The sequence below is a fragment of the Paenibacillus sp. CF095 genome (genome assembly GCF_900101225.1).
In the GTDB taxonomy this organism is placed as follows: domain Bacteria; phylum Bacillota; class Bacilli; order Paenibacillales; family Paenibacillaceae; genus Paenibacillus.
In genome coordinates this window covers 115,343-346,028 of the sequence record NZ_FMZN01000003.1, presented here as the reverse complement: position 1 = coordinate 346,028, position 230,686 = coordinate 115,343, and the positions used below count along the sequence as shown (strand labels likewise).

Genomic DNA, 230,686 nt, shown 5'->3' with positions numbered 1-230,686 from the left:
AATATCTTCCGGTACCGCTAAACGGATACAATAATCACGTCTAATAAAATAATCGTCATGGTACTTACCGCTTTTCAACTGGCTTTCGGCGCTGACATCGGGAAAAAACTGCTGCGCGGAGGCATGCAGCAGTTTTTCGCTAGAATGTAAGTTAAGCATAGATTTCATTTAACCTCCTTGGTTTCAAATTCGAAGCAATATAGTCTGCTAGCTTGGAAGTGGTGGAATAATCAAATATGATCGTATCATTCAATGACAGACCCAATTGACTGTTTAAAGTTTGAATGAATTTCCCTACTAGAATGGAGTCTAACCCAAGTTCCATAAAATTCGCTTCGACATCAAATTCGTCGAGTTCATCCAAGTATAAGAGATCAAATAAAATATCTTTAATTCGTATTTCGATCTCCACTACCTTGTACACAGACTCCGCATCTTCCTCAATTACCACTGGAATAAATCCAGTCTCGGTTTCTTGCTCAGCGATAGGAGAAGTTATCGTATTCTCTGGTGGAACACTTAAGATATCATCCAACGAAATAAAGGGATGTGTTTCGGTTTCTCCCGGATGTCTTTGTTCGATTTCATTGGGCCAAAAGCGCTTCGCTCTGAACGGGTACGTAGGAAGCTCAGGCATATGCTGCGGTGCATAATCACTATAAAGTTCTCCCCAAGGAATGGGAACACCGCTTTGCCATAATTGCGCTAATGCTGACCAATTCTTTTCGGCCATTAGTCGTTCAATCTGGTCGCCATTTATCGGCTCAAGCGAGGAAACCTCCGTACGATGATCCGACTCCTCGAGCAGGAATTTCTCCATGCTAGCGATCAATTCTCCCGCACTGTGAGCAACAACAGAAAATCTTCTTTTCATTGGTTCCCGTCTCATTTGAAGTACATAGGCGAGTCTTCGTAAATCCAGACCAGGATGCTTCTCCAGGTACGCCTTCCAAATTTCCACATAACTACTGAGCGTATGGTTTGTTTTGGCGGAAAAAACGAAAAGATTCGGTGTTACGTCGGTGGATAGGTTTACGCTGTCGGTCGGGTTCTGGTATTCTTCTACGATGACATGTGAGTAGACTCCGCCGGCGCCAAAGCTGTTAATGCCGATACGTCTTGGACTTCTTTCCCCGTCCAGTTCCATCTCAGGCCATTCAGCTAATTTCGTTTCTAACGTAAACGGCAAGGCGTCAAAATCGATACTCGGATTCAGCTTCTCCGGCAAACGAGTCGGGCATATTAACTTGTTCTTTAACTGCAAGAGCGCCTTAATAAATTGAGCCATTCCTGATACCGATTCTCCATGTCCGAAGCTAGCTTTAATCGAACCTAATGTATAGAAATTGTTCTCTCCGTCGCGAGAATTCCCGAACACTTTGGTAATAGCAGACATTTCGATAGCGTCAACCATCTCAGCACCACTTGCGGCTGCTTCAATATGCCGGATGCTTCTCGGATCTATGCCGGCCGCGTCCAAAGCTTTTTGAATAACGGCGGATTGCTTCACTGGATCAGGCACATTGTAGCCGTTCGTCCTTCCACTATGTGAAACGGCACTACCTTTGATAACCGCCCAAATATGATCGTTATCTCGTTCCGCGTCGGACAATCGTTTCAGAACGACTGCTCCCACACCTTCGGACGGAATAAATCCGTTACCACCTTTACCGAATACAGTGCTGCTCGAACGATCAGAAAGTAGACCTCCCTGTGCTAGACTTGTGTAATTACTCGGATGAACATATAAGTTTACCGCCCCAACAACAGCCATTGACGTTTCTCCGTGTCGGATACTTTCACATGCCTGATGAAGCGCTGTAAGCGATGAAGAGCACATTGTATCAACTGGAACGCTTGGACCATTGAAGTCCATCACGTATGACAGACGATTGACCATAGACGCGAAGGATGTATTGTAAAAGTGATTGGAAGTCTCATTCCATAGATTGAAGCCTGTTTTAGTTACGCCACCAAATACTCCAATCTGATTACGGGTACTTTCATCCATTTTCGAAGGTACATAACCCGCGTCTTCAAATGCTTTCCAGCATTGTTCCAAGAATAGGCGTTCCTGTGGGTCCATCCGCTGTGCTTCGGCCGGTGAGATGTTAAAAAATAACGGATCAAAATCAGCATAGCCTTCCAAAAATCCGCCCCACTTGCTGAAACTTTGCTGTTTGGTTAATGCATCTTCGCGGCTTGGGTTAAAGAATCCGTCGAGCGACCAACGTTCTTCAGACAACTCCGTAATGCAATTTGTCCCACTTTTTAAGTTGTCCCAAAACTCTTGGATATTCTGGGACATCGGGAACCGTCCACTTACACCTATGACGGCTATCGACTCCGCTTCTTTACTGCAGGAACCAGCGTCATACCTATTCCTTTTCGCTCCACGTTTACTCCGGTTCGGTAACAACATTGGAAACACGTTACCTCGCTCAAAAGAAGAATTTTTCGACATCAAACGTTGAGGCTCTGGAGCATCCTCATCCGAAATGTCATCACCGATCCACTGTGCACATTCATATGGATATTCCGAAGCCAAATATGTGCTCAATGCTTCGATGTTTCGGTATTCAAAAAAAATCGTACTGGAGGCATCCTTGAAATGATCCGTCAGTTTCTTATTCAGCAGCGTTAGTTTGACAGAATCGACCCCATACGTCTCGAATGGCTCCTGCGCGTTAATTTGATCACTGCGCAGTTTAATGCTTTCTCCAAATAGGACTGTCAGTTTGTGAATCGCCTGCTTCCTCAAATGATCGAAGTTGACTTCCCTTACTTGTTCCTGCGGCTGCTGGGTTTTATCTGCTGATTCAGCCAATAGTATTTTCACTCTGATTTTGTCCGTATCCCCCTCCATAACAAGCACTTGATCCTGGTTTTGATCCAGTGCTTGATAGAGGGCGTTTATACCTGTCTCGGACTTCATCGGGACCATACCTAGGTTGTCGAACATAATTTTCTCGATCTCTTTATCAACATGCATGCCGCCTTGTTCCCATAAGGGCCAATTGATCGAAATAGTTTTCCCCTGGCGTTCTCCCTTAGCTACCAATGAGTTACGATAACTTGCATAACCATCCATAAAGGCATTGGCTGCCGCATAGTCTGCCTGCCCCGGATTCCCGAACTCTCCCGCTCCGGATGAGAAGAGAATAATAAAGTCGAGATTCATCCCACTTGTGAACGTATCGAGGTGGAGTAATCCGGTTACTTTCGGCCCTAACACTTCCGCGAACTCTTCTTCCGATTTATGAATGATCAATTGGTCCCGGATGATACCCGCGCTATGAAAGATGCCGTTTAACTTGCCATAGTCCTCCACAATTCCGTTTATCAAAGTTCGAACTTGATCTCTATCCGTAATATCGACTCGCTTGTACTGTACGTTTGCTCCTCTTTCCTTCAAGTCGTTCAACTGGGCTTCTTTCTCTTCAGACAGCACTGAACGTCCCGTCAAGATCAGCTTCACATTTTTAATCGTTCGGCACATCTCCTCGGCGAAAATCAACCCTAGTCCTCCGGCCCCACCGGTCAGCAGATAGACGCCGCCTTCCTTCCACGGCTGTTCATTCTTCTCATTTCTATTGAACAGTCCCGATTCTTCAAAACTCTTCGTATATCTCACACCGGCTTCATACTTGACCTCTCGATCCTTCGGACTGCGGCTATCTGCTTCCAGCCTCGCTGTGATTTCTTCTACCTTGCTACCAGCAGGCAATTGAATAATCTGGACCATGAGCTTCGGATTTTCGAGCTGAGCTGTCTTGAGCAACCCACCCAATCCTTGAAACAGCTCTCGATCATCGCCAGTAAAGACGACGAGCTGAATGAGAACATGACCTTTCGGCTTGCTCGACAATATGTTTTGAAGCGCTAAGAATAATTGAATAGCATATTGCTCGAATCTGACATGCAAATCGCGTGCCTCGCTTTGGAATATTCGACAGCTCGCTCCTTTGATCTGGGACTCGATTGCTTCGGAGGTTATCGTCTGGTGTGCTTCGCAAAGGAAGATATTGTGCTGCACATACTCAGGTGTTTTTGCTTGAAGAACAACTGACTTCTCCCAAGCAGGATGGAGCATCATCGATCCGATAACAGTCTTACTATTATCAACGGCTTCGAGGGCTCTAAATCCGAGATTTTTCAGTCTAATCTTGATATTTCCGGTTTCATCACATAAATCGATGTGGAAGTTACGAACGTTATTATCGGAATGACTTGTGCGTACAATCGCCCACATGCTCTCCGTGCAGCAACCCGTCAGCTCCAGCTCTTCTAGGCTGACAGGGAGCCAAAGTTGTGGCATCGCATGAGCTTTTGTCTCACCTTGACTGATCGATAAACCGATCATTGCTTGGAATGCCGAATTCAGCATAGTCGGATGCAGAATATAAGATTCTGACTCTTCTCTTAACGATGCAGGTATGACAAGCTTAGCCAAAACACTGCCATTTCCAGTGTACAGATGCTCAATCCCTTGGAGGCCGCTTTCATATTCGAGTCCGATGGCTTTTAATATGTCGTAGCATTCGCTCCCACTGAGGACGGTATCACTACATTCTGCTTGAATCCTGTGAAGATCTATACGCTCAATCTGTGAAGATTTCTTCCTTGGGACCAGTGCCGCCAGGCCTTGGCCATGTACGATTTCTTCTTGATCCGTCAACCCAACGCTATAGACTTCATATCCAATCTCATCTTTTTCTACTGGATAAATGTCGATATGCAGCTCTCTGGCGAACTGATTCGCGGTGAAGGGACTTAACCACGCTAAATTTTTCATAATGATCGTATGTTCTTCTACCCGCGGTACGGATTCTTGAATGGCTGCCCGAATCATTTCCAGGTAAGCTGCTTCGGGTAACAATTTTTCTCCCAGGATAGCGTAATTGTTCAGGAAAAATTCATTCCCGGTCCATGTGCTACTGAATTTTTGTCCTTCAAAATTTGATGTATTCCGATGTAGCATCGGGTGTAAATAGCCTGCCTTGACGTTAACCGCGGCATCTGATTCCAATTCCGGAAGCCAGTACCTCTCCCGCGCAAAAGGATACGTTGGCAAACTGATTCGCTTCATCTTACGATGAATGTGAAGCTTCTCCCAATCCACGTCTATACCCGTAACCCATAATTCCAATAACGTCGTATACTTCTTCCGCTCTACTAATAGTTGAATCACATTTTGAAATTCTTCATTCGTTTTAAACAGGGTGAGCATATTTCTCTGCTTTTTGCTGTTGCCCTTGTATAGATCGGTGATGTCATGCTTCCCAAGTACATAATTCTCCAACTTTTCGGTTAGATCGTCCATCGAGCTTACGATAAAGCCCAGCCGTTCCTCCATGCCTTCTCGGCCTACTTGCAGTGTGTACGCCATATCTGATAAGTGGTTATTATCCAAGTGTCCAGCCTTTATCGTTTCTAGTAGCTGCACTGCCTGTTCTTTGAGGTTGTCTTCTTTTTTAGCCGATAAAAGAATGACTGCATTGTCTTCCACTGTTACCTCAACGGAATTGTTCACTTGGTTCATTGCTACATATTCCTGGATGATGACGTGGCTGTTAGAACCACCTGCGCCAAAAGAAGAAATAGCGGCGATTCTGGGATATTCCTTCTGTTCCCCATCAACCTCAATAATAGGTTGTTTCCATTCCGCCAGTTTCTGCTGTACGCTGAATGGGGTTTGCCCGAAATCGATATTGGTATTCAATACCTCCGAATGGATACTCGGCACGTATTGTTTATACTTCATCTGTAGTAATACTTTCGTTACGCCTGCTATTCCTGCAGCCGCCTCCAAATGACCTATGTTGCTCTTCGCAGATCCAATGGAGCAAAAGGCCCTATCTGTTGTGTGCATTTCAAACGCTCTCGTTAATCCAGCGATTTCGATTGGATCTCCCAATGAGGTTCCCGTTCCATGGGCTTCGATATAGCTGATCGTTCTCGGATTCACGTTGGCATCCGTAAGCGCTTTATCAATAACTTGGGCTAATGCGGCCGGGTTAGGAACGGAATATCCGTTCGTCTTGCCCCCGTGATTAACGGCTGTTGATTTAATAACCCCATAGATTTGATCGCCGTCTGCAACGGCTTGTTTGAGCGGCTTTAACAGTAGGGAGCCTACTCCTTCACCCGGCACATAGCCGTCTCCCCCGTCGCCGAAACTTTCGCATTTTCCTTTACTGGACATGAAGTTATACTGGCTTAAAAATAAATACTTGTTCGGATGTAAGGAAAGATTAACACCACCGGCAACTGCAAGTCTGCATCTCCCTAACTTAATACTATCGCATGCTGCATGCAATGCAGTTAAGGAAGAAGAGCACATGGTGTCAATCGCCATGCTCGGTCCGTTAAAATTGCAAAAGTAAGAGACACGATTCGCGATGGAAGAGGCGATCCCCGATAACGCGACAGGATTGCCTCTCATTTGGTTCTGTATGCCAAGAAGCTGGTAGTCCATGAAGGTCGCCCCTACAAAAACTCCGACATTCCCGTTCTCAACTTTGCTCAGAGCCTCTCTCGTATATCCAGCATCTTCTAACGTTTCATAGACGCACTCCAAAAACAATCGCTCCTGTGGGTCCATAAACTCTGCATCCTCAGGCGAGATATTGAAGAACAATGGATCGAATTTATCCACATCATTGATAAAACCTCCCCATTTGCTATTGATCTTTCCAGTTTTAAACTTGTCCGCATCGTATAAGCGCTTATAATCCCAACGCTCCTCAGGTATCTCAATGACACAGTCCTTTCCGACCTTTAGATTTTCCCAAAATTCATAAATGTTGTTAGCCTGCGGATATCGACCGGAGAGTCCTATAATGGCGATATCCATATGACTGCCTTCATGGCCTTGTTCCATATCCCCAGTGTAATCTGATTTTGCTGGCTCTAGAACACACGATAATATTGCAGTTTTTTCTTGCTCCTTCTCCTTGTCTTTAGGTACGTCATCAAGAGAGGCGTGGATTTCGAATAATTCCATCAGTTTGTCGCTGTAAGTCTTCATGAAATAATTCGCTAATGCCTGAATAGTTTGATATTCAAAGAATATCGTCATCGAAATCGGTCCAAGTGTATTATTTACTTCTTCCGCCAGCTGCTTAATCATGACGGAGTCGATGCCGTAACTCTCCAGCGAAACGTCCGATTCAATCCTGCTGATCGGGATACTGCTGACCCTTGCGAGCAACTGTTTACAATAAAGGACAGTCTTCTCATTCATAATCGTTGATGTAAACTGTTTCAAGTCCTCTTGAATGACAATACGTTCTTTTCGTTCGATGTTTGGAGCTATCCGTGTGACTTCCTCTGTACTTTTCAATACAGGTGTTTTCAGTAAGTCTGCGCTAGCATTAACACCTGATATCCAATAGCGCTCCTTCGCAAACGGATACGTCGGCAGGCTGATTCGTTTTGGCGTCTTCCCAGTGTGAAGGCTTTCCCAATTCATATCTAAGCCCTTCACCCAGAAACCAAGCAACTTCCCAAACTTCCCTTTACTAATCCAGGAATCGATCGCTTTCTGCAAATCATCATCCGCTTTGAAGATGGCCAGTGTGTCCTTCTCTCTTAAGACACGGCCAACATACAGTTCTTCCACTTCATCCTCGCCAGTCAAATATCCATTTAATTTCTGCTCAAGCTCTTGGATTGAGGCTACAGTCGTACCCAATCGTACTTCCATCGCTTCGCGCCCGACTTGCAGAGTGTATGCAATATCCGCAAGATCGCAGTCCTCATACTTTTCCAGTCTGATCTGTCGTAATAGTTGCCTTGCCCGTTCTTTGAGATTCTCCTCTTCCTTCCCTGACAACACAATGACTGTAGGGTTATCAGTCGTAATGATTGATGCAACCTCTGATTTTTGTTCAGGGATGTATTCTTCGATCACGAGATGGGCGTTTGATCCTCCCGCACCAAAGGCAGATATTCCCGCAAGTCTAGGTACTTCCTTCTTGGCACCGTCTTGCTCGATGACTGGCCTTTTCCATTCTTCCAGCTCATGTTGTACTTTGAAGGGAGTCTTCTCAAAATTGATATTCGGATTTAATTCACTGGAATGCAAACTTGGCACGAGCTTCCCATGCTTCATCTGCAGCAGTACCTTGGTTACGCCTACGATACCAGCCGCACTCTCCAAATGCCCAATATTGCTTTTGACCGAACCGATCGCACAGAATTGCTTATCGACCGTTTGATCTTCAAATGCCTTGGTTAGTGCCGTTATTTCGATCGGGTCCCCCAGTGCCGTTCCTGTACCGTGAGCTTCAATGTAACTGAACTGTCTGGCATCTACATTCGCATCTTTTATTGCTCTTCTGATCATACTCGCCTGTGCATTCGGATTCGGTACGGTGTAACCATTTGTCTTTCCGCCATGATTAATTGCCGATCCCTTGATTACGCCGTAGATTTGGTCACGGTCCTCAATCGCTTTGGACAACGGTTTAAGTAAAATGGAACCGACACCTTCACCGGGCACATAACCGTCGCCGCCGGTGCCAAAGCTTTCGCATCTCCCTTTACTTGACATAAAATTCCCCCGGTCAAGCAACAGGTACTTATTCGGGTGGATCGAAACATTAACACCGCCAGCAATCGCTAGCTCGCATTCTCCTTGACGAATACTTTGGCAGGCCAGGTGAATCGCAATTAATGATGAGGAACACATCGTATTTAATCCGATGCTCGGACCATGAAAGTTACAAAAATAAGAGACGCGATTTGCGATAGAAGACGTTATCCCGCTAAGCGCAACCATGTGACCTTTCGCTTGTTCTTGCGCCCCATAAAGCTGGTACTCGTCATACATGACGCCAACGTAAACACCCACATTGCCCTCCATGCCGGAACCTTGAACTTTGCTTAACGCCTCTCTCGTATATCCCGCATCTTCCAACGTTTCCAGAACGCATTCTAAAAATAACCGCTCCTGAGGATCCATGAATTCGGCTTCACGTGGTGTAATATTAAAAAATAAAGGATCAAATTGGTCGACACCATCCAAAAATCCGCCCCACTGTGAAAGCGATTGGTTTTCATCTTCAAAAAGACGATAATCCCAGCGCTCTTTTGGTATCTCGGTTATGCTATCCTTCTTATTGCATAAATTCTCCCAAAACTCATCCATATTCTTCGCTTGCGGATACCGTCCCGCCATACCAATGATGGCAATATCCTGCTTCGTTGATGAAGATCCGTTAGGTCTGTCAAAAGATGCGAATCGTTGGTGCCTTGATTTTCTCTTTGACGGTTTCACCGGTAAATGACTGGCTGAAGATGCTGCCGATTCAGCCACAGGCTTCCGAATTTTTTGTGTCACACCCAACAGATCAATTAATTTGTCCCTGTGAGAATCTAGAAAGTAACCAGCGATAGACCGAATGTTCTGATATTCAAAGAACAATGTCTTCGATAGCGAGCCAAAACTTTTCTCCAGCTCATCCGTCATTTTCATGATGGCTAATGAATCAATTCCATACTTCTCAAGCGGTGCGTCTGATTCAATCCGGTTAACTGGAAGTTTTATAACGAATGAGAGCAGCTTCTTGAAATAATACTCCGCTTTTTCTTGCAGCACTTCTTGCGATACCGTCAGTCGATGACCATCCTCTACTGCTGCTTGAGGTCTTTCCTTCGAATTGGTGCTCAAACTGACTTTGTCGTCTAATTTGAATGAATTACGAAGCTTCTTGCGGTCTCCTTCCATAATCATCACCTGATCATGATCTAAAGCTAAAACTTGATATAAGGCATTGACACCGGTCTCCGTTTTTAAGGGGATCATACCTACACGCTCAACCATGCGTCGCTCGATCTCCTTGTCAACATGCATGCCGCCTTGTGCCCATAATGGCCAGTTGATCGAGACCGTTTTCCCCCAACGATCTCCCTTCTCAGCCAACCGATTGCGATAGATCGCGAAAGCGTCCATGAACGCGTTCCCTGCTGCATAATCAGCTTGTCCCGGATTTCCTGTTTCCGCCGCTCCTGACGAGAAAAGAAGCACAAAATCAAGATTCAACTGGCTTGTGTACGTATCGAGGTAATGCAAACCAGTTACTTTCGGTTTCATTACCTCGGCGAATTCTTCTTCTGTTTTTTGAAGAATATATTGATCACGAATGATGCCCGCACTATGGAAAATCCCATTTAATCTTCCGTATATTTCCATAATACCTGTGATCAATTCCTTGACTTGTTCTTTGTCTGTTATATCCACTCGCCGATAGTCGATGACGGCTCCCTGTTCCTTGAAGTCGTTCAACTGGGTAAGTTTCGCTTCGGACAGTTCCGATCTTCCCGTCAGGATCAAGGTGACATCCTTGATTTTCCTGGTTATCTCTTCGGTAACGATGAGACCTAAACCTCCGGCCCCTCCGGTTATCAGATAGACACCGCCTTCCTTCCACGGAATTCCTTGATCTATACCTCTCTCAAGCTTCTCTGTCTCTTCAAGACTCTTCGTATATCTTACGTCTTCCAAATATCTAATCTCACGATCATTAAGGTTCTGGCTGTCAGCCTCCAGTATTGAGGCAACGTGTTCCAAATCGCTCCCATCAGATAGTTGAATAATCTGATATTGTAGCTTCGGATTTTCGAGTTGCGCTGTCTTTAAGAGCCCTCCTAAGCCTCGGAACAACTCTTTATCGCCGCTTGCGAACACAACAAGTTGAACGAGAACATTACCTTTCGGCTTACTTGTAAGCATGCTTTTAACGGCAATAAACAATTGTTTCGCGTATTGTTCATACCGAGTACTTAAATCCGTAGATTCACTTCGGAAAATTCGGCATCTTGCCCCTTGAAGCTGAGATTCCAACTGTTCGGAGGTTATATGCTGTTCCGCTTCACACAAAATGACTTCGCGCTGATCAAACAGTATACTTTCTGCTAGAATCTGGCCAGATTTCTTCCATACCGGATGCAACATCAAGGAGCCTACACCTTCTTGTTCCTCAGCGGCATGTAGACTTGTATTGGAAGTACCTTCAATCGTTTTAACCAACATAAGTTATGCCCTCGCTTTCTGCTTCCAGCGCTCTGAATGCAAATTTTCTCATCCGTACCTGGATCACACCGTTCTCATCACACAGGTCGATATCCAGTTTTTGCATGTGTTGTTCAGTGTTAACGCTATCACTCGTTCTAACTATTGCCCACATACGTTCACTGCATCGGCCAATAATGTCCAACTCTTCAAGCGCAAATGGGACTTTCGTTGTTGGTTCGCTTACTCCCTCTCTCGCTTGATTATCAATAGATAAGCCAATTGTAGCCTGGATCGCGGAGTCGATCAGGCTTGGATGCAAGATATAATCATCCGCCCCGACGGTTACTGATTCCGGTATGGTCAACTTTGCTAATACTTGGCCTTCTCCAATATATAAGCACTCAATCCCTTTATGACCGCTTCCATAATCAACCCCAAAAGAGCTAAACCGCTCGTAGCATTCATCGCTGCCAATGAATCGATCACTGCAGTCGGCTTGCATCCTACGAATATCTACTACTTGTTTATGCCCGTGATTGGTTTTTGACATAAACACCGCTCGCCCTTGACAATGAATGACCGTCTCTTCATCCCCATCCGCAACTTCGCTGTATATCTCAAAACCAATTTCCCGATCTTCTTCAGGATAGATTCCGATATGCAGTTCTTGACTTGGTCCGTTCACAGCAAAAGGGGTTGACCATATTATATTTTTTATTCTAATGTCGTGATCTACTCCCCATAAAGCGGATTGCCGCAGCGCCGCTCGGGTCATCTCCATGTAAGCCGCTCCAGGTAATATCTTCTCACCCATCACCACATGGTCCTTCAAGAAAAATTCTTTACCGGTCAGCGTACTGCTGAATCGCTGCTCTTCCAAATTCGAAGTGTTACGATGGAGCAACGGGTTCAAATAACCCATCACTTGCACAAAAACCGGGTCGTTTTTCTTCGCTGGAGCTTCTCTTTCCGTCAGCCAGTAACGTTCTCGGGCGTAAGGATACGTGGGTAAGCCAATTCTTTCAGGCTTCCTCTGGTCATATAGTTTAGCCCAGTCCACTTCTAGTCCAGTCACCCACAAGCCAAGCAGTCTATCGTATTTTCCTTTGTTAATCCATGATTCAATGGCAAACTGAATATCTTCATCGAATCCCAGCAGTGATCCCAACGCTTTATCGCCAGTTACTTGCCCTCGATAGATACTGTCTGCTTCACCTAGATCTTCAACATATGCGTTCAGCTTACGTTCCAATTGTTCCAAGGAAGTTACCGTCATCGCCAACCGCTCCTCCATAGCGACCCGTCCGACTTGGAGCGTATATGCGATACTGATTAAATCCCTGTTCTTACGTTCACCTTTTTTTATCCAAGTCAACAAATTTCCGGCATGCTCCCGAAGCTTCTCGTCACTCTTGGCCGATAACAAGATGATCATCGGATTATGAAGGCTGAGCGTCTGGTCATCGCTTCTTGTCTCAGTCGGCACATATTCCTCAATGATAACGTGCGCATTTGCGCCTCCTGCGCCAAAGGAGGATAACCCAGCACGCCGTGGATATCGCGTGTTGTTAATGATAGGCCGTACCCACTCAGATAATTCCTGCTGGACGAAAAACGGCATTTTGCTGAAATTAATGCGTGGATTCAGCTCCGTAGCATGTAGGGAGGGGGCAATCTGTCCGTACTTCATTTGCAGCAGCACTTTGGTCAATCCTGCGATCCCCGCTGCACTCTCCAAATGTCCGATGTTCGATTTGATCGATCCGATTGCACAAAACTGCTTATCGGTGGTATTTTCTTCAAACGCACCAGCTAGTGCCGCCACCTCAATTGGATCGCCCAACTCCGTACCTGTGCCGTGTGCTTCAATATAGCTAATTGTTCTTGCATCCATATTGGCCCGCTGCAACGCTTCTTTGATCAATTGGCGCTGCATATTTGGATTGGGAACGGTATACCCATTCGTTCTTCCTCCCGCATTAATCATCGTTCCTTTGATTACACCGTAAATGTGATCGCCATCACGTTCAGCGGCTGACAGTGTCTTTAAGACAACAGCCCCGACTCCCTCCCCGTCAACAAATCCATCTGCTCCAGCGCCAAACGCCTTGCAATCACGACCTGGCGATAGCATGGTTTTTCCGGACAACCGTTGATAGTGGTATGGGTCTACAATTAAATTAACGCCCCCAGCAATGACACATTCACTCGTGCCGTTATAAAGACTTTCCACCGCAAGATGAATCCCAACCAACGAAGAAGAGCATGCGGTATCGACGGCCATGCTTGGTCCTTGAAAATTCATCACGTAAGAAACACGATTCGCGATGGACCAGAATGAGGCCCCAGTGATGTAGTCCGCATTCATCGCACCAACAAAAACGCCAACTTTTCTCGATGCACACAAATTGTCAGGCGTGTATCCGGCATCCTCAATACTCGCATATACCGTTTCTAAGAATAACCGCTCTTGAGGGTCCATTTGTTCAGCTTCTCTTGGCGATATGCCGAAAAAGATCGGATCGAATTTGTCAACATCGTCAATAAAACCGCCCCACTTGGTGTAAATCCCCCCATACGCCTTTTTATCCTCGGTGTAATAGGTTTTCCAATTCCATCTGTCCTTCGGAATCTCGGAAATGCTGCTCTTTCCATTCTTTAGCAACTCCCAAAGACCATCAGCACTGTTAGCACCTGGATAACGTCCAGCTAAGCCGATAATAGCAATGTCCTGTACACCGGGATAATTACTATGACTGGAAGCATCTGTTCTTTCCTCTTTGTCCAAAGTTGAAGCCTCTCTAAACACTTTTTCCGGCTTGCCTGCCGATATTGTCCGATTTTGAAATAGCTCATCTTCACCCCTAACAACTTGATTGGTTGAGGCAGCATATTTAGTCAGCAATATTTCGTGATAATGATCTATAAGATAATCAGCAAGATCATCCAATGAATTGTACTCATAGAACAGTGTGCTGGATATTGAACCGAAAACCTTCTCTAGTCGATCGGTCATCTCCATAATCATGAGAGAATTGAAATCGAATTGTTCAAAGTTCTTTTTACCAATTACTTGTTTTACAGACATTTTAGTCACTGCAGCAATCATTTCAGCAATTTCTTCTTTTACTTGCTCTTTATCGATTTCTGGCTGACTCGTTTCGATCCGAATAGGATTTGACTCCGCAGACTGGTCGGTGACGATCTGGTTTACTGGAATTCCAAGATTGATTTCTTGCCCATAAAGAACTCCGATGTTTTGGTAACCACTTGATAAAATGGAAAATAGCGCATCTATGGCTACTTCATCAGGTAAACCCTCCCATCCCTTCTCCTGTTTCATGCGATGTTTGTCAGCCTCCGATAATTGCATACCGCCTGATAACCAAAGTGGCCAATTGACCGAGATCGTCTTACCCGATGAATATCCTTTTTGACATTCGCCTTCTCGATATGCAGCAAAATAATCCATGAAGCCATTGGCATAGGCATAATCGGATTGACCTTTTTTCCCAAAGGTTGAAGTGATCGACGAGAAATACATCATAAAATCTAAATTCTCAGTGTGTTTATTCAAATAGACAGTTCCAGCTACTTTAGGTTTCAACACCTTTTCAAAGTCGCTCCATTCTTTTTGAAAAAATAGCCTATCATTAATGACCCCAGCGCAATGAAAAATACCTTTGACAGGTCCAAATTCTCGAGTGACATCGGTGATCACCTGCTTTACATCGCTCTCAACGGAAAGGTCACAAGTTTTATAAATGACACGGTCACCTTGAATTGAAGCAAGCAGTCGTTTCGTACTTGAATCATGCAGGGACCGACCAAGCAGTACGATGGTTGCTAGCGGATATCGACTAAGATGATTCGCCACAACATGCCCAATTCCGCCTAATCCACCAGTGATAAGGTAGACTCCCTTAAATTCTATGTTACTTGGTGATGCAACCTTAGCTTCCTGAATCTCTTTTTCCATTCTCACGTTATGGTCATATTTAATTTCATTCGAATAAGCATCATGGAAGAGCTCCTCGAATACCTTCCGAGCGTCCATTTTCAGCCAGTTATGAGCTAATGTTCGAAACCGGAGAGTTGGATGTTCCAAGCTGATCGTTTGCATCATAGGTCCGAGTCCTGCATAAAAAGGATACTTTTCATGATGGTTGGCATTTAGTAAAGTTAAAACATTGTAACGTCGTTTCCCGGTGACTTTCATCAATGCTTTGCATAGCAAAAACAACGGATGCACCACTTCTTCTGCCTGAGTCAATGGTGATTCGTTGTTATTTGTGATATCAGGAATAACTAATAAATTCGTAAAATCAATTGCATGCGATTCAAAGTGTTCAAGTAACAATTGGTAATCGTGCTCGTTATAAACATCGATTTGATAGATCGGATGCTCGGCTTTAAATCGGGGACCGACTTTAACTAAGATGACCTTGTCAAGCAAATTTGACTCTGTGAGTACTTGGTAATTCGATTCATCGCGATCCAATAAAATTACAGTTTCTTGCTTGAAACTTTGCCCCCTTTCGATAGATCTTTCAATCCATTGAGGTGCATAATAAAATAATTTCGGCTCTTTCTCCGGCAACGCTTTCAGTATAAAATCTTCGATCTTTACAAGCAATTGGCCGTCTCGATCATATATAGCAATCTGGCATTTGATATAGCGATTCGTTACATTATGATCGGAAATGTGGATCCGAGAATAACAAGGAGAGACAAGCTTGCGATATACTCTGACTTTGCCAATAGAGTACGGCAAATATGTAGCATTGAGTGATCTCATTTGTTCGCTACCGGCAACAGCATGCAAGGCACCATCAAGTAGGATTGGATGAATAATTCCATTTTCATAGCGAACAGGTTCCAACCCATCATCCACACGGGCCAACAAATCATCTTTGCCGTCATACACCATTTGGACAATTCGATATGTTGGGCCATACTGGACATTTGTTGCCAAATGCTGCCGATAGATCTCGTGTTTATCGAAACTTACGTGAGCTTGAGCAACAAAATGATCAAGATCAAATGATTCTGGTATATGATCCTGAGATGTGCTGTACGCTCCCGTTACGACTATGTTGTACCCGCTACTGACAACAAACGTCATGGCCGACGTATCTAAAGAAAGTGTGAGACAGGTATCCTGTTCCCTCAGCACGACGGATTGTAGCAATCTCAAGTTGTCAATTGTGATCTCCTCATAAGTGACATGGCACATTTCCAATGCTTTCATAACCATTTCCAGATAAAAAGCCCCGGGAACGACTACATCTTCATGAATGACATGATCTTTCACGAGCTCGCTTTGATTGTTCAAGTTCACCGTATAATGTATGTTGTGTCTTTCCCTTAAAATATTGTCAAAAAACGTACGCTGGACAGATGTTATCAATCGGCTCTGTTCATTGTGCGCAGGCTCGATCCAATACCGTTTCTTCTCAAAAGGATAGACAGGCAATGAAATTCTCTGATGCTGACGATTCGCGTACAATTTCCCCCAGTTAATCTTGCATCCACTAACGTAAAGATCGCTCAAGCTTTCCAAGTGCTCCTTGTATGTGCGAGAATCAGGATCCATTTCCATTAATTCGCTGACCAAGTTATCGCTGACTGTAGAATTGGGATTAACGGCTGCTTTACCTGGTACGTTCATGTAGCCCTTTTCCAAAATGGCGAGCAGTTGTTCTTTGTTCTCTACGATAAATGAGATCCTTTCGTCAAAATGAGTCCGCCCTACGCTAAGAGTAAAAGCAATATCTCCGATCGTTTGTCCATCTGACGCATTTAACCAAGCGTGAAGCTGATTGATTTTGCCTCTTAAACTCTCTCTCGACTTAGCAGATATAGGGATTAAGTAATTTGACTGCTCAGAATTGGCTCTTTTTTCTCCACTACTATACTCCTCAATGACAACATGACTATTTGTTCCGCTGAACCCAAACGAGCTCACCGCTGCTTTTCTTGGCGTAGACTTCAAACGCCATTCTTTCAATTCCGTATTTACATAAAAAGGGCTGTTCTTAAAATCAATATGCTCATTCGCCTGTTCATAATGTAGCGTTGGAGGAATCGCTTGATGTTTAAGTGACAATATGATTTTGATTAACCCTGCTACACCTGCAGCGCCTATTGTGTGTCCGATATTCGTTTTGACGGACCCAATCGGACAAACTTCATTTCCAATTCCGTTTTCACCAAATACTTCAGAAAGCGCCTTGATCTCAATGGGATCACCTAATTTTGTCCCTGTTCCGTGCGTCTCCACATAGTCAATAGAAGCAGGGTCTATTTGATTATCCTCATAAATGGTTCGAAGCAAATTGATCTGACTCAAGGCACTTGGCGCGGTAATACCATTCGTTTTACCATCCTGATTAATACCGGAAGCAGAGATCACGCCGTAAATATGGTCGTTGTCTGAAATAGCCTGATCCAGCTCCTTGAGTACTACTATTCCTGCTCCTTCGCCAGGAACAAACCCGTTCGCTCGGTTATCGAAAGCTTTACACTTTCCGTCAGGAGATAACATTCCCAGCTTGGAAGACGTCAAATAAAGATCTGGCGTGGACATGATACAGATCCCTCCAGCCAGTGCCATTTCGCATTCACCTTTTAGAATACTTGACGCAGCAAGATGGATGGCAACGAGTGAAGAAGAACAGGCAGTATCCAAGCTAATAGCAGGGCCTTTTAAGTTGAGAACATAAGCTACCCTCGCCGCCAAAATTGCAAAATCGTTTCCCATTAAGCTATACGGATTTGGTGGATGTCCACCTTCCTTAATAAGATTGATATAATCCCCTGGCCTAGCACCTATAAAAACTCCGACATTTTTTTTGCTCAGATCATGTTCTGAATATCCTGCATCTTCCAGGGCATGGTAACATTCTTCGAGGCAAATCCGCTGCTGTGGGTCCATGTTCTCGCTCTCAATCGGTGTAATTGAGAAGAAATCTGCATCGAAACGATCAATGTCTGACACAAATCCTCCCCACTTGCTCATTGTTTTATTATCTGCTCTCATATCAGGATCGTAATAGTCCGTAATCGACCATCGCTTCTCAGGAACCACTTGAATGGAATCGATGCCATTTTTGAGATTATTCCAATATTCATCAGCAGAATTAGCACCGCCGTATTTGCATGCCAACCCAATAATGGCAATTTTTTTATTTGTATTTACTGCTTCTTTTCGTTCATTTGGAGCTTCATTTGATATAACAGGAATTGGGCTGTCAGAAGCGTCAGGTTCAGTCAAAACGTTAATATTTTTCTGGGTACTCAGATATGCACCTAGTTCATCTATACTTGAGAAATCGTACAAGTCGCTAATCGCAAGTTTGGTCCCAAATTTTTTATTCGCTAAATTTAAAAAGTCTACAATGGTCAATGAATCGAAGCCCAAAGCATAGTACTTCTTCCCACTTTCAATCAATGAACGTTCTACTTGAAGAATTCTCGCTGCTAAATCAGCCAAAATGTCGTTGATTGCTGTGACGTCTACAGAAACCGAGGTTTCCCTTACAACAGTTGATTCAGAATTTGGTTCATGCTTTGGTTCAGATTTCGACTCCGGATTCATATCAGATTGTAATTCAATTATAATGTTCTTCTTAGAATGAATATAAGGTGTTAACTCGTCTATGCTTGCATGATCGTAAAGATCTGTTATAGCTAACGATATGCCAAACCTCTTATTTATAGCGTTTAAGAAATCTACAATGGTCAATGAATCAAAGCCTAACGCATAAAACTTTTTCCCACTTTCAATCAAGCTGGGTTCAATAGATAATGTTTGTGCTGCTTGGGAAACGAGCTGTTCTTTTATATCACTTTCTGAATTGAGAATCGGTTTTGGATTATTTAAGGTTAATCCAGTTAAGGTCAATAATTGTTGCCGATCAACTTTCCCATTCGGTGTTCTTGGTAATTTTTCTACTCGAATGAACGAAGAAGGTATCATGTAATCGGATACTTTGGGTTTCAGGAATTGGTGTATTTGGTCATCTGTGATGACTTCCCCATCCCTAATTGCGATAGCGGAATATAGCCGGCTGACTCCCTGACTGAGTTCTTTAACAAAAACAGCACATTCAGCAATTGCGGAGTTCTGCTCTATTACGCGTTCAATGCCCGTCAACTCAAGCTTAATTCCCCTTATTTTCACTTGATGATCACGCCGACCCAATAACTCAATCGTTCCGTCAGGTAAGTACCGAGCATAGTCGCCCATTTTATATAATCGGGGACTAGAACTATCTTTATATGGATTTTCAATAAACTTTTGCGCATTGCCTTCGTCGTCATTAAGGTATCCTGTTGCTAATGCAGCCCCTCCGATATGCAGTTCTCCCTCAATCCCAACTCCCGCCAAGTTTAAATCCGAGTCAAGTACATACACTTTTACATTCCGGATCGGTTTAAACCCAGGCAAATTGCCTGTTTTGCCTGCATTGGTTTTGGAATCGATATATAAAATCCCGTTTACCTCTGTTGCTCCGTAATCGTTTAATAATGTGGCCTGGGGCACAATATCTTTAAATTGATTCAATAAATCTACGGTCAACGGCTCACCTGCAGTAATACATAATTGCATATTTGATAGCAATCCCATATCTTCCGGCGACTCTAAAATACGCTTTAACAGCGAAGGGACGACGGTAAGATGCGAGATCTGATGACGGGCAATCGCGCGAACTAAACTATTCGGATCTTTTACAATTGAATCAGTCAATATGACGGTGGAAACTCCTTTAAGTAGTCCTCCTAGGAACTCCCACATGGAAGGCATGAAATTCATACTTGTGCGTTGACCCATACAAGAGGTCTCCTTGAAAGGGTAATTCGACCAAATCCAGTTAAAACGATTGATCAATTGCAACTGTTTGTGAATGACACCTTTCGGTTTTCCAGTTGAGCCTGATGTATACATGATCAAACAGTCGCGCTCCAAAGAGAATTTGCTTGCCGAAATACTTGGCTCGTAGGAAGCTGAATCGATCAAATAATGCTCGGTCATCACGATTGTTCTATAGTTTGATATTTTGCTCACTCTCTGATCGGTTGTAAAAATGAGTTCGACTTTAGCATCCTCAATCATGTATTGAAGATGTTCTTCTGAATAAGATGTGTCTAAAGGAAGATAAATGTTGCCTGACTTCCAAACTGCTAACATTGCAATTACGGTATAAATGGTCCGCTCTCCATAATAGCCAATAACCTGATTATTGAAGTTTAATTGCGAGATCTCTGATGCCAAATGATCGACGGAACAAAGCAAATCGATATAGGAAATATAAAAAACATTACTTTTATTATCATCATAGATAAAAGCAATGTCCTGAGGAGTTCGGTAGGCTTGTTGTTCAAAAACATCATACAGTGTCTCTTGGAACGGATATTGTTCTGTTAAACCTGCCCAGTCTTTAATCTTATTGAGTTCATCTACTGTAAGATAGGAAAGTGTGGAAAGTGCTACATCTGGGTTTCTGTCGAACCCTGATAAATAGGTCGTATAATGGTTTACGATTCGATCGATTGTATTTCCGGCGATCATGTAAGCGTTATATTTAATCGTTATGATGACATGATCTTCACTGGTTGACATATTCATTGCAAGCACATGACTGGAATCAGCGTTGCATAACGCTATATTGAGGTTGTCTAAATCGCGAGCATGGAGTTTTCCCTTCATAATTAAGGAAGCCAAACTTCCCACGACATCCGCAAGCTTAGATTGTTTTGTACAGTTTGACGTGTCAAATTTCAACTGTTTTCCTTTGCAATGAATGCTCCAGTTGGTAACATTTTCATCCGTATAACGAACAAACAAAGCAATCATGATGCCGGCATAATAAAGAAGATTTGGATTAGACTTTATATCTGCGACGAGAAAGCTTCGATATACATCCGAGACCTCTTTCTCGCTGCCATGTTCAACGAATAAAAAATCAAGTCCGTCTCCACCTTTATAGTGTCTGTCCACATCCATTAACGCTAAATCTATAAATTGACGGCTTTTAAGAAAATCGATAATCAGATCTTTATGATTGACGATATACGTTTGAATGATCTGATCTAGTTTACTATTGTCTAAAAAGAGTTCTTCCTCATTAAATCCATAATGTATATTTGAATTGCTTAACGTATCAAATAGCTTGAGAGGTTCCATCTTTGTAGCTCCTTTCATCATTTTCTACGAATTGCAAAAGTTAAGCCGTCCCCAATAGGCATTAAGCTCATAGTCACTCTATCGTCAAGATGGACCCTTTTATTGACTTCACGGATGGCACAAACGTCACGTCCTTGGTTAAGCTCGTTAATGACACTTCCACCCCAAAGCACATTATCGAGTAAGATCAATCCTCCTACTCGTACAAGCTTGATCGCCAATTCGTAATAATCGAGATAACCTTCCTTATCTGCATCGATAAAGATGATATCGTAGAAGTTAGCTTTATGATCATTTAGAAGCTGACGCATCGACACGGAGGCTGGTGCGATTATTAAGTCAATTTTCTCTTCTACCCCTGCTTTACGCCAATATTTTTTGGCCATTGTGCACCATTTCTCATCCACATCGAGACTCGTTATTTTTCCATCTTCAGGTAAAGAAAGCGCCATCCATAACGCACCGTAACCGGTAAAAGTACCTACCTCAAGAATCTGCCTCGCATTCATTAGTTCAACTATCATCGCAAGAAATTGCCCTTGCTCGGGCGGTGTTTGCATTGCAGACATGAGCATACGATTCGTCTCTTCCCGAAGATCCTGTGCAACGGCAGGTTCTCTGAGTGAATTGTCTAAAATATAATCATATAATTCATCCGATAAATTAAGCGTTCTTTTCCCCATGTGTACCTCCTATGCTCCCATTTAAGTGTATACAGTCGGCTGGAAATTTGACTGTTTTGTCTCATTTAAAAACTTTATCTCGTCCATAGCGACACGAATTGGGTTGCGATTTACTTCAAAACACTCAATAGACACGTAGCCTTGGTAGTCTCTTCGGTTTAATTCATTTAATATAGCCCGATAATCGAGATCTCCGTCTGCAAGGTTTCGAATGCCGAGTATCGCTCGATCTTTTTCCATTACATAATTGAACGGGGTAATTAAACCTAAGTTGGCCTCTGCATTTTTGGCATGTACATGGATGGTATGCTCATAAAGTTCCTCAATAACGAGCAACGGGTCCATCCCTCTTTCGTTTTCATAAAGATTATAAAAATCGAGTACCAATCCCACATTCGGCCGGTTAACATCCTTTAACAATTTTTGGATTGATTCAATTCGATCCGCGAGTGTATTTACATGTGTTTCAATCGCAATTTTGATGTTGAACTCAGCTGCTTTATCCGCAATAACTTGTATTCCTTCTACACCACTCTTCCATTCCCTTTGTGTGGCAAACTCGCTTCCAACTCTGCCTGTAAAACAACGAATAATACGACAATCTATCTCATTAGCCAAATGGATGAATGTTTCAGCTTCCAAAATACTGTCTCTCCATTTCTTTTTGGAAGACGTAAAATCAAAATAAGGCGTAATCATTGGTACTTGGAGCTTACTATGGGAGAGGAGCTTTTTTAAGGCAGGTAATGCAGCTTCATATTCGGACAAGTGCTTACTCCAAATTTCGATTCCATCATAACCAAGTAGACTAACAATATAAGCCATATCATCCAACTTTAACGTTCGATGTCTCCAGGCGATCGTACAAAAACTAAATTTCATAAAATATTCCTCCTAATTAATGAGTAACTATGAGTCTTTATCAGACCAAACTTAGCGAATAAATTTCAAAGATTTAATGGAATATTTAGTAACTTAATTGAGCTTATGGTGATCAAGCAGCTCTTCAGAGTCAGAAATGCAGCTTGGAGTCAAACAAGTGTATTGCTATTTTTTTCAAGTCCTTTTCAGGTATCTGGATTGATTATTAGACCACTATTCGATTGCATTGAATTTATTCACCTCCTATTAAATTTGCATTTATGAGTAATCCTCTGGTTTACACGGTAAATATGAATATTTGAAATTTTTTCAAAAATTTTAAAAAAAAAAAAATAGATTTAAAAATATCCCACGTGTTTATTCAGAGGAATGTCCAATATCAAAAAGCCACCATTATCTTAACCATCTGCTTACGCCTATGGTCAGTGATAATGGCGGCTTGGACAAATTCCCTACACTACCAATTCAGAAAATCTATACCTTTTGTTCACTCGTTACTGGAGATTGATTATCAAATATGGATGTGAACTTCACTTTTTTGAGATGTCCCTTCACCCATAGGAACGAGATAGGTAAAGTCACAACATTACCGATAACCATGGAGATAAAGATACCAGTTAACCCCATATCCAACCCATAGATGAAGTATACGCCGAGTCCGATAATCAGGATGACTCTTATATACATTATAATGACCGCTGGCATTGGTCGACCTGTCGCTTGAAAGAATGAGCATATTGTCCATGTAACCGCCATGAACCCGAATGTAAACGAGATAATAAGCGCTTGTTGCGTCGCCAGTTCCACCACTTCAGGAATAGAAGTGAACCTCGCAAATATCCAAGGGGCCACTAATACATAAAAAGCAGCTATAACTGTAGACATTCCAAAAACGAAGAGCATACTGACATTCAACGCCTTTTTGATGCGCTCAAGCTGGTTACGTCCATAATTCTGTGAAACGAAAACCGTAGTTGCACCTGCTACTGCAATAATCGGTATGATCAAGACTTGATCGATCCTTCCCGTCAAGGTCCAGGCGTTCATTGCATTTTCACTGAAATTGGTCGTAATGATTTTATTGTAGACAACGGTGATTGAATAAATAGAAACCGTCATCAACAACTGCGGCAAACCAATGCGAGTGATCTCCTTCACAATACGTTTATTAAACCTCGAAAGGCTGAAGTTTAAAGGGATTCTTGATTTCCCTTTCTGCAGAAACCGCACAACGTATAGGAATGCAAAGCACATTGCAATTGAAGTGGATAATCCGGCACCAGTGATCCCCATGCCCAGACCGAAAATCATAATTGGATCAAGGATCAAATTGAGAACTGTCATGAGTGTAAAAGCGATCGCCAGCACGTGTGTGAGTCCCTCTCCGAGAAGAATACCTCCATAGACCTGTACCAGAATCATAAAGATCAATCCTGGTGCTAACGAATAAAGAAATTCGAGCCCGTATGCCTTTGCCTCTGAACTGAGCCCAGTCCCCGCGAGCATGTTAATCAACTCTGGTCCGAACAAATAACAAACGATAATAAAGGGAATCCCAAGCGCCATCGCCATGATGAATCCGCTGATTCCGAGACTTTTACATTCTTCAAATTTCCTTTCCCCAATTAACCGTCCTGTCACTGTACTGAGACCGACTGCTAAACTCGAAGCAATAGCTTCAAAAATAAAAAACAGAGGAAATAACAAACCTGTTCCTGCCAAAAGAGCGGACGAAGTGGGGTCTAGCATGGCGATGTAGTACGTATCAATAACCAGATAAACGTAATTTAGCAAGTTACCAATCAGTATGGGTAAACCAATTCTCACGATCATTGGAATAATCGGACCTTCAAACATCCCTTTGAGCATTTGTTCTTGAGCCTTCACCCTGTTCCCTCCATAATCCAATTTTTCTAATCTTAACCTAATTTAAAGTATATCACCACAAATTCTTTATTAATGAAAGCGTTTCCACAAAACTTTCTTTATGTTTTTAAACTGAGACGCTTACTCTGGTTATTTCAGCACTTGAAACTTGCCAGCGTCTTAATGAAAAGCCTCATTTTAGCGCAATACTCCATTCAAACATCCGTTTACCGCGCGTCTCAAATTTAAGGCATCCTGATTAAACTTTGTGATTATGGGGTAAACATGAAAGTTAGATCTTTGCCCCTGTAATTTCGAAACTATTGCTGCTAATGTGCCAGAAGGGCTTAAATCTAAATAAATATACTCTTTCTCTTGGTTTATTTTTTCTACTGCCTCACTTAATCGCATTGGCTCACGAATTGCCTGCCACATAAGATAAGCATCTACGGCTTCAATCACACCTCCAGCTGCACTAGATAGCCAAGGCACCGCAGGCGCTTTGTATTTCATGTTTTGCAATTGACACATGTAAGCGGATTTTATGGGTTCCACTTGCGTAGTATGAAACGCATAGGAGACTGGGAGCCTCTGATGAATTATACGATTTGACTTTAGCCAGCTTTCTACATTTGATAGATTTGTTTCTCTCCCTGCAATTACAAAATGACCATCATAATTGATAGCCACCAGACTGCTGTCCATATAGAGTTGAGGAGAACGATCGTATAAATCCGAATTTGACAATACTGTGATCATTCCACCCTTCTCACAAGAAGTTTTAATCAATTTAGACTGGAATAGGATGTTTTCTAATACAGCCTCTACCTCAACCGCATCAGCGACAGCAGCAGATACATATTCACCTAAGCTCATACCTAGTAATAAATCTGGCACAACCCCTTCCTCTATCAATGTACGTGCAAGCGAATACTGGACCATGAATATAGCTGGATGCGTATAAGTAAGATTATCAAAATCCGTCGCTAACGATTTACGATCGTCATATAAGTGGGCTAAGACAGAAAATCCTGTAATATTCGATATTAAAGAGTCTAAACGATTCATCCAATACCCAAATACAGGATGCGTCTTGTATAACTCAAGGCCCATTTGATAGTATTGGGTACCTTGCCCGCCGAACATGAATACTACCCGTCTCTTATTCATTCCGATCGCCTCCTTTTCCATAAACAAATACAAATAGTATCGATCGTAAAAAAATGCTCATTCCATTGTCATCAATGAAAGGAGCTGATTGCATGCATTCTATAGATTAGATCGTTTAACGTTTGTAAATCCATAATTGTTCGCTTCGGGTGCGCAATAGAAATCATATAATAACCAGCTTGAAAGGATGTAGCCATGAATTGTGAGAAATTCGTATACTCACTTGAGACATGATCCGAATGTATATCGATCCTATTGATTTCAAAAATCTGGGGCGGTGTTGTGAACCCTGTCTTCAATATTTTGGATAATGCCTCTTTAGCTGTCCACATTAAGTATAAAGCTACATAGGAGTCCAAACTTAACGTCTTGATAAGGTTTCTTTCCTTTATCGTCACTATGGAATCAATTGCAGAAGCATCTCTCGATATTTTTTCAATATCAATTCCCATTGCGTGCTCTTCTGAGAAAGCAAGAGCAGCCCCCATATCGTTACAATGTGTAATGCTAACCTGAATATTTGAGTATAACGGCATATTAACAACCGGCTGCTGAAAAACCCCTCTTCGGATTATAATTTTTCGATAATCCCCGAAATCTGTATACAATTGGATAGCTTTCTTGGCACAGAACCTTCCCATCAAAAAACTTCTCTTTCTTTTTTCAATTTGAAGACTACTGTAGTAATCCAATTCTTCTTCGTGCAAGTAATGAATAGTTTCTTTAGAAAACGTGTTGAGTGCAAATCGTCCAATGCATATGCTTGCTTTGAAGCTACTCTTTGGTCTGCTCATTCTGATCTCTTGCAATAAAAAAGAAGGACAGTAATTTAACAAATACGATACCTACCAATCTGATTAAATTATTCACTATTTAGTTTTGTTATTCTGATCATTGTCTATTGAGATTTGGACACAGCTTCGCCCCATCGTCTATATTTAACATATACACTACTCGACCAAGCATATGTCAACAAAGCTCCACCAACGTACCGAAGCAGCGATTAGTTTTACCTTGAATTTTTAATGTGGCCCGACATTTTCATTCTCCGATAGTTTTTCCAACAAAATAATACCAACATCTAGCAACTTTTCATGTCCCATAAAATTCAAAGCAATTCTTGCCCTCCTTTTACGCTTATCAATTTTTTTTATGATCCCTTCCTTTCCTTTCAAAGGCCCGCTAGATACTCTTACCTTTGCATTTTCTATGTATAGAGCTGAACAATCAATTATCTCACTCTCCCCAATGAGTTGCAGGATCAATCTCATCTCGATCTCTTCAATTTTTGAGAAGGTGTACGTTTCGAGTGTTTCTCCCGGGTTGCAGATTACACTCCTCTGTTCATTATTATGGATAGAACTATGGCACCGATTCAGCAATCGATAGCAACTCGGTATTCGCTTGAGTTCATAGTAAATTTTCGTGTTCATTTGAGCATTTACAAGCACATAGCCAGGGAACATCGTTTTGCAAACCTCGTAAGGTTGACCTAATCTTCGCTCTATCAATTTCCGTTTTGGTACAATTGCTCGAATCTCAGCCTTGTCGAAATTTTTACTAATGAATGATCGTACGACATCTTCTTTTCCCGTTTCAACAAAGAGAACATACCAATCCATATAAATATCTACTCCCACCCTAAATTTGAATAAATTTAGAATTTAGAATGATTGCATTTTTCTCACTTCCTCCGGCATTTCTGGTTCATGAGCTATCCACCAGCACATTGTGTTAGTTCGTAACACAACAAAGGCAATGGCAAATAAACTAATGACTTTCCATGGAAAACTCTTGATCAGAGCTATTTTCATAATTAATTTCCTCCCAAAAAATTAGATAGTTGTGAAGCGACTAAACCTAACAAGCTTGCTAACATGATACTATCTGTGACTTGAAACCAAAGTAAAATACCATATATAAAAATAAAAAAAGCAGTAATAAGAGTGCTTATTTTCTGCAGTTTTACTTGCTTTAATCGTTTACGTAATAATACCTGAGATAAAATTAACAGGAACGCTGCCCCCCAGGCTATCATGTAAGAAATGAAAGAATTCTCAAGAAAATGCACCACGAGCATGCACGCTATAAAAACACCTACAGATATGAAATAGCATTGTAAGAATGTCCCGGCGTGTCTCCCTCCTGCTAAACTTCTTATTATGAACACTGTTCCAATCCAGGCCAGAGCTTCTAGTATCTGTCCACCAAAAATAGAAACGAGTATCATTGTATTGGCTATAAGCAGAGTCTCGGTCATCGCCTGTAACCCATACCGAATAATTGGTAAATCCTTCTGACTAATCACATTGTGTCGAATCATTTGTTTACTTGTAGCGTTAACCAACGACTCTATCATTTTCTTCTATCCCCCTAACAAAAAGATATAGGGATAGCCGTATTTATGGAATACATAATATGCCAACTGTATTAAATTATATGCTAATTGCATTTTTTGATGTTTTTTGTTTACTCATATACTTTTTTGGAGAATGAATTTATCTCAAGGGTCTTTGCAAATTATATTTGAGAATAGTTTGGTGCTAAAAACCAAAGCATTTTTCTCCAAGCTAGTAAAGACCGTTTGAGAACTATGCCAATTTTGCTACGACTTTGTAACTACTCTTTTGTTGATCTATAGTCTAAATTCGTTATACTTTAAATAAATGGTATGAATAGGAGGGAAATAGAAGTGTTATTCGGAGGGGTCTGTGACGACGATAAAGAGATTCACGAAGGTTTAAGTCAGTTCTTTAGTGAATTCGAAAGAAATAATGACTGCAAATTTCACTTGACTTATTTTTCTTCAGGTGAAGAGCTACTTGAACATTACTTATGTAAAAATTTCGAAAAATTTCATTTCCTCTTTCTTGATATTGAAATGGCAGGAATTAATGGACTGGAAACAGCTAAACAAATACGTTCACTCACCAACAACGATGTAACGATCATATTTTTAAGCAGTTACCCTGACTATGTAATGGAAAGCTTTGATGTATTAACTTTTCAATATTTACTTAAACCCTTAACATATGATGTTTTTGAATCGAAAATGATGCGCCTATGTGCTCACCTCAGTTCAACTGCCAAGCAAGTTATGTTTTTAAAAGACCAGCGTGGACAGAACATTGTGCCAATATCAGAAATCATTGCCATCTCAAAATTGAAGCACTCTCTGGTACAAAACAAACTTCAAGTTATCACAACTGATCAAGAATTTCTAATAACAGGTACGATTTCATCCTATTCGGTGAAATTAGGAATCCCCTTTCTACTCGTTTACCGATCAGTCATTGTCAATATGGACTATATTCGAGGGTTCACAGCTAATTCAGTAGTAACAAGCAATCAACTGGATTTCCCAATAAGTCGAACGCAAATTAAGCAAATTAAAGATACATATGCTAAATACATGGCAGGTAAATTTATTATATGACACTGACTTTACTTTCATTTTTAGGAACGACTCTCATGCAACTTGTTCTGCTAAACCGTTATTTTTTTGCATTACTTGGCTCTTCCCAACAGAGAAGACGACGTATTATTATTCATTATTTTCTGAGTGGTACGACGATTTATCTATCCTCAGTTTCTTTTTTTCCTGTTCTAATAACAGGCTTACTATCAATCAGCAGTGCATTTATCATTTCTTGGTGTTACACTTCTCGGATTGAATCGAAAGTGATTTTTTCCGTTCTATACGTCATTCTAGGTTTCATCGCAGAAACTCTCTCATACGTGTTTATTACACAAGCACAACTAACTCCAAGTGATGTTGACTTGAGCAGTCAGCAAACACGTCTACTTATTTTGTTATTTTCATCGCTTATTTTTTTCTTGTTCATTATGTTGATCAAGCTATTTAAACGGCAACGTGATTATAAGCTAAACAAATGGTACTATCTTGTACTTGGACTCATTAATATTGTCAGTCTTCTCATTCTAAATACGCTTTTCTTCCATGCGCAAGAAAACATTATGTATATTTTTTCAGTCTTTGGTATCTTACTGATCAATATCACCATTATTTTTCTATTTGATCAATTGATTGAAAGTTTTCAGATGAAGGATGAATTACAACGATTACACAAACAAACTGATTATCAAAATGCAAGCTATCAAAAAATCTCGAATTCATTTCAAACGACTAAACGCATTATCCACGATACAAATAAACATTTCGTTTATATTCGTGCCTGCATTCAAATAGGAGAACAGGAAAAAGCACTTGAGCATATCACCAAAACCTTGCAAGTGATGGGAAACTCTTATTTATCAATAGCTACAGGTAACTTGGTCATTGACGCTTTATTAAATAATGCAATTAGTATTTCCAAGGAGAGAAACATACAGATTAAGTATCAAGTAAGCATAGACACTCTAGATACGATTGACTCTTACGACTTATGCATTGTGATAGGAAATATTTTGGATAATGCAATTGAAGCTGCGCAACTTCTTATTACACCTGAAGAAAGATTTATATCGATTCGGATTTTCACTCACAATCATATGTTGACCATTCAGATCGTAAATTCCTATGAGATTAAAAATAAATTTAAGAAAAATAAAGAATTTCACGGGATTGGCCTTCTCAACGTCCGACAAATCACTGAAAAGTATGGTGGTCATATTACCACAACAGCCGGACAAACGTTTGAAACTATTGTAGTCATTCCAATCTTGTAACAAGTTACTTAGCTTAATGAGCCCCATTAAAACAGCGGTTCATTTCCAAACAATTCAATATGGTGGGAAAATTATGTTAATCGACTCGGATACATCCAGATTTTTACTATTTGGGCGAGGATCTAACAACCCTGATTGCGAATGAAGCGCATATCTATCACATGCTCCAATACTACCAACAATGTGTACCTGCGTATTCGGAGTAAACGGGTACAGACATGTGCAGTGGTTACTCCACACAGAGGAGTATGACGAGAAAACGAAGCTTGTCCTTTAGCAAATCTATGAAATGAAAAAATCAATGATCATGGTTGGTTCTCAAAAGAACTCCGAAACTCCTTGAATTTAAAGGGCTTTCGGAGTTTCTTTCACATTCTCAATCGATCCGATCAGTCGCCTGAGGCTTACTCGCCCTGTTGTAGAAGATTTAGTCATACCATTCAGTGAATTTGAAATCGTTAACAGCACTCCATCGAAAGAACCGAATGAAAAACTTGCTGTTAAGCCCAAGCACTGAACCGTATCTTATTGAAGTCGATGGAAACAGAACGATAATTGATGTCTGCTATTTAGTCTGCTGTTATTTCATTATGCTAACGGGTAGGTTAATACAGCCATAAGTTTTGATGTATGTTTAAGCATAAGTTAACAGTTAATGCACTCCTAGTGACTTCTTATAGAACAGGACTAGGTCCTACCCTTTCACCATCTACATCTTCTCCCAAAGCATGATCTAGCGTAAGTGTAACTAAAATATGATCTATTTCCTTTAAAACTTATCTTTTATCTCGTTTCTCTTCATATACATGCTCCCTGACTATCTAACATCAGACTGACTATTCTCAAATAATGGTACAATATGTTTTTCAATCAATTCAATTCGATTCTTTGCTCGAGGCATAAAACGAGAAGCTATAGCGATTACTATTTCCTTCTCGTTATTTACAAAAATCGCATTTCCACCGTCACCCAAAGCTGCATAACAACCTTTTTGCTTGTTGTCAAGAATCCACCATAAATAGCCGTAAGACAACTCTCCGCATTGACTGTTTTCTTTGGTACTATCCTCGATCCATTTTGAGGATAGTAATTGCTCGCCGTTCCAAGTGCCTCCATTTAAGTATAGCTGTCCGATTTTTGCCATATCCCGTGGTGTTATGGCCAGCCCCCAACCACCAGTATTCGTGCCTTTAGGATCCACCACCCAACCACGAACATATCTATCTTTAAGAAAAGCCATATAATCCTCTTTACAATGTACAAACGCATTATGGGGTGCTTTGATTCCAAGTGGATCAAACAGATTTTTAGTGGCAAAAGCAAGCAAAGATTGACCTGTTGCTTTTACGAGAATTTCAGAGAGAATCTGTATACCGATGGTTGAATAATTAAACCCTTCAAAATCGCCCTTTCCGCCCAACAAATCAAGAGCAGCTTTTGTCCAATCATCGCTTGTATATACCTTTGTATATGGCTCCGACTTGTACTTATAAGGTGCAGTCATTGTCAGCATATTTTTTATTGAAACGCGCTGTATCGATTTTTCTCCCCGTTTGACCGTGTAGTCGGGGAAAAATTCTAATATTTTCTGGTTTATGCTTTTAATATACCCTTTGTCTATGGCAATGCCAATCAATGCAGAAACAACGCTCTTTGTCACCGATGCAATATGAATAGCATCACCAGCAGTGTAGCCGTCGAAATAGCCTTCATAGACTTTTTCACCACCGTGCATCACGACAATACCCGCAATATTATCATAGTCTGTTTTTATAAGAGTTTCGAGATCTGTAATTTTTTTATTCATTATTATCTCCTCCTAAATATAACGTGTCTATGAAGAGCATATAATGATATAAAATTTTTTTCGATAGTACTTACCGTCAACATTTAGAATCTCCAAATATGACGCATTTTTTTCGACCTGATTTATTAAGTAGCAGCCCTTAGTGCAATTCTCCAATTGGCCATTATTTGCTTTATGGTTCGGGGCAAATAATCTTTAACTATCCTGGTTGTTACTTGAACAAGACAGCCAATCAATATAATCGGCTGATTCCTCGTTTTATATAACTAACGTTTCTCGTTATCTTAACGTAAAGAACGCTGTCTGATTAGTTATGTGCATATTTAAATTACCATAGACGCTCTAATTGGAGCTCACAGCAAAATTATGTAACTAATTGTGTTCCGTAAAGAAACAACAACAGTAACTAAGAAATCCCTTGCTCAATTATGTGTTCTTCTTATGGGTAAAGTCCTATCGTCATCGTACCACTCGCTGCCCAGCTGGTAGACAACAAGCGGCGTTTTAATTCGCTGAATCACAGTAAATAGGAAGTGGTGTTGCCATCGTCGGGCCTTCCCTCTTGTATCTTCATCCAAAGGAACAGGATCGCGTTCCCGTCAGAATCCCACGTGGTTTTGCCTGAGATAGCTACAAGGGTGCACCTCCACTCCCCATGCTCTGGGATGTATCGTTCCGGGCGACAGCAGCGAGGAATCTTCACTATCCTGTAGGGACTAACCCTTCGTCCTGTATATAAGGCTCGTGGAACAAATAAATGGAACAGTTTTATATTCAGTAATATATTAAGTGATATATTACTGAATATAAATAATAGTTAAGCAAATGAAGAAACTTAGATATTTGTTAGGATATTATGAATGCAATTAATAATAAGTTAAAAAGCGTGAACAAGGGTAATTCCTTTTTATGGGTCCTCCTTTTTTTTGTGTGTGAGGAGAGTATTGTATAACAAATGTAAAATTTTATAATTGCTACTTTTTGCTTTTTCAGCCTTTTCCCTGTATATCCCACGTTCTCCTTCTCTATCCGCTTTCGAATTAACTTCCAGTTAGAATAGAATGTTATTAAAAATTAACCTATGTTCTTGTCTATCCCTATCCCACGACTGGTTATGACAAGTCAGTAGGCATGTTCAACGTTTGGTTTTGTTCTGAATTTGGATATGGAATATATAAGTTTGCGTACTCCACTTAGAAAAAATTGAAAATATTGCAACTTTTGTTATCTCACTATCGTCTGTACTTGTATTAATAAGGAGGTGAAATTATGCGCTGGGCACCTATTGTACTAATCATTTCTTTTTTATTATCTGGCTCCTGTAATAATGTCGAATCTATAAGTAAGAATAACGTAAAGCAACCTACAGATTCTACACTTACAATGGAAGCCATAGTATTAGGTAAACACGAAAAAACTTCTGTCACACAGTTATTAATCACTGAAGATTTAGATAATCCTGAAATAGCGTCTAATTTAAACAAGATAGCTGAGCAACCGTCTCAAGACATCATTAAATCCCAAAAATATGACCTATTTTGGCTAGACCTAAAAAATGTCAGTGATCCTGATGAAATTATTCAAGATCTAAAGGTAGGCTCCAAAATTCGCTTCAAGGTCGAAAATGAACAATTGGACACTATGCCTCCAACAATTACTGCACAAGAAATTCAACTAATTGATTCTAAATAACACAGCTAGCATAAATCTTTTTAAATTTCACATGAATATATTAAAAAAGTCGTCAGCTCTTCTGTAGTAAGAGAGCACTGACGACTTTTTTTTCATTCCTAAAATCAATTATATTCACTTCACCGTATTAGAGGTGTATGGTGTCCATACCCCGCCATAAGCTATTGCGTTTGCGATATGTGTAAACCTTGTAAATGGAGTCCCACTTATCTCTCCTCCTGAATGGATACCCATCAATACTCCGTTATACCAATAAGGTGCACCACTGTCTCCACCTGCTGAGTCTATGTCAGTTTGAATGTACCCACTTCCTCCGTTCATAGATGTATTTAAACTAGTAACCTCTCCACACAAGAAACCTGATCTTGCCCCAGACATACAAATGTTATCACCAACATCAAGCGAGCTTGGACTAGATTGATACGAAGTAATTCTGCTATCTGTCCACGAATACTTGTAGACATAGTTTGAAATCTTTTTTCCTGCGTCTACTTTGATAACACCGATGTCTGCTTTATCTCCTACATACTGATAATGCTTTGTACCTATTAGTTCACCGCCCTGATATACGTTTGATCCCCAAGAGTCAAAACAATGACCAGCTGTAATAATAAAGCGGTCATTTCCTTTTGTAGCTAAGGTACCTAATGTACAAAACGGGCCTGTTCCTGTTTTGGAGTCAGCACTATTATTGACAATCAGCAAGCCTCCTGCCATCGTATTCAATGTAGAAGTCCGAGCTTCTAGTTTGTCATTGGCTTCTCCAACAACTACTTTGAAAATACTGGGTTTATACGCTTTCAAGGAATTAATAGAAGTTTCTTTTTTTAAAATATTTTCTTCTATTAGATCAACTTTTTTCTGATCTTCTACCTTAACTATGACAGAATTCTCTTTTACGGCAACGGTTACTTCTTCTAACGCGATACCTGCTTCCCTGCTTTCCTTTATAAGTCCTTCATATGCGCTCACCAATTCAGCTTCCGAAAAGTTCGCTTCCCGAAATTCTAAATATTCAGCTGGAACTAAGTCTTCAATAGCTTTTTTAATTCTGTTGGTCTCTTCGTTTATTACCGAGAAGCTTATGACAAACTTCAAACCGTTAGACTTTTCTTGATAAAAAGTTCCAATGTCACTATAAGATTCAGTAATTTCATTGTTGGGTCCGCTGGTTATGGTAACTCCATTCTCCTTCATCATTTTTGAAATTTCATCACCATATTTGACCATCAATTCATCTCTTTCCTGAATATAAGCTTCCTCTTCTTCAGTAAGAGCTATACTATATTTAGGGATTGTATTCGTTGCATTAGGGGAATTAAGAGCTGCCCGGATAGTTTCCTCAGAATAGTCAAGATTATTAGATTGCCGGTATCTCTTATGTTTATTCACAACTGCATCACTATACTCCAATTGTTCCAAAAACTCTGGATCCATGGTTTCCAAGGCACCATTACTTAAAAAAGGACTCTCCTCGAATTCAGTATTTTCTGCCGCTGCTGCTCCAGAAAGCAATGAAAATGATAAAATAATGGCACTTGAAATGGTGAGTATTTTCCGTCGTTTTATGATCACCTGTTAGTTCCTCCTCTAATTAATGTTTATAAGTAAAATCGTTATCAGAAATAACGACCGACAATATTCACCTCCAGAATAATGAATTTATTGATAAAATAATACAAATATATTATAAAGCAAGAAATTAATTTGGGCAAATTATCCAAAATAGAGAATTGGATATCATGAAACTTTTGAATTGTATTAAGTAGTTTTCTAGAACCTAAAAAAATGTATCTCCTTAAATGAAAGTAAATCGTCTAGCTAATTTAGAGAAGTACTACAGGAAGTTATGTGTTTTCGTGTTATGCATCTGGATAACACTCGAGCAGAGGTAAATAAAACTTCAAAGATTGATCCTTGAAGTTCTCAAAATTTAAAATCTTGTACAATTGACATACAAAATCACTTTCAAAAGCTGATTGGAAACATATTGAATTAGTGAGCAGAACATGTAATAAAGACGCTAAAAGGAGGCACCTATAAAAGTACCTCCTGGTTTAGCAATTAGAAACCAATTGATTCATTTAAAACTTTATACACGATCACAGCTGCTTGTGCGCGTGTTGCTAGATCTTTGCTCGCAAGCTTGTTATTTCCAATCCCATCAATAATTTTTTGATCAATAGCAGTGGCAAGATCAACTTTAGCCCAAGAACTAACCACTTTAGAGTCATTATATTTTCCTAAAATACTGTTTGCCTGAGTGCTTGTCATGTCAGGCAGTGTTTTCAATTGATTAAGTGCACGTACCGCTATGGCTGCCATCTGTTCACGAGTTATATTTTGGTTAGGTCCGAAGGAGTCAGAGGTAATACCCGTGATTAGAGCTGCCTTCCATCCCTCATCCACTACAGCATAATACCAGTCATTGGTATTTACATCAGAAAAGGGCTCCTCTCCCACATTAACTGTATCCAAGTGTTCAGAAATGGCTTTAATAAGCATTGAAGTAAATTCAGCACGTGTTACATAGCGATCAGGTCTAAATGAATCATCGGGGTAACCAGAGATAACTTGCTTTTTTGACATAAAATCAAGGAGCTTAAAAGACCAATGATTCTTTATATCTGTAAAGCTTTTTTTGAAGTTCATGACAATAAAGTCGCCATCACTTACTCCTTTAGATCTTTTCACTTTTTCCTCTGTTGTACTAGGGATTAACGTAAATCCTGAATTCTCATCGAAACGATAAACGTTGGCTAGTTTAACATCAGCGTCACTGTAGATTGGAATTTCTATGTCCAGAGGATTGTATACACCTAAAGGACCACCGGTATATTCAAAACGGATAAAACCACTAGCAGGTATATATTCATCCTCATAGCTCACTCCAATATTGGCACGTGAGATGGTTATACTACCTCCGTTATTCCAATCTCTCAAAAGAGTTAAATCCACTGTAGCATATCCATTTATAGACATGAGCTTGACCTTTACTTTTCGATCTTGAAGCAGTTTAGTTAAAGTACTATCAATATTCAAATTTAATGAATCATTCAAACCTGTTTTTTTAGAATAGTCCACTACGATCTCCGAAACTTTAGAATTTGAACGGAGTATCTTCTGGATAGCTTGAGTATCCAAGTTGACCGAGTGTAAACGACCCGACCCTTGTCTGGAGAGCGTTGTGGTTGCACCAGCACCATCAGTAACAACAACATCTCCCTTACTATCTACCGTAAGACTAGTGTTCCCTGCATATGAGGTACCAGAAGCAGCATTATTATTGACATCACCCGTAGTAGAATTCGATGTGCCTAGGCGGATAATATGAAGATTATAAGTTTTAGTAGTTATGCCGTTAGCAGCAGTAATGACAATGGGGAATACATTAATACTTTCTTGTCTTAGGTTTAAGTTTGTTGAGGATCCAACCGTAACGTATTTACCATCCATATTGATCGAGCTAAAGTTATCGGATGGGTTGATGACGACATTTAAATTAGTAGCATTGGAGCTCACATAATCTACAAAAACTGAACCGTTCTCTGCAAAATACTTACCATTAATGAGTATACTTCTGATATTAGCGTTGTTATTGGCTTCAGACTTGGTTAAAACGAATGTATAAGATTTAGATGCACCATTTAGGGAAGTCATTTCAACAAAGATTGTATTGATTCCCGTTTTCATCTCCACAACCAGACTTCCTGAAGAGCTAACTAAGTTACCATTAATCTTAGTTATAGCACTATTGAATGCTGTTGTTTTTACACTCACATACGATTGAGTAGCCTCTACACGTCCAGTGTAGTAGGACTTTTCTGTACTAAATGGATGATCAAGTGTTGCCCCCTCAACCACAATCGATTTCAAGCCGGCATCGTCCAGATTTATCGTTTTTTTAACAGAAAACACATAGGTTTTAACGTTACTCGGCACATCAATGGATTGCACCTCAATAGTAATTAAAGTTATTTCATGATCAAGGGAAATCGGTAATGAAGGTGTACCATTGGTAACTACAGTTCCATTAACACGAATTGTAGTATTTGAGTCCATGGCATAAGGTGTAACCGCGATACTTTTTTCGGAAGTATTGACGGATGTCGTATATGTATAGACATCAGGATTAAATTCTCTATTCATATCTACCCTTGGTGAAAAATCAACACTAAAAAGCCGACTTTCACCTATTTCTTCAGCAAATACCTGCATAGGTAAACAGAACACTAACATTGCCAGCACCATAAAAAATGAGAATACTTTCTTTCCCCTTTTCAAACTAATTCACCCTTCCTCTTTATGTATCATTGAATGAAACAAACGAACGCAAAAAGGGGCCATTGGATTGTTATCCAATGACCCCGGGTTCTTCCACGTAGGTGTCCATATTATTCAATTAAGTTAATTATATAGAATAACTGGAACTAATTCAATGATTTTTATTGTAGTATCCTTTACATAATCAGCAGGTGGTTATTTATCCATCTTCTGAACTTCTCACATGTGTTCAGTTCAACAAATGTTGCTCACTCAAATGAAGAGCAGCAATAATATCTAAAGGTTTTTCAATATCTCCGATTTTAAATCTAGTATCTCCACTTGGTAGTATCCTCTCTTGCATTGATTTAAAGGATAATCCAACGACCATAAATTCTCCTGGGTACATACCGATAAAACGACTTGGAATACGTGTTTCCATTAACATAAATTACTCCTCCATTAATCATTTTGAAAAAAAAGAAGCACCTACAAATTAGGATAATCCTAATCAGCGGTGCTTCCGGCTGTCGTATCTATTCATTTAATAAAAATTATTATAACAGAAAACACTAAAATATAGAACATATTACTAAGAACGTGACTGTTGTACTTGAGTGCCTTGAATCTATCACTGATATTAACCGTCTAAAAAGTTAGGATCGTTTTTTTTCTTTTGATGAACTGGAACATGTTCCTTACAGACTGTATTGTTCCAGCGCACTATCTTTAGATAGTCTAAATCATCTTGTGAGAGCACAACGCCACATTTAAGGCAGTATTTCACTTCAATATTGCCCGTGTCTGTTAGAGTACTTCCTTCAGACTGATCTTCCAAGCTTCTAAGTCCAACTCCTGGGTTTTCCGCCCATTTACGATAGGGTGCTAAATCTTGATGTCCTACTGCAAAATAATCTGCCGCATCTCGAAAAGCGTCACTTACCGCTGAACGAATAGATTCCCTATAGAATTGAATTTTTTTATTACTTTTATCCCGTTCTAGAACTGCAAATCCTTGTCCTTCAGAACTTGAATTCAGAATGTTCAAGACACCGCGCATTTCAATTTCATCCGTTTCCTCATGGTAGATGGGTTTATCCGTAGTAATTCTCCAAGACCAATATGGTCCGGCAGCTGACCTTACCCTATATTGAATGGGATGAACAGGAATATACGCGCTGCGTGCATTTGCATTCTTGAATTCGACCGTTTTAGGAGGAAATGGTGCTGCTAATTTAAACATAATTTCAGCGTGAATTTTCTCTATTTCTTCTCTAGATAAGTTATTCAACATTGATATCAATCCCAATATATAGATAGTAGAATCATTTATCCAAATCATATCATAATTGATGCATCAAAAAAATCATTACTATCCTTACGGGATTGGTTCTAATCACGTATGTCTACTAATTAGTAAGCAAAAAACGAGGAAATACCCTCGTTCTTTGAACAATACGTATGAAAAGTATGGATTCTACATTAATCGGTATCATGAACTCAAAAGTTCCAGCGAGAGTTTCACTAGGATTAAGATTTAACTATCACTCTGAGAAGCTGGGCATAGTTAGAGATTCATAAATCTTCTTGAGATATCCCGCCAGATACAATTTTTTAGATTAATTTCATCTATAAGCTTGGAAGTAATTTAGGAATAAGTAATACTACTCCCAATGTGAGTGGCGAAAACATTACGAGTCCAACACCCATTCTCTTTCTTCCTGGATTTTTTGCAGCCATCAAACGAACAAAAATACCGATATAAAACATCGTTCCCGTTACAGGAATGGCAATCCATTTAAGTCCATTAAAAATGATCGAGCCGAATGGCATGGTTGAATCGACAAGTTGCTTTACTGATTGTCCAGTAGAGGTTTGGTTGGGTGCGTCCCCTACGAACGTATGAACAATCGCCGGTACGTATGCAATGAGGAAAGTTCCAAAACCAAACGCAATTACAAAAAGCAGGCCTCTTCGTTTTCGAATTGGGTTTTTCCCGGCAGTCAGTAAAAGTATAAATCCAAGTCCAAATAAACAAGCAAAAACAGGAATCCCTACAATCTGAGCTAGTCGAATAACTTGGAAGACAGATTGCATTATATTCTCATGCATAATGAAATTATCCACCTTTCAAACGCTGTTATTAATGGGTATTTTGAATAATCATCTCTATATCATCTACTTTCCAGCCATCTCCACGTCCTTCATCCAAAAGAACTGTCTTCATGACAATTGTTTGCACACTTCCTATCCCATTAAATTCTGTAGTAAGTGAAAACTTATTCAAGACTTCAGTTTGATTTTTATCAGAAGAAGGATCATGTTGTAAATAAGCTTTCATGTCACTTACCGTTGAATGAATTTCACTATCAGGAGGCAGCTCTATTCCTGAAGGAAATGTAGATCTATATCCCTTCTCAGTTGTATAAGGTCTTATAGCTTTGTAACGTTGATTTGTCGTTTCAAAGTTAAAGAATCCTTCAACAAATAGCCTATTCTGTTGCATGATTATCTGTTCTTTCATTTTTTCTTGGTTGAGGCTACTAGTATAAGCAAACGAGCCAATACCTACTCCGCCTAATAGGACAATTGCTAACCATAATGCATAAAATCTTCTTTTTTTCATAGTTTTGAAAATACTCCTTTCGGTTTTTATTTTTCAACAAGGCGACGATATCCAAGAAAAGGTATCTTTCTCCAACGGTGCATTGTATCAATACTTACGCCATACGTACTCCCTGAATTAATAAACTTGCCGTCTCCAAGATACATTCCTATGTGTGAAGGACCCGCCTTATAGGTAGACCAAAACACAAAATCCCCTGGTCTGGCATCTTCGGCTCTTATTTCAACTGTTTTATCATATTGATTTCTTGCAGAGCCCGACAGATTAACTCCGATTTGCCTAAAAGCAAATTCTATAAGACCTGAACAATCAATACCTGCTCCAAATGGATCTCTTCCACCCATTAAGTATGGATGCCCAAGATATTTTGTCATAACGTCTAGTACCTCTTGGACATCAAATATCTGACCATCATTCGGAACTTTTATGACCGTACTTGTTGCATTGTAGTATCTCATCACGTTATCTACATAATTGGGATCACCATATCCCTTTGAGCCACTTTTCTCTCGCATCATTAAACTGAACGCTAATGCATTTTCCTTAGAATATCCACCAGCGTTTAGTGCATATTTAACGTAACCTAAACCATAGTTATACGCTTGGAGTGCTATTTCCACATCTCCCCCAGCAGCTTTATATACTGTTGAGAAGTGATCTACCCCTACTTTGATTGATAATTCAGGATCGGTAATATAATTACGCGGTTTCCCAATTGATTCGGAAGATTGCATAACATCTAGCAATTTGCCTCCAGACTCCTGCATGATCATGGCTAGCAGCAACTGAGTATGTTCCTCTAACCCTACCATTGCTAGATACTTCCTTACTATAGATTCATACCTCAAGACCACAGCAGGAACTGAAGCTGTGCCTGGCAACCAATTACCACTATAGTTCGCTGATGCCTTACCTCCATATAAAGCAGGATTCCAATCAGGATCAGCAACGGATATAAACTCATAGAATAATTTCATATCATCTTTATCTACCCCGAGGTTAATTAGTATTTGCTGGAACTTTACCCCATCAACCACAAAGTCCGGGACATAGCGATCATCGACAGTAGTATGATCATATTGCTGATAGGTTGTCGTAGTACAATCACCACTAGTACTTGTACCCACAAGATCCCATTGATCTGTTATTGTCGTTGTACCCCCAGGATAGTACAGCTTCAGGGGCTTAATATTCATATGGCCGTAATCTAATGTAATATCTGATAGTACATCATGTGTCTTTCTGTTGCTTTCTGACCGGGTCTCCTCAGTTGTCGTATGAGTAGATGAGTTACCCTCTTCATCTGTAGTCGTAACCGTACACGCTACAATAGATTTTGTTCTTTCCTTATCATCGGAGACAGTAGTATAAGAAAATGAGGGTTGGAAGCTCTTAATCAGTTCTTCGGGTTTATAATCAGAAAGTTCAACTTTCTTTTCATTTACCATAATTTCATAGCGAACAAGGGATGCAGGTATGCCCCAACTCGGTTTTACGGTCTTCACAACTTGATTGAGCCAGTTTTTATCTGCTTCAATCCCCCAAAGTTCAGCAACTGTTTTATCAGCTGCGGATTTGAACTCTTTTTCATATTTTACATCCGCCGCATGTTGCTCTTCACTACGAGCATTCCCACCTAAAAACCAGTCCGCAAATGGAATGGCAGAGAGGGCAGCTAAAGTAAGAAGAATAGCTAAGATTATTACCAATCCCCAAGGGCCTATCAATGAGACAATAAGCTTACCAATCGATAATACAAGCTGTTTCAAAAATTTCATGAGTAGTTTTTTTAGGTATTTCCCCGCTTTTCCTACTGCTTTAGAGGCTACTTTTGTACCGCCTTTTTTCAATGCTCCCCCTGCTTGTCCAGCAGCTTGACCGCCTATCTCATTCGCACTCAATTTCTCACCCCACAATCGCAAGAGGATATCTCCTACGAGACATCCTCAATACCCACCAAATTTGATTAAGATATATCACTTGTTCTATTTCCCTTGTTATATGCACCTGATTGAGCCCATGCAACTCGACTAGCACCTTGCATTAGATTCCTACCGGTTGCTCGCGTAGCTTGCGGTACCTTTCCAACCATATCAGCCACTTTGTCATCTCCACCTGCTTTGCCTGGTTGTTTATGATTGAAGTAATCTTCAGGATTAAGTCTTCGCATGTCAAACGTGTTGTCGGAGTATAGCTTTTGGCCACCACTGTCAGCAATATAAGCCTCACTGCTTCTTCCAAGATCCGCTGTTGATCCACTCATCCCAACTAATGCTCTCTCAGTTCGTGGCCTCACATTGACCGGACTAACAGTACTCGGGTGTTCAATAGATCGCATATATGAACCGTTCTCTTGACGATTCCATTGGCCGTCTTGTTTCGGATTACGCATCTGATAATCTACCATTCGTTGTTGACCCGTTTTGAGAGAAGCATCACCTGCACCATAGCCCCCAATTTTCTCCCATTTTCCAGTTGACTGGTCCTTGGCTTCATACCAGGAGCGGTCATTCGTTTGATTCCATCGAGCTTGACTCCCACTGAAACGTGGATCTTCAGAGAGACTATTTAATGTCATCCCACGTGGACTCATCGTTCCATCCGCTCGCATTCCACTTCCAGAATCAAATGCTCTTTGACGGCTTACACCTGACAACATTTGTCCCATAGATTTACCAGCTGTTCCAAACTTATTGCCAAGCATACCACCGATTGCTCCTCCGAGTGGGCCGGCTACCGACATTCCAATCGCAGCACCTACACCACCTGCAAGCATCCCAGTAGACTCGCCAAGATTACCCATCAACTGACGTCGCTCTGCGAGATCATTCCATTTCTCTTTCACATTTGACATTTTCCATCCAGAAGAAGTTCCGTCTGGATTTTGTCCTTGACCCGCGTTCCGAATTGTACTGTATGCGCCATGTAAACCTTTAGCTGAGTTTCGAGTACCTTGCAAAACACCGGTTGCTAGCTTAGATCCCACAGCAGCTCCAGCTGCCACACCAGCGCCCCCAAATGGTAAACCTACAGTACCCCCTAAAATCCCGCCAGTTATTGAGCCAGCTTTTTTGATTTTGTTAAACGCCGATCCACCCGCTGCAGCCTTACTTAAAGTAGATGCACCGACATCGTTCCCCATAGAGACTTCAGATCCGCCCGGCGATTCTGTTCCCCCACCAGTTGAACCTGTGGTGTTTGTGGAACGCCCTTTTCCGGACATATTCATAACACCTTTAGATAACATCATGGCTCCGCCGATAGCACCCAAGCCCATAGCATTCGCAGCTCTACCTACAGAAGAACTCGAATCTCCAAGGTTAAGCCACTTACTTACCATGCCGGTTATAGGAACAAACATAATGATCATGCCAAGTTTAAATATCATTGGGCCCATCCCAGAACCTAAATTACCTGCCATTTGGACGAAAACGAATAGAATAATCGCATGAATGGCCGGAAGAAAGATATTTCCGCACAATTCTTTAATATAGGTACCAAAAAATGAACGCGTTTTTGCAAATAACAAACTGTAGGCTGCAAAAGGCGACATCACACAAAGAAGAACAATGATTATTTTTCGGGCAATGTAAATAAAGTTAAGGTATGCAGAAAGGCCCCACTCTGCTAAGAATACAAAGAGGTCTCCCATCTTAAATGAATAAGCACCATCATTTGTAGCGGTTGCGATAATAGAAACTCCATCTAGAGGTTTTCCTAACCCTTTGAGCGTAGAACCTACGCCTTGTACAATTCCCCAATTCAGTGCCATCAACGTATGGAATAACATCCAGAAAAGACCCATAAAAAACGCGGATGCTACATACATGTGGATATCTTTCCAGAAATCTTCTTTCGACTGAGGACTGTGTGCTTTCATTCCAAACTTTAAACTGGACATCATGATCGCTAGCATCAAAATGGTTGCATAGACTCCTGAAAACGTAGCAATTAGTGGATTGATGACATGATCCATTTCAGATTGATAAAAGATGCCATCAACAAGCTCGTCTTTTTCATTTTCACCGAATCCCCATGTCTTGTAGGGATTACCAAACACCAAGTTTTGGATGCTATTAATACCAGGTATCTTAAATAGATTGTTGGCTTGTCCGATAATAAAACCGTTCATTAGGTTCGCATCATCTTCTGCTTTGTCTAACATTTCTTGCGTTTTCTCTCCGACCAGAGCTCCACTGTTATCTCCGCCACTACCGAGTTCTTCAGGGCTGAAAGAAACATCTGAACTTGTCCCATCGGTTGTACTTAAAGGTGTTGCTCCACTACTTTTGCTTGTCGATGCAGCCACGGTTTCTGACGTAGTATTCGTTGATCCGCAACCCGCAAGCAACATTACTAAACACAATAATGCCAGTAGCAGATTCGAACGGTTCATCACGCCACACCACCTGCCGGTATATGAGTTTTATCTTCAAGCCAACCTATCATTTCTTCACGAGTTGTCTTTTTCTTCATCGGAACTTCGACGTTTTGGTTCGTATTCAGGTATACCCATTCTTCAGGAGTCGGTTCAGATTGGAATGAAACGATCTGTTTACCGGCTTTCATGAGCACTTGACCTGTTGAAGATGTCCTGATGAGATTACCAACATCTTCTGAAAGCCTGAAAGTATTGAGTATCGGGGAAATATCTTGATCACTTTGTCTCAAGAAGCAAACCGTATCAAACTGAGCCACGACATCTCTAGCGGCTTCTGTTCTCTCAAACATTTCATATCGTTGAGACACCAAAGTAAGAGATACATTCCATTTCCGTCCTCTGGCAGACAGAATTTTAAGCCATTCCATCATGGATGCATACTTGATCATCATCCATGCTTCGTCACAAATAACCCGCTTTTTCACTTTCGGATTAGAAACGATGAATCTGCTCCACACCCAGGTCATAAGAACATGTTGAGCTAGCGGTCTTTCTATACCATTACTCGAAAGTTTGCTAATATCAAAAGTAACCACAGGTGCGTCATCCAGAGAGACATTATTTTCAGATATAATTCTGGTTTGGCCATCAAACATACCAAATGCTTTGTTTCTCGTGAATAGTTTTACAACGTTACATAGCTCACGGAGCTCCTCACCATAATCATTCTTAGCCTCATGTAGAAGTGCATCATATACATTAGTGATCGTCGGCATTTCAATCAACTTTTTGCGGTAGGTAATAGAGCCAAAGTCATCAATATGTTCAATTTGTTCGTAAATAGAGTCTGGATCCTCCGTTATCCCTCGAGAGAGATATAATTCTTCCAGAATATCATTCAAGACCCCGATTTCGACAGCGGTTAGTCCCCTATTATCTGGTGTTAATGATTCCTTCATGACTTTAAAGAATTCAAGAGCTTCTTTGACTTTCTCATTCAAGTTAATTTTCTCATCAATAAACTCATCTTCTGTGCCTTTATTCTTAATCTCTTTTTCAGGGAAAATATCGAGTGGATTGATGCGACTAACATCATCTTCTTTGGATGGATAGATCGGAACGACCACTCCACCAAGAGCGTACGTTAATTCGCGATACTCCGGCTCAACATCGATGATCACGTTTTTCATAATACCGTCCATGTAGCCCCGTGCAATAATCTGTTTTACCAGCACGGATTTACCTGACCCGGACACTCCAAAAATGCCAAGGGAATAGTTATTTAATGATGCATCAAAGTTGTTATAGTAAACATAATCACGACCATAGCGACCAATAGGGAATCCACCTTGATGATTCAATTTAGATGATGCGTGAGGAAAAATGGCCGTAAGCGCAAGCTGATCCAAATTGCGATCAGATTTAGAAAGATAGTTTCTTCCAAGTGGCATACATGAAAGAAAAGCCTCTTTCTGTCGATCAAAAGCACTTATGATTTCAATAGATTCACCGGATACAGCATTGTCCACTTCCACACACTTCGCGTTAAGCTCATCCAAAGAATTTGCGTAGACACTTGCTTGAATGGATACATAATAAAGCCCATTTTGATTGCTCTTTATCTGACGTTGAAGGAATTTTGTATCATCGCGCTTCTGAACGGAATCATCAATTTTGGCTTGATCATTTCGGTTTGCAGCAGAATAAATAACTGTATCTAGTTCGTCAATTTTATCTTGAAGCTTCTTGATCGCAACGTTGCGATCAATTGGTTCGATATGTACGGAACAATCCAAATCGTCCCCACTAAAGAGTGCTTCGAGCCACCCTATCCGAACCGTACGTGGGTAACCACTCGGTTTAACAAAAAAGGACCTTCCATATTTCAGATTCCCAAGTCCCGTTTTCAAAGTGAAATAATCACTCTCAAAATGAGCTCCATCATTCAACATATTGTCAACGATAGAGGGGAATGAAAGTGGTATATCATCTTTACTGCCTTTGCGCACATCATCAATTTGCAACTTCGATGAGTCCTCTTGCTTCTTTTTCAGACGCTTGAACATAGTCTCGCACTTCCTCCACTTCATATACTAGATCTTCAAATCCAGGCATGGTAGTAACGTCGACAGTAATATACGAAGATAGTTTTTCTCTTCCATGTGTAACCAAATCATCGATCGGATTCAATACCATTCGATCCCGGTTTAGTGCTCTTTTCATTACTTCCATAGCAGAGAGGGAATCTAACAATTCCGCGTGTATTTCGCATTGTCTTAACATTCCTACTACGGTTGCCGCACGTTGATATAATTCATTTCGAATCATTTCTTCGCGTTGTTCGGGTTTGAGCGCTCCCATCTTACTAGGCAATGGGACGTAGGTGATCACATAATACACTTTTCGAGATATTCGAAATTCTTTTTCGGATTTGTTCTTGATATGATTAATTACTTTTGTATTGTAATCCATGGTTTGTGCATTACATTTTTCTAAGTTAGATTTCCAACGGTTCTCTTCTTTCCGTAGATCCTGCCTAACGGCTTGTCCTAAGATCTGAATTGGGAATCGGACTACTCTGAATAAACTGCTGTATCCCAGAATTGTGGATTGACGAGCTTGAGCACTCAAGAGATCGTAATTGACAGAATCTGTAGAGACGATCAGGCAATATTCGTTATTTCGCTTAACAAAAATACCTTGTTTAATATCCTCAATCCCAATCAGATCCTTCATGTCTTGCCGATCTTTTTTAAGCTGCTTCTCCTCGTGTTTGTTGAGGTTCTTTTTTTGATGCTCTACGGATCCAGCACTCACTTCCTCCAGATGCTGTTTTCTTTGCCATCCAATAATAGGTTCATTCTTGTCCATCCTCTTTTTTGCAATCATTAGGAATACCAGCATGAGTGCCAGGAATCCCATCATGCAAAAAATAAAAATCTGCATTTAAGGTCCTTCTTTCGTTTAGTTATGTGTGAACGTTTTTTGAGAGCGTAGAAACTTAATCCTAGAAACGACAAACTCACTCGCATATTGCTCATGTTTATCGAACTTAAAAAATGCAAAGAAAGCTGCAATGGCACCTAGGATAACAAATAAAATCAACTTTCCTATCCACTCTGCACCGCCATCCAAAAAGGGAAGCCCCCCGAAGATGAAAAACACTCCGCAAAACACGAGTGTAGGAAATATAATTAAAAATTGTCGAATCGACAAGACAGCCAAAATTGATTTTTCCTCTTGAGTGATATCAATCGGTACGACTATTTCATTGTTCATAATCAACCCCCTAGTGAATGAGAAACGGTCACCGTTACCTATATGATTTCAGACATATAGCGTCCTCATATCCGGTATTGTGACCATTGCTCAGTGCTTAACTTCTACTTCGCTGAATTTGATAAGCCCGCAATTACATCCGCGAAGGTTGCGGCACCGAAGAAGACAAATGCCCCCGCAGCACAACCCAACAAAGCTTTCCAATAAGTTGCTGCCTTTTGAGGATTAAGCGAACCAAAGATAATCATTACTGCGTAGTACATGACAGCCAGTACAAAACATGTGCCCCCTACGCCTCCAAAAATTTGTACAATCAACTTGAGAGGTTTATTAACCTTATCGACATTAGCTTTTTTAGCTACGTCTCCATTGGGATCATACATTTTTCCGTCCTTTAAATCCGAGTCTATTACAGTGCCATTGGCACTCGCGCTATCATGAACTACAAGACCGAATACTGGAAATAGAGCGAACACAAGTGCTAAGGTTAATACAATTTTTTTTAACAAGATAATTCTCCTTTCGCTTATAAGCGGTGTTAACATATTTGTTTTAAAACATGTGTTACTGAGTTAAACTCAATTTGTAATCACAATCTAACGTACATTCCCCCTTTTTTGGCAACAAAAAAAAGCACCGCCAAACCTTTGAAATTAATCCAAGGTAGGCGGTGCTTCCGCTTGTCAGTATTAAGTTAGTTAAAGAATAATCTACTATGATTATCCTCATTAAGAGCTTTAATGTCAAGAGATGTTTTAATATCTTGCATGGTGTATCCCTCGTTCTACAATAAGTTCACCATCAGCATACTCCCCATTCTCTTCAACAGAATAATTAACTAGAATAGTCGCGTGATCAATTGGATCATTTTCTTTAAGTACAGAATCGAGAATCATCACCAATGTCTTTAGACCTTTTCGGCTCATTCCAATAGGAGTAGAACTTTCCGCTTCCCCCTTACACACATCCATAGTCTTAGGACTTAGGACCTTCTTCTCTAAAACATGATTAATGGCTAGGCGTCCGCTTCGTACGGAGAACTTCAATGAACCTTCTTTCTTTTTTGACATTACTAACGGGTAACACTCCACTAATATAGCAGCCTTGATTTCTTCAACTAGTATACTATTGTCAAGTGGCTTATTCATTACCTCGCTAATACCACCGGTTCTTGCAAATTGCTTTGACATCTTCAACGCCTCCACTAAATGTATATGTTATAGGTCAAAAGATATAAAATATAAAAAAATAGTGCAAATATGAATCTATTGTAAAAATTATGTATGTAAATATTTCGATTTCACTTTTTCATATGGGTAAATATGTGAAACTTCATATGAATGAAATCATTTTACACTCCTGTTAGAAGATTGTCGATATGAATTTGCGAAATATTAGGAATTTTGACTTATAACAGTGTGTATCTCCGCTTTCTCAAACAACCAATAGTCATATGTACCTATCGGATATATGAGAAAGCGGAGAGCGTCTAAACTCCCACTGTTGTTAGTCTTTTGTGAGCATTCGTTTCCAGATCAATGAATTTGTTTGTAAAAAACAAGTTCGATTTAACAAAGTAGCCCTCTACAAGGTAAGCACCTTCCATTCCTGGCATTCCCTCAATCTGGATCTGTTGATCTGCATATTGTAGTATTGTGACGCCGTTTCTTTGGGATAGCCTACCCATCATCACATCATAGTCCCCAGTTGCACCTAATGCAGGGGTCGTCGAAATCTTATCTACGAGCTTCGATCCATACTTACCTCTCAAAGCCCAATATTCACGCAGTCCAATAGGATAATTTGAGCGATTCACAACCGATTCTGTATTAACAGACGTAGTACTTAACTGTTCATTTCTAGTATTAATCGAAAGAACTTTCTCTCTGTACTCCTTAGAAGTATGCGTTGATTCCTCACTGATACCACTACATGATGTAGATTCGCCTTCCCGTTTTAAATCACTTTTCTCATCAATTGCTTTAAACAGTTCATCCAAAGATTTGTTGAGAGCTTCAGGTAGCTCTGACACTTGAAAGACTTTAAATTTCAATCAAATGATTCCCCTCATATTTTGATTAGGTTTTGTAATGTATAGCATAAAAAAAACACCTATAGTGGGTTATCCGAAGAATTAACTCCACCAAAGGTGTTTTGAAATAAGGAAAATAAATAATAAAAACCCTAAAAGTACATAAAAGTATCCAAAATGATACTCAAGCACCTAAAGAGTGTATTTAGACATAAATATTCCAATAAATAATTCAAATTAGAATGACCTGTTTGCCTCATGGCTCAGGTAATAGAATAATTAAACAATTGATATAGTTCTATAATACCAAATATAATTCGACTCGACAACACCATAAACAAAAGAATAGAAAAAAACAGAGCGGGTGAGCCCCAGTTTCTGAACAAATGAAAATCTACTGAGCCAAGAGTTTAAGCCAGAAAAGCTTAATTTGAAGTGAATGACGATTGCTACGCACTACCATATCTAGTGAGCGATTCTTGTATCATTCAAGTCGTATTTAACAACCAGATTACCGCCTACTACTTCTGAGAATGAAACGAAAATGAGGCATATACATCGTAGACTTTGCTAAAAGTATATTGAGCAGATAGACGTGACTATTGGTCATTCCCAGCGTCCAGAGATTCTAGTACGCATTTCACCTCTCACGATATACGTCGGGATAATTGCCTGGACCACAAATCTATAGAAAGTTCATCTCGTATCTCAAAACGGAAGGAAGCTCCACATCTGCAACCGGAGATAACCGACGTGCAAATTAAATAAACTGACGCCGGTTGTGCACCGACGCCAGTCTGGTATTTTTATAATCGTTCTCCATATGGAGTATTTTCCACGTCATACCGTGGCCCTTACCAACACATGTATTAATCCTAATCCTAGTAATTCAGTCATCTCTAGCATTCGCTGTTGTGGGATTGGTATAGGACACTAGAGTTCAATAAGGATTGAATTTTCTTTCCCTATTTCCGTTTCTGTTCCAGTATCCGGCAATCCAAACATCTCATGATCAGCATACTTTTCAGAAATAGGTTTTTTCGCTACAAAAGAGTTAAACTTTGTTCCTGGAGCTTTAGCAGCATAAGCCTCTGCCTTCCCCTGGAAGGTCATGATAATCTTCTTCACTTGGCTCAAATCCACACCCTCATTAAGTACAAGACCGCCTCGATCCTCTCCAGGTACCTCTATTGACCATACTGACAATAAACCTGGCATAATTCTGCTAGTCCCATCACCCACAGCACCACCAGACTCATTCCGAATAAGTTCCTTCGGTTCTAGATCACCAGTTGCCCCTCGATCCGGAGTTACATCATATTCAAAGAATCCGTGACTCTTGTTGTGTACAAAGTCAAAACGTTGACCATACGAATCAAGAAATGTTGAATGACCAGAGTGAGTATACTCAATGTGAATGCTTCCTGCGGCATTCCGTGCACCAGGTATCTGAATGTGACAGTCACTGACCATCATGTGAGCTTTACCTGCAATTCTCTCCCGAATGAGTTGGTTATCCAGTGTCAAGGGGAAGAATGCCGTTCCATGTGCACGCAGCGTTTCAAATTGCTCTGGAAAAGATGCTTCGTTAAAGATAACCGTTACGTTTTTGAATGGTTGCACCGGATTTTCTGAAGCATTTAATGCGTTCGTCAACTTAACGGTCATATCGGCATGAATACGACTAAGCTCGGCAACGTGGCTATCTTGAACAAACGGAAACAGTTCTTGGCTCAGGACCATATAGCGATACGCTTGGTATTCTTGATACAGGAAATCTGTTAATGCCAGCTTTAAGCCATTGTACAGATCGAAAATATACGTATGGAATAGTGGCAAGCCCGCATCCACATCATCTCCCATTACCTGCTTGATTCGGTCTTGATCTGCACGTCGTTGTGCCATTTCGGCGAATAATTTTGCTTCTTCCAAATGTTTAGCTGTCACTGCTTGTTTTTTGCGCTGGTATTCTTCAACGACGTTGAGATATTGATTAAAGGCCTTACGATATTCTTCCACTTTATCTTCCGGCATTTGATCATAAACCGGTTTTAACATCTCTTCGAATTTCTCACGTGACATGGCAAGCATGGATGAAGAATATCCAAAGGAATCACGTGCTTCTTGCATTTGCCCCATCAGATTGTAAATCTCTATTCCGTCTTTTATAATTGCTAGCCCCGAAGAAGCAGCGGTAGTGACATTTTTAATGGATTTAGAAAGTTCCTCTTCTTTTTTCTTTTTTTCTTTTTCTACCGTTTTGGCGTTTTTGAACGTATCGTCTATCACAATGGTCTTTCCTGTATCCCAGTAGTTGCTCATTGCTGATGCTATGGCACCGCCTGTTTTGAGCGCTGTTAGGGCAGGGGTTACATTGGTAACCAGCGCTACGCCATTCACTATCAAATCAAATGTAGCCTTCAGGGTGGACAAAGCAAGTTTCTTCCGTAGCACTTCTACAAATTCTTCAGCCACTTTCTGGAGCGACTTCTCTTTTGAAAGTATATCTTCATATAGCTTGTCTGCTTCTATTTCCAAGCGCGCCCGCTCTTTAATTGAATCTTGCCTTTGACCCTCTATATCATTAATTCGATTTACTGCAACGGAAATAGCATCGTTTAATACTTTTAAGCGCCCTTTTTGGTCGTTCTCAGCCAAGATGTAATCACGATATAACGTTTCAGCTTGTTGAGCTGCGTTTATCAGATTGACACCCAAATCTTGATATTTATTTAGAGGCATCAGAGGCACCCAGTTCCATGGATGGCTAAAATAGTCTAGACCCTGTCCCAACTGTGTAATAAGGATCATCGCTTTATTTCGTAGTGCTAGCCACTGAATGGAAGCGTCCAGCATATCGCTTTGGAATTCGGAATAGGTACTTTGAGCTCGTACCTCATTAAACCAGGACTCATTCGGTATTGTCTGTTGCAGCCAGTTTAGTAAATCGGCAGCCTCTTCGAGTTTCTCCTCACTCCCAGACAGATAAGCCAATCCTGCCTTATGTAAGGTTAATGTTTGACGTTCAAGTGAGGCACTTAAGCCAGTTTCTAAATCTACAGGAGATAGTCTCTTATATATTTCCGTATCGGCGATTTTCGCTCCATAAAATTGACTATACCCAATCTGTGCAATTATGGCTTGAGCAGGTTTACCATCAATCGCATGTTCTGCGCTGATCCCTACTGTGCCATTTACGCCGTCCTTTCCATTAGCGGATCTCTTCGTACTGCTGCGCTTTGTAACGCTTGATTTCTTCCCTACCGAGACTGTCTCCAGTTGAAGGCCACCTATGCCTCCCTGACATCCAGCTCCAGCTTTTCCGGGCAAGGTTGGTGCTCCAGCGATACCCACTTGCGTTTCCATCGTTATTCTATGCTCTTCGCTTGAAACCACATAGCCAATAAAAATATGTCCAGCGTCTCCACCATTCCCGGACCTTCCCGCGTTACCACCGTCTCCCCCATTACCTCCATCGCCACCCGATGTGGAATGATCATTAAACCAGAATATATGGGTTTCGCCATCTCTTCCATCATCTCCTGGCCGGCCATCCATCCCGTCTCCTCCGTCTTGCCCGCGACCTCCATTACTGCCATTTGCTGAGAGATTCAATTCTCCTTTTAGATTGAAGCGCTCTGCTGTCAGTACAAGATGCCCGCCTTCCATCCCATTGGCTCCACTGGAACCGTCATGACCCTTTCCGCCATCGTCTCCACTTTTGATCGCTTTGATGCCGGAATCGGCCTTTGGTTCTTGTACGAAGTCCTGATCCGGAGGAACGGGTAATCCAGACGTACTAATAGATATGTTTCCATGGGAAGAAATAACTCTCGCATTTATTATTAGATTACGCCCAGGCAAACGTATCGATCCATCCAGATGGACGGTATCTGCCTGAACCCAGTAGTGAGCTGTAGCATCCGAAAAGTAATCTTGCTTTAAGATTAAATCGGAAGCTGTTAGATAAATAAATTCTTCTTTTTTTCCCCGCTGAACATTGGAATACAATGACTGAGTTTTGACTTCTGCAACTCCCATTCCTGGTTCCTCCTCTTAGGTCTTGATAATTATGAATTCATCTTTATGTAATCCAAAAGTTCTATATAATAACTTATGAAAAGTGATAATTATCACTTTATACCTAATTATAAGTTAATTTTATCCATAAATATATATTTTTTTTTGATGATTTTCGACTTTTATTTTCATAATATGCTTTTTATATAATGTTGTTTTCTTACATCACTGAATGCTTTAATCATGACTTATTCCTTAACATGTATTATGCATATCTCTTTAATAGTTATGGTGCGATGATCACTTTACACAGCATGTTGAAATTAAAACAACACAACTACATGAAAAATTTATGTACAACGTTATTATCTCACTGCCAATTAAATGTCCATGTTGTCTTTATCTTTTTTCTATCCCACAATAAAGAGCCGTCCACAAATAGTTAGTTCAATGTCGAAATAGAAAGAATATATTGCTGAAATAAACCTCCTCCAAAAAATAAAAAACCACGTCTTGTTGAAGTGACCCCGTAAAGTTAGACAGATTATCTCTTTAAGCAACTTGTTGGGCATGAATCCGGTACCGTACCGGACTCATGCCTTTTAGTTTTGCCTTAATGCGTTTGTTGTTGTAATAATCGATGTATTTGGATAGTTCTTGTTTAAAATATGAGATATTTTCAAATTGCTTTAAATACAAAAACTCGGATTTCATGATGCCAAAGAAGTTCTCCATGACGGCGTTATCGTAGCAGTTCCCTTTACGGGACATACTTTGCGTGATGCCACGTATTTCAAGGGCATGACGATATGGTCTCATCTGGTAGTGCCAGCCTTGATCCGAATGAATAAGGAGTTTTCTTCTTTTGTTAAACTGCAAAATGCTTGATCTAACATCGTGGAAACAAGCGAGTAGACCGGTCTTGAACCAATCGTATATGTAATAATTTCTCCGTTATACAGATCAAGTATGGGAGATAAATATAGTTTTCTCCGATGTCAAAGCTTTCCGTATTTCCACTTGCACGGTTCAAGACACGACTCAAATTCACACACATATATGCTATTGAGAATTCCATGACATGAATGATTCCATCGAAGCGATGGATGCCGATGTTATTTCGATCGAGACGTCCCGCAGTCACGGTGAACTCATTCACAGCTTTGAGTTGAACACGTATAAACTGGGCATTGGACTTGGCGTATATGATATCCATAGCCCACGTGTTCCAAGTGTGGATGAAATGACAAGCATGATCGAACGTGCCTTGCGTGTATTGGATCCTAAACTGTTCTGGATTAATCCGGATTGCGGTCTCAAAACTCGTGGACTCGAAGAAACCATTGCTTCCTTGCGCAACATGGTTGATGCAACCAAGATTCCCCGTGAGAAGCATGTTGCAGCAACGGTTTAGGTTGAATAGATAAAGAATTCAAGAATTCGTTTATAAAAGGCGGACATTCCTATGTTATGGAATGTCCGCCTTTTAAATGAACCAATAAAAACTGAAACTGCCTTTTTGCTCATTTTTGCATATCCGTTCCTTTGAACGAGATCATCGACAATGAATCCATCCAATCCTCGCTCAACCGCAAGTTCAACCGCTCTCAGTTCACACCAATGGCGAGCTCGATGAGCCGGTCAAGAATATTGGCATAAGTCATGCCGCTAGCTTGGAGCATGTTAGGATAGCGGGAATTCGATGTGAAACCAGGTATCGTGTTGACTTCATTGAACACAATTCTTCCGTCAGTGTCCAGGAACATATCTACTCGCGCAAACCCTCTGCATCCAAGCGTTTTATAAATAGTCAGAGCGCTCTCTTTAACCTTCATTGCAGTATCCTCATCAATACGGGCTGGCAAGTGAATCTTCGAACTCAACAAGGAGTACTTTTCCGAATAATCAAAAAAGTGTCCCTGCAATTCAATTTCATCAATAACGCCGATTATGGGATCAGAATTGCCCAATACAGCACACCCCACTTCAAAACCGTTGATATTTTGCTCAATGACAACTTTACTATCGTGTAAGAAGGCTTGTTCAGTCCCAGTAATCAATTCCTGCCTATTGTTCACCTTCGATATCCCTAAAGATGATCCTGATCTAGCCGGCTTAACAAAGAGAGGGTAACCCAGTGCTTCTGCTGCTGATAACACTTTTTCCATCCGTTCAATTCGATGTATTGTAAGGGAACGCGGTGTATCAATCCCTGCTGCCTGCACCAGTTTATGAGCCAGTTCCTTGTCCATACATAACGCAGAGGATAACATGCCACATCCAACAAACGGTATACCCGACAGTTCCAATAATCCTTGCAAGGTTCCATCCTCACCGTATTTGCCGTGAAGCACTGGAAACACAACATCAATCGGTGTTACATGATATTCCGTATGCACTAGCTCAATGAGTCCTCTGACTTCTCTGCTCGGTGAGAAAAAGGATGGGATACAACTCGGATGCAAATGCCATCGATCATTGCGAATATCCTCAACCGTTCCACTATATCTGAGCCAAGAACCTTGCTGCGTAATTCCAATTAACACAAGATTGTATTTTTCGGTATCCAAATTTTCAATCACTGAAGCAGCCGAACTCAAAGATACGTTATACTCACCTGAACATCCGCCAAACAATACCGCAATCGACTTCTTCTGCATCTTAAAATCCTCCTAAAATGTAATATAATCTATATAATTCCTATTGTTATAACTTAATTGTTGGAGAAAGTCGTAACAATGAATCCTTCACGATTCGTTCCTGATATCCGATAAGAATCACATTTCAAGATCGGGATATGACTAGACGCCTCTTTATCCGCTGGAACATAATATATCTGGATTGTCATGTCCTTTTCTTTAACTGTGAGCTGCTCTCCAGAGTACCGATATTGCTGTACAAAATCGATGTACTCCTCTAAACATAGATTGTTTTCTTCCATGATTTTGGAATGGGGGTATCCTACATATCTAAAATGCCATGGCTCATACGCAATACGAGTGATTGATTCTTTTTCTTGCTTATATCGAAGAATAAAACCGAATTGTATGGCATGTTGTCTGAAGGACCTGTATATGCCCGTGTCAGGAAAGGAAGGTGCAATAAAATCGATATTCGATTTCAATTTACCGACATCGATAGCCAACCCTGTTTGGTGCTCACTCTGGTCAGGCAAGGCTACGTATTTGGAAGTATATTCTGGTCCCTGTTCTATCAAACAATCCTGATAGATTTGGGATTGTTCTTCTTTGGTTCGATATGCACTGACAGCGACAATTTCATCCATCCCCCCACAAGCCTTAAGTAGAGCATGAAATTGTTTGAAGCACTGCTTCTCCAGAAGCATCTCCTTATTTAACTTCTTTATTGAAAGTAAGGAATCCAAGGACTCTAGTTGATTAGCTTGTACTTGCCTTCTGATTGGGTTTTGAAAATTTATTAACACTAAGTGCCCGTGACATAGTTCTTCGTTACTTACGCTGATTTCAATATGTTGTTGTACGACTTCCCGTGATTTCACGTTGAATTTCCCCGCGTTCTTTATAGATTCGCAATACTCTGTCCGTGATGGAACTCGTTATTTCTTGAGATACACCACCGATATGATTGGCCAGTTCCTGAACCGTAATTTTCTGTTCACCTGAATAACCAATGAAGGTCACCTTGGATCCTTCCGGAAAATACATGGGAAGCTTAATCATCAATTGATCCATGGAGATTTTTCCTATAATTTCTGCTTGATGCCCCTCCACCAACACCTTCGTATTTTGCATTCTCTGCGACCATCCATCTGCATAACCGATAGGCACTGTTCCGATCCATTGATCGGAGTCTGTTTGATAAGCATTGTTGTAACCCACATATTCGCCCTTTTTTAATCTTTTCGTTTGCAATAATCTACTGTGCATACTGAATGCAGGCTTTAGCTGGATGTTCGATACTAGTTTTTCCGGATAAAAACCATAAATTGCAGCTCCTATTCGAGCCATATCCATACACAATTCCGGAAATCGAAGTGCTGCCACACTTCCCGCACAGTGATAATGATTGACTGGAATCTGGGATATACTGCTCCATTCTTTCATTTCCAGGAAGCGTTGAATCTGAAGCTGCAGATAGCTGTTGTCTGTCTCACCCGCTGTCGCGAAATGAGTATAGAACCCGTCTACTATTACATCTGGAGCCCGGAGCCATGGAACCATTTCAAGCCATTCTTCTTCCGTACGTATACCGATTCGCCCAAGTCCAGTATCCATTTTCACATGCACAGATAGCTTATGCCGGGTATGAACAGGTTTGTATTTTCTCATCTGCTGAAACCATGAAGCTTGTGTAACGGTAAGCATCAAATCATGTTCCAGAGCCAGAGGTACAAGTTCGGGACGTATCGGAGTCAAAATAAGAATCGGTTGTGCTAAGCCGGCATTTCTTAAGCGGATGGCTTCTTCAATGAAGGCACACGCTAAATAATCCGCGCCTGCCTCTACTGCTTCTTTGGCCGTCTCAATATCTCCATGGCCATATGCATTTGCTTTAACAACTGCCATTAATTTGGCCGAACGGGGTAGAAATTTGCGGATCTGTATGACATTCTCGCGAATTTGCGTTAAATCTATTTCAGCCCATGTATCTCGGTACATTCGAATAATCCCCTCAACCGAATAGATGGTATGTTTTTACTTACTATTTTTAGTAGATCCGCATATGCACTTTTCATAGTTTGGCCTCCTAAAGGTGTGAATGTGGTGCGTTGAATTGATTTAAGTGTATATTAAGGCCACTTCAGCTCCTATCGATCAAACTTACACAAAACTGACAACGATGTAAGATTACAGATTTGCACTTCTCCACATCTCATAGTTACAACAAAAAAAACCTGCACTAGGGCAGGTTTCTTTCATTATTGTAGATTTTCATTGCTCATCCAGCTATCAACATACAGTGGTTCACTGTAGTCCTCCCGGACAGTAAATTGTTTCAAATGTTTCTCTGCATCTGCACGATTCTCGAAGCCTCCCATAACGACGGTGAATTTTCCATTTTGACGATTTGCGGAATTTCTCAACGGAGACGATCTATTGCATCATCTTGAAACAACCAAAAATCGATCCCAAAGGTACCAAAAGCAAGAGGCATCTATAAGCAAATTATTATGACCAAATCCAGAATGGATGAGACAGATCCCCATTATCTCCACTTTATAAATGAAGGACAGGTGCTCGTACATTGGAACGGGGAAAAATCTTTCTGTTCCATTTCATAAGCGTACTATGTAGAGAAGCGTAACTTCTCTGAAGATATAATGAAATAAATCCCAATACTCGACCTTGAGCGCAGATCTGGGAACCACCAGGTGCGATGATGGCGCGCCTGAAGGGACTCTGTCCTATCAATGGGAAGTCGTCAGCGCTCTGGAAGGCGGCTGACTATACCTCCACCGGAGAAGTGACGCTGATCGTTCGAAATAGCACCGTTCCTTTTGAAAGTGTAGGAGCAAGTATCACCAAAATGAATCCTCTTGAAAATTTATATCAACCTCCCTTAACTTGATTGTTTGATAAAATTGTAACGAGATTAATTTTATTTTTGAAGTCCTCCGATCCATTTAACTCCACTATTAATCTCTCTAAAAAACGGATGACATCGTCTAGTGATAGTGAACTAGATTCAATTCTACGTAAAAACATTATTGTAAGCTCTCTCACTTCTTTTAAGGCAATATCATTTCTGTTTTTTGATGCATATTTACTTAGATAATATAAATCAATGTTCACCTTAGTAATCTTTATGAAGGGAGTGTTACTGTTTGCAGCTCTTAAATCTCTCATCAAATTTAAAGCTGCACCTAATGAAACATAAATCTCTGTGAGTTTTTTTAATCTTTTCTTCTCCCATTTCTCCCTGTATATTTGGCCTACAGTGTCAAAGATAATGAAAGTCAAAAATGCTTCTTTGATTTTAGGTAAAAACTCTATGTACATGTTGTATTGATTTATTGTGTATTCCTGTCCAATCATCATACTCGCCCAACGCATAGGGTTATAGAAAATATTTGAAAAGATTCCTGACGTAAAACCATCCAGATTTGAAAATACATACAATATTCCTGCTAACCAATATAACTCTAATCTAAAGCGGAACAGGATGTATACAATGATAAATATTATTACTGCTGAAAAGTACAAACTACCATTTAAAATTTCATTGCTTAAATTAGAGATCGACTTCATATATGTAATTAATTCTTCAAGAGTTAAGTTATTATCGACCAAGTAATCCATATACGCCTTATTTTCTTTAAGCTGTGAGAGAAATGAACTCTCCTCTGTTAAAAGCTCATGAAACATTGCTTGGGTGTTATCTGGTAGATCTTTTTCCATAACAATAAAAGTTTTTGTAATGGTATTCCCTATTTTTGTTTTAGCATCAATTTCAGGTGAGAAAAAGACGTCCTCACTATACTTGCTCTCAGTAGCATATCTATAATATGCACCCGGATCGACTATGTTAGTTATTCCGAAAAGTAACATGGATATAACTAAAAACAATGGAAAGTACAATAAAAACATACCTAATATAATTACAGTCTTTTTTAAATACGCATTCCCCAAACGTGACTTATTCATTGAATCCCCTCTCTTTAACTAATCAAAAATACAGATCGTATTTGCTCATTGGAATCTTAATAAGCAAAAGATCAGACCCTCTTGGTCTGATCCTTCGCTTTCATGCTTCTATTGAATCAAATTCGACTTCTTAAGTAATTTTTGAAGTAACGTAGCCACTTCAGCACGTGTGATTTGGCCCTTCGGTTGAATCGTAGTCGTTGTTCTACCATTCATAATACCCGTTGCTAAACCAGCTGCTATATGACCTCTGGCATAGCTTGAAATCGATGAATCGTCTTTATATTGTCCGATCAACGTGTTTACTTGATCAGGCAATAAATCCGGATTGATACCTGTGATCTTCATCGCTTTCGCAATAATTGTCATAGCTTGTTCACGAGTGATGGTATCCATAGGAGCAAATTCAGCATCATTATAACCCTCAATTAATTGATATTCGTGAGCTGTATAGATATAATCAGCAAACCAATCGGACTTATTTACATCGATAAATGAAGTTTCGCCAGTTAACGGTACTATACCCAGCCCTCTTACAACCATAGCAGAGAACTCTGCACGTGTAATGCTCCTATTCGGTTCGAAAATATCCTCCCTAACTCCCGTAACAATCATTCGTGATCCCATGTCATTGATTGCGTCTTTTGCCCAATGGTTCGTCACATCAGTAAATTCGACTGGGTGCCAAACCAGTGTGTACAAGCTATTGGACAAGCTATTAATCACTGCGTGGTAGCGATTATCTTTCTTCTCAACATAAGTTGGTACATGATGAGTGGAACCATCCGAACCTACAACAATTCCCGTCGTAATGTGATTTGGATCGACGGTCTCCGGAAGTGGAATATACCGTTCAACGTACGTATTGAAGCGATTTATTTCCTTTCTTAAACCATTAAATTCAGCCATTAACGTAAAATGGACAGGATCCACTAAAAGTAAAGCACCTTTTGAAATTGCCGAGTCCTTTGCAATGCTTGATTCCGAAGGAAGAGCTTTTGAGATTGTTAATTCAATCGTCATGTCTGATAGTGTATCATCCGCACCAAGTTGACCCGCTACCGTCTCAATTGAGATTTGGCTCGCAGGTAGTCTATACGTGGCAAGCGGGGTGACCAGTTCTAAGACGGCAGATTGCTCTATCATCTTTTTAACAACATCCTCTGTTAATATTCCCACAATGGAATCCGATGACTCATTCACAGGAATAGTCACTACAGCATTCTGACCTTCTTTCGCCAACCATTCTAGAAGTTTGCTAGGATCCGGCGTAAGAGTTGTTATGGTTCTATTATCAACGATTTTTGTATCCAACTTGCCGATCTTCTCTGACTTACCGTTTATTACAACAGGGACACCACTTGGCTCTAGCTGAGGTGGGTTTGCTGATGGTGTTCCTCCACCTTGTGAGCCCCCTCCACTGCCACTATTGCCTGAATTCCCACCGCCACCTGAACTATTGGAAGAATTGACAGTAAGTACAAGGTTAGTTGTTGCTATTTCCCCGTCTCCATAAACAGCTGTAATCACGGAAGTATAGGTTCCGGCTGGTAAGCCTACTACCGGTCTAACGCTCCACGTATCGATACTTTCACCCGCAGCTACATTATTGCCACTTCCTTCAACCACAAATGCATTGGGTTCACTGGAAGTCAGACTACGAATGGTGGTATCAACCGCCCCGGCATTCGTGATGATTAATTTCTTTGCTGAAGGTTGCTCATAACCAACCGTTACAGGTGAAAATAATGGAGCCACAATACTTAAAAAAGGTATCGTCTCTGAAATATCTTCGAACTCTGCGCTAATGGTAACATCCCCGCTTGGCATGATAAAAGTTTCACCCACGATCGGATAACCTACAGAATTAAAGATATACTTCAGCGTTCCTATTTTTACTCTCTTCCCGAAATCCGGTAGAATGTTCAAGCTAATTAAGTTACCGGCTGGGGAGATCGTAGGGGCAGCACTAATTGTGCCACCTACCAAATTGTTTATTGTCACAGTGTATCGTTCGATTTCAGTAACTACGTTTATTGAAGCGTTGCCCGATTTACTGCCGTTGACCGTTGAGATCGCGGTAATCGTATATGGACCAGGTGTTGTGTTTGGAGCGACACTTACCAATCCATTTTCATCCACTGTGACATTTCCGCTCGTATCACTGCTGCTCCATGTAACGGTTTGGGCTGCTCCACCACTTACATTCACAGTAGCTGTCAGCTGCTGTGTGTCACCTTGCAGCACACTTGAATAGGTAGGACTCACAGTTACACTATTGACTTCTGGTGCAGAAATCACTGTAATCGTTGCACTACCTGTCTTGCTACTATCAAAAGTAGAAGATGCTGTAATTGTATACGGACCAGGTGGGGTATTTGCTGCCACACTTACCAATCCATTTGCATCTACCGTGACATTGCCATTCGTGTCACTACTGGTCCACGTAACAGTTTGGGCCGCTCCACCGCTGACATTCACAGTGGCCGTTAGTTGCTCTGTATCTCCTTGCACCACATTAGGGTTAGACGGACTGACCGTCACACTGTTTACTCCCGATGCCGAGGTAACCGTGATCGTTGCACTACCTGATTTAGTACCGTCAAACGTTGAAGTTGCTGTAATTGTATACGGACCAGGTGGGGTATTTGCTGCTACACTCACCAGTCCGTTCGCATCTACCGTAACATTACCGTTCGTGTCACTACTGGCCCACGTAACAGTTTGGGCCGCTCCACCGCTGACATTCACAGTGGACGTTAGTTGTTCTGTATCTCCTTGCACCACACTAGGATTAGACGGACTGACCGTCACACTGTTTACTGCCGGTGCCGAGGTAACCGTGATCGTTGCACTACCTGATTTAGTACCGTCAAACGTCGACGCTGCTGTAATTGTATACGGACCAGGTGGGGTATTTGTTGCTACACTCACCAGTCCATTCACATCTACCGTAACATTACCGTTCGTGTCACTACTGGTCCACGTAACAGTTTGGGCCGCTCCACCGCTGACATTCACAGTGGCAGTTAATTGCTCTGTATCTCCTTGCACCACATTAGGGTTAGACGGACTGACCGTCACACTGTTTACTGCTGGGGCAGAGGTAACCGTGATCGTTGCACTACCTGATTTAGTACCGTCAAACGTCGACGTTGCTGTAATTGTATACGGACCAGGTGGGGTATTTGCTGCTACACTCACCAGTCCATTCGCATCTACAGTAACATTACCGTTCGTATCACTACTGGCCCACGTAACAGTTTGCGCCGCTCCACCGCTGACATTCACAGTGGCGGTTAGTTGCTCTGTATCTCCCTGCACCACATTAGGATTAGACGGACTGACCGTCACACTGTTTACTGCCGGTGCTGAAGTAACCGTGATCGTTGCATTACCTGACTTGGTACCGTCAAACGTTGACGTTGCTGTAATTGTATACGGACCAGGTGGGGTATTTGCTGACACACTCACCAGTCCGTTCGCATCTACCGTAACATTGCCGTTCGTGTCACTACTGCTCCACGTAACAGTTTGCGCCGCTCCACCGCTGACGTTCACAGTGGCCGTTAGTTGCTCTGTATCTCCTTGCACCACATTAGAGCTAGTCGGACTGACCATCACACTGTTTACTGCCGGTGCCGAGGTAACCGTAATCGTTGCACTACCTGACTTGGTACCATCAACTGTTGAAGTTGCTGTAATCGTATATGTGCCTGGTGTAGTGTTTACAGCCACATTCACCAATCCATTCGCATCTACCGTAACATTGCCGTTCGTGTCACTACTGCTCCACGTAACAGTTTGGGCCGCTCCACCGCTGACATCCACGATTGCTGTCAGTTGTTCTGTTTCCCCTTGCTTCACACTTGGGTTAGCTGGGGTCACAGTCACACTATTCACGTGTGGGGCGGGAGCAGACTTTATATGACCGTCATATGTTTGACTGTCATAACCTACTGCAACTGCTCGTCCTCCACCTATAATGACGTCGGCAAAATCAATGGATGAGGATAGATTACTCCATTCCTCTTCCCAAACAACCCCATTTATCGAGGTTGCAACTCTTTCATTTGCGCTGACGGTATAAAATTTACCTGCAGCATAAGTCACTGAAGCTAAACTAATGTTGCTGTAATTCAATACCGTCGTCTTGCTCCAAGTTACTCCATCATTTGAAACGTATGCCTGTCCAGCCTCACCAACCGCTACAAATGTATTGTTTCCATAGGCAACATCGAAAATGGCTTGGGTCGGATTAGTTGTATATACCTCACTCCATGCTAACCCATCGGAAGAACGGTAGATTTTAGCCGCTTGTCCTTCATTATAGGTCGTTGCGATAAACACCCCATTGCCGTACACTACTCGGTAAAAATCAAGGTTTGTATTCGTATACACTACCTCTGGGGTACCATTTTCTGTGAATGAATATAGTTTTTCTTTTCCTGCTAACACATAACGGTTAGTAAGGGAACTATAAGTGATATCGTTGATATGCTTGTTTTGGAAAAATGAATTCACAGGCGTCCAACCGGTTGTGGGTTCAGATGTCTTATAAACTCCGTCCGAGGCAGTAATGAACCAAGTTGAATTTAAAAACTTGACGTTAGTCGGTTCAATGGAAATCTCTAGATTGCGGTTATCCCAGGTTACGGAATCTGTCGACAGATGATAATCTAGAAAATAACCTAAAGACAAAAATGTACCATTGCCATATTCCACAATAGTTTGAAAACTTGAAGGAACATGATGTACAGGACTCCAAGTCGCAGCGTTCGCTTTAGAAGAAAAAATCCCACCACTAAAAGAACTAATGAGTAAAATACTTGCCAATGTAGTACGGAGTATACGATTCAAACTCCTTTTTCTCGAAAACAAAGACATATCCGGCCCCCTAAAATTGGATTTAATCGGCAATTATTATTGCCTATCTATTTCCCGATGAAGTTTGTCGAATGATGAAATGGAAATTACTCTCATCATAAACGAGACTTTGGTATAGGTAAATATAATTTTAGGGACTTTTTTCATAAAACAATGACTTTCAACCCATTTCAAAATTGATCTAGCGTGTTTTTTTGAAGTTTTGTTATAAATTTTCGTCACCATTCGATTTGAAACTGCAAAATTTTTAATGACAGCCCTTCTTCCATCTGTTATAAACAAATTATGACAACTATATCTAGCCATCACCTTGGAATTAAAGGAGAAAATAAAAAGTGATTGATACAGTTGCTGCAAAACTCGAAGATGAAGCGTTTTTGTTTCAGTTGTATTCATTAACCCGCCAAGACGAATTACAAAGTTGGAACTGGGAGCTAGAGGAACAAGAACTATTTCTGCGTATGCAATGGAGAGCTCAAACCATGTCTTATGCGGCCTCTTACCCAGATGCAATTCGTATGATCGTACGTGAAAATAATATCTCTGTAGGTCAAACTTACGTACTTGAACAAGGGCAAGAATGGGTGCTCATTGATATATCTCTACTTCCAGAGTATCGGAATCGGGGCATAGGTATGAGCCTAATTATGGATCTACAACAACGGGCAAGTCATGCTGGCGCAACTATTCGTTTAAGCGTACTCCCCATGAACAGGGCAATGAGGCTGTATCAGAAGCTTAACTTCGTTCCTGTACACAGCAAAGGTTTATATCAACTAATGGAATGGTATCCTGCCAAAGCAAATCAATTAACATCAGAATTTAGTGAGGTGAAAACGAATGAGTGAAGCTTATTTAGGTGAAATTCGGATGTTTGCGGGGAATTTTGCTCCTCTTGGATGGGCTTTGTGTAATGGACAAATAGTATCCATTGCTGAAAATGAGGCTCTGTTCGCTCTAATTGGAACAACGTATGGCGGAGATGGCCAAAATACGTTTGCTTTGCCTGATTTGCAAGGTAGAGTGGCTGTACATCCAAACCCTACGTTTATTCGTGGGCAAAAAGCAGGTAATGAAGCGGTTACATTAGTTTCTAATCAACTCCCTGTACATACACATTCGGTGTACACAGCGTCAAATTCCTCTACAATTACCTCAACACCAACTAATGCAACCTGGTCTAACTCACCACGAAAAATCTATTACACGTCAGATAACCCCACTACAGTGAATATGAATAGCGCATCTGTATCTGCTGTTGGTGGAAACCAGGCTCATGACAACATGATGCCTTCAACTGTCATCTCGTTCATTATCTGTCTAGAGGGCATATTCCCGTCTCAACCTTAAAGAGAATAAGAAAATAGAGGAGGTCACCTCATGTCAGAACCATTTTTGGGCGAGATCCGATTGTTCGCCAACAACTATGCCCCTCGAAACTGGGCTTATTGCGAAGGACAAATCTTGCCGATCAACAGTAATCAAGCTCTCTACTCTTTGCTTGGTAACGTTTACGGTGGAGATGGTATCACTACTTTCGCACTTCCAGACTATCGTGGACGAGTACCGATACATGTTTCAAATACAATTCCTCTGGGCACTAAACAGGGTGAAGCAGCTCACACGTTAACCATTAATGAAATGCCGATGCATACCCATCAAGTAACAGCTTCCGAAACCAATCCGTCGGTAGCAACTCCACTAAACAACGTTTGGGCAGCTGTCCCGAATTCATTCGGATCCACCACTGGGCAAGAAACTATGAATTCAGGAAGTCTCTCAGGAGCCGGAGGTTCTCAACCGCATAACAATATGCAACCATACACCGTATTGAATTACGCCATTGCGATTCAGGGAATTTTCCCTTCTCGCAACTAATAAGGAGGACATGACTTTGGCTGATGCATATATCGGTGAAATCCGAATTTTTTCTGGAAATTTTGCACCAAAAGGCTGGGCATTATGTAATGGTCAATTGATGTCAATTACCCAAAATACAGCTCTATTTTCTATACTGGGTGTACAGTATGGTGGAGATGGAAAAGCGACCTTTGCTTTGCCCAATTTGATGGGTTCCGCTGTTATTCATCAAGGTTCTGGAACAGGTCTAACTCCTCGTACTGTTGGAGAAAAAGTTGGAGATGCAACGGTCACGCTAAATCAAACCGAAATCCCTGCTCATACGCACACACCTCAAGGTATTGTTGCGACAGGGAATCAAACTTCACCTAAAGATGCGTACTGGGCCCAAGCTGCCAAGCCTATTCCCACAGCACCGCAGCCCCCATTGTACAATAACACACCAAGCACAGATATGACGCCTATCGCTTTAGGAGTAACCGGTTCATCGCAACCACATAACAATATGCAACCATTTATAACTCAGAATTTTATCATATGTTTGCAAGGCGAATTTCCTTCGCGTGGTTAAGCAAATTCAATAAATATAAGAAAGAGGCTGCCCACAAGGATAGCCTCTTTTCCAATAGGGAGATTATAATCGTATTAATTCAAAAGTTATAGCGTTCTTAGATTTTACTACAGGGTGCGTACATTATTCGTTGATGGGATAGAAATTGGTTTCGCATCGCGATGAGCGGTTTCAATAAAATATCTTATAGAGACTGCTACAGACTCGTTCAGTCTCCTTCTATAACCATCTCCCCCTCTTAATACTGGAAGCAACTTATAAACAAGCTTGATCCAACCTGCAGGGGTGTAATCCTCTTTTAGAGGCTGTCTTTCATCATGAAGCTCAAATTTCAACACACTTTGTGGGTTTGTTATAGGCTTAGGCCCTCTCTTCGATAGATCCTTTAAACTGCTTCATCTAAATAGATAGATTGGAGTTCACCATAGAGTATACATTTGTATCATATGAACGCTCGTTTTGATACATATAGTTTCTTAAAATTCCTTCATGCTCAAACCCTAAATTCAACATTATTTTGTTGGATGCGTCATTTTCAAGAAAAACTATCGCTCCAATACGAGCCAACTTCAATTCTTTAAAACCATATTTAAGAATTTCAGGAATTATTTCCGTTGCGTAACCTTGTCTCCAGTAGCCTGGGAGAATCTCAAATCCCAATTCCGCTCGTTTGTATTTTTGAGACCATAGATTGAAACCAATAGTTCCAATCAAATGCTCTTGATCCTTTAGCTGTATTCCCCACCGCATCCCTTTTCTTTCTTGATAAATAGTATGAAAGTGATTAATAAGGCTCTTAGCTTGTTCTTTTTCAGTGAAGGGATCTTGACCATAATACTTCATGGTTTCTTTGTTAGAGAAGCAATCATAAATTTGATCAATATCTTCAAACTTTATTTCTCTCAAGATTATTCTTTCAGTTAATAGTATCGGAAACAATTCTTATTCTCCTTTTTTAGTGTTATTTTAAAAATAAAATTGATCAAGTACTTCAACTTTTAGAGAAGGTAGATCACGCTTCTGCATCTATTCTTATCTGTATTGCTTTATTACCTTCCAATCGCTTTGAAATAATCATGAACGGAATGTGGACGAGGAGTTTTAAAGTCATACCAGTTAGCAAGAAAATAACTGGATATATCAAATTATTAGTCTCAAATAGCAGACCCACGACCTTATATCCTATTACCTTACCGATCCCGTTAAAGATTATCACACTTGCAATAAATCGGCCATACACTTCCTTAGGCACTTTGGACTGATAATAGGAAGCAAAATAAACAACGTAAAAACTAAAGGAAAGAAAAAGTATGAAATTGATTAAACTGAAGTAGCTAACTGTGTAAAGTGAATTCCCTTTTAGAATTTCAATAAACCAGGGATTACCTAAAAACATTAATAACAAAACTGGGACAAGCATACCTAATAATCCCAAGCCAATATTGTTAGCAATTCCAAACTTTTTTGTTAGAGGTACTATGAAGATTGCCATTAATGAACCTATTGTAGCCAATGATCAAAATTCACGTACGAAGGTTCTAATTATTAATTTTTTAAAACTCTAATGCTATGATTTTCCTTTTAAGTTTGAATGCCCTTAGGTATTAGATAAATAAATAAGATACAAAAATCCTTATAATTAAGAAAAATGATGAAATATCACAAGGTAAGAGATTTCCTAAGCGGCCTTGTTTCTCATTTAATAATTCGTTATAACAATGCACTTTTTGTCTTGCTGTGAAGACAATTGCAAAGGCTTTGTCAATATTCCCCTTGCAACTTTTGTAACTACAATGATATTGTCTCATCCTCTGGTTTAGAACAACTCTAAGGATTAGGATTAGTTCCTGCATCGTTCTTTATGAAACAATTTGTAATTTGCTCTTAGACGTTCCACCACACCCTATATTCCATTCTTTATATATAACACAGAATACTTTGTATTTAATTGCAAGTTTCATAAAAGCATCAGACATTCTAATTCGGTTGCTGTCTCCTCTAATCTAAATAGGATTGTTTACACCCGATATTTCAAGACACTTAATTAGAACCTCTTTAATTGTGTTGGATCCATGGTGGGGATCAATGATAAGCATTTTTCGTTCACTAGAAAAGAATTCAACTTTTTCAAAATCAAGATCTGATGAAATAATAACAGTGGATTCGAATCTGTTTCTTTGGAAGCCCAAACAAGACTAATTCTATTTGGGTCAAATTTAGGTAGCATTTCAAGTATTGTTTCTGAATGGAGATGAAGAGTTCCTTGTGTTTGCATTTTCTAGTTTATAATGACATAAAGGTGTTAATAACTATTTTCATTAGAGGCAAAATAGTCCACTTCTGTGAGGCATTCATCAACAATTTCAAACCAAGATATAGGATTTCTTTTATCTATTGCATCAATTTGCGCTCAATTCACCATATTTATCAATGTTTCTCTAAAAATATCAAACTCGCTATTCGTAAGATTCCAACTGTCATTTGTATGAAACATAAAATTTTGTACTTTCTTGCTGTACGAATGCACCAGGCATTTAACTCAGTCAATAAGTAAGATCCGAAATAGTTAGCTTATTTAAACATAATTTTTATCTACCTCTCTACACTAATAAACACTTGTTGCATCTATGCCATTCTCATCCATTATGGACTTGATTGCACTATCAATGGCTTCATTTTTGACTTTTTCATGTACTAAGTTTCTAATAAATTGATCTCAATTAGTTTTCGTTAAGTATTTTAAAATCACACTCTATCATATCAGTTGTTGTTTCTTAAAATTCAGAATCTAATCCATGCACTCCATACTATGTTCCAAAAAAAATGGATGTATCATTACTATGGCATAGTAGTGATACATCCATTTTTTGAGCTTTTGAATTCATTTCCATAAGGTTATACAAAGTGAATTTCTGAAATTCCCCCGAGAAACGGATCCCCAATAAGAATTCTGAATGTAATACCACGCTAACCAACATATCACAGACTTGGATTTAAACCTGCATTGACTGTGCTGTTACATACCAATTTACGACTCTAATAGCATTTCTAATTTTGTCTAGTGTAGAACTAACTTAATATAAAATTATTAAAATATTCCATTGGTCTTGAAATATCACCATCCATGTTGCTTGTAATAACTGTAAGTAGACGAGTTTCTTCATTTATAATGATATATTGACCTTTCATACCTAATGCGTAATATGTTTTGCTTGGATTATTTGAAACCCACCAATGGTATCCATAAGAAGATTCTTCGAACTGAGGATTGATTTTTGCAGTCGTCGATTCTTCAATCCATTTTTGAGGGATTATTTGTTTTTTGTTCCATTTACCCCGATTCATATACAACCTTCCGAATTTCAACATATCTTCTATCTTCATTGTCAATCCGTAGCCACCTATTGCAACTCCCTGTGCATCATTATTCCAATGGAAATCTTCAATTCCTAAAGGTCCAAACAGGTGTTTTTTTGCGAACGTAACCGTATTCATCTTCGTAGCTTTTTGCAATATAGCGCTCAATAACTGAGAATTACCACAACTATATTTCATTTCTTTCCCTGGTTCTGATTCAACTGGTTGATCTAGAACAAATTTTACCCAGTTTTTTGTTGGGATCATAGCCTCATTACCTGTCCATCTTAATCCCGACGACATCATGAGTAAATGTCTGATCGTAATTTTTTTCTTTGAATCTTCGATATCTGTAAAATATTCTGAAATGGCTACATTTTCACTCTCAATGTAGCCTTGATGAATTGCAATTCCACACAGTGCAGACATAATACTTTTTGTTACGGAATATACTTTTTGTTCCTTTTCTTTTATTTTTCGATTCCTGTAGTACTCAAAAACAATAGATTCATCTTTGTATATAACACAGCTTTGAATTTTATCCTTCGTAATTGCCTTAGATAAGTTATCTAATTGAATTATAATTACCTCCCTGATATACATTAGATTGCGTATCAATAAATTCACGAATTTTCGAACTCTTTCCGAGTTCATTTGCTATAACTTATTAATTCCAATTAAGGTATCATTTATAATTCGAGTTATCTGCTCAGTGTAATTGTTAATGAAAAAATGTCCACCCGAGAAGACCTCCATTTGATAAGAACGAGAAGTAAAACGATTCCAGGAATCGACTGCTTGTAAAGGTATCTTATCATCATCTCCATGAAAGAGATGAAAGTTACTATCAAGCAACTCGTAATTGTAACGAGGGAGAAACGTCTCTAAATTTCTAAAATCCGAACGTAAAATAGGAAGGTAATAATCGAATATATCAGTATTGAGTAAAATTTCTTCAGGGATCCCGCCCAGCTTTACTACCTCCAATTTAAATTCTTCGTTTGAGAGTAAATGGTATTTGACCCGGTTATATTCGAAGTTCGGTGCACCACACCCTGATATAAACATCGTTTCAGGTCCCTTCATCCCGAGTTCACGGATTTTCTGACCCAATTCAAAGGAAAGTCGTCCACCCATACTGTGACCGAAAAAGGCATACGGTCCGTTCATGAGATGTGGTTGAATACGACTAAATACTTCCTCAACCATATCACAAAAGTTAATGTATAACGGAATTCGAGACATCGCACCGCGTCCTGCCAATTCTACAGGATAGAGCTCTATAGAATTGGATAAGAACCTATTCCACTTTTGATAAGCAGTGGCTGATCCCCCTGCGTACGGAAAGCAAAACAATTTCATCATCTAACCCCTTTCTCAATTATGTAAAGGCATGCTTAGAGATTACTATCTCGTGCATCTGAGTTGTGCCTTCGATAATTTCCATAATTTTAGCATCTCGAAAAAAACGCTGTACGTTACTGTCTTTGCTGCATCCATTTGCCCCTTGTATTTGAATCGCATCACTTGTAATTTTTCCAAGCATAGTCGTTGCAAAATACTTTGCTTTCCAACCTGAAATCATAGCCTCGGGGTCTCTCATCTCATACCGATAGGCTAGTTGTAAACAGAGTAGTCGAGCAGCTTCTACATTAACGACCATCTCCGATAACATCTTTTGGATTAACTGATGTTCATTAAGCGGTACACCGAATTGCTTACGTCTTGAAGTATAGGCAAGGCTCTCGTCAATACAAGCCTGGCCAATTCCAACTGAACCAAACGCAATAGAAAATCGTCCATAATCCAAACAATGGGTAGCTATAAAGGATAGCCCCTGACCAATACCTCCTATCATATTTTCTTTTTCTACCTCGCAGTTTTCTAAATGAAGCTCTGCAAGCATCGATGCTTTCGTCCCTAGCATTCCATTAATCGCATGAGTCGACAACCCGTTACGCCCCTTTTCAACCAAAAAGGCTACAGGTTCCCCATCATATTGAGCAAAGATAAGAAAGAGGTCTGCAATTTGACCATAAGTGATCCATTTTTTCTTTCCGTTTAGTACAAATCGATCGTTCACCCTTACTGCGACAGTTTCAATACTCTTCACATCTGTACCCACATTGGGTTCGCTAAGCCCAAATGCTCCAATTTTAGCGCCGGTGGACAATTCAGGTAGCCACTTGCGTTTCTGCTCTTCGGTCCCCCATCTATCAATAGCCCTTGTCACCATACCATGGACGGTTAAAAGACTTCGTATGGAAGAACAACCCCGTCCTATTTGCTCGTTCATTATTCCAAGACTTAGAAAGTCAAGTTCATGACCACCATATGCCTTATTTATAACCGCACCAAGATATCCTTTATCGGCTACCTTTTGTATTAATTGTTTATGAGTGTGTTCTTCTTCGTCCATTTGATTTGCATATGGCAATATCTCATGATCCACGAAGGATTTGCACTCGTCTTGAAATTTTTGATGTTGGGTTCTTAATTTCATAAACATAGATAAATGTCACCTCAAAAGTTTGTAATAAAATATACCTACACAAAACTTGCTTTAGTAATCATAAAAACCACGCCCACTTTTACGACCACAATGCCCTGCATCCACCATTTTCCGTAACAACGGGCAAACTCGATACTTTGAATCCTGATAGCTTTCATATAAAACGTCCAGAGAATCTACAATTGTATCAAGTCCAATTAGGTCGGCCGTTTCTAGAGGTCCCATAGCATGGTTGAAACATTCCTTAAAAATGTTATCGACATCTTGCGGTTGTGCAACTTGATCTTGGATCACAAAAGCTGCTTCATTCATCAACAGGTGTGAGAGACGATTTGATACGAATCCTGGTAAATCATTAACAAGAATCATTTGCTTGCCCATGGTTGCAAGAAATTTTTTAGCAACATTGATTGTTTCATCTGAGGTATGAAATCCTCGAATAGCCTCAATAACCGGTTTCATTTGCACCGGATTCATAAAGTGCATACCAATCACCCTATCTTGACGCTTGGTACTAGACGCCAATTTAGTAATTGATATACATGAAGTATTGATGGCGAAAACACAATTCTTGGGACAAATCGGATCTATAAGTTCGTAAACCGATTTTTTAATCTCATATTTTTCAGTAACATTTTCAACCAGAAAATCAATATCGCTTAATAAATGATAGTCTGTTGTAAAAGTAATTCTCTCAATGACAGTATCTACACTTTCTATTTGCTCACCTTTATTAAAAAGTGCTGAATACCGAATATTTTTTATGATTTCTCTTTTAGAACGGTTGAGTATCTCATCTGATATATCAACTAGTATGACCTCTAATCCTACTTGGGCTAAACACTGTGAGATTCCAATCCCCATAGTTCCTGCGCCTACAACTCCAATTTTTTTCATGTTTTAACACCACCATCATTCAATTTTATTCTATTAATTTATATACTTGAAACGTACGTATCCTTTATTCAAATAGTAGGAACTATTTAAAGTTTTCCACAAATACCTTTAAGAATCCAATGTACTGTGAATATACAAAGCGCATCTTTTCTTTCTCGAGACGGTGAGAATTATAGCGGAAAAATAGTTCCCCCTCATCCTTGTGATCTTTCCATTCAACTCCAAAATCAAAGAATTCGACGAAATTAATTGTTATAGTGTCCTGGCTAGAATCTATAAACGCTGGATAGACTGTTTCAATACTTGCTTGTTGTCTTGCTAAATTGAGGTTGGATAGTTGGTACATCCCGTCACCGAGCGTTTGTCTATCGGAAATTTTATTAAACAGATCAGAGAACCCTGAAATATTCTTGAATTCTACATCAAGCTGAATTACACCTTTAACATTCATGACATGAAGCGGAATATGATCTACTTGAGAGAGTTCACTAAGTGTATACACAAATATGCCCTGCAGTAATTGTGAAATCATGACACGCTCATATTTACATATGTTTACGATTCGGCTGTAGAGTTCACCAGTAATGAAATAACGAAACTGACTCCCCTCTTCGTACAAGGAATCGTTCAGGTAATAATCTGAAGGCAAAACCATGCCTATAATATTCTCCACACCTGAATCCGAAGGATTTAGGAATTTCATTTTATTTTTTAGCATCGATATCGTGGAATAGGTGAATAACTCTGCAATCGAAGTTTTACCAGGGTATCTTTCCTCGATCTGATTGTGAACTTGAATCAACAGGATTGAATTCCCCCCAACTTCAAAGAAATTATCGTGCACACCAAAATTACTATTGCCTAGCACTGCTTCCCATATTGAGAACAAATCCTGTTCAACTTCATCCGTAATTTGAGCCTGATTCTTGCTTGAAAGTGTTGAACGATGCTCTTTCTTTAACAATGATTTCCGGTCGACTTTACCGTTTGAAGTTATTGGAATCTGATCAATTAAGTAGAACAACGATGGGATCATGTAAGATGGCAATCGTTCTGAAAGGTAAGCTTTAATCTCTTCTACTTCGAGATTATAGCCAGATTTCACAAAAGCACATAACAATACTGTTCCATTTGCATTTTCTTTTGGTAGAACAACCGCTTCCTTTATATCATGATGCTGCTGCAAACAGAATTCTATTTCTTGTAGCTCAATACGGTAACCTCGAATTTTAACCTGCTGGTCTGACCGTCCTAGGTACTCTAAATTCCAATCATTTCGCCATTTTCCCAGATCTCCCGTCTTGTACAGTACATCACCAGGTATATATGGATTTGGAAGAAAACGTTCCTTTGTTAATTCCGGCCGGTTCAAGTATCCACGAGCTACTCCTTCTCCACTTATATACATTTCACCAATTGCTCCCTGAGGTAAAAGATTCAAGTTTTGATCAAGCAAAAAGAGCCCTAGGGTTGGAATAGGTCGCCCGATGTTACTGATATTTTCTTGGATGTCTTTTTCTGTAAGTTCATTAAACGTGGCATGAACTGTAGTCTCTGTAATACCGTACATATTAATTAAACGAACTTGTGGATGCTTTGCCTTCCAACCTCGAAGTTGATAGGGTGAAAGCGCTTCGCCACCGAAAATAACCATTTTCAGTTTTAAATCAGATATCTCTTGCTTTGCTTCCTTATGCATAATATAACTGAACATTGTTGGTGTTTGGTTCAAGATGGTTACCTTCTCCGCTCGCAGTAACTGTAGGAAACGATCAGGATCACGAACCGTTTGCTCTGGAACGATGACAAGTTTTCCACCATGAAGCAGAGCACCGAAAATCTCCCACACCGAAAAGTCGAAGCAGTATGAATGGAACAGTGTCCACACATCTTGCCCACTAAATTTAAATAGACAACCATCATGGAAAAAAAGACGAACTAGATTGTGATGCTCAATCATTACCCCTTTAGGCTTTCCGGTCGTACCCGAAGTATAAATAATATAAGCTAGGTGATGCGGTTTAGTTACGTGCGGCAAATTCGAACTAGGTGCAGCCGTAATTTCCGAGTCACTTGTGGTGATTATATCTCCTTTAAAGTAAATTTCTGATCCAATAAAATCACCCTGTGTAATCATTACTTCAGCTTTGCTGTCATTCAACATAAAATGGATGCGATCTATCGGAAAACTAGGATCCATTGGTACATATGCACCGCCGGCCTTTAATGTGGCTAGTATAGCCACAATCATATCTAAAGAACGATCCAATAACAGCGCGACAAGTTTGTCTGGTCCTATCCCTTTTTTACGCAATATATATGCAAGTTGATTAGCACGCAAATTAAGTTGATGGTAAGTTAGGTTTTGATTCTCATAGCTAACAGCGATACTGTCTGGTGTCTTTGTGACCTGACGTTCAAAAATCTCAGATAACGTATCGTTTTCAGGGTAAGTTACACGACTATCAAATACAAAAGACAGCTGGGTTTGTCTCTCTGAGTCAGTTACAATCTCCAAATCAGGTAATAGACTTTCTGGATCTGCTGACACAGCACGAACCAGCTGTTTAAAATGTTTCTCAATCATTTTTAAACTTTCTATTGAATATACCTCTGCATTGTGTGTCATTACTACCTTCATTTCTTCACCCGGAATAAAGATAATGTTTAAGTCATAATTAGTTTGTTCTCGCATTGCGAAATCAACAACTCTGAAGCCTACATCCTCAATGGTTGTGTCCGTGCTTTGCAATTTTTGATGCATCGGATAATTCTCAAACGAGATAATATGATCAAAAAGATCTTGTTTTAGTTCAGCATCTGATTGAATACGGTAAAGAGGATAATATTCATATCGATTTCCTTCAGCAACTTGTCTCTGAACCTGACTTAACAATTCAGTGAAGGTTTGTCCGTCTTCCTGGCGAATGCGAATAGGGATTGTATTGATAAATAATCCGATGATCTGCTCGACTCCAACCACTTCTGCAGGTCGACCTGAGACAACTGCACCAAAGACTACATCAGTTGTATTGTTATACTTCTGTAAAAGTATACCCCATAGAGTTTGCATGATATTGTATAATGTTACTTGCGACTTTTGAGCCAGCACCTTCAGCTCATTAGTCGTCAAATGATCAAGTTTAAAGCTATACTTTTGAAAATTGTATCTACCTAAACTTCTATTTTGAGCTTGAGGAAGGAGGGCAGGTTGCCCGTAATCGGCAAGCAACCCTTTCCAATACAAACTCGCTTCTTCCTTATCCTGTTCCTCAATCCACTTAATAAAATTACTGTAAGGATAGGCTAGCGGAAGACGGAGCTCTAATCCTGATTTGAAACTATGATAGATTTGTAACAATTCGTTAAAGATGACTCCTAAACACCAACCGTCCATCAAAATATGATGATATGTCAACACGAGCTTGTAACGCTCATTTTCCATGTGAAGAATGGTGCAACGGATAAGTAAATCCTTTGTTAAATCGAAGCCTTTCTTGAGATCCTCATCTTGAAATGACTCAATACGCTCTACTGTCTCTGACTCAATCAAATGTCGAAGATCATGCACGTTTACAGCAGTCTGTCTATGTTTAAGCACAATTTGAAGTGAACGATTAGTTTTTTTGTAATTGAAAATAGTTCGCAAAATATCGTGGCGGTCTACTAAGATTTGAAAACTTTTTCGAAACCACTCAATATTAATATGTCCATGTACATCAAACTCTGATTGTAGAACATATTCTCCATCTCCAGAATGGACAAGAGCTCTAAAAAGCAATCCTTCCTGCATCGAACTCAGAGAGTATATGTTATCTATTTCTATTTTTTTTGACATGATTAAGATTCATCACTCCAGTCGTCGTTAATGGATACAGCGATTTCTGCACTCAATTCGTCAAGTTCTGCTATGGACAGTTCTTTATATAATAAGTCGTTTGGTGTAATCTCTGTCTGTTCTTTTTGAATACAATGCTCAATTACTTGTAATAGATGAGCGCGATAAGCATTTGCAAATCCCTCTATTACAGAGTCATCAAATTCTTCGCTACTGTAATCGAAAGTTAGAGCAAGCGACTGATCTCGTACACTTCCGTTGATTAAGATTGCGTAGTTGCGTTCCGAATTAGGGGACACCAAGGGGCCCGTTGACAAAGCGGAAAATTCGAATCCTTCTGGCATGTTGTGGTCGAATTGACCAAGATAATTGAACATAATTTCTGGTTTGACCTTGAAAGATAATCCTTGTTTGCGCTCCTCGGAGGTCAAATATTTTAAAGCTCCATACCCCAGTCCTTTGTTTGGAATATGACGAAGACTCTCTTTAATTTGCTTAATCTGATCCCCTAACTGATTTGAATACGACATGTCTAATACAACTGGATAAACTGATGTAAACCAACCAACTGTTCGGGAAATATCAAGATTTTGCGTGAATGGCTCACGCCCATGGCCTTCTAGATCAAATAGAACTTTTAAACTTCCCGTCCATTCCTTAATTGCATATCCTAGGGCTGTCAGCAAAACATCATTAATTTCCGTATTGTAACTATGGTGTATATCCTTCAATAATTGTGAAGTCTCCTGTTGAGAGAATTTAAGGCTTACCACTTTACTTGTACTTGTTGCAAATCGCTTTTGAGACGATTTTTTACTTGGAAGTGGGTTATATTTAAAATCACTTAACTCTTCCCAGTAAGGAGCCTCGTCTAATAACTCATCACTTTGAGCATATTCAGCAAGACGCAACGCATAAGTTTGGAAAGAGTCTGATTTGGGTTGGAAACGTATCTCTTCCCCACGTAATACCTGTTGATATCCTTCTGCAAAGTCTTCTATTAGTATTCTCCAGGAAACCCCATCTACTACCAAATGATGAATCGCAAGCATAATATGATCTCCACCATCTGTATGGACCAAAGCAGCTCGGAATAAAGGACCTTTCTCTAGATTCAACATTGATTGCGTTTCAGCATAGACTGCTTCAGCCTTTGTTGCATAGTTATCATCGTGGCGCAAATCTACTACTTCTAGCCCAAAGAAATCATGAGTTGGACGGTTTAATGCCTTCATAATACCGTTCTCCTGCCGAAAGATAACTCGTAGTACATCGTGGTGAACAACTAACTTTTCGAGTACAGAATGCACTGCTGACTTATCAAAACCATCAGTTTTTTGCAAAACAACTGCATGATTGTAATGGTGTGGATCCGTTAGATTCTGTTCCCAAAACCAATGCTGGATCGGTGTAAGGGTGATAGGACCTTCTACAGATTTGGTGTCAATCACTTTCTCCTCTACGACTTGTACTATTCTGCTCAAAGCAGCAATTGTGGGATGCTGGAACAAATTCTTCATTTCAATACGATATCCTTGTTTTATCAGTTTGGAAGAAATCTGAATAGCACTTATCGAATCACCACCAAGTCTAAAAAAATTATCATGAATTCCGATGCTTTCTAAACCAAGAACTTGTCGCCAAACTTGAGCCATTATCATTTCAATTTCACTCTCTGGTTCAACGAAGTACTCAGATAAATTATTTTTTTCCCCCATGTGGTAAAGTGCTACGTAATCTGTCTTCCCGTTCGGTGTAAGTGGCAGCTTCTCTAAGTAGATATAGCGCGCCGGCAACATATAATAAGGTAAGAACTGGCTTACGCACGTTCTTAATTCCGTTTCGTTTATAGGCTGGTTTCTTACAACAAATGCTATTATCGATTTCTCACCGGTTGATTCTTTTTGTAGAATAACTCCTGCTTCTCGAACGCCTTCATGTTTCATCAACACCGCTTCAATCTCACCAGCTTCTATGCGATATCCTCGGACTTTCATTTGATTATCAGACCGTCCGAACAATTCAATGGTTCCATCAGGCATATAACGACCTATATCTCCCGTCCGATACATCTGGCCTATACCAGTAAACTTATTCGGTAAGAACCGCTCGGACGTCAACTCAGGTCGGTTCAGATATCCTCGGGCTACACCCTCGCCACCAATATACAATTCTCCCTCTGCTCCAACCGGAGTAGGGTCTCCTTGTGAGTCCAAGAGATAAATTTGTGTATTGGCAATCGGTGTACCAATGCGTACCTGTTGTGCCTGTGCCGGAATTTCATATGTTGCCGACCAAATCGTCGTTTCTGTCGGTCCATACATATTTAAAATACGGGCTTGTGTTACGCTACGGAGTTTTTCTACAAGATCCAGAGGCAGTGGTTCTCCACCAACAAGTATGGTTCGTAACGAGCTCAGAAAAACTTGTGAATGTGGATCTTTGAGCATAGCACGTAGACGTGAAGGTGTTGTCTGTATCATTGTTACTTGGCCATATTCTCTATATCTTGGTGTTTCCAATGCCTTTTCAAATGTTTTTCGTAATGCTGATAAGTTCTTTAAACTTTCCATGACAAGATCTTGGTTAATACCAAAATCAATAAGGGAAGCAATTTCATCTACCCCTATCCGTGACAATTTCGTTAACAAATTCGCGCAAGATTCATTGGTTCCAAGTAATGCAGCGGTTTGCCAATATCGATCGAATCCATAATCCAGTATAAGTTGCATTGAGTCATCAGTCTCGAGTTCTGTTACATCCATATTTAATGCTTCTGCCAAATTTCGGATCAGGCTCAAACTAGAACGCAGATAATTTTGAAACGGCTCCTTAACTATCTGCTTGACTACTTCCAGATCATCGCCAATATAAGTGTGAATCATCAATGCGACCTTTCCGTGATTAGGAGAGAAGCCATTCTCTATCAATGTTTTGCGGTACAATTTGATGTTTTCTTCTAATTCTTCTACATCCTGCCCAAGAAGGTGAGTCAATAAGTTAGCTCCAATTCGAGCTGCTGCAATAATTGTATCTCGACTACCTGAGGTAGTTACCCAAACCGGAAGCTCTGAACTAACAGGTTCTGGATATACACGAACATCGATCTCACTGCCTAATCCATTTGACAACAATATACTTTCTCCACGCCATAGACGCTTAACCTCGTCTATTTGACGGAACATTGTATCATGTCTATCTTCATAATGACTTGGATTCAATACAAAATCATCTGGATGCCAACCTGCAGTAAATGAGATCTCTGCTCTTCCGTCAGATAAGTTATCAACGACGGCCCACTCCTCAGCAATTCGCAAAGTATTGTGCAAAGGAGATACGACACTACCAGAGCGTAATTGTAGCTTTTCAGTAACCATTGCCAAGGCTGCTGAAGTTACTGAGGGATTAGGATATAACCCACCAAATTTATGAAAATGACGCTCGGGTGTCCATATGGCAGAAAAACCGTTTTGGTCAGCATACTTTGCAGCGTCTAAAAGTAATTGGTATTTGTTAGTGTTTCCTTTTTTCTCATTATCGTAGCTAGAGAAGAAGAAGAGACTAAAATCCATAGTTGTATCTTTTCTATTAACTAAGTAACGATCGAAGTGTTCAAATTCTTGCTCTTTCTTTTGATGCAAAACAATGGAAATCCCACGAGTAAGAGTCCAGAGCAATTCCAACACAGAAATGTCGAAAGAAATTGTTGTTAAGGCTAGCAACCTATCATCACTTTTGTGTCGAATTCTCTCGTCCATACCGGTAAAGAAATTAATTACGTTACGGTGTGAGACCATAACACCTTTCGGTTTGCCTGTAGAGCCAGATGTATATATAACATAGGCAAGATCATTTTCTTGTTGAATGGGTGTCAAATCAGTTCCGTCTTTTGTGTGTAGTTCTTGCCAATCGAATTCAATAGCTTTTACCCCATGGAACATTTTTTCATCAAGTCCTGATTCGGTTAACAAAATGTCGGTCTTACTATCTTTGAGTAAATATTTTATTCGATCTGCTGGAAACTGCGGATCGATTGGTAGATATGCTCCGCCTGCTTTCAAAATAGCAAGCATACCAATGACGAGTTCTTCTGACGGATTCACCATCAACCCTACTAGAACTCCAGGTTTTACACCTTCTTCACGTAAAAATCGTGCAAGTTGATTGGCTTTATAGTTCAGCTCCTCAAAACTTAATTCATCTCTTCCTCTCAACGCTATGCTGTCTTTAGTTTTAACTACCTGTTGTTCAAAAACTTGTTGAATGAGCACCCTCTTTTCGAGAGGATGCTCAGTTTGATTAAAATTCATAACAATTTGCTCTTTTTCTTCAGTAGAAAGCATCTGCAAGGCACTAACAGGACAGCTGGGTACACTTAAAATAGAATCGATTAGATAAATGAAATGTCTTGAAAGACTCTCAATGAATAATTCATCATACACAACTCCGTTATATCTAAAAACTACGTCCATTGCATCACGCGGTTCAATAATAATCTCAAAATCATAATGAGTTTGCTCAAAAAGCGAGACATCACGTATTTGGAAGCCTAAGTCTGCACTCGCAGATTGAACGATTTCATGTACAGGGTAGTTTTGGAATAACATGATATTTTGGATAAGCTGCTGTTTGAGGCTGCTTAACTGTTGAGAATCTTGCAAAGGAAAATGTTCGTAATTCTTCTTTGCTACAGATGAGTCATGAACCCGCTTCAGAAGTTCCTCAAAAGTGGACTCCCCCTCACATTGAATACGAACAGGAACAGTATTAATGAATAGACCAACAGTATGATCAATACCTGGAAGCTCAGTTGAACGCCCAGACACAACAGATCCAAACACAACATCCTTTGTTTGGTTATACTTTTGGAGTATAATCCCCCAGATCGTCTGCATTACGACATTAAGTGTTACACCATACCTACGAGCTAAATCGTTCACTTCCAGCGTGCGGGCTTGACCTAACGAGACCCTAAATTCCTTCATCAAATAACGACCTTGCCGCGGCTGGCTTTGCAAGGGTACAACTGCGGTTTCGTTGTATCCATTAAGATAATCTCGCCAATAATCTGCTGCCTCGGTCATATCTCGTTGATCTAGCCAGCTTATATAGCGACCAAACGGATAAGACTCCCCGAGTGATATCGTTTCATTAGTTAACAAACCCTTATAGACCGAAAAAAGTTCATCGGACAGGATACCGATACACCAACCATCCATAATAATGTGATGAAAGGAAATTAGTATTGTAAATCTACATGGATGGGTTTTTAAAACAGCAATTCGAATCAATTGATCTCTGCTTAAATCAAAGCGTTTCTCTAAATCCTGTTTCTTAAATCGTTCAACTTCTGTCTCTTTTTTCTCTTCTGTTATCTCGCTTAAATCGACAAATTGAAGATTTTGGGGCCAATTTTTAAAAACTATTTGTAACGGTCTCTTCACTTTTTCAAAAACAAAAGTTGTGCGCAACACATCATGTCTCTCAATAACCCGATCAAAACTTTTTTGGAATAGTTCGGTATCGAGCGTACCCTCAATATTGATTTCAAACTGTTGAAAATACGCGGCTGAGTCCGGTTCAAGAAGTGAATGAAACAATATCCCTTCTTGCATAGGGGTTAACCGGTACATATCTTTTATGTTTTCTTTCCTCATATTCATTCCGGTCTATCCCACCTTAAATTTATCTGTAAATAAAGTAACGGTTAAAAATTCTCTTCTATAACACGGAGTGCATCATCTAGATCTTCCATATCAAGTCCTCCAGCACTAAAATCGCTTGGTGTAAATTCTGTATCGTGCTTATTGATGCATTCTTGAATTAAAAGGTCTAATTGTTGTTCATAAGCTTCAGCAAAATTTTGAATAGTGGATTTGTCATACTCATCGCTATTGTAACGGAAAGTTAATGCAAGCCGTTGACCTTTGACTATCCCATTAATCTCTAATTTATATGGGCTTACATGTTTTGGACTTATTGTCTTTCCAGAGGAAAGGTCGGACATAGTGAGCCAATCCGTTGTTTGTTCATTGGAAACCTGACCCAAGTAGTTAAAACAGATCTCTGGCTCAATGGCCGTGATATCAGTTGATGAAAGATAACGAAGCATCCCATAGCCAATTCCTCTTTCTGGAATTAAACGTAGGTTCTCTTTAACTGATTTGATACAGCTTGCGAGATCACTCGAGTACTTCCCTGTGGACAAAAGAACTGGGTAGATTGAAGTAAACCAACCAACAGTACGACTAATATCAATATTCTGAATCAAATCTTCTCGACCATGCCCTTCAAGCTGGATCCATGACTGCTCATGTCCTATCCATTCGTTGACAGCCAGCCCCAACGCTGCTAATAATAAATCATTAATTTCTGTGTTATATGCCTGATGAACAGTCGTCAGTAAGGACGTTGTGTTTTCTTCAGAAATAAAGTGCGTGAGTTCTTGCATCCCATCCCCCGTCTGAACTGTTACCATGCGATCAACCGGTAGTGGTACTACGGGATGCTGTTCCATTTCGGACCAGTATCTTATATGCTCATGCATCTTATCTGGCATAGATGCATACTCTTTGAGGTGCTTAGCCCACAGAAGGTATGCATCTGTTTTCATTGGTAAATTTATGGGTTCACTTTGACATAGTTGAATATAACCGGTCTGGAAGTCTTCTATTAGAATGCGCCATGAAATGCCATCAACGACTAAATGGTGAATGACAAAGAGCAAGTAATCCTCATTGGCTGTCTGGAACAAAACTACGTTGCATAAAGGACCTGATTGTAGGTTAAGCGATGCTTGACAATTATCTGCCTCTTCGTTAATACATTCCGCAAGCTTATCTTGTGATACATTGCGGAAGTCAAAAACTTTAAAGCCTAATTCTCCTTCACCAGTAATCTCACGATTAAATGGAATCCAATCTCCCTCTTTTTCTTCAAATATCATACGTAAAGCATCGTGATGTTGAATTAATTGAATAAAAGTGGTTTTTACTTTTTCCGGGTCTAACGATTTTCCTGATCGCATTAACAATGATTGATTGAAATGATGGAGATCACTTTCATATTGGTTGAAAAACCACCGTTGTACAGGTGTTAGCACTCCAATACCCTTAACTGGACTCTGATCAACATGGTTAGACTTCTCTAAAATTAGAGGAGACAATGTTCTAATCGTTGGCTTTTCAAAAAGATCTTTGACCTGTAATCGTAGCCCTACAGTCATTAACTTCGCACTGATTTGAATGGCTTTAATTGAATCTCCTCCTAAAAAGAAGAAATGATCATCGATACCAACCTGCTGAAGACCTAACACATCTTGCCAAGCATTAGCTAAGTGCTGTTCGATCTCATTTCGAGGGGCAGAATACGTTTCAGGTTCTACGTACTTAGCCGGTTCAGGAAGAGCACTACGATCAAGCTTTCCATTTGGCGCCAACGGCAATTTTTCTAATTGAACTAGATAAGTAGGGATCATATATGGAGCTAAGTGCTCAGCTAGATAATTTCTTATCTCACGTGATCCCAACTCTTCATCAGCCACAAAGTAAGCACACAAGTCCTTCGTTCCAATTTCCGATTCGTTTACCGTGATTACAGCTTCGCGGACGCTCCTGTGACTTAACAATTGCTGTTCAATCTCTCCCACCTCAATACGGTAGCCACGGATTTTGAGCTGCTGATCAATACGCCCCCAATACTCGATCTGTCCATTTGGAAGCCATCTCACCAAATCTCCCGTTTTATACATTCGTTCTCCAGGTATGAAAGGGTTGTCTATAAATCGTTCCTCTGTCAATTTAGGAAGATTTAAATAGCCCCTTACCAAACCCGCTCCTCCAATGTGCAATTCACCTGGAACGCCAATGGGCTGTAAGCGTGTTCCGGTTTCTTGATCCAAAATATACAATTTTGCGTTTGCAATACCAGAGCCAATAGCCACATTCCCGGTCACTTCAGCGCCATCAAGATTATAATAGCTGGATTCAACTGTCGCTTCCGTCGGTCCATAACAATTGGTTAATCGCACCCCAAATTGTTTTGTAAGCAAATTATTGAACCGATTAGCCACATTTGCGCTTAGCGCCTCTCCACCGCTGAATACTCTCTTTAAATCTGGCAAATGAACGTCATTCAACCCTTCCTGAATGTAGTTTAAGAACATATGAAGCAAAGAAGGAACAAAGAATACCATTGTTACCTTTTCCTTTTCAATCGTTCGCAGCAATTCTGCTGGATCCTTCTCCATTCCCTGCTCAAGGAGAACTACAGCAGCCCCACCTAGTATCCACCAATACAACTCCCATACTGAAGCATCGAAGTTAAGCGAATTTTTCAACAAAAGAATGTCCGTTTCCTTTAATGTGTACCGTGCTTGCAGTGAGGTCAAATAGTTCACAACAGAACGGTGCTCCACGAGCACCCCTTTTGGTCGCCCTGTCGAGCCTGAGGTGTAAATAACATAAACTAAATTAGAAGAATCGCTTTGACTAGGTAGATTTGATCCGTCCTGCATGAGCCACGTCTTCTCGCTGAGAATGATAATTTCTGTTTCTGATTTATGCGATTGTACTGAACTGGCCACACTCAGAAGAGGTTCCTGTACCAAAAGTAAGCTCAACTTAGTATCTTCCATAATGTATTGAATACGTTCTTTGGGATAAGTAGGATCCAATGGAACATATGCACCGCCCGCTTTCATGATAGCAAGAATGCCTACTAACATCTCAAATGAACGCTCTACCATTATGCCAATCAGATCATCTGGCTTCACTCCACGCTCCAGAAGCACCCTAGCCAATCGATTGGCCTGTTCGTTAAGTTCCCTGTAAGTCAATCGATCTTCCCCATAAATTACAGCAGTACGATCCGGCGTACGAGCTGCCTGTTCCTCAAACAACTGATGCACCGTCGCATCTTTTCTATATTCAGCTTCATTTCCATTAAACACTTGCATGATCTGTAATTTCTCATCATCTGAGATCAAATCCAATTCACTTAACCTTGTATCAGGATGTAAAATTGCTTGTTTAATAATATTTTTAAAGTGCTGAATCATTCTAAAAACTGTATCTTTGTTAAACAATTTAGAATCATATTCCAGTTTTAATCTAAACGTATTGCTATCCTGCTGTACTTGGAGTACAAGGTCAAACTGTGATGCACTTGAATCTTGACGAACAGGTATGATTTTTATGCCATCAATAGCTTCACCATGTGACAACTCTTCAGTGTTTTCAAAAGCAAATACTGCATCAAACAACGGATTCCGACTGGGATCTCGTTCCAAATCAAGTTTGTCTATGAGTAAATCCAGAGGATATTCCTGGTGTTTTAAAGCTGTCATCGTACTATCCTTAACACGTTGAACGAATTCCATAAAGGTTTGGTCCGTTGTTATACTAGTACGTAGTGGCAAGGTATTAACAAACATGCCAATAATATTTTCTGTTTCGATATTCTGACGACCGGATACAGGTGTACCAACGACAATATCCTGCTGGCCAGTATACTTCACAAGAAAAACCTTATAAGCCGCTAATAATACTTGGAATATTGTTGCATCAGATCTTCTCGCCAACTTATTTAACTCTTGTAGCAAATCTTTATTGAATTCAAATGAGATACTGGCACCTTCAAAGCTTTTAATAGTAGGACGGGTATAATCTGTTGGCAACTGCAGTTTAGGAGGAATATCATTATATAATTCCAACCAATACCGTTCAGAAGTTTGTATCTCCTCTCCATCCAACTGCTCTATCTGCCACTCTGAGTAATCTTTATATTGTATGTCTAACTTTGGAAGTAGGCCTTCATTTCCTAAATAAAATGCTACTAGATCACGGAAAAGGACGTTCATGGAAATACCATCCATAATAATATGGTGGGAATCAAGATTAATAGAGTATTTGGATTCAGATTCTTTTCTTATTCTTACTCGTAATAAAGGAGCTTCCCCTAGATCGAATGGTTGAACAAACTCATTGTCACTGCTGTTCACATCATCTATATCTACTTGTACACATGCACGTTCATGGACAACTTGAACACCCTCACCATTCACTAAAGCAAAGGAGGTTCGAAGAGATTCGTGGCGCATAGCTAACTTTTGGAATGCCTCCTTGAGCCGCGCGATATCCATGCTACCTTCAAGAACAAAAGAAACACTAATATTATAAGCAGTGCTCAGCGGATCGATTTGGTGTAGGGCAAATTGCCGTCTTTGTGCAGAAGACAACGGATAAACTGTCTTATTCTTAGCTCTTGGTATGATAGATCTATTTCCTTGCTTTGCCTGATCTATATGCTGTGATAACTCCTCTAAAGATTTACTGGAAAAAATATCAGGAAAAGATATCGATATAAACCATTCTTTCTGAATCATGAACATCAGTTGCATCGCTTTGAAAGATTGGCCTCCTAATTCAAAAAAGTTATCTTTTAAAGTAATTTCTTCTATCCCAAGAATATCTCTCCAAATGTGTAGCAGCTTTTGTTGCGTTGCGTTTAGTCTGCCTCTCACCGCAGTATCGAGAACCATCTCGTCTTGCTCCAACTCAAGATTAATTAGGGCCTGTTTGTCAATATCGTTTTCGGTTTTAGGTAGACGATCTATCACCCTAATACGGGTTGGAATCATAAAGTCTGGAAGCCATTTTTTCAATGATTTGCGAATTTGTTCTATCGATATGTCACCTTCTGGATGAAGCATAATATATGCTGCCGTAAGAGGCTTTTTCCCCACATGATGAATTCCGATAACTTCAACATCTTTAACTTCAGGTATTAGGAAAATCACGGCTTTGATGTATGAAGGATTAACATACCGACCGTTTAACAATATTAAGTCCTCTCTTAATCCTACTTGCTCAAGCATCCCATTCGGGAGTAGCCGACCAATCGTACCTGTTGGGACCAAGCTATGAATGTCTCCTACATTATCTTCACTAGTTATCCATGGGGCTCTAACATAAAGCTCGCCGTATACTCCTAAAGGTGCTAATTGCATAGAAGAATCCAAAGTTATAAGATCTGTGTTTTCCAATGGCCGACCAATGGGAATCATATGATGTGGTTGTGAGTACATTAGCTCGCCCACGTCGAAAACAGATGAAATTGACGAGGCTCCCTTCAGTCGAAAACCAAATCGCAACGTGGCTTGATTATCTGATTCAAGTAGATACCTGTCCACATGTGCTGCCAAAATTGGTTTATCACTAATAACAGCGCATCCTGCACGAATGTCTATTTCTTCTTCAGCAATCCATGTTTTAGATTCACGAACTATTTCAAGCCAGAGCGTATCGGATATGAAGATGATTACTTCTCTGTTACTCAGATCGGGCATTATATTATTTTCTATACGGACTTGAGCACCTTGCAACCTTCCAGCAAGACTTAAAGCATTTAAGTCAGTCTCTTGCAGTCGGTCATCCAACACAATAATGTGTTCAGGCTTCAAATCGAATGCTCGGACAAGCGAATGTGAATATTGCTCTATCGAATCGGACATAAGGCTCGGATCAGAAATCTGCTTTTTGTGCTCTTGCTGGTCCGATAGTTGTAAGGACACATCCGTGAGTTTTACTTCTGGATCTACTACAATGTTTTCCAATAACGAGAAGAACTGCTGGGTCCAGCGTTTTACAGTTTCACTACTGAACAAGTCCGCATTGTAGTCAAAATCCAGCATCAGTTTCCCGTTAACATCTACTACGTTCAGACTCAAGTCCTGCTTAGCGTGCCGTATAGGGTACTCGAGAAGTTTTGTGGTTAAGTTTGCAAACTGGGGTAGTGACACTTCCTTATCCAGATTAAATAATGCTTGAATTTCGGTTTCCATTTGTAGTCCCCGTTCACTCATTGCTTTAACTAAATCCAGTTGTCGATAGTAACGATGTCTCATCCCTTCTGAAAAACTTTTCTTCACAGAATCTATATGTTCAATAAACGTCATGTTTGGTATGACTTCCACAGGCAGTAGTAGTGTACGGGCACACTGACCTACTAAGGAGCTCACACCCATATCTGATTGTCCGGCTACTGGAATTCCAATTAAAAATCTATTTTGCCCAGCCAAGCGATGTAGCAGGAGTTGAAACGATCCAAATAGGGTGATAAAAAGCGAACTACCATTGCCTCGACTTAGGCTCTTCAGTTGCTTGGTTAATGCTTCATCTAACCATAAACGTTCTCGAGCTCCGTTATACGATTTAACAGGCGGAGGGGGATAGTCCATTGGTAAGGCAAGATAAGGTTCCAAGCATTCATACTGCCTAAGCCAATATTGAATAGCAGAACTACTTTCTGAACTTGTTTGTTTATTATGCTGCCACTCCACATATCGGTTGAACTGAACAGACGGAGGGAGCTCAAAAGACTCCCCGCGGCATTCTGCAGAATAAAGCACTTCTAGTTCCTGAAGCATTACACTTGCTGACCAACCATCAGCTACAAGGTGGTGGATCATAACTACAAATATATTACGCATGGCACCAATCTTCAGCATATATAAACGGAATAATGGTTCTAAACCAATCTCAAACGGCCTCTCAGCATTGTCTTTTAACCAATCCTCAATGCGACTGAATTGTTCCACTTCCGACTTACAACTAAAATCAACTACAGGTATGTTCACGCTAAATTTTTGGTCTGGATGCATTCCTTGTTCGTCTATTTTAACTGTTCGAAGTATCCTGTGCCTGTTAACAACTCGATCCATGGCCTTTTCCATAGCATTAAGGTTCAGGGGGCCATTTAGTTCAAGCAGGACACAATCACTGTGAGCAATCGAACTGTGCTTACTTGCTCTTGTCAACAACCATAGACTTTGCTGGTTTTCCGTCATAGGAATAACTGCTTCACCTTGCAAATCAGGATGTACAACTTCTTGTGCTGTCACCCTACCTGGACCCGGAGAAGGTGGGGGGAGAAAACCTCCAGATCTCATTTCTTCTACGCTCTCCATCACTGCATGAATAATCCAATCCACGTCTTTCTCTGTATGTGCTGTAGACAAAAAACAATTGCGTCCCTCCCACACATAGATACCTTTCTCCAATAGATGATAGAAAAGCAGTTCTGAGTCACCTTGAAGAACAAACCGGAAAAGTGATCCAAAATGAACCATTGATATTGGTATTTGCTGCTCAATGAAGTATTCATTGAGCGTCTCAACTAATCGACGAGTCAGTGCATTTAAATTTTCTTGTAGCCCTGGTCCTTGTTCACGCAAATGTGTAAGCATAGCTAAAATTGAGGCCATGGTTAAAGGATGGTGACAGAAGGTACCTCCTACAAGTGTCCGGGTATGATCACTTATCGGATATGATTCATCTCCAAACTGCCACCATCCTCCATCAATTGCATTTAAAAATTTCGCCTTTCCTGCAACAATCCCTACAGGCATGCCTGCTCCAATGACTTTTCCGTATGTGGCAATATCAGCCTGTACTCCAAACCACTCTTGTGCACCGCCCTGCCCAATTCGAAAACCTGTTATTACTTCATCAAAGATTAGAGCAGTAGCATGTTTTTCAGTGATTGATCTTAGGTCATGTAGAAATTGTCTGGGTTGCAAATCAGGACGACGACTTTGTACAGGCTCGACCAGGATGGCAGCAAGTTCGTGTCCAAAACGATCTATTATCTCGAGGGATTCTGGATCGTTATATTTCAAAACCAATACGTCGCCTACAAGGTTCTCCGTTATACCAGGCGCCATGGGTACTGAGAAACCTTCCTGTCGATCGGTATGCCTTCTCGCCAGTACCCCATCAAACGTTCCGTGAAAAGCACCTTCAAATAATGCGATCTTAGATCTGCCCGTTACAGCACGTGCTAGTCGAAGGGCGACCATTACTGCTTCGGTACCCGAATTATAAAATGCCACTCTTTCCGATCCAGTGAAGTGAGCAATTTGCTCAGCAACTTCACCTGCAAGCAAATTCATAGGACCGATTGGCATTCCATTTGATAATTCTTTACTAATGGCATCAGTGATAAAGGAAGGAGCATGTCCCAGTAAATACGCACCGAATCCCATGGAAATATCTAAGTATTCGTTATCGTCCATATCCCAAATACGTGAACCCTGCGCACTTTTCGCTATAAGTTGGAATGTCATCTCCTTCCATGAAGGTCGAAAACCTGCAACATTACGGTTATTAGCTAATACTTGCCGGTATTTCTGTGTCAATTCCTTTGTCACTTTGAACCTTTCGTTAAGTCGATCAGATAGTGCATTAACATGATTAATTTGTTGATCTGTTAAATTTGAAGGTAATGATAAGTTCAGTTTACGGTATGGTAGAAATACATTTGATTCTTGACGCGTGAGGGTTGTAGCATTCGTTTTTTCAGTAATTAATATCTCAGAAGAAGAATCTGGCTGAATCACCATATCAGATTGATTAGCGGCCTGTCTGGACGTTTCAAGTGAAACCGTTTCCGACGCCATATTACTTCCATTGCGTAATAACTCTAACTGTTGTTGCATAATATCAAGCTGTCGTGAAACCAATTTTTCCATTTCTGATCCCGAACTCGAAACAGACTTAACATTATTGTTTGATAACATAAGATCTAAATTGGATAATTCCCCTGTGGGAGATGTCACTGATCCTAGAACCTCTGGGTAGGCAATTTGATTTTCGAACGATTGAATGCTTGTGTTTTGAGGCATTGGTACATGATCTGCTAAGTAACTGGCAAGTGCCTTAGGCGTCGATAGCTCACCATAAAAGCTACTTAACGAAACGTCTACTCCATAGCGGTCTTTCATTCTTTCACTCACTTGAAAGAGTAGTATCGAATCAAGTCCTATCTCAAAAAAATTATGATCGTTATGAATATCTTCATAAGGTATACCTGAAACTTTTTCAAGGACTTGTTTTATAAAACTCAACTTTTCTTCTCTATGCTGGGTAACGTTAGTTTTGTACATAACATCCATAGCAGGTATTAGCTCCTTTCTAGTGTTTTGTCCGTTTGAGATAGAAATCCAGCATCTCGATCGTTCAAAAGGATAGGTGGGTAATGAAACTTTTCTTCGTCGTTCATCAATATAAAGTTCTTCCCAAGGAATATTCATAAATTTTGTATAAGAATAACCCAGCTTCTCTAGAAGCTGGGTACGTTCGAACTCCTCATCTTGATCAGTCAGATTACGGAGTCCTTCAACTAAATTAAGTACAGATTGATCGTCTTCATCAGTTCCCGACAAACTTCCTTCACCATAATAAATCCCTTCTGAAGGGAAATGACATGAAGGCCACATGTTAAGAACTCTTTTTAACTTATTTTGTAATTCGTGAATATTATTCGCATGTATTGCTAGCCTGCATGAGTGATGACCTCTTCCGGTTCCCGCAGTATAACAAACATCTGCCAAAGACAAATGTGGATGATCTTGCAGATGTATTACATATTGTTCTACCATTCTTCTAAGTAATACCGTGTTTTTTGCAGATAATGGTAGCAGATCCCCCCCCAGTCTTCCAGTTGCTGAAGGTTCACTTTCTCTTGCTTCCTCTAATATAACATGACAGTTTGTTCCGCTAAGTCCAAAAGAGCTAACACCAGCCCGCAAGGGATAACTTTCTGCCTTCCAAGTTGTTAATCGATCAATAAGATAAGCGGGGGAATCTTCAAAGGAAATCTGTTCATTGCCTTTTTGAAAGTGTAGTGTTGCTGGTAATTCCCGATTTTTTAGTGACAGGATTGTTTTGACTAAACCAAGTAAACCTGCTGCGTTGTCAAGATGACCGAAATTGCTTTTAACTGATCCGATACCAACAAATTGCTTTTTATTTGTACGACGTTGGAAAGCCTGCCGAATTGCAGAAATTTCAATCGGATCTCCTAATTTTGTTCCGGTACCATGAGCTTCTATATAAGAAATTGACTCCGGATCGACTTTTGCCGTATCCCAAGCTTTTAGAATAACTTCTTCTTGTGCTCTTGCGTTTGGAGCGGTCAAACCGAGTGAGTTCCCATCCTGATTAATTGCACTACCTTTAATTACAGCATGGATTTGATCACCATCACGCGTTGCCTTTCCCAATGGTTTTAAGAAAACTGCAATAACGCCTTCACCACTACCGGTTCCATCTGATAAATCATCAAATGATCGAGTTCGGCCATCCGAAGATTGAATACCTATATTTATTTGATTCGCTAATCGCATATAATTAATTCGAATGCCGCCAACTAAAGCTTGCTCGCACTCACCGTTGTGAATAGCTTGACACGCCGTATGAAGTGCAACTAAAGAAGATGAACACGTTGTATCAATAGTAATGGCAGGGCCCCTTAGATCTAACAAGTGAGACAAACGACTCGCAACAATAGGCCCTAGGTTTCCCGCAACTGCCATGGACAAAGCTGATGGATCGACATCTTGAATAAATCGCACATAGTCAAACAATGAATCAGAACTATAACCAAGATATACTCCTGTTTGGCTTCCTGATATTTTTCTGCCCCCATATCCGGCTTCTTCGAATGTTGCCCAGGCTGTTTCAAGAAACAGCCTTTGTGCTGGACTCATTAATGAAGCTTCTTTTGGTGTTAATCGGAAAAACTTGTAATCAAATTTATCGATATCTTCTAGATATCCACCATCTAAATAACGTGTCTCCGACGTTAACTGATTGATGTGTTCCAAATATCTATCAATATCCCTACGTCGAGCATCCGGGAAAGGTCCAATAGCATCTATACCATGCTTCAGACTATGCCAAAGCTGATTTAGATCGGAGGCTTTTGGCAGTTTCACTCCCATACCGATTACCGCAATATCATCAGCTTCATGCTTTTCATTCTGCTTCATTCGCGCCAGTAGTTCCACACCGGTATGCCGCTCGACTTTACCTTTTGAAATCTGCTCAAACAAAAAAGTTGTTGTATCTTTCATATTTTTACCTCTAATAAATGAAATTGTTCAACGGCTTGTTCAACCGTAACTGCCCCTTGTTCCAGTTGAGTTACTAATCTAAGAATACTATCACGAATATTTTCTTGATCTCCGGGTAAATCTTGTATTGAAATATTAGCTAGATGTGATGAGATCTTAGAAATGGTAGGATGTGCAAACAAATCCGCCATACGAATTTGTCCGGTATATCGTTCCTCAAGCATTGAGTGAACCTTAGTAATCAAAATGGAATCCCCGCCAATATCAAAGAAATTATCTTCTGAGCTTAACTCTTCCAATCCCAGTACTTCATGCCAAATGGAGGCCACAAACCTCTCCATTTCAGATATTTCGCTCCCTTTAACACTTGTTAATTTCACTTTAGTAGATGGTTCTGAAACCAGAGCTATGCGAGATGTCAAAGAATCCTTCATAGAAGCGTAAAGTTCTTCAGATAATTTAATCGGTAAATAATCTTTCAACTTAAACAAATCACTTTGATGATTGAGTTGACCAACTACAACACGATTTATTTTTTTTCCTAATATAGTATTTAGTGCATTAAAAGCAGCTTGTGGAGCAATGAATTTGAATAACTCCCTTTGTTCACCCTCAACTGTCTCATGCTCGAAATCTTGAAGCCAGTATGGCCAATTAATTGTTGTCACTCTTTTTCCTCGGCATTGGCTCCAATCTGAAATAGCATCTAAATACGCATTAGCAGTCGTATAGCTTCCGCTTCCGACCGCACCAATCAAAGTTATGACAGACGAAAATAATAACGTAAAATCCAGATTATCCTGCTTTAAAGCATGCAAAAGGTTCCATGTCCCACTAATTTTAGGTGCGAGAACAGCATCAAAGGTATTGAGACAATCTTCTTGAATAGGCACTCCAGTCATGCCCACTCCAATGCCTGCACAGTGTATAACACCATGAATGTGTTTATAGCGTTCACGAATTTCTTTTAAAACTTTATTCAAATGATTGAAATCACTTACGTCAACTTGGTAAAGATCTATTGAAGAGCCCATCATTTCAATTTCCTCAATAGCACGAATTTGTTTAGTTATATGCCTACCATTCCCTTTAAAAGCCAACTCTTTCCATTGCGAACGATTTGGGAAAGCAGTTCGATTTAGTAAAAGTATCTGAACATTGTTTTTCTTCGCAAGATAACTTGCAAATTGTAATCCAATTTGTCCCAATCCTCCTGTAATTACATAAACTCCACGCTCACGAATCGGTGATTCATTTTCGTCCGTTTTTACTAAGTCTGCTGTAACCAGTCGTTCTACGAATCTTTGATCGCTCCGATAAGCGACTTGGAATTCATCTTCAGTTGCATAAATCTCTTCAAGTATATTACGCATATCAGTATGCGCATCAATATCTATACAACGGCATCCCAACTGAGGCTGCTCCCAACGAATGACTTTACATAAACCTAAAAGAGCTGCGTGAAGTGGGTAAACTTCTCTTTGTTCTCCTGTAGCCCGAACAGCGTAGCTCGATAACACCAACAATTTTGGATTACTGTTGTGGTTCGTTCTTGAAAAAGATTTTATTAGTAATACTAAACTAGTAATTGCTTTCTTTTGTTGAAATTCTAATTCGTCTGAATCCTCAACCTGACCTTGCTGCAAAGTTAAAGCATGTATAATACGATCTATATGAACATCCTGAAGATGGTTTGACAGATACTCGAAATCATTCTCCGTAAGCCTAATAGAATAATGATCTTCATTTTTCTTGTAAAAGCAATCAGCACTAACTACCGCTTCTATGACTCTAATGCCTTCCGCACGGTATAGATCTAGCAATGCTAGTATAGAGGACGAATTGTCGTGAAAGACCAATACGGTCCCACTTTTTTCAACAACGTTCCAGGCAACGGAAAGCTTTTCCCAACGAGTAGAGTAATAAGAAGGTTGATCCCCTACATCTGGGATATCCAACCAACAACGTCGTTTCTCAAAGAAATAAGTTGGTAAAGAAACTCTTCTAACAGTTAAGTCCTCATATGCTTTATGCCAATTGATAGCTGCTCCATCCACAAAGCGCTTACATGTTGAATTCAATCTTGTTCCATCCCATGTTCTCGCCCTGTCCATCTGATCTTCAAGCTTACAAATGCCGAAATAAATCCCCTTCTCTTCGTCGGATGTTAACTCAATTGATAGCTGTGTCAATCGAGTCCTTAACTCATCTATGCTGTTACAGATAATTGCGAGTCTATATTCCCAATGATTCCGACCCGTATTTGTGGTATAACATAGATCTACAAGTTTGACATCCCTCTGCTCTTCAATGAAGTCTAAATAACTAAGTATACCTTTTTGAAGGGAAGAGAGGTTACGTGCTGATAAGGTGAACACTTGTCGGCTCACCACGTCCTCAACTCTTGAGTGTTCAGGGGCCTCCTCTAAAACAATATGACAATTTGTACCGCTTATACCAAAGGAACTGACACCACATAACCTCGCTTCCTCTGATTCCCATGATCGTAAGCTGTCATTAACATAAACGGGCGAGTCCTCAAATTGGATACTTCGATTAACATTTCTCACGTGTAATGTGGGTGGCAACTTTCGATTTTTCAAGGCTAATACTGACTTAATAAGTCCAGCGATACCGGCAGCATTATCCAAATGCCCTAAATTAGATTTTACAGATCCCACAGCACAAAATTGTTTCCTTTGAGTAACTTTTGAAAAGGCACGCCGAATCCCATCAATTTCTATTGGATCACCTAATTTAGTGCCTGTCCCGTGTGCTTCTATAAAACCGATTTTTTCAGGATCAACTCCAGCATTACTCCAAGCTTGTAACATCACTTCTTCTTGGGCTTTAGCATTAGGTGCAGTTAGTCCAATCGATTTTCCATCCTGGTTTGTAGCGCTTCCTCTGATAACCGCGTGAATGTGGTCTCCATCGCTCAAAGCTTTGTGTAAAGGCTTGAGCATTATGATTCCCGCTCCCTCACCAGTTCCTGTACCATCAGATTGATCATCAAAGGTTCTTGTTCGTCCATTCGAAGATTCAATTCCAACTTTGGTTTTACGAATAGGTAAGATGTGAATCTGAATACCACCCGCTAATGCCATATCGCATTCCCCGTTTTGAATCGACTGGCATGCCAAATGAACGGCAACAAGCGATGAAGAACAAGAAGTATCTACCATTAAACTCGGCCCTCGGAGATCCAATAAATAGGACAACCGTCCTGACATTACTGCGTTGATATTTCCGGTAAGAGCCACTGACAAATCGTTCGGATTTACAGTCGAAATCATTTTCTTGTACTCTGCCTCTGTGCTTGAACCTACAAAAACTCCTGTACGAGTACCTTTTAATTTATCAGCGCCATACCCTGCTTCCTCGATAGTCGTCCAAGCGGTCTGCAAAAAAATCCGATGATTCGGATCCATCAAGGAAGCCTCTCTCGGAGACAAGCGAAAAAACGCGCAATCAAATTTATCTATCTCTTCTAAGAAAGCTGCTTCGCTGTTTCTCAAAATATGCTCATCGAAGGATTTCCCCTCATATGAAAGGTATCTTTTTAGGTCCTGAAGTCGTGCATAAGGCAATCTTCGAACGGCATCTCCGCCTGAACTCAGTAGTTTCCAGAAAGCATCTAGATTCGGAGCGCATGGGAAATTCACGCCCATTCCAATAATGGCTACATCTCGATGGTTTACCTTGTGCATCGTCGCACCTTCATTCAATGCCGAAGTAGATAATCGACTTGATTGAAGCATTTGTTTGAGCAAAATATCCAATCCTTTCAAAACACGGATATAGGGATATAAATCTAAGTTGCAAGATGGGGAATTATTCCTTTAGACCGTGTTCATTCTATAATATTCCACAAGCTGTTGTACTGAATGAAGATATTCTTCTAAGAGCCGTTCCAGACGTTCATCCCTAATGTAGGATGCATTGAATTCTATAGTTAAACTAATATCTTTCCCATTTCCATCGACGAAAAATAGAATGACATCATATAACTCTAATGGATTTAGTGACTGCGTGTACTTTTCCTTCTTACCTATTAACATACGAACAGTTTCTTGCAAGTTCTCATTCTTAGTAACTTGCTTCTCTAAAGGATATCCTTTTCCACTAAGAGCTACTTTCGTATCTAAAAACAGTGTTGAGAAGGAATCAATGTCATCTACTCTCATTTGTATCGGCACAAACTCATTACTCATTTTGAATATCGTATCAAAATCTAATTCAGAAGAAGTTGCTTCTGAAAGTTGATATAGGAACATAGCAAGCAAGATAACATCTACTTCCATCCGCTCAAGAGTCGCAATACCCTTAAGTGAAGAGAGTAATTCACCTGCAAACGACATTTCAAACCCTTTAGATACTCGCTGTCTTCTTCCTTGTCCCGTTAGAACTGCTTCAAACATAAAACCATTTGTTGTCCTATGTGATAACGAATTTGTACGTTCAGAAAGAAGTAGAGCCATCTCTCTTATTGTTGGATTTGCAAATAAATCAGTAATTAAAGCGGAACTTGAAATCTGTTTTTGTACTTTCGCTAGAAGGCGCATCAACAAAATAGAGTTCCCACCTATATCAAAGAAATGGTCAAGTATACTTATCTCATTGCTATTAATTTTTAAAACATCGCTCCACAACTTAATTAACTGCTTCTCCATCTCGCTCTGGGGGGTAACAAGGTCCTCGTCCCTTTGAATTGTTGGTTCTGGCAACATGCTTAAGTCTACTTTTTGATTAGATGTCAAAGGTAATTCTTTCAGCGGGACTAAAAAAGTTGGAAGCATATAAGAAGGTAAATACTTTGATGCAAATACCTTTATTTCGGATAAATCTGTTTCAGTGGAATCCAGTATTATATACGCACATAAACACGGTTGACCGCCAACCTGCTTTACAGTAACTAATGCATGTCGCACTGAAGGATGCTCAATTAGTACATGTTCAATCTCTCCTGGCTCAATACGATAACCACGTATTTTAAGCTGATTATCTATTCTCCTCAGGTAATCAATCTCTCCATTAGGCAATCGCAGCACCAAATCACCTGTTCGGTAAATTCGTTCTTGAGTGTTGGTAGGATGTTTTATAAACCTTGCCGAAGTTAGCTCTGGTTGCATCCAATATCCTCGTGCAACGGCAATTCCACCGATATATAATTCACCTGGAACCCCTACTGGCTGTTCCCGTAAAAGAGAATCCATTACATATAAATTCGTATTGTCTATCGGTCTACCTATAGGAATGCGAGAGGAGTTATTCTTATACTTAAATTCGTGATATGAAACATCTACTGTAGCCTCAGTTGGCCCATATAGATTAACTAATTGTACCCATGGAAGAACTTTGGAAAATACCTGTGCCTGTTGAATTCGTAAAGGTTCTCCACTAGAAAACACAACACGAAGTGAGCGAATTTCTTCGCTCACTTCGTGTTGTTCTAAGTACTCTAGAAATAATTGAAGCATGGATGGGACAAAATGCATGACCGTGACACCGTACTGTTTAATAGCTTGAACAATCGCAGCCGGATCTTTCTCCTCTCCTTGCTTTAGAAAAGCAACGGATGCTCCTGCTATTCCCCACCAGAATAGTTCCCAAACTGACACATCAAAACTGATAGATGTTTTCTGTAGAACAACATCTTTTTCACTTAGCAAGTAACGCTTTTGCATCCACTGAAGTCGGTTAATCACTGAACGATGTTCAATCATAACACCTTTTGGATTGCCAGTTGAGCCTGATGTATAAATTATATATGTCAAATCTGTAGGTCCACTTCTTGCTTTCAGAAGAGAATCTGTCCCTTGATATAGGTTAGGATCAGTTAGATCAACCACTTCTCCTGAGTAAGTTATTTGATTACGACCATCGGTCAGAAGTATCCGTGTCTGACTGTCATTTAATAGATAGGTAATCCGCTCCTCTGGATAAGTAGGATCAATTGGAACATATGCGCCGCCTGCCTTTAAAATACCAAGTAGCCCGATCATCATCTCAAACGATCTCTCCACCATGACTGCAACAGGTTGATCAGTCGTAACTCCTTTGCTAATAAGTTTATTGGCAAGTTGATTCGCCCGATCATTGAGATCACGATACGTAATTGAACGTTCTCCATACAAGACTGCAATCTGGTCTGGCGTCCTCACTACTTGTTTTTCAAATAACTCATATACAGTTTTTGAAGATGATATCTCATGATTTACTTTCCCTTGATGGCTTATTAATTTTGATTTCTCTTTTTCTGATAGCCAGTCGATTTCATCTACTGAGTTTTCAGGATAGGTAAACTCTATGAGCGTTAAGATATAATGATCTAATACAGATTCAACAGTCGACTGATCAAATTCTATGGAATCAAACTGTAATTCTAGTTCTAACCCGTTAAACGGATATACAATAAGTGCCATTGGAAAAGTTAATTTTTTGTATGTGGAATCAAGACGCATAGTATATTGTTGGCTAACAACATTGTCTAAGGGATAGTTTTCAATAACTACAATCGTGTCAAATAACAAGTTACCCACAGGTTTTCTGCTGGCCGAAATGATATCTGCTAAAGGAGTGCTCTCGAATGCTTCGCGCCCCTTTAGACTCTCATCAATGTAAGACACAACTTCTTTTATACGATCTCCCATGACGCTCTTCACACGCAACGGTATCGTATTACTAAATAATCCAGTCATCCGATCAATTCCCGCAATATTAGCCTTGCGTCCGGATACTGTTGTTCCAAAAACAACGTCCTGCACATTACCATAACGTTGAAGTAGCACAGCCCATGCAGCATAGAATAAAGTAGATAACGTTGTTTGCAAATGTTGTGCAGTCTTCTTAAGCGAGAGAAAATCTGAGTCCGAAATCTTTCTACGAACTGAACCCTGGTCTATTTCTTCAAACTTATTTGATTGGACTCTTGAAGCTCTCTCGCGTTTCTCCCGGGGGATAATTGTCATCCATTCAAATTCCGATAATACGGATTCCCAATATGCGTTCTGCTCCTTACTCGATTGCTTCTGATACCAACTAACAAAAGTTTTATAGGAGGTCTTTGGTTCAAGAACAGATGCTTTTCCAGTCAAAACCGATTGATAGATCGTAACAAATTCCTTCAAGAGAAGACTCGTACTCCAACCATCCAGAATAATATGATGGTAAGTAAGAGTCATTTCTACTTCATTGTTGGGTAAACGACAAAGTAAGATTCGAAATGGGCTATTCTGGAGGTTTATGTGCAACCGCTCGTCTAAACGATGATGCTCAAGTGTCTGTATCAATTGGCGTTCTGACATATTTTTAAGGTCATATTGATTCAATTGAAGTTCCTTTTTCTTTAGTATGATTTGTACCGGAACCTCAATGCCTTCCCAGCGAAATACAGTACGTAAAGGTTGGTTACCCTCCACGAGAATATCCCAAGTTTTTTTTATTACCTCAAAATCTGTATTGCCATTTAAGTGAAATGAAATTTGCTCACAATAACTTCCAGAATCAGATAGATAATCATACAATAGCCCTTCTTGTGGAGGACTTAATCCGATAATATCTTCTACTCCGTCTCTATTTATCTTTTCAGATGCCTTCATCTTGTTCCTCCTTAATTGGACTACTGAAAAGTCATTCTAAACTCGATTTGTTCCTGAACATCTTTAAATTCGGCTCGCTTATATAAGCGCATGGCTCTTTCATTAGAGTCAGCCACATGAAGTTGAGCTGCACTAGCACCGATATCAGATAAGTATTGAAGCCCCTGAGTTAATAATGCACGAGCAACCCCTTTGCCCTGATATTCTTGTAAAGTAAAGATGTCATCGATATAGCCTTTTTCTTTTCCTGGATCATAATGCACCATAATCAGTCCAACCACATTGTTATTTAAATTTTTTGCAGCGTAGGTTCTCCATGATGGTAAAGCTTTTAACGCACTCAATTTATCTAAGGTTGGCGTTTCTTCAGGGAAAGCCTCTTTCTCTAGTTTGAGAAACAAATCCTGCTCCTCCAATGAATCAATATCCCACTGAATTATATTAAAATCCGACAACTCATGATTTTGGGATACATCTTCCAGACTCTTCTCCAGCAACCAGTATCCCTCAACACGGTAGAATCCCTTACTTTTCACAAAATCCAGTTGTCGGTCTAGTGTTCTGTAATGCTGAATACACCATTCAGCATTACGCAGAGGATACTGATTTAACAATTGTTGACCTCTTATACGAAGCGCATTAAATAAGGCTTCATATGTCTCTCGTGGATCCTGAATTTTCAGAGAGACGTTCATATCAAAATAAATAGTGTGTGGCAGTTCAATAGGGTCATTGTTTAAAGCCAATCGGGGCAGGACATGGCCGTAACCGGTTATTTCACCATTAGAGTACGATACAAAAATATTGTCATCTTTTAGTTCCGGATTATTCAAGTAAACCCAGTTGGCCCATACAGGATAATCTGGATATACCTCTCGGGTATGGTTCTCAATTCTTTTTAAATCTTCAAGTATAGTAGTTTGAAAAGGTTTAATGTTCATCGACATGCACATTTCCTCCTAAATTTTCAGACTTGAATTGAGTTGATGTGCTAAACACCAGATTTGCTCAATACAATATCCTCCATAAATAATTTATCAAGCCCACTTGTCAAGAAAGTGCGAACAGCATCATATGGAGAACTTACCATCGGTTCACCTCGTAGATTAAATGACGTGTTCAGTACCATTGGAATCCCGGTTTTATTCTTAAACTCTTTAATTAGCTGATGATAGAGCGGGTTGACCTCTTTCGTCACTGTCTGCGGTCTTGAGGATCCATCAACATGTACAATACCTTCAATATTAGGCCGTTTCTCCTTCTTAACGTTCATCGATTGTAACATGAATCTAGAAGGGTTCATTTGTTCAAACCAGTCATATGCATTCTCCTCTAGTACAGAAGGGCCAAATGGTCTAAAGCTCTCTCTGAACTTTACATTAAGGTTCATATGATCTTGAATGTTAGGAACGGATGGATTAGCCAACATGCTGCGATTCCCTAAAGCTCTAGGACCGAATTCAGAGCGCCCTTGGAACCAACCAACCGATAGACCTCTAGCAAGATATTCGCTTGCAAGCTCAGTCGAGTCGTTAACTAGTTGGTACTTCAACCCAAGATGGTCAAGAGTTTGGCGAATCTGATCATTATTAAATGAAGGACCAAAATAGTTATGAGAAAGCCTATTTATTGTGAAACCCAAACGAGCCGAAACTTCTGCTGCTGCACCGATTGCTGCTCCAGCATCGTTGGCCGCAGGCTGAATAAACAAATCATCGATATAACCGGAACGCTTAAGCTTACCATTGGCTACGCAGTTTAGAGCTACACCACCAGCAAGGCATATATTACGTGAGCCTGTGCGTTCTACAAGCACTTTTGCAAGATTTAAATAACACTCTTCAAGTTTTTGCTGTGCGGAAGCAGCTAGATTCCAATGAGTAATATCGAAATTAAGATGTTCAGTAGTTCTGTGAGTAACTGAATTGTACTCACGTACTCCAATATTTGGTTTTAGACCAAGACGAAGAAAATCACGTTTCCATATATTCTCAACTTGCGTAATATGCAATGATGGATCAATTTTCATCCTATAACCTTTTTCAGGATCTATAGAAATACGTGAGAAATCATAGACTGCCTCACCGAACGAGGCTAATCCCATAGTTTTACCAGCGTCATCCCAAGAAAACCCTAAGTATTCTGAAACAGTCGAATAAAACCCACCTAACGACTCATTATGATGGATAGATTCAAGCTTTTTTAAGTGTCCATCTTTCCCATGATAAAGTGTTGTACTACAGTCTTCTCCGGCACCATCCACAACTAGTACACCGGCCTCTGTAAATGGAGAGAAGTAATAGGTACTTGCTGCATGAGCCAAATGATGATCCACAACCTCAATCTTCGGCAACTTGGTATATGGAATTTTATTTTTTGGAAACAAGTTTGAAGGATTGTCAAAATAGTCAGGAAATTGTACTTTAGTTGAGGGAATAAGCGATTTATCCCAACTTAAAACGATATAATCCACTTCATCTAAGCCTATTCCTTCCTGTTGTAAACAATACTCGATTGCTAGAAAAGGCATCTGACCCCCAGGCGAGTGAGGTATACGTGACAATCTCTCCTCTTCAACCATTGCAACAATACTTCCTTCTTTCATTAAACATGCAGCTGCATCATGTCCAAGTGGACCTGTAATCCCCAATATATACATTTAAATTATCCTCCAAGCCTATTCTTTTGATATTCTAAGTTAGTTAAAACTAGCTAAGTTAATTGCTCAAGGGCAATAGATAGTAGCTCACTTGTTTTCTTTCGTACATTCATGCTAAACGCATCTATCTCTTTATAGTCAATCTCCTGTTTTCGGAAAATTCGAGAAACAAATTTTGATACGAAGTTTGCTGAAGCGTCTATTATAGTTTCAGAAGCTTCTTTGGTCTCTAGATGTTGTTCGGTTCCTTGTAAGAAATCATTGGTTAAAGAAGTTAGGAATAGTTCCTTACCCCCTAGCAAGATGTAGAGTTCTCTGATTTTCTCCTCTTCGGTGTCTGCATCTATTCTATTCCAATTTGTCATTAATTCGATTTCACTACCCACCTGTTCTTCTTCCAACAATGTCTTAAGCAAAACCTGAAGCTCTTGCCTAATTGATTCCACACTTATAGTTGAATCGAGATTTCGCTCTAAGGTAATCAATACTCTTGAAGACGTTGGAAGACCGCTATAAATCTCTTCCAAGGTAGAGTATGGAGCTCTAAATGGCCCGTAGGATATCAAAGAACTAGGCTTTGTTTGTAAATGATTATGGTTAATAATAGAGTAGTTCTTTGATTTTTCATCATATCCGGTAATAACAGTCAAATGACTAGTGTGTTCTTTTAAATAGAAGGGCGTATAAAATGAGTAGAACTCATCAAAGCCAACCATAACGGGCTTCTTTTGAATTAATAAACTGCGGATCGTTTCATGGATCTTTGAAATATGATTCACAGGTGTTTGCTTAATGTAGAAGCCGAACTTTTCAAGTAGTTGATAATCCGTTTCATAACCAAAAATATGAGACTCTTTTCTTAGAGAATAAGGATAGCCCTGTGATGCAAGATTATAGCCACGCTTCATACCCATAAATAATTTAAAATATGGAATCAAATCAGAGTATTCGTTACCGAATTGAATCGCAAATCCTCTATCATAGCAATTCAACTGTCTCCAAGATAATTCTTGCACTTTTTCATACGTAGACAAATCAATAGACTCTTGTTCTGGAACATCTACCGGAACATCCAGACTTTGATCATCAGAAAGAAGAGCTTCCTCTTTAACTGGCGATATTATCTTTGCTGATAGATCCTTCGCTTTATACGAAGGCAGCGTATTCATGTAATTAGCAAGCGTATCTATAGTGTCATGCTCCAGCAAGTCAGTAATGCTGATTTTTTCGTTCATATGCTCGGCTATAGTACTAACGATCTGAATCGCAAGAATTGAATCGCCTCCTAGACTGTAAAAATTGTCTTGGATATTAATACGTTCAACTCCGAGTACTTTGCCCCAAACCGCAGCAAGTTGATTTTCAGTTTCACTATAATTACTGGACGTTCTACCTTCGAGTGTAATAAACCTCAGTTTTTTATCTTTTGAATCGGTTTTTAGACTATGGTTCCTTTTTAACCCTTGTCGCTTCAGCCTCATAGTAATCTCGTCTGACATTAACATAGGACCTTGTCCATTATCTTGAATTAAATCATAATTTAGCTCACCAATAATGACTCGATTAGTAGGAGATTGCAGGGCTGTACCAAAACCAGCCAACGCCTCCTTGGTTGTTATTGATTTAAAGACCCCGTCATGATTGACTCCGTAATCGACCGCCATCCCAATTTCTTTCCAAGAAGGCCAATTAATCGTAAGAGTCCGGCCACTTCCTTGTTTTTCACGATAAGCTGCAAATGAATCAAGGAATGCGTTAGCTGCAGTATAATCTCCTTGCCCAGGACCAGCTAAGAAAGCTGTCACAGAAGAAAACATAACAAAGAAATCAAGTTTATCTTCCCTCGTCAAATCATCGAGCAACAATGTCCCTTTGACTTTAGGATCAAAAACTTCACGGAAGGAAGACTCTTCCTTTCGAATAAGAAAGCCATCTCCAGCAACACCTGCACTGTGAATGACGCCTCGAATCGGTCCGTAAAGGGTACGAATCTCTTGAAGTGCGAGCCGCAGATTTTCCTGCTTTTCTACATCCGCTCGGACTAATAAAACTTGCGAGCCTATATTCTCAATATCTTGTAGCAGTCGCAGCTTGTAAGACATTTTCTCATCTGCGCTGTTTTCCAGTATGGTAGGCCATTGAGATTGATCCGGAAATGGAGAACGGTGTAGCAGCACAAGTTTTATCTTTTGACGGACGGCTAGCCATCTTGCAACTTCTAATCCTATCCCGCCAGTTCCACCAGAGATTACATAAACGCCATTCTCTTTTAACTCGACTTCCTGTAGATCAGATTCCTGAGAGCACGGAGAAATCTCTTCTACATATCGTTTTCCATCTCTATAGGCTACCGCATAAGGATATTCTCCTGCACTCAATTCCAGCAACAGCTCATTAGCACCAGCTGTTTCATCGAAATCGATAGCTCGACAATTCCATCCTGGATATTCTGAGACCACTACTCTGCCAAGCCCAAACAATGCCGCATTTATAGGTTGAATCATGGTTTCTTGAGAGGTAACTTCCCAGGCGTTATCCGAAACTAAAACGATTTCATTTATTTCTGGCCGTCTGCTCTTCTCAAGAGCTCGAGTGATTCGGAATAAATCATATACCCCATGCTGTTCACGTAAGTGAATTTCGTCATAAGTTGTCACTTGAGATTGACGCAAAGTACACAGGTGCACGATTTTAGAGAATGACATGTTCCGGGTCTCCATGAATAATTGTAGATAATCTTCTTCTGACCCACTGACCGTATAATAGGAATCATTGTGTTGAATAAACTGATCTGATACTTCTACTTCGAGTACCAAACACCCTTCTGACCGCAGCCGCTCAACGAGCTCATTCTCACTCGAAGATCGTCCTCTCAGAATACAGATTTTCTCTTGATTCAAATCTGTTTTCGGATTTGGATGTTCAACTTCTTTCCAACCAATTTCATGGAATAAAGGAGCCTGTTCGTTTGGGTCTAATAGACTCTGAGATTTTCCATTGAGTCTTTTAACCGTAAACTTCTCGATCTCAGCTAGGAGATTTCCTTGCTTATCCAGTATTTTTACCTCATAGATTAAAAGCTCTCGAGAATTCGTCTCTAATTTACGTACATAAGAAATTATAGACTTCGGTAAATGTTTAAAAATGCGTAATCGACTATAAGTAAATGCAAGGTACAAATCACCTTCTCCAGCAAGAAGGTCAGATACCGCACCAGTTGCTTTGTCTAATAGTGCTGGATGAATTTGATAATCCTCTATTTCTTTTGAGAACTCATCTGGTAGTTCTAGTTCCACCAAAGCCTCTTGTTTCCCCGTGCGCAAGCTCACAATATTTTGAAAGCGTGGTCCGAAATCAATTGAGCGTTCATTTAAAGGAAGAATAGGTGCATCATTCAGTCGCACCACTTCTGAACATCTTAATGCGATCTCACCAAGATCATATAAAGTTTGCTTCATTTCAGAAGTTGTGATTAACTCGCCCATAGCATGCACGGACCAATCTTCATCACTGGTATTTGCTATAGCCCTACTACTAATCGTAAAAAGTAATCTTCGATCTTCTTCAAACAATGTAGTGCGTAACATTTTGGTTTCACCCTCATCAACAACAAAAGGGAACAGGAATTGAACTTCTTCAACTCCTCCTGCTGGTACACCCAAATAATGTTTGCTAGCCTCTAATGCCATCTCCACATAAGCTGTACCTGGAAGCACTGCTTTACGATCGATGACATGCTCTCTTAACTCCCAATGTCTTTCTATGTTGAAATCGGTTTCATAAATACTCTCATTATTTACTCGTCCCATATATCGGTCGAGCAAAGGCGTGTTTAAAATTTTTATCTTGTCCATTTTTTGTGAAAGCAAATGCTCACCATTCGCCCAATAACGAAGTTTGTCAAACGGATAAGTTGGTAATGGTAAAGAATAGAAAACCGTCTGTTTGTAGAGTACATTCCACTCTATTCTCGCGCCAGAGATATACGCTAGTGCAATCTGTTCACCTGAATCTTTGGATATACCTGAAGAGACCAACTCTTCCAGATCCCCATTTATACCTTCACTCAGACGCAGAATATCATTCTCTGTGAGTTCTCCGTCTTTTTTCTCTTTCATATGAAAAATCAACTTATGAGAACCATAATAGCTATACGGTATTTGAGTTGGGATGTCATTAAGTTCGTTGATCGATGCTAACCATAATTTATGAAGTAGCTCTTCTGCCGTTTCCACTAGAAACGCTAGACGAATGGGATAATGTCTACGTCCCGTATTAACCGTATAGCAAAGATCAGTAAGAGATACATTCGGATGATCACGTAAATAATGAGTATAATTTCTCAACAGCTTTCGGAGTGCTGTTTCAGTTCGAGCAGAGATCATGAATAGTTCGGACCCGCCTCTAGGAATAGACGACTTTTGAATCGGAGCCTCTTCAAGAACCACATGCACGTTTGTTCCACTAAAGCCGAAAGCCGACACCCCTGAGCGCCTTGGTGTGCCGTCTGTTTCCCACTCTCGTAAACGATCATTCACGTAAACAGGGGACTCTGCAAAATTGATATACGTATTAGGTGCCTCAAAAGAAAGGGTTTTTGGCAACTTCTTGTGCTTCATTGCTAATACAACTTTAATCAAAGATGCAATCCCTGAAGTAGCAACCGCATGGCCAATATTCGTTTTGACTGATCCAATACCACAAAACTGGCGTTTATTGGTATACCGACTGAACGCCTTAGTCAAACCCTTAATTTCGATAGGATCACCGAGAGGTGTACCTGTTCCGTGGGCCTCAATATAGGAAATAGACTCCGGTGGAATTCCCGATGCTTCCCAAGCAGATGTTAGCACTTCTGCTTGGGAATCTGCATTTGGAGCTGTTATACCATTAGAAGTACCATCATTGTTCATGGCACTTCCTTTAATAATTCCGTGTATGTGATCATGATCTCTTAGTGCTTTATCTAGTGGCTTCAACATAACTACACCGAAACCTTCTGACCAACAGGTACCTTTAGCATTGCTGTCAAATGCTCGAATTTCTGCTTCTCCTGACTCCATTACTAGTCCTTGTCCTGCAGGGAAGAAGAAAGCGGATATCCCACCTACTAATGCATGTTCGAATTCATTATTACGTAACCCCTGACATGCTAAATGAAGAGCTACAAGAGATGAAGAACAAGCCGTATCTAGAACTAAACTCGGACCTTTCAAATTAAGTAAATACTGGATACGACTTGATATTATTCCGGTATGCGATCCGGTCATTGATAACTCATCTTCTTCAGCGAGGAGTTTACGATATTCATTATTGTAATTTGTTTCTTGACCCACATAAACAGCTGTTTTAGTGCCACTTAGTCTTTCACTACCTATACCTGAATCCTCCATTGCTTCCCATGCTGTTTCTAGAAAAAGCCTTTGCATAGGGTCCATTGTCTCCGCTTCACGTCGTGAAATGCGAAAAAAGGGAGCATCAAATCGATCAACCTGATTCAGATAGCCTCCTTTACGATATTGAACATCTGGGGGGATAAATGGATCCGTATCTCGCCTGCGATTGAAAGAAAAGTCTCCCATCGTTCTAACGCCAAGAACCAAATTATTCCAGTACTCTTCAAGGTTTTCTGCTCCTGGTAGCTTACAAGCCATGCCTATGATCGCAATATCTTTTGAAATGATATCCGTATTCTGATTTTCTTGATGAAGATCTTTGAGAAGCACCTTTGCTTCCTCTTTAGGTAAATGATTGGTAGCAACCTGTTGCAAGATATAATTTGTTACTTTTTCCATTGATCTTCACCTACCGATTTCATTAGTTGATTCGCCTCTTCAATCGAGAGTTCCCCTTCTGATAGCCGATCCAGTAACTCATCCAAAGAATCATCCTTGGTTTCCACGCAGATCTCACCGGTTAACCGGCTTTCAATGTATTCTGACATTAAAGATATAGTCGGATATGAAAAGATATCAGTTATGTCAAGTAAAGTTGGATAAGCCTCATCTAGAGCACGAAGTAAGTGTGTTGCCAAGATAGAATTCCCACCAATATCATAAAAATTGTCATGAACACTAACCGATTCTAATCCCATTAGATCAGACCAAATGAAAGCTACCTTCTCCTCAATAGTACTAAAGCTCTGTTTACCTTTTAATTGAACTTCAGTTACCTTTGCTACCTTAATAAAATCGCTCTCTTTCGCCTCTATGTTACTCCCAACACTGACAGCAATCATATTTTGAAGTTTAGGAGAAAGATAATCAAAACGATCATTAGTCATTACCTCAACCATCTCTTCGTGTTTAAGCTCACCAACAACCACGTTTGACGCTTTTGTATGAATAATGTTATCAAACGCAAGTAGTGCCTCTACCGTGTATAACTCTCGGAAGTAAGAATCGTTCTGTACATTATAATCAATTGCCATACCCGTTTCTTTCCACATCGCCCAATTTATACTTAGCGTACGCCTTCCCTGCTTCGTTCTAGCTTGAGCGAACGCGTTCAGATAAGCATTAGCTGCGGTATAATCCCCTTGGCCTACAGCTGCCATCAAGGTCGAAATTGATGAGAATAGTAGAAGAAAATCAGGTGGATCATCTATTGTTAAACGATCGAGTATCCAAGTTCCGCGAATTTTAGGAGTCAGTACCTCATTAAATACCGTTTCTTTTTTATTGATAATGAAGCCGTTCCCAGCAACCCCAGCACAGTGAACAATTCCGTTTATTCGGCCGAATTTTTGTTTTATATCAGCAATTACACTGGACATTTGTTCTTCATTAGCAACGTCTGCGCTATAAAACATAATTTTTGATCCGTTATTTTCGATTTCAAGTAGATTGAGTATACTTTCTCTTAATTTTTTGGGAATATTCTGATCCAATTTCTTTTCCCATAAATCCCGATTAGGGAACGAAGAACGGCTAACAAAAACCAAGTTTAAATTATGTTTTGAAGACATAAATTTGGCAATTTCAATTGCCATTCCACCTGTTCCACCTGTAATCAAGTACGCACCTTCATTTTTAAAAGCAATTTGTTCCTGACCATGTTCTTGAGAATTAAGTGGTCCGAGCATTTCTGTATAAAACTGTCCCTCTCGGCTTGCCAGAATATATGGTAACTCTTCGTTAACTAATACATTTGTTATATCCTGATCACTTGTACTCACATCAATGTCTAGGTATCGACACACGAGATTTGGATATTCATGCGATATTACTTTTCCTAATCCCATAAGTGAGGCCGGTTCAGGAAACAAAGATTCCTCGCGTTTTGTCACTTCATTAACGTTGTATCCTAACAATAATAACTGAACTTTGTGTTTCCATTTTTTTCGAAGTAGTGCCTTGGTTAAATAAAATAGACTGAGTACTCCCCGATTTTGTGACTCGTCCATTTCTTCTAATGAAGATATTGTATGTCCGAACGACAGAGACGACATATGAACGACGTGAGTAACTTTCTCGATCTTTAGTTCATCTAACAATTGATCATAATCTTCCTGACTATGGCTCAATACATATGAGGTCTCACTCACTTTTTCAAATTTAACACCGAAGTTCACTTCTATCACTCGTAAACCATCACGGACTAAAGTTTGTCTATACAGATCTGCTCGCCGATATTTGTCTTTCATTAACAGAATAGTACCATTTATAGAAGTGTTCATATCAAGAGATTCTTTTGGGAATGATCTCCATGATATTGAATGGAAATATAGATCCTGCGCCGGAATGTTCAACCAGCATCTGGTCTGTTCAAACGGATACACCGGAATTCGTATACGTCTTCCTTCCGGATAAATACGATCCCAAAGTACATCTTTCCCTTTAACATAAGCACGAGCAAGCTCTGTTAGATCCATCATTTCGCTCTCGTTATGAATTGAATCAACTAGATGTGACATTTGCACTGTTTCTTCAAAATCTAATCCCTGATTCCTCTTCCCATTAAACTCAGAATATGCCACATTAGATATATCTGCCTCTTCAATACCTAGCTCCGCTAATTGTTGAATAGTATTTCTTAAATCATGATGATTCGAAAAGGTAATTGCCAAACGATAACTATGATGCCCACGTCCCAATGAGGCTGTGTAGCATAAATTCAGTAAATCGATATCATGAGTCTCTGCCAACCACTTATCATATTCTTTAATTAAACACTCAAGTGACCATTTACTTTCAGCAGAAATAGGAAGTATCATTTCATTTCCTGTAGAAGTATACTTCCCATTTCTCACATTTTCTTGTGGCCTCTCTTCAAGAACAATGTGACAATTTGTACCGCTTAAACCGAATGAACTGACCCCAGAGAATCTAATTGAATCTTCATTTTCTACCCAATCCTTCAATTCATCGACAACATAAAGTGGTGAACTTTTAAAGTTTATTTTGCGGTTCGGCCTCATAAAATGAAGGGATGGAGGAAGTTTTTGATGATACAAAGCTAGTGTAGTTTTAATCAAACCTGCAATGCCTGCACAGCTTCCTAGATGACCTAAGCTTGTTTTAACTGAACCGATTCCACAAAACTGTTTACGCTCTGTATGGTGTAGAAAGGCTCTTGTCAGTCCTTCTGCTTCGATTGGGTCACCTAAAGTCGTACCCGAACCATGAGCTTCAATATAAGAAATTTTAGAAGGATCAATACCTGAATCTTGCCAGGCACGCAAAATAACTTGTTCCTGTGCAGATGCGTTTGGCGCAGTTAGCCCAATTGAGCTTCCATCCTGATTGACCGCGCTTCCCTTTATAACGGCATAAATGGAGTCTCCATCTCGAATTGCACGGTCTAGCGATTTGAGGACAACTACACCTACGCCCTCTCCGTTTCCAGCACCATCCGAGCTATCATCAAATGATCTTGTTTTATAATCGGAGGATTCAATCCCCATTCTCTCTCGGTCAGAAACTTTCACTGGGAGTAGATGTAGTTCAATCCCTCCGGCAATGGCCATATCACACTCTCCACTTCGAATTGCTTTAGAAGCAGAGTGGATCGCCACAAGTGAAGAAGAACAGGTCGTGTCTACTATAATGTTCGGCCCACGCAAGTCAAGTAGGTAAGATAGTCGGCTGCCAATGATTGCTTTCATATTTCCCGTAACTGCAAGTGACATTGATTCAGGTTCCAATTCTGCAATGTAGCGCTTATAGTTTGTCTCGGTGTCAAAATCATTACTAAATCCGAGATAAACTCCAGTATTTGAACCGGTGAGAGCATTTCCACCATATCCTGAATCCTCAATTGCTTGCCATGCCGCTTGCAAAAACAGTCTTTGACATGGATCCATTAAAGATGCTTCCCGGTGAGATAGACCGAAAAAACGGTAATCAAAAAGATCAATCCCTTCGAGGAATGCCCCTTTTATGTATGAAATATTTTCATAACTCAGTCCTTTACCTCGTAAAAAGGGATCCGTATCTTTACGTCTAGATATTGGAAATTCGCGAATGGCATCCTTACCACTAGCTAAATTCTCCCAGAAAGCATTCGCACTATCCGCCTGAGGAAACCGGGTAGACATCCCGATAATAGCAATGCTCTTCTTCGATACACTCTCCAGCTTTATTTCAGGCTCATTTGCTCGCTTCTCCATAATTGAGAAACCTAATAAATTGTCCAAATCTACCCCCTCCTAAGTTATCATTTGTTTCAACGTATTTACTTGGAAATCAGGAAACTGATCGCGCGAATTTGTTTCTTCAAAAAGTTGTTCAAAACGTTCTTGTTGTTCCTCAATGGATGTCATCTTAGTTTCAAACACTAACCGAAGCATGTCGAGTGCTGCTTGCTTTTGTTCTAATGTCGGAGTTTGTTCGATTTGTTCGATCTCGGCCAACATTGTCTGAATGCGGCGATATGGTTCAATAACGCCACGCTGGTATTCATCTTGGTTCCAGTTACGATTGCGTGTGCAAACTGCAATAGCTAAACAACGTGAAATAAAACATGGATGAACTAATTGACCTGATGAAAGTAAATTTTTCAGTTCTCTCCAATCTTCTTCCTTATCAAAGGAGAAGCTTTGTATGTCGCTGAGGGTCCGTTTCATCATATTTCGAAGAACTGTTCCTGGGCCAACTTCAACAACAATATTAATGCCTTGGTTTTTAAGAAATTGCATAGTGTCATTCCACTTAATGGGTTCGGTCATTTGAGTAGTGAGAGCTTGAACAATCCTACTTCCACCAATATAAGGAAGAGCATTATGGTTAGCGATAACGGGAATTTCCGGGTCACTATATTCCATTTTCATTAGTTCCTGCTCTAGATTGAATGCTGCAGTATTCATTAATGAACAATGAAATGGCGCACTAACTTTTAATCTAATGATATCTGCTCCAAGCTCAACAAGTTTTCTTTCTGCTGCCTCTACACCACCAACATGACCTGCAATTACTGTTTGATCAGGTGTATTGTAATTTGATATCGTTACAAACTGTTTTTCCGTACTCACTTCATTACATATCCGTTCAACATCGAATGGATTTATTCGGGATACTGCACTCATCGTTCCGATTCCGACCGCAGCTGCTTCCTGCATAAAATGCCCGCGTTTACTTACGATTTGAACTGCAGCTGAGAAAGGAATTGCACCTGAAGCTGTTAAAGCAGTTATTTCTCCTAAACTGTGACCCGCCATAAAGTGTGGTGAAATGTTGAATTCCTGCATGTAAACTCGATATGCGGCAATACTGCATGTCAGTATTGCCGGTTGAGTGAATTCTGTTTTCTGTAATTCGGTGTCCGGTCCTTCAAAGCATAGAGAAGTTAAATCATATCCTAGGGCTATATTAGCCTCTTCAAATGTTTTTTTTGCAATGGGATAATTCTCATATAAAAATTTGCCCATACCCGAATACTGCGAACCCTGCCCAGGGAAAACCAACGCTATTTTTCTCATTTTTGAACAGCCTCCTCTAATAATTGTTCTGTCAGAAACCGGAGAAGTCTTACATAGCCAGCAATCCAATCCTCTATAAAATTCTGTCCGATTACATTGCTGTCAAATTCGCAAGTGAAGGTTGTCATGTCATCTTCCATTGTATAACCAAGCGTGAAGCGGAACACACGACTCAATCGTTCTCGGAACTTATCCATGGCTTGATTATAAATGAGTGGAGCGACTTCTCTATCAGTTTTCCAAGAAATTAATGGTGAAAATTCCCGAAGATCGTATGCCATCCCCTCTGTTCGATGACTACTAACAGATTTGAAAAGCTGTTTAAAATCTTTTACATTTTTGAAATCAATCTCAAGAGAGACTACTTCATTCTCTTGTTGAGTCATCGCTTGTATCGCAACTACAGACCGCTCTGTGATTTCCTTAAACACATAAATTCCAGCAGACAGTAGAACGTCTTCCGAATCCACCTCATACTGACGAGCCAAACCGTGAATTCCAATCGTTATATCCGAGTCCAATGTAAATCGCAAAGACCCATTGTCCATCTCATTAACTTCATCATTCACAAGACTATTTTCAGGCAAATTTAACGTCTGTATGGTAACTTGTGACTTTTTCTCTTCTTGATCCAATCTGAAGGCAAGCTTACTGATAGTTGGAAATGCAAATAGATCAGCTACGCTGATCTGGTTAGGAAAAACGGTTTCAAGTTTTGCGTGATATCGTATCAGAGAGATAGAACTGCCTCCCATTTCAAAAAATGTTTCGTCCATACCGATTACTGATTGCCCCTGGACTTCTTGCCATAGTTCGGCAAGACGAAGCTCTTTAGCATTAGATGCTATTCGGAAACCAGCGGACACTCTGCTTCTTTCTAAAGAGGGTGAAGGTAATGCTGAATGATTGATCTTCCCGTTTGGAAGCAACGGATAATGTTCCAAACGAACAAAAAAGCTTGGAATCATATAAACTGGTAGCTTTCGGATCAAATATTCTCTTAATATTGTGAATGGTATTTCCTCTTCGCCTAAATAATATGCGACAAGATAGACCTCGTCCTCCCTCTTGCGTGACAACACTACCGAAGAATTGACTCCGGGATGATCCATGAGCATATGTTCAATCTCTTTAGTTTCAACTCGATAGCCACGGATTTTGACTTGATGGTCTAAGCGACCAAGGTAAATGACATCACCATTGGCTTCCCATCTCGCAAGATCACCGGTTCTATACATTCTCTGATTAGGTAAAAGAGGATGTGAAACAAACTTGCTTTTCGTCATTTCCTCGCGACTATGATAACCTCTAGCTAAACCTGCTCCAGCGATACATAATTCTCCTGCTGTACCGAATGGTTGAATTTGACCCCCTCTATCCATGATGAAAATCTCTGTATTAGCGATAGGGCTGCCTAAAGTAACTTCTTCAGCTCTTGTAAGATCAGCAACCATCGACCAAACAGTTGTCTCCGTAGGACCGTACATATTAAAAATTTGTGCCTTCGTTTGATTACGCAACTTATGAACGAGTTCTATGCCGAAAGCCTCTCCGCCTATCATGATCTCAGTTAATTTCGATATCCCCTCAGCACCCTTTATGTTGTCAAGAATGAGGCCTATACGTGAAGGAGTCGCCTGGAGCATATGCACCCCCTCACGCAACATCAACTTTCCGAGTAATGCTGGGTCATTCTGCTCCTCAGCATCAGCCATTACTACGCACATACCTTTCAATAATGGAAGTAATGTTTCAAGTATAAAAATATCGAAAGAGACCGTGGTTACTGAAAGGATCCTCTTACTTTCCTGGAATGCTATGATATTCTCTATCCCAGCAAGTAAATTAATGACTGCTCGATGCTCGATAAGCACACCTTTTGGAAGCCCTGTAGAACCAGAAGTATAAATACAATAAGCTAGATCATTAGGAGTTACTGATCGAATGCTATTGACAGAGACTTCTTCCTGAAACAAACTTTCATCTGACAGATTAAGAGTTTCTCCAGAAAATATTGTACTCTCTTCCTGAGTCAACAGTAATGCTGCCCCGCTGTCAATTAACATATGACGTATTCTTTCCTCAGGATATAATGGATCAATTGGCAGGTAAGCTGCTCCCGATTTTAGAATTGCCAATAACCCTATAATTAACTCTTGCGAGCGCCCAAGCATGATACCAACTATTTGACCTGTTCCAACACTTCTGATGGCAAGTTGGCGAGCAAGCTTATCAACCTTTTCGTTCAATTCAGTATAGGTTACCCGGCTCGACCCAATAATTAATGCAATCTTATCTGGACTACTTTGTACCTGTGCTTCAAACAATCCACAAATCGTCTTATCTTCAGGTAATGACAATGCAAAATCTTCCGACCATTGGCGAAGGGTCAAAAGTTGTTCCCCAGCCAAGAACATTGTTTTGTTGAATAACATTTCTGGATTTTTTACCATTTCCATTAAAATTTGTTCAAAATAGTTAATCATTTGTATTACATTCGCCTTGGGGTAAATCTCCGTTACATGACCAATTACAATGTTAATGTGTTCATTCTCCGTAAAACAATCAAATTGGAGCATAGCATTTGTCCGCTCATAATTGACCACATTATTTAAACTTTGATCATTCTGACTTTGCAAAGACAATTCATTGTAAACATATAAATCAACATAGTTAAAAATATTATCAAACAGCATCTCCGAAGTGTTTTCATTGATTGCTTGTTGAATACGTGATAATGGTAGGCGTCCATATTGATGTGCTTCTGCTAATTTCTTATCCATGGTAGCCAACAACTCTTGCCAACTTAAAATTTCTTTCATATTCAGACGAATTGGAAGTGAGTTCAAAAAACAGCCGAGAATTTTATCCCCATCTTCAATAAATGGCCGATTGTTAACTACCATGCCAACAACAAAATCATTATCTGCATCAAACATGTTCATCATGCAGGCATAAGCAGTAAAAAGGATGGTCTTTATTGAGACGCTGTATTTAGTTGCTGTTTGCTCAATAAGTGATTTATTAACATCACTGCTTAGAGTGAATTTGCTTTGTAAGAATGAATTCTGTTGATTCACTTCAGGAAGAAAAGGTGACTGAAATCTACGGTAATTTTTTAATTCTTGCTGCCAATAAATTAGAACTTCCGGATCATGCTTAACTATCCACTGATCAAGAAGAAGATCTTTATAACTGTTACGAAGCAACTCAAATTTTGTATCTCCCTGCTTTAAGTTCTCATACACTTGTGAGAGCTCAGTTATAAATGATGCATTGCTCCATCCATCTAAAATAGCGTGATGATAAATCCATACTAAACAATATCTCTGTTCATCTAAACGATACACACGCATACGCCACATCGGGCTCGCACTTACGACCTCTCCCAAAAATGGATTACTTCGATCTTCCTCTAGAAATGAAATAAGAAACGTCGTTTGAGCTTCTTTTGTAAGATGTTCAAGAGAAGAAACTTCAACATCCAGTTGTACTAACCGTTGGACCAATTGAATTGGATCTGGGTAATCATATACATTAAATGTTGTGCGCATTATCGAGTGTTTTTGAACCATTCGTTCTAATGCCTCAATAAGCTTTGTTTCTGAGAATGACTTATCTTCGAACTCATATATAAACTGTTCATGATACAACTGATCCTCAGGTTGACTAATAGAGTGAAAAATCATTCCTTCTTGTATGTCACTAAGTGGATAGAAGTCTTCGATTTCCCTACCTTGTAGCGTAGCTCCAAACGGAGAGTTTATCATGTCTATACGCCAGTTTTCCAGCCATTCATGCGCTTCTTGTAAACGCTCATTATTTAATACAAATCTGTTTTTATCCAAATACCCCGCCAAAGTTCGGATTGTAGCATATTGGTAGAAATCCAGTAATTTCAAATCAGATTTAAAAATTTTGTTAATGAAATACAGAATACGAATGGACTTCATGGAATCTCCACCGATGTCTTGGTAGCGTTCATCAATCCCGATAGCCTTTAAGTCCATTACTTCCTGCCAAACTTCAGCTATTTGCCTCTCAGTGTTAGTACGCGGCGAAACGTACGTTTCACGCTCCCTATGTGACTCGGGAACAGGAAGAGCTTTATGGTCCAACTTTCCATTCGGTGTCAGTGGCATTGCCTTTAGTTTCATAAAGTGAGCTGGGACCATATACGATGGAAGTCTCTCTGTTAGATGATTTTTAATTTCCACAGTATTTAAATTATCATCGGCTACAAAGTATGCGCATAAATCTTTCATCCCTGCCTGTATTTCCCTTACAATAACGGCTGCTTCGTGAACCTTTTCTTGACGAAGCAAACAAGTTTCAATTTCACCGAGTTCGATCCGATAACCTCGTACTTTCACCTGATGATCTATCCGTCCCAAGTATTCGACTTCTCCAGATGGTAGCCATCTTGCCAGATCTCCAGTCCGATACATGAGTTCACCTTGTACGAAAGGGTTCTTTATAAAACGTTCTTCCGTCAATTCAGGTTGATTCAAGTAACCACGTGCCAAACCAACGCCCGAAATATATAATTCACCTGGAACCCCAATTGGTTGAATACTTTGCTGATTGTCCAAAACGTACAGGAATGTATTATCGATTGGCTTTCCAATAGGGATACTTTCTTCATCTTCATTACATGTACATTCATGATATGATACATCGACTGTCGCTTCTGTAGGACCATACAGATTAACTAACTCCGTCCCCCACGTATCCTTTATTAGCCGGCCAAAGCGAGCGGCTTGCTTAGACTGCAAAGCCTCACCGCTGGTAAAAACACGACGGAGTGTTTTTAGCTGTTGTTGTGGTGCCTCTGACTCAGCAACATGGTCTAAAAAGAGATGTAACATAGAAGGTACGAAATGCATCACAGTTACGCGATGATCATTCACACATTCAATGATAGATCCTGGATTTTTTTCCGCCCCGGGCTCTAAAAACACTGCAGAGGCTCCTGAAATTCCCCACCAGAACAACTCCCAAACTGAAACATCAAAACTAACCGGTGTCTTTTGTATAATTACGTCATCAGCTGATAACGGAAAACGTTTTTGCATCCACTGAATACGATTAATTACAGAGCGGTGTTCAATCATGACTCCTTTAGGATTCCCCGTTGATCCAGATGTATAGATTATATAGGCCAAATTATCTGGTCCTGCTGTTCCTGGTAGATTTACACCATCGCCCTGAAACGCTGCTTCATTCAATAAGTCTATCTGTTCCCCCATAAATAATTTCGGTGAGGACACATGCCCGCATGTCAGGAGTAAACCAGCACCACAGTCTTGTAATAAATATTGGATACGATTCGTTGGATAATTGATATCTAATGGTACGTAAGCTCCACCTGCTTTCAGGACAGCCAATATACCTATCATCATTTCAGCAGAGCGTTCGACTAGAATTGCTACCGGCTTATCAGGTCCCACACCTTTGCTTCTAAGCGTTGATGCGAGTTTATTTGCTCTAGTATTAAGTTCACGATAGGTTAGACTTCCTGAAGAAAATACTGCAGCGATTCGATCAGGGGTCCAAGCTGCTTGCTTTTCAAACAGTTGATGCAGAGTCATTCCAACATCAAAATTTGCTTCCGTCTGGTTAAAATTAAATGTAAGGTCTTCACGTTCCTTACTATTGATAAAATCCAGTTTTGAAATCTGAATGCTTGGCTGTGAGATTGAACGAACTAAAACTTGAGATAATTGTTCAACCCATTTCTGTACTGTTGCACTACAAAACTTATTCAATGCCCAGCTAATAGATATCGACATCTTATCGTTTTCGACAACAAGTCCGATCCTCACTTCCGCGTTCGTAATTTCTACGCGTTCAATATCGTGAATGCTGCTATGAAAAATTAATGTATTAAAACGTGGCTTGTCTTCCATGGGCAAACCTGCTATTTCAAATAACTGACTAATTGGAATTCGTTTGTTGTCATCTGCTTCTACTATGGATTTTCTAGTATTCAACAGTGCCTCTTTAAAACTTAGTTCAGGATCAATAGAGGTTTTTAGTAAATGATATTGATGAGAATCCATATTTTCGGTCTTAAACATAGGCATACCTATAGTTACATTGTGGTTATTTGTATACTTGCTAAGTAGTACATTTACACCCGTAACAAAAATCGTGAATATAGCGTATTCTGAGTGGTTAGCTAGTTCCTTCATCTTATCAACCAGTGTTTTATTTATCGGAAATAGCAAAGTTTGATAACCATCTTGGTTACTTACTTTATGGTCCGGAAAGAATCCACTCATCGTTGTATCACCAGCCAGTTTATTAATCCAATAAGTCTTTTCTTTCTCGAGTATTTTGAGAGAATCAGAAAGCTCATCCAAGTATAATCACTCCTCTCATGCATCAATAGCAGTAATCCTTAATCAAAAGTTATACTCTTAATATTGTTTTGCTTCATTAAAAAGCGCGCATCAAGAGTAAGAAATCTTGCGTTTTTCCGATCCGTCAGATCTAGCTCTTTTCCTCTTGGGTAGTAGCGCACCAAGTAATTTGTGATCCCTTCAAGAGGAATATTATGAGGGTTCATCGTTTTCTGAAGATTTTCCAACTCCTCTTCATTTATAATTACCTCTGGCTTTCTTTGAAGTGGCTTTTCAATATCGTATTGTGTATGATTATGCAGTTCAATCCGTACCCCATTCAAATAGGCAATCTTTATTCCTTTTCTCAAGGCAAAATTCATTGCTTCTTCGACTGTATTAATGATGGGCTCCTGTTTATCATTTAATGAAGTGTTGCAGATAATAGGAACGCCAGTACTGTTCAAAAACTCATTTAACAATGCATATAGTCTAGTCTGTTCAGTAGCTTCACTTAAACTTTGTAATCTTGCACTGTCATCCAAATGTGCTATAGCCGGAACTTTTTCAATACAATCTTTTCGAATTTGAAATGTATGGAGCATATATGGAGAAGGGTACGCCCCTTCAAACCAATTACTCATTTCAGATTCAAGCACAATGGGTGCAACAGGTCTCCACCATTGTCTCTGTTTATATTCATTTAATTTATCCTTTGAATGTGGGTTTCTTGGATCTGCAAGTATGCTCCGATTTCCCAATGCCCTTGGGCCAATTTCCGCGGCTCCATCAAACCAAACAATTGGCTCTTGAATAATATCCTTTACTGCAATATGGGGTGAAAAAAGTCCAGTTGATTTGATGAATTTTTCATAAATTGGATTAATTAATAATTTTTCTGTTTTATCTTGGTCACCATAAAATGCGTGATTAAGTTTGAATTCTAATGCTTCCATTTTTCTGTAGAATGCATACAATGCAATTCCTAACGATTGACCTGTGTCATTAACACATGGGGGAGCAACGAATCCTTTAAAGTTATACTTCTGCATCAATGCATTGTTCATAGGACAATTTAACGCTACTCCACCACTTAAAGCTAAATATGTGTTCGTAGGATCCAAATGATAATCACCGATAATGTGATCAATAGTATTCTCCATTATTTTTACTGTAGTCTTTTGGATTTCTTTCATGACCACAGAAATTTTTCTTTCTTCTAAAGTTAGATAGCTTGAGTCTTGATCTATTTCACTCCAATGATCCTCAGCATAGCCAATTAAACTTTCAATATATGTCTTCGCGATCTCCCCGTCAGTATTTTTCATCAAAGAGAGATTATTATCGAATGGAAACTCTATCTCTTCTTTGCAAGCCGATGCAAGTGCCATCAACGATCCTTCTTCTAAATCAAAAGTTTCTCTTGCTACATTCCATAGAACTCCTGGAGAAGATACTGGAAAAAGAGAAACATCTCCCTTAGTTGATATTGCACCAGCGTATTCTTGCTTATCAGAAATATCACTAACTAAATTGTCTGATCCAGCATCAATAGATAAAGCTAACATATCTTCATTATAGAAAATGTCTGAGTCTAACAATAACGAGGAGAAAAGATGACTCATAGCATGGAAAGTGATTTGTCCTAGTTCACTTTCATCAAAGTAATCATTACTGGTTTGAAGTTCAGGAGTCCCCCATACTTCTTTTATATCATTCAAAGAAAGATTATAATTAGCCAACAAATTATTAATGAAATTTCTGGCTTGTTCTACATCAAAAAAAGAAACTCGATGCTTTTTTATTCCCGTTATCCTTTCTAATTCCCAATAATGGACTAATTCAATTCGTGAATCTGTTTTACGCCACAATGACAAGTTATGATGATGTCTTTGAGCTATTTTGTAAATATTACCATACGAATTGATTTCCAAATAAGTTGATAAATAAAATCCATTTTCCATAAATTCCTCTCCTTTATAAGAGCCTTTATGCTACATTAATGATGTTAAAAGTTAAAATTGAATTGAATTTTATCTGCTAGATGGGAGTTATCCGATTTAGTTTTGTGACCAGAAATAATCTCCTCTAAAAAAATATCTGAGTCCAAAAGTATCTTGTCTAATACATTCAAAAAGTGTTCAACATACTTTTCAATTGTTTTCAGGTGAAATAAATCGGTACAATACTCGAAAACAAACTCGAGTTTGCCTTCCTCAATAGATGCTTCCAAAGTTAAATCCACTTTTGTACTGCCGTGGGTAATTGGAAAGGAAGATACACATAATTCAAAATCATCCATCTGACGGCTGTCATATTCGTTATGCATAACAAACATCGTATCAAAAAGAGGATTTCTATTGAGTTGATTCCCAAGCCCAAGAAATCCAATCAACTGGTCTAATGGATAATCTTGATTTGCATATGCCTCTAACGTATTTACCTTAACCTGCGATATAAACTCCGAAAATCTCATGTTGGCTTCCGGGGAATTTCGAAAAGCTAAAGTATTAGCAAACATGCCAATTAAAGGTTCCAATTCACGAACTGTGCGTCCTGCCATTGGCGATCCAACGATAATATCGTTCTGTCCGGTTATTCTCGCAAGAAAAATATTATAAGTAGCTAGTAGTAACATAAACATGGATACTTGCATACGCGAAGCCAATTGTTTTAATGATTCTGTTTTAGAAAAATCAACACTAAAGACTAACTTATCACCGTCAAAGCTTTGTAAAGACGGTCTTGGAAAATCAGTCGGTAACTCCAATTCCGGCAACCTATCATTAAACTTGGATAGCCAAAAATTCTCCTGATGCTTTATCTCTTCACTTTTCATCCGCTCATTCTGCCAAACAGCATAATCCTTAAACTGTATCGCAAGCTGAGGTACCTGCTGATTGTTGTAGTGCTTCTTAAATTCTTCTGCGATAATACCTATTGAAAATCCGTCACTAATGATATGGTGCAGATCCACAACAAAAATATGAACACCCGGCTTTGTCTCAATTATTGTAATATGGTGAAGAGGTACGCTACCTAAATCAAAATGCTGAATATTGTTCTTTATAATTGATTGCACTTTTTCTTCATCAGCTTTAATAAACTGAATGGATACCGCTAATGAAGATTGAACTTTTTGGATAAGCTCACCGTTTTCGACAACGAAATATGTTCGCAAAGCTTCATGCCGATCTACAATTTTCTGAAAAGAACCTTTTAGCCGTTCATACTCAAGATTCCCTTCAACTCGAAGAACCATTGTGATGTTATAGGCTTGCTGCTCAGGTCGTAATTCGTGTAAGAAGTATAGTCGTTTTTGGGCCGCTGTTACCGGATAGCTGTCCATTCCCCGCACCGGTATAAGAGGAGACAAAGACGTTGAGTTAGCCTCGTTCTCCAGACTCCTTAAGGAAAGAAAATCTGCGAGTCCGGCGATCGTGAGATTCTGTAAGAACTCAACGAGACTTATTTGTAAATTCATTTTCTCTTGGATAGCATTTACGATTTTTGTAGCAAAAATTGAATCTCCGCCCAAATCGTAAAACAAATCATAGATGCTAATTATATGAATTCCCATTGTTTCAGACCATATCTGACCGATTTGTTCTTCTAAATCGCTATAATCATCGTTTGTACGACCAGTAAGTTCAACCTTCATCGTGGATGACGGAGACAAAGAATTGGATAGACTTAGCCCTGATTTTTCGGTTAATTTGTCGAGTTTAAACAACAAATCATTGTGAAGACGAATAGGAAATCTCGGTTCCTCTAACAACGGTCGTACTTTCATAAATGTTTCATGGTTGATTTGACCAACAGCCATTTGTGCATATGGACTATTTAGTACTACTTCCAAAGCATCAATAGCTTGCTGTGTTCGAAGTGAATGGAAGATATGTTCTTCATCCACTACTCCATAATCAACCCCTATACCTGTTTCAGCCCAAACAGACCAGTTCAGAGCTAATGTCTTCCGACCGTGTTTTGTTCTTGAAAAGGCAAACGCATCAACGAAAGCGTTTGCAGAAGCGTAGTCTCCTTGTCCAAATCCACCTGTAATTGCTGTCATGGCTGAGCAAATCACAAAAAAGTCCATACGATCATTTTTCGTAACTTCATCCAAGTATACTGTCCCATGAAGTTTGGGTTTGACTACCTCTTCGAAATCAGTGTGACTTTTAGACCAAAGCATTCCATTCCCAGGCACCCCAGCACAATGGATGACACCATTAATGATTTCATATTTCATCCTTAGGGAAGCTATGAATTGTTGGAGTGCCTGTTTATCTCCTACATCAACAGCACCCAATACGATGGTAGCCCCTAATTTCTCTAATTCTTTGATAGTATTAACTTTTTGAGATATCTTACTATGATGTTTGGTTACCGACATTTCCCACTCACTTCGCTCTGGGAAAGGAGTTCGATTGATTAGAACAATGGATACTCTATTGTTTTTGGATACTAGCCATTTGGCAATTTCTAGCCCTATTCCTCCGGTACCACCAGTGATAAGGTAAATACCCTCGCTATGAATTGGAATATTATTTATATCACCAATTTCTATCGTTGGCGTTGTTAGATATTGTAAATATCGTTCACCTTCACGATAAGCGACCATATAAGGTGGGGTTTCATCTTGTATCTCAGTTAAAAACTGGTCCCCGTACAACGATTTGTCTATATCCAAGCAACGAATTTTCCACTTAGGGTGTTCTACTGTAATGGTTTTTCCTAAGCCGAACATTGCTGCATAAACGGGTCGTAACTGTTCCTCACGCTCAGTGATCTCATGAACATCTGGGCTTATCAGCACAATCTCGATCAAGGATTCAGCATGTGTCCGACTTACAGCCTTCATTAGATAGAATAGGCTATTAATACTTTGATCTACAGTATCCTCAAATGGAATTTGACTCTGTCTGTCATCCATGGAATTGCAATATAAGATATAGGCTATTCTTTTATCTTTAAGATATCCCATTAAATTATTGAAGTCCTCTTCAGCTGTACTGATCGAAAAAGAAGACGCATCAATTTGTTTGAATTCCTTTCCAAATTCAACCGTAATTAAAGAAGCACCTGATTTACGCAATGCATCCACCCAACCGTTTGTTATACTTCCATTACCCTTGAACAGAAGTATCGGTCCTTTCCAGGTTGTAATTTCAGATGTTAACTTCGGCTTATTTTCCCATTTGACGTTGTATAAGAGGTCATCCGTGTTTAAAGCTGATGAGATTTCAAGCCAACATCTATTCCGTTCAAACGGGTACAACGGCAAACTAACAGTGCGTCTTGATGATGGTTCAAATAATAGTTCCCATTCCACTTCGGCCCCTGAAATATAAAGATGTCCAATCTGTTCAAGAACTGACTGTTTCGTGTCGATTATTAAAAATTGTTCTAAAAGTTGCCTTGCCTTTGCACTAGACTCTCTAACTTCAGCTTCAGTTAAATCTCCTCTTTCGCGCTGATGTTTATTAATGGGCACTACGTTATGTTGTTGATAAAATACACCTTCAATTTCTGTTCCTAACTCCTGTTTCTCGACTTTGTGCAGTTTTTCAATTAGGTCCTCTAAAGTTTCCGCAATAATTAACAATCTATGATGAAAATGTCCTCTACCTGTGCATGCTGTATAACAAACGTTAGCAAATTCCTCTTCATTTACTCTTTTCAATGAACGGACATACTCTTGAACTAAAGCTTTTAATGTGGCTCTGCTTTTAGACGAGATAGTAAAAATACGTGGTCCGTTTGAAACGCTTGCTCTTTTAATTAGCGGTGCTTCTTCTAGTACTACATGCGCATTAGTTCCAGTTATACCAAAGGAGCTAATACCACAACGGCGTGGCCAGGATGAAGCCGCCCAGGGCTCTAATGTATCTTGAACATACACAGGCGATTGGTAGAACGGTATTTTGCGGTTTGGTCGTGTAAAGTGAATTGAAGGTGGCACCTCTTTGTAATAAAGTGAAAGGACCATCTTGATTAATCCTACAACTCCTGCAGCTGCATCTAAATGTCCAAAATTAGTCTTAATCGAACCAATACCACAAAATTGTTTCTTATTTGTATAACGCTGAAATGCTTCGGTCACACCTGCAATTTCAATAGGATCACCAAGTTCAGTTGCAGTCCCGTGAGCTTCAATGTATCGAATCGTTTCTGGATTAATACCAGATACTTTCCAAGCTCGATCGATCACGTTGGCTTGGGCCCGAGCACTTGGGGCTGTTATACCGTTTGTTCTTCCATCTTGGTTAATGGAAGAACCTTTAATAACTGCATAAACATTATCCCCATCGTCAACCGCTTGTTTTAACGGTTTAAGTAAGACGGCAGCGACTCCCTCCCCATCACTAGTACCTTCAGCTCTATCATCAAAAGTGTACGCCCGATGTTCTTTAGATTTACCCAATTTAATCTCAGTCTCAAGCGGTAAAAGATTGATATTCACACCACCTACAAGGGCCATTTCACAGTCCTTGTTTTGTAGTGCCTGAATAGCGAGGTGAACTGCCACCAAGGATGAAGAACAAGCTGTATTTACCACCATGCTTGGGCCAGATAAATCTAAAAAATATGAAATCCGACTCGCTACCATACCGGAAATGTTACCTGGTAGGGCTGATCCAATGAGATCCGGGTTCACATCACGAATGTATTGATAGTAATTTTCAAGTAAATTTGTGTTTTGTCCAACATAAGTACCTATTGCTTTTCCTTTAGCTTTATTACCTGCATACCCCGCATCTTCTAATGCCATCCATGAACATTCAAGAAAAAGTCGTTGGCCAGGATCCATCAAACAGGCCTCCATTGGCGACAAGTTAAAGAAACGATAATCAAACTTATCGATTTCTTCAAGAAATCCGACTTGGGCATACGATGATTCACTATGTTCAATATTTTTTAAAGATAGGTAGCGATCCGTATCCTTCTTCCTATATTCAGGAATAGATTTAATGTAGTCTTTTCCATTCCGAATCATATCCCAAAATGTCTCTTTCGATCGGGAATTTGGCAAATCAAGCCCAATACCGATGATAGCTATATCCCGGGGAGAGATTTCATTTACTTCCTCTACAGAAACATTCAAATCGACATCTTTAAGGGTAAGACCTTGAAATTTAAGCATATATGCCTCCGCAAAATATTCTCAGGGGAGTGGGCTAGGTTATCACATTTTCCTATTGATTTTCCTTACAAAATGGAAATTCCGAAAGTAATTTGCTTGTACCCGTGTCACTCAAAATTTGACGGAACCTTCGCAATTGCTCGTCCTCCGACGCACCTTTAGTCTTCATAATAAGACTCAAACACGATAGCACTACTTTCATTTGTTCTACAGTAGGATATAGACCTTTCTCCTCTAACTCAGCCTGTAATTTCTCGATTTTTTCATAAGGCTCTTCGACACCTATTCGATACTGTTCAGAATCAAAATTTTTATTTCTCGTCGCAACTGCTACAGCCAAGCTACGAGTAACTACTGTTGAAACATTGCCTGGCTGATTTGACTTCAGAGTTTCCACAATAGTCTGCCGGTGATCCTTTTGTCCATAAGATAAAGAGATAATCGGTGAATGAGAACGCATCAGATCTGTGAGTACAGCTTTCGGTCCCATTTCAATAGTCTTTTCAATTCCTTGCTCTTGCAAAAAAGCAATGGTTTCTGACCAACGAACCGTTTTTGTCAGTTGAAGTGTCAAGTTATTAATTACATCTTGCGTATCTTTGTAGGGAAGCGCAGTCACATTAGCGATGACAGGAACTCGAAAATTCTCAAATGAATACTTTTCAAGCTCTTCTTTTAATTGAGACACAACGATTGACATTAGTGGACTGTGAAAGGGTGGAGTCATTAATATAGGTGTGCTTTGAGCATTTAAAAGTGCCAATTGATCTTCAGCTCTTGCAATTGCATCTTCATGACCCGAGATTACGAATTGGTCGGGACCGTTCCAACATGCTATCGCTACTATTTCTTCCCGTTCCCCTTGCTCTTTGCAAACAGAAAGTACATCTTGACGGTTTACTCCACTAATGACAGACATAATTCCATTTTTAACTTGTTTTGCGAGAGAGCTCCGAAGATGCACTAATTTAAGTGCGTCAGCAAACGAAATAGCTCCGCTACACGTCAGCGCTGAGTATTCTCCCAAACTATGACCAGCCATAAAGGAGGCTTCTTCACCAACCATTTCCATGTATGCCCGATACGATGAAACACTTACGGTTAAGATGGCGGGTAGCATATTCTCTGGATCGTTCAGTGTCCGAAGACTTCCTTCAAAACATATTTTTCGCAAATCGTAACCCAATACTTCATTTGCCTCATCAAAGGTCTCCTTGACAATATTAAATTCTTGATGGAGTTCTTTCCCCATTCCTATATATTGTGAGCCTTGACCCGGAAATAAAAAAGCGATATTCTTCATCAAGTTCCTCTCCTAATCTATAACTTCCAAAGTTACGTATTCAGGTATTTCTCCAATGTTCGTTAGATCGTTCTCCAGGATGATGCTATTATCCAACGTGCCGATCTCTACAAATCCTGCAAACTTGAGAGTAATAAACATCAACCTATTTTTATTATTTGAAACAAACTCAGACTGCAAGCGAACCCCTGCCTGCTGTGCTTTTTTCATCAAAAGATTTAACATAATTGAACCAACTCCACGCGACATCACTCGGCACGACATCAGAAGCAGCTTAAGTGTCCAGCATCCTTTATCCATTTCAATTAATGTAAGACCAATTGTCCCGTAAGTGCCATATTTATCTTCTAAAGAAGTAACTAACAACTGGTGGCGTTCAGAATTAACGAATGATTCTAGTTCTTCGAAAGAGTAGGTATAGCCGGTTGTATTCAATTGATTTGTACGGACCGTAAGTTCTTCGGCCCGTTTCAGATCTTCCAATTGTGCAGGCTCAACGCGCATTTCCATTTTTAGAGAGGAGAGAAACTCTTCTTGAGGTCCGGTGAACTTTTCTTCCTCCTCTTTTCGCTTGAAATCGTTTATATACATTCCTCTACGGTCCTTTGATTCGTCTGTAACAAACCGTGGCATCATTTCGGGCATGTTCAATAGTTCATCCAACTCTTCGTTGTTAAAACACAAAACTTCCGGATGGGCATATGCGACTTCTTCACGTTCAAAAGGTTGGTCGTCAATAAAAGCAAACGTCTCCATTCCAAAGTTAAGTTTTTCCTGGATGATACTTATAGAAGAAGATTTGCTATTCCAATTAATCTGTGGACATAGAAAGTATTCACTAAGTCCAAACTCCTGGAGCTTTTCTAATGCTGTATTGTGATCGTTTTTACTTGAAATTGATTGAAGTATACCTCTTCGGTCTAATTCTTTAACAATATCTGAAGCATTTTCTTTAAGTTTTACATACGGATCCTCTAAAAGTACACCTTCCCAAAGTGTATTATCCAAATCCCACACCAGGCATTTTATTTTCTGTTTTTCTTGACGTATAATCGGTGTTGTTGAACGTGCTCTCATAAATAAGCACACCTATCCTTTCACTTCAAGTCCACTCATTTCCAACTTTTATCCCTTTATGTCTTTGACTCGATTAACTCCATAATGGCATTAATACTACGAAAATTCTTCATATCAAGTTCACTGTTTTCAAGCGGGACTTCGAGTTCACTTTCCACAAACATGACCAACTGCATCGCAAAAAGAGAATTGACAATACCCAGTTCAAAAATATTATCATCATCTTGTATCTCATGCTTACGAAAAAATCGTGCGAGATACTTTTTTAATTTTGTTTTTTTCTCATCCATTTCATTTTCTCCTTTACTAGGGCGCAGTTTCTATGAAAAAATTAGATATTTACCTGTTCACCACGTTCTAACTTTATAAGTGAGTCAGCCAAATTGAAATAACGGTCATCATGCGTAATAGCGATTACGCATTTTCCCATTGCCTTTAATTCTGGAAGAATCTCATGATAAAAATATTGCCGGTACTCTGGATCTTGATCTGCAGCCCATTCGTCCAATAAGCAGATTGGTCTGTCTTCTAAATATAAAAGTAACAAGGCCAACCTCTTTTTCTGGCCTGTAGACAGCATAGTCGTAGTAAAACAACCATCTTGAATCGCAACTTTATCCTGCAACTGAAAACGTTGTAGTAGTTGGGAGATTCTCGTTTCCTTCCCCTTGCAATCTATTCCATACAAACGATCGAACAAATAATAATCGCTAAATACTGCAGAGAATAAACTACCTAATTCCTTTGAAGTAACTTGCTTACCGTTAACGATTATCTCGCCTTTAGTGGGTGTGTATAATCCTGTTAATAATTTGGCTAATGTCGTTTTTCCACTTCCGTTTCCTCCTGTTATAAATGTTATCGAACCAGATTGAAAGGACAGATCGAAGGGGCCTACCTCAAAATGATTGTTGCCTTCACCGGGATACCCGTAATGAACATTTCTTGTGTTCAAACTTATAGTCCCTTCAAACATTTCAATTTGGGAGATAGATGTGACTTGATGTTTTGAGAGCTCATCGTTGAGACTACGAATACGTTTCCAAGCTATCCTTATTTGCAAAAACTGTGGATATGCATTTAAAATTCCGTTCACTGGACCTGTCATATACAGAAATACAAACACATAGGCCTGTACTGTTGAAGATAGTACATTTGGAAATATTATTGGAAAAAAGAAAGCGACAACCCCAATGACAATTGTAAATAGCAACTCACCTATAACGTTTACATTTGCAAATCGAACATCTCCTTCTGTTCTTTTGTCCCTATATGCCGACGAACGGCGATTCATAACAACTTCAAATTCATCATTTTTATGTTGGTTTAATCGAAGTTCCTTGAAACCTTTTAACAAATCATTAATCATATGAAAGAAGACTGTCTGAATCTCACGCGTTTCTTCCCACGACTTTTCAGCTTTTTGGCCCATAAGAAAATAGAGTAAAACTAATGCAGCAATAACAACAATGGAAATAATTAAGGCATATATATTGAGCATTCCTAAATATATAAAGCAACAAATTAAGGTTACTAGGCTGATAACACCAGAGATCACAACGTTGACAGATCCGCTGACTTGTTCTGTATCATTATTTAATACCGCATGTAAACGCCCATCTTCGATACGTTCCATGTATTCGTATGGCATTCTTAAAATTCGTTTAATTAACGTCATTCGTTTTTCATAGACCAAATTGTTTGTCAATTTGACTAATTTGATACTTATATAACGTTGACCAAGGACATACAAAAGAATACCGAAGACAAAATAATAAAGAAGACCGTTAGTTAAGTTGTCATCTCTTCCTAAAGACTGATTAATTACAAAAATAATAAATGCATTCCCAAACCCACTAATAATTCCAAGTGTCGCTAGTGGTACGTACATTTTTTGTCGATCACCTTGAAAAAGCATCAACAATAAACTATAAATAGTATAAATTGTGCCTAATACCGCTGCGGCAATCACTGCCGGTATCAACGTAAAAGGCGACCATACATAAACCGCATTCCATGGTAGTTTTTCAAACAAAATAAGTGGCATTTTGTACAGAGCAATTAAATATAGAGCCAACATTAATATCACTACACATAAACGAGCAGTTTGTTTAATGTCCATTCCCTTCCAACGGCGTCTTCCCTTAAAAATGTCCACAAAAATACTTACAATTAGGTACAAAATTAATGGAATTACAACGCTAACAAAAATCACTACTGCAGTTGCCACTTTATCTAGTTTGCTATACGTATCTGGTAGGGGTTCATTTGGAACACGCTCACGCATAATGGACATCACGCCACGTGCAATGGCTTCAGTATGTTCAGAATTCATATTCGCTTGGACAACCACTCCGATGTCCCCATCTAAACGCATTGAAATGTACGATGAGTAGTTTGGATTGCTACCACCATGCGATATTTCCCCACTTCCGGATTGGTAAATGAACCATCCCGCAGCGTAGGAGGAGCCATCCATACCTGGAGGTACAGTAGTATCTTTTTTATGCGAAAATTCAATTAATGATTGATCTATTTCAGGCGGTTTAACTACTCCCAGTTGAATTTGCATCCATCTCGCCATATCTAAAGGGGTAGAATATAAGTAACCTGCAGGAATATTCCCCCGATATCTCGGAGCATCATAGGCGTAGGGGCGTAGAAAGTTAAGTTTATATCCCGTAGCCAAACCGCTTTTAACAGCATCTTCATGATTTATAAAGGTACTATTTAACCCGAGAGGTCGTATAACCTGATTCTGCAAATAATTTTCATAAGACTCACCTGTTACCTGTTGAATAATTAAACCCAGTACGTCGTAGTTTATAGTTGCATAAATAAAAGATTCACCAGGCTCGTATTTCTTCACTTGTCGTAGTTCTTGCCCAACTAGCATACGCACTGTTTTTTCGAGTGCATCGTCCTCATTAGATTCAGGAATATCTCCAATTGTTTCAGGCGAAATTGCAGAGGTATGATACAACAGTTGCTTGATCGTCAGATCTACTTTCTTACCTTTTTCATTCATATAAAACCAGGGTAAATATTTACTAACGGGATCTTCTAATTCTAGTAGTCCCTTATTTATTAGTTGCAAAATAGCCAATCCAGTGAATGCCTTGGTATTGGATCCCATCTCAAAAAGTGTTTTGGACGTAACTGGGGTTTCATTTTCCAAGTTACTGTAACCTGAGTATTTTTCATAAACGATATCTTCACCCTGAACAACAATTACTGCTAATCCAGGGATTTTAGATGCTGTCCTTCGCTCATCTATATAATGACTAAGTAGCTCGCTCCGATCCCGAGCCTGATCACCGTATGAAACAAAGTTGGATGACAAGAGATTAATTAATATTACGACTAGGATGCTTAAAATAATTTGAGATTTAAATTTCATCTGGATTCCTACCTTATAAAAATAAGCTATCTAGCTCGCACTGATCTATTTTTATTGTATTAAAATCAGAAGGTGTGAACTCTAAGTTTTCTTTTTCACAACAATGATGAATGAGACGTTGAAGCTGTTCAACGTATTGATTGATAAATTGATCAATACTTGTGTAACTGAACTCTTTAGAGCTGTAGGTAAGCTTCATATGAAATTGTTTATTCTGTACATAAAGCATCATATCTAGCAAAGGAGTGAACTGGTTCTCAGGATCCTGTTCCTCTCCAGTATCATAATCAGCAAGTTCGCATAGACTACCCTGTATGTTCCAATCATCTATTTCTCCTAGATAGTTAAATCGAATCGTACGTTTGGATAGGGATTTAACCAAGCCTTCAAGCTTTAACATGCCAAATCCCATTCCTTGATTTGGAATGGTACGTAGTTGCTCTTTTATCGACTTTAATTGTTCGCCTATCATAGTATCGGGTAGATTTAATTTCACTGGATAAATTGAAGTGAACCATCCAATTGTGCGGGATAGATCTACATCACCTATATTGGGTTCACGTCCATGTGATTCCATCTCTATTGTTAAGTAAGATTTCTTATAAAGATGATTGCAAGTCAGCATTAGAGCTGCAATTACAAGATCCACAACTCGAGTGTTGTAAGGCAAGTTAGCACTAGTTAATAGTTGTACAGTTTCATTCGTACTTAGTGTGGCATGCTTGGTGATTGTATCAATCAATTTGCTACCTTCAGCCTCATAATCTACTTCCAGAGGAGATTCAAAGGAGTTAACTATATTTCTCCAATACTCCTTTTCATTAATAACATCATCCGCAATAAAATTTGTTATCGATGCAGCCCAATCTTGATAAGAATCAGTTCGTATCAATTGGGGCAGTGGTGCTTCATTAACAATTGCATTCAATATCCGATTTAAGTCTTCTAACAGGATACGCCATGATACTGCATCAATAACCACATGATGAGCTGTTATAATGAGTAGAGTCTTTTGTTCAATAGCATTAGGGAAGAGCAGACATCTAAATAAAGGACCAGTTTCTAAATTAATGCTTTGTTTAGTTGCAGCCCAATGTCTACCAAGTAGTTCTTCTTTCTCATCTTCCGTATAACCATTGGACGACACTATTTCAAGATAAGAGCTACTTTCGTACAACTCATTATTATAATGAAGTAGACCTGAAACTGGATCCAACTTTAGCCTCAACGTATCATGGTGGATTGTAATTTCCATTACTGCACGTTTGATTTGCTCCGGTGTTATATCAGGTTTTAAAAACAATGGCACAGACTGCAGATAATAATGAGGATTTGTTAGATTCAATGCGAAAAACCAATCTATAATAGGTGTTCGTTGAACAGCACCTTCCGCATCAGATCTATTCAGGTTAAAACGTTTCTTTCTTCTAATTAATACCATCAATTCTCCGATGACTGGAAATGCTAATATATCTTTCACCTGAATATCAAGTCCAACATCATTTAATCTTGACATTAATTGTATTGCTTTAATGGAGTCTCCACCAAGTTGAAAGAAATTATCATGTAAAGATATGTGGTCCGTTTGCAATATACTCTTCAATAAATCAAATGTAATCCCAAGTTCTTCTTCACTAAGTTCATCAGTTGTAAAAGATAATGGCACATTTTCTGGCCCTGGAAGAGAATCTTTGTCTATCTTCCCGTTGGCTGTTATCGGAAGTTCATCGAGAAACATTAAGTACTGGGGCACCATATAAGAGGGTACTTTTTTCAACAAGGCTTGTCGTACAGTCAAGGTGTCCATATCTTTACTGTTTGCCACTAAATATGCTGTTAATGCTGTCTTTCCATGATTATCAAGGTACGTGGTAACGACTGCATCACGAATCCCCCCCACCTGTGTTAGGTTATTTTCTATCTCTCCAAGTTCGATCCGATAACCGTTTAACTTTATCTGTGAATCTTTTCTACCTAAATATTGAATGCTCCCATCTGACAATCGAATTGCCAAATCATCAGTTTTGTACATAGTCCCTTGACCAATGAACTTATTCCTCAAAAAATGTTGATTTGTCAGTTCAGGACGTCTTAGATAACCAGCCGCTACTCCGTCACCAGATATATAAATTTCACCAATCATGCCTTCAGGTACTGGCTGCATCTGATCATCGAGTATATATATCTTAGTATTTGATATTGGACGGCCGATCGGTACGGAACCTTCAAGATTTACACTCGAATCGAAGCGATGTGTAATGCATCCAACTACGGTCTCAGTAGGGCCATATTCGTTAATCAAAATGACTTGCCCGTTAAAACTCGTATGAATGTCGGCTGCGACGGCTGAAGTCAGATTTTCTCCTCCAACCACTAAAATTCGTACAGCTGAATTTCCATTATCACGATCCCTAATGAGAGATAGGTGTGTAGGTGTTAATTTAAGAACCGTTGCAATGTTATCATCTAGAATACGTTCTAAGATAAAATCCTTTTCAGTATCTGGATAGATCGCTATAGCATTTCCAGCTATTAATGGCGGAAATATAGAAGTTATAGTCAGATCGAATGCTAAAGAAGAGTATAAGGCAGCGATATCCTTTTCGTCCGAGTAATATGCTTGACGTGCCCACCATGCGTAGTTCATCAATCCCTGATGTTTAACCAGAACACCTTTAGGATTACCCGTAGATCCTGAGGTGTAGATTATGTAGGCCAAATCCTCTGGCAACACATGAACAGGAAGCATTTCATTCACTGGAAGATGATCGAGCATCAGTCGGTCAACTCTTTGTACCTTTCCACGGTACTTAGTTTCTTCCGGTAGGTTGATATTGCAAAGAAGAATAGCAGCGCGACTATCTTCCAAAATATAATGTATACGTTGATCAGGATAACTTGTATCAATAGGTAAGTATGCTGCACCCACTTTTAGTACAGCTAAAAGTGAAATCAGGGTCTCAAATGAATGAGTAAATAATAACGCGACAATATCGCTTTTCCCCGTTCCTTCACTGACTAAGTATTGCGCTAATCTGTCAGCATAATCATTCAATTCTCTGTAAGTTAGCGATTGATTCCCTAAAATTGCAGCAGTATTTTGCGGTGTTTTTAATGCCTGTATAGCAATCAATTGATGGACGCACATCTCTTTGGGATAACTTTCCTCAGTGTCATTCCACTCTTTCAAATACTTTATATCCTCATATTCGGTTGTTATACGAAGTTCATTGACTGACCTTTCTTCGAAGCCAACAATCTGTTCAGATAAAAACATTAATCGTTCAAACATCTTCTCTATATTTTCATCTGTGTAGTCGCCTAATTGGTAGTCAATTTTTATCTCTAGTTTTCCTGTCTCATCCCATTCCTTAATAATTAATTGTAACAAGTAAAGTTGCTCTCCACAGTAAAGTTCTTCATTTTCAACTATATTTCCATCACATTCACCATCAAGTTTTGTATTATAATAGTTCACACAGATCTGGAACAGTTGTTCATACCCGTTTTGGCGAAGTTTCAACTCTTTAACGAGCAAATCATACGGATATCTCTGATGAAAATAACACTCTTTCAAATCTTTATTCACACGACTAATAAAATCTGCAGCTAATCCTTCTCCCTCCACGTTTATTCGAAAAGGAAGAACACTCGTAAACATACCAAAGGTCTGCTTCTCTTTCACACCAGAACGATTTAAAACCGGAGTTCCAATTATAAGCTCGTTCTGTTGGGACATTTTGTACTGATAAAGCAGAACTAACGAAAGAAAAAAAGTATTTGTAGACACCTTTTTTTGTTGAATGTAACTTTTAATTGATTGGGTAAGCGATTCTTTCACCCAGAACGTTTTTCGTTTACCAACTAATTCATTCGAGGTTTTTTGTAAGAAATTCTCAGGAAAATCTTGAAATTTTTCTAACCAAAAGCGTTTATTCTTTTCAAATCGTGCTGAGGAAAGATATTCTTGCTCTTTAACAACATAATTCGAATATCTATTCTTTGGATCTAGTTCAACTGGATCTCCTTTACGCAACTTGATATAAATTTCATTGACTTCCCGAGTCAATATTTGTATGCTCCATCCGTCAGAAATTATGTGGTGGAGTTTGATAAAATATCCATTCAACTGTTCTGAGGCTTTAATAAGCATAAATTCATATAATGGTTGTTCAAGCAAATTAAACGGCTTAGCGAGCTCTTTTTCAGCCCAATCGGACACGACTTTTTTTGCATCACTGTATTTAGAAAAGTCATGAAATTTCAACGTATCCACAGCATCATCTTTAATATATTGGCATGCGCCCTCGCCCACTTCTAGAATTTCCATTCGTATACCCTCGTGCTTTTGAATAAAATGTAGAATTGCTTTCTCTAGCAATTCTAAATCCACTTCACCGTGTATCCAAATTACCCCACCTATATTATGGAGAGGACTCTGTGGATAAATCTTATCGATATACCATATTCTTTTTTGGGGATGAGTTAAAGGATACATCGTCGTCTTTTTTCTCAACACTTTTCTCTCCTTCTACTCTCATTAATACATCTTTTTGTCCGAGACCCGTATCATCTCCGAAATAAACTGACACGGTTGAACCATAATAACCATTGAGACTGGACACATTAGGAGTCTTTGAGACCCGTCTTTACATATGGAATAGAAACAACACCATAAGAGAACGCCTTCTGTACCTCTAATATTTCTAACTATGTTTTAAATTTAATTTTTCCAACAATGAGATTTAATAGGATTAAACATAGGTCGTTTAATGTATGATAACGATTTCAATATTCTTAATTATCCATCTTAAAGTTCCCACGGCTATTCTTATATGCAAATGTTATATTACATTAATTCTGTTCTGTATATAGAATACGACATCATCAATAGTCTTTAGCTTATCTAAAGAAAATTCATTCTCTGAAACCTTAATCCCAAATTCGGTCTCTAGATTGTAAATAAGACGTATAAATACAATTGAGTTTATTCCATTGAATTTAAATACATTGTTAATGAATGCGTCTTTTGGGGCTTGAATCAATTCTCTAATGATATGCTCAACTTTTTGTCTTATCCATCTCCAAAGATATTGCCCCTGATTTAGCAAATCAATACATATGGGATCAACAGCTTCAAATCCAATATCAACCAAATTCTCTTGACCCATAATATTAATTGCAAGTTTCGCTCGCTGCTTTCGTTTATCGATTTTCTTAATACGGCCTTCCATGCCTTTTAATGGGCCAGACAAAATAGTCAATTTCCCTTGATTCAACCAAAATTCCGAATATTCCATAGTATCATTTTCAGGATTGGTTAACTCTAAGAGTACTTTCATTTCATCATCAGGGATGAACTTGAAGAATGCTTCTTCCTTTTCAACACCTACATCGAATTTAATGTCCTTCTTATTACAATAGTTGAGCAATGATATTATGTTAGGAATCTTTTGTATTTTATTATATTTTGAAAAATCCATCTTCGTCTGTAAAAAAACATAGCCAGGAAACATTATCTTCACAACATGATTAACAACACCATTTTTCCTTTCAGGTACCATTCTTTTTGGGATGAAACAATTACATTCTAATTCTCCTAAGTGAAATTGAATTTGTTGCTTCACATAATCTTCCTCACCATTTCTCACAAATAAAGCATACCATTTCATATTAATCCCCACCCATTATGTTTTTGTTTTAAATGGGAGATAAAGCCCCGATAGAATGTTTATCAATTATTATGTGTCAATACCCGTTGAATATTGCTTTGTCTTCAATAGTTATTCAAGCATGTTTAATGAAGTGCTTTAGTAAATAAAAACCATTCCTCAATTATTAGTCTATTAAGAATAGAATAATAATTAAAAAATGGCTTTTAAAAATCAAATTGACACAATTAATCTTCATCAGAATATAGCTTCGCCCATTCATGCAACTTATAATTGCACTACCGAGGAGGTAAGTTTGGACCAAACGAATCATTTAACGTGCCGAAACATCGATTAAACGATAAAGTTTGTTGTAATTTGAAGTAGAAAAAGAATTTCATATCGATAGTACATACTTAGATATACTATGAATAAGTCACGTTCTTGAGACGTTTAATCTCTGCTCAACTCTGAAATAAATCCCCCTATTTTTTCGAGTGTATTGAATTCATTGAAATTCAGTAGTTGATCGGGTAATTCCATACCAAGTTTTTGTTCAATTTCAACTATAAAGTGCACATACTCTATGGAATTAATACCCAAATCAAGCAGACTCGTTTTCCATATATCCGAATCTGAATTGTCCATTCTTGAGGAATCCAAATTTCTCGCAATGTTAATCAACTTTTCTTTTATAGAATCCATAATGTGCCTCCTATAATATTAATTATTCACAATAATACTATCTATAACTCAGAACTAGTTTCGCAAATATTTAAATTTCTCTTTGCAAAAGATCTTTTTTATTTATAACTAAAGTGTATCTTGAAATTTGAATTTGCTTTCGGAACATAATTCGAATCGTTTCGAAAAATAAATAAATTTATGTAAAAACAATTTTAATAATATTGGGATTGAAGTATCTAGTCAACCTTTATTTCAAAATATGTATGAAAACGCAATAAAATCAAGCAATTCATGTATCTAATAATATCAAATAGAATACCCCAACTCAGATGTAGTGTTGACGAAATCAGCATAGTTAATCGTTACATGAACTGGCTTATTAAAAAGACCGCTCCATCAATCCTCTATGGTTAAGTGCTAATCTGGTTGTTTACTGATTGCTTTGATTTGAATTATAGAGTATTATTTCTTTCTAAGGAATTATATTCAAATATTTTTTATATTATAATTATACAACATTACTTTCATAGGAGATTTTGAACAATGCATACTAAAGTACTTCCTATCTCCAAACCAAAGGTTCTTGGTTTCTTACATCACGCTTATCCGTTATCAATTATTGGAAATCACAATGACTACATTCCTTGGTTTCATAATAACTTTATTCAAGTAATATGTAACACTGAATATTTTGAGAACAAGAATGACCATCTAGTTGATTTTTTCTTTCCAAACGATCGATTGTTTAGTTATCCATGTTTAGAAACCTATGCCTCAAAACCTGAATTTTCAACTAGTGAGATTGATATTGTTGATTACGTTATCAATAGTATTGATAAGGATTGCTATGTTTATACTCATGTTGATGAATTCTATATTCCCGACAGAAATGTACATAATCACTTTACCCATAATATTTTTATTTACGGGTACGAAGATGGAAAATTAAACGTTTTAGGATTTGATGAGAGTCATACTTTCACTAGCACTCAGGTTACCTTTGATGACTTTAGAAAAGCGTATAGTCATGCTGATTACAAACTTACTATTCTATATAACTATAATAATTACGTTACGCCACAATTTAATATCCATAGTGTAATTCGCTCCATAAATGATTATTCACTATCAATAAATACTTTTAATGGAAATGGTTACATTCCAAACAACCCTGTATTTGGTATTGAAACATATGATTATCTCAAAAGATATATTGAAATGGTTAAATTAGATTGTCTACGAGCTGATATAAGACCCTTCCACATTCTATTAGAACACAAGTCATGTATGCTCGAGAGACTAATGTATCTGAAAGAAAATAACTATTTAAAGGATCTTGACATTTATTCAGAATATAAAGAAATAGAAGAACTGGCACAAGTACAACGAAATATTATACTGAAGTATATGTTTTCTGGTGACACCAATTTATTGTCTAATCTGGTGACTTCTATAGATTTACTAGTAAATAAAGAAAAAAATGCTTTGAATAAGATTCTAAATGACTTAAGATCATCTAATATAATGATAGATTATTCCACTAAATAAAACTCATATAAGTACACTCAAATATTTGAGACACTTGCTGGAAATAAAAAGTTAGATCTGTGTTTTAAAACAATTGCTCTCCCTCTGCATTGTCATACACCATTAGCAATAACTAGAATTACAAATCCCCCCTCAATAAGGGTTCCAAATGGCCCTTCTTTCTGCCATTCGGAACCCTTTCCATCTTACATATTTACTAGACTAGAAATTTAAATGAAGTATGTGTAGGAACATGATCTGATTACCAACGTTGTATTGAGATTCTTTTCAAGAATAGAAATGTGTGTCATCGAAAGTAATTTTCGTCTTTTTAATCAAGCGGCAAGAGGTTAGGACACTTATCAGAATTGAAGTACATCAATAATTTCATAAATGAGTTACTAATTAAGCCAATAATTTAACTGCATGAATTGATCATAAGTTTGTCCGGTTAAATGAATATCCCTAGTGTTCAAAGGATTACTCTTTGCAGGTTTTGAGCACAAACCAAGTAATTAACTTCTCGTATCATGCCTCTTGTTCAACCAACCAAACTCCCAATGAGCAGTTTAGTAGGTTTCGTGGTCAGTGAGCAACAAATTTAGTAAATCAAGAAGTTGTTCGCTTAAATCTCCTAGCAACGCACAAATGTTAGTAGAAGCATTCAGCACATTATTAAAGATTACGTAAGTGATATATTGGGAATCAATGTGCAGAAAAAAAGACTAAATAAGGAAATTTGTGTACTCTCTCATTAGGACAACTCGAAGTAATGAGAAAGAAAACGTTAAAAAATCCTCGAACCCATACAAAGTGCGACCGTATATCGTTCCTTCAGCATCTGTACCGCCTATATTTCAATCAATGCACTCCATACGGAGTGCGATTATACACCTAGACTAGGTACGCCAAGTTTAAAGAATTTCAATCCACGCTCCTTGCAGACTGTAACGTTGTAAGGCAGCTCTATTGGCTATACTGGACTTAATTTCAAGCCACACAATAGATACAGAGTATGACGACTTTGACAAGACAAGAAGTTATTAATGCATTTCCATTTCAATCCACGCACTCCATACAGAGTGCGACCAACAAACATGTACGCAATTCAACAACTAGCAAAAATTTCAATCCACGCACTCCGTACAGAGTGCGACTACATAAGAGTTCAACTTCATCTGCGCTCATCATAATTTCAATCCACGCACTCGTACAGAGTGCGACGAGGATCGTATGCCGCCAGGACAGGGTGATGGTGTATTTCAATCCACGCACTCGTACAGAGTGCGACCAGGCGACCAGGCTATGAAGCTACAGATTGCACAATTTCAATCCACGCACTCGTACAGAGTGCGACGGCAAACGCCTGGGGTGATCACATGGGAAGAGTATTTCAATCCACGCACTCGTACAGAGTGCGACCCGCGAATCCGTAAAGGGTTGGCGGCTTTCCCAGTATTTCAATCCACGCACTCGTACAGAGTGCGACTGAGTTCCAGAAAAATTACCAAGCGTATGAGTTATTTCAATCCACGCACTCGTACAGAGTGCGACAGCGAAAAGTGACGTAATAACCGCGTTTCAAGAATAACTATTAACGTATTTTCGATATTTCTACTTCTTTAAAACGGTTATCATAAATTTCCAACCCTAAATCATTGCCAAAAGGTCACAATAAAGACCTTTTCGACAAGTTTCGAGGTGCGAATCCCCCAGGGAAATCATGTGAGCTTGGCATTCGCACCTGCTAAAGTATTAACGGCTCGCCAATATCATAGGATCTTTAGCACCCACATGTTGGACTTTACTTTTGTATTTATCGCCAAAATTATAGAATCGAAGACTATCAGTATCCTTGTCAATTAATTCTTCCAGTTCAAATGAAATATCCATCAAAGAAACGCCGTTCGCCAGTGACCACCATGCCGATAAATAGACCTTTAAGTTTATCCTTCATGTTATCTTTAAGTGTATAATGGTATTTATAAGCTTTTTACTATAACGATGTTATATCGGCTAATTTCTTTCTTTAGTTTACATTATATAATTTCTATAATAAATAGAATAAGGGCCTCCTAAAAGGAGGCCCTTCAAGCACAATTACCATAAAGGTAACGGTGGTTTCGTATAAACATCATATAATCGCCACAACCAACACCGTTGGCGGGGAATATAGACAATATTTCTTGCAAAAAAATGTTATCAAAGTACTTTATTCCTGTCAAGTTGAGTGTTGAATACGATTAGTTTTTCTTCGGTTAACCCTGCCGCCACTTGACTCATTGTTGCTAATTGAGAAGTAAACATCTCAACCTGCGCCTCGTGTTATATGATCTCGAAGGCGCTTAATTTCAATTTTAAAGGTTTAAAAGTAGCATAGAAAAGAAATGATGTTACTAGAATCTCATATGTGGAGGATAGTACATAATGAAAACGAATAAAATCTTACCCTTTTTGAAAAAACCTCAAAAAGTGGTCCATAAAGATCAAGAGCAAATTTTTAAAGATAACCGTGCAAAAAGAGAAACTACCTTAAAACAATTTGATCAAAGGAGAAATAATAAGATTAATGAATAGTTGACGGAGATCAGTCACCCTCAATAACTTTCACTTATCTGAACCTCACTAGGGATATAACATGCCTAACGAGGTTCTTTCTTCTATACTTACAAGCCTTATTCAATTGCTCTAATTCATATTGCCTAAAGGTCCATATGCTCTCAAATATTTTCTTCTGAAAATCTCTATTATTTATTGGTCTATTTTTTTATAACGTGTTAAGAGGGTTCCAATAAATAAGAATGACATCGATATAGAAAATTTCAATCCACTCACTCCATGCAGAGTGAGACACGGACACCCTTCGGGGTGTTTTTTTAGTTGTATGATTTCAATCTACGCACTTATGCAAAGTGCGACCAACTGGTTCATCGGTTGGGTATATCGAGATTTCAATCCAAGCACTCATACGGAGTGCGACGTTCTGGATTCATAATATCACCCACTGGGTAATGGTATTTCAATCCACGCACTCCATACAGAGTGCGACACATTAAGTAATGCGTCAGCACCATTTTGAACACTATTTCAATCCACGCACTCCATACAGAGTGCGACTAGGGCTTGTATAGACGAGTTTTAACGTAGCTGTGATTTCAATCCACGCACTCCATACAGAGTGCGACAGCGAAAAGTGACGTAATAACTATGCTTGAAGAATAACTATTAACGTATTTCCGATATTTCCACTACTTTAAACCGGTTATCACAAACTTTCGACCATAAATCATTGCCAAAAGGTCACAATAAAGACCTTTTCGACAAATTTCGAGGTGCGAATACCCCAGGGAAATCATGTGAGCTTGGCATTCGCACCTGCTAGAGTATTAACGGATCGCCCATATCATAGGAATCTTTGGCACCTACATGTTGAACTTTACTTTTGTAATTATCACCTAAGTTATAAAATCGAAGACTATCTGTATCCTTATCAATCAATTCTTCTAGTTCGAATCTTAATCGTCTAAATTGGGCAGCATCCAGTATACATTCAAACACCGAGTTCTGCACTCGCTGACCGTGATCCACACACTTTTTCGCCACTTTAGATAGTCTTCTTCGGCCTTCACTATCTATCGTGCTCACATCATACGTAATCAAAATAAGCAATCATCACACCTACTTCCACAGAAACGGGGGATACTCATCCAGATCCCCACGTATATATCTTGCCAGTAGTAACGCTTGAGTGTATGGTACAAGCCCCCAAGGTATTTTTTCATTCAAATACGGATGCATAATCTTTTCCTGTTTACGATCTTGCCACGCTGTTAGCACTTTCTTTCGTGTTTCATCATCCATAATGACTGCGAGATTTTCTTTTACATAAAACCCCTTATCGTTAATCACTTTTTTGTTAATAAGAGAAAGTACAAATCGGTCTGCGTACACTCCCCGAAGTTCCTCCATCATATCCAGTGCAAGAGAAGCTCTACCAGGACGATCCCTGTGCAAAAAACCAACGTATGCATCAAGTCCGACAGATTCAAGCGCAGACTTCATATCATTAGCAAGCAAGGTATAAGCAAAGGATAATAGTGCATTCACTTTATCCAACGGAGGACGTCGGCTACGTCCATAAAAATAAAACGATTCTTTTTGCTGTAGAATCAGATCATCGAACACAGAGTTATATTGCACGGCAGCGGATCCTTCCAATCCGCGCAATATATCCAATTGCTCCACCTCGCGCAACAGCTTCATCGTTTCGCCTAGCGACTCCGTGACCTTCTTTATTCGTTCCGTATCGATACGTAGTGCATAATCCCGTGTGGCTCGTTCCAAAATCCACTTGTTGTTATACAACTTTCCTGTAATCATATTACGAGCAACCCGCGCACTGCGCTCCTCATTGTCAGATATGCAGTACTGTTCTTTACGAAGGACCACATTTCCTCGATCTTCACCAATGACACGTGCGAGGAATCGCCCCGTTCGTGTCATAAACGTTAAACTAACATTTCGTGACGCACAAGCCCCCATCAATGCTGGACTTACTCCAGCATAGCCAAAGGTGCATACAGCCTCCAAATTATGCAGCGGATAGCGAGCAAGAATTTCTTCCTCCTGCTTCACCACAATATTTTCGCCATCTAGTGCAAGGTATGTATCGGATAATGTCACAAATAAGGTGTTCAGCAGTTTTTTCATTCATTCAACCTGCTTTCGATGTAACTTGAAACAGAGCGTTTGTTTAAGATATCAGGTACACAAATATTGTTCAAAGAACAACTCAGGCAGTGTGGCCCGGCTTTGGCTTTGGGGGTGTGTTTCCGTTCAAAGTAAGATCTCATCTCTTCGATACTCGCCCTCACACGTTCCCGATCTGCCGCAGTAATTATGACTTCTACCCGATGCTTAATCTCGTCATAATAAAAATAAGCCTTGTGAATATCACATACGAGCATTTCTTCAAGACACATGACTTGTGCTACCAATTGGGAGTGATCGGAATCATTTCTTTTGGGCTTGCCGCGTTTATATTCAACAGGAAAAGGAAGGTATAACCCTTCCTCCCCTGCAAGCGAAACTCCAGCCGGATCACGAATGAATTCAACTACGTCACAGATACCTGTGATGCCAAGTTCTCTCGATTGTACCGGAAGTGCACGAACCACTAGCTTATCTCCTCGTTTTTCACGAAGCGCTGGCTGATCTGCCTTTCGATGCAAATGATCTCCCTCTATGGTACGCACATTGTCTTCCCACTGCTGTTCGATATGAATTAATGCCCACTGCCTTCTGCAAAAGTTAAAATGCTGAATACCCGAAAGCAGCAGGTAATCCTCTTCATTATAGTCCTTCATATTCTTGGACTGCCAAGCCTTCAAGTGGTACCACCGTATAGATATAATCATCGTAGGACTTTGCTTCTGCTACGTCTGGCTTCAATTCAATTTGCAGAGAACGATGTACTTTCGCAGATGAATATTGCCCCATCTTGGAACTATGCTCCCACCAATACAGTTGGTGCACCTCCATACTACCGTCAGGACGGGCAGAAGACGTATCATTTTCAAATAAAGTTCTCAGTGATTCACGAATTTTCTCTGCGTCTTCATATGTAAAGCCGGTCTTCTCAGCCAGTTGCGTGTTGATACTGCCATAGAATACATAAACTCCAAAATCTACGCGATGCTTCATGCCCATCGTATCCGATCCTTTTTTGTCCGGATCTTTAGCCGTTGTGACTGAGTTTACACTCTTCGTAATCTGCATGCTGGAAATATCAATCCGATCCAAGCTTACCGCAGTATGGATGGATACTGGACCCCGAATACCCACAGAGACATCGGTACCGCTAAAAGCAAATACTTGTCCAAAGCTACGTACGTCTATCCAGGATTGACAAGCAGCCTCCGCATACAGATCTTTGTTTGCCTTCTTGCCTTTGGCATGTTCTTGCACATTCTCATTGGCATCAACACGATCTTTAATAGAACGGTGACTATCATTACGTTTTTCATCGGATTGTACGAGAATGGACTCTCCCATATCCTGCAGACGGTTACGAATTTTACGTTTGATACATACATCCGAGATTTCCCCTAAACCATCATAGTTCTGACGAGGGCGGTTTCCATTCAATGGATCACCATTCGGGTTGGCATTACGAACAGACAGTACAACAGCAAAATCGATTTTGTGATCAAGTGTACTCATTTAGTTATCCCCTTGTTCGTTCAATTGGTTTTCATCGTCTTTATCAAGTGCAGCTGCGGCTTCTTTATCTTTCCTACTTGTATATAAATCGTTACGCTGACTATAAAATCCTAATAAGTATAATCCCGTGAGTGGCTTGTCTGTAAAATCTTCTAATTGAAGTTTGGCTCCAACTTCATCTAGCAACGAATTATAATATCTGGCACCCGTCCCCATTCGCGCTTGGTAAGGTTGGAGATTAGATTGAATAATGCTCCAAGTTCTGCCTGGCCGTTGCGCAAAGGCGTTCATATATCGAATGGCATTTGTTGCTCGTTTTTCCTCTTTTCCCAGAGCACTTCTCTCTAATACATCTGCAATGGCAAGCATTCTGCCAAATAAGTAGCTACGATCCGTTGTTTCGGTATTCAGACTCACCCCGTACCCCTCCTTCTTATTAACAAGTGCGCAAGTAATACTCAGCGTTTTCTCCCATTCCCAATTTTCCATGCCTACCGGGTTGGATGCACGTTGGATAGAACTGCGAACAATATCCAGCGGTATGGGACGTTGATCAATGATACATGGAAGCATCCGCTCCATGAGTCCTTTAACTACCTTGTCACTGGCTCGTGGGCCATAGGCTGCAAAAGCAATGTCTTTCGTCGCGGGCGCTCCAATAAACGAGACGGGTTTGTCGTTTTTATTTTTACGATAGCGATGTATCCAGTAACAACTCTCATGCCAAGCTGTTATCCGGTCCAGATACTCGTTCTGATCTAAACTCCGATAAAACATAATCGACATTCGTCCTGGTGTGGCCGCATCCAGTGTCATCAAAGTCACTTCATGCTTGGAGTTATACTCCCCATCGTATCGAAAGCCACCAATCGCCTTCCTGATTTGCAAGGCAAAATCCTTATGTGTTGTATCTCCACCAGCAAGAGCTTCCTGATCATCTTCATCTTCCCATAAACTAAAAGAATCTTCTTGAGGTTCTGGCATATCCAGACTTGTACTACCCCACACCAGAAAAACTTTGCCGTCTATAGTGGTTCCTTGTCGATCAATAAGCCACTTCAGCGCGTTATGGCCTTTCTGTGAAGCTTCGTAGCTGACTACTGCTGCGTCACGACTGGTACGGAAACGTCCCCGATACGTAAATCCACTGGAGTCGTTGGCGGAGATCAACTTGGACTTGTCCCCTGAGTGACGTATGCGAGAAGCATGTTTATCAGCAACTGGTAGGTAATCACCTGTCACGAAACAGATATCCTTGTCCTGCAAACTCATCTCGTAGAACTGGATAAATGATTGTTGTACCGAAGCATCCCGCCATAGTCTGGATTCGGGCTCTCCTGGAATATTTACAGCAAATCGGACAAATGCACCACTCTGATCCGAAGCAATGACATTGAAGATGTCAGGCTTTTTCCCTTCCTGGTCGCCAGGCCCTGCGATCCACTTCTCCAGCAGCTTACCTTGGCTATCCACATGAAGTATGCCTCTGCTTACTAAATCAGCGATGAGTGTGCCTTTGCTGACATAGTGAAGCACACTCTGTACTCTAGGGTGACTAAAGGGAGATTCGCACCAAGCCTTCAGTTGGATCAAATAATCTTGATACGGTGTTCCTTTGGCTTCTCCGCAGAACTGAGTGTAATCTCCTGCAACATAGGCTAACTTGTCAAAAAGCGGATACGGTACAGGCGCACTCGTTCGACTTGCGGAAGCTTCGGTGCAGGGAATAATCGTGCTGCCATCATTCTTTTCTACCACTTTGGCATTTACGATATTTCCTTTTTCATTCAGATGCACTTCAATGTGCGCAGTTTGGGTTGTGTGCGAGATTGGAATCAAGGCGTATTCCTTGCCGTTTTTCTTCATTTCAAATTGACCGACAACCTTAGCGTGATCATCATACGTTTTGCTTAAATTAGCAAGCCAGCTCATTTACTCACCTCATTATCGAACCACTCCGAGTGTAAATCATCAACAGACTGCATATTCTCTGAGTCAAATATTTTAGCTGTACCTTCTCCCGCTTTACGTATCAATGTGCATTCATCCGGACGGATAAAACGAATCACTCCATGCTGCATTTTCGCTTTCCACAGACGAACCTCTCGCTCATTGCTTCCTGTTTCATCCGGGTAACTGATTCCATGTAGCATCGTGCCAAAATCAAGCTCACCTATACGATCATAGAAGCTCTCGCCTTCACCGAACTGGCAAGGTTCGACGTATCCCTGACATTCACGAGTTCCCAGGAAAATATCTCTTCGTCCTCCGACCTGAACAGCTCGTTTAGCGATATTGTGGTGTTTGTGTTCGTTTTGGTCATGTACCAGATCTTCACGATGAGAATTAAATTCAAAATGAGCCTTCACCTGATATCGAACATCTCTTAAATAGGTGTAATAGGCTAATGTGTTGCCACCACTATATTCAATCGGACGCATGCCTTTCGATTCCGTTTGAATCGGATTCATAATACGGACTTCGTCTATAATCCAGATCAGCGTCGGCTTCCAGTAAATGGATTCCACAATCCCTTTAAGGGCTTGATATGTAGGAATCTGATAAGAGAATTTTTCTCCTCCAAGTTTCGTGAGTGGATCGGTAAATAACGCATAGTTTCCCGACACCTCAAACTCGATTTGGTTTCTCAATGGTTCGGCTCCTTTCTATTGGATATAGGAGGGAGAAACATGTGTCATGAAGCTCCCCACTTTACGTTAGCCTGACCGTTTCATATCATCATTGTTTCCCAAGTGCCCTCACCTTTGGATTCCACACCAAAGTCTTCAGAGTACGCTGTTTCCCGCAGAGCAAGGACGTGACCATGTAACAATGGATATAGATCCCCACTTTTTTCTAATGTCCTGAGCTCGTGATCATAGATGTTCACCGTATACTGCTGAGCTTTCCGTAACAGATCCCCCAATTCACCCGGCTCCATCTTACCATTCAGGTCAATAATCAGTTCCCTGCCTTCTTCTCCGTAAGGAACAAGGACAGCAGTGGCATTCGTCGATATTGCTTCAAAATATTTCTCTGCTGTAGCGATAGCATAATGATTAACAACTTCAGGTTTTGTTGCATGTTTCTTTTGATATGCATCCACGTAATAACGGTTCCGGTCCATCAGATCAAACAAGTTCTGTTCGAGTTTAGGAATAGGGTAATGCATTGTATCTTGAATATCATGAAAGTAATATTTAAAATAACGCGCGATTGCTTCAGATGATAATAAATCATTCCCCAGCGTCGCCGGGTCATCCTTGAAATCCTGAAGCACTCGCTCTGTCTTCTCAGCACCAATTTTAATCTCAGGTAGGTGGGTCAATACTTCATCCGACGATCGGATAATATAAACGTTGCGAATTTCATCTTTGCCGTGCCTGTTACATCGACCAGCTGCTTGTGCTATGGAATCCAAACCAGCCAAAGATCGAACCACACATTCGAAGCTGATGTTCACCCCTGCCTCAATAAGCTGTGTGCTCACACAGATGATTCGTTCTCCCTTGGCCAGTCGTTGGATTACGCCATCCTCTCCAGATAGGACTTCTTTACGATGTGCAGCACACATATTAGTACTTAGATGAACAATTTGAACCCCGCTGTCTTGTAGCCATTCCTCTTCATTCAAGTGTTCAAACAGTTTACGAACTGCCGTTTTTGTGTTTAAAATAACCAGTACGCTGTTTACTTCTCTCATTTGTTCCTGTACAAAAGAAGATAATTCTTCTGCGTCCCAGCCTGAGGCTGTATCTTGTGTAAGATCATGTAATTCGACTCGTTTAAAACTGCGTCCAACGTCCCCTAAATTCTGAATAATTTCAGGATGTTCTGAGAAATGAAGTTTGTGCTTCACGAAATCAAGCGCGGGTTGAGTAGCTGTACAGAGCAACAAACTGGAGCGTCCAATCACATGCAGGAAATTCAGTGCAGCGTTGAAGAGTGAGATGCATCGAACAGGAACGGATTGCACTTCATCAAATACGATGACTGCATTGGAAAGCTGATGTAATCTTCGTACGTTTCGGGTTCCTTTCGCATAGAAAGTATTCAGGAACTGGACCATCGTCGTAAAAATAATAGGCCGATCCCAGTGATCACGGGCAAGCTTAAGACTCTGTTTGCGCGCATCATAGGTTTCCCCTTCGTCGCCCTCTTTGCGTTCATCATCCATGTCATCTACAACGTTAGAGTGATGCTCCAAAATCATGTCATCGTTCTGCAAAATGCTGCGAATCTCTGCCGCGTTCTGTTCAATAATGGTCGTATACGGAACGATATATATAATCCGTTGCTTGTCATGTTCAATGGCATGTTTTAGGGCGTAACGCATACTCGCAAGTGTTTTCCCCCCTCCCGTTGGTATAGAAAGGGTGTATACGCCGGAAGGACGAAGTGCGAATTCTTCGCATTGGCTGGACATTTCCCGCCGTAATCGATTAATGGGTGTGTTTGCTTTACTTCCTTGCTCAAGGCCGGTTAAATGTTGAGATAACAACTCATGGCTTGTTTGAAAAAACGACTTATAATCTACTTTATCTGAGGATGATTCATTTTCTTCAAACTGTCTTGTATTGGTTCGATCTGCATCGATCAGGCAACTAAAGATATATTTAATGAGCAGTGAACCCGCAATGCGTGGAAGTTTATGCTTATTGATAATTTGTATGTATTGTTGAAGCTCTGAGGTGGCTAATTCGAATAACTTATCCAAACGTTCAGGAGGATTCAGCTTGAAAAACTCTTCTTTGGCTTGCTCATAGTGTTCTAATTCCTTGGAAACAACACGCTCCAGGTATGGTGAAGTTTTATCAGGCGAGATGTAGTCTCTTAGACCCTGATGATGTGAGATAATACAGTTGGCAATCCACTCTGCGGTATACTTGTCCTGAGCAGTTGCACCACTGACATGGTAACGATGATGCAGCAGCTTGCCACCGGCAGTGGAGTGATCTACAGAACCTTTACGGGGAGGGGCATCAGGATGAGCTACTGCTTCCTGAATGTAATTTCGAAAAGCATCTGTATTTTTCCCCATATCATGTAAAAGGCCGGCAATCCCAGCCAAATATCTGACACCTATTTTCTCTCCAGCCTGCTCGGCTCCTTGTTGCACTTCAACCAAATGATCTTGAACGGTCTGAATTTCTCCATCTTTCTGACGGATATGGGCAATATAGGTCATACAAGTTCACTTCTTCCTTTCAGAAAAGAGATCCCAAACCTGTTCCTGCACTCAATAATTAGGAAAAATACTTATATTAACATTTCGACTTCAGACGACAAACTCCTTTTTATTTTCAAAGGAAAATCCTTAGTTCCTATCCCGATTAAGCTTTGTTAAATTTGTTATAACATAGACTCAAATTCAGTTACAGAGTATAATATTGATTAGATAATGTTGATTGACTCGCACATTGGTCCGACATAACACGAGTTCCCCCTTTTTGTATTGTACATAATGAAATCCAACATTAGGTGTATTATATATGTGGCCGCACATTGGTTCGACCACTCTAAGGGAGCGTACATTGGTACGCTCCCTTAGTTGTAATCACCTATACTCCCACAATTTTGGAGACAAAGGAGCTATCTTTTTTTATATAGGTCTATTAATTCTTTATTATTTGCTTTACGATGTGCATATCCGTATTCGAATCGCAAAAAGACAGTTGTAAAAAATACAATCATGTCAGCTAATTGTACTAACTGGCAATGTTGTGAGTTCTCAAGGAAAGAGCTATTATATATACGATCACTGGTCGTCTACTGTCGGAGAACTTGAACTATAAAAGCTCTCTCTTCGTCGCGCCCTTTGAGAATAACAATTCCTGTTTCATTCCTTTGAATGAGTTCTTTTTCTATTAATTGAATTAAATTACTCATTCCAAGCTGGTGCATGTTAGTATGGCCTGTATCAACTGTATTTTGATTATATGTATTATTAGATGCAAGCACTTTACCCCTATGTTTATCAATAAGCTCTATCATTTCTTCAGCAAGCTTAAACCGATCAATAATCGGAATTTTAGAATACAGATCGTCCCCATCAAAGAAAGACCTCTGTGAACTTCATACTTTTGAAAGAACGGTAACGTATTAACCTGTTTAATTGTCGATCCTTTTATCTCACCTTTGAATTGCAAAGCTACTTTAAATAGGACAGCGCTTCAAAATCCCGTTCAAGCTGTATAACGAACTAAAATCCCACCATAACAATTACAGGCTGTTGTTGCATAACTCCAAATCTATTATTTCCAGACTCATCTAAATAAGATCCATTTATCACATGTTTTCCTCCTTGATTTCTTAAAAGGATAGTAAACCATATATTCTTTTGTGTCCTCTAATTTATGTACTTCACAATTCTATTCTAATGATAACCTGCACGCCCTCTTAAAGGATTCGCCTTTTGTAACAAAACTTCACAATGACAATTTAGCATTTTCAATCCACGCTCTCCAGGAATCATTCTAAGCCATTACTTGTTCCTCTCACGGTGAGTGATACAGTTTTATGTTTCTGCCCAAGGGTTACTTCCATATACATACTTTGTCTGAGAAAAATCTCGTAGCTTTTCTTTTTAGCCCCATAAAAAGATGACTTGTCGCTCCATACGGAGTGCGACCGCTGATGGTTCCGGGCTGACCCTGGACGTAACATTTCAATCCACGCACTCCATACGGAGTGCGACCTCCTAGCGCGGTGGTTTCTATGAACTTCCTCGAAATTTCAATCCACGCACTCCATACGGAGTGCGACCAAATGAAAACCAAAGCGTTGGCATTGACTTGGACATTTCAATCCAGGCACCCCATACGGAGTACGACAAACCAAGGTCTTCGCTTGCTGTGCGGTCTATGATTCATTTCAATCCATATACGGAGTGCGACCTTACATCTGGATGGTTCCGTGAGTTTGCCATCGAATTTCAATCCACGCACTCCATACAGAGTGCGACGTGCTGCTGTCCAGATCCACGGACGTATTCTTGATTTCAATCCACGCACTCCATACAGAGTACGACACCATCATTCGTCATGATGATATTCCGTTGTACAAATTTCAATCCACGCACTCATACAGAGTGCGACAAAAAGCTGGTTACGCTACGAACCCCAACTATGCATTTCAATCCACGCACTCCATACGAAGTGCGACGTACCTGAATCATTGGGTGCTAAAGTCACCTACAAATTTCAATCCACGCTCTCCATACGGAGTGCGACATCAAACGCATCAAGAGGGACCGTAATTTTAACTGATTTCAATCCACGCTCTCCATACGGAGTGCGACACGCAATTAATTAAATATTTCACATTAAAGGGCAATTTCAATCCACGCTCTCCATACGGAGTGCGACTCGTATCCCAGAGCAGACAGCAGGCATTTATCCATTTCAATCCACGCTCTCCATACGGAGTGCGACATCCCTGGGTACATCGATGCGAACGAGTACCCATGATTTCAATCCACGCTCTCCATACGGAGTGCGACAGCAAAAAGTGACGTAATAACTATGTTTCAAGAATAACTATTAACGTATTTTCGATATTTCTACTTAGTTAAAACGGTTATCACAAATTTCCAACCCTAAATCATTGCCAAAAGGTCACAAAATGGGCCAATTCGACAACTTCTGAGGTGCAAATCCCCCAGGAAAATCATGTGAGCTTGGCATTCGCACCTGCTGCAGTATGAATAGATCAACCTTATCATAAGAAACGGAGGATATTCATCCAGATCACCGCACGCACTCCATACGAGTGCGACTTTGCTGACAAAACTAAAATCACTAATAAATGTGTATTTCAATCCACGCACTCCGTATGGAGTGCGACTACACAGAGGGCTGGATAGCCTTCAACACTTGCTGATTTCAATCCACGCACTACATACGGAGTGCGACAGCGGAAATACACGTATCAAGTTATGTTTAGAATTCCTTAATACGTACTTCCAATACTTTTTCCACATATTAGCTCCACTATATCCCACAACAGCATATAAACTCAATATCCTCGTTGCCAAAAGGTCATAAAACTGAAACAGGTTCGAACCCAAAGCTCACATGATTTCCCTGGGAGATTCGCACCTCGAAATTTGTGGAAAGCTCAGATGACTTCATGACATTTCGCAATTCATTACTACCACTGGATCAAGGATTAACGATGCACTCCATCCAACAGGATTCATAGCCGATATCCTCATCACTCCCATCAAAATATCCTGTTTACATGGACAAAACGCCTTCACATTACATGGATCTGTAGACCACATCGATTTGTCCACAACCAAAAGTGGAGTTCCTACCGATATGTAATATACGGGCAGCGTTAAGCCAAGGGATAAAGGGAGACAGTTCCCCCTTAAACGTTAGTGAACTCAGCATGCCGCTCCAATCCACCGATTCTTTTTTCGACTGGAGTATCGATGCATCACATTCAGATATAATCCGGAAGACGTCAGGCTCATCTCGCTTGCCAATTCACATACCTTCATCGCTACATCCGTGTTCATTAACCTCCATAACGCTAGGTCAACAACGGAATTCTTCTCGTAATAATTCGATTGATAGTTGGAAAATCAATAAACTTTACCAGTGCCCCACCTCGACGAATACGAACAGGAGTCACCAGATGCACAGAACACCATGAGGCATGTTCTTGCAGCGCATGGACAGAAATATTTTCAAGTTCAGCTGCGTTCATATCGAATTGTCCTTGTTTCCAAGTCAATCCATTCTGATCTCCATGAAAAATGCCTGTCTGTTCGAACGCCTTACGCTCCGTTCCAATTCCTAAACAATGAGCCTGAGTCAAGGAAGTCACGATATCCTTATCGTAACGAACGGCATCTCCGATCAAGATGAGCTTAAAGCATAATGGATCACCTTTATAATAAACCGGCTCTGGCCGAGGTAGCTCAATGATATAAGGGTTGACGATATCCTGTGCAGCTCCATCCAATCGGCGATTCTCGAATACATACGTATAAGATTCCGAATGGCGAGTTAGCGCCCAACCAGTCACACCATGGAGCGTAGAGCCGAGAAATGCGGGCAAACGTGACGTTTCCATTTCAAATCGAATAAGTAACGGGAGGTATTCAAGCGAAAAAATAGGTGCTTGTCTATTCATACGATGCTCCAATTCTGATGTAGATCAAAGATTACAAAACTAACGGCAAGCCGTTTGTAATTAACCCGAAGCACTACATATGGAGGACGTCAAAATTTCACTAAAGATACTTTCCTAGATACGGATTTTAATCCACGCACTCCGTATGGATTGCGACTATACAGAGGGCTGGATAGCCTTCAACACTTGCTGATTTCAATCCACGCACTCCATACAGAGTGCGACTCAAAACCGAAGTTACAAGTATGAAGGCGGCAAAAATTTAAATCCACGCTCTCCATACGGAGTGCGACCCGGGAGGTGAGCGCCGAAGAGGCGCCGCAATTTCATTTCAATCCACGCACTCCATACGGAGTGCGACGTCGTTGCATCCCTCATTGGACTTAAAGCTATAGGATTTCAATCCACGCACTCCATACGGAGTGCGACAGTGGAAATACACGTATCAAGTTATGTTTAGAACCCCATAATACGTATTTCCGATACTTTTTCCACATATTAGCTCCACTATATCCCACAACAGCATATAAACTCAATATCCTTATTGCCAAAAGGTCATAAAACTGAAGATTTCAACAAATTTCGAGGTGCGAATCTCCCTGGGAATTCATGTGAGCTTCGGGTTCGCACCTCCTTCAGCTGACTTCATGGCATTTCGCAATTCATTACTACCACTGGATTAAGGATGAACGATACACTCCGTCCTACAAGATTCATAGCCCACATATTACTCACTCACATCAAAATCCTGTTTAATTGGACAAGACTTTTCACATTACATCGATCTGTAGACTACATCGATCTGTCCACAACCAAACGTGGAGTTTCTTCCGATATGTAAAATACGAGCAGCGTTCAGCCAAGGGATAAATGGAGACAGCTCCCCCTCAAACGTTAGTGAACCCAGCATGCCGCTCCAATCCACCGATTCTTTCTTTCGACTAGAGTATCGATGCATCTCATTCAGATATAATCCGGAAGATGTCAGGCTCATCTCGCTTGCCAATTCACATACCTTCATCGCTACATCCGTGTTTATATTTCCTCCATAACGTTCCGTCAACAACTGAATTCTTTTCGTAATGCTCCGAATGATCGTGGGAAAATCAATTGTCTGTACCAGCGCCCCACCTCGACGTATTCGAACAGGGGTCAACAGATTTATAGAGCACCATGAAGCATGTTCTTGCAGTGCATGGACAGAAATATTTTCGGGTATAGCTGCGTTCATCTCGAATTGTCCCTGTTTCCAAATGGGTCCGTACTGATCTGCATGAAAAATGTCTGTTAGTTCGAATGCCTTACGTTCGGCTCCAATTCCAAATGTCTGTGCCTGGGTCAACGACGTCGTGATATCCTTGGCGTAACGAACCGCATCTCCGATCAAGATGAGCTTGAAGCATAACGCATCACCTTTATCATAGAATGCCTTTGGCCGGGGTGGCTCAATGATATAAGGGTTGACGATATCCTGTGCAGCCCCACCCCATCGGCGATTCTCGAATATATACCTATAGGATTCCGAATGCCGAGTTAGCGCCCAACCAGTCACACCATGAAGCGTAGAGCCGAGAAATGCGGGCAAACGTGTCGTTTCCTTACATTTAAGTCGAATAAGTAACGGGAGGTATTCTAGCGAAAAAATAGGTGCTTGTCTATTCATACGATACTCCAATTCTGATGTAGATCAAAGATTACAAAACTAACGGCAAGCTATCTGTAATTAACCCGAGGCACTACATATGGTGTGCGACTGATATACGGTTTTGATTTTTATGACAAACCAGAGATTTCAATCCACGCACTCCATACGGAGTGCGATAGATAGGCGTTGGCCGCTTTGGCCGACATATCAATATTTCAATCCACACACTCCATGCGGAGTGCGACTCAAACGACTGGAACGATGATCTGAGAGCGGTCAGATTTCAATCCACGCACTCCACGCGGAGTGCGACCGGGTACCGTCGGCCATACAGCCAATGACTCGCAAATTTCAATCCACGCACTCCATGAGGAGTGCGACTTAACCTGTCGCTTCGACAGATCGTACCCATCCAATTTCAATCCACGCACTCCATGCGGAGTGCGACATATAAAGTAATAAATATTCCAGATCATAATTGATATTTCAATCCACTCACTCCATGCGGAGTTCGACCCAATATCGGCGGGGCCTTTTTGCGTTGCATAGATTTCAATCCACTCACTCCATGCGGAGTTCGACAGCGAAAAAAGACGTATTAATTTATATTTAGTACACCTTAATACGTATTTCCGATACTTTTTCCACATATTAGCTCCACTATATCCCACAACAACATATAAACTCAACCGTTATTTTGCCAAAAGGTATCAAAATTGGTGTTTTCGACAATTTTTGAGGTGCGAATCCCCCAGGAAAATCATGTGAGCTTGAGTTTCGCACCTCATACTTTGGCCATTAAAACTACTCTACCGTAGACTTCAAAACCCAATCAGTCGGATATCCACCTCCACTTTGCTTCTCGCCTAAATTTGCTCTCACTTCATTCATATTACTCCAGTTCACATGGTTTCTATCAGAAGCTTCAAACTCTCTTTCCAATTTACTTTGAACATACCTCTTGATATCAACTCGTTTCAAGATAGAATCACTCTTCATCAATTCACTATATGCCTTTACAAAGGCAGCAGGCTCAACTTCCGCTGCCTTGAACGGTTCAATCACCAGTGACTCGAAACTACTTTCTTGCTGTTCCAATAAAACTACAATCGATTCAAACTGTACCTTGCCATAACCATAGGCCTTCGCTCCACCAATAAGCTCGTAGTATGGTTTTCCTTCGTTATTATAAGTTGTAACGTCGGGCAAGAGTTTAATATCCATAGCAAGCAATAGCAGCCCTAGCTCAGCTTTGGTTAAGTTTTTGAAATGAATTTCCCCATCAAAATCAAATGATATTTGTGATGGATCATAGACTTGGCGTTGACTCAGCATACTACTCGATTCATCAATGTCCTTAGGTATCGTTGGAATTGTCTGGGGTAACACGTGATAAAATTTGACCCCTCGTAAACTTGGATCTGGTGCATTACGATTTGCTTGTCCGGTCTTAGTTTCAACTGACCCTTCATAAGTAGGAATCCCTCTACCGTTGGGCTTCAAGTACATCGCTCCAGCAGAAGCTTGTGGGGTTGATAACAAAAACTTTTTTTCTTGTCCACGAATCTCTCCACTTACACGGACGGGGCTAAAGCGCAAACGTGACTTGTAAGCTTGCAATGCCTCATCATGATCTTTCCGGCTATCTATGGATACAAATCCGAACAGAGCACTTGCATAGTCAATACCTTCTGCGTCTTTGTCGCCCAATAGCTTATTCAACTGGTGATCATACGGAATTTTAAAGTACGGCGTGCGGCCCACAGCAACTAAAACTTCCGTTGAATTATCTTCTCGCTTCTCTAACCTTGTCTGGTAGAACACCACTTGAGGCTCTGTATTTTGGTCTCTCTTTGCCTTAAATAAATTATAGTGCTCCTTATCCTTATCTTGCTCATTCGACTTCAGACGCAGTCTCTCAAACGCCTTAGTATAACTAATGATCACGCTATCTGAAACATCAAGTCTGACCGCATCTTCCTGCTCTCTTCCTATAAGATAATGTGCCCGCTTCGACCCGGCATTCGTAGAGTTAAAAAGCATACCGTCCATGCCTCCTTCTACGTCAGATGAAGCATGATCAATACGCGTAACACTTTTTCCTGAAAGAGCATACTTGACCTTTTTATCGTAGGGAGAGATTGTTTTTTTGACTGATTTCCCTTCATATATTTGATACATTTCTGCTTTTAACGCCCATCTTTTTGTGAGCTGAGCAAATAACTCCTCTAGTTGTTGTTCTGTATTGTATTGTTTAAGCTTAATACTAAGTTTAGAATGCAGTTCAGATGTTAAGTTTTGGATGCCATCTTTCTCATATTTAATTCGACGTGCGACTTTAGTGAAAACAAAATCCTTTGTAAATACTTCCTGAATAGCGAGGGAGATCGGATGATCTGAACGAATTTTAAGTCTCTTTCTTGAATCACGAATATTATCATCCAATTTATTAATTTCGCTACTAAGCTTAGTCATAACCTGTTTCATAGTCTCACGCCCAATTAAAGCAGACCAATTAAACAATCTATTTTTTTCTGGCAGCACATTATTCTTCATATTAATGATATCTAGTTCCTGAATGGACACAAAATGTTTCTCTCCAATCATCACAGCAGGGACGATATAGAAACTGCCTGTGTTGTCACGATACAAATATCCTGCCTTTACCGCTTGCTCTAACCCCTGATCATCTGTGATCCCAAGCTTCTGTTTGTATCGCTCACCCTTATTAATTTTCCGATAAAGCATTTCGCTGTCATCCACAAATTCTGGGTAGCTGGCACTCAATACTTCAACATTGGAGCGAAGCTTGCCTCGGATCTGGCTGCCGCTCAACCAATATTCTGTAGGCCCGCCATCTTTATATGTTTCTCTCAATTCGAGAACAAGTGGCGAGCGCGGCTTGATCTGATAGGAGATGCAACCGGATAGATGCCCGGTTTCGTGCATATCATGACGGGGTGGCTTTTTGGCTTCATCCCGACGATGATATGGATAGTAGTATTCCGGTTTACCATCTGTACTGGGTAAGGAGATAAAGTCGTAAGGTAGCGTAATCTCCTTCAACTTTGAATCGTTCCCCTGACCCCGACCACTCTTTTGGTTGTTCCACGGCTTCCTTCCAGAAGAGTGCTGGTTAGAGCGTTTATGGCTTGAATGCTTAACATATTGATCACTCATTGCGCATCTCCTTTCTCCAAGCTGTACAGCATAGTAAGCTCTACATAAGCCAAATCATCCTCATAGGCGATTCGTTCACATACAGTCAATTTCGTATATCTAGCTTTGCCCGACCCAGTCGTATTGTAGGGAGCCTGCTCCAACTCGTAGCTTCGCTGGATAACAGTGCTCTCTTCATCTCCAACGATGATCGGCTCATAGGCTACCAATTGCCCATCCTCCCGCGCAACGTATAACTCCTTTTTCCCATCAAAAAAATGCCCTTCCAGCACCATATCTTCGTCCAGCGCTTGAACCAGTTTCCCATATTCCCTCTCATCATTAGTTGTGCCTAACAATATCCGATCAAATAAATGCACAATGAAGGAAAATGGCTTTTCCGGCATAAGCTTAATGTCAAATGCAGCCCTCATTTCAAGCTTCCCCCTCTTTATTCAAAAATGCTACGAAAAGGTCATAGTAAACTTTAAGCTCAGCTTGACCTTTTTCATCTAAAGGACCGGTATTGCTGAATCTCAGTATATCTCCGTCAAGATAAACCTCAGTTTCCTTAGCCTCAAACTGTCCCAGGCCGATCACCGTTCTTCCTCCAAGCGGAAGTAACCCTGAACCGATGTTACGCAACAAATATATGAGCGGGAACAGCTTGCCCTCAGCGTATTTAACGTCCTCAACGTCTTTACCAACTCTGAGTTCCAAACGAATCTCCGCACTTCCGCGTACTTCATTCTGCGTTTTGAGCGCCCCGTCAATGACACCGCCAGTGATTCGGTCAATTCGATTGTATGTCGGTTTGGTGTTCTGGTTATTTATTCGTTCAATATTCATTTCACTTACTTCATCTATAACAACATTGGATACCATAACCGATCCTATCTTGTCCTGGCTTCCGAACCACTCCTGCAAAAGTGTATCCACCCGTATTTCACGTTCAGCAATAGACCTCTCCTGATCCGGGAGCATACGAAATAAAAGTCGTCTCATTTCATGACGAAGTATCCCCTTGATGCTTGAGCCCGGCAAATAATAGGTTTCATCTACACTACGTAGAAGCCCTGTCACCTGAGTTCCATGTTCCTTGCTCTGTTCCCGATCCGTATATGACTGATAAACACCATAGGGGAAGTGTCCCTTCAAGCTAAGTTCAATCGTTGGATGGCCCAAGATATACTCTACGTACTTCCGTGCATCCTCGGTACAATCTTTCTCCTCACCTTTGTGGCGATTAAAAATAAATTGCTCCAGGGCTTCCGAACTATCGAAAAGAAATTCACGGCATGTTAAATGCTCCAATGAGAACCGGCCGTGACCGTTACTTTTTTGTCCGCCAAACCGTAATTCCCCCCGATGAATCGCTGTCGCCCAAGTATAGATCAGCTTTGTAAAAGAAAGCCTCACATGCGCTGCATCCGTTATATCGGCCTCTTTAGGTGATGTGGTTTCCTCAGGATTTGTATCGCATTCGACCGTAAAGACCAGTTCTGTTCCTTGCGGTAGGTCATAACGTGTGTATTTATGGTTGTTGAGTGCGGATCCGGTCTTGGGATCAACTGCTGTTCCTTCCATAGCTAACAATCCAGCATTACCTTGATCTATTACCAAAGGGTTATCAGGCAACTTCAAGTGACCATCACTAATATAAACTCGACTTTCCTCGAATTCTTCTTTCTCATCAATAGATTTCTTCGGTCCGCCTAAGTAGTACATGATATCTGCAGATATCACTTCACTGCTGGCATTTAGCCAACTTCGCAGTGCCCCGCCAATGCTGTTGCCACTAACAAATGGCTTGTCATCTCCATCTAATAACAATGCCCCCTGCAAATTGCCTCCAAAATGAATCGGCGTTTTCGCCCGAAGTGTGAAGGTAAATCGTCGTCTAGTGCTCATTCGAATTTCGCCTCCCCTGTGGTAGACATTTGATGGATATACAATGCCTCGTAGAGCAATTCGGCAATAAAACGTTTCTGCTCCGCAATATCAGCTATTATCGAATCAGTTGCAGTCTGAACAGCCATATAATACATTCGGCCATGGCTGCTCTTAAGCTTCATAACTGCCAATCGAGACAACTTTTCATGCTCAGGGGCGACCCGATCATTCTTCAAAAACTTCATTATCTCATCAAAATGAACGCCTTCCAGTGAGAAAAATTCTTTATTTTGACGGTATGTCTGTTTGCTAACCGTATTGGTTTCTAAGCCAACAGCAACCTCCGACACACCCTGATCATGAAGCCACTGTTTCAACAGTTTGATCATAACCTGGCAATGGTGCGACTTAAGGTTGTTCACCTTCAGTACTCCAAAACCATCTGTGGCGGGTGTGTTCTTCATTTTTTTGGACAGCATTCGCAGCCAGTGCTGTCGATTGTCACCCAGCCCCTTACTGATTAATCGAATGGAATCAGCAATATGAGGTGCAACCTTAGAGTTTGATTTGGTATCAATGGATTTCCCATCAGACACTATTTGTTCGAATTGACCATCTACAGTAGGTGTCTTAGACGATTGTTCTCGACTCTCTTTCGAAACTGCTGGAATGGATTGCACTCGTAATCGGGAAGGATACGGAAGATTGACGGCAATCCAACCATAGCCCTCCTGTGTGCGCGCACCATATCGATGTTGCTCTAGAGCAGCAATTACTCTTTCCCGTGTCTGTTCATCCACCTGACCTTTCAAATAATATCGCATAACGGAGCCCGCCTTGATGGTTGTTTCCTTTGGATATCGTGCTTTCCAGGTCGCATTATATCCTTCTGTCAGACCGGTCTGCACGAAATGACCTTGTCCATCAGCGACCCGTTTTAATTGTATATTGCCGTATTCCTCCAAAACTTCCTCCGGCAAATAGGACAATGGCTCACCGTATCGGCCACGCACGATAACATCAGAGAGGCAGGTTAACGTCAGCACGTTCACTTCCTCAGGTGAATCTGCTTCACTTCTAGGCCCATTGATCCCAAGTTGCTGTCGAACCTCTGCATAATCTGATTCTGGATTGCCTATGGTATTCACTTGGCAACGCCCATAGCCAGAACCTTTAGAACCTCCAAGATACCAATTGTCTGAGCCTTCCCACATGGACTCCATCTGTGGTTTGATATCCTCTTTATAGGCAATCACTGAGCGGAAAATATGACCAGGATCTAGCGCCTGATAACTGAACAGATTGGCTCGTTCACGTAGATCCTTGTTAAGCAGTGAACTATGATGAAGACGATAATTTTTGCTTGGTCTAATGCCCTCCATGTGTCCATCCCTAATGGTTACGTAAGGCTGCGGAAGCTGATTCTTTGGCAAGTTTTGGCTGTGCGCATTCACTTCCTCCGACGTAGCAGCTGTATATAAATTAGTCAGTTCCACCGTTCCATTAACGTATCCTTGGTCAAACAGACTTCTCTGCCTTCTGTACTCATGCTTGTCCATACGTAAATGTTGGGGGGACGGCAGATACAATTGCCCATTCTGATAAAGGTAAGCATTGGAGCATTCCATATGTTGTAAAACTGACTTTGAATCCCCGAACAGATTCAGACGCTGCATACGAGCTATTGCTCCACCACGTAAGGTTGAGCCCGGAATATAGTCCTTACAAGGCTCATCCCAATGGGCTTTATTGCCGCCAGCGCCAATCTTCAAAGGCTCCAGATTCCGAATCTCAATGACCTGATACCACATCATGCCGTTGCTCCCCCTCCCAGTTGTAGTTCCTGCCGTGCATCCTTCCCGTTAATCAGGAGCGTAGCTTCGATCTCCCCACGTCCACGGTGAACACCAGCACCGATTCGATCCAGCGAACAAATAATTCGCAACAGATCCGGTAACACTTGAGTAGGGTCTTCCTCGAAGAAGATTTGTGCTTGGAAAACAAACCCTTTTTTGACCGCTTGATACGTGTTCAGCATTTTGTCTTTAACAATGCCTTCCTCCAGTTGTATCTCCGTTCGAATATACGTCTGGGCAGATATCAAATCATGTATCGAGAATTCACTGGAATCAATTATCGTACGGAAAGCATCCTTCACCTCATGTGGCAGTTCCAGATGAGTAAGTTTCATCATTCCCTGACCTCGAAGACCCTTTTCTGCCTGCCTATATTTCAAATAACCACTCATAAATTCCTCTAAGCCCCAAGCTTTTCCCAACTCCCATGTATTGACGCCAAACAAGACATCCATTGAATAGAGAAAATCATATGCCTGAACATAATTCCCTTTCCCAATGGCAATATATTGCCGTAATAACCAGAGGGCCTGACGCTTGAGTTGCCCCTTTAAGGACTTGGCATGAAAATAGACAAATCCATAATCATCGCTAAGTGCTCGGGATTGGACCAGATTCCGCTCCTTCTCCCCGCTGGCAAAGATAGCTTCGCTCAATAGCCGAAGCTCCAGCACATATTCATTACTGCTTCCCATGAACAACGGCCTCCTTCCCATAGATAAATGCCATCGTCTCCAGCACATCGTTCAATACATATCGATATTCATCGCAATTGTCTCTGGCATTACGTTCAATGATCGCCCCATATTTGGTTCTGATTCGTCCTATATCCGAATCCATATCAACGGATTGATGATCTTGTGCAAAATGCTTTTTCACGAGTTGTGACAGCTTATCTCCAGAGCCCGTCTGATCCAGCTCGAATAACAAACTGTAACTCTCCCAGCCACTGTATAATTGCTTCTTGATTTTCTCAAGAAAAGAACTACTGACATCCTGTTCATTCGAATTTTGCTTATTCATCATGCTATGTAGCTCAGTAACCAGGTCACGGAAAGCATGGTAGCTATACACCCCATGGTCTATGCCTGCATCCTGATCAACCCTTAGCGGTCTGATACGATATTTTTCATGTATTCTGGCTCTTGCCACACGCTTCTCGTAAGCAGTCTGGGCACTTACTTGACCTTGCACGATATCCCAGTCGATGAATGATGCCGCAACCGCTTTATTTTCCGCGGAACGATGCAAAGCCTCTTTTGCCTGATGACAGAGCTTCTCGGCCATCTTGATGGCATCAAAGAAAGGATAAGTAACTTTGACTATAGCTACTCCAGCACATGCGGTAAGATAAGACTGTTGGCCTGACACCGCATTCATCGCTTTTTCCAGAACGTTTTTTGCTTTCTCCTCCAACGACAATCCTTGAAGCTGCTTCAGGATGTCTGCCGCAATGTCCAGCGCATCCTCTGCTTGTGTAACCAGACAGATATCATCACCGGACATCAACACGGGTGTAACCTGCAACGTTTTATTATGGCGAACAGCATAGTGATAGAGTGCACCAGCAACAGCGTCTGAGTAGATTCGCTCAATTTCATCACTGAATTCCTTCATGTCTTCGATAGAATCCAACCTGTGAAACATCTCACCCATCCGATTTCCGTCTAAGGCAATGATGCCAATATAGCTTTTTTGATCATTTTGGGCTTTGTAGCTTGCCAATTCCGTTGTGATCTGAACCAAATTATGATTAGCATCCAATGCTTTCAAACGCTCTTCCAGACGACCAAACAAAAAATGGCGAGCCTTATGCAACGACTGATCATTCTTTTTAGCAATCGCTCCAGATTCAAACTCATTTTCATGTTTATTAAGCCAATCCATCGGCTTGCCACTCTCGCCAATTTTTTCGACTCCATAGCTCCAGCGACGAAACATGGCTCGACGCTTATCCTTCAATAGGTCAGCACGATGATTAAGCATTTGCCGGATAGCTTTCATATTCTTCTTAGTTACTCCGGGGAACTTCTCTTCTGAAAACCTCTCCTCTGGAAGCTCCTGCTCTGTCATTTTACTAATATACAGTTCAATATCAGGATAATCGCGTAGCACTTCTAGCGAATATGCTCTGCTAAATTGCTTTGCCTGCTCTTCCTCATTAAATCGGAGCATGCTGTTGCCTCCACCAGAGTAAATCACAGTATATTGCCTTGGAAAATGCATCTCTAGAAATGTTTTCAACATAACACAAGATCCAACTACTTGAGAGCCTTCATCTGTATTTTCGGGTATTTCCGTAATAGTCTTAATCACATAAGAACTGATGAGATTGTCTCGCAGACTCTTGTTTCGGTAAATATACTCTTGCTTTCTCGACACATCAATAAAGACATATGTCTCCACGATTTCTCTACCTCCCTTTTCTATCTCTGCTATACAGCTTCCACATGTTTCACATAGCCAGACCTCAGGCCCATAAAATGATTCTGAAGACTTACATCTCACGTGTTATTCTTTCTCTATGCTGGGCTATATTCCCTTTTATTTCGAGAGGATTCTACATTATTTTACAAAACACGAAAAACCCGCTCTCCGCTAATCGCGTAAAGCGAGCTTTAATAGCCCTGAATGATTTATTTTAATTGATCTAGTTTTAGTCCTATTCTGAACATGGGTCAGAATTTTGGGGTTGTTGATTAACATAAAGTTAATTCAATTGTAGATTGTTTTGTTAGCAAGGCATTACCTTCTACCTTCAAGCCCTCCAGTATACTGATCTGTGTTGCTTTTCTTCTTTTAATATATGGACTCATTCTTAGTTACTACTTGTTCCTCTCACGGTGAGTGATACGTTTCTCTGTTTCTTCCCAAGGGTGCTTTCACAATACATACTTTGTAAAAGAGATGCCGGCACTCCATACGGAGTGCGACACATAAGCGCATATTAAAAGGGGCTGTTCGACATATTTCAATCCACGCACTCCATACGGAGTGCGACCTCCAACCAGGTATCCACGTAGTTCAGGCGGATCAATTTCAATCCACGCACTCCATACGGAGTGCGACAGCGAAAAAAGCGTATCCATGTTTTATTTCCCTATCCATATTACGTATTTCCGCATTCTTTATCAAGTAACATCTATCTTTATTATGAATATCAGTATCCATTCCAGATCTTCGTTGCCAAAAGGTCACGAAAAGGACGTTTTCGACAAATTTTGAGGTGCGAATCTCCCAGGGATTTCATGTGAGCATAGGGTTCGCACCTGCTTCAGATGACTTCATGGCATTTCGCAATTCATTCTACCACTGGATCAATGATGAGATACCCATTATGACGATTACAAGATTTGTTTTTTTCTTGGGTCCATTTGATTTGAGCAAGAGGGTCGGCTTGTTTCCACTCTTCTGCCTCTCTATCCGAAATCCAAAGGGGGAATTGATTTCCATTCAGGTTCGTTCACATTTGAATATGTTTTTAGAATAGAACTTGAATCCATTGTTTCATTAAGAACTCCCAAGAGCTCTCAATAACCAGGTTTCAATATCTTCCAAAAATCGTAAGTCGGTTACACTGTTAGATTCTAATATCCCTTCTTCACTTTCTGAAGGAGCTGCACTAATAACAACATCTAGATCTAAATAAATTAATGATATCCCAATTGAACATCTCTGAATTTCATATTCCTACATAGTGTTTCTCCATAAAAAGAACAAATCTTAAAAATACATCTTCTGGATTGCTGTATTACTTCATACTGAGTTTAGTTACACAATGACATCGACATCCGAACAACTCTCTCCTTTTGGACGAACAGATTTAGATCTTATATAATTCCCTTGGAAAAATAAACTTACATAGATATTTCTTCATCAGCATCTAATCAATTTCTTAGCGTTGTGTGGCTTTTAAAAATATCATCCACTTGTTCTCTGTTAATAAAATTCCTTCAAGAAATCTTGCGAAGTAGGTTGGAATATTCACAGAGAGACCTCCATTTTAGTTAGAGTGGGAGTGAAAACGAAGAATGATATGATCCATCACCTGATAAATCATGTTCATATAGCTCTATTCTAGGTATATTAGCTGCTTGTTGACCAAGGAAGAAAACAAATCCACCCGGCGCAGCAATAAAAAAGTGAACTTTTCCTTTTCTCTGGTGAGGGTTACGTTGATCTAGCACCTTAATGACTTGCTCTGCAAGTAACCAAGCATGAGTACCATCTTTAATAGCTTTAAATCCAACTGAAGGCATACAAAAATGATAGAAAGTTTGTACTTGAAGATCCCTATCCTCTATATACCATTCAACATGAGCTTTAACATTACGGGTTACACTAATTGCAACTACTGTATCCCCTTGATTTAATTGATTATCTGAGAATTTTTCATTGAAGAAGCTCATGTAGTCAGGTTCTTCATCAAAATGTATATCTGGTATCCAAGCCATCAATCCATCTCCACGTTGTACTGGAAATGCCTTCACTCCAGATTTAGGATTGAGTATCAATCCTGAAACAAATGTTATAGAGAGATGTGTAATAAATTGAATTAAGTAGGCACTACCTGGTGAAAAAACTTCTTGTATGAATCCCTTTAATTTTGGTGCAATGTCAGCAATCCAACTTCGGTCCACTTTGATTAGTCGTTTATCAAAATGGTCACTTAGACAAAGTAGATGGCTGGTCTCTTCTGCTAGATTTTCAGTAAAAGGAAGAAAACTTCTAATTCCGACGGGGATTTCATCATTTAGAATCAAAGGCCGCCCTGAGTATAGCCTCTCTTTTTTACATAATCTAAGAAGATTATCTTTGTTAAAGTTTTTACTCCCTTTACTAGCACAATTAACAATTAAATCATTATATGGATTGACAAGAATCGTTGCATCAATTGGCTTAAGTCCAGCCAGCATTAACTTTGTGTTTAGTTGTTCTTGAATCATTAATGAGATACCTGGTTTACTATGTTGAATACGAATACTTCTAAGGATTTGTCGCAATTCGTCCTCATCACGAAGTTCGAGTTGTTCTATCATATATTTTCTAGCAAGTGCAATTTTACTTCTCCGTTTTCCGTCGAAAAATAAATCTAAATTCAACTTATTATGATGATTATCCAATAACTTTTCTAAGAGATCACCTTTTTGAATGTTCCATGGAGTTAGTAGATGGAATCGGGCTTTGGTGTATCCTTGCTTTATAGCATCCCGAACTCTGTGTAAAAATGAGTGTGTCGAAGCGTTAATAAATGAAGGGTTAATGAGGTCCAGCAATTCAATCTGTTCTGTATTCTTTACATGATACTTAACTTGGTAAAAATCCATCGTAATTTCATCATCAATACCATAATCGCCTGCAATTGGTTTATGATATTCAACTACAATATCATCGAGAGATTTAACCCGATCATCTTCATATGATACGGTTCGAATGTTGGATTCTTTATGTAGCAACTCGGAAGCAAATACCCAAAAATACAAATTTTGATAAGTCAGACCAGCATTTATAGCATCAATAGCTTTTCCCATTCTACCACAATCCTATTATAAGATTAAAGAACCTATGTTCCCTAATTATATTATTCCATACAAATTAATCATTTTCAATTATGATTACTAGGCTCATGAAATTTAACTCTGAGAAGTCACCAAAGTCAAAAAAATTATTAATCTCTCAAGGACGTGTCTCAAACTCATAAAATTGTAATATATAGGTTTACTGTATCGAATAAATACACGATACTAAATTCACGAAGAGACAATGGTCGCTATTCAAGATTTGTTTCCACCTGAACGAAAACCTCAAGGAGGCCACAATTGTGCGAGTTCACCAGCATGGATCAGGCGAAAGGGGGGAAAAGCAAGCGATCGGACGTTCCCGAGGTGAATTAAGCATGAAAATTCATGCGGTAGCTGACGCGTTAGGGAATCCATTCGCTTTGACTTGACCGGAGCCCGTCCAAGGTTTCAATAGCATCGCGTTTAACCTGATTCGATTGGCAACTGCGGGACAATCCTTAAAAGTATGAAACTGACCCGGAAGCAAGTTTTAGACGACCGAGCGTATATACGAATGCCATTCGGACCTTTTAGAAGGAACAAAAAGCCATACCGGTGATTCCCGGAAAGGAAAATCGCCGAGTGAGTGATCCTGAAATATGATTGGTATGTCTACAAAGAGCGCCATTTGGTGGAATGCTTCTTTAATAAAGTAAGAAATTTTTAGTGATTCGTTATGATAAATTAACGCGTACATTTAAGTCTTTTTTGGTCTTGGCATCCATTATGGTATGGCTTGCTTAGGTTTAGAGACGCTCACTAGCACATTAGGTTCTTTCGTCGTTTGTTCATAACAACTCTCTCCAAAAATCCACATATTGTTTGGCTCCGATGGTGTATATGTAACTCTATAACAAGCATTACTCTTTCTTTAAAAGTTTACTATATTTTCTGCATTGTTAGTGGGACTCTGTCAGGCTAGTAATCGCATCTAAGATTAAATTAGATCTCATTTAAAAGCCAGATGTAACATGTTACTTACTTGCACATGAAATCAACCTTAGGATTAAGAGTAATTAAACGATGTTAATCTAAGGAGCCATTTTAGTTTTTTAATAATGGATAACACGAAAAAGCCATACACGTGCTTGGAGTGCATGAAGATTCACATCCTCCTTGCATTCATTTGATAATCTTCCTATGTACTGAACCAGCCATTCTTGAATAAGTCGCATGATCTGCCCGCTACTAATGTAACTGTCTTGATCCAGAAAAGGATGCTCTTTCTTGCTGATTGGAATATAAGACAGTCCAATGTCCCTTCCTTCAATGCCTTTTCCACTTCATCGGTCGCAGATATAATCGGAACGACAAGAACACTGCCGGGCTTCAAATCAGGTTGTCCCTGATCATGCAGGTTCACAACCATGTGTCTACCATGCACAATAGCTCCTGGTTCCGGCGTTGAAACTGTGTGTTGGATTTCGGCACCTCGGTCCAGGATGCATATCCACGTTTAAGAGTTTTCCATTTCGTTGTACCCCTATTTATGTGAAGTAGAGCTGCATTAGCTCTGAGATGTCACATGCATGGTTTCTTTCAACATTGCTCGATCTATTTTGGCTTGCGTTTCCGAGTACGATTCATGTACTCGTTCAAATTTTATGCCCAACCTATTTTGTATTCTTTCTTTCAGACCAGCTAGGCGTCAACGTTTTTTGGAAGAAAAAGTTACTAGGTTACTCATGTTTAAAACCTCCCATATTACATAAACCACGGTATCAATTGTTAAAACTAGTTCACAGGAGTGTACAAGGGTGTATCAGCAGCTATTCGAAGGATGATGGAGCACAACCTTTCGCTGTGTTATATGGTTATCTCAATCCACGCAATCCATGCGGAGTACGACCTGTGATTCACAATGAGCCAGTGCCAGAAGAAATATTTCAATCCACGCACTCCATACGGAGTGCGACAAATGCAGAAGACACTGGATGCACGGATTATTGAGATTTCAATCCACGCACTCCATACGGAGTGCGACGCAAATAGAGCTGATGGGAAAGAAGCCAATAAGAATTTCAATCCACGCACTCCATACGGAGTGCGACCTATATATGGTAGGGTGAGGTGCAGACCATAGAATATTTCAATCCACGCACTCCATACGGAGTGCGACAACCGTATTTCGAATATCCAGACCCTGCTGATCCAATTTCAATCCACGCACTCCATACGGAGTGCGACGTTTCACAAAACTTACCTAGTCGTTCCTTTTTGATATTTCAATCCACGCACTCCATACGGAGTGCGACGAGACGAACACAAGACGTTCAATGACCTTTGTAGTATTTCAATCCACGCACTCCATACGGAGTGCGACAGCGGAAATACACGTATTAAGTTATATTTATAATCCCTTAATACGTATTTCCGATATTTTTTCCGCATATTAGCTCCACTATATCCCACAACAGCATAAAAACTCAATATTCTTGTTGCCAAAAGGTCATAAAACTGAATATTTCGACAAATTTCGAGGTGCGAATCTTCCTGGGAATTCATGTGAGCTTCGGGTTCGCACCTCCTTCAGCTGACTTCATGGCATTTCGCAATTCATTACTACCACTGGATTAAGGATGAACGATACACTCCGTCCTACAAGATTCATAGCCCACATCATATTACTCACTCACATCAAAATCCTGTTTAATTGGACAAGACTTTTCACATTATATCGACCTGTAGACTACATCGATCTGTCCACAACCAAACGTGGAGTTCCTTCCGATATGTAAAATACGAGCAGCGTTCAGCCAAGGGATAAATGGAGACAACTCCCCCTCAAACGTTAGTGAACCCAGCATGCCGCTCCAATCCACCGATTCTTTCTTTCGACTAGAGTATCGATGCATCTCATTCAGATATAATCCTGAAGATGTCAGGCTCATCTCGCTTGCCAATTCACATACCTTCATCGCTACATCCGTGTTTATATTTCCTCCATAACGTTCCGTCAACAACTGAATTCTTTTCGTAATGCTCCGAATGATCGTGGGAAAATCAATTGTCTGTACCAGCGCCCCACCTCGACGTATCCGAACAGGGGTCAACAGATGTATAGAGCACCATGAAGCATGTTCTTGCAGCGCATGGACAGAAATATTTTCGGGTATAGCTGCGTTCATTTCGAATTGTCCCTGTTTCCAAATGGGTCCGTACTGATCTGCATGAAAAATGTCTGTTAGTTCGAATGCCTTACGTTCGGCTCCAATTCCAAATGTCTGTGCCTGGGTCAACGACGTCGTGATATCCTTGGCGTAACGAACCGCATCTCCGATCAAGATGAGCTTGAAGCATAACGCATCACCTTTATCATAGAATGCCTTTGGCCGGGGTGGCTCAATGATATAAGGGTTGACGATATCCTGTGCAGCCCCACCCCATCGGCGATTCTCGAATATATACCTATAGGATTCTGAATGCCTAGTTAGCGCCCAACCAGTCACACCATGGAGCGTAGAGCCGAGAAATGCGGGCAAACGTGTCGTTTCCTTACATTCAAGTCGAATGAGTAACGGTAGGTATTCCAGCGAAAAAATAGGTGCTTGTCTATTCATACGATACTCCAATTCTGTAGATCAAAGATTACGAAACTAAAGGCATGCTATCTGTAATTAACCCGAGGCGCTACATATGGAGTGCAACAAAATTTTACTAGAGAAACTATCCATGTACAGATTTTAATTCACACACTCCATACGGAGTGCGACCTTCTTGTGAAGCAGTTTTACGAATAGTTGGTTCAAATCGGGTATTAAATCTTCCATTCTTAATATCTTTTAATCCCTATATGACTTCTGTCTTCCGGATTTGAGGAGCTTTTTAATTTGAGTAAGAAAGTTTTGGTCAACCGTAGAGTACATTCTACATCAATACATTTTAAAGTCGTGTCTTCCTCAGTGACGTTATTTTTACAGATAAAACGCTCTCCTGCAGTGGCACGGTGAGTACAGGTATCTTTTCAAAATTTCAATTCACGCACTACATTCCATACGAAGTGCGACCTGCTGCGGAGCTGGCAAACCTTATGACTTCACTATTTCAATCCATACACTCCATACGGAGTGCGACGAACACGTACATTTACAGCGGTTATGGATTACTTATTTCAATCCACGCACTACATATGGAGTGCGACGTTGGCTGTACTGGATTTATAACATAGGATGGATAATTTCAATCCACACACTCCATACAGAGTGCGACCCAATCAAATTCCCTCATTTATTCCAATACCTATTTCATTTCACGCACTCCGTACAGAGTACGACGGAAGATAAGTTTATCTCTACAGAGCAGTTTAAAATTTCAATCCACGCACTCCATAGGGTGTACGACCTCGAGCAGAATTCGAGGAACTCAAAAGACGCGAATTACAAACCACACACTCCATACAGAGTGCGACATAAAGCGCCAGTACACGCTACTAGAGCGTCAGGTATTTCAATCCACGCACTCCATAATGGGTGCGACCCGAACTTGCTACTCCTGCGTTAAGTGTTTTGATTTTGTTGCAAGCGAACAATATGCTACCGCTTCTCTAGTATGACTCATGTGTATACACTAATGACAATTAAGAATGTAAGATATACAATTATTGTTTTTCAAGAAAAATATAGAAGGAAAACGAAGTGATATTATCTAAATTAAAACCCTCAAAGTTAAACTAGCTAAATATTTGTTATGGAGAATTATCTCAGGCTATTCAGTACAACGCTTATTTTCAGATCATCGTCATCTTTGGGACACCACCTGAATTTATTTTGATTAAGTCTATATAGTCAGTGTAAATCCATTCTTATTTGGCCGTTCTCACTGTTAGTGCAAAAAGTGATGAGATGTTTAGTTAACCATCAAATCTTAATCTGAATATCCTGTTTCTTAACCGTACACAGTTCTAGCACATAAGAGCAACTAACCAGTTTGTAGTGTACCAGAGACCCACTCCACACAACGTTCCAGTAAGTATTCGTCGCCAATTTGTACTTTCTTTTCCCTTAACATATTGTCTCCAACCATCCCATATCATGGGGAAAATTAAGACGATTGATGTAGTTGCTAACACACTCATACTCCAATCGATTTTCCCATCTGGAATAATACTATGAAGCGCGTAACAAACTGTCAGTCCTAAAGCAACGCTCGAGCATCTCCAACATAGCGGGAAACAGAATTGTCCTATGTGAGGAGCCCTGTCTCGTTTTCGATTACATAACGGTACTATCCCAACGTCATCATATAAGGTCTTAAACCTTTTTCTTAACTCCATATTAATCAATTTCCAAATCTCCTGTTATCGACTATTTAACATTGAACAGCAAACAGAGATCACAATAATAATTAAAATTATCCCAATGATATAGAGCATATTAATATGCAACCCCCAAATAGCTTTTCCATTCTTTTTCGAAGTCGATATTCATATCGAACAGTCGATTTATCTTTTCAAGCTCATGAATAACAGAATCTTTATGTGGATCAATCTCCTGTAAACGTTGCTTGGTCTCTTCGATCTCGAAAGCAATCTCCTTGAGCCTTAGTTCTGTCCCCCTCTGTTGTGAAGAAGTCAGTCCCTCTAGCTCTTGCAAGTACAGTTCATTTTCACGTTGAAATACCTTTTGAATATTTGCCATGAGAAGACCATGACGAACACTAAAAAGATCAGCTTTCTCCAAAACAAGCATAACTAGATTAGAACAGAGGACTGTAGCAATTATTTGTAATGGTAATAATAATGGTTCTGGGATAGCAAACTGTCGTTCTACATATTCAAATAACATCTCTAGTACAAAAGATGTTACCGTCACGGATATTAAATTAAAGACGGCATCTGCCTTTTGACTTGGAGTGGCATTTTTATCGCCAATAATTCTTGCTGCATCGACGAGGGACAGTACAAGACTCTTAGCAAGTTTAAGCATCCGCTTTACAGTAGCTTTCACAAGATTAATCAGGATATCAAAGAAGGACTTCAAAAACTTTTTCAGCCCTTGATTCATGATATTTTTAAATATAGATCCTATTTTGGAATACACGTACCGAACCACTCGTTCTCCTGCTTTCTCGAGTTTCCTTAATACTTCTTTTAATTTGAGTTTCCTATTTTTTAAGATGACCCGAATCTCATAAATAAGGGCAGGTACTGCATAATAGACGACTTGTCCGGCAACGATTTTGCTCAAAGACTTTGTGGTATGTTTACCAGCATCATTGACGACCTTCTTATAGTCTGTCTCCTTCAATAGGACTTTACTTTCTTCATTTTGTGACTTGCGATAATTTTTAACTAGTTCGGATTTCACTTGTTTTGAGACTTTCCCATTCCCGTCAAGATATCCACTATCCTGAAGTTTTTTCTTCGGTTCGCCTTGAAGGTGTTCCCAGCGACTGGCAACCGCGTTTGCCATCTCATGTGGAGTTGCTCGATGAGTTATATCTACTTTTTCGTAGCTCACACCATTTTCATTTTTTACCTTCACGCTTACCTCTACTCTAACATCGCCTTTGGATTGGTTGGCAGTTTCAAACATCATTGTGAAATTATCCGAAGAATTATAAAATTCTTTAATCCTATCTTCTGCTTTGTCCTTCAAATAACGGTTGTAGACATATGCTGAGCTTAATGCCTGCGTGTGCTCCACATGTAACTGACTCACTCGTTTGCCTTGAGAGTTTAACCTTGAGGCTTCTATACCTTCTGTGTAATCATCCTGCATTGAACCCTCTGTATGACGACGCTCTCGGTATTGTTTCTTCCCCTTTTGAATCATTCCAGAGTCTTTATAACGCGGATGAGCATTCTCACTCTTTTCAAACAATTTTTGTTTCGAATTTTCCAAATCGTTCATTATCGTTTTCATAGTTCCAGCATTATCGGGATCATTGTAGTTGAAGACTAGTTTTTGTACGTCTTGTCCTGCAGCAAGTGGATCATATTCATCATCGTAATTGAACTCCAATATTCTTCGCATCATTTGATCAACAGTAATATGATAATCCGAAGTATCAAAGAAATTCCGAACGAGTTCACCTGCCAGGTCTCTACCAGAATTTCTAATTAACTGTGATCCGAAATCATTGTTGAGTAGTTTTTTCATTTCTAGGTTAATATTTGTGATTGCTGATTCGTAAAGTCTCTGTTCCTGTTCCAGAAGTATTGCTCTACTATGTACTACTTGTCGAATATTCATATACAGTCCTTTCCCCTCAGCCTATACGATATTGTTCAATTTTCTCACGTTGTGTCGTTACGATACGTCTGTAATTAGAAACAACTTCTCGTTCTTTTTCATGCTTTTCATTAGTCAGCAAATTTGTTAGTACAGGAGTATTATAAATTCTAGAAGATATAACGAAGAAAAATAAAGCATTCTTCACAAATTTATAGTGTTTCTGGTACCGGCTAGTAGCTAATAATCCTGGATCAGTTACTGTGGTTACAGACAGTTCTTGATTGGCAATCAGTTGATTTTTTAAAGTCTCACATTGTAAGAAGGCCTGAATCAGCTCCAGTTCTGGCATGACTTTTGACTCAATCGTGTCACTAATGGACTCAACACTTTTTTGATACATATCTATAATTTGAATATCTTCTTCTACAAATCGCAATTTCAATTTACTATTTTCCAACATCTGATTACCCTCAATTGTGAATTCCTCGATTCGTTGAGCCGTCTTTTTATTCTTATTTCTTGTTTCAACAGTTACACCCAACATAGTTTTGAAGAATGTCTTTGCGAAAACATCACCCTTGCTCCAATCAATCTTCTCAATATAATCATCGATCGCTTCAAATTTCTTATGAGGTAGTTCAATCTGATTTTGCTGTTCCTCTGCTGTAAAATCTTTGACCGAATTGATATTACCAAATTGGGAAAGAAACATACCTAAATAAGCAACATTTCGTTTGATCTTAGTTTCCCGAACCTTGTTCAGTTCTTCAATGCGAGTATTGAACCGATTGACTGTTCTATTTATTTTTTCAATTAAGAGACTGATATCGCTTCTATATGTATCGTATAATCGTTTTAATCGATCAACTTGTTCTCTCCGCTCTTTTTCTCCCGTCAGGCCTTGGACTAGGTCTGCTGAACGATCAAGTACATTACTAGCAAACTGTTTCATTTTATTAATCATTGTCTTTATCCTCCGTATTGTAATACACAAAATCGGTATGTATCTTACGATCCTTACATGCTGTAATGATACCGTCTTCAACTAAAAACTCGAATCGCTCATCCTTACAAATGACAAATCGCTTCGTCAGGCCTTCCATTCGAAATACACCTGCTTTCGACGTATACGTGTGATTAATTTTAATCCGAGACCTAGATTTACGTATGTAAAGGACATATGCTAATGCAACCGAAAGTAAAACTGCAGAAACAAATCCGTATACCATCTATATTCACTTCCTTATGATTTTGTTGGAAATATTCTAGTTCTTTATAACTACTAGAGTAAACTTTACAACATTTTTTTTCATTTGAATACTATGATTTAACATGTTTTGAAGAAGGTTACTATCACTGTTCACAACAAACAATTATGAATAGTTCATTGTTAAAAGAGAATTTTTTAAATTCATCATGCAAATTGTACTTCCTTTGTTAGCTGAGCAGCTAAACCGTTCTGAAGCATAATATTATAGAGCCCGTATCCATAAGTTTTAAATTTCCCTGTCCTTCAATGGTTCGGCTGGTTTGTTAATTTCTATTTAGATGGTTATCCGAAATGACGTAAGTCTCTTTCTTGCCGTAGTAAGTTCTTTTCCTACGAAGAACTGTCTGAAGTCCTAATATTCGTCTATGATTCGCTGTACACACTTGTGGCTCATATGGATGGCGTAGGTACGCTTCAGCCAGATTTTCACTCTGCAGTATCCATATGTACCTCTGAACCTCTCGTACATTCAACGATTTTAAGTCTCATCCCTCGCCTTTGAGTTGCTTCGGCGAAATATTCGTTTGTCGGTTTAACCACTTCTAGATACTCCAACCAGGTTGCATAGTAGACTAAGGTTGTAATTCTTATGAAGCAATTCCTTAATCACCTCAAACTTTTTGCTGCTCGGCGAACCAAGACATCGTCAATCTCCATTTCACGTGCTACACTCTTATAACCCAACCCCTTTTTGAGATAGAGGTCAACTATCTTTTTCTTAAACTTCTTATCGTACGTTTTTCTCATTTAGTCCAATACAACATTGATCAAGCCCAGAGGCGACATAATAGTATAAAGCTGAGTTGAATAACATTGCATAAATTACAATTCTCACTAATTATGACATTACACAATTCTTTTGAATTTCATAAATATAAAATTAATAATCATAAGTTCCGATATAGATATTACAAATCAGAGGGCGGTGTGTACATGTTTGAAAGCTTAAAAGAAAATTGGTTCACTTTCTCGGTTTCTACTCTTTCACCTTTAGTCATTATTTCAGGTATACTCCTATTGTTAGCTAATAAGCATGAACGAAAATTGTTAACTCCACGAAAGACTCTTTATCGGAAAATAATTAAAATTTTAATTTTATCTAGTCTTGGAGCAACCTTGGCCTCAGGCTGCATCTTACTGATAGCTTCAATATTAAATAGAGATGATATTATATTTAAAATTTCTGATCTAGTGCTCTACTTTGTGATCTATTTAGTAGTTATGCCTATTACTATCAATTGGGCAGAAAAAAAAGAAATAATATACCACTGGATTTATCTCGAGAAATACCAGTATACCCCTTTACTAATATATAAAGTTACTTTTAATAACAGATTGCTACTCTCATCTATAGCATCCCCTGATGACAAACTTGATAAAGGATTTATTATTATTGAAGACATCTCAATTCTTGACAATGAAAAAATTCACTTTATTGGACCGAAAAAAAAGAACATTTTCTCTGTATATCGTCCAAAAATAGAGGATTTAATTGCAGCCATTGAAAAAAACTCTCCAAAAACAAACAGAGACGAAGATCAGTAAAGGCCTTCGTCTCTGTTTGAAATGTAATTTCTCAGTAGTAGATAAGGCAAAACTCACTTTCTCATCCCTGAAGTTATAAAGTTCAGTTTATTGGATCTGATTTACTCACAGTAGCTTAGGAAATTGAAAACTATAGTTAAGGTGAACTAAAGTCAGAGCACAATTCTTCCCAACACTGTTGGTTACATCAAAAGTGAATAAAAGTCCTGTACAAAGGCTCTTTATAAGTTAAGAGTTCTTTTCATAACTCTTCATCTGATTACGTTACGTCTCCGTATCCATAATGAAACATCTCTTCTTTATAAGGCTCTAAAGCATAATCCATGAACTTCTGATACAAGTTTACTTACTTCATCAGATGCTTCGGAAAATTTTTGTTGGATTGCTCTAGGTACTATATAAGTTACGTTCACTAGGTAGGTTTATTTGTAAGTAGGATAGTTTATTCTGGTCAAGATAGTTGTGTCTTCGAAATAGTAATCGTCTTGATACCTATACCTACTAACCGAATAATATTGTCACTACCGCATGCATATGCATACTCCCTCACTTCTATTTCATAATGTTCCATCTTATTCGCAAATGGATAACTCCCTTTACTCTATTTTATCTATTGCACTCACACAGAGTGCGACCTCAAGCAGCCGAGTATAGTAGAATTATTGGAATTATTTCAATCCACACACTCCATACAGAGTGCGACATAAGGCCATTTTCGACGTGGACTATCTCAGAATATTTCAATCCACGCACTCATCCAGAGTGCGACAAGGTGCCCATTACATATGCGAACATGAAAGACTAGTTTCAGTTCACGCACTCCACACGGAGGGCGACTGGGGATGATTTAGATTGGTGATTGCACTAGCTAAGATTTCAATCCACGCACTCCATACGGAGTGCGACTGGCATCAAAGGAACTCCCTTGACATATACTGCGATTTCAATCCACGCACTCCATACAGAGTGCGACTGCAAGTTAGTAAGGTAGTTGAATAGCCTCTTTCTTATTTCAATCCACGCACTCCATACAGAGTGCGACGGCAAAGAAGCCAAAAAACATGTAGCTGAAGCACTATTTCAATCCACGCACTCCATACAGAGTGCGACAGCGAAAAACAACGTAATCCCCCTATTTAATGAGAAGATATATACGTCTTTTCGCTATTACAACTTCTTTATAACCATTACTCAAATCACTTTAACATGAAATCGTTACCAAAAGGTCAAAACCAGACGTTTTCGACAATTTTCGAGGTGCGAATCTCCTAGGAAAATCATGTGAGCTTGGCATTCGCACCAGTTGAAGTATTAATGGATAACCCATTCCAGTTCGAATCTGAGTCGTCCAAACTGGCAGCTTCTAGTAAACATTCAAACACCAATTTTTGTACTCGCTATCCGTAATCTACACTCTTTTTACCACTTTGATAGCCCAATGTCTCTCATGCTTACAACATACCGAAATACAATCATTACACCTACTTCCAGAGCATCGAAGTATATTATCCTTATTCACACGAATTGTCTTTCCAACAATAAAGCTTGGGTATGTGGTTCAAGACCCCAAGGAATTTTTGCATTTACATGTGAATGCATTAATCGTCTCCTGGCACTTCATTTAGGATGTGACAGCAGAAAGTGTAGTATAGACGTTTCTCAAAAGATATTTTTAACATTATTTAGTCTTTTATTAAATGATAATAAATTCATATTAATACAGATAATCTATTTAACTCAAGAAATATGTTGCCAAAGGAGCGCTACAAGCTTAATCGAAATTTTTCGATGTGCGGATCTCCTAGAGATTTTTTATGTGAGCTTTACGTTCATACCATTAAAGTAGCGCTTTTTATAGGTCTAATCTTTGTTGATTTAGAGCTTTCATTTTCATAAAATAACATTTTAAAAAATATCCAATGTATTTGATCTCATTCTATATGGTACTAATATGACCATCGTATCTAATTTTTTTGAAATCGATCAAGCCTCAAATTCATATCAACGCGTTCTGGGGTCCACAATAAGACTTCCGTGAGAAAAGTCAAAGCATCCATGCCACACAATCTATTCATGATTGACTCTATCAGTTCTTTTATATTTCCTTGTGTGTGTTCGGCGAGAATTATCCCTCCGCTATCTCCATTAATATATAAGTGTTCTACATGCGCAACTTTATGCACATGGCGCAGCCATAGCGATCCTTCGTCAAGGAAAAAGATATAACTTTCATTCATAACATAGCCTTGATAAATATCAAAATCCTGGCCGTCATCTAAAGGACCTACCACTATAGAAGCTAATTCAATAAGGTTTGACATACTCAGGAACACCTCTTTTCATTAAATCGTCATAAACTCTCTTATCTCTTTTAACTTATCAGAGATGTACAATTACATGCTTTTCCTTGCAACCTCACAATCTTCATTGATACTTAAATTAAAATCATATTTCATGCATAGTAACTCTTCATCTGAGGTATCGCCTCCATACCAAAAACATTTAATACGTTTTATAAAATAAAAAGTTCGATTTATTATACATATAGTACAACAAATCAAACTTTTGTTCAATAATTATTCGCACAAAAAGTTCGCCTTCTTGTATTTATAGTCCATATTCAATAAAATACACGTATATACATGCTTTCTTGGAGGTTAATGATGGCATTAAAACCTAGCTATAAACCAATGGAAATAACTCTGATCAAAAAGGACAAAACTAAAACTTATCTGCGTACTCAACTAGGTATTTCTCCTTCTACACTAGCGAAAATGTCTAATGGAGAGTTCGTTGCGTTAAGTGTAATCGCACGAATTTGCGAAGAGCTTCAATGCCGAATAGAAGAGGTTGTTGAATTTATAGAGGAGTAGATAAAGAGGATATCTCAAAGCTATATGATGCGAGACTATACTTTTTTAGTGAATCTGAAAAAAGGTGTTTTTTTGGGGGGGATTTACTTTATAGAGATAAACTTTCCTACATTTCACATTGATCTACGATATTTACAAACACAAACCGGTTCTACTTTCCAATAAAATAATTTTATGTTCATGTTGCAAGAGTTCCTATAACTGCTTTTTGAATAATTATTGATAAAAGAACCTCTCTTAATTCTATTTAAGATTCAATCTTCCTCTAGTATTAAATCCCCCCAATTGGGCAATAGTTTTTAATAAAATGAAACAACTTGTGCGGAAATGAAGTTCAAGCGATCACCTCCTTTCAGCAGATGACATCACTCACCAAAAATCGGACAAAAATATAAATTGTACCCATATACAGATACTCCGGCGAGTGTCTTTTTATTTTCCCCAGCCGCCCGGATTACAAATACAATGCCCCCCAAACTTTTATAAATGTTATCCTTATTCGATTCGAAAAATAGAAGTCTTTCTATCTCCTTGCAAAAATGGCCAGTGTATTTCATCTTACACATACATACAAAGTGCACTACAGCCCCTGAAGGATTTCAATCAAACTGCCCAACCTAGCGCCATCGGAGCAGTAGTTAGGTTACCTCTCCCTGCAACTTAGAAAACGCGGAAACTTGTGCGACCGCCAGGGCTATACGGTTATGCTGTTTACTGGAATTGAATTCTTAACGGATGAAAAAAGCACCCAGAAGGGTGCTTATGAATTATAACGATTTAGCAAACGTTAAAAGTTTTGAAGGTGAAATCCCATTAGTGAGATACGTATTTGATGTTACATATCCAAAAACTTCTCCTTTATAAACGAGCACTGGCGGAGTAGAAGTGTACTCGTTAAACGCGCTCTCTGATGAATAGGAACTCCCGTAATTTCCGTAACTGTTCCAAATGCTTAATCTGTTGTACTGGCTTCCGTAGGTTCCGTATTCATTGAAGATAGAGTCTCTGTCATAAGTGTTGGTTGATAAGGTTCCTAAGAAAGTTTTGAGGTCGTTTGAGTATACGTGTATATCAGATGCTAACACTCCGGAAACCTGAGTAATCTGTGGCTTTTGCGGTTTTACTGGTGCTGTGTTTTGTCCGTTTACGATAATATCATAAGGGATGTATACATCTACAAAACCCTCTGAAAAGGGAGCAACCTCATATGGATTGAATCTTACTGTGAACCCTTTGTCATTATAGAAAAACGTCCCCTTTTGGATGTCAAGAATCGTATCTGTGTACAAAATTGATCCAGGGTTAGCTTGACTTCTTTTTTCAAGAATTGATTGGAGGTACACATTCGCTCTTACTATTTTTGTTCTGCTGTCTAAGAAGTCTTTCATGTATATTCTATTACCATTGCTGGAATTGAAGTTGAAAGATTCTACCCATTGCATGTCATGTATACCTCCGGTATAGACGTAAGAATAATAAACAACAGACAAGGCACCTTGCTTGTTGTAAGCGGTTTGGACACTCGTCTTGTAATAGTAATCTTTGTTTTGCTTGATATCACTACTATTAGCTACAGAAGCAGCATTAACAGCATGAGCTTTTAATGCTTTGTTCATTTTAGATGCAGCATTCTTGTTTGGGTGGTTTACAACTTGTACATATGGTTGTCCCTTATAACTGTAAGATTTCAAGGTGACTTTACCATTGGCTGCTGAAGCTGTGCTGGACGGAAAAACGATGAATAACGAAAACAACACCACTAGTATAGATAATAAATACTTTCTCATTTCTATTCTCCTCGGTTAACTCCACATCGGCTGCGGTAATGGTAACTTCATACAGAGTGCGACCCATCGTTTACAAAACCCTTAGTGATGATGTTGATATTTCAATGCACGTACTCCATACGGAGTAAGACCATCTGCCATTACCTCACCACACTTTCTCTAAATATCTCAACCCACACACTCTATACAGAGTGCGACTAATAATCAAGGGATTCCTTGTCCCGCCCCTTAAATTGCATATTGTGGAGCTGCTGTTTGGGTAGGCGATTTCAATCCACGCACTCATAGGGAGTGTTACCAGATCCAGCTCTTTCTGTAGCTTACCGCTGCAGTCATTTCATCCATGGCAGGTAGCGGGATAGCTTAGACATCCAAATAGATGCATCCCCCAGTCGAAAGTTGGCCGGGGTGACCTACTACATTCATCGAACAGAACGTATGTACTTAATCTACTAATCTTCAATCATCTTCAGGACAATAGTATGTTTGCAATTGGGACATTTCTTTGTTGCAGTAAATGTTTTTTTTTGATTTAAATCGAGAAGGGATAACAGCTGGACTAATAAATTTGGTAGTGAAATCAGAGCAAGTAACAAAGTGATTGTACTCATTGCGGCGGTATCAATTAATGCTTTTTGATCTTGAAGCATTCCAGCCATAAAAAAACCTAGGACTATGACAAACATTACAACAAAGCCTATGTACAGTAATCCCCAATTAATCTTTGTCCATTTCCACACTGTTTTTATTTTCATTTCTTCACCTCAATATCTATTACGTCTAATGAGATTAGAAGATTCAATATTTGATGCTGAGACGGGGCATATCTTACGTGGACTGTCTTATCACCGGCAGCTGAAAAAAAGGAGCTTATGAAATGGCCATCTCACAGAAGGTAATTCAACTGATCGATCAGAAGCTTGCACCGTTGATCCGGACCGGCTGCCGCATCCATCAGATCATTATAGTATTTGCTGCAGCTAAGGAATTAGTGAAACAAGGATCGGTCCAGACGGGTTACGACATTCTGCGAGTAGAACCTAGTAATTTTGTTCCGCGTGGCAAGTCATATCTTATCGAAGATCAATATCGGGGATTCACACGGGTAAGGTAGTTCAAACAATGGAGCAATGCTCTACGCGCTTTGGAGGAATATACTGAGACTTTTCGGTAGTACCGACAGATCGGTTTCAATCGGCGAGAGGCAGCAGTCATGCAGGCATATGTTTATAGAGAGCATCACTCTACTAGTGCAACCAATCAGTAAGCAAACGGAGAATATCGTTATACATAATGTGGTTAGAGAAAGTTCAATTTTATAGCAGGAAGAAGACAATTGCTCTTGCAGACATGGAATAATTAGGGGAAAGGAGTAACTGTAGAGGGTTAATCAGATGAGAGTGCAAACAAATCGTTCGCTTTCTTTTTATCGTCCCTATGAAGCTTTATAGATAGTGACACAGTAAAACATCTCGTTAGGTTAGAAATAATTCGGGAAGCAGTTGATCGAACGATTCCATGTACTTCAGGTACCAAACTTTTGGCGAGTGTAAGTAGTTGTAAATAATTTTTTTTATTGCTGCTGAATATTATTTGGTAGCACTCCTTACAGATTTCGACCAAAACGCATTCTGGTATTGGAAACTTGCTAAACAGTTCCAATCCACGCACTCCATAAAGTGCAACTTAGAATACTTGTACCATCATTCTTTACCTGTAATGTTAATGCTTCTGCTGGTTCCACTTACCTTAGGTCCCCGCATATAACCCCCAACATTTAAAATTGATCTGGCTTGTAATACTCGCACCCAAGCTTCTTAAAATCACCGTCCCATGTTACGACTGGCATGTTAATTGTTTTTGACTTTGCGCTAAGATAACAGTCCACAATGTCAACGTTACCCTTTTCCACAAACAGCCTTAACGCATCTTTCATGTAATCTTCCTCAAAGATAATGTTATCAATTTGCGATAGATTAAGCAGGGCATTTCCTACATCAACATTAGGATGCTTGTAATGTGATTTCAGTACCCAACATGTTTCAATAATTACTGGTGATGAAACCATCATCTGAATATCTCCGCTATCTAGCATTTCAGAAAATTTTTCAAACTGCTCCTTATCGTCTTGAGTGAACAATCTTACTAATATGTTTGTATCAGCCAAAAAATCCATTGCTATTCCCCTTTTTTGTAACTGACTCCCACCATGTCTATCACTGACTTCCTAGCTTCCTGAAGATCATGTTCTTGACCCGTCTTTAAGATCCCTACAAGATCAGTTAACTTTTTCTGTTTCCTAACTTCTAATTTTGCTTCCCCATTTTGGATAATCACAATGATTTTGTCGCCTGTAGCTATACCCAGTTGTTTCCTTACCTCAACTGGAATTGTAACCTGTCCTTTTGAAGTTACCTTACCTGATTCATACACACTCATACACTACTACCTCCTACTTTATTACCTATGTTATAATGTATTACTTTAATATTCAAGTATTACTTTTCATATCAGGTAATATACATTCCAAGTAAAGTTATTTGAAATTGCATTTCTAATGCTTAGTGATTTCAGCGTCAGCATGTAAGCCCAGAGCTGTTTTACATGTTCATGTGTCCTATAACTTTCTCACTCACAAGTAGGTATTTACCGTTCCAATGTACTTCTTCAATGTGAGTTATTTCCTATTATACTGGTCATTATGGACAATATTTCAATCCACGCACTCTATACGAAGTACGACTATACGGCGTGAAGATATCAAACCGGATGCTCGCTTTTTCAATCAATGTAATCCATACGGAGTGCGACCTTACGTACTCTAATTAAATTGGAGAGGTTCATTGATTTCAATCCACGCACCCCATACAGAATGCGACTAGTCGTAGACGCGACAATTTAGCACCATCACGATTTCAACCCACGTAATCCATACGGAGTGCGACCCGTTTAGCGTCTTGAGTGGCGGCGTCATGTACTGATTTCAATCCACGCACTCCATACAGAGTGCGACAAATTCGCTCAATCGAACTCAAATTACTCCTGAAATTTCAATCCACGCACTCCATACAGAGTGCGACAGCGAAAAGTGACGTAAAAACTAGTTTTCAAGGATAGCTATTAACGTATTTTCGATATTTCTACTACTTTAAAACTCTTATGACATAAAATCATTGCCAAAAGGTCACAAAAAAGACCTTTTCGACATATTTCGTGGTGCGAATCCCCCAGGGAATTTTTAGAAGTAGAAGTTCTTTTCGAAGAATTAAACAGAAAACCATGAAATATAGACTTCTCTTACTTCGATAATATCACTTCGAAGCATCAGTAACAACGCTCTATCATTTGATTTATCAATGTGAAAGTTCCATATCTACTGAACCTCATTCAACATTTTCATGTTCTATTCTTTTACTATAACAATGTTTAAATCACCTAATTTACTTCTTAAGTTTGTATTATATAATCTCTATAATAAAAAGAATAAAGGCCTCCAAAAGGAGGCCTTTCAAGCACAATTACCATAAGGTAACGGCGTTTTTGTATAAACATCAGATAATCGCCACAACCAACACCGTTGGCGGGGAATATAGCAACACCTCTTGCAAGAAAAGTTATATCAAGGTATTCTGTTCCTGTCAAGGGAGTGTTGAATAAAATTAGTTATTCTTCGTTTAACCCTGCCGCCGCTTGACTCATTGTTACTACGATTCTTTTCTTCGACTGGAGTATCGATGCATCTCATTCAGATATAAATCCGAAAGAAGTAGGCTAATCTCATTTGCCAATTTACAGACCCTCATCGCTACATATGTGTTTATATTTCCTCCGTAACACTTCGTCAACAACTGAATTCTTTTCGTAATACCCCGAATGATTGCGGTAAAAACACAATCATCTGTATCAGCGCCCAACCTCGACGTATCTGAACAGGAATCACCAATGCACGGCGCACCATGAAGCCTGTTCTTGCAGCAGACGGACGGAAAGAATTATTTTCAGGTATAGCTCTGTTCATCTCAAAGTACCCCTGTTTCCAAATGGGTCCATACTGATCTGCATGAAAAATGTCTGTTAGTTCGAACGCCTTACGTTAGGCTCCGATACCACCTGTCTGTGCCTGGGTCAACGAAGCCGCAATATTCTTGGCGTAACGAACCGCATCGCCGATCAAGATGAGCTTGAAGCATAATGCATCACCTTTATCATAAAATGCCTTGGCCGAGGTGGTTCAATGATATAAGGGTTGACTATATCCTGTGCAGCCCACCCCATCAGCGATTCTCGAATAGATACCTATAGGATTCCGAATGCCGAGTTAGCGCCCAACCAATCACCCCATAAAGCGTAGAGCCGGGAAATGCGGGCAAACGTGTCGTTTCCTTACATTTAAGTCGAATAAGTAACGGGAGGTATTCTAGCGAAAAAATAGGTGTTTGTCTATTTATACGATACCGATATAGATCAAAGATCACAAAACTAACGGCAAGCCATTCGGAATTAACCCGAGGCGCTACATATGGAGTGCGTCAAAAATTTTACTAGAGATACTATCAATGTACAGTTTTAATCCTTGCACTCCATACAGAGTGCGATATCGTAACTCAATACTCGGCATTAACCAGGACGAATTTCGATCCACGCACTCCATACGGAGTGCGACCCTCTGTGTCGATATCAGACAGGCGCTTCAGTTGTATTTCAATCCACGCACTCCATACGGAGTGCGACGAGACTATCGACCCGATAAGCATCATCTTGTTTTCTATTTCAATCCACGCACTCCATACGGAGTGCGACAGACAGAACAGAAAAATTAAACGTTGTTTTGGAGATTTCAATCCACGCACTCCATACGGAGTGCGACGCTATGCGGCAAATGTGGAACGTCAAACTTACCTATTTCAATCCACGCACTCCATACGGAGTGCGACGAGCACTCCATCCAATCCGATGCACCTGTCAATCCATTTCAATCCACGCACTCCATACGGAGTGCGACTAACCGTCAATAGAAATGTTACTTATTTTGATGATTTCAATCCACGCACTCCATACGGAGTGCGACAGCGGAAATACACGTATTAAGTTATGTTTATAATCCCTTAATACGTATTTCCGATACTTTTTCTACATATTAGCTCCACTATATCCCACAACAGCATATAAACTCAATATCCTTGTTGCCAAAAGGTCATAAAACTGAAGATTTCGACAAATTTCGAGGTGCGAATCTCCCAGGGAAATCATGTGTGCTTAGGGTTCGCACCTGCTTCAGCTGACTTCATGGCATTTCGCAATTCATTACTACCACTGGATCAAGGATGAACTATACCCTCCGTCCTACAAGTTTCTCATTTTCGTTTCTTGAGGAGATCCAATACTTTTTTATTTTGGTCTAATATCTTTTTAATTCCCCAGTTGGGCACTGTGGTGTTAGGTTTATGATTACCTGCAGGTTTTATAAGTGTTTTTTTTCTCACAATAAGCCAGCTCCCCTATCGTTTTGTTAACAAGGGTTGGCATTATTGTAGACTTTTAAACTATCAGAAGAAGAAATAAAAAAGATGCTCTATGAAATTTCATAGAGCATCTTGGAGCACATAAACAGTAATTATCTATTTTTAAGGATATTCAGCACGTTATCGTTTGCTTTCAAAATTTTTTCTAGGCCCATATTCTTCTCAATCGTGGTCTTAGGCCGACGAACAACAACCTTATCCGGGGTTGCATCAACTTTTTTAGACTGTTTAAAAAGTGTCATAAATATCACCTCATATACTTAATATACCACACTACCCATCTATGAACCAATCAAATATCTGGACTAGATTAACAATATTATTAGCATCAATCCCATTCAATATGGCTCCAGATTCCGCTGCTTGGATAGTGATAATGAAACTATTGGTAGATCCGAAGAAAGGTACACAAATCGTATTTCCTTCCTCTACCACGTAAACTGCTGCTTCTGCTAATTCTTTACTCATTTCCTCTTTGTTCTCTTCAGGGATCAGGATACTGTTACTTCTTTCAATCTGAGAGAGAGAATTCCTTATTTTAGTCATGCGTATTTCTATGTCGCTGTCGAATTGAATCGATGTAGTAGAGATCTGTAAGCCGAAGGTATCCGTGTAATATCGAAGATACTCTTTTAACATAGACGAGTACACATCCCACTCTGGCAACTGATCCTTCTGCTCATCTGTGAGCTCGGTTAGATGATGTTGTGAGTATTGAAGAACTGCAGTAAACTGAGCTGTTTTTTGAAAACTAGAGAGAATGATCCGTTCATTATCCCGTATTGTGTTTTCGATAATTTGATCATTTTTTTTGAATTCCGTATTTCCGATCTTTTGAATACTTGGCGTTTCTAAAATAGCCAGGTCAATAAAGATAGCTATACTGGCGAATTGTACGGCTTGCACCCAATCATTTAATAGAATGTGACCGGCTAAAATCATCCCAAAATAAATAAGTGCCATAATGGCATAGGATGTTTTACGGATGTTCAACAAATTGCTTTCATACCAACCACGATTGTACCAGTGTGTTGCCGTTGCGAGTCCTGCTATGGCCATAAAGCCAATAGCCATCCATCCGAAATAAAACATGAGGTTCCTCCTAACACTGTAGACTTCTGAATGGTATACAACATATAAACTCTATTGAATTCATGAATCATATTTAAATACAACATCCCATTCTCCTGTTACTTCATTAAATCCCTCTATTAACACTTCTTCTTTAATTTGGTCGGACGCTATAGTTTGCTAAAACGTTTCATCACGAAGAATTTCATGACCAGACCAATTATAAGCTTTTATTTTACCTGGACCTAAGCCTATTAAGAGATTGACAGAGGAACAAATGAAATCAACCGAAGCAAAACGCAGACGAGAGGATTGATTGCTTAAATGCCTACTGCTGGTCAATACAACTCCAAATTTATGGATAATTTCGGCTGTTGTTTCAAGCAGACTTGATTTTTGTTTTAATCTTGGTCTGCATAGACATAGCATCGCTATTGGCAATACTGCTACTGGCGACCACTCAATTTAATATCTCATTTGAAAAGACCAAGTGTTTAAGCATCTGGTCTTTTTTTGATTTCTTTAAAAAAGTGTCGATACTTGCTACCCGGCTCTCAAATATATTCATAGTAAATACCTTACAAACCTTACATTAAAGGAGATAGTACAGTTAAAAATATACCTACTAAATCAGCTTTTAGCGAAGAATACTTTGGATTGGAAGAAAACACCTTCTTTTAGCAATTATAATTACTGGCAAGAACTGAACGACCGTATCCTTGTTCTGAATAATTCTGTGGATGAATTTTATCGTTGAGGAATAATGCTCCCCATCCTCAAATAGAACAAAGCGGAAGAAGGCATCCTTGTTGAAGACCAAAAGCCAAGCTCTCCGAGCGAAGACCTGTTCGTTAGTCTTGTTCTGGGGGAACCATCAATAAATCAGAAACACCAGTTCACTGATGCTTTGACAATTACCATAAAGCACAGGTTCTGTAATACTTGCCCCCGTCCACCAACGTTCCGAGCAGAATCAAAACGCCCAATTGTTGCAGAAGATTAGGCGACTAATCATCGGTGGTTTATTTCAATCCACGCACTCCGTACAGAGTGCGACTACCCCATGGTTTTTTTTATTAAGGAGCATGTTTAGATTTCAATCCACGCACTCCATACAGAGTGCGACTCCTTCGCCATCTTCATACTGTTTACGATTATCAAATTTCAATCCACTCACTCCATACGGAGTGCGACACCGGTTAACAAAAAAATATGCGCCGGGTAATACGATTTCAATCCACGCACTCCGTACGGAGTGCGACCCGATTTTACCCAAGCCGTTTACCGCGTCGAATACATTTCAATCCACGCACTCCGTACGGAGTGCGACCTTCTTCCTTGTTTGATTCCACCAAAGCGTTAAGGATTTCAATCCACGCACTCCGTACGGAGTGCGACCATTTCGGTAAGTCTCCAGACGTGCATTGTCTGTATTTCAATCCACGCACTCCGTACGGAGTGCGACTTGAAATAATCATCATCAACGACTGCAGCCGTTTACCATTTCAATCCACGCACTCCGTACGGAGTGCGACTCCATTTGGTCGTGCGTCCTGATAGGGTTTTAAAAATTTCAATCCACGCACTCCGTACGGAGTGCGACGCCAAAGCAATTTGAATTGGAATGTGCGTTCATAATTTCAATCCACGCACTCCGTACGGAGTGCGACCTGCGTCTCGCGGGTTTATTCCTGGTATTCAGGCGATTTCAATCCACGCACTCCGTACGGAGTGCGACATACCCCTCGATGCTGGATAAGCTTGGAGCAATATTTCAATCCACGCACTCCGTACGGAGTGCGACCCTGCTCCTTCCTTACTATAGGCCGGATGATATATTTCAATCCACGCACTCCGTAAGGAGTGCGACGTAAGGAACTACGGATCATCAAGAGTGTAGCGAATTTCAATCCACGCACTCCATACAGAGTGCGACATGCATCAACGATAGTTGGTTGCAGCTTAGGGTTTATTTCAATCCACGCACTCCATACAGAGTGCGACAGCGGAAATACACGTATCAAGTTATGTTTAAAATACCTGAATACGTATTTCCGATACTTTTTCCACATAATAGCTCCACTATATCCCACAACAGTATATAAACTCAATATTCTTGTTACCAAAAGGTCACAAAATTGAAGATTTCGACAAATTTCGAGGTGCGAATCTCCCAGGGAAATCATGTGAGCTTGGCATTCGCACCTCTACCTGGCGATTATCGAAATAGCTTATAACATAGCTTCCCTAGAGCCAAACAATAAAAAGCATACTTCCTCTCCGCATACTATTTCATACCTTGGAACCCATCACGTGAATCCTTCGCAACTGGATTCAAGTTGATTCAACTTTACACTACGCATCTTTACGATGTTGGACAAATTCCAAGTGCTTCCTTTTTATGTCCTCCGATACCTCTGTTTGTGGCAGCAGAGATTCATAAACGACTGTCGTACTTTCCTCATTTAAAACATCAGGAAGGATGTGAAATAAACCCTGTAATTGGCTTGTTAGATTCATATGTTTCGTAATAACAATGCCTTTTGATTTTACTTTGATCAAATCGATATTTGAGTCGTTATTAAATACGATAATGGAATGGAACGGTATGTCTTTATAGGGTTCACCCAAAAAAAGCTTAATAGCACGAATATGCCCCGCATTCTGCATAATTGGATTGTAAAATTCATTTCGATCCTCAATAAACGCTTGATTCCATATGCGTTCATCTTCATTCCCAACAATCACTCCCCGATAGTTTTTGGATTCAATTACATAGATTCCAGTACTATGGATGGCAACCAAGTCCACTTCAGTATATTGTCCACTGCTTGTTGGTACATAAAGAGAAGAAAGACATTTGATATGGGGGTGACTTTTTCGGACAGCATCAAGTACAATCGCTTCTCCCTGCTGCCCCTTATCGAAAAGGACTACTGGCGTATCTACAAATGAGCTACTTTGCTCACCTTCCCGTTCCTCTTCATTTCCTAAACTCCGGTCTATGCTTCTTTCCAGCTCTTCATGGGTAAGCGAGCGATTCATGGGGGTTCGGCTTGAGAAAATCCCACTAAGTAATCCTATTAAAGCTACGATTCCAAACAAAATCCCGACAACAAGTCCAAGGTGATCAAAAATCCACGTCACAATGGTTGCAGTTCTTGTTAGTAAATACACCTATCTATCACCCTCATTTAGAAACTTAGTTTGACCTATTCATAGAATGGTTCTCTACATCGAATTAAACTTACTTCCTACATAAGCCGAGTTATAGGGACCACATCTCGCATATGAAATTGTTAGCTCTACGATCAGGAAGTATTCACTTCATCGTTTTGTATGTACAAAACACATCACATACACAATAGGGATTGTTATTAGATAAATCGTGAATTCAATCATTCATTATGTTCCTAGGCCCGATTTAAACATGGATTAGTTGTTATAATCAATCATCTCCTTCTTTTCATGCTCTACTCTACTATGCAAATTACTTAACTCTAAAATTGAATTAGAAAATTTAGTTTTTGTTCATTAATATTGGTTTAAGATATTTATCCGATAATTCCGCTAGCATGCCTAAAGCATTCTCTTGTGAAATAAATCCTAGTCCTGCAGATGGGAAGGGTATTAAGAAAATGTATAAGACCCTATTATCTAATGAAATTTCTGCCTTAAAGGCTTTTTGTAATTGCCCCTTACTGTTCCTCATATCACAAGAGAATGGGAGGGATGAGAATAGATTTTTTCCAAACATTAATTCAAGAGCATCCTTCTTATAGCCAGCAGCTCCGCCAATTCCAAGGAGAATTTGTGCCCTAGATTTTGTTAGAGCATTTTTGATAATTCTAGCTCTGAGATTCGTATCTTCTTTGAAGTCACTAAAACTCGATGTGGAGTATTTTTGGGGCTTGAATCTACCTTTTGGTTTATTGAACGCTGCTAAATAAGGGTTGCCTTGATTTGGTTTATCTTCAGGAGATAGAGCTACTGCTCCATACTCATTTGGATACCATTTTCTCTCTGTTGATCTGGGAAGCGGTCTCCAGTCAATTAAAGCGGTTTGAATTCCCTCCGTTTTTGGTTTGTAGAGCTTGTCGCCAATGTATTCCTTGATTACACAAAATTCGTCGGTATTCGGAGAACCTTCAAACCAGTTGGATTGGCTGTTTCGTTCATGAGCTAGACAAAGCCTTGCAATAGCTGCATTAAAAACGCCTTTTGTAAAACCCTTAGAGTGTTTTTTTTCATAACCAGTAAACAATCCCTCAAAATCTGGATAATAAAATCCCTCTCGCCAGTTATTTGCTTCAATACAATAATTCCTTACATCCGAAGATTCATCCGTTGTAATCAATCGCGTCCTGGCTTTAACATTTTCTGTTACTGTATAACCACCCGTGCCCTCTTCATTTCCGAAAACTAAAATATCTGCATTAAGAATATCACCACAACCTATGTAGGAAAGTAATATATCGTATTCTGCCTTACTTAACCTCCAGTCCTCCACCCTGATTCCACCCTTTTGAAAGATATAATCTAATCTAAACTTGAATCCGATTAACTTGTCTCATCCAGCACGCTAGAACTTCCATTTTTAATTAGTATTCTCTGATATCCTACGTGTCGTTAGATTGCAAGTTTAATTATCTTCTAATTCTTCTTGACTTTTTTTAATTTTTCTTGTTCTCTTTTGTCCTGCATTCCATAGAGACGAACAGCTTTTCTGATATGTTTCTCAATTAAATCTAACTGAACATAGATATCTTTTAGTCCTCTCTCTTTAATCATGAATTTCCCTTTATACATGTTCATATCTAGTACTTATGACCTTGAATAACTATTTGAATCAATATCTTGATAATCAATTTGAATATCAAAAATAGGGAAGTTTTTATGTTCATCCATGAATGCTTCCCGAAACGGTTTTCAATACGGCTTCCCGATGATGTATCTTCACTATTCCTCCCCCCTTCCCAAAGAAAGCCTTGTTTTATGTATCTTTCTTTCTCTTCTCGAATGCGATCCACGAATAATACGATACCCAGAATAGTAACGGAAATATAGCTACTGCCATATAGCGTTTATCATAAGGGAGCGTAGAAATAGCAACAATGGAGATCGGTAAAATAATGGCTAGTAGCATTACATATTTGCCCCAATGTGTTTTTAATATATCCACCCGCTCCTTAGTCGATTGAAATCAAATTCCTATGTACTTCGTTTTGCCCGCCTTCGCTCAACATTCCTTCGTCCCAATCAAAACGGGTTGCAAAAGAACTGTTGCGATACTCCCCAATGACTGGGGCTAATCTGCAAGCGAATCATGATTCAATCGATTGTTGTCCTTGATAAAAATATCATTGTTATACTACACTTCACATACTCATTTTCTCCATCGTTCTCAACAGCAATCTTAACTCACGTTTATTCAATACGAACTCATCGTACACTCCTTATCACAAGCTCACACTTCATCATTAGCAGATAAAGCTGGAATATGTGCTAAAGTTCTTCCATCTGTCAGTTTTTCAATTCTATCTTTATGTACATTACGAAATATATCTGAATGGAGAAAACGCTCCGTTGAGCCAATGACACTTTTGCCATCCAAGTACATTTGGTACTCTATACTTGAATGAAAGTAGATAGATACTTCGCCGTTTTCATCTGCAAGTTTATCAATATCGTATCTAGGGTTTAGCTTTAATCCTTCTTCTCTTTCTTTTTCCAATCTCTTAAAAAGTTCTGTTATAGTTTCCATTCACCCAAACCTCCTATTAAATAGATTCGATTAAATCAACCACACCGAATCCTATACCCCCAACGGGTTCTTATATAGTCTACCATTTCTCAACATGCTATGGGTATACATGGGAATCACTTGTTTTTCCTTTCAACGTACATTGTACGTGCATACTCCGTTATATGGCACTTTATCAAAATAATTTTATACAAAGAAAATACAGAGATCGTACTATTTACTTGTAAAGGCGTCTTGAAATAGTATGCCTAATTTAAGTACTGTAACTTTTTTTGCCTGTCCTGCTGCTTATACGACTACCTTCATTTCATCTTTAAACCTACGTCACTAACCGCCCTCATCAGTCTTATCCATAGGCTATAGATAATCTCCAGGCATTCCACTCTTCAAAGTATCGCCGTCCCCATTGCTCACCATTTCATTAGAGAGACGATAAAACGTACGATTATCGTTAATTCATCAATCCCCCCTCGTATTAAGCTCTCCTGTATGTGGTATAATCAAGGGGCGAAGGGGTCCAAATCTTCGCCCTGGCTCGTTTGTTCTCCTAAACAAACGGGCTTTATTTTTTTCGTTGATGTTGTCGATCATATTCATTCAGTACGTTGTCCAACTTCTGCGATTTCTCCACTACCTCCAATGCTGTTAAACCCATCCGCTGCGCTAAATCAATAAGCTCTTTTCGCAACACTTCAATTTGAATACGTAACGCCTCCGTACCCATGTTGAGTTTTCCTCCTTTATACATCCTTTAATTAGAACAGACTTTTTTACCCTAAACCTCATTCGGCACCGTTTGCCTGTCTAGCCCTAGCGGCGATGAGCGGAATCTTTTAAGGTTGATGAGCAGTTATCTTACTAGCTGACCTGCCTTACCTTATGAAGTTTTCAAAGAAACAAATTATTCGTATACCGTAGCCGTCGCAGATTTAAGATCATATAGGTTCTCGCAGGGCAAGGCTGCCCGAAGGGACGACAAAATTAGGTGGAATGATTTTCTCAACATAATTTTGTCGCCTTGCCCGGAGAGGTTCTATATGATCCCATGCGATTAGATGGCTACGGAATACGAATGATCTCTTTGAAAAACGGAATATGGTAAGGCTGCACACAAGTATGCGAACGTGCCTTGTTTTTCTTCTTCGATTATGCAAACAAGGGTTTTGCTTCAAAAGGTCTACTCAGGCGGTTTTGGAACGATGAAGGAATGAAGCGAGCGTAATGGAGTCATGGTTCCTTATTTGCTTCGTAGTACATGGTGGGTATTGTGAAGTGGAGTGAAACGGAGCGAAGTCTTGCCCATGATGTATGAGCATTGCCGCAAGTCTTTAGCTTCCTTGCTAGTCGCGTTAAGAATTCCAATGGAACCCGGACGACTTATCTGGGGTCGCTTGGGATTTAGGGACGGTGAACTGCGGGAATCCCCCGGCTATATCTACATCTCTTAGCTTTATGTGTAAATAAGCTTGCCCTGGTATTTGTTAATTGAAATTAAATGTACTCTTAAACTACTAATCTGACCTGACCTTGAATCTGAAGAGGTGGTATGTATACAGAGCTACAACATCAATATTGGCTATACAATTACTAGAAGGCAGTGTGAAGGAATGATTGCCTCATCACTATAGCCATTTTATCTTTTATGACGTGTCTTCATGCGGTAATTATACGGATTAGTATGAATCGAGAAGTATATAACAAATATGTTTTCGTAAAGGCAATACTTGTGTATTTATCTTTCAACTTTATCCAAGCACAAAATTTCGAGTATAAGACGATATTCAATTTAATGTTCAGCGTGTACTCTTTAGAATCAACTCCAATCCATATATGGCTCCTTATCAGCACGAACGAGATCGAGACGTAACGCCACACATTAAATTGTGATGAAACAACAAAAATTTGCCGAACCTACGGAAAAACCAGCTAAATACATTCACTTAATTACTTACGTATACATTTACGTATATATATACCTAAATGTATTTAAGAGACCATCTGCAATTTGCAGGTGGTCTTTGTTTGCGATATATAACTAAACCGTAAAAAACACCCATCATACGCTCATTAGGAGCAGTATGTTGGGTGTTTTTTCTTTATTGGATACCTCTGAGACGGAGCGGAATGCTTTCACTGAAGTTCGATCCAGCTGCTGGTGTTTGAAGTCTGATTACAAGATCGGTTAGTTGAATAGTTCCTGTTTTAGGGATAATCACAGCAGTGGTGTCTGTCCGGCTATTGCGATAAACGCGTGCAACTGTATTCAGCACACCTTTTTGGAAAAAGGCCTCCCGATCGGGACTATTAAATCCATCAACGCGAAATTGAATTTTTGTGTTAGGGTTATATTTTTTTGTATCTTTGTTAAATACCGGCCCACCTTTGAAATAGAGGACGTAACTCTTTTTCTGGTCTTTAACCATCAAATTAGTGATTGAAGGGCGGTTATTATACCACTTAAGCGTATTGATAGGCGCAATCAGTCCAAGGTTCGGGTCGCTAGGATCAGCCAGGTCGATAGCGATAAGAGCGTCCAGCTTAGCTTGGTACAGTCCATCTTTCGATGTGATGGTCATAAGCTTTTCGTTCCACATTTCTTCCACCGATTCTTTTCTAGCTTGTCTCAGATCGGATTCCGTGGTTACCCACATTTCAGGCATCACGGTGAAGATATTTGTACCGTGCCATGCGATTTCTGCACTACCGACCGCATACCTGTCGACGTCAAGGGAAGCGCCGGTATTCTTGGAAAGAATACGTTCGATGACAACAATCGCCTGCGCACGCGTGGTCAGTCCTTTCGGAGCGATCTGCCCTATACCGACGCCTTTAATGAGACCGGCTTTCGTAGCGAGATACATCCATTTGTCATCTTCCTTTGTTGTTTCCCCGATCGCACGAGCTGCAACGCGGGCCATCTCTTCGCGTGTCATCACTTTCGCCCAAGCCGCTTCGTTATCGTTAAAATCGTCAGTTGCGAAAAGACCTGCTTTGCTTGCGGTATCAACGTACTCCGTGTACCATTTACCGCTGGATGGGGTGGTTTCAAGCTCCATGGCCGAGACGACCATCTTCATGAATTCAGCGCGAGTGACGCTGGCGTCTGGTTTAAAGGTACCATTCGTATATCCATCGACATAACCTTTGGAAACGCCATTAGTAATAGCACCGGCGCCCCAGTGGGTCGATTGAACGTCGGAAAATGGAGTTGTAGCGGCTTGCGCGTTAGGTATTGTGATACTCATCGTACCTAACATAAGCGCTGCTGTCAGTGTGATTCCTGCGATTTTGATAAACTGTTTTTTCATGAACTCTCTCCTTTTTATTCGGCGCTCTTGATTTAGGAGAAAACTCCTCAATATTCATTATCGTCACCATAGGCTTAGCGATTAAATACCTGCAAAAATCAAGTTGGATTTTATGTATCTAAAACTTCGATTGAACGATCCCTAAAGGTACACAAAAAAAAGATCTTGAGCATTTCCGCAACGGTCCCTATTGTCAGTCCGCTAGTTGAAAACAGTAGTTGATCTCGGTGTTGCCTTCTTAAGTTTTATTAAGTTAACGTTTCGATAAATAGGAATTAAGCATTCATACAGTTAGTCCAAGCTTACTAATAAGTAAATCACCTTGTTCTATTTTCAATGAGTTCTTTTCTTATTTAAACGCCCAACCAATTTCATTCGCGTGGTTTATTAAAAGTTCGCAATTCCTAGGTCTGTGTGGGTTAAAGTACCAACTACCTTCCCATTAAATAACACTTCAAAATATGAGGTTTTAGATGATTAAACCTTAAAATTAACAAACGTATTACTAGGAATCTCATTGATGACACAGAGAAATTGATAACCATTTACCATTATCTTTTTAGCTCTCTTGCCGAATGTCTTTCCCATACAAATGACCCTCCTGAAACACAATAGTCTTTCAAGCATGACGAGTCATACCTTAGTTCGAAATATACCACATAACTAGAACTATACTGCCTGTTGCTTAATCTTCACAATAGATCTTTTCCTTTAAAACGACCTCTCTTAGGCTGTAGGTTTCCATGGCATAGCAGTGGATTTAATCTTGACCTTCTTCAAATAATTCTCTGAGCATCCTATCCTTGTTATTCACAAACTCTTTCATCATCATAAAATGGTCGGTTTCTTCCAATACTTGAACCTCGATACCATCTGGCTTTAGATTGTAAATAATCGAATCTGGGTATGCCATGAGGATTGGGGAATGGGTCGCAATAACAAATTGAGAGTTTTGCAAAACAAGTTCATGGATTCGTGTCAGCATCGCCATTTGGCGAAGGGGAGACAATGCAGCCTCAGGCTCATCCAGTATATATAATCCATTCTCCCCGAATCGATGAATGAACGTGGAAAAGAACGACTCTCCGTGCGATTGCTCATGCAAGGACTTGCCACCGTACGAATCTTTAATAGGGCGAATAGGGCGACCGAATGAAGGCTGACTGTCCAACTCATCGATCGTCGTGGCTAAATTATAATAACTTTCTGCCCGGAAGAAGAAGCCATCCCGCGGGCGTCGCGGACCTTTGATCAATTGTATATATTCATATAAGCTCGAGTGGGTAGCCTGGGTTGAGAAGGAAAAGTTGATCGTCCCACCCTCCGGGTTAAACCCCCATGCGACAGCAATGGACTCCATCAGTGTTGATTTGCCCATCCCATTTTCACCTACGATATAGGTTACCTTGGGGTGAAAATCAAGAGTATTTAGACTTCGAATGACTGCCAAATTAAAGGGGTAACGATTATAAGTGGGTACTTGGTGCCTTTTGAGCTGAATTTGTCGTAAATAGGAATGCTGTACATTCAATATAGTTCACTCCCTTAATCGTTATCCTCACCTTTGTTGGCCGACGCTGACTCATGTCGCACCTTTAGTTTACTCCATCAATCAAATCATACCACATACCGAAACTACTCTGCCCGTTAGCTTAACAAGTATCGCCTATCTAATATAGTTCTCCACCGTCCTCCCCATTTCTTAGTTATTCAGTGATTCTTAAGAACTATGATATGTGATACAATATTCCTAATCCTACCAGTGTTAGATGGATATCTTTAATGAAATGATGAAATACATTTTCTAAATTGTGAGGTGAATTATCAGAGTAACAAGCTAGGTACTAAACATTGCTAGTACATAGAGTATGTTTTTGGGAGGCCGCTCTCAAAAATTAACGGTAATTAAGTATGAATAGAACGTACGGTGTAAGGCTTTTGTAGAACTTGAAGAACGAATTGATTTGAGGAGGAAATATGAAAAATATTTTAAAGGTTCAGGGTATTCTATTGGCTATTCTGCTGGTTATTGTGGTTCCTGGAAATGCATTGGCTTCAGGCTCTTCTTCCATCGCAACAAATGCACAAACATATCTGGAGTATATGGGTGAACACCTTAAAGATAGTTCAGCCTCTCCTACAGATAATTCCATGGGAAATGGTAAAGTTCATGGACAGACAAAACGATGGATTAGGAGCACGCTAAGAGAAATTGGCGTAGACTCTCGATATATTTATGAGCAAAATTTCAACACACAAAAAGACACTACTGGCGTTATTTCTGCGCCGTGGGGACATCATGTATTTTTTAAAGGCTCGAATATTGAAGTCACACTGAAAGGGAAAGATCCTAGCAAACAAATCATTGTTAGTGCCCATTATGACGGATCAGGCTATTCGAATAACGCTTCGGGGGTAGCATTAATGCTCGCTCAAATCAAGGAGCTAGTAGACAAGAAATCTCCTCACGCAGTTAAATTGCCGTATACCGTAAAATTTGTTTTTTTTGACATTGAGCGATTCGACAAGGGATCAGAGTACTATGCAAAGAAAATGACTGCAGCAGATAAGAAGAATACTCTTTTCATACTCAATATCGACAATATCGCACGTGGTGATTACCCCAATGTTTATGGAGGCATAACTGATCCAAATAATAACTCCGTTTTACATACGGAAGCATATAAATTGGCGGTTTCCAAAGCCTTAGAATTGGGGATTAATGTATTTGATACAGAGGCGCTAGATGGATATTACAACACACATGGCAAAGGTCCCGAAATTATTGAAAATACGATATATACCAACCCATGGACAAGCTCAAACCCTTCTCCGGGCGTAAAGTATTCTGTACTTTCTCCTTCAAATGGAATAAGTAGAAGTCATATGCTCTTTGTAGAAGCAGGGATACCTTATGCAAGTTTCGAAGCCTCGAACTGGTTTGCAAAAAGCATGGATGGTACTTTAATTGAAGCTCAAAATGATGGATTAATATCTTTCGTTCAACGAGATTTCTACATTTCAGGAGGGAAAGAGCATGATACGATGAAAATTCTAGAAGCTTATTTTCCAGGACGTTCATTGGCACATTACAATGTGTACGGACCATTGTTGAACAAAATGCTGATGGAGCCAGACATCAAAATACTCCGACCAAGTCAATAAAAGCAATCTACATCAAAAACAGTTACAGGGAGCTATGATTTCCGAATTGTTCGGAGCTTAGTTCGCCTGTAACTGTTTTTGTTTGATTTTTCTCGACTCTGAGGTGTAATTTAGCCGCCAAAAATTGAACGTTTGGTCACGATGTCTACTTTTAAACCTGTATGTAGGCATGCTGTCTTGTCATAGGGCTATTAGAGAAAACTCATAGGCTCATTTCTTATAAGAAACTGAATCCATTCTTCTTTTTCAACATATGGAACTATTAATTGATAGTTCTTGCCGAAAACAAAACTTAAAAGAAACGTATCTAAATTTTCGAATTCTTGGAACCTCCCCTCCTCTTCTATTAGAATCAACGAACCAGAAAACTTGTCTATAAAAAGCGGTTTATACACGACTTGTCCTATCTCAAGCCACCTATTTATAAACTCAGGGAATTCGCTTACCCTAAATTGATTATCAGGTAATTCTTCATAGGTCCAAAAATCAATCGCCCCACAGCGTGCACCATTTGTTTTTTCTAGAAATGAAATGTACTGAGTGAGGTGAACAGAATTAAACTCAAACTGAATACCAGAGATCCCCTCATTTAACTCACCAACTATTATCCCATTTGGATCCTCTTTCAAGCTTATCTTTAACCTGCAAATTATATCTTTTAGATTCTTATTCATCTTTGGCTGCACTCCATATGTATATCTCATTAATAGCATTGAATTTTCTTAATTATATCACGATGGCTTTGATTCATCGTATCATTAGCATTTGTAAATTGGGATAGAACAGGCTTAGCCGATACACTAATCATAATAACCACAAAATTACTATTATGACTCCTTTAGAATACATCTTCACAAGTGTTCACTTCGTATACTTACTGGCTCTTCACTCTTTATGAGCTCCATCTCTTAAACCCCAACAAATAATGGTGAGTTACGCTAATCTTCCTGTTAGCTGAACCAAAGAAGCAGCCGATTATATTCATCAGCTGCTTCTTTGGTTTTCCGTGATTTTAATAACACAAGGATTTAGATATAACCGAAAGCAACCTTAAAAGAGGTCACCATTACATGATAGAGTACTTGGGTTTCATCATCGACAATAAACGAGATCGTATACACGTCTTCAATATTTTGGATCGGATCATAGATTGAAATATCCTCATAGGTGCCATCGCTCATCCTTTTATAAAAATACTCTATGATCCCTTTGCCGCTCACTCCAGCTGACCCATATCGATCTATAATATCTGACAAGGTGCTTTCACCCAACACAATCCCTTTTTTTGTGAGTAGTGAAGAAGCTCTATAAGGGGAATCATCCATGTATGAGTCAATACTCCAACCATCTAACTCTCCACTCTGGTTAAAGTGTGCGGTGAATAACGGATATGTATCAGAATCAAATATATTCTTTCCTTTAGATTCTCCGAATTGTTCATCAATTGATTTTTTCGAGTCTCCAAATCTAAGTTCTGGAACATCGCCAAGAATGTACAAACTAAAATCCTCATCAGTAACGGGCTCCGTACTAAAATCAGGAATCACTTCAGAATTTATGTCCATTAGATCAGGAAGAAGACTAAGATCTGTAGGAACTTTTGGTCTTACATCGATCTTAAGTTTTCCATGAAAAGCAAGCTGACGTATCCATTGAAGTGCTTCTGCTCTCGTAAGCGTACTTTCCTCATCAAACTGCTCTGGAGAATTAGCTTCACTGTTGGATAATCCATGTCCGATCAGATAGGCAACAGCATATTGGCCAGTATAATGAACGCCTTGAGTTGCACTGATAATTTCTGCAGCACGTAGTTTAGTAATGGGCTGCATTCTCATCGCAAAGTTGTTTTCTCCCGTTGTCGGATGGTTGTATAGTTTAGCCACCCTGTAGAGACCTTCTGTCCAACTCTCACTGGGTAGATATGCACTATTTGCACTTGCATTTGGAATAGCCATACCCATTGCTCTGTATAACATCTTGAGGAATTCAGCCTCTGTTATTACTTGATCAGGCTTAAGGTTGTAATTTGAATATCCATTAATTATATTTTCAGAGATACCCCATTGAAAGAGACGCTTGGCCCAGTGCTCGTTCATGTCTACTGCTGGAATTCCTCTCCACGTCAAAGTGGCTATATCTTTGTCATTCTGCTCCTGCATCTCGGATTCGGCTACTGCAGTTGTAGAACCCAATAGTGATGCGGCTAAAACCAAACAAGCAGTCATACGTGTAATACTTTTCATTATCGTACCATCCTTCTAGGATTTAATTGTAACTATAATTATTTATCGGGTGCTTGGCTTATTATGTATAGAATAATAGTAAAATAGCACCGATTTAAGACTCGTAACACGCCTTCACCCCCTCATTTATGGGAATCCATGTTTCCAAACAACTCTTGAATTTTTAATGTCAATTCCTCGTTGTGGATGTAATAATGTCCGCCCTGCGAATTCGGAGTGAATCCCAACTTACTCATGTGACCTTCCCGCAAAGATACCGAGTACAGGAAGCCACTTCTCTCCTCTTGGTTCGAATCAGGCTCGAATTTCATGTCTTTTATTTGATCAATCCACTCTAGGATCTGTTTTTGGTTAAAGAACATTTTCCGCTCGCCTGAGCTACCATCCGTAATCTCAATGGAATCCACATTCGCAATATCCCCTGGATAGAGTTCTTGCAATGTCATTGTGGTCAGCTTCTCAGCTTGAGGTTTACTGCAAGCAACGATCGCAAACCCCATGAGTAGCACTAGTAGAATACATATTTTTTTCCTCATGTTCCTCCTCCTTTTTGCTACACAGACGCACCTAAAGTAACTTATGTTGCTAGCTCAACGAAATGTGGAGCAGCTGCGAACGGCAAACTGCTCCTTTCATTTTGCACACTACCATTATCCTTTAAGTTTATCTCAAACTTAAATTTGTCGCATCTGAGATAATGCGCCCCGGAGGACCAAATGATCTTATTGGATAGCGATAATGATTGGTTTAGTTAACCATTCCGCATAGTTCTCTTCAAAAGACCGCTGTACAAAACCGGTAACCACTTCTGGAGAAACGTACAAAGTAAGGGAGTGGTAAATCAAGCGCCAATACACGTTGAGCGTCAGTTGAAGGAGTATTTTAAGGAGTTGCCGAATAATTAAACTTAGGTCGAGCTTTGAATGGCTGAGAAGGTGTAGATATCCAATACATAAGTCCATCAGAAAATCGTGGTGCTGGTAGCTAGGTAAACAACCAGTTGGAAGAATTCCGGATGCTGCTACCCATTAAAAGAGTTTAAACTTGAATGAGGGGTTAACTGTTCTATGAGTAAAAAGATTAACGAAATTAGTGACTACGTTGGTGTGTTTTGTTTAGGTGCTTTAACATTATCACTTTTTGTATTATCAATTATGTTTATTATCAAGAGCTTTATCAATATTTATAGAAGATTAAAAGGTGTAAAAATAGACAGAATGACGCCTTGTACAACATGTAGACGTTCGATTTCAAACACTGCTATTATTTGCCCGTACTGTGGTGAACATTACGGTAAAATGAACGGATTAGGTGATTCCATATTTATCTGTTTTCTTTTTGGAGTAGGTCTTTTCGTATTAGGAATTGCGAGTCTAACAGAGTCCGTTGAATGGTTTGAACGAACTTATATGAACTGATCAACACATGTCGTATTCTCCATAACTTACCGCCTCAATCCTTTATAGCAAACCGCTATAATTAGGTTGAGGTGTTATTATGTACATCTCCATAATTCAAGATTACCCCGTACACCAGTGTATGATTATATTTTGTAAGCACAATACAGGAGGTGTTTTGTATGTGCGGTAGATTTACAATCACTGACCCTTTAGACTCTATCTTGGACAGGTACTATGCATCTATTGCTGATGGATTTGAGTACAAGCCTAACTATAATGCTGCACCCATGCAGTACATCCCAACTATTATCGGAAGTAAAAACGGTAATAGATTAGGCGCTCTCCGCTGGGGTCTGGTGCCCACTTGGGCAAAAGATGATAAGATCGGGAACAAAATGATTAATGCCCGCTCAGAAACATTAGCAGAGAAGCCGTCCTTTAAACGTCTGATCAGCTCCAAACGCTGTATCATCCCCACGAACGGATTCTACGAGTGGAAGAAAGAAGAATCAACAAAGCGACCGATGCGAATTCTGATGAAAGACGATAGTATCTTTTCATTGGCAGGATTGTATGACACGTGGACAGATCCAGATGGAAACAGACTGAGTACCTGCACCATCATTACAACGGAACCAAATAGTCTTATGGAGGTTATCCATAATCGTATGCCGGTCATCTTGCGCCCTGAGGATGAGGCTGAGTGGCTTGGAAGAGATAATGATGATGTCCAATCGTTGCTCGGTTTTCTTAAGCCATATCAAGCATCTGAGATGCGAGCGTATGAGGTGCCGAAGGAAGTGGGCAATGTGCGGAATAACTATGAGGAATTATTGAAGGAATTAAATTAAAGGCCAAAAAGGAGTGACACCCTAGCGGTAGTCACTCCTTTTTGCTTTTTATAATAGAAATTGATGGAAATAACCATATAGGTCTGATAGACTATTCTGGATTGATTAAAATTTGGAGGGAATACATGGAAGAGAAAATAGGCATTATAGTTGGAACAACATTACAATCTGTTTTCATTTTGACATTCTTTTATATGTCTATTCGTTTCTTTGGCAGAATGTTCGGAAATATAATTTCGGCAATCAAAGGTAATAATTCTAGCTTAGAACCTTGCCGTTCATGTGGTCATACGATATCTAAAGAAGCTATTCTTTGTCCTAATTGTGGCCAAACTTTCGGAAGAGCCAATTCATTCTCTACCAGTATATTAGCCAACTTTTTCGCCGGAGTTGTAGCTCTGGCTGGAGGAATTGGGCTTTTATTTTATTTGTTAGATTTATATAAGGATCTGTAACTTCCATAAACTCTGATAGAAAAATATACCTAGGTCTGGTAGACTAATCCGGATTGACTTTAACGTTGGAGGAGTTAGTAAATGATTCATAACATCAGTTAGATTTTTGGTATGGTATTCTTTGCAGGATTGAGATCTAAAAAATAGAACCTTGCAGATCTTGTGGGCATCCAATCTCAAGATCTGCCATTATATGTCCTAATTGTGGTGAACATTATGGACAAGGAAGTGGATTTTCTAATTCAATCATCGGTTGTTTTATCCTTGGTTTAGTCTGTATTGGAATTGGATTTTATGCCTTGTCAGAATTTCTTGAGACATTTGAAACATTTAGATTTAAATAATATGTATACATATAAACAACGGAGCCACTAAATAAGGCTCCTTTTTGTACCTAAACCGAAACGTATTACGAAAGTATCATCTCTCCATGATCATCACGGATACTGTTCTATACGCTTCTATTGTCTACTCCAGTCAAAGATGTATTCTCGCTTGTCTAATAGATGCCAGACGGATACCCTAAATTTAAAAGCCTCGTCTGCTGCACTTATGACATTCTGTCAAAAGCCTCTAATCTTCTTCAAATTAACTAGTTCCTAGCCCAAGAAGAGATCAGAGATACTTTTTTACTTATTTGCGAATTAATATGATGAAAGTTATGGTTTGTTGGACTGACAGACAAAAAAATATCTGCACAATATACTACAGACTTATTTAAACACATTAAAAATTGATTAAAGGCAGTCACGCAAAATCACCTCCAATATAAAATTTGGACAAATAAAAAAAAGCCCTGTTTATAAGGCTTCCATAGCTAATTTCTATGTAAATTTGGTATTTCATTTGTTATTCGTCATAGTATCGTTCTATCAAATCTTGATCGTACAAGTCTATTAGCATTGTAACTAATTCTCCAGAACCTTCTATGTCACTCTCAAACAGTGGCTCAAAATCAAATTTTTTAGCGTACCAACTCCATTTCTCTTTTAGAGCGTCAAGTACTATAAAGCGTTCATTGAGTTGAACAGCCATTTTTAATATATTTTCCATTATTGCAGTGCCTATATATTTCCCCTGTAGTTGAATATCTACAGCTAGTCGTGCAATATCTAAAACATCGCGATCTTCTTCTGGAGTGATTGTTGTTAACAATGAGGACAATTTAATGTGTCGCAACGTATAGTACCCAACAAGTTTATCGTTAATGTAGACAACTGTGGTGCTTGATTCTCTTTCTATGTGAGAAGGGTAGGATTCAACGGCAAGAAAAAGATCCATAGAACCATTACCACACTTAAATTTTTTTAAATGAGCTAGGTCATCTATGGATATAATTTTTTGTGTGAGTGTATAATTTTCATTCTCCTCTAGAAAGTCTGTCATGGTACTCCTTAATTTTTCTTGCAGCATGCTTTTTCATAAACTCTTCATTTTTTTTCATTTTGCTAATAAAACGTTCTGCATCTTTTCCTTCAAGAGTTGGTCGTTCACGAAGACTAACAGCCATTCGTTTTCCTCCTTTTTTGCCAGCCAATGCAATCATCTCCTATCTAATTTAGATTAGACAGTTCATTCTATGATTGGATCACCTGATAATATGACTACTAGTTACTCACGAAAGCTGAATAAAATACTAGTCTCCTAGGAATAATATAACATTTTCATATAACATATACAATGTATATGCAACAGGATGTGCGATGACTCTCACATATAATGTGTTTGAGTTCTCATACAAATTGTGTGTTAAAAAACACATACGATGTTGTATTCCTACGCTGCTAGTTAAAAGTATGCTTTCATGGGCATGTAAAAGCCACCTCAGAAATGAGGTAGCTCTTACAATATTATAATTATTTAATACCTTGATCCCTCATCAACTCATCTAAATCATATTTCAAAGTATTATTCTCGTATGTAGCTTGAAGAAAATTGACCTTGTTTTCTGCGGCTAAGAGAAGTACTATCGAAGTTCTTTTTTTATCAATGAACCACTCAGTTATAAATGCTACCTTTCCTGCAACCATCTTCTAAGTCGCCAATATAAATAGGTATGTTTTTTCCACTTGATGTGATTATATCCATATTGTTAAAAGGAGCATCATTTTCGTCTAACAAATCCCTTTTTATACTGAAGTATTATCAAGCTTGTCCCATATGGGTGCATGACGTGTACCAGTACTTTACGACTCTATTCCAAAATGGCATACGGTAGTTGCACCGCACATGATATAAAAGTTCAAAATACCTTGGTGTATCAACGGTTTTTAAGCTCTCAGTATGCCAGTCGTCACAGATGCGTCACAGAAATACGATTTCTTCTAAAGTGTTTGTAACTTCTTGTTGCATGCTTGGTATCACATGACTGTACGTGTCCAACGTAACTGAAATCTTACTGTGTCCTAATCGTTCGGAAATCACCTTAACATTGATATCCTTAGACAATAGTAAGGTTGCATGTGTATGTCGCAAATCATGAAATCTTATATGTGGAAGATCTGCTCTTTTAACATCTTTGGGATAGATTTTCATCATAATTACTTGGAAAAACAGTACCGCCATTTTTCAAATTGAATATAACCAAATCGAGATCAAGAAACTCTCTGCCCAGTTTTCTTTTCAAAGCATCATACTTTTCTTGTTGTGTTCTGAGGACTTCAACCAATTGATTTGGAATAACAGGATTATTTAAAATTATTACTTATTAAGGGTTTTTTCACATTTATTATGATTAAAACTTCCAAATAAATTGAACATATTAAAATTTAAACAGGATGCATAGGAGGGTTAGTTTACATGAAAGGACGAGAACACTATGAAAATCGAAATACATTATTCACTAGAAAATAGGGATGTTTCAAGAGAAGAATATTAACTTACGTGGTAAAACGAGGAGTTTGCATTACAAAAGAACAATTCGATCTAGAAACAGAAAACGAGGTAACTATAGGAGCTAGATGTGGTCTAGATAAGGATGTACCGATTTTCAATTTAGATCGTAGCTATATTCAGAAGTTTGTCTAAAGCGAATATATAGGAAGGATAATCGTCCGATCTGGAACGCTACTGGTTGAAGGATCAATAGAAGGCGCGCTTGAGATAGGCAATAACGCAATTGCGACAGTTAAGGGAAGTGTCAATGGGGCTATTGGTGTTCTTGATGGTGGAGAGGTAGTAATTCAGGGCACTCTCAATGGAACTCTGAGCGTTGATTCTGGAGGCCAAGCAACCGTAGAGAGCGGAGGTCAAATAGCAGGTAGTATCAACAACTATGGAAGTGTAGTTCTCAAAGGAAGCCTTTTCGGAGAGCGATTCGGAACTGAAGAGGTTATCATTAAGGGTGGGTTGATTGTATCAGAATAATCTTTCCAATACATTACTACATTTTAAGTAGCCTTCGGGCTGCTTTTTCTTTTTTCTAAGAAAGATTAATTATATATAAAGAAAGAGGACCGAAAGACAGTCCTCTTTTTATTCACTTAGTTTCTAACATATCCAACACCAAGTTCGGTGTCTCTTACAGCAATTAAAGTAATAGTATATCTGGTTCCATTTTTCATCCAGTAATCATAATAGTGAGCCAATGGTCCAGAAGGAGTATACAATGTGAATTCATGCACTTTTTTCCAGCTATAGTCTGCCTGCTGCTCATCCAAAATAATGTGAACTTGACCTTTTGTTACTTCGAGACCGTATCTTCCGTATTGACCTTGACCTACTACGGGAATCGCAGTATCAACCAACTTACTAGGGTGTACAATTGCATTGTTGGTTTCTGCAAAAACAGATGAGGCGCCGAGCAAACTTAGAATGAAAACTAACCCAAGCAATAACATTTTCTTTCTCATACAAATCTCTCCTTATAAAAGAAATATATTACATATATATAGTACAACAATAAAGAGAATGCTTTAGTGACATTTGTAACAATTAACATTAAATAAATATATTGTAATTAAATATCACAATATGGAAGGTGAATTGAAATAGATGTCGAACTATCTTTTGTATGTAATATATTTTATATAATGGAGGCCCAATATTCATGAGAAAAATTATAACTACATTTTTATCAATTGGATTTCTGGTGAGCAGTATATCTTCAGCAGCATCGGCAGAAATCGATGTAAACAAGCAACATAAAAACGAGAACGAAAATATTTCTAACATTCAAGTTGACACAAAAGTCAATAACCGAACCTCTTCAAATTCTACCGTCTCACTAGCTCAAAGCATGGTCTATTCAACTTCATTTAGTCTTACTTCTGTTTATGAATCATCATGGTTCCAAGTGTCCAATACGGGAGAAGTTAGTATTTGGATACATCAAAAAACAGTTGATCCTAAGTATAATCCATTAGTGCAATATAAATTAATAGGCTCTGGAGCTAATGGTTTTGAACAAAGTATTTATGTAAGTGGGACTTTTACAGATCAAAACACTATACGAAGCTTCAACAATATTCCCGCGGGAACTTATAGAATACAAGTGATTAATTACGGCGGCGTAAGTAAGATACAAGGTGATTTACGGTTATACAATTAACTCAGGTACAATAGTAGATAAAGAACCCAAAAAAGTTTAATTGATTAAGTACAAGTTGGGGATGCATAAGCATCTCCATTTTAAATAAAAGATAAGTCTACCCGATGTACTCTTTCAATACTAAAACTATAGTATGTGAAAAACGTAGACTGATGCACCAAATCAATCCTTGATCCCTTTCCAGTGGTTGCTATTTAGGTAATCGGGATATGAGGTAAAGGTTTCACCTGTGTCGCTACAGTTGATTTGAAAATTAATTTTAACCATGCCATCACATCCGAATGAAAGAATGTTTTATCTATTCATTTTTAAAATGATGTAAATTTTCAAGTTTCACATAGCCTATGCTTCCAGTTTCATCAAACTTTATTCTAGCTTTCAATGGGTTATTTAACTTATCTACTTTGAAGCCTACTAATGTACCCACTTTGTCACGATGCTTGAGTTTGTTTGGATTATCAGGAATGACTTTGTAGATTCCTCTATACTCGAGTGTGACCTTGCGGACTAGTTCACCCTTATCTAGTGCCTTAACAGTACATTTAAATGGCTTACCTGCAACCTCAGAAGAAAATTTAATGTCATATAGCATGATTATTCATCCTGTTAATGAAAGTATTATTTCACTCACATAACTTTGCGAATTATAATAATGACGTATTTGTACATACTACACTTGGCTCTCACTTTACACTTACTTTTCTACTACAATTATATAACAACGAGTGTCAGACTACCTATGTTTTATGAAACAAATGCAGCTATAGTGACCAATATAACTACTAGTCAGTCAATAATTTAAAAAGCACCCCGAAGGATGCTACAGATTTACTATACTAAAATTAGTGTTTTTAAATCCAGGGCCGGTAATCCTCCATCCTATATGATACAAATCTTTTTCACTTACAGTATCAATTTTATTGTACCCAGAAGAAAGGACTCTCCTTCCCAAATTGGCATAGCATTGGGTAAGGTGAAATTTCGAATTAACTGGAAGACAGGTGTAAGTTAATCATTATCATGTAACAGCACAGTTTCTTTATGAAACACAAAGCCACCATTGTTTACTAATTGAATTTTTTTTCAATATACAATGTTACTCCATAGTATTCTGCTATCACGGGAGAAGTATTATATACTTGCACCTCTAATTCTTTCTCTATATTCATTTCATCGGAGTGTATAGAAAAGTTCAACTTCAAATTAGGATGGTTATGTCTTCTTCTTACATCACGTACTTCATAATCTTCCATAGGAGCCGATCTAAAGTTGTATCGTTTGTAATATCTCTTATCATCAGCCATATGAGGCGCATCTACACTTTGGGGAATAACACCAATCGTCGGTTGCGTCTAATAACTTTAAACGTCGCAACGAGCGTTTACCTTCTCATATACTAAAGAATAGGTTTAACAACGCTCACTCATAAAGTAACTAGACGTCTTGCTTTGGTACGTAAGTCTATTTCAATGGGTAAAATAGACTGCAATAAGATATCATCGAGTCCCTTCCCCAATTGTGGATCCCAGCACCAAATGACAATCTCAATGCCCTCCTCATCTAAGGCTTGCTTTGCAAACTCTGTCAGATGTTCAAATACGTACTTATTCTTTCCTGCTTCTTTCGTTTCGTCTAGGAGAGCATCCATATCCATAGCAATTACTAGCTTTTGGGTTCTCCACTGACGAAGGAGGGGGATCACATCCTTGTAAATACCTGCGCCAGGTACACCAATTAATAGTTTTTGAAGTATGTTGCTAGATATATAGGATTTATGTTCGCCTTCGCTACAAACAACAACATCTGACGCAAGATATTTAGTGACTTCTACTCCTATCTCCCAAGCTTGAAGTATTGAAGAAGGCGCAATGATGTTTAATGGTGCTCCAGAGGATGCACCTGCTTTTCTCATTTCATTTACATCATCAACATACTCAATGTTAGGAGCAGAAGAAAACCACATATACTTTTTATTTTCTCTTCCGGTTGATACACGCAATCTGATCATTTGCCCTCTTGCATTTCGCAAAGGAATAAAGTATTTCCCCGATGCAGAGATAGTCCAGAACCAATCTCCCTCATGAATGGGATTTCCGCCTTTCCGAAGCCTCTTTGTAAATCCTGGAACGCGCTCTAAAGAGAAGCCTTCACTTAATAATGTACGAATAATTATGTTCAATTCTTTGTAACTCTTAGGCACTGACCGGAGCCCTATCGCTACAATTTCTTGATCAGAGTATTTTCTTTTAGATCTCCATTCATGGACATGTTCTTCATATATCGGGCACAAGGAAAGGAATCTGCGGTACACTCGATCACATATTTCATCCGATTGCGGTTTAACCTCTTCAATGAAAGGTCGCACCTGATATTTGGGAGTTTTATCTTCATCAGAACGCTTAGATTGACCATCTTCATACACAACATTTATTCCCATGATCTCTGCGATTCCTAAGATACAATTAAAAAAGTGTTTTCTGTCCCATTCTCCGAATTGACTCCAACAATAAAAGGTTATCGCATCTGCACCTTTACAACCACAACCTCCTCCATCAAAGCACTTAAAAATACCTTTATATTTGGAGATATATGTTTTAGGTCTTTTTTCTGAGCAGTGATTCGGGTTGGGACAATACGTGACCCAAGAAGTGCCTGAACTTTTTACGCTGTAACCCATTTGTACAGCCAATTCATACGCTGTAACATTTTTGACTTCATCAATCGTTTCTTCACTTATAAATTTAGCCATCACAGTTTCTCCTCTTTCCTAAATTCTTAAAACGACAAAAAAATACACTAACTCTTTCCAATGACCAATACATCCTAAAAAGGAATAGGTATCTCAGCATGAGATAGTTGGTCACTCGAAAGAGAAGTGCATTGAAATAGAATTGTCCTTTTGCGCAAGCTAGGACTTATAGGCATTAACAGCTGTTGGTATATCTGTATTTTACCATAGCTAATCCTTTTGAGAAAGCAAATAAAATGATGTGAAGACTGTAGGAGAAACTATTTCTAAATGATCTACTTAATAAAAGATCGATATAGAACCGGGTACATACTCGTCCCATATACGTGTAAAGACTTATCAACAGATAAATACAGAACTATGGTAATACGAATCTGATAAATACAGGAATAACTAAAAATCAGTCATATGATTACAGAAAATATTGGAGAGGAAAATACTTTTGAATATAACTGACTTATGACACTTGGCAATTGTCCACAATACAGAATTTAATCTACTAAGTGACTCTGTATTTATATGAAAACTATATGATGATGATACATCTTATCAAACTATCTACAGTATCTTTCTGTATTTGTACGAGGAAAATTATTTCTTTCTGATAAGATTTCAATTTTTATTCTGTATTTATATGAAGAATGTCAAAAAAAAACAACGGTTCGTAGTGATCCGTTGTTTACCCTCTTCTCTCCCTTAACAATTACAATATAGTTTGTGTCGTAAGAATTCACAGACATAACTATTTCATCAAAACGAATAGCCCTCTTTTTTTACTGATCAAAGAAGGCTAGGCGGTATGCTCTTTAGTTAGAATATGATGTTCAAGTTTGAAGTCGAGAGGAACATCTGGAATTGTAGTCCAAGCTGGCAACATCTCTATTTTGTTGATCATCCACTCTCGCACTGCTCGTGTTTCATATTCATTCTCTAAGCGAATAAGTGCTTGAATCTCAAGTTCTTTATATTTGTCAGGACATTTCCTTAGTGAGAAAGCGTGATTCCTCATCGTTACCGCATCAAGATAATACTGTAACTCATTAGATTGAGTATAATCATATAGGCTAAATGCCGGTGGCCTTGTATAACTACCTTCTAAGGATATGACGGAAGCCAAACAAAGTTTAGTAAATTCACGTTGGCTGAACATACTTGCTGCAGCTGCAAATTCGTATAATCTATTCTCATCTAATTTACGAGGACATATAAACTTATATACCCCCGTTTGCTTCGCGATTTCCAGATAAGTCACCATACCTTTGTGACGCATCTCATCTCTTATGAATTCCATAATATTAATCGGGAACATCCGATTCTTTTCATATAATTCCCTGATTTTCTCGATCACATAAACCATATACTTATAACTTTTCCCACGCAGCAAGCGAACTAATTGATAGAAGTCACTTCCATCATTAAGATACTCAAACTCTCCAATCAAATTTTTAGAGAGGAGATTCTTGAGATGTCTAATAACCCTTCTATATGTCTTTTTGCCTTGCAAGACATCTCTATATTGGGTTCCAGGAACATATTTGCTTGTATAAGCTTCATTGACGATTACCGTCAATTTTGGTGAGGTGGTCCCTCTTCTAGCCTCGATGTTCCAAGATGTTATGAGTGGCTTCTGATGTTGTATGGTTGTCGTTGAAAGAAGATGGAGTATATTTTTCAACTCGTACACATGCTTCTTATGGAGCTGTTTTAATATCCCCTTATCTTTATTGAGCCAGTAAAAGACCTCTTTCTCTTTCTCGTTACCTTGTTTACGAAGCAGATCAAAAACTAACTTTTGCGCAGAAATAGGAAGATCCGTAAAGCCCTTAGAAAAGACAAAAGGGTTTACGACAACCAGACGACTAATCTTATTCGTATCCGGATTAATAAAGTTTGTAAGAGAAAACTCACTTGTGACGCCAGATAGCTTTTCTTGAATGAGGCCCAAACGTACAAATTTCTCAAATGCTATGTAAAATTGATCATCGCAACACGGATCTTCATAGAGCTCATAAAGCTTTTTATAGATTTGGTGTCTTGATACATTTTCAAGCTTACCTTCTGAATTAAAACACACGTGTAGTGTAACCATGAGCATGATGTCTGCTTCTGTCACATGCCACACTAACCGGCCAACTCCATTAGAACGTGTTCTAAACTTTTCACTGGTGTGTATCTTTTCGGAGATTGAAAAAAGCGCATCAATAAAACCATCGGTTAGCGCAATATCTTTTGATCCGGATTCTTTATCTTTAGGTTGAGTGATTTCAAATACAATCTCAGTCACGTTGGGCCTCCTTTCTCTATATAAATGGACTCCAATGATGTAAGTGGTAGAATGGGACTGATCCATCGCTAAAATTCGCAATATAAAAACTAAAACAGCTTTTAAAAACATTTCTTTGGTCTAGTTAACCATGAAACTTGACGCAGTAAGACAATGATTATCCTCAAGCAGTACCCCTTAAAATGGAGATTCTTAATTTTATCCACAAGTCTAAGGAATGATTTACCTTTTTACCTAATTCGACAGTATCATTAACCATCTTTGTTGGTCAATCGGAGTAAAATGTATGATCAATGACGGAGTAGAATGTATACTTCCTTCAAAAATACATTCCACTCCCTTAAGTATACATTCTACTCCCTACAATATACCTTTTACTCCCACCGACATACATTCCACTCCGTTCATTAACATACATTCTACTCCGTGATTTTCGCGAAATATATTTTATATTCGACCGAATAATCCACAGTTTTTAAACTTCCATCTCGCTATTTGTGCGTTTCATTCTGGAGGGTAAAAAAACAAGAACAAGAAATAAACCATGACGGAGTAAAATGTATGGTTTGTCAGGGAGTAAAATGTATGTTATTTTACGGAGTAGAATGTATGTTGAACATTGGACCAGAATTTAAATAGTAAACAAAAATTGTACTTAGAGAGCCTGTACCAACAGCTCTCAAAGCATTTTTTGGGACGAGTCAAGTTCGATTGCTCCTGTCTTGCCTCGATGACCCTGAAGCCACTCACTTGGTGTAAACTCAATATGGGTAAACTTACGTTTGCTTTTACACATTTTGAAATCAGAGATGATATCTGCATCCAACAGGTGCGCAAAAGATGTTTCGATCGTCCGAATGGTCCTCGCACGATTAAAATTCGCATCATTTCCATCTTTCAGAATAATATGATCCATGAGCTGATCCAACGAGAATGACGTAGTCCCATTCTCAATAGCATCTAAAATATTTAAATAAATCATTCTTGCATAGGAGGTGGGCAACTCATTGTAAATCACCATATTAATGAAAAGATAATTGCCAGCCAGTAATGAGTCATGTAGTACTTCATGGAAAGTTATTACTGCAGCTCGTTCCTTTCCTTCCTCTTCTTGAGTCCGTGCAATCCAGGCTAAACTCTTAATCGGTCTATGTTGAATCGTAGCAGAATAGTATTCAGAGATCGCAGGATCAAAATATTCCTTATACTCGATCCACGTCGCTGCGATATTTTTTAAACTCTTATGGATTAGTTTGTACTCTCCCCCAGAAGGTTTCGTAATCATAGCCTCGGCAAGGTCCTTAAATTCAAACTTGATTTGTTTATTCTTGCCTTGATTCAACCATAATTTAAACAGCCCTATTAACACTCTTGTATCATAAGTATTTAATAAAGCCCCATTATCATTCTTGTATATCATAGGACGGAAACCACGTCGTTCTAACTCCAGGATATCCCCTCCTGTAAGTTTGTTCATCCCGTGAGGTGTTCCACTAAGAAAGAGTCCGCCTTTAATTAAATTTTTCTCTAAGATATGAGAATGCGAGTTATATTGTTTTCTATATTCCCGTTTCATTTGGATTGCCAGTTCAATCGCTTTGATAATTAAATCATGATGCACCTGTTCTAAGCGATCTGCTTCTGTAATTTTTTGACCGGAGCTTTGTATCGTTAAGTACCTTTTTAATAGCTCCCTTTCTTTATCTCTATATTTCTCCAATAGGGGTTTCAACTCATGCAGATTACTATTCATAAACCCTTTTGAGATGATCTGCAAGTCGCTCTGAGTAAGACTCTCAATTTTCTCGGAATCTATTCCAACTTTTTGCATGGCGACCGTTTTTTGAGCAAGGGAAGAAATCTCATTGGATATTAGGTCTTTAAATTTAGACATATCTTTACTCACCTTCATTCCGCAGAATTCTCCTTTGTATTGTAATAGCTCGGCAGCCTTAAGTCTATTATCCGATCTGAATCTTTAATAGGTTAAAACCGTACAACCTTGGTGCTGTCTGCCAAATTACATAATTCGCAAGATTTACCCAAGATTCATGGCACAAAACATTGTGATTATGAAAAAACCTGGCTGAATGCCAGGAAAGTGGGGACACTTCTATTAGTTCAATACATCTTTATAATATGTAAGAAGATGGTCATTCGCTCGTTTCCATTCCAAATCATCCACAATGTCATGTAGCTCAGACGATGCACCTTCGGTTTCGACTACTTTAAAAAGGTTATATGATGTATCACTTGTGCTTGCTGCCACGTAACCTTGTTCCTCAATATAAAACATCTTCAGATACTTAAGCTTCGTTCTAGTATCCAATTTATCGCTAATAATAATTAAATCAACCGGAAAGTTCTCAAAATTACCACTCATCTTCTTCAGTCCCCGTTCTAATTTATTTATATAGTTCAGCTTGTATCTACATTATTAAAAGTAATAATTATCAAATCATAACAATTATATTCACACTCTAAATAAATGAATATAAGTTGTCAACTAAAACCATCAGGTTATGAAAAAGCAATGATTTGTCTTTGAAGACACCCTATCTCGCCTATATTAAATATCGTCATCATCTTCAATATCTGGTTGCAAATTTGAATAATACTCCGAAGCCGTCATCCCCTTGTATCCTGCTTTCAAATACGGTATGGAAACACCGATCAAAGAATCCTTTTCCAGGTGGTAATTGATAAACGTTTCTGGTCCAATGCCAGAAAGTAAACGTTCATCCGTAGTGTAGCGAACCTCGACACTCGGCATATACTTTCGTTGCAATTCAGAAAGAAACTTAACCCGGCTATCTCCATCCACAATCATAATAACCCGGGTTGGTCTTTGATGTTCGGGTAAGGAAGTGAACGCGAGTTCCATACGCTGAAATCTCGTAATGACTTTGTTGATCCAGTCTCGAGATGGACGAAATACCTCTATCCAGAACAATTTAAAATCATTTATATCTTTAATAACTCTAAAGGAGGCATAAGGATAATGATTAGACTGGGCATTGGGGATTTTGATAGGTGGACGTCTGGTCCATTCAACCAAGCGGTCAATCCGCACCAATTCGCTATACAATTCATTTGCCGCTAAATCCAGAAAGAAAATATCCATAGATGGAGATCGCCCAGGTGGGAAAACGATCGGTTGGAGCCAGAACTTGTCTGGAAGTCTCTTTTGGAAAATAAGTTCAGCTGCTTGTGCGCTTGCTTTAGTTAAAGCATATACTTGAGGCTTTTTACGCTGCTGAGCACCAGTTAAAGGTGAAACCCATGAAAAGGCACATATAACTCCATTCTTCCTGCACTTTTTAATGAAATCAACCGTACTCCGATCATCTTCTTGACCTGGATTTAAGGATCTGTGTATCTGACTTCTTGTTGCTATTCTAATAGTAGAAAGCAGATCAAGTAGTTTAACTTCTTTTTCAGTGAAATGGCCATCTGATAACCTCGTTTCTAACCAGTACTGACCATTTCGTATCCCTTCATTTGCTTTAATGAAGACTTGCTGTGCATACGGATCGCTAAATAATCCAAACTCAGATCCGTCTGGCAGTAACATTTCTCCAATGTCTCCTGGGGAATCCTGGCCATAAGGATTCATTTCTGGAGGTACTGTCTGGAATAATGAAGCAGGATGTTGCTTCGCCTGCAAATCGGATCCAGATTGTTCAAATTGAAGAACTCTTGAATTTGTAACCATTAGTGTATCACACGAACGCCGCGTCTATTTCCAGCATTGATGGATCTCTGAGGAAGGATAGTGATGGCCTTAATTCGTCTATCCCGGTGATTGATCTCGAGAATTTTAACGGTTACTTTTTTCCCTTTCTTCAACACATCCGGATTCGCGTTTGGTGGGAAGTTCGTGCGAACAGTTAAACCAGATACACCAACAAGCTCCAGAAACACACCATGCTCTGGGTGAATTTTAGTAATAACCGCTGTGTATGATCCTCCTTCTTTGTAGTCGCCAATTTGTCCCCATGGATCTCTCGATAGAACTTTAGCGTTGACTTCAAGAAGCCCACTTGGGTTTTCCTCTGTAGGAGCTTCGAGTTTCGTAATTTTAATATCGAGAGTATCACCGATTTCAAATTCGCTTCGCATATCTTCAATATATGAGTAACTAACTTCCTCCCTGTTCATAACAACTGGAACACCTTCAACAAGTAGATACAGGCGAGACATATCAATTCCACGAATAAATCCGACCATAACTTGTCCTACTTTAGCAGACTTCCAAAAACGCCTTGCAGAAACCTCAAGTGCTTGAATCCGATCAGCTAAAAACCAATGCCCCTCGATATCCACCGTCTCTACAACAAATTCGAATTCTTTTCCCAGAAAATGATGAAGTCCTTTGAATTCGTAATTATCAATCCGGGACTTAGGAAGATAACCAAAAACTCCTTTGTAGTTGAGTTTTAACATTTCTTCCTTTTTGTCACCCAAACTCAATGTTTCTAATCCGATAGCTTCAGCATAAAGAACTTGTTTCACACGCTGCGATTCTTTAATATCAGCCCATCCTAGTTTTTCATCCCCAACATTATCAAAGCGTTGTTCAATTTGGCGCATAGTTACCCCTCAGCTTTCCTAATCTATTTGAGAATATACATGTTCGCCCGGAAAACAAAAAAGAAGCACCTCGTACACATGTCGATGACATGTGTGCGAGGTGCTTCCCCGATCCGAACTTATTCAATTACTTATAATAGTAATGACAATCTCCCATATTGTCAACTATCAATCATCGTCTATAACAGTGCTGTCCAATTTGGTTATTCGGGACTGAGCTATTTCTTTTTGCTTAGTTCGGGCACCCCTCCCCGTAGCAACTAAGTCGCTAAGTTCCGGATCAATAAAGGTGTTAGAAAGTTGATCCGCTTGACCTGTCCTAGTGGGTAACTGATGTTCAATGTATTCTTTTGTTTGATCAATTGCGTTCTGTTCAGTCACTTGATCTATTTCGATATCCTGAATCCCCCAGCCTTCATCTGAATCTGTTAGTTCTGGTTCGCTACCTAGATCTTGCGGATCCATGTTCTTGTGACCTAGTTTTATAAATAAGTCATTCAATGAACTTTCAACACCTGAAGGCAGTGAAAGGCTCAGGTCTACGGACTGTTGATCATCTTTCGAATCAGTGTTTTCTGAAACAACCTTATCTGCCATGGGCTTCATACTAATATCCTGTAATGTTTCTGAATAAAAACGATAATCCTCTTCATCCTCCAGTAATAAATTGATTGATTTCGGAGGTGTAGTACTTGAACTCGTTAGGTTGAACGTCTCTTCTTCATCCACTGGAATCAATGCAGGTTCTGACTCTTTTTCTTCTAAAGGATTGGTTGTAGTTTGACCCCGATCCCTTAAGAAATCATCCATGGCTACCACGCTAGCTACTGATGAATCAAGCATAGCTGCGGACTGCTCCGTTTCATTGTATTCACGTATCATCGTGGATGGGGAAGTCGGTAACAGTTCCACCAGATCTTCTTCTTTCTGTTGCATTGGCTGCTCTGAGATGTCTGGAGATTCACGTTCACCCGTATCGTCTGCTGCTTTAACGCTGAACAACGGCTTTAATAAGTGGATGTGAGCCAGTTTGTGCGCTGCAATGGCCAAAGGTTTGTGGTCTTTCGTCTCGAATTCAATTTTACCGATATTCACAAACTTCGAAAGGTATTTAGTTTCGGTAATAAACTTACCGTACGCACGGGTAGGGGCTTTTACACTACCATCTGCATCAACGAAATCAACAATGAAGTGTTTGAATTCTTGCTCCTTTATATCCGTTGGAGTGAATCTCGCTGCAAGGGTTCTTTGCATATTATGCCGCATCCCCCAGGACTGGTTAGGCATACTGACCGGCGTCATCGACTCATTCGAAGATTCTTCGACCTGCACTTCTTCACCAAAGTTATTAGAGAAGCGCTCGTTATCCTCATATTCCCCTCCCCCAAAAACGGTCTTATTCCGCGCAGAATTCAGCACAGTGTTGTCATATCCCTGCACAACAGCTTTCAGCTGACCCAGTGACTGAATTGCAATAAGCGTTCCGACTTTAAATGAACGACCAAGTGTTAACAAACGCACAAAGACTTCGTTGATGTATAGTGGGAATTCATCGATATTGAGGAAAACAGGACAGCGTTTATACCCATTTTCTTCTGGTGGACGTCGAAATACAGAGGATTGAAATTGACGAATAAAGAACTGTCCAAAAGATAGACTTAGTTCTTCTAATTCACCAAGTGCGGTATTAACCAGAAGCACGCCTCCGTCTTGAAGGAATTGATCTATATTTAATGCCTCTTCCCCTTCATTAGCCACCATGAGTTGAGATAACATTTCATTCATGACGATATCATTTAGATACTTTTTACCACCGGCAACATACTTGTCTTTTTTGTTTTCAATGATTTGTTGACCTTCGTATTTGTGTCCTGATGGATAGGTCACCGGATGAACGTTTTGTTCTTTGTCTCGGAACGTTTTATAATCGAGGACCTCACTTTCAAAGTATGATACGATCCTGTCGTAACGCTGGAGAACAGATTTCTTGTTTGGATCCAGTTCTGGATCAGCTTGTTCGCTATCGATTGCTTTACGAACTTCCTCCGTGATATTCGCAAGATACCGAGGATCCGTGTACATCTGCTGCATTTGTACAATGGAAAACAAATCTCCATAACGGATTTTTCCTAACATCGTATACAGACTTGCAGTTTCACTTTGCTGACCTTTAAAAAATTCATCTTGGTCACCTGCCAGCGCATCTAATACGCCTCTAAACGTTTCAGCAGCTGACTCTAGTGGTCCAACAAAAGGGTTAAACTTAATAGATCTTACCAAATCGGTTGGATCGACAATTTTAATTTTATGGTCAGGTATCCCTAGTTCTCTGCAAAGCTTTTGCACATCTCGGATTAAATCACCTTTAGGTTCGAGAACAACAACACCTAATTTCCTACCTCTTGCGATTCGAATTAAGTCTTGAACGATACGTATTAGAATAGATGTAGAGGTTTTACCAGTACCGGTAGCACCAACAATCAACTCGTGTAAATATCGAGAACCTTCAGTCAATACGATAGGTTTGTTGGTATCCTTCTCCCATCCGACAATCACGTCAGATGATTTACCACGCAGCGTGAAGGACTGGCTTGCAAGTAAAGAAAACTCCCATTTGTAAAACAGTAACTGAAGATCTTCATTTCGATAGAATTCTTTTGCAACTATGTACACTGCAAAGAGGGAGATGAAAACAGGAATACACATAAGAACAAACCCAAAGCTCTCCATGGACCTAACGACTAAATAGTCTTTGTCCGATTGAACAGTCACAAAGAAGTCGAAGAGGTAGTTTCGCACATACCAAGAAAAAATAGCTGTGAATGAGCATAAGAAAGGTATTCCAGACAGAATTGCTGCAGCTATTCTTCCTTTTTTGGAAGTCCAGCTAATTAAAGTCTTATACCCCCGCATAATGGGTTGGGTTACCGTGGAATAGATCCAAGTTAAGATAGGAAAATTTAACACGATTAGTATCCACAACGTTTCATAATGATGAAGTGGAACATAAATGAAATCAAGTAACATGATTAACAGTGTAGGAGGTTCTTCAAAGAAAACGCTTAAAAAACCCATAGTCCCGGAATCCACATTAAACCATTGTGCAAAAAAAATAGCAAATGATGAAAATCCGAGCCACATATTGATGACTATCATCATTGTGACTATAATCGTATGAAAATAAATACGATACCACTCATCCATTCGCTCTCGGTTGTCGATCCACCACTTCCTTATGAACGATCTTAATTGAGGAGGCATTCTTTCATCTGTATTGTTGATAGCAACCTTTTCCATTGGCATCCTCCTTCTACATCTTATTCTGATTATGAAATTGAAACCTTGAAAACCTGTTAAAACAAAAAAAAGAAGCACCAGCTATAGCGAAGGCTCGCTATAACTGGTGCTTCCAGTTTCCGAATATTCAATTTCTAGTTTCATTATAGCCCCTTGCTAAATGATAGACAAGAGTATGTTACTCAATGTTTTGACAATTGAATAGAGAATGGGTTAGTTTATACATTAGGAACGTATTTAGAAAGGCGGTCCAGTGATGTCTGAACATAACATGGATAACAATAACTCCAGGAAGATTGTAATATTGAATGAATTAAGTGAAATTTTAAAAGCACGAGAGCCTATGGATTATAGTGAAATCAATCCTGCTCTAAACCCAAATGTAGATGCTGAATACATAGCTAGCTTGGATGAGAAGAAAGAAATTGAAGTTAAAGCACTACAACAAGCTTGGGAACAACTTGAAGAATTACTATTCAATGATTTACAAATCACACTACAAGAGAAAAATCAATTAGTTACCTATCTTGGCCAAAAACTTAAAGAAGACAAACAGAAGCAAAAAAGTCGTGCTAAATCACGTACACAAGTTTGGCGATCAAACGAATGATAATTGACAGTAGAAGCACCTTAGGGGTTATCTCACCAAGATGCTTCTATTTTTTGTCGCTAGGTTGGTTAGTGAGTACACCAACATTTAAAAACGAGATCTTGAGTCATTCACTAAGTCCAATGGATTTCCTTTAATACCGTAAGTGAGGAAGAATCGAAAAACTATTCTGACTAAAATACGCCTGTTCATGAAGATTATCATTAAAAATGCTAAGAGCCTCTTCATATATCGTACCCCTATTGTTAGGACCGTTTAACTTCCCGAGTTGATATAAAATATGTGCTTTTTGAGGTGAGCGATCAGACCCTTGAAAAAA

General features: G+C 39.6%; 134 protein-coding genes, 4 pseudogenes and 6 CRISPR repeat arrays (2 of these 144 cut by a window edge). Of the genes and pseudogenes, 20 read left to right on the top strand and 118 right to left on the bottom strand.

Annotated elements, in window-relative coordinates:
- From BLS69_RS23665 to BLS69_RS23615, 11 genes are all read right to left on the bottom strand, one after another.
- Positions 1-168 carry the start of an SDR family NAD(P)-dependent oxidoreductase gene (locus tag BLS69_RS23665; RefSeq protein ID WP_091037110.1) on the bottom strand. 7,899 nt of this gene lie to the left of the window's left edge, so the window shows 168 of its 8,067 coding nt (coding positions 1-168); it begins with the start codon at positions 166-168; its stop codon lies off the left edge, out of view.
- Positions 152-11,038 carry an SDR family NAD(P)-dependent oxidoreductase gene (locus tag BLS69_RS23660; RefSeq protein WP_091037107.1) on the bottom strand — a complete coding sequence of 3,629 codons (10,887 nt, stop codon included), beginning with the start codon at positions 11,036-11,038 and terminating at the stop codon, positions 152-154. The genes BLS69_RS23665 and BLS69_RS23660 overlap by 17 nt, the downstream gene beginning before the upstream one ends.
- Positions 11,028-21,209 carry an SDR family NAD(P)-dependent oxidoreductase gene (locus BLS69_RS23655; protein ID WP_176872977.1) on the bottom strand — a complete coding sequence of 3,394 codons (10,182 nt, stop codon included), beginning with the start codon at positions 21,207-21,209 and terminating at the stop codon, positions 11,028-11,030. The genes BLS69_RS23660 and BLS69_RS23655 overlap by 11 nt, the downstream gene beginning before the upstream one ends.
- Before the next feature lie 17 nt (positions 21,210-21,226).
- The gene (locus BLS69_RS23650) at positions 21,227-21,892 is read right to left on the bottom strand and encodes an O-methyltransferase (protein WP_091037102.1); all 666 of its coding nucleotides are present in this window, start codon (positions 21,890-21,892) and stop codon (positions 21,227-21,229) included.
- Between the two features lie 21 nt (positions 21,893-21,913).
- Positions 21,914-22,774, bottom strand: a complete 861-nt coding sequence (locus BLS69_RS23645; RefSeq protein WP_091037100.1) for a sugar phosphate isomerase/epimerase family protein — start codon at positions 22,772-22,774, stop codon at positions 21,914-21,916.
- Between the two features lie 474 nt (positions 22,775-23,248).
- The gene (locus BLS69_RS23640; RefSeq protein WP_091037098.1) at positions 23,249-24,661 is read right to left on the bottom strand and encodes an MATE family efflux transporter; all 1,413 of its coding nucleotides are present in this window, start codon (positions 24,659-24,661) and stop codon (positions 23,249-23,251) included.
- A 177-nt stretch (positions 24,662-24,838) separates the two neighbouring features.
- Positions 24,839-25,810 carry an acyltransferase domain-containing protein gene (locus tag BLS69_RS23635; protein WP_176872975.1) on the bottom strand — a complete coding sequence of 324 codons (972 nt, stop codon included), beginning with the start codon at positions 25,808-25,810 and terminating at the stop codon, positions 24,839-24,841.
- A 71-nt stretch (positions 25,811-25,881) separates the two neighbouring features.
- Positions 25,882-26,604: a 4'-phosphopantetheinyl transferase family protein gene (locus tag BLS69_RS23630; protein WP_091037094.1), complete on the bottom strand. Its 723-nt coding sequence runs from the start codon at positions 26,602-26,604 to the stop codon at positions 25,882-25,884.
- 228 nt (positions 26,605-26,832) lie between these two features.
- A complete protein-coding gene (gene loaP, locus BLS69_RS23625) occupies positions 26,833-27,432 on the bottom strand; it encodes an antiterminator LoaP (protein ID WP_091037091.1) in 600 nt (199 codons plus the stop codon).
- 42 nt (positions 27,433-27,474) lie between these two features.
- Complete coding sequence (locus tag BLS69_RS23620) at positions 27,475-27,624, bottom strand: cyclic lactone autoinducer peptide (RefSeq protein ID WP_091037087.1); 150 nt, start codon at positions 27,622-27,624, stop codon at positions 27,475-27,477.
- 2 nt (positions 27,625-27,626) lie between these two features.
- Complete coding sequence (locus BLS69_RS23615; protein ID WP_091037084.1) at positions 27,627-28,169, bottom strand: accessory gene regulator B family protein; 543 nt, start codon at positions 28,167-28,169, stop codon at positions 27,627-27,629.
- Between the two features lie 333 nt (positions 28,170-28,502).
- Between BLS69_RS23615 and BLS69_RS23610 the strand changes: the two genes are divergently transcribed.
- Positions 28,503-29,246, top strand: a complete 744-nt coding sequence (locus tag BLS69_RS23610) for a LytR/AlgR family response regulator transcription factor (RefSeq protein ID WP_176872973.1) — start codon at positions 28,503-28,505, stop codon at positions 29,244-29,246.
- Entirely contained in the window at positions 29,243-30,499 is a 1,257-nt protein-coding gene (locus BLS69_RS23605; RefSeq protein ID WP_091037078.1) for a sensor histidine kinase, read from the top strand. The genes BLS69_RS23610 and BLS69_RS23605 overlap by 4 nt, the downstream gene beginning before the upstream one ends.
- A gap of 817 nt (positions 30,500-31,316) precedes the next feature.
- On the opposite strand, the gene BLS69_RS23600 is transcribed toward BLS69_RS23605, so the two are convergent.
- Positions 31,317-32,306, bottom strand: a complete 990-nt coding sequence (locus tag BLS69_RS23600; protein WP_091037076.1) for a serine hydrolase domain-containing protein — start codon at positions 32,304-32,306, stop codon at positions 31,317-31,319.
- Positions 32,307-33,575: 1,269 nt separating this feature from the next.
- On the opposite strand from BLS69_RS23600, the gene BLS69_RS23595 reads away from it, so the two are divergent.
- Positions 33,576-33,998 carry a hypothetical protein gene (locus BLS69_RS23595; protein ID WP_091037073.1) on the top strand — a complete coding sequence of 141 codons (423 nt, stop codon included), beginning with the start codon at positions 33,576-33,578 and terminating at the stop codon, positions 33,996-33,998.
- Positions 33,999-34,112: 114 nt separating this feature from the next.
- Here the strand turns inward: BLS69_RS23595 and BLS69_RS23590 are convergent, their stop codons facing one another.
- The 16 genes and pseudogenes from BLS69_RS23590 to BLS69_RS23515 all read right to left on the bottom strand — a co-directional run.
- Positions 34,113-35,573 carry a S1 family peptidase gene (locus BLS69_RS23590; RefSeq protein WP_091037070.1) on the bottom strand — a complete coding sequence of 487 codons (1,461 nt, stop codon included), beginning with the start codon at positions 35,571-35,573 and terminating at the stop codon, positions 34,113-34,115.
- 489 nt (positions 35,574-36,062) lie between these two features.
- Complete coding sequence (locus BLS69_RS23585) at positions 36,063-38,282, bottom strand: S-layer homology domain-containing protein (RefSeq protein WP_091037068.1); 2,220 nt, start codon at positions 38,280-38,282, stop codon at positions 36,063-36,065.
- Positions 38,283-38,511: 229 nt separating this feature from the next.
- Positions 38,512-38,709, bottom strand: a complete 198-nt coding sequence (locus tag BLS69_RS23580; protein WP_091037065.1) for a hypothetical protein — start codon at positions 38,707-38,709, stop codon at positions 38,512-38,514.
- Positions 38,710-38,901: 192 nt separating this feature from the next.
- Positions 38,902-39,555: a hypothetical protein gene (locus BLS69_RS23575; protein ID WP_091037062.1), complete on the bottom strand. Its 654-nt coding sequence runs from the start codon at positions 39,553-39,555 to the stop codon at positions 38,902-38,904.
- 335 nt (positions 39,556-39,890) lie between these two features.
- A complete protein-coding gene (locus BLS69_RS23570) occupies positions 39,891-40,373 on the bottom strand; it encodes a hypothetical protein (RefSeq protein ID WP_091037060.1) in 483 nt (160 codons plus the stop codon).
- Positions 40,374-40,404: 31 nt separating this feature from the next.
- A complete protein-coding gene (locus tag BLS69_RS23565; RefSeq protein WP_091037057.1) occupies positions 40,405-40,887 on the bottom strand; it encodes a hypothetical protein in 483 nt (160 codons plus the stop codon).
- A 26-nt stretch (positions 40,888-40,913) separates the two neighbouring features.
- On the bottom strand, positions 40,914-42,809 hold the full coding sequence (locus BLS69_RS23560; protein WP_256332401.1) for a bifunctional lytic transglycosylase/C40 family peptidase: 1,896 nt from the start codon (positions 42,807-42,809) through the stop codon (positions 40,914-40,916).
- A gap of 44 nt (positions 42,810-42,853) precedes the next feature.
- Positions 42,854-45,283 carry a hypothetical protein gene (locus BLS69_RS23555; RefSeq protein ID WP_091037055.1) on the bottom strand — a complete coding sequence of 810 codons (2,430 nt, stop codon included), beginning with the start codon at positions 45,281-45,283 and terminating at the stop codon, positions 42,854-42,856.
- On the bottom strand, positions 45,283-47,334 hold the full coding sequence (locus BLS69_RS23550) for a VirB4 family type IV secretion system protein (protein ID WP_256332400.1): 2,052 nt from the start codon (positions 47,332-47,334) through the stop codon (positions 45,283-45,285). Before BLS69_RS23550 ends, BLS69_RS23555 begins: the two co-directional genes overlap by 1 nt.
- Positions 47,282-48,214: a hypothetical protein gene (locus tag BLS69_RS23545; protein WP_091037047.1), complete on the bottom strand. Its 933-nt coding sequence runs from the start codon at positions 48,212-48,214 to the stop codon at positions 47,282-47,284. Before BLS69_RS23545 ends, BLS69_RS23550 begins: the two co-directional genes overlap by 53 nt.
- Positions 48,215-48,232: 18 nt before the next feature.
- Positions 48,233-48,547: a PrgI family mobile element protein gene (locus tag BLS69_RS23540; RefSeq protein WP_091037044.1), complete on the bottom strand. Its 315-nt coding sequence runs from the start codon at positions 48,545-48,547 to the stop codon at positions 48,233-48,235.
- Positions 48,548-48,651: 104 nt separating this feature from the next.
- Positions 48,652-49,056, bottom strand: a complete 405-nt coding sequence (locus tag BLS69_RS23535) for a TrbC/VirB2 family protein (protein WP_256332399.1) — start codon at positions 49,054-49,056, stop codon at positions 48,652-48,654.
- A gap of 246 nt (positions 49,057-49,302) precedes the next feature.
- The gene (locus BLS69_RS23530) at positions 49,303-49,737 is read right to left on the bottom strand and encodes a hypothetical protein (protein ID WP_091037042.1); all 435 of its coding nucleotides are present in this window, start codon (positions 49,735-49,737) and stop codon (positions 49,303-49,305) included.
- A 299-nt stretch (positions 49,738-50,036) separates the two neighbouring features.
- Entirely contained in the window at positions 50,037-50,600 is a 564-nt protein-coding gene (locus BLS69_RS23525) for a hypothetical protein (protein WP_091037039.1), read from the bottom strand.
- A 912-nt stretch (positions 50,601-51,512) separates the two neighbouring features.
- Complete coding sequence (locus BLS69_RS23520; RefSeq protein WP_091037036.1) at positions 51,513-54,620, bottom strand: hypothetical protein; 3,108 nt, start codon at positions 54,618-54,620, stop codon at positions 51,513-51,515.
- A 531-nt stretch (positions 54,621-55,151) separates the two neighbouring features.
- Positions 55,152-55,588, bottom strand: a pseudogene (locus BLS69_RS23515) (IS3 family transposase); the annotation flags it as partial.
- A gap of 8 nt (positions 55,589-55,596) precedes the next feature.
- On the opposite strand from BLS69_RS23515, the pseudogene BLS69_RS23510 reads away from it, so the two are divergent.
- Positions 55,597-56,013 (top strand): annotated as a pseudogene (locus BLS69_RS23510) (5-methyltetrahydropteroyltriglutamate--homocysteine S-methyltransferase); the annotation flags it as partial.
- 193 nt (positions 56,014-56,206) lie between these two features.
- Here the strand turns inward: BLS69_RS23510 and vanG are convergent.
- The 5 genes from vanG to BLS69_RS23485 all read right to left on the bottom strand — a co-directional run bounded on the left by vanG (position 56,207) and on the right by BLS69_RS23485 (position 66,085).
- Positions 56,207-57,259: a D-alanine--D-serine ligase VanG gene (gene vanG, locus BLS69_RS23505; protein WP_091037034.1), complete on the bottom strand. Its 1,053-nt coding sequence runs from the start codon at positions 57,257-57,259 to the stop codon at positions 56,207-56,209.
- Positions 57,260-57,312: 53 nt separating this feature from the next.
- The gene (locus tag BLS69_RS23500; protein WP_091037032.1) at positions 57,313-58,119 is read right to left on the bottom strand and encodes a D-alanyl-D-alanine carboxypeptidase family protein; all 807 of its coding nucleotides are present in this window, start codon (positions 58,117-58,119) and stop codon (positions 57,313-57,315) included.
- On the bottom strand, positions 58,085-59,239 hold the full coding sequence (alr, locus tag BLS69_RS23495) for an alanine racemase (protein WP_091037029.1): 1,155 nt from the start codon (positions 59,237-59,239) through the stop codon (positions 58,085-58,087). The genes BLS69_RS23500 and alr overlap by 35 nt, the downstream gene beginning before the upstream one ends.
- Before the next feature lie 891 nt (positions 59,240-60,130).
- Positions 60,131-61,225 (bottom strand): hypothetical protein, encoded by a 1,095-nt coding sequence (locus BLS69_RS23490; RefSeq protein WP_091037026.1) that lies wholly within the window; start codon positions 61,223-61,225, stop codon positions 60,131-60,133.
- A gap of 108 nt (positions 61,226-61,333) precedes the next feature.
- A complete protein-coding gene (locus tag BLS69_RS23485) occupies positions 61,334-66,085 on the bottom strand; it encodes an Ig-like domain-containing protein (protein ID WP_176872971.1) in 4,752 nt (1,583 codons plus the stop codon).
- Between the two features lie 362 nt (positions 66,086-66,447).
- Between BLS69_RS23485 and BLS69_RS23480 the strand changes: the two genes are divergently transcribed.
- Genes BLS69_RS23480 through BLS69_RS23465 form a run of 4 tightly spaced genes read left to right on the top strand, consistent with a single transcriptional unit; the run spans position 66,448 to position 68,543 of the window.
- Positions 66,448-66,960: a GNAT family N-acetyltransferase gene (locus tag BLS69_RS23480; RefSeq protein WP_091037022.1), complete on the top strand. Its 513-nt coding sequence runs from the start codon at positions 66,448-66,450 to the stop codon at positions 66,958-66,960.
- Positions 66,953-67,462, top strand: coding sequence for a phage tail protein (locus tag BLS69_RS23475; protein ID WP_091037019.1), 510 nt, complete (start codon positions 66,953-66,955; stop codon positions 67,460-67,462). Before BLS69_RS23480 ends, BLS69_RS23475 begins: the two co-directional genes overlap by 8 nt.
- A gap of 30 nt (positions 67,463-67,492) precedes the next feature.
- On the top strand, positions 67,493-67,990 hold the full coding sequence (locus BLS69_RS23470) for a phage tail protein (RefSeq protein ID WP_091037017.1): 498 nt from the start codon (positions 67,493-67,495) through the stop codon (positions 67,988-67,990).
- 16 nt (positions 67,991-68,006) lie between these two features.
- Entirely contained in the window at positions 68,007-68,543 is a 537-nt protein-coding gene (locus tag BLS69_RS23465) for a phage tail protein (RefSeq protein ID WP_091037014.1), read from the top strand.
- A 399-nt stretch (positions 68,544-68,942) separates the two neighbouring features.
- On the opposite strand, the gene BLS69_RS23460 is transcribed toward BLS69_RS23465, so the two are convergent.
- The 27 genes and pseudogenes from BLS69_RS23460 to BLS69_RS23335 form a co-directional block, all read right to left on the bottom strand.
- The gene (locus BLS69_RS23460; protein WP_091037009.1) at positions 68,943-69,482 is read right to left on the bottom strand and encodes a GNAT family N-acetyltransferase; all 540 of its coding nucleotides are present in this window, start codon (positions 69,480-69,482) and stop codon (positions 68,943-68,945) included.
- A 73-nt stretch (positions 69,483-69,555) separates the two neighbouring features.
- Positions 69,556-70,056, bottom strand: a complete 501-nt coding sequence (locus BLS69_RS23455; protein WP_143023618.1) for a hypothetical protein — start codon at positions 70,054-70,056, stop codon at positions 69,556-69,558.
- Positions 70,057-71,612: 1,556 nt separating this feature from the next.
- Entirely contained in the window at positions 71,613-72,527 is a 915-nt protein-coding gene (locus tag BLS69_RS23450) for a serine hydrolase domain-containing protein (RefSeq protein WP_256332398.1), read from the bottom strand.
- A 30-nt stretch (positions 72,528-72,557) separates the two neighbouring features.
- Positions 72,558-73,265, bottom strand: coding sequence for a thioesterase II family protein (locus tag BLS69_RS23445; protein ID WP_091037004.1), 708 nt, complete (start codon positions 73,263-73,265; stop codon positions 72,558-72,560).
- A gap of 16 nt (positions 73,266-73,281) precedes the next feature.
- Positions 73,282-74,409 carry an acyl-CoA dehydrogenase family protein gene (locus BLS69_RS23440; RefSeq protein ID WP_091037002.1) on the bottom strand — a complete coding sequence of 376 codons (1,128 nt, stop codon included), beginning with the start codon at positions 74,407-74,409 and terminating at the stop codon, positions 73,282-73,284.
- A gap of 54 nt (positions 74,410-74,463) precedes the next feature.
- Complete coding sequence (locus BLS69_RS23435; RefSeq protein WP_091036999.1) at positions 74,464-75,309, bottom strand: 3-hydroxyacyl-CoA dehydrogenase family protein; 846 nt, start codon at positions 75,307-75,309, stop codon at positions 74,464-74,466.
- A gap of 82 nt (positions 75,310-75,391) precedes the next feature.
- Complete coding sequence (locus tag BLS69_RS23430) at positions 75,392-79,147, bottom strand: non-ribosomal peptide synthetase (protein ID WP_091036996.1); 3,756 nt, start codon at positions 79,145-79,147, stop codon at positions 75,392-75,394.
- A 2-nt stretch (positions 79,148-79,149) separates the two neighbouring features.
- Positions 79,150-84,810: a MupA/Atu3671 family FMN-dependent luciferase-like monooxygenase gene (locus tag BLS69_RS23425; RefSeq protein ID WP_091036993.1), complete on the bottom strand. Its 5,661-nt coding sequence runs from the start codon at positions 84,808-84,810 to the stop codon at positions 79,150-79,152.
- A 44-nt stretch (positions 84,811-84,854) separates the two neighbouring features.
- On the bottom strand, positions 84,855-96,062 hold the full coding sequence (locus BLS69_RS23420; protein WP_091036989.1) for a non-ribosomal peptide synthetase: 11,208 nt from the start codon (positions 96,060-96,062) through the stop codon (positions 84,855-84,857).
- Positions 96,059-99,835 carry a type I polyketide synthase gene (locus tag BLS69_RS23415; protein ID WP_091036986.1) on the bottom strand — a complete coding sequence of 1,259 codons (3,777 nt, stop codon included), beginning with the start codon at positions 99,833-99,835 and terminating at the stop codon, positions 96,059-96,061. Before BLS69_RS23415 ends, BLS69_RS23420 begins: the two co-directional genes overlap by 4 nt.
- A 69-nt stretch (positions 99,836-99,904) precedes the next feature.
- Entirely contained in the window at positions 99,905-103,663 is a 3,759-nt protein-coding gene (locus tag BLS69_RS23410; RefSeq protein WP_091036983.1) for a non-ribosomal peptide synthetase, read from the bottom strand.
- A gap of 20 nt (positions 103,664-103,683) precedes the next feature.
- Complete coding sequence (locus BLS69_RS23405) at positions 103,684-104,610, bottom strand: GNAT family N-acetyltransferase (RefSeq protein WP_176872969.1); 927 nt, start codon at positions 104,608-104,610, stop codon at positions 103,684-103,686.
- A 44-nt stretch (positions 104,611-104,654) separates the two neighbouring features.
- Entirely contained in the window at positions 104,655-106,322 is a 1,668-nt protein-coding gene (locus BLS69_RS23400) for a carbamoyltransferase family protein (RefSeq protein ID WP_091036977.1), read from the bottom strand.
- Positions 106,323-106,375: 53 nt separating this feature from the next.
- Entirely contained in the window at positions 106,376-112,117 is a 5,742-nt protein-coding gene (locus tag BLS69_RS23395) for an SDR family NAD(P)-dependent oxidoreductase (protein ID WP_091036974.1), read from the bottom strand.
- The gene (locus tag BLS69_RS23390; protein ID WP_091036972.1) at positions 112,105-115,959 is read right to left on the bottom strand and encodes a type I polyketide synthase; all 3,855 of its coding nucleotides are present in this window, start codon (positions 115,957-115,959) and stop codon (positions 112,105-112,107) included. Before BLS69_RS23390 ends, BLS69_RS23395 begins: the two co-directional genes overlap by 13 nt.
- Before the next feature lie 12 nt (positions 115,960-115,971).
- Positions 115,972-117,240: an ACP S-malonyltransferase gene (gene fabD / locus BLS69_RS23385; protein WP_091036970.1), complete on the bottom strand. Its 1,269-nt coding sequence runs from the start codon at positions 117,238-117,240 to the stop codon at positions 115,972-115,974.
- Positions 117,237-123,605, bottom strand: a complete 6,369-nt coding sequence (locus tag BLS69_RS23380) for a non-ribosomal peptide synthetase (protein WP_091036969.1) — start codon at positions 123,603-123,605, stop codon at positions 117,237-117,239. The genes fabD (BLS69_RS23385) and BLS69_RS23380 overlap by 4 nt, the downstream gene beginning before the upstream one ends.
- 38 nt (positions 123,606-123,643) lie before the next feature.
- On the bottom strand, positions 123,644-125,548 hold the full coding sequence (locus BLS69_RS23375; RefSeq protein WP_091036966.1) for a carbamoyltransferase C-terminal domain-containing protein: 1,905 nt from the start codon (positions 125,546-125,548) through the stop codon (positions 123,644-123,646).
- A 44-nt stretch (positions 125,549-125,592) separates the two neighbouring features.
- Complete coding sequence (locus BLS69_RS23370) at positions 125,593-130,731, bottom strand: SDR family NAD(P)-dependent oxidoreductase (protein ID WP_091036963.1); 5,139 nt, start codon at positions 130,729-130,731, stop codon at positions 125,593-125,595.
- A gap of 52 nt (positions 130,732-130,783) precedes the next feature.
- Positions 130,784-132,034, bottom strand: a complete 1,251-nt coding sequence (fabD, locus tag BLS69_RS23365; RefSeq protein ID WP_091036960.1) for an ACP S-malonyltransferase — start codon at positions 132,032-132,034, stop codon at positions 130,784-130,786.
- A 12-nt stretch (positions 132,035-132,046) separates the two neighbouring features.
- Positions 132,047-133,111 carry an HAD-IIIC family phosphatase gene (locus tag BLS69_RS23360; protein ID WP_091036957.1) on the bottom strand — a complete coding sequence of 355 codons (1,065 nt, stop codon included), beginning with the start codon at positions 133,109-133,111 and terminating at the stop codon, positions 132,047-132,049.
- 56 nt (positions 133,112-133,167) lie between these two features.
- Positions 133,168-133,401 (bottom strand): acyl carrier protein, encoded by a 234-nt coding sequence (locus tag BLS69_RS23355; protein ID WP_091036954.1) that lies wholly within the window; start codon positions 133,399-133,401, stop codon positions 133,168-133,170.
- Between the two features lie 41 nt (positions 133,402-133,442).
- Positions 133,443-136,511, bottom strand: coding sequence for a cyclic peptide export ABC transporter (locus BLS69_RS23350; protein WP_091036951.1), 3,069 nt, complete (start codon positions 136,509-136,511; stop codon positions 133,443-133,445).
- 13 nt (positions 136,512-136,524) lie between these two features.
- Positions 136,525-137,952, bottom strand: a complete 1,428-nt coding sequence (locus BLS69_RS32995; RefSeq protein WP_371129093.1) for a condensation domain-containing protein — start codon at positions 137,950-137,952, stop codon at positions 136,525-136,527.
- 60 nt (positions 137,953-138,012) lie between these two features.
- A pseudogene (locus tag BLS69_RS23345) lies at positions 138,013-141,009 on the bottom strand (amino acid adenylation domain-containing protein); the annotation flags it as partial.
- 346 nt (positions 141,010-141,355) lie between these two features.
- The gene (gene loaP, locus BLS69_RS23340; protein ID WP_091036946.1) at positions 141,356-142,183 is read right to left on the bottom strand and encodes an antiterminator LoaP; all 828 of its coding nucleotides are present in this window, start codon (positions 142,181-142,183) and stop codon (positions 141,356-141,358) included.
- A gap of 432 nt (positions 142,184-142,615) precedes the next feature.
- On the bottom strand, positions 142,616-142,867 hold the full coding sequence (locus tag BLS69_RS23335; protein ID WP_091036944.1) for an acyl carrier protein: 252 nt from the start codon (positions 142,865-142,867) through the stop codon (positions 142,616-142,618).
- A 525-nt stretch (positions 142,868-143,392) separates the two neighbouring features.
- Between BLS69_RS23335 and BLS69_RS23330 the strand changes: the two genes are divergently transcribed.
- Positions 143,393-144,397 carry a hypothetical protein gene (locus BLS69_RS23330; RefSeq protein WP_091036941.1) on the top strand — a complete coding sequence of 335 codons (1,005 nt, stop codon included), beginning with the start codon at positions 143,393-143,395 and terminating at the stop codon, positions 144,395-144,397.
- 968 nt (positions 144,398-145,365) lie between these two features.
- A CRISPR array of direct repeats spans positions 145,366-145,930; the repeat unit is 32 nt; unit sequence ATTTCAATCCACGCACTCGTACAGAGTGCGAC.
- 873 nt (positions 145,931-146,803) lie between these two features.
- Entirely contained in the window at positions 146,804-146,953 is a 150-nt protein-coding gene (locus BLS69_RS32265; protein WP_176872967.1) for a hypothetical protein, read from the top strand.
- Between the two features lie 801 nt (positions 146,954-147,754).
- Here the strand turns inward: BLS69_RS32265 and cas2 are convergent.
- The 19 genes from cas2 to BLS69_RS23245 form a co-directional block, all read right to left on the bottom strand.
- Entirely contained in the window at positions 147,755-148,045 is a 291-nt protein-coding gene (gene cas2, locus BLS69_RS23325) for a CRISPR-associated endonuclease Cas2 (protein WP_026081267.1), read from the bottom strand.
- Positions 148,046-148,054: 9 nt separating this feature from the next.
- Positions 148,055-149,086, bottom strand: a complete 1,032-nt coding sequence (gene cas1c / locus BLS69_RS23320; RefSeq protein WP_091036939.1) for a type I-C CRISPR-associated endonuclease Cas1c — start codon at positions 149,084-149,086, stop codon at positions 148,055-148,057.
- Positions 149,083-149,742, bottom strand: coding sequence for a CRISPR-associated protein Cas4 (gene cas4 / locus BLS69_RS23315; protein WP_091036936.1), 660 nt, complete (start codon positions 149,740-149,742; stop codon positions 149,083-149,085). Before cas4 ends, cas1c begins: the two co-directional genes overlap by 4 nt.
- Positions 149,729-150,598: a type I-C CRISPR-associated protein Cas7/Csd2 gene (cas7c, locus tag BLS69_RS23310; protein ID WP_091036934.1), complete on the bottom strand. Its 870-nt coding sequence runs from the start codon at positions 150,596-150,598 to the stop codon at positions 149,729-149,731. Before cas7c ends, cas4 begins: the two co-directional genes overlap by 14 nt.
- A complete protein-coding gene (gene cas8c, locus BLS69_RS23305) occupies positions 150,599-152,530 on the bottom strand; it encodes a type I-C CRISPR-associated protein Cas8c/Csd1 (RefSeq protein WP_091036931.1) in 1,932 nt (643 codons plus the stop codon).
- A complete protein-coding gene (cas5c, locus tag BLS69_RS23300; protein ID WP_091036928.1) occupies positions 152,527-153,249 on the bottom strand; it encodes a type I-C CRISPR-associated protein Cas5c in 723 nt (240 codons plus the stop codon). The genes cas8c and cas5c overlap by 4 nt, the downstream gene beginning before the upstream one ends.
- Before the next feature lie 80 nt (positions 153,250-153,329).
- Entirely contained in the window at positions 153,330-155,786 is a 2,457-nt protein-coding gene (locus BLS69_RS23295; protein WP_091036925.1) for a CRISPR-associated helicase/endonuclease Cas3, read from the bottom strand.
- Between the two features lie 1,743 nt (positions 155,787-157,529).
- Positions 157,530-158,099: direct repeats of the CRISPR family, unit length 33 nt; unit sequence ATTTCAATCCACGCTCTCCATACGGAGTGCGAC.
- A 760-nt stretch (positions 158,100-158,859) separates the two neighbouring features.
- Positions 158,860-158,994, bottom strand: a complete 135-nt coding sequence (cas6, locus tag BLS69_RS32990) for a CRISPR system precrRNA processing endoribonuclease RAMP protein Cas6 (RefSeq protein WP_143023617.1) — start codon at positions 158,992-158,994, stop codon at positions 158,860-158,862.
- Complete coding sequence (locus BLS69_RS32720) at positions 158,988-159,122, bottom strand: hypothetical protein (RefSeq protein WP_256332397.1); 135 nt, start codon at positions 159,120-159,122, stop codon at positions 158,988-158,990. The genes cas6 (BLS69_RS32990) and BLS69_RS32720 overlap by 7 nt, the downstream gene beginning before the upstream one ends.
- Before the next feature lie 14 nt (positions 159,123-159,136).
- Positions 159,137-159,742, bottom strand: a complete 606-nt coding sequence (locus BLS69_RS23285) for a hypothetical protein (RefSeq protein WP_091036920.1) — start codon at positions 159,740-159,742, stop codon at positions 159,137-159,139.
- Between the two features lie 775 nt (positions 159,743-160,517).
- On the bottom strand, positions 160,518-161,405 hold the full coding sequence (cas6, locus tag BLS69_RS23280) for a CRISPR system precrRNA processing endoribonuclease RAMP protein Cas6 (protein ID WP_091036918.1): 888 nt from the start codon (positions 161,403-161,405) through the stop codon (positions 160,518-160,520).
- Between the two features lie 227 nt (positions 161,406-161,632).
- Positions 161,633-161,809, bottom strand: coding sequence for a hypothetical protein (locus BLS69_RS32260; protein ID WP_176872965.1), 177 nt, complete (start codon positions 161,807-161,809; stop codon positions 161,633-161,635).
- A 382-nt stretch (positions 161,810-162,191) separates the two neighbouring features.
- Positions 162,192-164,567 carry a hypothetical protein gene (locus BLS69_RS23275; protein WP_091036916.1) on the bottom strand — a complete coding sequence of 792 codons (2,376 nt, stop codon included), beginning with the start codon at positions 164,565-164,567 and terminating at the stop codon, positions 162,192-162,194.
- Positions 164,564-164,980, bottom strand: coding sequence for a hypothetical protein (locus BLS69_RS23270; RefSeq protein WP_091036914.1), 417 nt, complete (start codon positions 164,978-164,980; stop codon positions 164,564-164,566). The genes BLS69_RS23275 and BLS69_RS23270 overlap by 4 nt, the downstream gene beginning before the upstream one ends.
- Position 164,981: 1 nt before the next feature.
- Complete coding sequence (locus BLS69_RS23265; RefSeq protein WP_091036911.1) at positions 164,982-166,457, bottom strand: RAMP superfamily CRISPR-associated protein; 1,476 nt, start codon at positions 166,455-166,457, stop codon at positions 164,982-164,984.
- On the bottom strand, positions 166,454-168,253 hold the full coding sequence (locus BLS69_RS23260) for a hypothetical protein (RefSeq protein WP_091036908.1): 1,800 nt from the start codon (positions 168,251-168,253) through the stop codon (positions 166,454-166,456). The genes BLS69_RS23265 and BLS69_RS23260 overlap by 4 nt, the downstream gene beginning before the upstream one ends.
- Positions 168,250-168,990, bottom strand: coding sequence for a hypothetical protein (locus BLS69_RS23255; RefSeq protein ID WP_091036906.1), 741 nt, complete (start codon positions 168,988-168,990; stop codon positions 168,250-168,252). The genes BLS69_RS23260 and BLS69_RS23255 overlap by 4 nt, the downstream gene beginning before the upstream one ends.
- Positions 168,977-170,470 carry a Cas10/Cmr2 second palm domain-containing protein gene (locus tag BLS69_RS23250; RefSeq protein WP_143023616.1) on the bottom strand — a complete coding sequence of 498 codons (1,494 nt, stop codon included), beginning with the start codon at positions 170,468-170,470 and terminating at the stop codon, positions 168,977-168,979. Before BLS69_RS23250 ends, BLS69_RS23255 begins: the two co-directional genes overlap by 14 nt.
- Positions 170,471-172,302: 1,832 nt before the next feature.
- Complete coding sequence (locus BLS69_RS23245) at positions 172,303-173,826, bottom strand: SAVED domain-containing protein (protein ID WP_091036900.1); 1,524 nt, start codon at positions 173,824-173,826, stop codon at positions 172,303-172,305.
- Positions 173,827-174,104: 278 nt separating this feature from the next.
- Between BLS69_RS23245 and BLS69_RS32715 the strand changes: the two are divergent.
- A pseudogene (locus BLS69_RS32715) lies at positions 174,105-174,227 on the top strand (IS5/IS1182 family transposase); the annotation flags it as partial.
- Positions 174,228-174,994: 767 nt separating this feature from the next.
- Here BLS69_RS32715 and BLS69_RS23240 read toward each other — a convergent pair.
- The 8 genes from BLS69_RS23240 to BLS69_RS32975 all read right to left on the bottom strand — a co-directional run bounded on the left by BLS69_RS23240 (position 174,995) and on the right by BLS69_RS32975 (position 183,048).
- Positions 174,995-175,240, bottom strand: coding sequence for a hypothetical protein (locus BLS69_RS23240; protein WP_143023615.1), 246 nt, complete (start codon positions 175,238-175,240; stop codon positions 174,995-174,997).
- Positions 175,241-175,672: 432 nt separating this feature from the next.
- A CRISPR array of direct repeats spans positions 175,673-176,179; the repeat unit is 33 nt; unit sequence ATTTCAATCCACGCACTCCATACGGAGTGCGAC.
- Positions 176,180-176,528: 349 nt separating this feature from the next.
- Positions 176,529-177,416: a CRISPR system precrRNA processing endoribonuclease RAMP protein Cas6 gene (cas6, locus tag BLS69_RS23235; RefSeq protein WP_091036894.1), complete on the bottom strand. Its 888-nt coding sequence runs from the start codon at positions 177,414-177,416 to the stop codon at positions 176,529-176,531.
- Positions 177,417-178,756: 1,340 nt separating this feature from the next.
- On the bottom strand, positions 178,757-179,128 hold the full coding sequence (locus BLS69_RS32985) for a DUF2085 domain-containing protein (RefSeq protein WP_371129092.1): 372 nt from the start codon (positions 179,126-179,128) through the stop codon (positions 178,757-178,759).
- A gap of 100 nt (positions 179,129-179,228) precedes the next feature.
- Positions 179,229-181,049 carry a hypothetical protein gene (locus BLS69_RS23225; RefSeq protein WP_091036888.1) on the bottom strand — a complete coding sequence of 607 codons (1,821 nt, stop codon included), beginning with the start codon at positions 181,047-181,049 and terminating at the stop codon, positions 179,229-179,231.
- Positions 181,050-181,065: 16 nt separating this feature from the next.
- Positions 181,066-181,995, bottom strand: a complete 930-nt coding sequence (locus tag BLS69_RS23220) for a hypothetical protein (RefSeq protein ID WP_091036885.1) — start codon at positions 181,993-181,995, stop codon at positions 181,066-181,068.
- Entirely contained in the window at positions 181,988-182,134 is a 147-nt protein-coding gene (locus BLS69_RS32255) for a hypothetical protein (protein WP_176872963.1), read from the bottom strand. Before BLS69_RS32255 ends, BLS69_RS23220 begins: the two co-directional genes overlap by 8 nt.
- 519 nt (positions 182,135-182,653) lie before the next feature.
- On the bottom strand, positions 182,654-182,770 hold the full coding sequence (locus BLS69_RS32980) for an IS3 family transposase (RefSeq protein WP_091036879.1): 117 nt from the start codon (positions 182,768-182,770) through the stop codon (positions 182,654-182,656).
- Between the two features lie 137 nt (positions 182,771-182,907).
- The gene (locus BLS69_RS32975) at positions 182,908-183,048 is read right to left on the bottom strand and encodes a transposase (protein WP_143023614.1); all 141 of its coding nucleotides are present in this window, start codon (positions 183,046-183,048) and stop codon (positions 182,908-182,910) included.
- A 186-nt stretch (positions 183,049-183,234) separates the two neighbouring features.
- Between BLS69_RS32975 and BLS69_RS23205 the strand changes: the two genes are divergently transcribed.
- Positions 183,235-183,846, top strand: coding sequence for a hypothetical protein (locus BLS69_RS23205; RefSeq protein WP_091036877.1), 612 nt, complete (start codon positions 183,235-183,237; stop codon positions 183,844-183,846).
- Positions 183,847-184,518: 672 nt separating this feature from the next.
- A CRISPR array of direct repeats spans positions 184,519-184,962; the repeat unit is 19 nt; unit sequence TTTCAATCCACGCACTCCA.
- An 848-nt stretch (positions 184,963-185,810) separates the two neighbouring features.
- Here the strand turns inward: BLS69_RS23205 and BLS69_RS23200 are convergent.
- Positions 185,811-186,167 carry a hypothetical protein gene (locus tag BLS69_RS23200; protein WP_091036874.1) on the bottom strand — a complete coding sequence of 119 codons (357 nt, stop codon included), beginning with the start codon at positions 186,165-186,167 and terminating at the stop codon, positions 185,811-185,813.
- A 342-nt stretch (positions 186,168-186,509) separates the two neighbouring features.
- Here BLS69_RS23200 and BLS69_RS23195 point away from each other — a divergent pair, with 342 nt between their 5' ends.
- Positions 186,510-186,719 carry a helix-turn-helix domain-containing protein gene (locus BLS69_RS23195; protein ID WP_091036871.1) on the top strand — a complete coding sequence of 70 codons (210 nt, stop codon included), beginning with the start codon at positions 186,510-186,512 and terminating at the stop codon, positions 186,717-186,719.
- A 767-nt stretch (positions 186,720-187,486) separates the two neighbouring features.
- Here BLS69_RS23195 and BLS69_RS23185 read toward each other — a convergent pair.
- Positions 187,487-188,506, bottom strand: coding sequence for a DUF3298 and DUF4163 domain-containing protein (locus tag BLS69_RS23185; RefSeq protein ID WP_091036866.1), 1,020 nt, complete (start codon positions 188,504-188,506; stop codon positions 187,487-187,489).
- Between the two features lie 452 nt (positions 188,507-188,958).
- The gene (locus tag BLS69_RS23180) at positions 188,959-189,261 is read right to left on the bottom strand and encodes a hypothetical protein (RefSeq protein WP_091036862.1); all 303 of its coding nucleotides are present in this window, start codon (positions 189,259-189,261) and stop codon (positions 188,959-188,961) included.
- A gap of 122 nt (positions 189,262-189,383) precedes the next feature.
- Here BLS69_RS23180 and BLS69_RS23175 point away from each other — a divergent pair, with 122 nt between their 5' ends.
- The gene (locus BLS69_RS23175; protein WP_091036859.1) at positions 189,384-189,620 is read left to right on the top strand and encodes a hypothetical protein; all 237 of its coding nucleotides are present in this window, start codon (positions 189,384-189,386) and stop codon (positions 189,618-189,620) included.
- Between the two features lie 663 nt (positions 189,621-190,283).
- On the opposite strand, the gene BLS69_RS23170 is transcribed toward BLS69_RS23175, so the two are convergent.
- From BLS69_RS23170 to BLS69_RS23125, 12 genes are all read right to left on the bottom strand, one after another.
- Positions 190,284-190,682 carry a PIN domain-containing protein gene (locus tag BLS69_RS23170; protein WP_091036856.1) on the bottom strand — a complete coding sequence of 133 codons (399 nt, stop codon included), beginning with the start codon at positions 190,680-190,682 and terminating at the stop codon, positions 190,284-190,286.
- Positions 190,683-190,684: 2 nt separating this feature from the next.
- Positions 190,685-190,945 (bottom strand): AbrB/MazE/SpoVT family DNA-binding domain-containing protein, encoded by a 261-nt coding sequence (locus BLS69_RS23165; protein ID WP_091036854.1) that lies wholly within the window; start codon positions 190,943-190,945, stop codon positions 190,685-190,687.
- 1,402 nt (positions 190,946-192,347) lie between these two features.
- The gene (locus BLS69_RS32250; protein ID WP_176872961.1) at positions 192,348-192,524 is read right to left on the bottom strand and encodes a hypothetical protein; all 177 of its coding nucleotides are present in this window, start codon (positions 192,522-192,524) and stop codon (positions 192,348-192,350) included.
- 545 nt (positions 192,525-193,069) lie between these two features.
- Positions 193,070-193,574: direct repeats of the CRISPR family, unit length 33 nt; unit sequence ATTTCAATCCACGCACTCCATACGGAGTGCGAC.
- Positions 193,575-194,120: 546 nt separating this feature from the next.
- Positions 194,121-194,270 carry a hypothetical protein gene (locus tag BLS69_RS32245; RefSeq protein WP_176872959.1) on the bottom strand — a complete coding sequence of 50 codons (150 nt, stop codon included), beginning with the start codon at positions 194,268-194,270 and terminating at the stop codon, positions 194,121-194,123.
- A gap of 31 nt (positions 194,271-194,301) precedes the next feature.
- Positions 194,302-195,120 (bottom strand): type II toxin-antitoxin system SpoIISA family toxin, encoded by an 819-nt coding sequence (locus BLS69_RS23160; protein WP_091036851.1) that lies wholly within the window; start codon positions 195,118-195,120, stop codon positions 194,302-194,304.
- A 1,003-nt stretch (positions 195,121-196,123) separates the two neighbouring features.
- Positions 196,124-197,103: direct repeats of the CRISPR family, unit length 33 nt; unit sequence ATTTCAATCCACGCACTCCGTACGGAGTGCGAC.
- Positions 197,104-197,454: 351 nt separating this feature from the next.
- Positions 197,455-198,276, bottom strand: a complete 822-nt coding sequence (locus tag BLS69_RS23150; protein WP_091036846.1) for a nuclease-related domain-containing protein — start codon at positions 198,274-198,276, stop codon at positions 197,455-197,457.
- 343 nt (positions 198,277-198,619) lie between these two features.
- Positions 198,620-199,609: a hypothetical protein gene (locus tag BLS69_RS23145; protein ID WP_091036844.1), complete on the bottom strand. Its 990-nt coding sequence runs from the start codon at positions 199,607-199,609 to the stop codon at positions 198,620-198,622.
- 143 nt (positions 199,610-199,752) lie between these two features.
- Positions 199,753-199,890: a hypothetical protein gene (locus BLS69_RS32240; RefSeq protein WP_176872958.1), complete on the bottom strand. Its 138-nt coding sequence runs from the start codon at positions 199,888-199,890 to the stop codon at positions 199,753-199,755.
- Between the two features lie 676 nt (positions 199,891-200,566).
- Complete coding sequence (locus BLS69_RS23140; protein ID WP_091036840.1) at positions 200,567-200,863, bottom strand: hypothetical protein; 297 nt, start codon at positions 200,861-200,863, stop codon at positions 200,567-200,569.
- A gap of 562 nt (positions 200,864-201,425) precedes the next feature.
- Positions 201,426-201,587: an aspartyl-phosphate phosphatase Spo0E family protein gene (locus BLS69_RS23135; protein WP_091036837.1), complete on the bottom strand. Its 162-nt coding sequence runs from the start codon at positions 201,585-201,587 to the stop codon at positions 201,426-201,428.
- A gap of 1,372 nt (positions 201,588-202,959) precedes the next feature.
- On the bottom strand, positions 202,960-204,171 hold the full coding sequence (locus tag BLS69_RS23130) for an S-layer homology domain-containing protein (protein WP_091036834.1): 1,212 nt from the start codon (positions 204,169-204,171) through the stop codon (positions 202,960-202,962).
- Positions 204,172-204,931: 760 nt separating this feature from the next.
- On the bottom strand, positions 204,932-205,672 hold the full coding sequence (locus BLS69_RS23125) for an AAA family ATPase (RefSeq protein ID WP_371129091.1): 741 nt from the start codon (positions 205,670-205,672) through the stop codon (positions 204,932-204,934).
- Between the two features lie 476 nt (positions 205,673-206,148).
- On the opposite strand from BLS69_RS23125, the gene BLS69_RS23120 reads away from it, so the two are divergent.
- Positions 206,149-207,336 (top strand): M28 family metallopeptidase, encoded by a 1,188-nt coding sequence (locus BLS69_RS23120; RefSeq protein ID WP_091036828.1) that lies wholly within the window; start codon positions 206,149-206,151, stop codon positions 207,334-207,336.
- 191 nt (positions 207,337-207,527) lie between these two features.
- On the opposite strand, the gene BLS69_RS23115 is transcribed toward BLS69_RS23120, so the two are convergent.
- The 3 genes from BLS69_RS23115 to BLS69_RS23105 all read right to left on the bottom strand — a co-directional run bounded on the left by BLS69_RS23115 (position 207,528) and on the right by BLS69_RS23105 (position 210,115).
- Positions 207,528-208,010: a hypothetical protein gene (locus BLS69_RS23115; RefSeq protein ID WP_091036826.1), complete on the bottom strand. Its 483-nt coding sequence runs from the start codon at positions 208,008-208,010 to the stop codon at positions 207,528-207,530.
- Between the two features lie 354 nt (positions 208,011-208,364).
- Positions 208,365-209,579, bottom strand: coding sequence for an S-layer homology domain-containing protein (locus tag BLS69_RS23110; protein WP_091036823.1), 1,215 nt, complete (start codon positions 209,577-209,579; stop codon positions 208,365-208,367).
- 122 nt (positions 209,580-209,701) lie between these two features.
- Positions 209,702-210,115 (bottom strand): hypothetical protein, encoded by a 414-nt coding sequence (locus BLS69_RS23105; RefSeq protein WP_091036821.1) that lies wholly within the window; start codon positions 210,113-210,115, stop codon positions 209,702-209,704.
- A gap of 531 nt (positions 210,116-210,646) precedes the next feature.
- Here BLS69_RS23105 and BLS69_RS23100 point away from each other — a divergent pair.
- From BLS69_RS23100 to BLS69_RS23090, 3 genes are all read left to right on the top strand, one after another.
- The gene (locus tag BLS69_RS23100) at positions 210,647-210,997 is read left to right on the top strand and encodes a hypothetical protein (protein WP_091036819.1); all 351 of its coding nucleotides are present in this window, start codon (positions 210,647-210,649) and stop codon (positions 210,995-210,997) included.
- 161 nt (positions 210,998-211,158) lie between these two features.
- Positions 211,159-211,830 (top strand): SOS response-associated peptidase, encoded by a 672-nt coding sequence (locus BLS69_RS23095; protein ID WP_091036817.1) that lies wholly within the window; start codon positions 211,159-211,161, stop codon positions 211,828-211,830.
- Between the two features lie 125 nt (positions 211,831-211,955).
- Positions 211,956-212,285, top strand: a complete 330-nt coding sequence (locus BLS69_RS23090; RefSeq protein WP_091036814.1) for a zinc ribbon domain-containing protein — start codon at positions 211,956-211,958, stop codon at positions 212,283-212,285.
- Between the two features lie 849 nt (positions 212,286-213,134).
- Here the strand turns inward: BLS69_RS23090 and BLS69_RS23085 are convergent.
- The 4 genes from BLS69_RS23085 to BLS69_RS23075 form a co-directional block, all read right to left on the bottom strand.
- Positions 213,135-213,671, bottom strand: a complete 537-nt coding sequence (locus BLS69_RS23085) for a GNAT family N-acetyltransferase (protein ID WP_176872957.1) — start codon at positions 213,669-213,671, stop codon at positions 213,135-213,137.
- A complete protein-coding gene (locus BLS69_RS32235) occupies positions 213,646-213,822 on the bottom strand; it encodes a hypothetical protein (protein WP_165789821.1) in 177 nt (58 codons plus the stop codon). Before BLS69_RS32235 ends, BLS69_RS23085 begins: the two co-directional genes overlap by 26 nt.
- A gap of 767 nt (positions 213,823-214,589) precedes the next feature.
- Positions 214,590-214,820, bottom strand: coding sequence for a tyrosine-type recombinase/integrase (locus tag BLS69_RS32710; protein WP_256332416.1), 231 nt, complete (start codon positions 214,818-214,820; stop codon positions 214,590-214,592).
- A 947-nt stretch (positions 214,821-215,767) separates the two neighbouring features.
- The gene (locus BLS69_RS23075; protein ID WP_091036808.1) at positions 215,768-216,136 is read right to left on the bottom strand and encodes a hypothetical protein; all 369 of its coding nucleotides are present in this window, start codon (positions 216,134-216,136) and stop codon (positions 215,768-215,770) included.
- 197 nt (positions 216,137-216,333) lie between these two features.
- On the opposite strand from BLS69_RS23075, the gene BLS69_RS23070 reads away from it, so the two are divergent.
- Positions 216,334-216,834 carry a hypothetical protein gene (locus tag BLS69_RS23070; RefSeq protein WP_091036805.1) on the top strand — a complete coding sequence of 167 codons (501 nt, stop codon included), beginning with the start codon at positions 216,334-216,336 and terminating at the stop codon, positions 216,832-216,834.
- Positions 216,835-217,132: 298 nt separating this feature from the next.
- Here BLS69_RS23070 and BLS69_RS23065 read toward each other — a convergent pair whose 3' ends face one another.
- The 8 genes from BLS69_RS23065 to BLS69_RS23030 all read right to left on the bottom strand — a co-directional run bounded on the left by BLS69_RS23065 (position 217,133) and on the right by BLS69_RS23030 (position 229,757).
- A complete protein-coding gene (locus tag BLS69_RS23065; RefSeq protein WP_091036803.1) occupies positions 217,133-217,426 on the bottom strand; it encodes a hypothetical protein in 294 nt (97 codons plus the stop codon).
- A gap of 831 nt (positions 217,427-218,257) precedes the next feature.
- Complete coding sequence (locus BLS69_RS23060; protein ID WP_091036800.1) at positions 218,258-219,583, bottom strand: CHC2 zinc finger domain-containing protein; 1,326 nt, start codon at positions 219,581-219,583, stop codon at positions 218,258-218,260.
- Positions 219,584-220,373: 790 nt separating this feature from the next.
- Positions 220,374-221,867 carry a hypothetical protein gene (locus tag BLS69_RS23055; RefSeq protein ID WP_091036799.1) on the bottom strand — a complete coding sequence of 498 codons (1,494 nt, stop codon included), beginning with the start codon at positions 221,865-221,867 and terminating at the stop codon, positions 220,374-220,376.
- A gap of 679 nt (positions 221,868-222,546) precedes the next feature.
- Complete coding sequence (locus BLS69_RS23050; protein ID WP_091036796.1) at positions 222,547-223,779, bottom strand: hypothetical protein; 1,233 nt, start codon at positions 223,777-223,779, stop codon at positions 222,547-222,549.
- 204 nt (positions 223,780-223,983) lie between these two features.
- Positions 223,984-224,250: a hypothetical protein gene (locus BLS69_RS23045; RefSeq protein WP_091036794.1), complete on the bottom strand. Its 267-nt coding sequence runs from the start codon at positions 224,248-224,250 to the stop codon at positions 223,984-223,986.
- 186 nt (positions 224,251-224,436) lie between these two features.
- Positions 224,437-225,582, bottom strand: a complete 1,146-nt coding sequence (locus BLS69_RS23040; RefSeq protein ID WP_091036791.1) for a hypothetical protein — start codon at positions 225,580-225,582, stop codon at positions 224,437-224,439.
- The gene (locus tag BLS69_RS23035) at positions 225,582-226,460 is read right to left on the bottom strand and encodes a S1 RNA-binding domain-containing protein (RefSeq protein ID WP_091036789.1); all 879 of its coding nucleotides are present in this window, start codon (positions 226,458-226,460) and stop codon (positions 225,582-225,584) included. Before BLS69_RS23035 ends, BLS69_RS23040 begins: the two co-directional genes overlap by 1 nt.
- Positions 226,461-226,628: 168 nt before the next feature.
- Positions 226,629-229,757, bottom strand: a complete 3,129-nt coding sequence (locus BLS69_RS23030; RefSeq protein ID WP_091036786.1) for a type IV secretory system conjugative DNA transfer family protein — start codon at positions 229,755-229,757, stop codon at positions 226,629-226,631.
- Positions 229,758-230,013: 256 nt separating this feature from the next.
- On the opposite strand from BLS69_RS23030, the gene BLS69_RS23025 reads away from it, so the two are divergent.
- A complete protein-coding gene (locus tag BLS69_RS23025; protein ID WP_091036783.1) occupies positions 230,014-230,367 on the top strand; it encodes a hypothetical protein in 354 nt (117 codons plus the stop codon).
- 133 nt (positions 230,368-230,500) lie between these two features.
- On the opposite strand, the gene BLS69_RS23020 is transcribed toward BLS69_RS23025, so the two are convergent.
- On the bottom strand, positions 230,501-230,686 hold the 3' end of the coding sequence (locus tag BLS69_RS23020; protein WP_091036780.1) for a helix-turn-helix domain-containing protein. The gene runs 1,197 nt beyond the window's last position; only the last 186 of its 1,383 coding nucleotides appear in the window; its start codon lies off the right edge, out of view; the stop codon is at positions 230,501-230,503.

What these genes read in the sequence shown, in the direction of transcription:
- BLS69_RS23490 (WP_091037026.1), bottom strand. Translation starts at nt 61,225, where the DNA reads ATGAATAAGTCACGTTTGGGGAATGCGTATTTAAAAAAGACTGTAATT.
- BLS69_RS23600 (WP_091037076.1), bottom strand. Translation starts at nt 32,306, where the DNA reads ATGAATAAAAAAATTACAGATCTCGAAACTCTTATAAAAACAGACTAT.
- BLS69_RS23540 (WP_091037044.1), bottom strand. Translation starts at nt 48,547, where the DNA reads ATGAACAATGAAATAGTCGTACCGATTGATATCACTCAAGAGGAAAAA.
- BLS69_RS23120 (WP_091036828.1), top strand. Translation starts at nt 206,149, where the DNA reads ATGAAAAATATTTTAAAGGTTCAGGGTATTCTATTGGCTATTCTGCTG.
- BLS69_RS23165 (WP_091036854.1), bottom strand. Translation starts at nt 190,945, where the DNA reads ATGAGTGTGTATGAATCAGGTAAGGTAACTTCAAAAGGACAGGTTACA.
- BLS69_RS23185 (WP_091036866.1), bottom strand. Translation starts at nt 188,506, where the DNA reads ATGAGAAAGTATTTATTATCTATACTAGTGGTGTTGTTTTCGTTATTC.
- BLS69_RS23475 (WP_091037019.1), top strand. Translation starts at nt 66,953, where the DNA reads ATGAGTGAAGCTTATTTAGGTGAAATTCGGATGTTTGCGGGGAATTTT.
- BLS69_RS23050 (WP_091036796.1), bottom strand. Translation starts at nt 223,779, where the DNA reads ATGAAGGTGAGTAAAGATATGTCTAAATTTAAAGACCTAATATCCAAT.
- BLS69_RS23660 (WP_091037107.1), bottom strand. Translation starts at nt 11,038, where the DNA reads ATGTTGGTTAAAACGATTGAAGGTACTTCCAATACAAGTCTACATGCC.
- BLS69_RS23255 (WP_091036906.1), bottom strand. Translation starts at nt 168,990, where the DNA reads ATGGGAAGCAGTAATGAATATGTGCTGGAGCTTCGGCTATTGAGCGAA.
- BLS69_RS23555 (WP_091037055.1), bottom strand. Translation starts at nt 45,283, where the DNA reads ATGAACCGTTCGAATCTGCTACTGGCATTATTGTGTTTAGTAATGTTG.
- BLS69_RS32710 (WP_256332416.1), bottom strand. Translation starts at nt 214,820, where the DNA reads ATGAAAATCTATCCCAAAGATGTTAAAAGAGCAGATCTTCCACATATA.
- BLS69_RS23200 (WP_091036874.1), bottom strand. Translation starts at nt 186,167, where the DNA reads ATGTCAAACCTTATTGAATTAGCTTCTATAGTGGTAGGTCCTTTAGAT.
- BLS69_RS23085 (WP_176872957.1), bottom strand. Translation starts at nt 213,671, where the DNA reads ATGACAGACTTTCTAGAGGAGAATGAAAATTATACACTCACACAAAAA.
- BLS69_RS23580 (WP_091037065.1), bottom strand. Translation starts at nt 38,709, where the DNA reads ATGTTAATGGAAACACGTATTCCAAGTCGTTTTATCGGTATGTACCCA.
- BLS69_RS23410 (WP_091036983.1), bottom strand. Translation starts at nt 103,663, where the DNA reads ATGAAGGCATCTGAAAAGATAAATAGAGACGGAGTAGAAGATATTATC.
- BLS69_RS23570 (WP_091037060.1), bottom strand. Translation starts at nt 40,373, where the DNA reads ATGCATGAGAATATAATGCAATCTGTCTTCCAAGTTATTCGACTAGCT.
- BLS69_RS23565 (WP_091037057.1), bottom strand. Translation starts at nt 40,887, where the DNA reads ATGAAAAAAAGAAGATTTTATGCATTATGGTTAGCAATTGTCCTATTA.
- BLS69_RS23095 (WP_091036817.1), top strand. Translation starts at nt 211,159, where the DNA reads ATGTGCGGTAGATTTACAATCACTGACCCTTTAGACTCTATCTTGGAC.
- BLS69_RS23295 (WP_091036925.1), bottom strand. Translation starts at nt 155,786, where the DNA reads ATGACCTATATTGCCCATATCCGTCAGAAAGATGGAGAAATTCAGACC.
- BLS69_RS23650 (WP_091037102.1), bottom strand. Translation starts at nt 21,892, where the DNA reads ATGGGGAAAAGAACGCTTAATTTATCGGATGAATTATATGATTATATT.
- BLS69_RS23350 (WP_091036951.1), bottom strand. Translation starts at nt 136,511, where the DNA reads ATGAAATTTAAATCTCAAATTATTTTAAGCATCCTAGTCGTAATATTA.
- BLS69_RS23545 (WP_091037047.1), bottom strand. Translation starts at nt 48,214, where the DNA reads ATGCAGATTTTTATTTTTTGCATGATGGGATTCCTGGCACTCATGCTG.
- BLS69_RS23360 (WP_091036957.1), bottom strand. Translation starts at nt 133,111, where the DNA reads ATGAGAGCACGTTCAACAACACCGATTATACGTCAAGAAAAACAGAAA.
- cas6 (WP_091036894.1), bottom strand. Translation starts at nt 177,416, where the DNA reads ATGAATAGACAAGCACCTATTTTTTCGCTGGAATACCTACCGTTACTC.
- BLS69_RS23070 (WP_091036805.1), top strand. Translation starts at nt 216,334, where the DNA reads ATGAGAAAAATTATAACTACATTTTTATCAATTGGATTTCTGGTGAGC.
- BLS69_RS23425 (WP_091036993.1), bottom strand. Translation starts at nt 84,810, where the DNA reads ATGAATATGAGGAAAGAAAACATAAAAGATATGTACCGGTTAACCCCT.
- BLS69_RS23100 (WP_091036819.1), top strand. Translation starts at nt 210,647, where the DNA reads ATGAGTAAAAAGATTAACGAAATTAGTGACTACGTTGGTGTGTTTTGT.
- BLS69_RS23140 (WP_091036840.1), bottom strand. Translation starts at nt 200,863, where the DNA reads ATGGAAACTATAACAGAACTTTTTAAGAGATTGGAAAAAGAAAGAGAA.
- BLS69_RS23655 (WP_176872977.1), bottom strand. Translation starts at nt 21,209, where the DNA reads ATGGAACCTCTCAAGCTATTTGATACGTTAAGCAATTCAAATATACAT.
- BLS69_RS23270 (WP_091036914.1), bottom strand. Translation starts at nt 164,980, where the DNA reads ATGAGGGCTGCATTTGACATTAAGCTTATGCCGGAAAAGCCATTTTCC.
- BLS69_RS23250 (WP_143023616.1), bottom strand. Translation starts at nt 170,470, where the DNA reads ATGCTCCGATTTAATGAGGAAGAGCAGGCAAAGCAATTTAGCAGAGCA.
- BLS69_RS23195 (WP_091036871.1), top strand. Translation starts at nt 186,510, where the DNA reads ATGGCATTAAAACCTAGCTATAAACCAATGGAAATAACTCTGATCAAA.
- BLS69_RS23435 (WP_091036999.1), bottom strand. Translation starts at nt 75,309, where the DNA reads ATGAAAAAAATTGGAGTTGTAGGCGCAGGAACTATGGGGATTGGAATC.
- BLS69_RS32250 (WP_176872961.1), bottom strand. Translation starts at nt 192,524, where the DNA reads ATGAACAGAGCTATACCTGAAAATAATTCTTTCCGTCCGTCTGCTGCA.
- BLS69_RS23285 (WP_091036920.1), bottom strand. Translation starts at nt 159,742, where the DNA reads ATGAATAGACAAGCACCTATTTTTTCGCTTGAATACCTCCCGTTACTT.
- BLS69_RS23115 (WP_091036826.1), bottom strand. Translation starts at nt 208,010, where the DNA reads ATGAATAAGAATCTAAAAGATATAATTTGCAGGTTAAAGATAAGCTTG.
- BLS69_RS23175 (WP_091036859.1), top strand. Translation starts at nt 189,384, where the DNA reads ATGGCCATCTCACAGAAGGTAATTCAACTGATCGATCAGAAGCTTGCA.
- cas7c (WP_091036934.1), bottom strand. Translation starts at nt 150,598, where the DNA reads ATGAGTACACTTGATCACAAAATCGATTTTGCTGTTGTACTGTCTGTT.
- BLS69_RS23630 (WP_091037094.1), bottom strand. Translation starts at nt 26,604, where the DNA reads ATGAGCAGACCAAAGAGTAGCTTCAAAGCAAGCATATGCATTGGACGA.
- BLS69_RS23530 (WP_091037042.1), bottom strand. Translation starts at nt 49,737, where the DNA reads ATGTCAAAGCAATTTGCAAGAACCGGTGGTATTAGCGAGGTAATGAAT.
- BLS69_RS23225 (WP_091036888.1), bottom strand. Translation starts at nt 181,049, where the DNA reads ATGAATATTCGACAAGTAGTACATAGTAGAGCAATACTTCTGGAACAG.
- BLS69_RS23420 (WP_091036989.1), bottom strand. Translation starts at nt 96,062, where the DNA reads ATGAAAGATACAACAACTTTTTTGTTTGAGCAGATTTCAAAAGGTAAA.
- BLS69_RS23440 (WP_091037002.1), bottom strand. Translation starts at nt 74,409, where the DNA reads ATGTTTATGAAATTAAGAACCCAACATCAAAAATTTCAAGACGAGTGC.
- BLS69_RS23575 (WP_091037062.1), bottom strand. Translation starts at nt 39,555, where the DNA reads ATGTTGAATAACTTATCTAGAGAAGAAATAGAGAAAATTCACGCTGAA.
- BLS69_RS23430 (WP_091036996.1), bottom strand. Translation starts at nt 79,147, where the DNA reads ATGTCAAAAAAAATAGAAATAGATAACATATACTCTCTGAGTTCGATG.
- BLS69_RS23595 (WP_091037073.1), top strand. Translation starts at nt 33,576, where the DNA reads ATGCGCTGGGCACCTATTGTACTAATCATTTCTTTTTTATTATCTGGC.
- BLS69_RS23180 (WP_091036862.1), bottom strand. Translation starts at nt 189,261, where the DNA reads ATGAAAATAAAAACAGTGTGGAAATGGACAAAGATTAATTGGGGATTA.
- BLS69_RS23550 (WP_256332400.1), bottom strand. Translation starts at nt 47,334, where the DNA reads ATGTTCAAGCGTCTGAAAAAGAAGCAAGAGGACTCATCGAAGTTGCAA.
- cas1c (WP_091036939.1), bottom strand. Translation starts at nt 149,086, where the DNA reads ATGAAAAAACTGCTGAACACCTTATTTGTGACATTATCCGATACATAC.
- BLS69_RS32720 (WP_256332397.1), bottom strand. Translation starts at nt 159,122, where the DNA reads ATGAACACGGATGTAGCGATGAAGGTATGTGAATTGGCAAGCGAGATG.
- BLS69_RS23605 (WP_091037078.1), top strand. Translation starts at nt 29,243, where the DNA reads ATGACACTGACTTTACTTTCATTTTTAGGAACGACTCTCATGCAACTT.
- BLS69_RS23105 (WP_091036821.1), bottom strand. Translation starts at nt 210,115, where the DNA reads ATGAGGAAAAAAATATGTATTCTACTAGTGCTACTCATGGGGTTTGCG.
- BLS69_RS32245 (WP_176872959.1), bottom strand. Translation starts at nt 194,270, where the DNA reads ATGACACTTTTTAAACAGTCTAAAAAAGTTGATGCAACCCCGGATAAG.
- BLS69_RS23395 (WP_091036974.1), bottom strand. Translation starts at nt 112,117, where the DNA reads ATGGAAAAAGTAACAAATTATATCTTGCAACAGGTTGCTACCAATCAT.
- BLS69_RS23170 (WP_091036856.1), bottom strand. Translation starts at nt 190,682, where the DNA reads ATGGATTTTTTGGCTGATACAAACATATTAGTAAGATTGTTCACTCAA.
- cas6 (WP_091036918.1), bottom strand. Translation starts at nt 161,405, where the DNA reads ATGAATAGACAAGCACCTATTTTTTCGCTAGAATACCTCCCGTTACTT.
- BLS69_RS23065 (WP_091036803.1), bottom strand. Translation starts at nt 217,426, where the DNA reads ATGCTATATGACATTAAATTTTCTTCTGAGGTTGCAGGTAAGCCATTT.
- BLS69_RS23330 (WP_091036941.1), top strand. Translation starts at nt 143,393, where the DNA reads ATGCATACTAAAGTACTTCCTATCTCCAAACCAAAGGTTCTTGGTTTC.
- BLS69_RS32980 (WP_091036879.1), bottom strand. Translation starts at nt 182,770, where the DNA reads ATGTACGAGAGGTTCAGAGGTACATATGGATACTGCAGAGTGAAAATC.
- cas8c (WP_091036931.1), bottom strand. Translation starts at nt 152,530, where the DNA reads ATGAGCTGGCTTGCTAATTTAAGCAAAACGTATGATGATCACGCTAAG.
- cas4 (WP_091036936.1), bottom strand. Translation starts at nt 149,742, where the DNA reads ATGAAGGACTATAATGAAGAGGATTACCTGCTGCTTTCGGGTATTCAG.
- BLS69_RS23205 (WP_091036877.1), top strand. Translation starts at nt 183,235, where the DNA reads ATGTTTGAAAGCTTAAAAGAAAATTGGTTCACTTTCTCGGTTTCTACT.
- cas6 (WP_143023617.1), bottom strand. Translation starts at nt 158,994, where the DNA reads ATGCTGAGTTCACTAACGTTTAAGGGGGAACTGTCTCCCTTTATCCCT.
- BLS69_RS23160 (WP_091036851.1), bottom strand. Translation starts at nt 195,120, where the DNA reads ATGTTTTATTTCGGATGGATGGCTATTGGCTTTATGGCCATAGCAGGA.
- BLS69_RS23405 (WP_176872969.1), bottom strand. Translation starts at nt 104,610, where the DNA reads ATGTCGATGAACATTAAACCTTTTCAAACTACTATACTTGAAGATTTA.
- BLS69_RS23370 (WP_091036963.1), bottom strand. Translation starts at nt 130,731, where the DNA reads ATGCTTAAATTTCAAGGTCTTACCCTTAAAGATGTCGATTTGAATGTT.
- loaP (WP_091037091.1), bottom strand. Translation starts at nt 27,432, where the DNA reads ATGGATTGGTATGTTCTCTTTGTTGAAACGGGAAAAGAAGATGTCGTA.
- BLS69_RS23375 (WP_091036966.1), bottom strand. Translation starts at nt 125,548, where the DNA reads ATGGAAAATGGATTTTATTTATCAACTTATTTGGAAATCAATTCGTAT.
- BLS69_RS23090 (WP_091036814.1), top strand. Translation starts at nt 211,956, where the DNA reads ATGGAAGAGAAAATAGGCATTATAGTTGGAACAACATTACAATCTGTT.
- BLS69_RS23035 (WP_091036789.1), bottom strand. Translation starts at nt 226,460, where the DNA reads ATGCGCCAAATTGAACAACGCTTTGATAATGTTGGGGATGAAAAACTA.
- fabD (WP_091036970.1), bottom strand. Translation starts at nt 117,240, where the DNA reads ATGAGAAAAATAGCGTTGGTTTTCCCTGGGCAGGGTTCGCAGTATTCG.
- BLS69_RS23355 (WP_091036954.1), bottom strand. Translation starts at nt 133,401, where the DNA reads ATGGATGAGAAAAAAACAAAATTAAAAAAGTATCTCGCACGATTTTTT.
- BLS69_RS23060 (WP_091036800.1), bottom strand. Translation starts at nt 219,583, where the DNA reads ATGGCTAAATTTATAAGTGAAGAAACGATTGATGAAGTCAAAAATGTT.
- BLS69_RS23520 (WP_091037036.1), bottom strand. Translation starts at nt 54,620, where the DNA reads ATGGGAGTTGCAGAAGTCAAAACTCAGTCATTGTATTCCAATGTTCAG.
- BLS69_RS23275 (WP_091036916.1), bottom strand. Translation starts at nt 164,567, where the DNA reads ATGAGTGATCAATATGTTAAGCATTCAAGCCATAAACGCTCTAACCAG.
- alr (WP_091037029.1), bottom strand. Translation starts at nt 59,239, where the DNA reads ATGTACCGAGATACATGGGCTGAAATAGATTTAACGCAAATTCGCGAG.
- BLS69_RS32265 (WP_176872967.1), top strand. Translation starts at nt 146,804, where the DNA reads ATGAAAACGAATAAAATCTTACCCTTTTTGAAAAAACCTCAAAAAGTG.
- BLS69_RS32985 (WP_371129092.1), bottom strand. Translation starts at nt 179,128, where the DNA reads ATGGAGTTAAGAAAAAGGTTTAAGACCTTATATGATGACGTTGGGATA.
- loaP (WP_091036946.1), bottom strand. Translation starts at nt 142,183, where the DNA reads ATGAAATGGTATGCTTTATTTGTGAGAAATGGTGAGGAAGATTATGTG.
- BLS69_RS32255 (WP_176872963.1), bottom strand. Translation starts at nt 182,134, where the DNA reads ATGGAAGGCCTGACGAAGCGATTTGTCATTTGTAAGGATGAGCGATTC.
- BLS69_RS23030 (WP_091036786.1), bottom strand. Translation starts at nt 229,757, where the DNA reads ATGGAAAAGGTTGCTATCAACAATACAGATGAAAGAATGCCTCCTCAA.
- BLS69_RS32995 (WP_371129093.1), bottom strand. Translation starts at nt 137,952, where the DNA reads ATGGTATTAATTAGAAGAAAGAAACGTTTTAACCTGAATAGATCTGAT.
- BLS69_RS23220 (WP_091036885.1), bottom strand. Translation starts at nt 181,995, where the DNA reads ATGATTAATAAAATGAAACAGTTTGCTAGTAATGTACTTGATCGTTCA.
- BLS69_RS23265 (WP_091036911.1), bottom strand. Translation starts at nt 166,457, where the DNA reads ATGAGCACTAGACGACGATTTACCTTCACACTTCGGGCGAAAACGCCG.
- BLS69_RS23025 (WP_091036783.1), top strand. Translation starts at nt 230,014, where the DNA reads ATGTCTGAACATAACATGGATAACAATAACTCCAGGAAGATTGTAATA.
- BLS69_RS23075 (WP_091036808.1), bottom strand. Translation starts at nt 216,136, where the DNA reads ATGAGAAAGAAAATGTTATTGCTTGGGTTAGTTTTCATTCTAAGTTTG.
- fabD (WP_091036960.1), bottom strand. Translation starts at nt 132,034, where the DNA reads ATGAAGAATATCGCTTTTTTATTTCCGGGTCAAGGCTCACAATATATA.
- BLS69_RS23135 (WP_091036837.1), bottom strand. Translation starts at nt 201,587, where the DNA reads ATGGGTACGGAGGCGTTACGTATTCAAATTGAAGTGTTGCGAAAAGAG.
- BLS69_RS23130 (WP_091036834.1), bottom strand. Translation starts at nt 204,171, where the DNA reads ATGAAAAAACAGTTTATCAAAATCGCAGGAATCACACTGACAGCAGCG.
- BLS69_RS32975 (WP_143023614.1), bottom strand. Translation starts at nt 183,048, where the DNA reads ATGAGAAAAACGTACGATAAGAAGTTTAAGAAAAAGATAGTTGACCTC.
- BLS69_RS23645 (WP_091037100.1), bottom strand. Translation starts at nt 22,774, where the DNA reads ATGAAATTTAGTTTTTGTACGATCGCCTGGAGACATCGAACGTTAAAG.
- BLS69_RS23615 (WP_091037084.1), bottom strand. Translation starts at nt 28,169, where the DNA reads ATGATAGAGTCGTTGGTTAACGCTACAAGTAAACAAATGATTCGACAC.
- BLS69_RS32240 (WP_176872958.1), bottom strand. Translation starts at nt 199,890, where the DNA reads ATGATTAAAGAGAGAGGACTAAAAGATATCTATGTTCAGTTAGATTTA.
- BLS69_RS23040 (WP_091036791.1), bottom strand. Translation starts at nt 225,582, where the DNA reads ATGGTTACAAATTCAAGAGTTCTTCAATTTGAACAATCTGGATCCGAT.
- BLS69_RS23045 (WP_091036794.1), bottom strand. Translation starts at nt 224,250, where the DNA reads ATGAGTGGTAATTTTGAGAACTTTCCGGTTGATTTAATTATTATTAGC.
- vanG (WP_091037034.1), bottom strand. Translation starts at nt 57,259, where the DNA reads ATGCAGAAGAAGTCGATTGCGGTATTGTTTGGCGGATGTTCAGGTGAG.
- BLS69_RS23335 (WP_091036944.1), bottom strand. Translation starts at nt 142,867, where the DNA reads ATGGATTCTATAAAAGAAAAGTTGATTAACATTGCGAGAAATTTGGAT.
- BLS69_RS23245 (WP_091036900.1), bottom strand. Translation starts at nt 173,826, where the DNA reads ATGGGAAAAGCTATTGATGCTATAAATGCTGGTCTGACTTATCAAAAT.
- BLS69_RS23470 (WP_091037017.1), top strand. Translation starts at nt 67,493, where the DNA reads ATGTCAGAACCATTTTTGGGCGAGATCCGATTGTTCGCCAACAACTAT.
- BLS69_RS23445 (WP_091037004.1), bottom strand. Translation starts at nt 73,265, where the DNA reads ATGATGAAATTGTTTTGCTTTCCGTACGCAGGGGGATCAGCCACTGCT.
- BLS69_RS23400 (WP_091036977.1), bottom strand. Translation starts at nt 106,322, where the DNA reads ATGTATATATTGGGGATTACAGGTCCACTTGGACATGATGCAGCTGCA.
- BLS69_RS23620 (WP_091037087.1), bottom strand. Translation starts at nt 27,624, where the DNA reads ATGAAAATAGCTCTGATCAAGAGTTTTCCATGGAAAGTCATTAGTTTA.
- BLS69_RS23635 (WP_176872975.1), bottom strand. Translation starts at nt 25,810, where the DNA reads ATGAATAAGAGACGGGTAGTATTCATGTTCGGCGGGCAAGGTACCCAA.
- BLS69_RS23260 (WP_091036908.1), bottom strand. Translation starts at nt 168,253, where the DNA reads ATGATGTGGTATCAGGTCATTGAGATTCGGAATCTGGAGCCTTTGAAG.
- BLS69_RS23110 (WP_091036823.1), bottom strand. Translation starts at nt 209,579, where the DNA reads ATGAAAAGTATTACACGTATGACTGCTTGTTTGGTTTTAGCCGCATCA.